Source organism: Lysinibacillus sp. FSL K6-0232 (assembly GCF_038008325.1).
GTDB lineage: Bacteria > Bacillota > Bacilli > Bacillales_A > Planococcaceae > Lysinibacillus.
On record NZ_JBBOYW010000001.1, the window covers coordinates 2,145,494 to 2,376,179 of the forward strand.

Here is a 230,686-nt window from a genome sequence, read left to right on the forward strand (position 1 = left end):
TAATACCTTATTAAGCGCATCTGCTAACGCAACCGTATGAGCTGGAATTTCACTATAACGAACACCGCTTGCTGAAATATGCGCGAAAGCTGGCTGTAACGCTGTCATTAACTCTGATTTTAGTTGGCTATCAATGGCATCTCGTGTAAATTCACGCTCCACGTTGCCACAAACATTTGTATAAAATAGTAGTGGATCAATCATTTTATAAGAATACTCACCATGACAACGAATCGCAATATCAATATCTAAGCCAATATTGTGGTCAATTACACGGAAAGGAATCGGCGCTGGTGTGCCGTATTTATTGCCTACAATTTCTTTTTTATTAAAATAATACACACGTTGATCTTTTGGGGCTTCTCCTCCAAATGTAAAGCGCTTGCCGATCTGCTTAAAGGTTTCCTTAATGCTATCAGACAAATCTGAGCCATACATCACGGATGGCTCTGTTGATGTATCATAAACATACTCACCAGCCTCTGAGGAAAATTCCACAACCTTCCCCTGCTCCACAATCATCATACATTGTCCTTCATTAATCGCAATAATGGAGCCATTGCTAATAATATTATCATTGCCTTTATTTGATCCGCGCTTCGATGTACGTTTAATGCCCTTCGTTACAAGAACATCTGCTGATAATGCCTCACAATAAAAATATTCACGCCACTGATCCTCTAAAACACCTGCTAAAGCACCTATGCCTGCTTTTAATAAACCCATATTCATTTCCCACCTTTATATTGATGTTACAGTTTATTTTATCATCTCTGTTTAGTATGTAATACGCAATACCCGCTATTTTGTTTCATTTTCCACTAAAAAACGAGAAGTTCTAGTAAAAGAACAATCTCGTTTCACCATATATTGTCGATTTTAAGCAAATGGAGCAATCACTACAAGCACCCACGCTATAATAAATAATAGACCACCAATTGGCGTAATGGCTCCAAGCTTTTTAACGCCTGTTACTGCTAGCACATAAAGGCTACCAGAGAAGAAAATAATGCCGACAAGCATACAATAGACTGCCCAAGTTAATAGACTGCTGCTTCCTAAAAGCGTATCACTTGATACGATTCCAACTGCAATTATCCCCAACGCATGGTACATCTGATATTGCACAGCCGTTTCCCAAATCGCAGCATAATGAGGGGACGCAAATTTATCTTTTAAGGCATGTGCCCCGAAAGCACCTAACACAACACCAAGACCAGCCAAAACAGCACCCAACGCTAAAAATAGTTCCATTTGCAAATCTCCTATTTCGCCTCAATGGCGATTTCTTTATATTTAGCATCCCAAGCAGGATCGATTTTACTTAAAGATACAGGACGCAACGTATCCTTATGCGCCAAAATATGTACAGACTGAGCAGTAGCCGCCACTGTACCATCTTCATGTAAAATTTCATAGCCATACGTTGTACGTAAACGGTCATGCTTTTGTACCCATGTACATACTGTTGCCACCTGTCCATAATGCATGGCAGCCTTATAAGAAATTGTTAAATCCATCACTGGCGATACATAGCCATCTCTTTCTAATGCCGCATACTCAAAGCCTGCATCACTAACAAGCTGTGTACGACCAATTTCCATCCAGACGATATAATTTGCATGATACACGACACCCATCTGGTCTGTCTCAGCATAACGAATTTCAATTTGTTTTTCACTTACAAACATATTCTTCACCTCGTCCTACATTATAGCGCAAAACTGTTGATTGGGTGGGGTTTTTGTTTGAGAGGAAAGCATTTGGAAAATATCGGTTTATGTTCTGCTATTCTAGTTAGATCCTTCAAAAACTATTTCATCAAAGTAAGAGCTAAAACGTGATTATATTTATAAGGCATATATACAGCATGTCCTCTGGATTAATAATAATATTAGCGGAAAAAGTAAATAGATATAATGATCAACAGTAAATCAACTAGAACTAGCACACTTTTTGTTTTAAGTAGCACCTTAGGAAAATGAATGGCTTACTTATATTTTGTCTACACTATTAAATAATGAATGACTTATAAAAGTAGGGACAGCATGACTAGAAAAAACGTATTACTATATGTATGTATGTTAATAACAGCACCGTTGATTGCAGGATGTTGGGATATTATGGAACCACAAAGAATGTACTATATTAATGCTATTGGGGTCGATTATGAGGATAATCAATACAAGGTCTATCTACAAATTATTAATTTTGCTGATGTAGCGAAATCCGAACAGCCAAGCACAGGCGCGATGCCCTCTGAAATTGGCTCTGCTGAAGGAAGAACCATTGAGGAAGCGATTTATAAATTATACCGTTCCGTGGATCAAGAAATTTTTTGGGGGCATCTGCGATTTCTTCTATTGTCTGAACGAGTTATGGAGCATGAACATAGCCTTTCTGTTATTGATACATTTATTCGTGTTCGTGAAACAAGGTATCAAATTTGGGTCTATTGTACAAAAGACCCAATTAAAGATGTTCTGCTTGTTACACCAATTTTACAAAGCTCTCTAACCTCTTCAAAATTAAGTAACCCTATTGGTACAACCGAACAAGAATCCTTTATAGAGCCTAAAAGCTTGCGAAATTTAGTGATTGGTTTAAATGAACCAAGCCATGAGGTTAGTATTCCTTATGTATCTTTGACGAGCAGCTGGGAAAATGTAGATGAACCAGTACAGGAAACAACATTTGCAGGTGTTGGAATTTTGTCAAAAGATGGCTTTAAAGGTTTTATTCAAAATACAGCAGCTAGAGGAAATCAATGGATGTTTGATAAAACAAGCCGTGGTGAAATTACCTTTAAGCTCCATGAACAGCAGCATGATTATCTGACTGTTGACTTAGATAAATTAAAGGTAAAGGTCAAACCCATTGTTCGAAGTAATGAATCTGTAACATTTAATATTGATCTCCATGTACAAGCTACGTTGAATGGCTTTAAAGAAAGCGTCAATTCCGATGAAATCAGAGCCCATATTCAAGAAACTGTAAAAAAGGAAATCATCGAAACCTATGAAGAAGGCTTAAAATTAGATGTGGATATTTATCGTTTCTCTGAGTACCTTTATCGTGCGAACCTTAAAACTTGGAAGACACTAGAAAAGGATGGGAAAATTCCATTAACCAAGGATTCCATCGGAAAAATAACGATCCATGTTACGAAAATAAATCCTGGCAGAAAAACCTATGAAGAAACAATTGAAAAATAAGCAGACAAAACAAAAAACCAGATGCTCCTCGTTCATAAGCATCTGGCTTTATTGTGAAAGTGAATCTTACTAACTAACTTAGTTTTGATTCGCTTTAATACTACGATAAGTTGAGTGGCTTAACAAGTTAAAATATTTTCCAAAGCTACCTATCAGCCTTTAAAGTAGGCTTTAGTTGTTTGACAATAAATAATAATTTGAAAGAATCTTTTACCTATAATAAGCCCGCAAAAAGATAGTAAAGCATAATTGAACAATTTCTGCCCCACCGCTCTTGATCAGCTAAAGGCTAGCATGCTACAAGACCTTGCAAAGAAACGTAAAACAGAAATTGATTATATTAATAGTACCATTTCGCAGCTTAGCGCAAAAATAACCGCTATCAAATAAATAGCCTCAACCACAAAAAGACCAGTAGCTCCAAAAATGAGCTCTGGCCTTTTTGCGAAAAGTGAATCTTACTAAGCTTTGCTTTAGCTTTTGTATTCTACTACTGAGTTAGACGGCTGATGTTTCAATAAGTTACACCTTTTTTTAAAAATTTTTTATTCTTTTTTCCTGCCCCTTTTCCCCTATCCTCCCAATAGGATATATTCCCATTTACTAGTTAAATAGCTATAGCCTAACATATAGGAGCAATGCATGATTGCGAACTAATGTTCCTTTTCTTACAATAAATAGATAGAAAGAATAATGTTAATGGTGTGACTTTTTCGATTTACGGGAAATGTTTTATAGCATAACGATTTATTGTTCAAAGGAAGTGGTTATATTGCGAATTTATGCGAAGGTGAAATCAATTGGCAAGCGCAAGCCTGTATTAGCATTACAGCCCTTTGATATAGATCCTGTGAAAACATTGCGTGAACTGATTACGCAAATTGTCCAACAAAATGTTCAAGCATTTAATGAAGAACAGCCATTTACACGCTATTTATTGGAGGAAGATATTGAAACCGCTTATCAGCAGGGCAAGGTTGGCTTTCAGCATCGCTATAATGATGCTGAGCAATCCGAGTCAGCAGCGATTGCTGAAGCGTTATTAGCATTTGAGGATGGCATTTATAAAGTGCTGCATGGCGAGCTAGAGCTGACATCATTGGATGAGCCCCTCCCTATCAATGAAGAAGATATTTTTACATTTATTAAATTAACGATGCTGTCAGGACGTTTATGGTAAGTTTATGAAAGGACAGCTATGACAGACACTAGAGCAAAAAATGAGCAATACTATCAAAATGTTTACGACAAAGGAGGAGCGCCCAATGAAAGAGCAATTGCTGCAACTTTTACAGACAATGGAGCAAAAGGCACAAAAAGAGGGCTATAAGTACAAAGATTTAGAAGCATTTGAAGCGATGCTAAAAGAGCATAAACTTACTACAGTGGAGCAATTATTTGATGCAGGGCTTTTCGAAGCTTTAACAGTGCTTTATGATAAAAATTTTGCTGAGGAGCTAAAAATTTATTGTACGAAGCAGACAACACATTCCTTCCAAAGAGGCATATACCGCCGCTCCGCGCATGGTCAAGCGCTTGACCAGCATGCAGCTGCTATATTAGCCATTATCGCAGCTGGTGCATTCAATAAAAATATAAATGTCATAGATGTCATACGTCATTATCCTGCAAACAATTCAAGAGGATTTATCAATTTTTATGTGGATGAAAAAGATAACCCTATTGCCTCCTATAGCTTTGTGGAGGCAAAATTTGCCCATTTATTAGCAGTGAATGATGCAGAAGCGGTGCAATATGTACACGAAGCAATTTTTGGTGAAAATAATGTAGCCACTTTAACCCATCAGCTTATTCGCAGCATCATTCGTAGCGATAATATAAAAATAGTGGAATGGCTTGGACAGCTATTAATTGCTGCACAACGTCAGGAAGGCACACGTCAAGCGATTTTAGAAAATGCAGATAGAGGTACGCCTCAGGTGCTAATTTATTTTATAAAAATCATTAAAGAACATGATTTATTGCGCTTCTCCTCTGTACAGCGTGCCGTGGAAACATGGATTGGGCTGCAATATACAGTAGACGATAAAAAAATTGTCCAAAAGCTGCTTGATAGTGCTTATGATGTCCTCGCAAACGGTGCTGCTATTAAGCCGCTCATAGAATCAGAGGATGCTATTCATAACTATGCGGCTCTTTGGGCAATTGCTACGCTCAATGTGGAAAATATTATACCTGCATTAAACCAGCTATTACAAGGTAAAAAGCATCAAATATTATCAGCACTCTACTTTGCCCATGCAACGAATTTAGAGTTATATTTACGCTTTCAAATTTTAGATGTAATTATGGAGCACGATGATTTCGATATTTTAACGATTGCAATGCAAGATGTTTTCCCTATTTATATGCATTCAAAATATCCGTTTTATAGAAGACAGATACATGCTGATTATTTTAAGCATTACCCAAAAGCGATGATGCCACGCCTTGAGCAAATCGCTGAGCTGATGAACAAGCAAGACTATACATTGCAAGGCAAGCCATTTCCATGGGTGCATTACACGCTAACAAAAGAATATATAATCAATGGTACAATGCTGCTAGCTGTTGCATGGCACGACCATGACTATATCATGAAATTATATAACAATCGTCAAGCATTAACACCAGCCCAGCGTGAAAACTTGCTTGGCTTTGTCGTAGAAAAATTAAAAATGCCTATTGCTGATGCATTTTTAATTGAGTGCTTACAAGAACGTGGCACTCGTGATTTAGCTTTAGAGCTGTTGAAAAAGAGAGCAGAGCCGTTGGATGATGCGCAACTGGAAGCCGTTGAGCAGCTCTTTTATTTAAAATCAGGCGCAACAAAGCAGGCTCTTGTCACAATACTTGTTGCACAGCCACCAACAAAAATCATTGAAAGTGCTCAACGTTTAGTGCAAACTACCAAACAGGATTTACGCTTAGGCGGCTTAGAGTTATTAGTAGAGCTCAAAAAAGCCAAGCATTTAAGCATGCAAGAAATTTCTACAATTGCCAGCAGCATTGCGAAGCCTACTGTCAAAGAACAGGAATTAATTCAGGCTTTAGTGGAAGATACAAGCAAAAAAACACTTGCTGGTGGCTATGGTATTTTTAATCCTGATTACACAAAGGATACCATTCCCCCGTTGAAGGTCATTGTTGCACAGGCTGCACAAACACTGACATCCTTTGATAGCAATAAGCTAAAGGCAAAATTACAACGTTTATCAGACCTATTGGAAGAACATGCAGCCTATGAATATCAGGCTCGTGCATGGGATGACCGTCCTTATGATGCCATTCTTGGCAGTCATTTTAGACCACTATATGGTACGAAGGGTGAGCATATCAAAGATTATCCTTTAGCAGAGGTTTGGCTACAGTGGAAGGAAGATGTGCAATTGACTGACCTTGACTGCCTAACCATTATCCTGTTTACAAAGCGCGGTTACTCTGGCAAGGAGCCTTGGGATAAAGGGTTAACGGACGAGGCGAAGGAAACACTTTCAAAATGGATAAATTTTGAAAATATTAATGATTTGAATTATTGGATTAATGCATTGGCACATGGTAGCAAGGTTTGCGATATTATTGATGCACTTTACACTACCGAATACGACCATACAGCGTCTTTCAACTATGTCTATAGTGCGCTTGTTGAGCTATTTCAAGAGCTAGCAGCTACAAAATGGTTTGAGCGCATTAATATTGCATCTGACTGGACAGCCTATCATTATGAATCCTACACACTATATCAAAAATGGATGCGAATTTGTGAGCGCTACCTTGACACAGATCAGCAATTTACACAGCTATTTTCACTTTATGCAGCTATTACGACATTGCATGAGCAACAAAATCGAGCACGTGGCGAGGGCCCTACTTTCTTACCTATTGTATATGCAACAGATCACATGATTGCATGTGCACATCATTTAGGGCTTGTTCCCATTGATGCTTGTTATTTAAAAGTGTTTAATCCACATACAGAACGTTATCATTTTGCAGATTTATTTCATACCAAGCAGCGCGACCAGCTCATTGCTAGCTATCCATTTTTAGCAGAAGTATATGAAAAATCCATAAATCGCATAATTGATATTGAATTAAGCCGTGGTGATATGCGGACAGAAGTTAGTCATTTTGCCAATCATGCTGTGAATCCGATTAGTGGTGTCAATTATTTTGCACGTATTTTGCATACATTAAAGGGCTTAACATTGGTACGCGGTTATTCATGGGCTGGCGATTATACAAAGCGTGAAGTATTTTCAAGTATGCTAGAGCATTGTCAGCCAGCCCCTGAGGATACGGTAGATGATTTAGCAGCAGCCTTAAAGCCATATGCACTAACAGAGGAAGAGCTATTAAATGCTATCATGTATACACCTGCTTATATTACGCTTGTTAGTGAATATTTAGGCTGGCAAGGGCTTGAAAGTGCGGCATGGTATTTCCGTGCACATACAACAAATACATTAAGCGATGAAAGCATGAGTCAGATTCAGCTCTATACAAATATTACTGCAAATGAATTCCGCGATGGCGCTTTTGCGAAGGAGTGGCTACTGGAATGCTATCATGCACTTGGTAAAAAGCGCTTTGACAAGCTGTATCAAAGTGCCAAATATGCTTCTGAGGGTGCAACACATCGCCGTGCCCAAATGTTTGCAGATGCTGCGCTTGGTCATTTAAAGCTTAAACCTTTAATGGAGGAGGTTGCTGATAAGCGCAATAAAGATAAGCTACGCTGTATTGGGCTTATCCCGCTGAACAAACGCAACCCATTAAAGGATGCATACGAACGCTATCAATTTATTCAAGCATTTTTACAGGAAAGTAAGCAATTTGGCGCACAGCGTCGAGAAAGTGAAGGTCTAGCCTGCCGTATTGCGATTGATAATTTAGCACGCAATCTTGGTGATGATGTGACACGCTTTGTTTGGCGCATGGAAATTTTTGAGCTTGATGCAATTCAGCAATATTTTAAGCCAATTGAAGTGGATGATATTACTGTGCATTTACAGGCGGATGAGAAAGGCATTGTAGACTTTGTTGTAGCAAAGGCAGAGAAACGCTTAAAATCCATTCCAGCTCGTTTAAAAAAGAATGCCATTGTACAGGAAATCACAGCTATACGTAAGCAATTGCGTGACCAGCAAAGCAGATCGCGTAAAGCATTTGAGGAGGCAATGGAAAAAGGAACAATCTTTACCTTTGGAGAAGTGAAAAGCTTGCTTGCCCACCCTGTTTTAGCACCAATGCTGGAGAAGCTATACGTAATTAGCGATACAACAATTGGCTTAATGAAAAATATAGAGCTTGCAGATGATGCAGAGATACGCATTGCCCACCCGTATGATTTATATGCATCCAAGAGATGGGCGGACATTCAGCATGAAATATTTACTGAACAAATCGTGCAGCCCTTTAAGCAAGTATTCCGTGAATTATATGTTGTCAATCCTGATGAGCAAGATAAAAATGTTTCATCACGTTATGCAGGGCATCAAATTCAACCGCAAAAAACGCTGGCTTTATTAAAGACACGCGGCTGGTTAGCAAGCTATGATGAGGGCTTACGAAAAATTTATTATGACCAAGATATTGTTGTGACAATGTATGCGATGGCAGATTGGTTTTCACCCGCTGATATTGAAGCACCAACGATTGAATATGTTGCCTTTTATCATCGCCGTACAGGTAAGCCGATCCCTCTACAGGATGTACCGCCACTTATTTTCTCTGAAGCTATGCGGGATGTAGATTTAGTTGTAAGTGTGGCACATGTTGGTGGTGTAGACCCAGAGGCAAGCTTCTCTACCATTGAAACACGTGCAGCCATTGTGCGTGAGCTGACACAAATGTTAAAGCTATCACAGGTAACAGTGGAAAAGCAGTATGTTTTAATCGAAGGTTCCCTTGCTCGTTACAATATTCATTTAGGAAGTGGCACTGTGCATAAAGTGGGTGGTGCTACGATGCCAATTTTAGCGATTCAATCACAGCATCGCGGACGTATTTTCTTACCATTTGCTGATGAGGACCCACGCACAGCAGAAATTATGTCCAAAATTGTGATGCTTAGTGAGGACAGCAAAATTAAAGACCCTTCTATTTTGCAGCTGATTGCACAATAACAGAAATAATTTAATTTTCTTACTATTCCCCAGGCAATTAACTATTGCAGCATATCAATATTGTATACAATAATAGTGTAAAGCTAATTAGCCTTACACCTCCTAGATTTGTTACTAGGGTCGCTGTTTCTAACGGCGACCTCTTTATGTCGGCGCTACCTGCTTAAGCTTAAAAGTGGTGTCAATAATGAATTTTTAAAACGGCTAAAGTATATTGTTCAATCCAGTCAATCTTAATTGATTTTCGTTCAAGCATAATCCCTTCCTCCTCAGAAATTGGATAATAGCTTGTTGTTTGCCAGTCTTTTGGAAATCGTATATCCATGATAATTCACCCACTAGGAGCAAGATGACGATACATACAAGTTAAAGCAACAGAATCGGTACTAGCTCTCTTTCCTCACACTGTTTGCGACAAGACATCAGCATATCTGGAACATGGTAGATTCCCTCTATATCAAAGCCTTTTTCCAGCAAAGGAATATTGAACCGACCCCTGCCTCTAAAATCTTCCCTTTAACCCCCCGTAATCGCTCTAAATAATATTCGATATCCCCAACAATCAAGTATCCTGGTGGCTTTGTTATATTAAAGCCCCGTGCATATTGGTCCATAATTACTATATATAGCGTTCCTCCTTTTGTGAATTTCATTAAATTATATACAATATTCCAATTGATTTCATATACATTCCAATATAATGTTCAAGTTAGCACAAATTATCAAAAAAGCCTGCCATTGAAACGGTACTATGTAGTTAAGAAAGGATGATGGTATGGATTATTTTGCAAGAATTCAAAATGCCATAGAATATATTGAAGCACATTTGGAGGAGCGATTACTGATAACGGATATTGCTGCACAAACTTATTTTTCCGCCTTTCATTTTCAGCGGCTTTTTCAGGCAATTACCGGCTTTTCTGTGCAGCAGTATATTCGCAACCGAAGGCTATCAGAAGCGGCAACCCTACTAGTCACAACCTCCAACAATATTTTGGATATTTCCTTGAACTTCCAATATAGCTCTCAAGAGGCATTTACGCGGGCATTTGTTCAATATTTCAAGCTAACACCTGCAAAATACCGAAAACAAGCAAACTCCATACCGCTTCAAGCCAAAATAAACTTTTTGGACTATAAAATGGAGGGAGAGCTTCCAATGCAGAAGCCAACAATTGTACAGTTACCGAAAAAACGAATTACAGGCTATGAATACAAAACAACCTTGCAAGATGAGCAGTATTATCAAGAAATTCCAGGCTTTTATTTAGATTTTGGACAAAGGCAATATTATGCACAGCTTTCGCATAAAGCTGCGCCTAATATGGCGTATGGCATTTCTACAAATTTTCAGGACAACGGGCAATTTTCTTTTGTTGTAGGCGAGGAGGTTCATACATTTGAGGAATATTTAGCATCAGGCTTTATCAATCTTGAAATTCCCGCTGGTCAATATGCTGTATTTACATTGAACGGCACTGCAGAGGGCATTCAAAATACAAGACGCTATATTTACGGCGTGTGGCTACCTAATTCTAATTATGAGCGTGATACAGGCCCTGATTTTGAAATAACCGATGTCATGCAGTCCATTTATCCACATGCCATGAAAATGAACATTTATATCCCTATTAAGGAGGAGCATTTATGAACATAGAAAAAGTATTTCAGCAATTCCCTACCCTAAGCTCAGCAAACCTTGAACTAAAAAAAATCGAAGATGCTCATATTGAGGAACTATTTGCTATTTATGATAATGACAACGTTTTTGAATTTTGTGGCATTATCCCAAAGCATAATCGCCAAACCGTACAAAAAATGATTGGACATTTTGAACGAGACTACCAGAAAAAAAGCAGAATCAAATGGGGCATTTTTGAAAAATCCCAACAAGAAAAATTAGTTGGGATTATTGAAGCAATGGACTTTCAGCAAAAGATCAATATGGTGACAATTGGTTACTATTTAGCGGAGGATGCTTGGGGAAAAGGCATTGCAACTGAGGCAGTAGCAACCATTGTCAAGTTTTTATTGGAGGAAGTCCAGATTAATCGCATTCAGGCGGAGGTGATGCCGTTAAATGAAGCATCTAAAAAGGTTCTTGTAAAAAATGGCTTTTTAAAAGAGGGACTATTGCGCCAAGCAGCTATTTGGTCAGGCAAAGGTGTTATTGACTTAGAAATATATGGTTTATTAGTGGAAGATTATCAATAGACAAGCTTATAAGAGATAGATAACTGATTTATTTTTCATTATTAGTTATCTATCTCTCAATTATTTACTATATCTGTTCAAAAAAATCTGAACATTCGCTGGATTTTATGGTATTATTCTTGAATGGAGGTGGAAATGATTTGAATTTATTAATTAAAATTAGTCAGTTTGCTAGCAAAACCTTTGCTATATGGGTATTGGTGTTTGCAGCATTTGCATTTTTCCTTCCCGAACAATTTACATGGATTGCACCATATATTTCAATTTTACTGGGCATCATTATGTTTGGGATGGGAATGACAATTTCAGCGGAGGATTTTAAAGAGGTTGGAAAACATCCGTTGAAAGTCTTGATTGGTGTGTTATCTCAGTTTATGGTCATGCCATTTCTTGCCTTTGCTTTAGCAAAAGGCTTGCGACTAGAACCAGAAATTGCAATTGGTGTTATTTTAGTTGGCTGCTGTCCGGGCGGCACTGCATCAAATGTTATGACATTTTTAGCAAAAGGAAATATTGCGCTGTCGGTGGCAATCACATCTGTATCTACCCTACTTGCACCCATTGTAACACCAGCGCTTATTTATTTGCTTGCAAGTGAGTGGATGGAAGTGTCTGCGAAAGATATGTTTATATCCGTTATCCAAATTGTCCTTATTCCCATTATTTTAGGATTCATTGTGCAAATATTCTTAAAAGAACAGGTAAAGAAAAGTGCAGATTTAATGCCACTTGTTTCCGTTTTTGCGATTGTACTAATTGTTGCAGCAGTTGTTTCAACAAGTAAAGATCGAATTATGGAATCTGGGCTATTAATTTTTGGTGTTGTTATTTTACATAATGGTCTTGGTTATTTACTAGGCTTTTTAATTGGTAAAATGTTTAAGCTAACCTATCAGGATCAAAAAGCAATGGCAATCGAAGTTGGGATGCAAAATTCAGGGCTTGGTGCTGCTTTGGCTTCGGCACATTTCAGTCCATTGGCAGCTGTACCAAGTGCGATTTTCAGCTTCTGGCATAATATTTCAGGCGCATTACTTGCCACATATTGGGCACGCAAGGCGGACCGTATGTAAGTAAAAATCATTCGACTAGACCCACTTAATGGAGTCTAGTCTTTTTTTACGCTACAGATGAATGGACATATTACCGATTGCTAGCTTGCACTTTTACATAGACTAGAAGTGATAACAAGTAGCTAGTAAAGGAGCGTTTAAGCCATGCAAGAAAATCGATATTTAACTCGTCTAAATTGGGATTTTAATAATTATCATAAATTTTCCAAATGCCATTGTGCATCAAAAAGTTATTGCTTAGGCTACAATGAGATCGAAGAAGCGAAAATCAAATATTACAATCATCCTGAGCATGAAAAAAAGCATTATGATAGCTCTGTTAGTCATTATTTAAAATGCTTGGCAGCTGGCACTTTAGTCGATGTCTATCTCTCGAATGGTCAAAGCTTTTTAATGGTTTATTTTGTTCATCTTGATCCACAAAACAATTGTGCATGCTTTCTACAAATTAATGAAAAAACAGTACCCATCACAGTTAATTGTGCCAAAATCGATGCCGTACGCAAAGTAAATATTATCTAATCCTTCCCGCCGATTACTTATTAGCAGAGGTAATCGGCTATTTTTCCTAAAAAAAGAACGTGTATTCCCTCTCTTTTATTTATTTGGACGTGCTTTATTTTGTTTTTTGTATAGTTTTAGAGCGAGCAATACTATAAAATTATATTATATAATGTCGGATAATCTGATTTTGTATTTTTTCTTTTATTGAAAATATCGCAAAATATCTTCCAATAATTGTCGGATCGCAACTGGTAAATGGCGATTTTTTAAGTACACTAAATAAACATCTCGACTTAAATTGGTTTCCTTCATTTCTTTTTTCACAATGGTCTTAGCAGTTGGGCCTTCTAAGTAATTTTCAGGCAAGATGGTCACCCCTAAATTTTCCCGTACAAGAGAAACAGCTGTTTCAAATCGTTCAATTTCAAATTGCATATTGATGGTTTCTCCAGCCTGTGCAAATGCCTGTAAAATATCCTCTCTCGTTTGAAAGCCTTCTGTGCTAATAATAAAAGGTTCCGCACTAATATCCGAAATCGTTATCTCCTCTTTTGTTGCTAATGGATGCGTTAATGGTAAAACCGCCACCAATCGTTCGCGGTATAGCAATTTCACTTCCAGCTCTGGATCATCCATTAACTGATTCGTAATAATAACATGTGTTTGATAGCTTTTTAATGATTTTTTCACACGCTTGCTGCCTAAAATATCAACTAAATGAATCATCATTTCTGGATATTCCTTTTTATAGTGAGCAATCACCTTAGGCAGCCAATGCTTAATGGATTCCATCACACCAATCGTAAGTTCCCCCGCACCATGTACAATCACTTCATCCATTTCAATTTTTAACACTTCCATATTTTCGATAATGACCTTTGCACGCTCAAATAATAGTGCTCCTGCCTCCGTTAACTGCAAATTTCTCGTATTTCGCTCCAATAAGGGCGAGCCAATCTCCTGCTCAAGCTTTTTAATCGCATTGCTTAAGGATGGCTGAGAAATATGCAATTTTTCTGCCGCTTTTGAGAAATTCAACTGCTCTGAAACAGCCATAAAATAGTGTAATTGTTTAATATCCATAACGACCTCCCCCTCTATTTATAGCTAAAAGCTATAGAATAATATTAATTATATATTAGTAATTATAATTATACGAATATATAATGAAAAGCATCAATGTTAATCATATTGCAATGAGGTGGAGAAAATTATGTACATCATGACAGACGCAAAACATTGGCAAGGTCGTATCGATTCCACAACGAATACAAGCAGCTTTCGCTTCCATCAAAAGGTGAAAAGAGTAGCTATTAATGATATTGCTACTGCGACGACGAAAAGTGCTGCACTTGTTGGCTTTCTTTGCGATGAGGGTGTTCGTCGCAATCAAGGGCGCACAGGGTCAGCGAATGGGCCAAATGCATTGCGTGAGGCATTAGCAAGCTTGCCGTGGACATTTGATGGTCAGCAGCAAATCCTTGATGTTGGCAATATACTTTGTCTTAATCACGCGCTAGAGGAGGCACAACGCGAGCTTGGTGAAGTTGTGAGCACAGCACTACAAAAAGATTTAGCATGCGTAGTGTTAGGTGGTGGCCATGAAACATTATATGGCCATTATTTAGGCGTTCGCGCTGCATTACCAAAAGAGGCTAAAATCGGCATCATTAATATCGATGCACATTTTGATTTACGTCCCTATGATGAACAGCCTTCATCGGGTACTATGTTCCGCCAAATTTTAGAGCAGGACTCATATGCGGATTATTTTGTTGTGGGCATTCAGCGCTACGGCAATACAAAAGCCTTGTTCCAAAAAGCAGATGAATTACAGGTCACATATATTTTAGAAGATGAAATAACTGACCAGCAACGATTACTAGATGATATGCAGCACTATATGGATCAGCATGATTATGTGCTTTTAACCTTATGCATGGATGTGCTAAATGCGGCATTTGCACCAGGTGTTAGCGCCCCTTCTCCATTCGGGCTTGACCCAGCAACTGTACGTGCCATTATCCAAAAAGTAACAGCACATCCCCATACACATTCTTTTGATATTAGCGAGGTCAATCCATCACTAGATGAAAATGGGCGAACGGTTAAATTAGGGGCTTATTTTGCCTATGAGGCGCTAAACAACTTACTTGGGGGGCAAGGCACATGATTGAAATCAATCAAATTACAACGGTGTTTCTAGCCGTTGCACTTTTTGTATTAGGCGGTTTTCTTGTTAATAAAATTGGGCTTTTAAAACGCTTTTGCATTCCAGCACCAGTTGTCGGAGGTCTACTATTTGCGGCACTCGCTACACTTTTAAAAACAACAGGTGCTGTAGAAATATCGCTTGATACTTCCCTACAAAGCCTATTTATGATTACATTTTTTACAACAATTGGCTTAGGGGCAAGCTTTAAACTTGTGAAACTAGGCGGAAAATTACTGATTATTTACTGGCTAGCATGTGGGTTCCTAGCTTTAATGCAAAACGTTATCGGTGTATCGCTTGCATCGCTTATGGGCATTCATCCTTTAATCGGAATGATGGCGGGTGCTGTTTCCATGGAGGGTGGTCATGGCGCGGCAGCTGCATTTGGACAAACCTTAGAGGATTTAGGGATTTCCTCAGCGATGACAATTGGCGCAGCGGCAGCAACTTGTGGCTTAGTTGCAGGGGGCTTAATTGGTGGTCCAATTGTCAAATATCTCGTTGGCAAATATAATTTAACACCCGATGAGCAAGAAGCAGAGGAAGTTGAATTTGACAATAAGCATGAACAAATTACAACGGATTCATTCTTTCTACAAGTATTATTGATTACATTTTCTATGGCTGTTGGCACGTATATTGGCGCATTGTTTTCAGAAGCAACAGGCTTTGTACTGCCAGGCTATGTAGGTGCTATGTTTGTCGCCGTATTTGTGCGCAATATTATGGATAAAGTCAAACCTGAAGCCATTAATATGAAAAGTATTTCATTAATTGGGGATGTGACATTAGGCATCTTCCTATCAATGGCACTAATGAGTATTAAATTATGGGAAATTGCTGATTTAGCATTGCCATTATTTATTATCGTCTTTGTACAGGTACTCTTTATTGTTGTTTTTTGTATTTTTGTATTATTTAAGCTGCTTGGTAAAAATTACGATGCAGCCGTTATGGTAGCAGGCTTTGCTGGGCATGGCTTAGGGGCAACACCAAATGCAATGGCTAATATGTCCGCCGTTGTCCAACGATTTGGCCCTTCTAAAAAGGCTTTTCTTGTCGTACCTATTGTAGGCGCATTTTTAATTGATGTTTTCGGTATTCCGATTATTATTACAACGATTAATCTATTTAAATAATAAATAAGCCGTGCAACTGTCTTTTGAAGATGGTTGCACGGCTTTGCTTATTGTAAAATCTCACTAACTGTGACAAATTCATAGCCTTGTTTTTGTAAATAAAGCAGCACATTTTCAAGACCATTCGCCGTTGTTTGATGGATATCATGCATTAAAATAATGCTGCCATCTTGTACATTTGCTCTCACATACGCTAATATTTTATCTGGGTTATGATGCTTCCAGTCCAATGTATCAATCGACCATAAAATCGAAGGAATGGTCATAATGGAACGAACTTGCTCATTTGTTGCACCGTATGGTGGGCGGAAAACCGTTGGATATTGCCCAATCGCTGCATAAATCGCATTACTTGTTTGTGCAACTTGCTGTTTAACAGCTACCATTGGAAGACTTACTAAATTTTGGTGGTTCCATGTATGATTACCAATTTCATGACCATCCTGATAGACTTGCTGCACAACTGCTTGATGGCTAGCAACATTTTGACCAATCATAAAAAATGTTGCCTTGGCATTATATTTCTTTAAGATAGCTAAAATTTGTGGCGTTACCTTCGCACTTGGACCGTCATCAAATGTTAATGCAACACGCTTTGACTCACCTTTTGCTACAGGCTTTCCTTTATTATAAACTTGACGATTAAGTATATCTGTTAATTCAGCCGCTTTTATATAACCTTGTTGTTCCCCTGCCTCAACATACGTCCAGCCTGCAAGTGTTGTATACGATTGAACAATTGTTTTGTTGGCAAGTGTGCCGAGTATTTCCCCACTTGGGCTAGCTGTTAAACGTAGAACAGCACCATCTTTAGCATTTATCTGTTGTTTAATGGCAGTAGGCTTTTTGAGCGTATTTGTCGCAATATACCCTACATCCTCACCATACTGAACAAAAGACCAGCCACCGGGTGCTGTGCCATAAACAAAAAGGATACGCCCCTCATAGAGATGCCCTATCTTTTGTGCATGCTGACTTGGTGCTGTAAATAAAGTTGTGCCACCTTTTGCTGCCAGTAAATACCCCTTAGGCTTCACCTTAGCCAATACATCAGATTTTACATAGCCCTCCTGCCCTAGCGTTTGAATATATGCCCAGCCTTTGCTTGCTTTCGTCACCGTTACAAAGCTGTTTTTTGCTAGCTCAGCAAGCTCTGTGCTACTGGCAGAAGGCTCCTCCAAGATTACCGTATCCTGTATAACCTTGTGAATGACCACTGATCCTTCAGCGCCTGCTGATTGCTGCCCTGTCATAAAGCCGATTATCGCTATTAAAAATAACATATAAGGTAAAAGTTTCTTCATTGTTCCTCACCACCTTATACACCTTCTACCCTTTTCTCTAGCAGGCTACGCATAGAGATATAGTTTTCTTTATAATTTCTCTGCAACGGTTAAAGCATCTTCAATATGCATAGGTGCCCGTGTGTGCCCTGATGCATTTGTAGTAATTAATAAAAACTGCTGTCCCTCTTTTTCAATCAATGATGCTAAACATAACCCTGCTTCAGGTGTATAGCCTGTTTTTCCTCCAATGATAGTATCCTCCACACCAGCCATCTTTGTATATAAGGAGCTTGCGATAACGAGCTTATTTGGGACATAGGTTGTATAACTTTTTGAAGTAAATATTTGATAAAATATGGGATTTTCCAAAGCATAGCGTAAAAGCTTACTAATATCTCGTACACTTGATTGATGTGCTTCATGATGAAGTCCACTAGCATTAACAAAATGCGTATCTGTCATACCTAGTTCATGTGCCTTCTGATTCATCCATACTACAAATTCTTCCTCACTACCTGCAAGAGCCTCCGCAAGTGTCCCAGTTGCATCCGCACCTGAGGCAAGCAATGTACCATATAATAAATCTTCAATTGTGACAAAGTCACCTGCATGAAAGCCTGCCATTGAGGCATTTTGGGCTGTAAATGTTGAAATCGTTTGCGCATCTACAATCGTTTGTGCTTGTAAATCCTCCGCCTTTTCAATGGCAACAATGGCCGTCATTATTTTGGTTAAAGAAGCAGGGTAGATTATTGCATCCGCATTCTTTTCATACAGCACCTTGTCTTGCCCATTCAGTAATAAAGCATTTTGACTATGTAATGATGGAATTTCAAAATAATTTAGCTCCTGTGTTTTGTTTGTATGATAAAACATAAATATTCCTACACAAAGACAGCAAAATAAGATAAATTTTTTCACAAAAACGCCTCCTACATATTATAATAAGAGGCAATTCTGAATATTCCTGTACGAATTTTATGAAGAAATTCTTAAGATAGCTAGCTTAAAAGGTGCTATCAAATAAATTTTCGGCTATGCCCTGTAGAATATCCTGCTCCTCAAAGGTCATTAGCTGTTCCTTTGTAAGCTTTGGCTGCTGAATCAGTCTATTGGATTGAATTGTCACTAGCTTTTCAAACAAGTTACGAATATAGCGACCATTAGAGAAATTTGGTATATCTTCAATAGGTATTTGATGGAGCTGTGCCTTCATATGCTGTGCAAAGGCATCACCAAACTGGTAATCATTCCCCTGACAAAGCATGGCAAAAATATCATACAGCTCATCCGTACTAAAATTATCAAACTGGACAAAATGATTAAAGCGTGATTTAAAGCCAGGGTTAGATTGTAAAAATTCCTCTATTAGCTCCGTATAGCCTGCCACAATAACGACTAAATCATCCCGTAAATCCTCCATTGCCTTTAATAAACTATCAATCGCTTCCTTGCCAAATGCATCCTGTTTATCATTGACCAATGAATAGGCTTCATCAATAAACAGCACGCCACCCTTCGCTTTATTAACCACTTCCTGCACCTTTAGCGCTGTTTGTCCAACGTACCCTGCGACTAGCCCTGCACGATCCGTTTCCACAAAATGTCCACTAGATAAAACACCAAGATGCTTATAAATTTGCCCAATAATACGTGCTACCGTTGTTTTACCTGTGCCTGGATTACCAGAGAATACAAGGTGATACGTAATCGGAAAGCTTGTTAAGCCGTGATCGACACGCATGCTTTGGATTTTAATGAAATTAATTAAATTATGTAATTCCTTCTTCGCATTTGGCAGCCCAACAAGACGATCAAGCTGCTGCTGAAGCTTCTCAATCTCTCGTTCAACCTCAGGCGTAATACGCAAGCGTTCATCGTTAATAAATTCACCACTGTAAATGATTTTACCGTCCTCGTTAAAATAATCGCCTCGACCATGCTTTTGTCCATCGACAAGCTCGCCAATATAAGAAGCCTGTCCATTTGGATAATAAAGCGTTCCTTGACCTGTCATAGCATCCTCTTTAAATTGGCCCTCTGCTTCTAAAATGCCATCTCTAGCATAAATTTTTCCTTTACCATGCTTCATATCCTCAAAGAAATGACCTTCGTATTGTAAAGTTGTCATACCACGTGCTAGCTCTTCGGCTGTTGGCGATTCTGCAGGATAATATAGTTTACCAGCACCCTGCATGTGATGCCAAATAAACTCACCTTCATATTGTAAAAAGCCGTTTGGATAATATTGCTTACCCTTCCCTTTTTTCATGCCATGAACAAAATCACCCTCATACTGTGGCTGATTCAAATGAGGATATTGCGCGCGCAATGCTTGATAAGGCGCAATCACATCCTCTTCATAATATAAAATGCCATAGCCGTCCATTAAGTCATTACGAAAATGCCCCTCGTAGTAGACCATTCCATCTTTATATAAAATACCATTGCCTTGTTTTTTATTTTGGATAAATTCACCTTGATAGATAATTTGCCCTTTTAAATACATAATGCCATTGCCTTGCTTCATATGGTTGACAAATTCGCCCTCAAATAGCACTGCGCCTTCTTGGTCAAATAATGTACCCTTACCATCATAAATATCATGGCCAAAATCATTTTTCTTAACGCCACCTCTGTACATAATTTTGCCATCTGGATAAAATAGTTCTTTTTCTTCGTGATTATGTGTCATTTAATTGCCTTCCTTTATCATTTCAGTATATGCTCAATTATAGCGTGGAAAGAATACATATGTAAGAATTTTTAGAATTTAAGGAGATTGGCATGAAAAAAAGATATAAATTACTGCTAGGCATTATACTCCCATTGATTATTCTCTACAGCTCAACAATCTTATTAACACGAGATACCGATTTTACAAAGGAAGTAACAGAGCGTCTTGAAGTAGAGATAGAGGAAATCAAGGAAATAGAAATTATTCGTGCCTCTGATGAAAAAACGATTATAGTTAGTGATGCAGCACAAATCCATCAATTGATGGAAACATTACAGGATCAGCCATTAAAGAAGGTATATTTTGCGAAATCTGATTTTCAGGAGGCTTATTGGCTAACATTAACAATGAATGATACTCGTGAAATCGGCTTGCGCTTCGATGATACAAAGCATTTATTTGTCTATCTATATGAGGAGAACTATTTAAAAGATTATAAGCTGCCAAATAACTTTGATTTAACCTTTATCGAGCAGCTTTTTCATTAGCGAATAAAAAACGCGAGAAATCCATTATAAATATGGGCTTCCCGCGTTTTTTAGTTTTATCGCACAATTTCCATAAATAGTTTGTCAATCATAAGCCCATTGCCAAGCTCGTTTTCTTTCAGGGTAAACATCCCTATTTATTCCAACTCATATTTTCTATGTAGAGAATGACGCCTATTCAACTTACAAATGGTGTGTATCTAGCTAATTTCAATCCACATTCTCTATGTAGAGAATGACTCGACATCTTGTTCAATTAGTAATGGTAGTAATTTCATTTCAATCTACATTCTCTATGTAGAGAATGACATTCCGCAGCCTGAAAGGATAATGGAGTTTGAGGGATTTCAATCCACATTCTCTATGTAGAGAATGACGTCATTTTCGAAAAGTATTTAATAAAAATACTTGTTTATTAACAATTTAGAGTATGAGGATAGGCATTTAGAAACAACCGCTTACTAGATAGCAACTTTTTTCGACTTATATTTGGTGCGAATCCTACTGGATAATTATGTTCGCTTACCATTCGCACCAACTATATTGTAGCAAAGATTTCTTCTATACAGTGCAGAATATATTGCTGTCACGTCAACTTATTTTTTCTATATAGAGAAAGACATTAAAAATCAATTCGCAGGGATGAACTCGATAATTTCAATCCACTTTCTCCATATAGAGAAAGACGGGATTAGCGAGGCGCAATTCAAGTTTGATATTCTATTTCAATCCACTTTCTCCATATAGAGAAAGACGCATTTCCTTCTTCATCTACTAAACCTTCTACATATTTCAATCCACTTTCTCCATATAGAGAAAGACTGTGAAAATTGCTGTAAAAGTGATATTTATCATTGATTTTTATTGAAAAATAAATTTATATAGTAATATTAACCTAAAACAACTTTCATTTCAATGGCAAATCCCTTCAATAGTTGGTGCGAATCTCCCTAGGAAATCATGTTTGCTTGCTATTCGCACCTGTGATTGAATAAGGGTGATTGCCTCTATAATCGTTGGTTTTTGCCATGGCTTACAATTACTTTAATTTAACAGCTGTGCCGTAGACAAGCACCTCTGATGTACCATCCATTACAGAAGAAGTTGCATAGCGTACGCCTACAATCGCATTTGCCCCTAGTTGCTTGGCTTCTTCCTCCATTGCTTCTGTGGCAATTTCACGTGAACGTACAAGCATTTCGGCATATTCCTTCATTTCACCTCCAACAATATTACGAAGACCTGCTATCATATCACGCCCAATATTTCTGGATTGCACAGAATTGCCCTTGACTAAACCAAGTGTTTCGATAATTTCTCGTCCTGCTACACTATCTGATGTTGCTAGTAACATACTTATTCCTCCCTATTGCTATAGTGTTGTACAGCCTCCACCGCTTCTTCAATCGAGGCTGTAATAATGCCTGTACGTTTAATTAAACCTACTACAAATAAATTACGGTAGACAAACTGATTTTCCAGTCCATCTCGTACAAGTGCCTCTATTTTTTGCATATTATCGCGCCCTTGCTGACGAACATCTGTTAGTAAGCCAACAATGGGACGATTTAGCATTGCAAATGCACCGATTTCGGCGGCCACTCCCGAATCAATTTCCACACCGTCTAATACAGCAATTAATAAATCACTGCCTTGTAGCATTGCTAAATCCGCCTCTGCAATGGCTTGGCTATCCGCATAGGCAGATTTATCGTTGATCGCATCGTTCTCCTGCGGGACGTATAGCTCAATATCTGGTACAGCCTTGCGAATAGCTGCTGCTAGCTGCTCATTTACAAAACGATCTCCTAAAGAAAATAATCCATTTGCTAAGTATGCCTTCATCAGTAAACTCCCTATTCCACTAATTTTTCAAAAATAATTTTATGTCTGCCCTTGTCATCTATAAAGGTTGATACAATATCAAAGCCATGCTTAAGATTGACAATTAGCATTGCTTTGTATGTATTTCTGCCGTATGTACGCACCTTCTGAAAGCCTAATGCCTTCATATGCTTATGCTGTGCGATCATTAATTGACTGGCTATTCCCTGTCCTCTTTTGGTATCTCGAACACCGCCTAGCCAGCTATAAAACACGCCATCAGGATGTGGGTAGCCTAACTTAAAGCCAATAAGCTCGTTATTCTCCACTGCCAGCATGCACAGCAAGCCTTCTTTACTTGCTAGCTTTTCCAGTGGGAGATGAGCGCCATCAAAAACATCAGCATAGATTTCCTGTAGCTGGTGAAGTCACGTATAAGGAACACCTTCTATTGCCATTATTTGCAAATGCATCACCTCTATCTATTAGTATAACAGAAAAGATGAGAAAACAAATGTTAGGTCTATTGCATTAGCAGCATATCCTCTTCTTGCCTCTAGTGACAATAATAAATCTTCCCTATACTTATCTACATAGGAGGTAGATTAAGTATGGCACTATTTACTAGCTGGTTACACAATGAACTGCGTCCTTATTTTGGACTTCAGTTGCTGGATAAGCATTGGGATATACTGCAAATTCGTGAGGATTACTTTATTTGTCTTGAGGGGGATGTAATTAAAAAAAGGATTTTTGCCGATGAGCAGCACTATCAAGAAGCAGATGTCACCATTGTTACCCGTAATCGTGAGGTGATTGTTCCACAAAGCTCACGTGGTAAAGAGAAAAAATTCAATTACACCCATATTTCCGCTCCGAAAGCAACAGGCATTATTTTCTCGGCTAGTGTAGGTAATAACACTAATCAAGCTAGCTCTATTAGTGTACGCAATCCGAAAACCTATTACCAGCTTCCACTAACAGGTTTTGAGCATCTTACAACAAAGGCTGATATTATTCAGTGGCTTCAGCAATTTCCAGCACAATTGCCTGCTGATTATGCTACTAAATTAGCAAAGCTCTTAAACATGAAAAGTTTACGTTATAAAGCGATGCCAGGAGATATTTTCCGCGTTGAAGTGGACCTGTTTACGGACGGTTATGTGCTAGTAATTGGGGATCTACGTCAAATGCAAAAGGATCAGTTATTTGCAGCAGATAGTATTTGGCATGATGTGATGACAATGCCGCTGTTTGTCCGCCCTTATTTATGTACAACGACAGAGCGTTCACCCCGTTTTGAAGAGATTGTGACAGCGCCATTAGCCAATCAAACATATATTGTAATGGACGATCATTTTATGCGAGGGTGTTATGAAAAAGTTGGTCATAAACCATTAACAGAGGCTGATATTTTATTTCCTTTAGGGTATAGTATAACGATTGACCAGCACAAGGAACCTCAATACCGTCTATCGTGGGGAACAGGAAGCATTCATAAGCCAGCATCTGCAACTGCTTTAAAAACAGCCACTCGTTTTGCTAATCATGGTGTCTATACAAGTGTCGCTAATGATTGGTTGAAGCCGCAGGAGGAGCATGATTATCCCGCTCTTGATAATCCCTATTATTATCAAGAGCGGCTGCAAGCGTTCGCTGAATTTGGCTTGCCGCAAAATATCACATATGATGACTTTAACCGTCAAACGGGTGGCCTAACGCGTAAGGAGTATCTTGCCTATATTCATAACACGTATCCAAAAATGTAGCTAGCTGCCAAATCATTCATTTTACCTTATAATGAAGAGAGTTCATTAATTGAGGTGCGTATTTTTATGTATATTGGTATTATTCCGCTCATTATTTTTATTGTTTTTCTTTATTCCTATTTGAAAGACCCACGAAGAATGATCAATGGCTTGTTATTTAATCTTTTTATCTGTTCATTTCTATTATTTTGTGTAGTGGCATCCATTGAATCTGACCATTACTTTGTAAGGCTAATCGTGATTATTCCACTAATCGCCCTATTGGTGATGATTCCGTTTGCCATCGTGGCATTAATGTTTGGTTTATTTTTAAATGCGAGGGTGTTAATGCAACGAGAGGGCAGACGTCTTGCTAATTCCTTAACATTGCTTGTGGCGATTGGGATTTTATTATTTATGCTGTTGCCAATTATTAGCCCAGCAAGTTTATTCTCAAGGCATCTCCAACCGATTTTCGGTGGGATATCACTTATTACGTTTTATTTCTTTATTCATCTATCTAATTTTTTATCCGCCTATTTTTTATATCAATTCAATCGACCAAAATATCATCAAGATTTTATTATTGTGCTTGGCAGTGGTTTAATTAACGATAAGGTTCCACCACTATTAGCAAGTAGAATCCAAAAGGCGATTGACTTTTATCATAAGCAAGCAGCTATTACCTCACCGCCAACCATTATTTTTTCAGGCGGGCAAGGGTCAGATGAAAACCTGCCAGAGGCTGAGGCAATGCAACAATATGCACTTGACAAAGGAATTCCGATTGAGCACACACTACAAGAGAATCGCTCTGTCAACACCTATCAAAATATGCTCTTTTCCAAACAATTGATGGACGAGCAATCGCAGGGTAAGCCCTATCGCAGTATTTTTACAACAAATAATTTCCATCTTTTCCGTGCGGGCATCTATGCAAGGCTAGCTGGGTTAGACAGTCAGGGCATTGGCGCAAAAACAGCCTTTTATTATTGGCCCAATGCTATGATTCGTGAATATGTGGCGATTGTCGTGATGGAGCGCAAACGGCATATGAAAGTGGTCGGAGCCATTTTAGCGATTTCCATCCTATTCGCGATCATTAGCTATTTGTTTACGTAGCGCTTTATAGGGGTTCGTGATATAGGTTATAGTCGTGTCACGAACCCCTTTTTCGTTGTATATTGCTTAAGTTGTTGTTCGTATACTGTCTGATAATAATATTTGTATGGATAACGCTCTTGTTGCAGCACCTTATACAGAACAGACAAACCCTCCTCATAGCGAACAGCAAATTCACAATTATCATAAAGCTGCCGTGTTAGCTGTCTGATGCGATAAAGATCTAGCTTTGTATTCACCCTCCAACCAAACTGAATGGTATCCTGTTGATCTAATGGATGACGATATGTATCAAGAACAATGCATGTATCTGGCTGGTGCTGATTGATAAATACCAACACATCCCCTGTATGAATGGATTGTTGAAAAAAGCGATGAACAATTTCTTCAATTGGTACATGAATAGCAAGTATATCCATAAGCGCCTGAAAAGTTGACTGAGGTGTATAGTCATCACTCCCATCATCTGGGTAGTCAATCAGCTCTGTAACGGAAGCTATTATCCAAAAGTCATACGTCAATATTTATCACTCCATTTAAACGATTAATTTCTTGTTCAACTCTATCCATAGGTACTTGCTATGAAGTTTCCTGCTTACAGAATTTTCACTCATCTTTTTCTTTATCAGAATAGACGCTTCTCTTATAAATAGGGACCAAAATAGAACTCCATTTGCTCTTGTGAGTAGCCATCCTGCCCTCTCCATGTAGCCATTGACATAAAATCCGTGCCTCGTCCACGTTCCTTGCGATAAGGGTTCTTGGAAACAAGCAAGCCTGCATATCCCCAAATTTCCATAATAACATCTCGTTCATATTAATTGGCCTTAAAAATATCCTTCCAGCGCTTCTCAAGCTGTCTTGCTGCATCTGTATCTTGACAGGACTCTATCGCCTCAATCATCTGTTTTAAAATGGCGATATCTTCCTCACATACAGTAAACGCTGTTTGCTCCTTTGCTAAACATTCAAGATCAAGCAGGCAATATAGCAGCCAATTTAAACGAATGCCACCCCATTTAATGCGTTCAAAATTTAACACATTTAAATCTTCATCGTTATATGCTTCATAGGCTATAATTTGCTGTTCATTACAGTAGCCACAGCCACTATGGGATACTAGTTGTACAGGTCGCTCATGATAGGTATGGCTAGGTAATTGATATGTAAGCGCCCAGCTTGATAGCGCACTGCGTAAATGCACCTTGCGCGTTGATAAGCTATGCAAAAAGGCTGTAACAGCAAGCTCTTTTGTTAATACTTCACGGTGAAGCTGTTGCAGTCTTGCTATACATTCATCATGTGTAATCGTTAACGGATTAAACATTAGCCCTTTGCTTTTGGCATATTGAAAATCTTCTTCTGCACATGTAAATTTCCCTGCCTTCCACCTGCCTGATTGCCAAAATGTTTGCATTAAAATTTTCTTTGCCTTTTGATCCATGGCTCATTCCTCCTCACGTCTTATCCAACGCTAATTTAGCACTTACAATTTTCGCCATCTCTTGCCAAGGCTGCTGCCATTCTGAAGTGGCTACTTCTTCCTCTGGTTGCGCTAGCCAATAATCGCCCTCCATTAGCTCAAACATATCTAGCAATGTGATTGGCGCACATACAGGATTGTGTAACGCTGCTAGCATTGGCTCCGGTCCATCATCCCAATTATAGCCATTAACGACCGCATGTAAAATGACAGCGGATGAAACAGCATGAATGCGCTGGCACATTTTATCAATAGATTCCTCATATAAAATCGTATCTACTTGCCTTTGCTCCTCCGCTGTTAATGTTAGTCGGATTGAACCAGGCGTAGCAAGCAATAAATCGGCTATTTCTCTATGCATTCTTGCTGCATACCAGGCGGTTGCCTGAATCCCCTCTGGCGTATCTAATATCGCACCCTTGGCAAGCAATAATTGAATAACATCCTTTTGCTTAAACTTTACAGCCTTTTTTAATGCTGTATCCCCAAGCTTATCTTGTGCCTCCAAGTCGATATTTTGTGCCAAAAGAAGCTGTATCCCTTCAAGCGGCATTCGATTAGTAATAAAAAGCATTAATGGCGTTCTGCCACGTGCATCCCGTTCATGAACATCCAGCTTCTGCACAGCCTCCTGTACCTCTTCCATATTCTTTGATTTACTAACTGTTCGCCAATCCATCAAACGTCCCTCCCTGCTTTATGTATCCATCCATTGTAGCAACTGCTCCAGCTCTTCCTTTATCGGTGAAGTTTCTCGTTTAAGACGCTGGGCTACCTTATTTGCACGGCCAAAAATACGATACAATACAAATGCACGCTCATAGTCCTCTTTCTTTGCTAGCTCATCCACAAGCGCCCTTATACAGTCCTGTTCGCGTAGATCAAGCCCCTTTAATGGCTTCGCTGATTCATTGGCAGCCAATAAAATAGCGATACATACAGGCATAAGCTCCGCTGTTAAACCATGCGCTTCTAGAAAAGCCTCTGCATAAGCATTTTGGACGGACTGATGCTCTGTATCAACAAGTGCCATATAGCTTTGGACAAGCGGGAAATAAGCATCACTATAAAGCCCTAAGCCAAATACTGCATAAGTGCCAGGCATCGCTGATTTTTCGCTTGGCTCAACATCCTGATACCATGCATATGCCTCCATTGCGGTCTGTGCATAGTCTGCTAGCAGCGGAAAAAGGGATGGGTATGTGCAGCAGTTGGCAAAAAATTGGTGGAGCTTTGATTTTGCCAGCCCCTTCACTGGTAAATAATGCTTGACTTTGCTTTTTAGCAATAGCTTATAGCCCTTTGGAAAGCCTGCCTGTAAAAGCTCCATTATATAATGAAGCGCTTCTTGATAAGCTTTTTCCTCCTCCACAAGGATATGGATCGTTATTGTTTGTAAAATATCATTGGCTTGTCCTCGGAACACATTACTTTGTCGTCTGCTTTCATAGCGACCGCTTCCTGTTTGTAAATACATCGCTGCCCTTTGCGAACCAAGCTGCTTAGCTAGCTCCAAATATTTTTGGCAAGTTATTGGGTCTTGTTGCCCTATTTTTAATGCGCTATAGAGAAAGAAATCTAGCTTTTCCTGCGCTATTTGCTGTGGCGTAGTTGCTGTTGTCAGCATCCACTCTTTTGTATACGCTTCTGTTTGCTCAAAATAGTGTGTTAAAAAATGCACCTCTGCCCACTGCTCCAATGCTCTTGTATAGTAGTAGTTCCATCGCTCTAAACGCTGTTGATTGGCATGATGCTTGTCTTGTAAACGACTAATGAGCGGCTCAATTTCTTCAGCTCTTTGCTGGAAAAAATGCGGATTTACAAGATGCTGTGCAAAGAAAAATTCATCATTATCACTTGGACGTGCTGGCAGCTCAGCCATTACCTTTGTGTCAATAAAGGTTGCTAATTCCTGCTTGGTTAACGCGAGCTTCTGCTGATTCAATAGCTTTTTTTGATAGTGAAGCATTTCCCTGTTATGCTCAAATTCAAGCACTATCTGACAATAATAATCAAAAAAACGAGTCCCATACTGGAATGATTGAAAAACTTGCTCCATTTTTACACATAAAGCATTAAAAAGCTCCTCTATATGTACTGCTTCTGTAAATTCCTCTATATAAGCGCCTGCTTCGATCCTATAGGCACTATCACTCCAATCCAATGGCTCATAAACATCTAGCAGAATTGTTCCATAGGAGCCTTGCCCTTTATGCCAAGTTACTTTTAAATAGTTAAAGATACCTGCTTGCAAGCGGCTTTGATCGTTCAGTGCGTTTATTCGTTTACTTTCTTGCTTATAAATAGTTGCTAGCTTCGCCCAAACATCCGCAAGAAAATGCTCTATACACGGTTGCAATATGCGTTCCTCCCTTTTTAGCTAGAAAAAAGCTCCCGCTAAAATGATTTCCAGCGGGAGAGCAGCCTTACCCGATTGTTTCCACAACCGTTCCTTCTTGATCTTTAATGTAGGTTTTCAAAATTTGAAAGCTAACACCTGCTAAGGAAGATAACTCAAATTGACCTTCTTGTGGTACAAGCTTTTGACAAAGCTCCTCCACTGCTGCTTTATTTAAAGAAATAATCACTTCCTGCTCATTGACATGATAGCCTGCTTGCTCATTCGCTTGAAACGTAATGGTCACTTGTTGACCAACTAAGCGAAGGCTTCTTCCTTTTAAAATTCGTCCACGTAATAATTGGCGAATCACACCTGCCTGCTTAGCTCCAAGCTGAACGATATAAGATGGCTTCGTAAACCAGCCCGTTTTTCCCTCTTGCCATGCTAGCTGGTCGACAAAGAGAAAGCCTGTGCTAGAGCCATCTTCTTCTACCCCTCGTTCAACAGCTTCGACAACCACTGGATTTTGTAGAAGAGAGGGTCTTGCTAAATCTGTTACATAGCCCGGTAGCTGCTCTATACCAGCTTGCAGTAAACCAAATGTATGCCACGTTTGAATCGCTTCCAGCTCATCCTCGGTAATGCCAACCATTTGCACAAATGCCACCTTACCGTTTGGTGTATCCATTTCAGCCAGCTCTGGATCATTTGTAAATGCTAATGCTGTTAACAATGTATCTGCACCAAGACAAATCGGCCCATTTGCATCTAAATAATCGCCTGCTACAAACACATTGCCACTATTAAAAACATATCTTGCCATATTTTGTAGTAAATTTAATGCCCAAGCAGGAGGCTCTTCCTCATCGTCGCTACACACTAACCGAAATGTTAGTTCAAAGCCAAAGCCACTGTATTCTTGATTGTTTGATTCTTTGTCATATAATTCAGAAAACCCATAAGTGACGAAGTGCCAATGTGGAATAGGTGTTTCACTTTTATAGGCACTAATACCATCTAGCGGGTCTTGTCCGCCAAGTGCATAAGAAATTAATGTGCCGTAATGCTTTGGCTCTTGCTCACCATATAACGTTGTGAATGCTTGGTCAATTGCATCCCAACCAGCCGTTGTTACTTCTTCACTCATTTTTGCATCCTCCTAGCGGGTATCATTCCATTTAAACGATCTTTCTATTAATATGATACCAATTTTACAGTAGGGCTTTAACAGGCATATGACTCATTTTCAGCATAGCTTCTAATAGGTTTATTTTCATTCCATTAAAGGTAATTGTTACTATCGAAAAATTCAGGCAATCTGTTGAGAGATTGCCTGAATTTAACCATAGAGCATAGCTGGTGCACGCACACCCTGTAAATAATCAGCAAGCTTGCCAGCAAAGACCTGTTCTAAATAAGGTAATTGTGCTAGGCAGTGAGGCGTCATTAATGCTGGATTTTGATATACTTTTAGTCCTCCCACTTTCAATAGCGTCGCTACAAACTGGGAGCAAAAGTAAGCACGCTCTCTTCTCACTTCCTTTTGCATTACCACACCAAACAAGCCAATAAAATTATATTTATAACGATCCCGATTCCAATACATATAACGTACAATTTTCATCATTTCTAAATATTGATAATGGGAGATGGTGCAGCGATAAATCACACAATCTGCTGATTCAAAAAGTCCTTTTTCTGCATCCTCTTGTAAAAACCCTCCACTTAATGGATTGTTTAATTGCCTTCGACCAAAGCTATACATTTCAAACAGCCTCTCATCAAAGGCGATTGACGCATGGTTCATTTCTTTTCCTGTATACATACCGATTGCCTTTGATAATAATGTCCCTGTTTTTGTTAATACTATGTAGATCGTATGTGTCATGTCTTCACCTACTCTGATAATCTCTGTTATTACCAATACGTTTTAAATCTTCAAATGGTTTCGTTAATTCCCTTATTTTATAAATATATAGGACGAATCTTAACAATTTCTTTAGTAGAACCTGAAGATTTTCTTAAGATTTTTCATGATCTATGGTATGAACGCAAGACTTTTGCCATTTTTACTATCTATATTATATGTATGTCATCGTATGCTTATGTAAGATCATTCAATACGGATAGGTATATAGTAACATAAACTACAATAGAAAAAAGTGATGCTTTATTGTTATGAGCAGCTTTTCCTCTCTCTTAAAAAGATTTTTCAGTAAATCTTAATAAATATTCTCATAAATTATTAAGAATTTTAGCTTATTATGAATAGAGAGTATTTTAAGGAGAGAAAAATATGAAAAAACGAAATTTAATAATGCTTATTACTAGTATGTACACAGCGCTTATCCTATTTTTTATGTTCTTTGGCTTTAACCGTTTAGCGCATAGAGAGGATTACATGGACGCTGGCTATGAATTTATGCTTGTTCCATCAAGCGTTCCGTTAAAATTCCCTAGCCTTACATTTTCATGGCTGTACGATTTTGGCAATATTGCAGCCTTTATTCCTTTTGGTATCCTATTTCCGTTATGGAAGCACTGCCATTATAAAAAATTTATTGGGTTGTTCATTGTGGTGATCCTTGGGTTGGAAACGATGCAATCACTCGTCTATCTCGGGACTTTTGATGTAGATGATGTGATTTCTAATACGATTGGTGCAACGATTGGCTATATTGTATACAAGGTTGGCTTCACTGCAAAGTTGACTTTCAAAAAGCTCATTACCTCATGCTTATCTGCTCTTCTATTGATTGGATGTGTCATGATTATATCTGAAGTTTTAGAGAAACGTGTTAGTTCTATCCAGCCTCTGCATACTATTACAGAAACAGCAGGCGCTAAACCATTAACGAGCGACATCCCCAATTTTACTATAGCTGGCCGTAAAATAGAGCCTCACTATAATTTCTATAGTAATGAAGGAACTACAAGCAAAACCTACACCTATACGATTGAGGGCAAGGAGGATGTTATACTTTTTCTACATCTTGGATTTCCAGATGAAGAAGAGCTACAAGGGAAGGTGACCATCGTTACGGATGGAAAGGAAATATTCCAAGCAGATGAAGTATATTTAAAGGAAAACGAAACGCTTGAAATGCCATTAGAAATTCCATTATTTTATGAAGCGAACGAAATGACCATTACTATTACAGGTCATATAAAGCTCTGGGATGTCGGCTTTACAGAAATGAAGCATTGGTGGGAATAAAATAAAGTGATCCTTCAATTAGTGGAGGTCTTACAGCCTTTAGCTTTCGCACAAAAAAACATCTATTAATACGAGATAAATAATAAGACCAGCTCAGCTAAATAAGCTTTGCTGGTCTTTCTATGTTAGCTTTATTGGATGTTCTCCTTAAAAATCCCCCTTGCTTTACTTTAACTAAAAATAAGTTCAATGCCCTCCTGTTATGCTGAACCTATTCTACTAATGGAAGGCTAGTGCAAAATAAGGCTGGTAAATGGGCTGGCAATAATACGGTGGTCTAACACCAATACTCGGCATTAACCAACTATCTTTTAAATAATGCATCATTAATTTATTTTCATGATTTTCTAGTAAACGAGTGACCTCTGGAAAAAATTCAATGTTCATCAAGCAATCCTCCTGCCTCTTTTTTCGAACATAAAAGCGTCAACATTCATAGTATATGATGAAAAGGAGGGATTGGTTATTAGCCATCCAAATGACTGGCAAGCTCAAGATCAGCAAGCACTACTCGAGCAAATTCAATTTTATCAAAAATGGTTTGAGGATCATAAACAAGAGGACCCATACCCCCAATACCCTGTCTATGGAAAGATTACGCAATATCAAGAAGTACCGCTTACACAGCCTGAACAAAGACAATTGCGCCAACCAGGGCTTGAAAGTTTAATGGTGCCGAAGCCTATTATTGAAAACCCTCATTATAAAGGAAGTGGAAAATTAACAGGAAAGGTGGCACTTATTACTGGTGGTGATAGCGGGATGGGGGCTGCTGCTGCCATTGCCTTTGCAAAGGAAGGCGCTAATGTTGCCATTGCCTATTTAGATGAGCATGTAGATGCCGAGCGAACGAAAAACAGAATTGAAGAACTCGGACAAAAATGCTTACTCCTTCCAGGAGACCTTCGTGATAAAAAGCAATGTATAGACATTGTGTCTGAAACAATTCATACCTTTGGTCGCTTAGATATTTTATGCAACCATGTTGGAATTCAATTTCAACAAAATGAGCTTACAGATATAACAGATGAGCAATTTGATGAAACGTTTAAGTTGAATGTGTATGCTCATTTTTATACAACAAAAGCGGCTCTTCCTTATTTAAAAGCAGGAAGCTCTATTATTGGAACGGCTTCAGTTGTAGCTTATGCAGGGGAACCTTTATTAATTGATTATTCTGCGACAAAAGCAGCGATTGTTGGCTGGACGCGCTCCTTAGCAAAAAGTGTTGCAAAAAAACAAATTCGCGTCAATGCGATAGCACCTGGCCGTATTTGGACACCACTCATTCCTGCTAGCTTCTCCTCCGATGAAAATGCCTTACATGGCACAAATCTCTTTAATCGCATGGCTCAGCCCTTTGAAGTCGCCCCCACCTTTGTCTATTTAGCCTCCGATGATTCAAGACATGTGACAGGGCAAGTATTGCATGTAGATGGCGGAGAATCTACTAATTCATAAAGCACAAATTTCTTTTTAGCAGGATAACTATCCTCCCTCTTTTTTCCCATTTCACATATTCTAAAGAATAGACAGGAGGTGTGCACATGGGTTACGGTGGAAATATGAATACTTACAATAATTACTGTGGTGGAGGCTCTGATAGTGGGAATAGCTCTACTTTTTTATTAATCGTTGTCCTCTTTATCCTTCTTATAATTGTCGGTGCTAGTTATATTTGCTAACATGAATGCTCATAGGCTTTAGCTTCTTTTTATTTTCCACTAAAGAAGTGTAAAGCCTTTTTTCATGGAGAAGACAAAACGATTAACCTTAATTTTCGATCATTTACATTTAATCACATTTTATTTTTATGCCTTCTTTTACAGGAAACAAGCCCTATTGACGAACATACGTTCTTTATCTACAATAAGAAAAAAAGGAGGCTATTTTATGCAAAAGACAACAAGCATTGAATTAGTACATTTTTCTGAGGATTATGTAGAGTGTTTGCATGCCTTTGAGCTACCAGAGGAGCAGCATCAATTTACCGCACTACCAAAAGAACTTACAATTGAAAAGGTTGGACAATACCCCATTGTAATCGTGAGCGATACCGTGCCTGTTGGCTTTTTTGTACTACATGCGACAGAACGCGTCCAAGAATATTCCAGCAATCCCGATGCTATGCTGTTAACCGCATTATCGATGGATCACCGACATCAGGGCAAGGGCTATGCGAAACAAGCAATGCTGGCACTTGCTGATTTTGTCAAGCAGCAATTTCCAACATGTAATGAAGTCGTCTTAGTGGTCAATCAAAAAAATATCCCTGCGCAACATTTATATCGCAAAGTCGGCTTTGTTGATCATGGCGAACGTCGAATGGGGCGAATTGGCGAGCAAATTGTAATGCATTTATCTCTTTAATAAAGAAAGGCTAGCAAAACATAGCTAGCCTTTTTTGAGCGCGGGTATGTGCCCTGCTTTCGCGGGTATTTTGCCTTCAAAAGCAGCGGGTATTCGCTTTGCAATCCTTCTCTTATATAGAATGCATATTTTAATTTTTAAATGATTCTGCTATAATTTCGCAACAAATTTGTGCCATTTCTTCGTCACTTTCCTTCATACCAGAAGTTATCCACTCGGTTAAGATATTATATACAGCTCCACTCCAAAAATAAGTTTCGTATTTTTCTTTGCTACTAATAGAATCAGAAGATATATTATCTAGCATTATTTTGTTAATGCTTGAAAGTATGACACCTTCGAAGCCTGCTTTAAGCAGAACTGCGTAAATTTCGGCATGATTTCTTACTTGATTAAAGATAGAGTACCAGAACTCAAAATCATCTCCTGGACATGTGGTCAAATCCATTTTATCTGTAATCGCTTTAACTACTGCTTCTAAGTAATTATTTAAGATATCCTCCTTCGAAGAATAATTACGATAATAGGCAGTTCTTGATACACCAGATCGTTTTACTATATCTGTAATAGAGATGTCTTTGAATTCCTTCTCTTTCATTAAAATGAGTAGTGCAGTTTCAATACACTCCTTAGTAATTCTATTGGATTCTTCGTTAGATAATCGTAATATATCTTTCCGTTCAAGTTCAGTTTTATTTGACATTACATTTTCCCCTTTTTTGTATAGTCCGACACTACAAATGTAACATCAAAAAAGTAACATTTATTGAAAGATAAATCAATATGTTTAAGGAGAATTAGCTAAAAGACTTAATAAAGTAAAAAAATTGAATTTCTTCTGTGACTTTGACGTTACATTTCCTCTCCTTTTGCTCACTCCGACTCTAAAAGTATTGTTATATAAAATCGCTGATAATATACTTGTTTCGGCAGGATAAATGTAACGTCGCAAACGAGTCTGATTTGGAAAGGAATTTTTAGTATGAAGAAATTTAAAAATTGGAGAACACTCTCTTTTATTCTCTGGATTGCTTTAACAATCATTACTTTAACAACGATGCCTGATGTAGATCAATTAATTAAAGAGAAAGGTCAAATTGAGATACCAAATTCTGAACAGAGCGCCCAAGCGGATAAAATCCTTAAAAAAATGGATGAAGGCGAGAATACGTATCATATTATCAGTGTCTTCTACAGCGGTAATGACAAAGAATTGACGAAACAACAACAAGAAGAGATAAACGCTGTCATTAAGGAGCTAAAAAGACAAAAGGAACAACTCGGAATTAAAGAGTTATTAAGTCATCAAGATAGTAAAGAATTAGAAAATCAATTGTTCTCTAAAGATAAAACGACTATATTAACTCAAATTTCTGTCGATACTTCCCAAGGAAATATAACTGAAGTTGCCGAATCTTTAGAAGCCATTCTTAATAAGGCAGATAATGTTCAAGCTTATTTAACTGGTAGTGACTTAATAGCTACTGACTTTGTGAATTCGACGCAAGAGGGCGTGAAAAAAACCGAGGTTATTGCGATTGTATTCATTTTAATAGTGCTGGTTATTGTCTTCCGTTCGCCAATCGTACCAATCGTGTCACTCTTAACAGTAGGTATTTCTTATTTAGTTTCTTGGGGGTTTCTAACACATCTTGTTGATAAGTTTAATTTTCCGTTCTCAGACTTTACTCAAGTATTTATTATAGTAGTTTTGTTTGGTGTAGGCACAGATTATAACATTTTACTGTATACTCGTTTTAAAGAAGAATTAAGTTTACAAGACAATTCGTATGCTGCTGTAAAGGCTACTTTTAAATCCGCTGGTAAGACAGTTTTATATAGTGGCTTAGCGGTTTTAATAGGCTTTGCATCACTCATTCTAGCTGAATTTAAATTGTACCAAGCAACATCTGGAGTGGCGATAGCTGTAGCTTTCCTACTCCTAGTATTAGTTACATTGAATCCCTTCTTCATGGCTCTACTCGGGAAAAAGATGTTCTACCCTGTTAAAAGCTTTAAAGGTCATGGCGATAGCAAAGTTTGGGGATTCCTCTCCAAGTCATCAATAGCTAGACCAGTGATTTCCGTCATTCTGATCCTAGGTATTGCAATACCATTTATGCTTAGCTATTCAAATTCCCTTAATTTCAATGATCTTTGGGAAGTTGGAGATGAATACGGATCAAAAAAAGGTATTAATATAATTGAGGACCATTTTCCAGCGGGATTTTCTTCTCCAGCAAGTTTAGCAATTGAATCAGCTGAAAAATTAGATACAGCGAGTACATTACAAATTTTAGATGAACTAGCTGAAAAAATCTCTAAAATTGATGGTGTTTCCCAAGTTCTAGCTCCTACAAGACCAACTGGAGATAAAATTAAAGAGCTTTATATTAATGAACAAACAAAAATATTAAATGATGGAATTGACGATGCAGACAATGGCATTGGAGAAATTAACGAAGGCTTATCTTCTGCGAGTGATGAATTAAAAAATAACGATACAAGTGGACTAGATGATGTTCAAGCATTAATTGATGGAACTGATAAAGTGAAGGCTGGTGTAAGTTCTCTAAGAGTTGCACTGACTGAATTGTCATCGGGAATTAATGACGGAGCTGCTGGCGCTCAGCAAATTAAGAATGGTTTAGTAACATTACAAGCAAATATGGACACCCTGTCAGATAGTACCTCACAGCTCTATCACGGTTATCATCAGCTAGCAGAAGGGCTAAGTAGCTATGAAGAACACTTCAGTGGGTTTTCAGTGGCAATTGAAAGCATCAAGGGCGGATTCCAGCAAATCGAAGCCTTAATGGGAAATTTGATAGAAGAACAGCCTGAATTAATGAATAATACTAACGTTCAACAAACATTGGGTATTGCTACAGAAGCACAGCAACAATTAGAGCATCTTTCTGTTCAGTTGCAAGAACTGACAAAACAGCATGGGCTAGTCATGGCAGCATTTAGGCAAGCAAATGACTCACTACTTGAAATAAATAATGGATTTCATCAGATGAAGAGTGGTGTTGAAGAATTACATGTTGGTGCAGCAAGCCTAGAGCAAGGGTTAATTGAAGGTGCGAATGGATCAGGGCAAATTTCTACTAATACAGTTGAGCTAGAATCAGGCGTGACCCAGATTAATAATGGACAGAAACAGCTTTTATCAGGCCTGAATGAATTGCAGGACCAAATGGCTCAATTACAATCTGGACTATCTGACAGTACCGATGGGCTTCGTAAAGTCAATGATGGTTTAAGTGACGCTCAGGATTATTTATATAAATTAAGTAAATCTGATAGCTCTGAGAAATTCTATATACCTCAAGAAATCCTTGATGGAAATGAGTTTCAGGAGTCGCTGGATACGTATATGTCAAAAAACAGAAAAATAGCGACAATGAGTATCATATTAGATGTTAATCCTTATGCTCAGGAAGCGATGCCCATCATTGATGACATTAATAAGATTGTAGAAGTTACTTTAAGCGGTACTGACTTAAAGGATGCTCAAGCCGCAATCGGTGGAACTACAGCTATAAATGCTGATTTAAAGGATATTTCACAAGCAGACTTTATAAAAACAGCAACTATTATGTTAATTGGTATAGCCTTAGTGCTGTTAGTAATTACAAAATCAATCGTTCATACCATTTATATTGTAGGTAGCTTGGTTCTCGTTTATTTTGCTTCTATGGGAATAAGTGAATGGATTATTTCTACATTTCTTGATGTAAATATTTTGAGTTGGAATGTTCCGTTCTTCAGTTTTATTATGATTGTTGCACTAGGCGTTGATTACAGCATCTTTATTATGATGCGCTATATCGAATTGGAAGGGACCCCACAACAAAAAATCATGGAAGCTACGCGGCATATGGGAGGAGTTGTATTGTCAGCAGCTCTTATTTTAGGAGGTACATTTGCTGCATTGATTCCTTCAGGGGTACTGACACTTATAGAGGTAGCGACTGTCGTTATAATTGGTCTGGTGCTGCTCAGCTTTATAGCGATGCCTGTATTACTACCAGCTTTGATTTCTTTGACGCAAAAGTTAACAAAAAATAAGTAAGCTATATTTTCTAGCAGTGTCATTTAGGTAACCTATTTGACACTGCTGAAAAACTATTCGATTCGTTCATTGAGTTGTTTCTTTCCTTATGTTTTTTACATAATAGCTAGAAATAACAGCACAAGCAAATTGAATAATAATCCCTGATTTCACTTGTGCTATTATCAATTTTTTATTTTTCTGCAAGGTTCCTTCAGCTATAATATCTACTTAAAAAGTCCTTGTTCTAAAAAAATCAAGATATATTATATCTGTAAATTAGATACTCAGTTATCTGCTTAAATAGCTATTAATTAGCTCCTCTACCTGTGATTTTAGAACTGACTGGGCATAACGTAGAACTTCATCTTCACCTGCCGTTCTGATAACTACGTCACTAAAGTATTGATCAATTTTAACCCACTTAACAACAGCAATATTTTTCTTCGTCAGGAATCTTCTTTGTTTGTGGAAATCATTCCTTATATCCTTTAATAAATTTGCTACAATATTGATGTAAACCTCGGACATTTTTAACTTTTCAAGTGATGCATAGTCTTGCTGTAATGACCTGATTGCCATATCTAATTTTATAAACTCATGTAAAACAGTTCGATCTTCACTATTAATCATCAGCTTCAATCATCTTTGCATCCTGGATTCTATCAAATGCAAGACGCTTTATAGCTACATCAGTGTCTAATAGTAATTCCCTTTTGACTGCATCAGCTCCTTTAATTAGCCCTGTTTCGTCACACAACTTATTATCGCCCCACAGCGTTAATGTAATAAGCTTTTGCATTTTAAAAGCATGCTGTATGGTCTGTTCTATTTCATCTAACTCCCACTCGGCTAATTCTCGCCTTTCAACGTAAAATTGCTGTTGCTCCCATCCTCTAATGAGTTTAAGATGCTCAGGAAGCATCATCGCTGCCCATTTTATTGAACCACGGTCATGTATCATATAAATACTCCTCCAATTTCATAAATACCAATCCCTTACTTTTTTCGCATTTTGTGTAGCATTAGAGAACTTTAAATGAAGTTCCTTTCATCATCCCTCTATCTTTTATCTTCCAAATCCCTCCTGCTTAAGCTAAATGACCGCCCAATAATTGCTCACGTTTGAAAGCTGTCCCTGCATCTGTATAGGAAGCGGCTCGCAATAATGCCGTAGCACCAAACTTGCGTCGAATCGCATCCATTGTGTGCCCTAATAGCTGTCGCTGTTCCTTTCGTTCATCAAAAAGATCAAGCTGGATACTTTGCTCAGGCTCAAGGTTCGTTAAACGTACGGTCAATTGACGTGCTGGCTGATTAGTAAAATACGTATCAAGTAAGTCAATGCAAATCTTATACATCACCATCGTTTCGCTTGTTGGCACTGCGATTGTTTTGGAGCGTTGAAAGCCTTTTGTCATCGCACTATGACTATAGGACAAGCCTAATGAAATGGTTCGAGCGACATAGCCTGCCTCACGCGTTCGGCGCATTACATCCTCACACATCTCTAATAGCACTACGGATAATTCCTTTTTTGTATAGTAGTCACGCATAAGCATTTGACCTTTTCCGAAGCTTAACGCCCCACTTCGGGCAAGCGAATTATCCAGTGTGGAAAAATCAATACCATGCGCATGGTTATATAATTGATGCCCGATAATGCCGAATTTTTCCTCTAGCTTCTGGACATTCGCATGTGCCAATTCACCAACGGTTTGGATGCCTATTGCGTGTAACCTGGCTTCCATCTGTTTGCCGATTCCCCACATTGCAGATAATGGGGATACAGGCCAAAGCTTTGTTGGTATATCCTCATATGTCCATTTGGCAAAGCCTGATTTTTTTGCCTCAATATCTAAGGCAAGCTTTGCCATCAGCATATTAGGCCCCATGCCAATTGCGCTTGGAATACGAAATTGATCATAAATCGCTCGTTGAATATCCTTTGCTGTTTCTTCAGGAGGCCCCCAAAGCTTTGCTGTTCCCGTTAAGTCCACAAATTGCTCATCGACACTATAAATATGAATGCTTGTAGGCGGCACATACTTAGCAATAAGCTGTGTAATGGCCATCGACATATCAATGAAAAAACGCATCTTTGGCTCAAATAGCTTAATCGCAGGATGCTTTGGAATTTCATAGCGTCTGTTGCCTGTTTGAATATGAAAGGTTTCCTTCATCATTGGAGAGGCAGCGAGCACAATGCTGCCTGGCTGCGCCAAATTCCCAACAATGGCAATGGGCTCTTTCAGCACATCCAATCCTTCCAGCATAGCGATACAGCTTGCATAAAAGCATTTCATATCAATACAGATTATCTCTTTTTGCGGCATCATATGGCATCAGACTCTCGCTGTACAATCGGGCGTAGCGCCAGCACATTGTGGATAAGAAATGTACGCTTCGCTAATCGTGTAAAGCAAAATGCCGTGAAGGCATCTCCTGTGATCGTGAGTATTTTTACACGTCTTTTTGTCATCACACCTGACTTTGCTATATACATCATCTGAATGATTTGCCGACGCTGCATCGCTTTCATTAACTGCTCCCTCATCTCAATCACCCTCCTATTTATAGAACAAACGTTTGTATATCTATTATACGAACATACGGTCTGAAATAGAAGTGGTAATTTTTAGTTAGGCATTTATGAAGAGCCGCTCTTACTTAGGACATAGGCTCTATTTTTATGATTGTAATGATACTCAATTAAAAAACCTTTTCAAAAATCGAAAAGGTTTCTTTTGAACATATTATCACTGAGGATTATCTAAAAAAATAATTTATAGAGTATATAGCCGAAAAATAGGAGTAAAATTAATGCAATCGTTTCTTTCCAGCCCAAGCCTGTTAAATTTCCACCAGCTCCCCTATTGATTCCATCATTTAAAGAACCAGTAGGATTATTTTTTAACTCCTGCTGCCTTAAACGTTCCCTTTTTTCTTCTGGTGTTTCTTTTGAATCCATATCACACACCTCCAAAAAATATAATTATTTATAATATAACTTCTTTCTATATGAAATAGTGAAATGATCCTACTCCCAATATATCAATATGAATAAAAATTCATAAATTGTCCCATCCTAACCGTAAATGATGAAAAAATGAGGACGTGTTATATGATAAAAGGAAATTTAGCATCACTACCATTTCGGGAGATTTTCAAGCTTTGGTCACAGCTTAGCACCAATCAAGGCTATATTGCCGCAAGTCATGCTTTTTTGCAGCATACGCGCGATAAACAGTTAAAAGTTATGATTTTGGAATTTATTCAATGCTTAAAAGAGGACAATAAACAGTTAACATTGTTATTACAGAACAATGGCGTGCTTGCACCAGCAGCTTCACTCGCATACAGTCATATGAAGCTCACAGATATTCGAGGGAAAACAACAATTAAGGATAGTGATATTAGCGCTATTTTATCCATGAATATTGCCGCTTCTGTGATTGCTGTAAGCCAAGCATTGGAAACAGCGACTACAAAGAAGCACCTGACAAAATATCGGGAACTCCATATGCGCTATGCACTACTAGGCGCTAAGCTTATTGAGCTTAGTAAAAAGAAGGGCTGGCTATTAGCGCCAGCACAATAAAAGAAGCACCCACAAAGAGGCGTTCACTTAGGGATTGAAGAAAAAACTAAAGTGAACAGCTTCAAGCGGGGCAAAAGTAAAAGACCAGTCACAATCAGGCATGAATGCTTGAAGCGGCTGGTCTTTTTGATCGATTATCATTTCTAAATGGATACCTTGAGCAAGGCATCATAGTTATGAATTTTAATAGCATCTTTGTTGTAGTCAAAATTCAGTTTATCAAGTTTATCTGATAAGCATTTTTTAGCATACGAAGGATTGCTATCAGTGTTTTTTGCTTCTAGTAACATAATTTGTTCTGACTTTCTCATTGGATGAATAACCATCCCATCAAATTCACTTAATTTCTTTCCAGGCAAATCTTTTTGATAAATTAATATGCTTGAAGGTATTGTAATACTCGTATCATTAATGTCATCTTGTATTAGACAGTCAAGCATAAATTCCACTTCATGACGTTCATCGGTATTTCCATTCCCTTTTGCTAAAAGGGATTTAATTTCAGCAGTGCGTTGCCTCTTACCTCGTGTGCATAACACACAAATTTCAGGGTCAACTGTTGCTTTAATTACGACTGGATTTTCGCCAAATAAATAATAGAGAAAAAATTTACTGGCGAGTAAATATCGTATGTCTGCATTTGATGGGTGCGCAACTCGGCGCAAATATTTAATTGTAGATTTTAATACTCTAAACGATGTAAGAGCTTTATTCTGGCAATTCTTTTTTATTGAAACAAGTATTGTTCGTTCTCCAGAATTTCGATCGTAGTATCCTACTCTTGAGTTATTTATACGTTCCAATTCCAACAACAATCCTTGTGATAATTTTTTGTCCTCAGCAGTAAATGTTAATTTCAGAATAGCATCTGGTGAATAATCACGTGTTTGGCGATGTTGTTTATTAAAAATGCTTTTTGAACATAACCAAAAATCAGAATAGTATTCTTTATACTTAATACCCTCATCTTTAGATAAAGTATTGACGATTTTTCGTGATATTCTATAGTAGCAAATAGCGTTTGAATTCTCATTATAAACTGTGTCATCAAGCATTTTCCCAATAGAAGTAATTAATCGATTTGCAGGTAATTGATCATTATAAATTGATAATAGCTCATGAAATAGGATAAGAACCGCTTCTTTATTGCACAAGTCAATTGTAATGGGCATATTTGCAATTTGTAAGTCATAAGCGATATAGGAAACATTGCGAACAGAGCGAAAAACTTTAAATATAAAATGCAGTTTACTACTATCACTAATTGAGTTTTCATTAAGATATGCATATATAAGTTCCTGTGCCAATATGACAGATTGTTTGCTCTGATCACAACGTTCAAGGACAAGTAATGAATTCAATAAATGTAGCCTATGATAATTTTGCTCACTCAATAAAGACTCTGCAGCTACTCTAAATCGATGGCTATTAGAACTATTCAATAGTTTATTTCTAAAATCCACATTTTCCTCTGCAAGCATTACAACTGCTCGCGAAGCAGTAAAGGTATTATAAAAATGTCCTAGATTATAAGCAATTGTAAGGATTTGCAACATATCCCCCACAGTTGGATTTTCTTTTTCTGATATATATTGCATATTATCCCCAAATTCCTTACCCTTCACAGGGTTATTATATGTTAGCTCGAGCTTGGTCTGTAAATTTTTCTTTATTAGCTGATGAAAATATAATTGTAATACAGTATAGTCAAATCGAGATTTCCTTAGATTTTTGGGAACTCTAATAACACCAAGCTGAGGGGTATCTTTTAGGCGCTGAATAATACCAATTTTTGATAATTCATTATATAGCTCAGTTGCATAATTGTATAAATCAACTTTTACTTTTAAGTTGCTTTTTCTTGGTTTTTGTTTCGGAAGTAAATCATGTTCAATAATCTTTCCCATTCAAAATGCTCCTTTATCATACGGTATAGACTACACCAACCCTAAATACTTCTCAAAGAATATCATTAGTTTTTCGATAATTCCTTGTTTTTTCGCGGCTCTGCCTCCGCCAAAGCGGGATACAGGTGGCATGATTTTATCAATGGCTGTACCGGTCGTCTTAAGCATTCCATCTCGGAAAGCATTGTCGATGAAACGGCGGGTTTCTTCGGGCTTTAATTTTTCTTCTTCTATAATTGCTGAAATATCCGCTTCCTTACGCTCATGGAGGAATTTGCGCCAATCCTCATCCACTTTGGTCGATACATTGACTTGCTCTATAAAACGCTCGATAAGCTCTTTCTTACTTCGAAGTTCAATACTTGAATTGATAGCCTTATCAATAGTTGTAAGAATGGTTTTATCCTTACAGTTGGATTGTTGATATTTAGCTACAAGCATAAGGATGTAATCAATGTTTACCTCTATCTGCTTGACCAGTTCAATCTCAAAAACTATGTCATCATTGATAGTTTCTTTGTCACCATCAGCACCTTTTCTGTATTCCTGATACAGGTCAATATAAATGCTCTGATAGTCCTGAAAATCCCTTTCAGATAAAATCTCATTTCCTTCAAAGTCATCGAAAGAAGTAAGAATGTTTCTAAGCCGAAGTATTGCTCCATATAGCCGTATAAAGTCTTTTTCAGCTTCTTCTCCGAGAATAGGTTGTCCAAGGGGATACTGTGTTGTAAGGGTTGCAATCAGTTCAGCATAGCCCGGCTTGTGTTCACCTTTTTCATCATATCCCTTATAATATTCATCGAATGTTTTTAGCAGTACAATACCGCCTGCATCCTTATTGCCGAATAGTGCAATAGCTTTGTCTGTTTCTTCTTTCAAATCTCTAAAGCAAACGATATTGCCATAGGTCTTAACGCTGTTTAGGATGCGGTTAGTTCTTGAAAAAGCCTGAATCAGTCCATGCTGCTTCAGGTTTTTATCTACCCATAACGTATTCAGGGTTGTTGCATCAAAGCCTGTCAGGAACATATTGACAACAATCAATATATCAATCTCCCTATTCTTTACACGAAGAGAAAGGTCTTTATAATAATTCTGGAACTTATCCGAGGAAGTATCGTAATTCGTACTAAATGTGGAATTGTAATCTCGGATAGCTGCCTCAAGAAAATCTCTGGAGCTCTGGTCAAGGTTTTCCATATTAAAATCCTCTTCAGGCAACAGTCCATCTGGCTCCTCCTCATTTGCACTAAAACTGAAAATAGTTGCAATGGTAAGGTTACGGTTCTTTTCCGCTATCTGCTTCTTAAACTCATTATAGTATCTGATTGCCATTGGGATGGATGCAGCAGCAAATATGGAGTTGAAACCGGCAACTCGCCTTGTTTCACGCTTTTCAATCATCTTTTTAGGGTTGTGCTTATCTGCTTCTTCCCATTTCGCAGAGAATGTGTAATAACTATTACGCTTTGTCTTCTGATCAAAGTGTTCAAGAACATAAGAAACAATTTCACTGATTCGCTGTGGATCTGCTAAGGCTTTTTCTCTATCTATGCTATAGACTTTTTTATCATTAACGTAATCAGGCATCTTGATGGTGTTAATAAAATCTATTCTAAAAGGCAGAACATTCCCATCATTGATGGCATCTACAATGGTATAAGTATGCAACTTTTCTCCAAAAGCCTGTTCGGTTGTACGAAGTAGCGGGTTACCTCCCGAACTGGCATTAGCGGCAAAAATCGGAGTTCCCGTAAAGCCGAAGATATGGTAGTTCTTAAAGCTCTTTGTGATAGCTTGATGCATTTCGCCAAATTGGGAACGGTGACACTCATCAAAAATCAGCACCACGTGTTTCTTATAAATATCATGCTGTTTATTTTTACGGATGAATATATCCAACTTCTGAATAGTGGTTACAATGATTTTGTATTCATGAGGATTTCCTTTTTCGTCCCTGTCTTCCAATTGTCTTTGAAGAACTCTTGTGGACGTATTACCATTAGCAGCTCCCTTTTCAAAACGGTCATATTCCTTCATCGTCTGATAGTCCAGATCTTTACGGTCAACAACAAACAGTACCTTGTCTATGTAAGGCAAGGCAGAAGCTAATTGTGCTGTCTTAAAACTGGTCAATGTCTTACCAGAGCCTGTTGTATGCCAAATATATCCTCCAGCTGCAGTTGTACCCATCTTCTTGTAGTTTGTTGATACTACAATACGTGATAATATACGTTCTGCAGCAGCTATTTGATAAGGACGCATTACAAGTAACAGGTCTTCAGATGTAAAAATACAATATTTTGTTAGTATATTTAAGAGGGTATGCTTGGCAAAAAATGTTTTAGTAAAGTCCACAAGGTCAGGAATAATTTTGTTATTTGCATCTGCCCAAAAGCTGGTAAACTCAAAGCTGTTGCTTGTTTTTTTGCTTCTTCGACGTTCACTGCTGCTTTGCTCCTTAATATGAGCATTTCTTGTGGTGTTACTATAATACTTTGTATGGGTGCCATTGGAGATTACGAATATTTGTACATACTCAAATAAACCAGAAGCCGCCCAAAAGCTGTCACGCTGGTATCTTTTTATCTGGTTGAAGGCTTCACGGATAGCAACACCGCGACGCTTTAACTCCACATGGACAAGGGGAAGTCCATTGACAAGTATAGTCACATCATATCGGCTTTCGTGCTTTCCACCAGCTTCTTCGTATTGATTAATAACCTGCAGGCGATTGTTATGGATGTTCTTCTTATCTAAAAGGTAGATGTTCTTTGTTGTTCCATCTTCACGTTTTAGAATCTGGATATGGTCATCCTGAATTTTTCTGGTCTTTTCAACAATTCCCTCGTTAGTATTTGCTATACATTCTGTGAAAAATTTATCCCATTCGCTATCAGTAAAGGTGAAGTCATTAAGCAGTTCAAGTTGCTTTCGGAGATTTGCTATCAATGCAGCTTCATTGTGCACTTCAATATATTCATATCCTTGGGAAGTCAGTTGCCTGATAAACTCCCGCTCAAGTTCCGCCTCGCTTTGATACTTTTCAGGACGGACATTATATTCAGCTGCATATTCAGCAACAACCGTTGCTTCGTCAGTACTTGCAACGATGTTGTATATACTCATGCCGTCACCTCCTTGAATGATAACAGTTTATCCCTATAATATTCATATTGCTTTTGCCGTGCTTCGATTTCAGCAGGAATGCCGCTGGTTAAGTCGTTGCAGAGAGCGTCAAAGCGATCGAGGATAGCTACGATGCGCTCTTGTTCTTCTAAGGGTGGAACAGGGATTTTAGCCTTTGAAATATTGTCATTATATAGCCTTGCAATAGTTCCCCCAGTAGATATTGACCAAGGCTTCATCGCATAGCAATAATATAGAAATTTATTTAACACTTTTCTCTCATCATTATCAATCCACACAATATTAGAGTCTTGGTAATAAGCTGGTTTTCCATCATAAATTACAGTTCTTCCGATTGTTCCAGCAGCAGATATAAGAATATCGCCTTTTTTAGGGAAGGAATATGCTTTTCGGTATTCATCGTATTTTTCCTGTGAAATAAAAGCATCTGGTTCTTTTCCAAATGTCCCAATTTTAAAGAATGGAACATCACCAACTGGGCTTGTTTCTGCTTTCATAATACGCCTACACATACAAACAGGTCCAATTTCCCCCAATGTCATCCACTTGATATCAGGGTTATTACCAAACGTAAGCAGCAGATCCCTATAATACTCATACTGCTTTCTTCTTGCTGTAAGCTCTGCTGTAAGCTCTGCTGTAAGCTCTGCTGTAAGCTCTGTGAAATTATCCAGAATACGGACAATTTCCTGCTGTACAGGTAGTGGGGGAAGGGGGATTTTATATTTTGAAACCATCGGGACAGTCAGCTGCGGTATACCGGTAGTCGGTACTTGAAAGTTTATTGTTTCAATAACATATTTTAAAAAATCTACCTGTAAAGATTTTTTTGGAATTGCACAAATAAGCCTTACAATAGGATAAAATGGATCCCTGCGTAGTTCACAATAACCAATAGTACCCCGTGCTGCAATAGTAACGCATGGCTCACTTATTTTTACAATATTAGTATATCCATATAATGCGTTGACTCCGACACCATTACTGTATATCGGAATGGTATAGTCTTTCGTTAATTCTTTTGAATAGTTATTTTTGGGAACATCTCCACCCGCTGACAATTCACAAACTTCTCCTATGGTTTTATACTCAACCCCATGAGGGCAAAATTCAGCAATCAATTCATCTAATTTACTCATTTGCCCACCTCAATTTCTGCAATAATCTTATCTATTTCTTCCCTCAAAACCTGCTCTCTCGCCACAATCTTTTCTATTTCAGCATTGAGGGCAACAATATCAATCTTTTCTCTCGTATCCTCTTGTTCCACATATGTTGAAACAGACAGGTTATAATCTTGTTCAGCAATTTCGCTGTTTGGCACAAGCCTAGCAAAATGCTCTATATCTTTTCTATCTTTGAATGCGTTAAGAATGGTCTCAATATTTTCCTGTGTTAGTTTGTTGTTATTCGTAACCTTGACAAATTCCTTTGATGCATCGATAAATAAGGTGCTATTTTCCGATTTAGATTTCTTCAGCACCATAATGCAGGTAGCAATGCTGGTACCATAAAACAAGTTATCCGGTAGCTGAATAATACAGTCGATATAGTTATTATCAATCAGGTACTGCCTGATTTTCTTTTCAGCACCTCCACGGTACATTACACCGGGGAAACAAACGATAGCCGCTGTTCCGTTTGTCGCAAGCCAAGAAAGACTATGCATAATAAAAGCAAGGTCTGCTTTAGATTTAGGAGCCAATACTCCCGCTGGAGAAAAACGAGGGTCATTAATCAAAATAGGATCATTATCGCCCTTCCATTTAATAGAGTAAGGTGGATTTGATACAATGGCTTCAAAAGGCTCATCATCCCAATGTTGCGGATCTGTTAGCGTGTCACCAAGGGCAATATCAAATTTGTCATAATCAATATCGTGCAGGAACATATTAATTCTGCACAGGTTGTAGGTTGTAATGTTGATTTCTTGACCGAAGAAACCTTGACGTACATTTTCTTTTCCTAAGATTTTTGCAAACTTTAGCAGCAGAGAGCCAGAACCGCAAGCGGGGTCATATACCTTGTTGACTTCAGTTTTTCCTACTAATGTTAAGTGGGTAAGGAGTTCAGAAACCTCCTGCGGCGTATAGTATTCACCACCACTTTTTCCTGCATTGGATGCATACATACCCATTAAAAATTCATAAGCATCACCGAATGCATCTATGGTATTGTCTTTGTAATCTCCCAGCTTCATTTCTCCAACAGAATTCATTAGCTTAACTAACTTTTCATTACGCTTTACTACAGTGTTTCCTAGCTTATTGCTGTTAACATCAATATCGTCAAACAGACCTTTGAAATTATCTTCACTCTCTGTTCCTTGGGCAGATGCTTCTATATTACTGAAAATCTGTTCCAGTGTTTCATTTAAGTTTTCATCGTCCTTTGCACGAGCTCGGACATTTTCAAAAAGCTCGCTAGGTAAGATAAAGAATCCTTTTGTCTTAACTAAATCCTCTCGTGCCTGTTCTGCTTCTTCGTCGGATAACTTAGCATAATCAAATTCCGTATTGCCAGCTTCCCATTCTCCGGCGTTAATATAGGCAGTAATATTTTCAGATATGTAGCGGTAAAACAGCATACCTAGAACATATTGCTTAAAATCCCATCCATCTACACTGCCTCTTAGATCATTTGCCATATTCCATATCGTGCGGTGTAATTCCGCTCGTTCCTGTTCTTTTCTGTTATTTTTCATAACTCTACTTCCTTTCTTCAACCATATTCGGCACTAATTCCATGATATCTTTAAAATCAACGCCAAGTGCCGTACAAACCTTTACAAGAACGTCCATACTGACATATTCGTTTTTAGAAAGCTTTGAAATTGACGATGGACTTATTCCCGCAGCAGCTTGTAAATCTTTCTTCTTCATATCGCGGTCTATCAACAATTTCCAAAGCTTTTTATAGCTAACGGTCATCTTGGTCACCTCTTTATATATGTTTTTTCCATTATAGCACATTTTCTTCAAAAATAACATGATAATTCTGTGTTTGTGAAGTAATTTTACAATGTTAACAAAAATAATGATAGTTGTATATGTCTTTCTTTTTTACTTTATTCAAATAAATACTTTTAGACAAAAAAGTCGGAAACTCTAATTGAAAAATCCAAAACTACAGCATTCAGCCTCCTTAAACTTTATATCGCTTTAGCTCAAATTTGAGCAAAAGCATAAGCATTACAGCCGTCTTTTCTGGAAAATAGACAGGCTGTTTTTTATTTTAAGGGTTCGAATCGATAGAATTCTTCGCTTATAAATGAGGAAGTAAAATATTTTTCTAAAATCCTCAACTAATGTGTTCTACCAAGGCTATAAGGTGAGAGGAAAATGCTTTGCATGACCTTAGAGTTAGTTATTTGCTGTGACATTTAGCTAAGGGGTTAATAATTTCGGCTATTAGCAGAGGAAAGCAATTTACAGAAATATTTGTTCCGGTACTCAAACTGCAAGCTTGTGTCTTGTGGATGATGAGAGGAAATTACCTTAGCAAACTCTGTGGATCTGCCTTTCTCATGAACAACCAATGAAAGCATAGTTTTTCTCTCACTGCTCCTTGACAACTGAATACCCCGAAATGCAATAGATACTTCAAGCAGAATATGCCATGACGATAATTCCGAGCGTATCCCTTGCAAGATAACGAGGTTGTGTCAAACAAGGCAAACCCTCTGGAACCGTAGTAGCATTTCGGCTCATTTTTAACAGGCAAGGAGGTGAAATAACTGAATACACAATATGAGAACTTGCCACAGGTGCTTAAAGATAAGCCACAGTTTTGCTGTTGGAAATATGAAGAACGAAGTGGTAGAAAAACCAAAGTTCCCTATAACCCGGTAACAGGAAAAAGGGCAAAAGCAGATAAACAGGGTACTTTTAAAGATTTTAGTTCGGCTGTAGCTGCTGTAAGTAATTATGATGGTATCGGATTTTTGGTAGGTAATGACATTTGTGTTATCGACTTAGATGATTGCTTTGATAGCAGCGGTAAGCTTAAGCCTGTTGCCCAAAATGTTGTAGAGGCTTTTAGTGGTTGCTATATGGAACACAGTCCATCTGAGAAAGGGTTGCATATTTTCTTTAAGGCCACAGGCTTTAACTTTGACAAAACAAAATACTATATCAACAACAGAAAGCTGGGAGTTGAGGTCTATGTGGCTGGAGCAACAAACCGATTTGTTACCGTAACGGGAAATATGTTTGCAGATGGTGATATAGCGGAGAAATCGTATGAATTACAGATGATACTAGACAAGTATATGTTGCGTCCTACCCCTGTGAAGCAAATTCTGGATGCAGAAAGTCAATCCTATTTGTCTGACAAGTCTGTTATTGAGAAGGCTTTAAAATCGGCAAACAGAGAAAGGTTCAAAGCATTATGGCAGGGAGATACATCTGGTTATGCTTCTGCCAGTGAAGCTGATTTGGCACTTTGCGGTATGCTGGCATTTTGGTGTGGCAGAGATGTTGGACAGATGGACAGACTTTTTCGGCAGAGCGGCCTAATGCGGGATAAATGGAATAGATCACAGTCCGGCAGTACTTATGGAATGATAACCATAGAAAAAGCAATTGCAAATGCTACTGAAATATATAAACCAGGTGGTAAGCGTTCATCAGCTACAGAAGATTTTGGAGAATGTTCCCTTGCTGACTTTAAGCCTGAGAGTAACGATCGCTACCCTTGGACGGATATTGGGGCAAGCAGGCTGTTTGCTGATTATTATAAATCTTTTGCCCGCTTTGTTCCCGAAAGGAAAATGTGGTTTTGCTATGAGAATGGTATTTGGATTCCTGATGTCGGTAATCTCCAAGTGATGGAAATGTGTAAATCATTGGCCAACCAACTGCTAACCTATGCTTTGACTATTCAGGATGAACATCAAAGAAAGGCATACATTGACTATTGCCGAAAGTGGCAGTCAAGAAGATACAGGGAAACGGTACTTAAGGATGCGCAGAGCGTATATCCCATATCAATGGCTGAATTTGACCAAGACCCGCAAGTGCTCAACTGTTCCAATGGCACATTGTTTTTAACATCCATGGATTTTCAACCCCACAACAGCGAGGACAGACTCACAAAGATATCTGGTGTTAAGTTTGATCCAGAAGCCAAAAGCGAGCGATGGGATAGATTTATTCATGAGATTATGAGCGGAGATGAGGAAAAGGCAAAATTCCTCCAAAAAGCCTTTGGCTACAGCATCAGCGGAGACACTCGGTATGAATGCCTGTTTGTTCTCTATGGTGCTACAACTCGAAACGGTAAAGGTACGCTATGTGAGAGCATTCTTAAGGTATTAGGCAGTTATGGCTGTACCGCAAGGCCAGAGACTATCAGTCTGAAAAAGAACAATAACAGTTCAAGTCCAAGTGAAGATATTGCCCGGCTTGCAGGAGTACGCTTTGTGAATATCTCCGAACCTAGCAGAGGACTTGTCCTAAATGCTGCACAGGTAAAAAGCATGACGGGTGGTGACACCATCAATGCAAGGTTTCTACACGAAAACTCTTTTGACTTTTCACCTAAGTTTAAGCTTTATATCAACACCAATTATCTGCCCGTTATAACGGATATGACACTGTTTTCCAGTGGCAGAGTGGTAATTATCCCTTTTGAACGACACTTTGATGAAAGCGAGCAGGATAAAAACTTAAAACGTGAATTCGCCAAAGCGAAGAATCAGAGTGCTATCCTCAACTGGCTAATTGAAGGCTACCAGTTGTTAAAGAAGGAGGGCTTGACTTTACCTGATTCCGTTAAGACAGCAACAGAGGCTTATAAGCGTGACAGCGATAAAATAGCATTATTTTTCGAGGATGCCTTGGAGGAAGGTCCTAACAGTGAGGTGCGGACATCCGAAGTGTATGCCCGGTATCAGCGTTGGTGCAGTGCCAATGGCTGTTATTCGGAGAATGCAAGAAACTTCAAACAAGCCTTAACAGCTATCGCCCGTGTAGAACGGAAACGACCACGTTCTGGTGGTGGAATGACCACAATGCTTATCGGATATAAGCTGACAGAAGAAGAGTTTTTTCTTATTTAAACACAGTGTAGCAGCTTGTAGCAAGAAAAACAGGTTATATAAAAAATCGCTCTCGTATAGAGAGTTTAGTTTTTACCTGCTACATCTTGCTACAAAGCTTAAAACCACTAAACCACTGGATACAACTCCATGTGTTAATACCTACCCCCTAGGGGAGTTCAAATCTCCACACCTTTTCATCTGGACAACGGGCGTGGGGCAACGCATAAAAAAACGCGGTTTCAAACGGGGTATATACCCCACAATCCATTTTAATTTAGGAGGTAAAGGATTATGGCAACATCAACAACTTATAATAGAGCGTTTTGGAATGTTATGAAAGGAAAAGAAGAAAATAATCAAAATCTAAGCGAGGGCTTTGATAATGCAGGAGCCTATGTCGCACCAGATGAGTTCAGAGAAGGCTTTAACACTGCTTTGGCAAAGGAGAATATATTCCGCAGATTTGCTACTGTTATCAATCTATCTTCTGCAGAAGGTAAAATTCAAGCGGTATCCTCAACGGGTACAGCAGATTGGGTTGAAGACGGAGATCCAATCCCCGAAAGTGCCGATACATTTACACAGTTTCTAGTGAAATCATACAAGCTGGCATCTCTTGTCAAGCTAAACCGCTCATTCGTCACCGATATGAACTTTAATCTTGAAAAATATCTGATGGGTGATTTTGCGAAGCGTTTTGGCAAGGCTGAGGAAAATGCATTACTTAATGGAAATGGCACAACACAGCCAACAGGTATCCTTACAGCAGATGCAGATGTAACTACAGCAGACAATAGTACCATCTCTTTTGACGAGATTATCTCTCTGTATTTTTCATTAAAAGATGAATACCGAAATAACGCTGTGTTTATCATGCACGATAATACAGCTATGCTTCTTAGAACCCTTAAGGATACAAGCGGCAGTTATCTGTGGAATCCTTCAGATAACACCATCTTCGGAAAGCCTATAGTTACCTCTCCATATATGCCTACAGTATCAGCAGGAGCAAAAAGCATTGTATTTGGAGATTTATCATACTACTGGCTGATTGAACGTCAACCAATAACGATAAAAAAATTAAGTGAGTTATATGCATTGCAGGGGCAAATTGGATTTTCTGCTTACGAGAGATTGGATGGCAAGCTAATTCAACCAGATGCTCTGAAAATATTACAAATAAAAGCTTAAATAATGGATTAGGTACTGGGTCATCAATTCGGCTCAGTGCCAGTTCCTACCAACATCGGACAGGAGGTCACGATATGGAAAATCAAAGTAACAGCCGCACAACCAAATCCGATATCGGAGGTACGGTCTATGTGGTGGAATCACGAGTAAGTGATTCAGCAAAGGAAAGTGCATATTCCAAGCTGAAACGACTGATTACAGTCAACGCAAAAAGCCTTTCAAAGTTATCAGATAGTTCATATAAACCCACGGAAATCAACTCGACTTCTTCAAGGTAGTACGGTAATATACATAGTGCTAAACCGCTTGAAGACTGTCGGAAATGGAGGAGAAAAATGAATAGACAGTCAACATTTAGCACTATACGTAAATCAACATTAGCATTTGAAGAAGCGAAAATTACTGCTCTTTACTGCAGGCTTTCACGTGATGATGAACTTGCAGGAGACAGCAACAGTATAGTAAATCAGAAGGCAATTCTAAAAAAATATGCTGAGGACAACGGTTTTCGTAACATCGAATTTTATGTGGATGATGGGGTCAGCGGTACAACTTTTGATAGACCAGACTTTAACCGCATGATTGCTGATGTGGAGAACGGTAGAATCGGAACGATTATCATCAAGGATATGTCCCGATTCGGCAGGGATTACCTTAAAGTAGGATATTATACCGAGATTATGTTTCCTGAAGCAGATGTACGATTCATTGCTATTAACAACGGTATTGATAGTGCAAACCAAGCAGACAGTGACTTTACACCATTTCTTAACATTATTAATGAATGGTACGCTAAGGATACTAGCAAGAAAATCCGTGCTGTGTTCAAATCCAAGGGACAGTCCGGTAAGCCGCTCTGCACTAATCCGCCTTACGGTTATATTAAAGACCCTGAAGATAAGTTGCACTGGATAATAGATGAGAAAGCCGCCGAGGTGGTCAGAGATATTTTCCGACTGTGTATGGCTGGCTTTGGACCCACGCAGATAGCAAAGCAACTTGAAAAGCGATGCATTGATACACCTACGGTTCATCTTCGCAAAATGGGTATTAACACTCCAGCAAGACCACCAGAAAACCCATATGCTTGGTCGGCTCGTACCGTAGCAGATATTCTGGCTAAAATGGAATATCTAGGCCACACAGTGAATTTCAAGACTTCTAAAAAGTCATATAAGAGCAAAGTCAAGATATTGAACAATCCAGAAGATTGGCTGGTTTTCAAAAATACCCATGAAGCAATTATTGATGAGGGGACTTGGGAAACAGTGCAGAAAATCAGAGATGGCAAGCGAAGACCATCACGATTAGGTGAAATGGGAATGCTCTCTGGCATGATGTTCTGTGCCGACTGTGGTGCAAAGCTGTATCAGGTTAGAGGCAAGGGATGGACACACGATAAGGAATACTTCGTTTGTGCTACTTACCGCAAGAAAAAGGGTATGTGCAGTTCACATCAGATACGCAATGTTGTAGTGGAACAGATTTTGCTAGAAGACTTAAGACGTGTAACCTCCTTTGCCAAAGACCATGAACAGGAATTCATCCGTATAGTTATGAATAATTCAGAAAAGGAACTTGCCAAAGAACTCCGCCAAAGTCAAAAGGAGTATGAACAAGCACAGACTCGCATTGCTGACATAGACAAAATCATTCGAAAGCTATATGAAGACAATGTGATGGGCAAAATTCCCGAAGAGCGTTTTTACAAGATGTCGGCTGAATATGAAGCCGAACAGAAGGCACTGGAAGAAAGGATAACCAAATTAAAACATACCATTGATACAGCAAATGAACAGTCCCTCAATACCGACCGCTTTTTGGCACTAGTAAAAAAGTACACAGAAATTACAGAATTGGATGCAGAGATTATTCGAGAGTTCATTGACAAAATTATTGTATTTAAGGCTGAAAAAGTAGATGGCCGCAGAACCCAGCGGATTCAAATTTTCTATAACTGCATTGGCGCTATCGACTTACCAAACTAAACGAAAAAACGGCATAGCCGAATATCAACGACTATGCCGAATTTTTCAGGAATTAATAATCCCTATCTGACCGCTCCTAATGGAAGCTTCTTTTTTTATATTATGAACGACGTCTAACAAATAGTAGCTTGTACCATTGATTCACAAGGAATGGGAATACGGATAGACTATAAATGAAGCCTAGTTGAGCCAGCGATAATGGGGCAACCTCAAAGACCGTTGCGAGCATTGGCATCAATAAAACAGCATGTAAGCTTAAAACGCCAATTAAAAAGGCAAGCCATGTATATTTATTAGAAAATACACCAATCGCAAAAATAGATTCTTTAGATCGAGAATTAAAGCCATGCACTAACCTTGATAAACATAACGTTGTAAATGCCATTGTGCTTGCCGTCAATGTATCCCCTGTCGATAAGCCAATTTGAAAAGCAATAATGGTGGAAATCGCAATTAAAATCCCTTCAAGTACCACCTGTGTTGTAAATGCTTTATTTAATAAAGGCGTATGAATATTTCGAGGCTTGTCCTTCATCGTTTTCTTATTATTTGGCTCTAAGCCGATTGCAATGGCTGGTAGACTGTCCGTTAATAAGTTGATGAATAATAGATGGACAGGTGCAAAAGGAACAGGCAAGCCTAAGATCGTTGCATATAGTACTACAAAAATAGCGCCCGCATTGCCTGACAATAAGAAAAGAATAGCATTTTTAATATTTGTATAGATGCTGCGACCATTGGCAATTGCCTTGACGATTGTAGAAAAATTATCGTCTGTTAAAATCATGGAAGAGGCATCCTTTGCGACCTCTGTGCCTGTTACACCCATTGCCACCCCAATATCTGCTTGTTTCAAGGCAGGTCCATCATTAACACCATCCCCCGTCATCGCCACAACATGTCCCTTATCCTGCCAAGCCTTCACAATACGAATTTTTTGTGCAGGTGTGACACGCGCATAAACTGTATAATCATGGATTTGCTCCTGTAGCTCCTTATCACTTAAAGCCTCTAATGCATGCCCTTCAATTGCCTCTGCAGGATTTCGTAAAATACCAATTTGCTGTGCGATGGCAGTTGCTGTAATTTTATGATCCCCTGTAATCATCACAGGCTTAATGCCTGCCTCCATACAGCGTTCTACTGCTGCCTTCGATTCTTTTCTTGGCGGGTCCATCATCGCGACTAAACCAAGAAAAATAAAATCTCGTTCAGCGCTACTATTAATCGTTTGCTGAGGCATTACTTCCTTATAGGCAAGCGCTAATACCCTTAAACCATTCCTTGAAAACTCATGATTCACTGCCTCAATTTTTTGACGATGCTGTGCTGTAAACGCAACAATACCTGCTGATGTTTTTATGCTTGTGATTTTAGGTAGCAGCACATCCACTGCACCTTTGGTAATCATGATGAATTGCTTGTCCATTTGGTTCACTGTGCTCATTAGCTTTCGTTCCGAATCAAATGGAATCTCAGCCTGCCGTGGGTATTGCGCTCGGATTTTCCCTTCATCTAAACCATACTGCTTTCCTAATTTTACAAGTGCAAGCTCTGTAGGGTCACCAATTTCTTTGTCATTACGCTCCACTGCATCACTACATAACAGTGCCTTTACCATCAGCTCTTTTTCTATTGGATTAGTTGGACTTAACCAGTCATATGGAATCTTTTTTTGATCCACAAACACTTCCTGCACAATCATTTTATTTTCCGTTAATGTCCCTGTTTTATCGGAGCAAATAACCGAAACACTCCCTAAGCTTTCCACTGCATACAGCTTACGGATAATTGCGTTTTCTTTTGCCATCTTCTGCGTGCCAAATGCTAGCACAATCGTGACAATGGAGCTTAATGCTTCTGGAATCGCTGCAACGGCTAGTGATACGGCAAACATAAACGACTCAACTAAGGCTCGTCCTCGAAAAAGGTCAATGGTAAAAATAGCTAAACAAATTAATGTAATACCTAATGCTAATTTTTCACCAAATTGATCAAGATTCATTTGCAAGGGCGTTTTCTTTTCCTTTGCTGTATCAAGTAAATGTGCAATTTTGCCAAGCTCTGTTTGCATCCCAATCGCCGTTACAAGAACAAGTCCACGCCCATTTGTTACAAAGCTCCCTGAGTACACCATATTTTTCTTATCTGCAATGGTAATATTACTTTTATAAATAGGCTCTGTACTTTTCGCAACAGCAATTGATTCACCTGTTAATGAGCTTTCATTAATATGCAAATTGTGACTTTCCAACAATCTGCCATCTGCGTTAATATAATCGCCAGCCTCTAGTACCAGTATATCGCCTACAACAATTTCTTCAGAGGGAAGCTCGATTAGCTGATTGTTACGCATCACTTTAGCAGCAGGTGAAGTCAAGGCTTTTAGATTATCTAAAGATTGCTCTGCCTTAACATGCTGCACCGTGCCTAAAATAGCATTTAAAATCACAACAATCATAATAACAATGGTACTTTCTACTTCCCCTAATAAAAATGAAACAAAGGCAGCAACAAGTAAAATAATAACTAGTAAGTCTTTAAATTGCCCGATAAAAACTGCCCATGTACTTGTTTTTTTCCCTTCCTCTAACACATTATAGCCATAGACCTGTTGCCTTTTTTGAACATCGTCATGCTGCAAGCCTTGCGTGGTGACATTCAATATTTTCATCACTTCAGCAGCCGATTGTTGATGATATTCAGTCATTTGATTCTCCTTCCATTTTGCAAAATATAAAGACCCAATCTATTTCCAAGCAATCGTATTTGATCTTCCATCTCTAGCCTCTTAAGGTAATGCACTATTCACTACAACAATCTATTCCTCGCTGAATCAGAGTATGCTAAGAATCGGTAGAGAAAATTGAGGCACTAAAAAAAGCATTGGGAATCACTATCCCAATGCCTAATAAGCCATGATTTTAGTATTACTATAATTTTAATTTATTTTTTGTATAGAGAATGACATGTTTATAGCTATGCAAATTTCCCAAATTACATAATTCCAATCTCCATTTTTGTATGCGGAGAATAACAGCTTGGCAAGGAGAGCAGAGCATAACAGCCAAATTTCAATCCACTTTCTCCATACAGAGAAAGACTGTGAAAATGGCTGTAAAAGTGATATTTATGATTGATTTTCATTAAAAAATAAAGCTATAAGGTAATATTAACCTAAATCAGCTTCCATTTCAATGGAAAATCACTTCAATAATCGGTGCGAATCTCCCTAGGAAATCATGTTTGCTTGATATTCGCACTTGCTATCTACCATGCGAAAATGCTGTTTATGTAGCACTCTGGCATTTTTAGTTCTCCCCCTTCAATTGAAGCCTCCTTTTCTTTATTATGACATATCTATCAGCCTTATTATCAAAAAAAGATTGCAAGAAAATTAGTAATTTCCTAACTTTCTTGCAACCCTTTTACATGGTGCTTTAGACTATGATGAATGATGCTGTGCTGATGGATAATTGATAGAGTCGTCCTGTGTCGTAGGCGCTCTTTTAATTGAAAAGATAACACAGCCTAATGCACAAAGCACGAGAAGAGCACCAAAGCTTGCTAAATGCATGGCAGATGTTGTTACTGCAAAGATAGCGCCGCCAATAGCTGAGCCTATGGAAATACCAATTTGTAGAGCGGCTGTATTTAGGCTCTGCTGAATATCCGAGGATTTTGGATCAGCTTGAATTAAATAGCTTTGTAATGGTGGCGTCAATGCCCAGCTCAATGCTCCCCATAAAACGGTGAATAGTAAAAAGAGTGGGAAAGCAATCGTTGTATACGGAATTGTAAACAGGACAAGGGCAAATGTAGATACAATTAGAATAAGTGCTTTATTTGTACCGATTTTATCACTTACCCAGCCACCAATAGCATTCCCGCTAACAGAGGCAATTCCGAAGATTAAATAACAAATACTAATCCATGAGGCTCCCATATCAAATGCTTCTACTAAAAATGGTGTTAAATAAGCATATAGCACATAATGACCAGCTAGCATAAATAATGTTGTTAATTGTGCTGTTAAAATTTTTAAATTTCCTAATGATTTTAGCTGGGTTTTTAATGGCACAATTTCCCCAATCGGCATTCTTTCAAGTAGTAGTGCAATTAAAATCATGGAAATCGTTGATAATAAACTAATGCCTAAGAAAATCGCTCGCCAGCCAAAAGCTTCTGTAATGAAAATACCCATTGGCACCCCAATTACAAGCGCAGAGCTAACCCCCATAAATACAAGACCTAGCGCTTTGGCACGATGTTTAGGCTCAACAATTCTTGTCGTAATCGTCAATGATAATACAATAACTAATGCGGTACTCATTGCTGTAAAAATACGTGCAATCATCACTGTTAAAAATGTTGTACTAAAGAAGGTCATGACATTGCCCAATGTAAAAATTAATAAAGAAATAAGGAATAAACGCTTTCTCTCTACCTTCGCAGTTAAAGATAGTAAAACAGGCGCAGAAATCGCATAGACAAGGGCAAATATGGTAATTAATTGTCCTGCTGTTGCTAATGATACATGTAAATCCTCTGCAATATTTGGCAGTATCCCCCCAACAATCAATTCAACTAATCCTACGGCAAAGGTTGTCACTGCAAGAATATAAACTCTCCAATTCATCGTAATCTCCCTTTCATAACACTTTCATTTTTGTAGGAGAATTTTTACAATTAAAAAAATCCTAACTACAAAGATGAAGCAAAGTTTTGTAGTCAGGATTTTATGGTTCCTGGTAGAGACCCTCAATCCATATTATTGAGGTTATACAGATCAACTATTTACTGTAGCTATAGTAGCATATGAAAATTGGTCTGACAACACCTTTTTCATAGAAGTTACTACAGAAAAAAATAGTTTATCAGAGAGAAAATTTAGAGTTTTCGATTATATTTCAATGAATTTGACCATACATAATAACATACACTAATGATTGAACGAGGTGATTGTGTGCGCATCATTGGATTTGTTTGCTATTTTTTATTGTTATTTTATGGTGTCGAGATCATTATAGAGGCGCTCGCCGTTGAATAGTCATTATCATTCTTTTATAGCAAAGCGAATGGAGAAATTAGTCTTTCTCTATTCGCTTTTTTCATCGTTAGCTTATAGAAGGTAGTTTGGGTTCTATCGTTTCAGAAATCTAATAGCTTTAAAGAATCAATAAATACTAACGATATTAGTTAAGAAATAAAAAAATTCTGCATAGTAACACAGAATTTTTAATCAAGCTTTTTTATTTAGAGCCAACATGGAAATGGCTAAATGGATAGACGATTAATTTTGATTCGCCCAAAACAGCATCCTCTGAAATTAAACCATAGTGACGACTGTCGAAGCTTTTTAAGCGGTTATCGCCAAGCACAAAATACATGCCCTTTGGTACTTCTTGTTGATCGACTAATTGCTCTAGTGTAAAGTTTTCTGTAATGCGTAATTGACTAGGATCATCAGTTTGACGATTTACATAATCCTCTGTATATGCCTTGCCATTTACATACAAAACATCATCTTTCATTTCCACTTTATCGCCTGGAAGACCAATTACTCTTTTAATATATAATTCATCTTCTGTAGGTGATTGGAAAACAATTTGATCGAAGCGTTCAATTTTACTTGTTTTACTAACAATAATAATATCCTTATCATGATAGGTTGGATACATGGAAGCCCCCTGTACCTTAATAGGCGTAAATAAAAATTGTTTACAGCCTAACACAACAATTGCTGTAATCACAATAATTTTGATATAGGATAATAATTCCTTCTTAAAGCTGGTTGTTTTTTCCTCTTGCATGCTCATTCCCCAATACTGTTTTTTTATAGTATAACATTTTCTCTCCATTGTTGACGAAAGAATCCTATAAATAGTTGCAAACTCATAAAAAATAGACAAGGCTACAAAGTAACATTGTCTGCGTATCCATTATTTAACTATATCACAATTAGGAATGGTTAGTTGGTGCAGCAGAGTGACGCTGCTCATTTAATAAATTGGCTGTTAAAGCAATACCTACTGGCAATGCGACTGCTAATAAAATTGTGCCAATCATCATCACAATCACTCCCTTAACCATTTCTAAATTCACTATACACTAAATTTTCTGATATTTCAATAAAAAGAAAAAAGTCATTCAACTAGGCATGCATCCTACCTGAATGACTTTTTATATACTACTGTAATAATTTTAAACAGGCTAATTGTAAGCTTTTTAATGCTGATTGGACTAGGTTTTTTTTGGCTTTGCGTTTAGGTATATAGCTTTGCATGCAATGATTTAGCGCTGTATACCTAAGCACCTGGGTCCTCCCATTCATTGTTCTCCCCCTTTCATGGACATTGCTTACCTATTTGTTTAAATGATTTTTTAAGGCTAACTGTATCTGTTGTAGCTCTGTGTCATCAGGAATATAATACCAAATACCATGAATTCTTTCACCTTCTCCTGCTTCAAAGGATAATTGTTCAATATCAGCATTCATTTTTTTATATAGACTTTGTAGCTGAAGAAGGTCTTTAACAGAGAAGTTCATGCGTACATTATCACCTAATACATCAAGCATATCGCTTGCTTTTAAAAATGTAGATGGTGTTGAAGCTTTTTTCATAACAGCTTCAATGATTTGACGTTGACGAATTTGGCGACCAAAATCACCACGAGGGTCCTCATAGCGAATACGGGAAAAAATCAAAGCCTCATTGCCATCTAACGTAATTTCTCCCTTTGGATAATGATATTCGTTATAGGTTAAATCCATATCGTTATCAATCGTCACGCCACCAAGTGTATCAATAATTTGTAAAAAGCCCTCCATATTAATAAATACATAATAATCAATGGGTATATTTAAAAATTGCTCCACGGTATCCACAGCCATGGGAACACCGCCAAAAGCATAGGCATGATTAATTTTATCAACCGTATCATGACCAACAATCTCTGTGCGTGTATCGCGGGGAATACTTAGCATTTTCATCGTTTGTTTTTCAGGGTTCACCGTTACTACAATCATTGTGTCTGAACGACCACTGTCCTCTTTGCGTTCATCCACACCGAGCAGCAATACCGAAAACGGGTCTTTTTTAATCACTGTCTTTTCCTCTTGCTGTGCAGCATCCGTTGTTTGAAGAAGTGGTGTATTTATTTTATTCATCGTTTTTTGGATAGTAATGTAGGCACTACCTATTACGACCAAAAAAATAGTTAGTAAGCTAGCAATAATCCATAGCCATATTTTTTTCTTGCTCTTTTTTTCTTTCGAGCGTTTCATATTTTTTTCCATACATAAGTCCCTTTCTGCTTACAATTTTACCCCTCTTTTTGACGTATTACGTTGGAAAAAAGTTGACCTAGTCTACTTATATGCATAATAGACGAAAAAAAGACGTACACTAGTATTTGCTCAATTAACAGCAGACTATTCCCTTATTTGTAAATTACTTTCCTTTTTGAATTAATTGAAAATTCTCTATTATTCATATATACTATTTTATAGATACAACGTTTCTATATTAGAAACAAATAGCCCTAATTAGGAGGAATCATTGGATGTTTCAGCAACGAAGAGAGCAACTCGTTTCCCATATGAAGCAGCAGCATATAGATGTAGCGATACTTGTACCTGGAGCTAATATGTACTATTTTACAGGTTTACAGTTAAAGCAAAGTGAACGTTTAACATTCGCTGTGATCACTGCCAACAAGCAATTATATTTTTTAGTACCACAAGTAGAGGTCAATAAAGTAGATACAAGTAATGGCAGTACACTCTTCTATTATGCAGATGAAGAAGGCCCAGCACAAGCTATCGAGCAATTAAAGCTAGCGCTAGGTTCAATACAGACTATTGGCATCGAATATGACATTATGCGTGTAAAAGAACATAAAGCTATTGAAACACTGAGCGAGCAACCGACATGTGATATTAGTGAAGCGATTCGGCTGTTACGTATGATAAAAGATCACCATGAAGTCCAGTTAATGCGGCAGGCTGTTCAAATTGTAGAGGAAAGCCTTGAGGCAACATTACCAACCATTCAAGCGGGTGTTTCGGAAATGGATATAGCAGCACAATTGGAATATGAAATGCGCCGTCGTGGTTCAGAGGGAACACCCTTTGGCACAATTGTTGCCTCTGGCTATCGAGGTGCATTGCCGCATGGTCGAGCAAGCACAAAGAAAATTGAGAAGGGCGAATTAATCGTCTTAGATTTTGGCTCTATCTATCAAGGCTATGTAGCAGATATTACAAGAACAGTAGCTTTGGGGGATATTTCGCCTACATTAAAAAATATATACCAGCTTGTTAGGCAAGCCAATGAAGCAGCAATAACGGCGATAAAGCCGGGTATGACAGCCCATCAGATTGATACTATTGCTAGAGGTATTATTGATCATGCAGGCTATGGACAATATTTTACACATCGGCTTGGACATGGGATTGGCTTAAGCGCACATGAAGAGCCTTACTTAATGCAGCAGAATAAGCTTGTTCTAACAGCAGGGATGACATTTACGGTAGAGCCGGGTATTTATATAAAGGATATTGGTGGGGTTCGTATTGAGGATAATCTACTTGTCACAGAAAATGGCTATGAAAATTTAATGACCTATTCAAAAGAATTAATCATACTATAGGGCTGGTGATTGCAATGATGGATATAACAAGCATTCAAAAGGATATGCCACTGCTAGAGCATTACATCTATTTAAACACGGCTGCCGCTTCTGCTATGCCCCAGCCAGTAGTAGATGTCATGACTAGCTACTTGCAAAAACAGGCGAGTATTGGTCCCTACTTACCCTCCTTTCGTCAAGAAACCTATGAACAAGTAGAACGTATTCGAGAAAAGGCAGCTTTATTGATTGGTGCAAAAAAAGAGGAGATTGCCTTTGTGCCAAATGGCTCAATGGGCATTAATTATATAGCAGGTGGCTTACAATGGCAGCAGGGCGATGAGGTGATTGTGCTAGATACTGAAATGTTAAGTAATTATGTGCCATGGCTCGCCCTTGAGCGGCAAGGCGTTCAGTTAAAGGTTTTGCCAACCAATACCGAATATATGGTGGATTTACAAGAGCTTGAACAGCTAATAACACCGCGAACAAGATTGATTGCCTTTGCTCATATGTCGAATGCTGCTGGTGCACTACAGCCTGCACAAGAAATATGTCAGCTTGCACAAAAATATCATATCCAAACATTGATCAATGCCAATCAAACAGTTGGCTTAACACCGATTCATGTACAAGAGCTTGGCTGTGATTTTTTAGTTGCTTGTGGGCGTAAATGGTTGCGTGGGCCAGAAGGGTCAGGCATCTTATATGTGCGACAGGCGCTATTGTCAACCATTACTCCTATTATGATTGGCTGGGGCAGCACCACGTGGGATTACCAGCAGAATGACTATTCATTTTTGGCAACAGCAAAGCGCTTTGAGCCGGGCTGCCCTGTAATTCCAAGTATTTTAGGACTAGGAGCTGCGATTGATTATGCCAATCAGATTGGTATCGACCCTATTTATCAGCGTGTCCAGCAATTAACAAAGTATTTAATAAAGCAGCTTACAGCCATTCCAGGACTGGTCTTATATGGACCACAAAATATTGAGCATCGTTTATCAATTACACCATTTAATATTGAGGGTGTTTCTCCTGCTGAGCTCACGACTTATTTAGCAGCTCGTGGTGTGATCATTGAAGCAGGTACATTTATGGCAAATACGATAATGGAGCGCAATACTATTCAGCAAATGGCGCGTTTTTCACCCCATTATTTTAATACATGTGAAGAGATTGATAAAGCTGTATCCTATATTAAGGAATATATAAAAGGCGCGAGATAGCACGCGCCTTTTTTATTATTCATGATATAATTTAAAGCTATATTGATCAAAGTAGCGTTGAATATTCATAGCACCGTATTGCAGAACATTAATCATTTCAGGTAGCTTGTCCTCTGTTGGCTTACGATAAATAGGTCCTGCAATCGTTAACGAAGCAATTACTTCTTTTTTACTATTAAAGAGAGGGACGCCAAGCCCAAATACCGAATGGGCATACTCGCCTGTTGTAAAGCACCAGCCCTGCTGTTGAATCTTCTCTAAATCAGCCAGCATCGCAGCAGGGTCTGTAATTGTATCAGGCGTTAATTTTTTCATCCCGTGATCCATAATCTCCTGCTGCTTCTCCTCAGGAAGAAATGCCATAATCGTTTTACAGGATGCTCCTATGTATAATGGTGTACGTGTACCAATTGACACCGAAAATTTAATGGTTTGAGAGCTTTCTGCAATTTCTACCGTCACACCATCTGCACCATCCAGCCACGTTAAAAATACAGATTCCTTGACAGTGTCTGCTACATTTCTCATAATCGGCAGCACAAAATCAGAAAGGTTTAATTTATCTTTGACCATTTGCCCGTATTCTAAAAAGCGCAGCCCTAATTCATATTTTTTGGTTTCAGGATTTTGAATAAGAAAGCCATGTTGTTCGAATGTTGCCAAAATTCGATAAACAATAGAATGACTAATATTCATCTCTTTCGCTAATTCTCGTACACCCCACGTAGGATTTTCTTTATTAAAATATTTTAAAACCTCTAATGAGTTATCCAATGTTTTTAATGTCATATTCCACCTCACATGTTTCTATAATAGAACCACAATCTATTATAAAGTGAATCTGGACAATTTTCAATAAATTCAACTATTTTACAAATAAAAAAAGCCGTTCCATGTATGAAACGACTTTTATCGACTAGTTATTTTTTTGCTGTATGCCTTGCACTAATTTTTCTTGAATTTGTAAATACTGCGTAATTTCTTGCTCATCTAATACCTCGAAAAGCTGGACAAAAACCTCTTTTCCAATGGCTTGTGCTTTTGTCAGTGCCTCTTTGCCCTCAGTTGTTATTTGTAAGCGAATAGTACGGCGATCAGAAGGATCATACAATCGTTCTGCTAGTTCAAGCTTCACAAGCTTTTCTGCAATACTTGTCATTGCCCCTTTTGTATAGCCAAGCGTTTCCGCTAATTCGGCTTGCTTTTGCGGGCCCTTTATATGCAGCTCACCTAATACTAAAATGGGCGAAATCCCTAGTGGATAAGGGAATGCCTTTGTAAAACGTATAATATTTGCATTATTTACCTGCTCAATCATATGAATCAATTTAAAAATATTTGTTTGTTTCAAAAAAATCCTCCTTCAATACCAAGCCTTAATCGTTTGTTCTGTACTCTATTAAGCAAAAAAGTCCAATCGCTAGCGACGCTTGTACACCCAATAGACACCAAATCTTTGTAGTTAGCAATACCTCTTTACAGCTGTTATATTTTATGCCCTCTGCATACCTGCTCCAACAGCTTGTTTGGAGGCATAAGCGCTATTTACTAGTACATCTAGTTTACCGTATTTAGCTACAATTGTAGCAAGCATTTTTGGCAATTGCCCACGCACCATTAAATTCGCTATCATTGCTTCGCTGGCTTCTGTCTTGGCATTAACAATCGCCTGCCCTTATTATGCAACCACCAGTAATCACCACTACTCGATGTAGTCATTTGAAAGTAAAAAAGTTAACAAACGACAATTTTACCTAAGCATCTTTTTTATTTGACAAGAATATACTGTAGCAGCTAGCTAAAACACTTGCAAGAAAGGAGTTGTTGACGATGGGTGCGAAATGGATTAAGATTTCAATTGTTTATTTGATGCTTGTTTTTGCTTTTGGACTGTTTATGCATTATACGATTCAACTTCAATGGAAGGCAACACATGCGCATATTGGTGTGGTCGGTTGGCTTACTACTGGATTTATTGGGTTAATTTATTCGATTTATCGACAGGCTGCGGAAACAGGGCTCGCAAAGGCACAATTCTGGCTGTACAATATTGGCTTACCATTTTTACTGCTTGGCATGATGATGGTCTATTTAGATGTACCACGCTGGCTATTTGAGCTGTTTGTATCAGGTGGTGGTATCGCAGTAGCCCTCTCCGTGCTATTATTCTTTGTCAATATCTTTAAATATGTAAGATAAATATAAAAGCCCCACTTTCGCTCTAAAGTGGGGCTTTGCCTTATTGCAAGGAATTGGCTTGCATTTGATACATTTTTTTATAAATACCGCCAAGTGCTAGTAGCTCATCGTGTGTGCCATTTTCTACAATTTCGCCTCGATCAAGCACAAGGATGCGATCGGCATTTTTAATCGTAGAAAGTCGGTGCGCAATAATAAAGGTTGTGCGTCCTTTTTTCAGCACATCCATGGCATGCTGAATAATTTCCTCTGTTTCCGTATCGATATTTGATGTGGCTTCATCTAATATTAAAATTGCTGGATCAAAGGCAAGAGCCCGTGCAAAGGAAATAAGCTGGCGTTGCCCTGAGGATAAAGTGCTGCCCTTCTCAATCACTGGCTCATCATAGCCATTTGGCAGGCTTGCTAACACTTGCTCACCGCCAACAGCCTTTAAGGAAGCTTCTACCTTTTCTCGTGAGATGGCAGGATTGTTTAAGCTAACATTGGAGGCAATTGTTCCTGTAAATAAATAAGGGTCTTGCAGCACAATGCCCATATGCTCACGCATTGTTTGACGAGGCACAGCCGTAATATCAATGCCATCAATTGTAATCTTCCCTTTTGATGGGTCATAGAAGCGGAATAATAAATTCATAATGGAGCTTTTTCCAGAGCCTGTATGCCCAACTAAAGCAATTGTTTCTCCTTGGTGTGCTTCAAATGACAGGTTTTTTAATACATAGTCATTCCCCTTATAGGCAAAGGAAACATCGTTAAACACTACATTCCCTTGATAGCGCGGTAAGCTCTGTTCAGATACAGGCTCACCTTTTATATCCAACACTTCAAAAACACGTTTACCCGCGACAAGTGAGCGTTCAAGCTGTGAAAATTGATTGACAATATTCGTAATCGGGTTAAAGAGCTTTGTTAAATAATCAACAAAGGCATATAATGTCCCTGCTGAAATTACCTCAGTCACTGTCAATGACTGTGTGCCAAAATAGAAAATAAAAATGGTAAACATCATAAGCCTTAATGTATTCACAAGGTTAAAGGAAGTGGCTGAATCAAGCACTAATAGCTTACGCTCATAAGCATAGTGCTCATTATTCATAGCATCAAATTCCTTTGTCATTTGCTGCTCGCGGCGAAATGCCTGAATAATCGTCATCCCTTGAATGGATTCATTAATCATAGCATTAATATCAGCGATTTTTGTACGAATGACATCATTGTATTTGGAGGCAAATTTGCGATATAAAATCATCCATAAATAAACAACAGGTATCATTGTTAATGCAAGCATCGCCATTTTCCAGTTTAAAATAAAAAGTGCAATATACACACCAATAATAGAAATAAAGCTTGTAACAAAATTCGAAAGCACCTGCACATATAAATTACGCACAGCCTCCGTATCATTTGTTACACGTGCCACAATTTTCCCTGCTGGCAAGTTATCAAAATATTGGATTGGCAATGTTTGAATATGCTCAAACACATCCTTGCGTAGTTTTTGAATCACGCGGTTTGCACCTATTTGCAAATAAATATACATAAAATAGCGGAATATCGCAGTGGCAATAGCTAATAGTAAATAAACTAATAGCAACCATGTAATCGGCTTTATATCAATATGACCGATTGTCATATGATGATCAATAATATGTTTCGCAATAAAAGGCCCAACAAGCTCTGTAAAAACAGCGATTGTCAGGAAAATTAAGCCCCATACTATCGGCTTTTTAAAATACATCGCATAGCGTATTAAACGTTGACTCGTACTCATGAAGCACCTCCCTCTAGCTGCTGACGGTCAAATTGCTCTTTATACCATCCCTGTTGTGCAAGAAGCTCCTCATGTGTACCCTGCTCTACAATGTGTCCATTATCCAAAACAATAATTTGATCTGCATGCTGAATACCTGATAAACGATGCGTTGTAATAATGGTTGTTTTACCATGACGCTCTCGCTGAATATTTTCAATAATCTTTGCCTCTGTTTTTGCATCTACAGCAGATAATGAATCATCCAGCATTAAAATTTCAGGGTCTTTAATTAATGCACGCGCAATGGATACACGCTGTTTTTGACCACCTGAAAGTGATACACCCTTTTCACCAACCAGTGTTTCAAGCCCCATTGGTAAATTTTCCAAATCCTTTTCAAAATAGGCTGCACGAATCGCCTGCTGCAATTCAGCCTGAGTAGCATCCTCTTTCCCAAATAAAATATTTTCACGAATCGTACGCGAGAAAAGTATATGGTCTTGCGGCACATAGCCAATCCAATCCAGCACTTGCTCCTTCGTTTGGGTAGCAATATCGATGCCATCCATGAATAGCTGACCTTGACCAATTGGGTACTCTCGCAATAGTTGTCGCAGGAAGGTTGTTTTTCCTGCTCCTGTTTTACCAACAATGCCAAGTGTTTGCCCTTTTTTCAATGACAGCGAAATTTGCTGTAGGTTTTTAACCTGACTCATTGGATATTGGAATGTTAAATCCTCAAATCCAATCGCTTTAGGTGTCGCAATCATTTGTGGATTCGCAATATTTTGAACATCTGCTTGATAGTTCAATGTTTCCTGTACACGATCCAAGGAGGCATTCCCCTGTTGCATTACATTAATAAGCTCGCCAATTGCAAATATTGGCCAAACAGCTAACCCTAAATAAACATTAAATGTGACAAGCTGCCCAACCGTCATCGCCTCCGTCGCTACTAAATGAGCGCCATAGCCAAGTGCTACAACATAGCTAATTCCTGTACCTACTTTCGTAATGGGACCAAATAAGGCATTAATTTTAGCTGTATGCATATTTTTGGCATACACCTCTTCACTCATCTGTGCAAAGCTAGCCTCATCCTTTTTCTCCTGGACATAGGCACGCACAACACGAACACCTGCTATAGATTCAAGCACACTATCATTGAGCTCACCAAAGGCATCCTGTGCCTTCATATAGCGTTCATGTACGATTTTCCCTAAATATTGAATGAGAATAGCCATAATGGGCACAGGTAACATCGCAAAAAATGTAAGCTTCCATGAAATCATATAGCCCATCGCAAAAATAATACAGCCCATATAAATCGTTGAATCAATCAACGTCATAATACCGAAGCCAGCCGTTAAGGATACAGCGTTTAAATCGTTCGTTGCACGTGCCATTAAATCCCCTGTACGATTTTTCTCATAAAATGTTGGGGTCATACGTAAAAAATGCTGCATTAAATTTCGACGTAAAATTTTCTCAAGGTTAATTGCCCCTTCAAATAATCGAAATTGCCAGACAAAATTTAAAATATAGCCACCAATAATAATGCCAATAAAAATCAAGATATACTTCGTTAAAATAGCTGTTGTCATATCACCAGCCGTCAATATATCAATAATCGAGCCAAGCAAATATGGGGGAACAACCTCTAAGCCACTGGCAATAATCAGCAGAATAATCGCGATGGTATACTGCTTCCAATATTGTTTAAAAAACCAACCTAATTTACTTAAGACGTCAAACATAGATGATAACCTTCTTTCTTTCGTGCTGTTGTAGATATACTACCCACCTTCAAGCAATTCCTTTTTGAAAATCATTCGTTGTCCAATGTTTCTTCTCATCGACATACACTCCTTTATTTAGTATCACTACAACCTTTTTAACACACAAAAAGACACATACCCCCCAAAAGAGCATGTGTCTTTTATAAAAGGCAGGACAGCGCCCATACCTTTGCAATTGTATTAAATGAAAAATCAGGCATGGACAATGTATGAAATTTTGTTAGAGTATACCGCTGCTAAAATGAACATTGCCATGCCCTCCTTTCATTTTTTCGTTATAGTGTTCTTGAAGATTATCATACTATAGAAATATTTGTCAACCATCATTTTGCTATTTTAAGTAAATAATTAGCGCTTTAAAGCATGAAATCATTACTCTGTTACTTCAAAGGCTAAGCGAATCGCAGGCATTGCCGAGCCAGGGTGGTCCGTAGAATACGTTAATTGTGGAATTAACGTCATATCTGTATCCTTTTCCTGCTGCTTATAAATACCAGGGTATAAGTCGATTAAATGATAGCCAACATCACCTGTTGCAATAACATCAAACGTTAAGTCCCCTTGGCTATTAAATGCACATAAATAGCCTGTATAAGCATTATCGTATGTTAAATAATAGGCATTATCAAATTCTGTCCAGCCGCCCCCCTTAATCGTAATGGAGATTTTTGTGCCAACTGGACCTGATTTTGGCGTAAAATCAACAATGGATGGTAAAATACGCAAATAGGTTTGACCATAAACTTTACCATCTGTCACTAAATCTAATCGATGTGGAATACCACCTAAATCATCAGGTACATTAAAGTCATGCTGCAAGTGACCTTTATCATCCGTTTTTACTGTGTCGAGCACTAATGTTTCTTCTCCAAAGCCGTTTCCGCTAACACGGCTCCCCTTCATCGTATTCCAAACAAGCTCAATGTCCGTATCCTTTGGTAAGCCTGAAGCGGTTAATGTGACAGGCTCATCCACAATGCCTTCGTCCTTACTTAGCTCCACCTTGACACCTTCTGCTTGCTGAAGCTCTGGCATCTCAAGACCACCTGATGCTGCAACAGGCGCTTCTTCTACATGATTATCAATTGTTGAAGCAACACCCTCTGTTACTGTAAACATAAAGTCAGGGGCAGGCTTATCTGGATATGGCGATTGCAAATAGTTAATATATTGCATCCCTAAGTAACCTGTACGTAGACGAATTGCATGGTCACCAACAGCGCCAGCAGCACGAATTTTTGCCTCTGCTGTACCATTCGTTGAAATAGCTGTCACAAGCCCTGTATATTTATTGTCATACGTTAACTGCCAATTGCGCATATAGGTGCTCCAGCCAAGACCTTCCATTTTAATAGTAATTTCTGTACCAACAGGGCCTGAAGTAGGCTCCATCACAAAGGATGGATCAACGGTATAGCCAACTTGCCCAATCTTTTTACCATCCTGTTTAACCCATACTGTAAAATCTCCGCCAAAGCCTTCAGGTACATTGAACGTGCCTGACCATTTTCCCTCTGCATTTGCTGTGCCTTGCTGTAGCACAACTTCTTCCTCTGTGAATTTTGGCCCAATCACGGCATATAAATCTTCAATCACATATTCTCCGTTAACGGCATTCCATACGAGTTCGACTGGCTCATTCGCCTGTAAGTCCGTTACTTCAAATGCTACTTCATCTCGAACAAACCCGCGTGCTTTTGATAATGTAATATTGTTCAATAGCTTTTCTTCTGTTGCTTCCTGCTGTTCCGCATTGTTGCTAGCAGGTTTTTTATCTGTCGTTGCCTTATCCTCATCTGAGCAAGCCATTAACATGATGCTCATAAGAAACAATACAAGCATAAGCAGGGGCGTTTTACCAATATGCTTCATCTAAACCCCTCCTTTTATTCGACAACAACTAGTTTTGCTGTCATATCACCATGTCCTGTACCGCAAAATACACTACATGACATGTTATACTCACCAGCTTTTTCAGGCGTAAATTTTGTAGACCCATCCTTATCTAATTTAACATCTAAGCCATCTACAGAAACACCATGCACACCTTCTTCAGATTTTAACGAAAGCGTTACTTCCTCACCTGCTTTTACATAAAAAGTTTGCTCACCGTTTGGACCATGGAACTCAAAATTTTTCCCAATGATCTCTACGTTTTGGTTTGTTTCCACAGTAGCTAAATCTACTTCCTCTTCCTCTGTAGCTGGCTCCTCCTGTGGTGCTGCTGATACATCTTCAGACACAATCGTTAATAGCGACGGTGCAACATTAAATGGCTTAAATTCACCCTTCTGGTCTTTATACTCCGCTGTTACTGTGTAATTAATCGTACCTGTTGGTGTATCAGCTGTGACAGGATATGCGACTACCCAGAAGTTATCATCACCATGCTCACCGTATGTCATATCAAGTGTTTCACCTGTAGAAAGATGCACCTGTACCTTGGCATCCTTGACTTGTTCATTTGTGATGCCATCCACAACATTGTTACGGAAAATAATTTTATCTCCTGGTGAGAATCGACTCGCTAATACGCACCCACCTTGTTCGGATACAATATCTCCAGAAATGACAAGTGACCCTGTATCATTCTTTTCCGCTGTTTCTTTTTCCTTATCATCTCCGTTATTACTACAAGCAGCTAGCACTACAAGCAGCATCAACATAGATGCAAATACTATTAATGTTTTTTTCATAAACAAACACCCCCTACGTCATTTTGTGACACTATCATATAAGCATATATACCTACTATTATGTTGTAGAAAAAATTATTGAATGCGCTTACAAAAATGTATAGCAATATCAAAAAAATGCCTCTAAGATAGCCTCATCTTTATTGTAATCCTTCATAATTCTACTAATCAATAAAAATTGTTAAAAAATTTAGAAATTTCATTCTTTAGTCTGATATAGTATTCAATTAAATTATTTTCACTATAATTACGCTGTTATAGTGAATAAGTAATAGAGCAACAATATATTCATTCCTAACTTCCCATGATACAATCTTTATACCTGTTATGCTTTAAAGGAGCGATGAACATTTGAAATTATTTTTCACTGTTGGTCTTGGCGGATTTTTCGGCGCTATTTGCCGATATAGCCTTAGTCTTGCCATTCCAAATTTAGGCGGGTTTCCATTTGCAACACTTTGTATAAATTTACTAGGCTGTTTATGTCTAGCATGGCTTTTTACAGCATTTACAAAACGAACACCTATTGTCATAGGAATCGGCACAGGCTTTTTAGGGGCTTTTACAACGTTTTCAACATTTTCATTAGAAACGCTGTTACTGCTACAGCATCATGAGTGGCTACAAGCAATTCTATATATTACGAGCAGTGTTGTTGGTGGTCTAATTTGTGCATGGTTAGGCATGCACTTAGCAAGGAGGCTTACAGCATGATGCTTATTGGCCTTGGCGGATTTTTCGGCGCTATTACAAGATTTTATCTCGGCAAATACCTTGCACACCCATACCCTTGGGCAACTTTTTTCATTAATAGCACAGGGTCTTTTGCGCTTGGCTTGCTGTTTGCTCTCCAGCCTAGTGATATGATTTGGCAGTTGATTGGCATTGGCTTTTTAGGGGCATATACAACCTTTTCAACATTTAGCTTTGAATGCTTACAGTTGATGGAGCAAAAAAAGGAGAAGCAAGCTATGATGTATATTTGTACAACCGTTATCGTTGGTATCATTTGTGCCACACTTGGATTTCTAGTTGGATAAGAAGGAGGGGATATTTGAACAATGCCAACACCAGAGCAGCTACAAATACTCGAAGCAGAGATTACACACACATTATCTATATTAATTGATCTAGCATTCGACGAAAATTATTCAGAGATGCATCAGCATTTTGCCCCATTACTGGCAAAGATGCAGACAGCACAGCTCATTGATTACAAACTCGATGTACTAGTAGACCCTCAAGTATTCGCCACTGAAACACGTATACTGCTGTTAAGCTTAAGAGAGGCGAAAACAAGAACGCAAAAAAGGCACAAATTGCTGACACATCGTATCCTTTTAAAAATATGGCTACGGAAAAATGAACGTTATCTTCAAGAGGTTTTACCACAAATGTTTTAAGCGCCTTTTCATTTTTTAAAGGCGCTCTTGTAATTGTTGCAATATTCCCTTTATTTTTCCTGCGATGATTAAATCAAACTTAGTGGTATGCTGAGCAACGTCTAAATTAATATAGGCTGTTTTTCCTCTTGTCATCATTGGTAGCTGATTGACAGGATACACTTCAAGACTTGTGCCAATTACCAGTACAAGTTCAGCAGCTTTGATTGCCTCGATCGCTTGATGCCAGCTTGCTTGCGGTAAGCTTTCACCAAATAGCACAACATTTGGACGTAGCTGACCGCCACAATATGTACAGCCTGCCTTATTGCAAAACTGCTCGATTGAAGCGGCTTGCTGACAATGATGACAACGAATTGTGCGTATTGAGCCATGCAGCTCCTCCACTCGCTGACTGCCTGCTAATTGATGAAAACCATCTACATTTTGCGTAGCAATGAAGGAAATCATGCCTCTTTTTTCCCAATCTGCTAAAATATAATGCCCTTCATGTGGTATCGCCTTGGCTAAATTCTCAATACGCATTTTATAAAATTCATGAAATAATGAATAGTGCTCTGTCAATGCTTCTGTTGTCGCAACTGTGCGAGGATCAATATTGTTCCACCAGCCCGATGCAGAGCGAAAATCAGGAATACCGCTTTCCGTTGACATGCCAGCACCTGTTAAAATGACCGTATTTGTTGAAGCCTGCAACCATTCACATAATCGTTCGATTGCCATTGTCATTCCTCCATTTCATCATAACTATTTCGACAAGAAAGTTTGTTTTCCTGTCAATTTATTTAGATTGCTTTATAGGAAATGTAAACCTCCATTGACGATTGACAGCTATCATTCGAATCAAGACAATCAACACAACAATAATGGATAATTCAAGCGGACTACTCCACCCTGCCCAAATACAAAAAGCACATAAAAAGGTCAGCACTGCATGGATTTCCTCCCTTAATGCAAGTGGTGTACGACCCGCTAATAAATCACGAATCATCCCACCACCAACTCCTGTAAACATAGAGGCAATTATAATAATGCCTAGGTCATGATTCAAGCTTTTTGCTAGCAAGCCTCCTTGTATAGCAAATGAAGCAAGACCAATCGAATCAAAAAAATAGCCCCAGCGATTCCAGTGATGTATCCAATTTCGTCTTATCAATAAAAGAATAGTTAGTGTTATTAATACAACTAATAAAGATTGACGCTCCCATATAGCTGAAATCGGTATGTCAAGTACAACATTACGAATAATAGACCCACCATAGGATGTTGTAAGACCAAGCACAAATAGCCCAATAAAAGAATAGTTAGCCTGCAATGCAACAAATGCTCCACTAATTGCGTACGCAATAATCCCAATACTATGTAATACAGTCCACGTCATCTCATTCACCTCCTTTTTATAGCCACAGCAAAAAGCCCACCATAAAATAGTTGCGCATTTTTTACGCAAGCTATTTTATGGTGGGCTAATACATAAGCAATTGTCCCTACTTATTTATCCATCTCACCATTGATTCATTGAAAATTTCATTGAAGTTAAGCAATCCGAATATTACCTAACGACCATAAAATTCCTAGTCAAATTGTAATTGATTTTGTTTTTAAACTCAATATAAATTTTATTATAGCGTTTCATAAATAACCTGTCCCATTTGAGTGATATCATAATCGCCCAATGCAGCCACCTCTGCTTGGAAATCTGCTGCTGTTAAAATTTCCTTGATCATGCGAATCAATAATTCATTTTCAGCCGTTTTAAAAAGCACAATATCATAGCGCTCCTGGATAATAGGAATAAAATCAACATTCATTAGCTTGGCTATTTTTTCAATGCCTATGCCAATATCCGCATGACCATTTGCTACAGTAGAGGCTACATCTATATGGCTCATGCCTTCATTGTCATAGCCTTTAATGGTCGATGGTGCTATCTGCTGGATGCGCAGTTGTTCGTCTAATAATGTCCGTGTACCTGAGCCTTTTTCACGATTTATTAGCCGAAATGACTTCGTTTTAAAATCTTCAAAGGAATGGATATGCAATGGGTTGCCTTTTTGCACATAAAAACCTGCTTTACGTGTGATCACATTTATCACGATAAAGGCATGGCTAACAAAAATTTTTTTTAGATAAGGTATATTGTAATCATTTGAGTCACCATCATACATATGTAAGCTCGCAATATCACAGTCACCATTGTACATCGCCATCACACCATTTAAGCTACCTTCATGTGAACGCAGCACCTTCATCGATTGCCGCTTTTCAATATATTTGGCTAATAAATCTAACACGAAGTCCTGTCCACTAATAATAATTTTTTGCTTATTTTGAGAAGGGCTGGCTACTGCTGGCGGTGTAGTGCCTGTTTTGCGCTTTTGGATATAGCTTTGCAAATCTGCACGATCTACTCGCATTTGGCGACCAACACGAAAAACAGGCAAATCCCCCTTTTTCACCAAATCATAAATCGTTAATTTTGACACCTTTAATAATTGTGCAACCTCTTCAATTGTATAGGATTGTTCTTGTGTCATTCAAAAATTCTCCTTCTATAGACTTCTACTATCTATCGTAACGTATTTATCATGCTATGAACATCTGGAAATTTTATATTTCATTTTTATTTATAACTGATTATAATTAGTTATGTCTTGTTATAGCGAGTTATAAAAGGAGCTTTATTGACATGAAAAATTTTTATCATTTCTTTACAACATTATTACTGCTTACGTGTATTGTAGCCGGTTGTAGTCATCAAGAGCAAGATACGCAAGCAGAGAACTCTATTGAATTAACAGTTTCTGCAGCCGCTAGCTTACAGGATGCTTTAGAAGAGCTACAAACAACATATGAAAAAGAGCATAATGCCATTAAAATTCTCTATAATTTTGGCGGTTCAGGTGCATTGCAGCAGCAGATTTTACAGGGAGCTCCTGCTGATTTATTTTTTTCAGCAGCAGAGGATAAATTTGATGCACTTGTCGACAAGGACATAGCTGCTGGTACAGACCTTTTAGCAAATGAACTAGTTTTAGTTGTTCCCAAAAATAGCGACAAGCAAATTCAGTCGTTTGACGATATAACAAAGGCAGGTAAAATTGCACTCGGCACACCTGAAACCGTTCCTGCCGGGCAATATGGGATGGAAACATTAAAAAATATGAACCTTTGGGAAGAAGTGGAGCCTAAAGTTGTTTATACAAAGGATGTACGCCAAGTGCTAACGTACACAGAAACAGAAAATGTGGATGCTGGCATTGTGTACAAAACAGATGCCCTTGTATCTGATAAAGTAGAAATTGTAGCAACTGCCAGTGCTACGATGCATACACCGATTGTTTATCCTGTAGGGATTATCAAGGGGAGCCCACATGCACAGCAGGCGGAGGAATTTTATCAATTTTTACAAAGTAACGAAGCGATGGCTGTCTTTCAAAAGTATGGCTTTAAAGGAGCGTCTGAATAAATGCAGACTGATTTCTGGGCTCCCGTGAAGCTATCGATTGAGATTGCCTTTGTCGCAGGTATGATTGCGATCATCGCAGGGATTTTGCTTGGCAAATGGATGGCTACTCGCCATTTTAAAGGAAGGCTACTACTTGAAACGATATTGCTACTGCCATTAGTATTGCCCCCTACAGTTGTAGGCTTTTTGCTGATTATGATATTTGGCAAAAATAGTATCTTCGGTCATCTGATTATCTGGCTTTTTCAGCAGCCTGTGATGTTTACATGGTGGGCTGCTGTTATTGCCTCCACCATTGTCGCCTTTCCATTAATGTATCAATCGGCTAAAACCGGCTTTGCCTCTGTCGATCAAGATATTGAAAATGCAGCACGTATAGATGGTGCTAATGAATGGCAGGTTTTTCTCTATATATCCGTGCCGCTTGCATTGAAGGCACTTATTTCAGGAGGCATCTTAAGCTTTACACGAGCTTTAGGCGAGTTTGGAGCAACATTAATGTTTGCTGGCAATATTCCCGGCAAAACACAAACAACGCCCCTTGCGATTTATATGGCGATTGATGCAGGCAATATGTCGCTTGCTTGGGCGTGGGTGCTATGCATGATCGGTATTTCATTTTTAATGCTCCTTAGCATTCATCTTCTAAAAATTTAAAAAGGTAGTTGGCATGTGGGCAGCCAGCTACCTTTTCTCTGCTCCGCGAGTATTGACGCCAAATTCGCGGGTATTCTCTTCATCTTATTATATTATCCTCCGCTAATGGGTGGGATAAAGGCTACTGTATCGCCTGCTTGAATACGTGTTGTATCTGTTGCAAATTCTTCATTAATGGCTGTCATCATCTGCTGTAGTGAAAGCTCAGAATAGTGCTTTTCCATCCATTCCTTTAACTGTGCAACCGTTATATCTGACAGCGCTACTGTTAATTTCGACTCGCCAACCGCTTCCTGTAAATGTGCAAATAATAGTATATGAATCATGCTAATCCTCCTTGTCAATAGATGGCTGCCCCTGAGGATAGGGGATATTTTCTAATTGATCGCCAATCCATTCACTACCATCCTCCCAAAATTCCTTTTTCCAAATCGGTACAATTTGCTTAATACGATCAATGACATATTCATTTGCCTGATAAGCCATTTTACGATGGGGAGATGACACAGCAATAACGACCGCAATATCAGAAATTGCTAAATGTCCAACGCGGTGCGTAATCGCCACCTTTGCTTCTGGCCAGCGCTCATGCACTTCTTTTGCAATCTGTTCAAACATTTTCACTGCCATGGCTGGATAGGCTTGATACTCTAAATGCAATGTTTTTTTGCCATTTGTCAGCTCTCTTACTGTGCCAATAAATAGCGTAATCGCCCCTGCATTGCGGCTAACCACCTTTTGGCGTACTGCCTCCACATCAATTGGTTTTTCTGTTATATCAAACAATCATTTTCCCCTCATTTCTGTCCATAAAAATTCCATATACTGTGCTTGGTCATCTATCGCAAAAGCTGGAATCGCTAGTGACGTATCCAATGTACAACCCTGCCAATAGAGCACACAGAGAATATTTGACACTTGTTGCAATAAGGCTTGATCCTCTGTTGTACGTAAGAGTACAACCTTTGGATACTGTTCATTTTTATAGCCCTCAACCAATATCAAATCCATTGGCAAGTCGGCATAAATCGCTACTATATCCGCAAGCTGCCAGCTATTTTGATGAATGCTTAATCGCAATGTTCCGCCGCCCTCTACTGCTGTGACGCTTGCCCCTGCCTGCTCATGGCGAAGGCTATCTTTCGTTGCTTCAATCGTGGGAATACCACCATGTCCATGATGCTTAATCGTTCCTACACGTAGCCCCTTCACTGTCACATGTGCAATTAATTGCTCCATCAATGTCGTTTTCCCGCTATTTTGATAGCCTACGATTTGGAGGATTTTTTGAGATTGTCCCATGGCCATTCACTTCCCTGTAAATCTTCTAGCAATAAAACAGCCACCTGCATGCCCTTTTCATAGCCACGTGAGCCGCCCGGTAACATAATAAAGGCATTGGCTGCTGCTAGAGAAGACACAGCGCTTGATTTATCAAAGCCAGATGGCACGGCAATAAGCTGCCCCTTCTCGTAGAAGGCACTTGCTCGCACAAAGCGTGTAAATGGATTAGGCTTAGTAAAATCTGCCCCTAGTATTGCTTGTTCTCTACGTAAATGTGGCTGTGGATTACCAAAGGCACTACGAATAATCGGACGTACAAAAAGCTCAAAGCCAACATAACACGCTGATGGATTGCCAGAAAGCCCAAATAATAATTGTCCATTGCGAGCAGCTACCGTTGTGACACTGCCTGGACGCATGGCTACTTTATTAAACAAGACATCCGCTTGAATGGCTTGATAGATGGCAGGCAAATAATCATAATCACCTACCGATACCCCACCTGTTGTTAGTAAAATATCCACTTCCTGCAATGCTTTGCTAACGATTTCAATGCATAAATCAAGGTCATCACTAAGCTTGCCAAAGTATTGCACATCCGCTCCTGCCCGCTCAATTTGGGCCATCACCATATAGGCATTACTATTACGAATTTTACCTGGTTGCAACGCTTCCTCTGGCTCTAGTAACTCACTGCCTGTGGCAATAACACCGACTATTACTTTACGGAACACAGGCACTTGCTGGTAGCCAAATGTGGCAAGTAACGCCATGACACCTGGATTGATGTATTGCCCTGCTGTTATAAGCGTTGTGCCTTGCCTTACATCTTCGCCCTTATAGGAAATATTCGTTCCTGCTGCAAAGGAACGTTTAATGGACATATAGGTTTGATGATTTTCCTCAAATGTTTGGGTTAATTCCAGCATGACAACGGCATCACAGCCCTTTGGAATAGGCGCACCTGTCATAATCCGTACCGCTTGTCGGTAGCCAACAACCTCCTCATGCACAAAGCCAGCCCCAATTTCCCCTACAACCTGAAAACGAATAGGATGCTCGGATGAAGCCTCTTGACTATCCATGGAGCGGATTGCATAGCCATCATAGGGTGAACGGTCAAAGGCTGGTACATCATGATCTGCTACCATATCCTCTGCAATAAAACGTCCATATGCCTGTGTTAGTGGCACAAGCTCTTTTTTGGCTGGAAAGGCATAATCCATCACACGTTGCACAGCCTCATCTACAGCAATCGGTTTTCTTTTTTCTACCATTTCATCCACTCCCTTAGCCTAATAAACGATAGTAAATGCTTTTCGCTTGTTGAATATCTTGAATACCATGAATCACAACTCGTCCATCCTGGAAAATCACGATGCGATAATCCGCTGTCTGACAAGCGAGTAAATATGGATTAAGCTGAATCTCCCCATATGGACGAAGCTGGGTCGCAAGCTGCTCTAGCTGATAATACATCGGTGTCGCTGGTCGAATTTGCACTGCATCACGACCGCATAATACCTCTAGCTTTGTTTGATGTTCATACGATAAATAGGGGTATGTAGGATGCTGACCACAGGATGGGCAATCATCCTGCTGTATGGTATCTACATTGATTTCATAATGCTGATTTTGCCATACATCAAATGTTAAATAGCTTTTGCGTAAGGCTTTTTGATTCCCTACTAAGAGCTTGAACACTTCTGCCACTTGATAGGCAGCTACAATTTGCACGGCTGGGCTAATAATGCCTACCGTATCACAGGTCATGCCAGTACGAGGCATCACCTTTAGCAGGCAATGTAAGCATGGTGTTTGCCCAGGCACAATTGTGTACGTTGCGCCATAGCTGCTAACACAGGAGCCATACACCCATGGAATGGTATGCTTTTGGGCAAGGTCATTCATGAGAAAGCGCACATCAAAATTATCAGTGGCGTCGACCATGACATCGACATCTGTCAACAGTGACTCTAATGACACTACACTGGCATCTATAATAGCGACATGAATATCAACCTCTGTGTTAATTTCTTGGAGTCTTTTTTTAGCTGCGATCACCTTTGGCAGCTTGTCTTGTGCATCTTGCTCTGTATATAATTGCTGCCGTTGTAAATTGCTCCATTCTACATAGTCACGATCAATAATGGTGAGCTTGCCAATGCCTGCTCGTACTAGCGCCTCTGCACTGGCACTGCCTAATGCACCAACACCAATTATTAGCACATGTTTTTGCCGAAGTATTTGTTGCCCATTCTCACCAATTGGGCGAAATAATTGTTGTCTTGAATATCTATCATCCATAAGCATTTGCCTTTCTTTACTAAATTTTCGTTTGACCTTTTGATTTATAGCATTATAATTAAAAGCAATGTTTTTGCAGCATGACACGATTTAAAGGAGGTCTTTACGATGCACCCTACACATCAGCTACCCATTCAAGCTGCCATTTTAACTGTAAGTGATACCCGTACAATGGCAGAGGATCGTAGTGGACAGCGTATTCACGCGTTACTGCAAGAGGCTTCATTTGACATTATAGACTATCAACTAACAAAGGATGAACCTGAGAGCATCCTGCACTATATCCATCAGTGGTGTGACCAGCCTAGCATTAATACCATTATCGTGACAGGCGGCACAGGGTTTACACCAAGAGATCAAACCTATGACACCATTGCCCCACTATTTCATAAAGAGATGACAGGGTTTGGCGAATTATTTCGCTTACTAAGCTATGAGGAGATTGGGCCGAAAGCGATGTTTAGCCGTGCCACAGCAGGAAGCTGTCAGCAAACTGCTATTTATCTTTTACCGGGCTCCACCAATGCCGTCACACTTGCGATGACTAAGCTAATTATTCCTACTGTGCAACATTTTGTTAGTGAGTTGCATCGCCGATGAATATTGCAGGTGTTTTATTAGCAGGCGGTCAATCCTCTCGCTATGGGCAGCCTAAAATGTTTGCAGCATTTGCTGGGCGGCCGTTATATAAATATAGTCTTACAGCATTACAGCAACAGCCATTAGACCCCATTATTATTGCGACGAATGCCCATCTTCAGCCATATTTTGCAGAGGAAAACGTCCACTGGCTCATGGATAAGCAGCCACACCAAGGGCCTCTTTTTGCCTTGCATACCATTCTAACAGCCTATCCTGAAGTGGAGTGGTTTTTTGTTGTTGCCTGTGATATGCCTTGCATGAATGCACGATTTGTTCAACAAATGCTTGGTTATATTGATGAGCAGTATGATGCGATTGTGCCTCAGCAAGGGGAACGCTACCAGCCACTAGCAGCACTATATCGTCGCACTGCACTAGCCAAAATAATGCCATTAATCCAGCAAAAGAAACGCAATATGAGGGCATTATTAGAGCAGCTTCGCGTATGCTATGTGCCGTTTGCAGAGCATGAGTCAACATTTATTAATATCAATGCGCAGCAAGATTGGGCGCAAATTATCAATAAGGAGAGCAACCATGACTAAGTTTTCACACTGGAACGAAGAAGGTCGCCCTAAAATGGTCGATATTTCAGCAAAAGAAATTACAACACGTACAGCTATTGCACGCAGTACCATTACACTATCAGATGAGGTCTATCAAGCCATCCAACAAGGTGGCATCAAAAAAGGTGACCCTACACATGTAGCACAGATTGCTGGGATTATGGGCGCTAAAAAAACAGCCGATATTATTCCAATGTGCCATCCTATTATGCTACAAGGCACAGACCTGCAATTTACCTATACAAAGGTGGAAAATGGCTATGAGCTGCATATTGAAGCAACCGTGAAATGTAGCGGAAAAACAGGTGTTGAAATGGAGGCACTAACGGCTGTATCCATTGCCGCACTAACCTTTTACGATATGTGCAAGGCCGTTGATAAAACAATGGTGATTAAAGATACCTATCTAGTGGAAAAAACAGGTGGCAAAAGCGGCACATTTCTGCATAAATAATGTGAACCTTCAAGCAGTGAGGATTTTGTATATCTCCACTGCTTGTTCATATGTGCTGATTTTTTCTCTGCTTGCACGCCTTACCCTCCAATATGCGACATTTCAATTTTTGCCTTTTGCCTGTTGGCTCTTGTTTGCTCATTGCGTTCATCTGAATAGCGGTCTGTGCGATTGCTCCATGTATCTGTAATGCATTGGCGAATCATTGCATCATCGTGTCCCGCTCTTAACAGTGCTCGTAAATCCGTGCCTGCTGTTGCAAATAGGCATGTATACAATGCTCCCTCTGCTGACAACCGTGCACGGGAGCATGTGGAGCAAAAAGAATCTGTAACAGAGGAAATCACACCAATTTCACCTTGTCCGTCTTGATATTGATAACGTGTTGCCACTTCTCCTTTGTAATTTGGAGCAATGGCTTGTAATGGTAAAAATCGCTGCACTTGCTCAAGAATTTCCTTTTTAGAAACAACATCATCAAGTCGCCAGCCATTTGAATTCCCAACATCCATATATTCAATAAAGCGTAAAATATGCTGCTTTTCTTTAAAAAATTGTGCCATTGCTACAATATCCTGATCATTTTGCTCTTTTTGAACAACCATATTAATCTTTACTTGTAAGCCCGCTTGTGCTGCCTTTTCAATGCCCTCTAATACGGTGTTAACTTTACCACGTTGACCATTCATCTCGAAAAAGCGCTCGTTATCAAGCGAATCTAAGCTAACAGAAACGCGGGATAAGCCTGCCTTTGCCAATGGCTCTGCATATTTTTTTAATAAAGTGCCATTTGTTGTAAGCGCAATATCCTCCACGCCCTCAATCTGATGAATACGTTCAATTAATGTAGGCAAATCACGGCGTAATAACGGCTCACCACCTGTAATACGTACCTTTTTCACACCTAATGATACAAAAATAGTGACTAAGCGTTCAATCTCATCAAAGCTTAATATTTTATCAGACGGTAAAAATGCGTAATCTGGACCAAATACTTCTGCAGGCATGCAATAACGACAGCGAAAATTGCAACGATCTGTCACAGATATTCTTAAATCTCTTAACGGTCGTTGGTATCGGTCTTGTAAGTCCGTCATGTAATCTCCTTCTTTCAATGGCTCATTTATTGGGTAATAAAATGCGTTGTTCATGTGTATAAATATTCAATGTGTTGTGACGAATAAAGCCTACCGTTGTAATCCCTAGCTGCTCTGCCAATTGTAAGGCTAATGCTGTTGGTGCTGATTTTGATAGCACAATTTCACAGCCAATTTTGGATACTTTCAGTAAAATCTCTGACGATATTCGCCCACTAAAAACAATAATTTTATCTTGGATGCTAATATTATGACGCAGACAATAACCATATATTTTATCTAAAGCATTATGACGGCCAATATCCATACGGCTTAACACAATGCCATTAACATCACATAATGCTGCATTATGCACACCACCCGTTTGTTTGAAAATATTGGCACCATCCTGCATCGCCTTCATTAAGCGAAAGCAATCATCAGGCGTAATTTGCACATGAATATCGTCCATTTTTTTCGCGACTAATGCATCATTTGTAAATACAAAGCCCTGTCGACTCATGCCACAGCAAGATGTAATATAGCGTTTATTTTGTGTTTGCTGATAGTAAGGATTGACATGCTTTGTGCGAATATGCACAAAGCCCTCTTGTTCTTGATGCCAAATTTCCTCAATATCCTCATAGCTACGAATCACACGCTCAGAGGCTAGATAGCCGATGACCATATCCTCCACATATTCAGGCGTGCAAACCATTGTGACAAATTCCTGCTGGTTAATTTTCACCGTTACAGCGTATTCTGACACAATAAGATCATCGATTATGTTTACTTGCTGATTGTCCACACGTAAAATTTTTCTTGTGATGGCTCGCTCCATATGGCATCCTCCTTACTCACTAATGTTCTTGTCAAAAACAAAGACAGAGATAGCAAAATCCTCTTCAATTTTAATATCTGAAAAGAGGTGGAGTAATTTACTACCCATTAATTCCTCCATCCCTTCAGGCGGTGATTGTGTATATAAATCCTGAATCATACTTGTACGAGCAGTACGCACCATTTGTAGCCCTTCAGGTGTACTTGCAATAAATTTTTCTGTTGGTGTGAGATTCCCATATAAAGTGGACACAGCCATATTGTCCACAAAAACGGTATGAATGCGCTCTGGCCCCTTACCAAATATTTCTTTACGTAACTTTCGAATGATATCGTTAAATTCATGTACCTTTTTAGACATGGCAATGCTTCCTCCATCGTTCTAAGACTTTTGGATGCCGTTTCTATCAGGGTCACCCTTACAGTTTGTTAATGATATAGTAACTTGCCAAAAAATAAAAGGGAAAATATTTTTAGGTCATCCATATTGTTCATTTAACGAAAAAGGACTATAATGGTGAGGAACAGTCATGGAATTGAGCTATTTGAATGGTTGAATTCTATTGTTACACAACGTAAAAAAGTAGATTGAATTTTTAGCAAGACCTGTTAAGAATTTTATCCACCATGAAGCATAAACATGTCCAAGACGTGTTTTTTCATGGTGGATTTTTTTATGCAGACATTGAACAACTTGCTACAATCTAGCAATTTAGGTGTAGCTTCAAGATTATTGGGGAATTACAATAATAACAAGACAACCATTTTATACAATTATTCACTCGATATGTTATTCCCTTTTTCTTTGAAGCTATAACATATTGTTCTAGTCGTCTTACTATGCAAAGGAGGAAGTACCTTGACTCAAATTACTATTAATGGCGTACCGTATGATGCAAAAGAAGGCGCTACAATCCTTGATACCATTAATCAGCATGACATTGCCCATCCTCAAATTTGTCATGTTCCAGCGGTTGATCCTATCGAAACGTGTGATACATGTATTGTGGAGGTAGAGGGCAAGCTAGTGCGCTCCTGCTCAACGAAAATCGTTGACGGCATGGACGTATTACTCAATTCAGAAAAGGCAAAGGCTGCACAAACAGAAGCGATGGATCGCTTACTTGAAAATCACCTGCTCTACTGCACGGTTTGTGATAATAATAATGGCAATTGTACATTACACAACACAGCCGAATTAATGGAAATCGAGCATCAAAAATATCCATACAAGCCAAAAGTTGAGCCGAATGAGGTGGATATGTCACATCCATTTTATCGCTATGACCCTAATCAATGTATTGCCTGTGGGCAATGTGTAGAGGTTTGCCAAAATTTACAGGTAAATGAAACACTGTCTTTAGATTGGGAGGCAGAAAGACCTCGCGTTATTTGGGACACTGGCGTTGCCATTAATGATTCGTCCTGTGTAAGCTGTGGGCAATGCGTAACGGTTTGTCCATGCAATGCCTTAATGGAAAAATCCATGCTTGGAGAGGCTGGCTTTATGACTGGGCTTAAGCAGGATATGCTAGACCCAATGATTCATTTGATTAAAGAAGTTGAGCCAGGCTATAGCGGTATTTTTGCAGTATCTGAAATCGAAGCGGCAATGCGCAGCAAACGTACACGCAAAACGAAAACAGTCTGTACGTTTTGTGGTGTCGGCTGTTCATTTGAAGTATGGACAAAGGATCGCAAAATTTTAAAAGTACAGCCTTCTGAGGGGCCGGTAAACGCGATTTCTACTTGTGTCAAAGGAAAATTTGGCTGGGACTTTGTCAACTCAGAGGAGCGTATTACAAAACCATTAATTCGTAAAAATAATGAGTTTGTAGAGGCTTCATGGGAGGAGGCACTCGATTTAATTGCGACAAAGCTTGGTGGTATTCAGCAGCAATACGGTCCTGGCTCTGTCGGCTTTATCTCTTCCTCCAAAATTACGAATGAGGAAAATTACTTAATTCAAAAAATGGCACGTCAATTATTTGGCACAAATGATGTCGATAATTGCTCTCGTTATTGCCAGTCACCAGCTACAGACGGGCTACTGCGTACAGTTGGTATGGGTGGTGACGCTGGAACCATTAAAGATATTGCTAAGGCTGGGCTTGTGATTATTGTTGGGGCAAATCCTGCGGAAGGTCATCCTGTTTTAGCAACGCGTGTCAAACGTGCCCATAAGCTTCATGGTCAAAAATTAATTGTTGCGGATATTCGTAAGCATGAAATGGCGGAGCGTTCAGATATTTTCATGCGTCCAAAGCAAGGAACTGACCAAGTTTGGCTAATGGCTGTTACTAAATATATAATTGACCAAGGCTGGCATGACGAAGCCTTTATTCAGGAAAATGTAAATTTCTATGATGAATTTAAACAGGTGCTTGAAAAATATACATTAGCATATGCTGAGCAGCAAACAGGCATTGCCCAAGAAACATTGATTCAAGTAGCGGAAATGATTCGTGATGCAGATGGTACATGTGTGCTATGGGGCATGGGTGTCACTCAAAATACAGGTGGCTCATATACATCTGCTGCCATTTCAAACCTGCTGCTCACAACAGGCAACTATCGTCGTCCTGGTGCAGGGGCCTATCCGCTACGCGGTCATAATAATGTCCAAGGTGCATGTGATATGGGTACATTACCAAATCTATTGCCAGGCTATCAACAAGTGACAGATGATGCAGCACGTGCTAAATTTGAAAAAGCCTATGGTGCTAAAATCCCAGCACAGCCAGGTCGTAAAAACGGGCAAATGCTTGATGCAATTATGGAAGGTAAAATGAAGGCAATGTATTTAGTGGGTGAAGATATGGCGCTTGTTGACTGTAATGCCAATCATATAGATGAAGTGCTATCACAGCTAGACTTTTTTGTTGTACAAGATTGCTTCCTATCACGTACAGCACAATATGCAGATGTTATTTTACCTGCTGCGCCATCGCTTGAAAAAGAAGGAACATTTACCAATACAGAACGCCGTGTGCAACGCCTTTATCAAGTTTTACCGACACTTGGTGAATCAAAGGCTGACTGGGAAATCCTTCAGGCAGTGGCACGCCGCTTAGGGGCAGATTGGAATTATAGCCATCCAAGTGAGATTTTTGATGAAATGGCTAGCCTTTCCCCGCTGTTCTCACAAGCAAGCTATGATGTTTTAGAGGGCTGGGGCAGCTTCTGTTGGGGCAGTCATGATGGCACAGATACACCTTTATTATATAAAGACGGCTTTAACTTCCCTGATAAAAAAGCACGCTTTGCTTTAAATGATTGGGTGCAACCTGTTGATTATGAAGCACAGTATGATTGCCACATTAATAATGGTCGTATGCTTGAGCATTTCCATGAAGGCAATCTAACGAATAAATCAACAGGAATTCAAGCAAAAGTACCTGAAATTTTCGTTGAAGTATCACCTGAATTGGCAAAAGAGCGCGGCATCGAGGACGGAGCCCTATTACGCCTAGTATCTCCATATGGCGCATTAAAACTGAATGCTCTTGTGACTGACCGTGTACAAGGAAATGAGCTATTCTTACCTATGAACTCTGTAAACAAGGAGTCAGCGATTAACTTTTTAACAGGTCCAGCAGCAGATATTAATACAGATACACCTGCCTATAAGCAAACAAAAGTACGTGTAGAGGTGTTAAAGCCAAAAGGAAAAACACCACTGCCTCGCACAAATCCGCGCTATAAAAAGCGTCATCCACAAAATGGTGTGGAGGTACAACGAAAATGGAATCGTCCTGGCTACGTTCACTTAACAACCATTCATGAAAGAGAGTGAGAGCATGGCTACACCCATTACAAAAATAAAAAAACAGCAATTAACAGAAGAGCAACTAAAAGAACAAAAATTAGCCAATCTACAGCAACTACTGGCAGAAAATGAAGATGCCGTTAATCAGGTTTTTAGTATTATGACAGAGTTAAATGATATTGGTGCATTAGAGGCAGCGATGAAGCTACTAGAAGCAAAAGAGGAAGTTGCCCATATTGCCCTTGAGCAACTAACGCGCAAGCCCGTGACCAATATGATTAATAATTTAATGGGCGTCGCTGGTGCATTAACTGAGCTAAATCCCGAAACAACCGCAAAGCTTGTTGAAGGGTTAAATGCTGGTGTAGATGAAGCCAATAAAGCTCTTAACAGCGATGACAAAGTGAGCGCCTTTAAGCTGATGAAAATGCTCAATGATCCAGACGTCAATCGTGCCCTTAATTTTGGTGTACACTTCTTAAAGGGACTTGGCAGAGGCTTAAAAGAATAAATGATAACATCCGCGAGTATGCTGATACATACTACGCGGATTTTTCTTACTGATAGCCTGCTTTCTTCAATACTTGCATAAAATAAAAACGGTAGGTATTTTGAACAAATATTTCTAATGGTAGCCCAACATGCAGTTGGTATTTTGTAAAAATAAAATAAAATCGCTTATCCCATTTTAAACGTAATAATGCACCAGCCTCATCACCATATTTGTCTGTAAATTCCTCGATTAAAGGCTCAATCATCTGATAGCAATACGCTTTTAAATTTGCCAGTGCTTCGATATCTTTATCTCTTTGAAAGCGTGTAATCCAGTCTACTAATTGTTCATCGATAATGAGTCACCCCTTTCTGTCACGAAATAGGTCGATTCCAGCGTAAATGATAGGTTGCACGAATGTTTCTTGTATCTTTATCGACGATCAGCAGGTGATCTCCTGTTTGTACAATATAAGCATCATCTACTATACGAACACTAGGCTGCTTCTGATATGAATCCACCATACCTATATTGATGTCCCAAGCAATTTGATGCTTGTTCAAATCATATAGCACTAGCATATGATCTGCGCTTTCACGCTTTGTTTGTTGATAGGAAACAAGCGCTGTTTGTGCTTCTATATCAACATCAATTACTTTTGGGTTTAAATTTTGATAGGCTTGTATAGCAGGCTCCTCTAATAGCATACTACTAAACTTGCGAATTTCTTCATCGTCCGTTAAAGGCTGCTGATGGTTAGCAAAATAGTCAGGTATAGTTGCTTCAATAGAGAAACGTGTTGTCAAATATTGCTCTGCCTGTGGGTCTTCGTTTAAATTTTTACCATCATAGCGATAAAACTTACCATCAACACCCTCCACATATAAGTTATTTTGCACAGCAAGCAACTCATGTGCACCATTGCTTAAAATATCAATAAGTGGTTTATGCTGTTGTCGAAATTCCTTTTCAGATAGTAGCTCTTTTCCTGTTTCAATATCTAAGAGCGATAATTGTCCAAATTCACCATCACGATGATGAACAAGCAAGCCATCCATAAAGTTGCCAACAAGCTTTTCCTTATATGAAGCTGACTTTGTCCACTGCTTTTCGCCTGTTTGCACATCAACTCCAACAATTAAGTAATGCGAAATCATTTGTGTCATGCCACGCACAGTTCCATTATTTTCAAGCCCTCGCACCATTTGAATAGCGATGTCCTGCTCTTCATTCGTATAAATAGCTGATTCTGCTTGAATCGAAAAGCCCCGCCCTGCCAAGCCAAAAATAAGCATTGCAAAATTACTAGCCCCTAACCAGATAAGCATAACAATCAGTATTACCTTCAAACGAGTACGATTGATGATTAGCAGCACTAGCGCTAAAAATCCGATACCAAGTACAATTCCTAGCGTAATATCATGGAAAAACCAACCATTAAAACGCCATGAATACATATAGCGTTGTAGAAATTGCTCCATTGCCCCACCTCCTACTCTCTTAGTATAAAGGATAGTATACGAGCATTCCAAATGCTGACCGTTAGCTAACGTTGCGGTCTCCTGTTATTGGCTATTTTACAAAAGCATAATCTTTAATAATTTGGCAAATTTCCACATTGTATGCCCTATACCATTTATCTTTACCCAATTGTTGCGCTGTTAAATGCTTTGCATGCTCCTTCCATGCTTGAATAGCCTCTAGTGATGACCAATAAGACACCGTAATGCCTTGCCCCTCCTCATTTCTTACACTTTCAACGCGCAAAAATCCGGGCTGCTGCTGTGCTAAGACATCTATTTTTTCAGCCATTTTGTCATAGCCCTCTTCGTCCTGCTCCGTTCTTTGCGATGTAAAAATAACAGCATAATATGTTTTCATTTCATTCTTCTCCTCCATTATCGTATTCCCTATTAAGCAATAAACTTGGCAAACCATGCAACATAATGTGCACCTGGCAGCAATAATAGCTGTGCCACAATCGTTCCTAGCAATCTGGAAAACATCATCATAACAGAAACTCTTTTTAAATCAAGGTAGCTTCCCTTATGATTGATAACATCATCAGCAAGAATGGAAATTTTAGGATCAATAAATACTATTAGAAGAATCGTTGCTATACCATTAATTAACCCAGATGCCATAACAGCTGTGGTTTTCAGTTCTGGTACTAATAAAGCCGCATAGAGCGCAGATAAAACGCCAATGGTATAAATAGCTGTAATGACAATATTGATGATAAATAATTTAATCGGTATATCCCGTAGACGAATGCCTTTTACATAGCTAAAGCTTGGTCTATGAATATGCTTTATACCTCGTCTTATATAGTCAAAAGTAAAGCCCTTTTTCAATAATGCTGGAATGGAGCCTCGCTCCTCAGCTAGATGAATAATTGCTCTTGAAAAAATAGCGACAAAGGTTGGAATCAATAATGTGCCTAGCAGTGTGCCAATGGATGCCGCTCCAATAATTAGTCGAAACTGGTGTTCTACATATGTCAGAGCATGATCAGTAGGCGCTGTATCGACTAAGCTCCCTGTAAATGGCTGCTGCATCATATTCGCCAGCCTTGAAACCATGACCATTACATTAAAAAGAGCTAACGCAGAGGCTAGTAATCTAACACGCGCTCCTGATAAACGTACTGCATAAGCAAGCGTTTCAATTGCATGAATCATTAAAATAAATAAGGCAATCATTATTAATTTGTCTGTTATTAAATCCATATGTTATCCCTGCTCTTTGCTTTCTAACGATTTTTACATTGTGACGCTTGCCCTGCAAAATAGTTCCAATTAAAAAACTTACCCAATAACAAGGGTAAGTTTTTTTACGATTATGAAGCTGCCTTTCTTGACCAAATCACAACAGGAATCAATAATAATGATAAAAGTCCTCCTGCCAAGGACAATGCTGCATAGCTTGAATTCGCCACCACCATACCTGATAGTGCACCACCAGATGCACCTGCCAGCGCAACAAAGACATCCATTTTGCCCTGTGTTTTTGCACGTGTGGAGGGCTCTGTAGCATCAACGATTTGTGCTGTACCACTAATTAAACCAAAATTCCAGCCTAATCCAAGCAAGGACAGTGCGACAATCAGTAAAATCATCGAATCGCTTGGTGCAAATGCAGCCAATAGACCAGCTAATAATAATGTAATACCTGAAGCAATACTCATCGCTGTTCGCCCTATTTTATCTACTAGAATACCTGTTACAAGCGATGGCAAATACATAGCACCGACATGAAAGCCTATAACCACACCTACTTCTGCTAAACCATGCCCATGATGCTTCATATGTACAGGTGTCATGGTCATAATCGCAACCATTACCATTTGCGTTAAAACCATCACTGTTGCTCCCACAGCTAGGCCTCTTTTATTGCTGGATATAGGTAGGGTTTGTGCTTGATGTTCTTGATTTTTTTGCTTATGGGCTTCAATCGCCTTAGCAATTTCTAAAGGATCAGGGCGCAGCATGATAAAAAGCACTAAGCCCGCAACAATAAAAGCTACAGCCGATAATAGAAAAGGCCCTGCCAGCGCTGGAATGCCAATAGATAGTGCCACTTTTCCCATAAGGTCTACAAGATTGGGACCTAAAACAGCACCAAATGTTGTCATCAACATGGTTGTACTAATAGCTGTTGCTCTCTGCTTGCTATTGGCTAAATCTGTACCCGCATAGCGCGCCTGTAAATTGGTTGCCGTACCAGCACCATAGATTAATAGAGCAGCAAATAATAACGGTACATGATTCAATAAAGCTGCCATCACAACGCCAGCTGCCCCTAGCCCGCCGACAACAAAGCCTGTTGATAAGCCTAAGCGACGACCATAACGCTGGGACAGCTTTCCTACAGCAAAGGCTGCTACTGCTGACCCTAATGTAAATAAAGCAGATGGTACACCTGCATAGGCATCTGTGCCCAGCATTTGCTGAGCCAAAAGCGCGCCCACTGTAACCCCTGCTGCAAGCCCTGCTCCACCAAAAATTTGGGATAAACTAACAACAAATAATACACGTTTATATAAGCTTTTTAGTTTTTCTGGTGAATCCATATACAATTCTACCGAAACTTGTGCTTTGTCAAGCATTTGTTCTCCTTCTTTCCGCCATCGTCATATTTTTTATTAGCTATTATTTGTTTTTAGCTATTGCTCCCAATCTCTTACACCTTTCTCTTATCAAAAAACATTCATGCCTCATGCTTATGAGCTACTCACCATTTAGCTATGTCTGAAGTGGAAGCTTCTCGGAGATGATGATGTAATTAGATTCGTCCAGAACCTTTCCATTTCGATTATATTCTACTAACACCCAAAAGAAAAACACAAAATCTGTTGCCTATCGAGATAACACAACATTTTTTGTCTGACAATTTTAAAGCGTTTTTTAGTTAGATATTAAAGCTCCCTAGTAAATAGAAAAGCTATCTCTACAAAATCCTTGTGCGTAGAGATAGCTAATTTTATTATTTCCCCTTACTTATCATCCCTTGCGGTGAAAGAAATGTTTTGAATATTGTTAAGCCTCCAACAACAATACTTAGTAGGAACAATGCTGTTAGGATACTTCCAACAATCCAAACTCCTGGAAATTTCATTATCGTAAGGACTATGAAGCCTGTTATAGCTCCTGCAATAATGGTTATCCCTGTCCATAAAAATACCTCCTTACATAAATGCATCACAATTTTAGCTCTTGTCCAGCCAATAGTATGATACATTTCAAGCTCTGTGCGCCTCGTTTGAAATAAAGCATGTAAACATTCACTTAGCCCTAAAATCGATAAAATAAAAGTCGAGAGTAAAATAGCTAGTTGAAACCATAATGTTGCATCTACAGTAAATTGTCCTAACGAGGATTGTTGGGCATTGATGATCGTAGTTCCAATGCTTGCAGTTTGAATAATTAAAAGTATCGAAGACATATATAAAACGATCATTGTAGGCATAAGAATTTTCCAATAATAAAGAAATGAATATGCTCTTTTATAAGCAATAAGCCTTTTCTTTTCCTGTTTATTGATGGCAAAAACAAAGCTAAGCATTCCTATAAAGATGACAAAAATAATTGTTGCCAGCCAATAGGCACTTGTCTTTAAGGACAGAAATGGCATTAATAGAAGGCTGAGAATATAAGCAACAAATAGTAAAGTATACTGTTCAATATAGTTTCTTTGAATAATCTGTTTACGCTGCCAGCCCACTATACGCAATAACTCATCCTCATTTTTTAGTAGGTTCTTCTCAAATAAGAGCCGTGCTACAAACCAGACAAAGGCAAAAGCAATAAATAATACTGTTGTCATAAAGGTTAAGTGATTCCAATTTTCCTCCAGCTCTTGTGCTACACCTAATGTAGTCCAAGGAGCTACTACCTGTCCAATTCCTTCAACATCTAATGTTTGATTCACAAAAGAAGAGCCAGCTACAATATCCACTTCATAGCCTAATTGAAGTAAGTCGATGGCTACTTTTTCAATTTTTGCTTGTGCCTCATCGTTGTATGCTTGAATGCCTGCCACTCTTATTCTAATCGCATCGATAGGCTTTGGTCCCTTTATCATTTCAGCCGACTCTAGCGATATTAACGCACCTGCAGGCTGTGGAATAAAGCTGCCCGGAATAGTCGTAGGCTTCAATATATGTCCTTGTATCGTTTGAATGCTAGCTGTAGAGTAGATGCCTAAAGGACTTGAGGAAAGTTGATTAGATTCCGTTTTTGTAGGCAAAAATGTGCCTACCTGCTCCAGTAGATAAGGTATCTCCTGGGACTCATATAAGCTTCTTCCCTTGTGCTCTATTTTTTTGTAGGATGGAGGACTTCCCTCTTCAACAATATTGATTTTGAAAACTTCGTCTGAAAGGTCATAGTCTAGCTTTTGGGCGGTAAAGAACACAGGTGTTTCTCCTCTACTTGCCACGAAATTATCCGCTTTTTCAGCTTTCAATTGATCGTTTATTTTCACAGGAGTACCGTCAAATGGTCTTTGAAAAGAAGATAAATCAATTTCACGTTCAATGGCTGTAACGGCTTCTTTTTGATTGAGCTCCGCTATAACTTGTTGCTTAGCGGATTCTTCAGAGGCCATAAGCCAATCCTGCTGTGATAAGCCTAATTTTTGACGATACTCCTCAATGTCAAGCTCCAATACCTCAGCTTTAAGCTTCAACGTTAATGGAACTTGTATATCCTCCCTTTGTATTACTTTTATAATAGGAACATTCCCAAAAGTGCCCTGAATGGCTTGTAGCTCCAACGGATCTATGTCATTTTTTAATTGGGAAAAATTAATATTTGTTAGCTTTTCTTCACTTTCAATATCGATGGCAGCTAGTAAATGGTACGCTGTTGGCAGCATAATTTCCATTGTAGCTCCTGAGGCTGATTCTCCTAAAGTTAAATTTTTTAAGTATTGGACATTGCCAGGCTGAGATTCTTTAAAATAAATAAAGCTTCGAGGAGGGCTTAACATATAATCCTTATAGCCATCTGTTGTATAAAACTCCCATGTAAACCTTGTAGATTGCTCTAGCTGTGGCAGCTCAACGGATAATTGCTTACCCGTGAAATAGCCAATCGAGGCAACAGGTGCTGCTACTTCGATTGCAGGGTTCGCTTTTAAATTTTGCCATTCTTCAATTGAAATTCCACCTTGGCCATCTCCTATATAATTCTCTTCAACGATCCCAGCCTTCTTTTCTACAGCCGTTCTAGAATTCTTAGGACGTACTAACAAATCATAGGACCCTCTTCCATGGTCAGCAATCGAACTTTGAACAGCTAATTTTGTTTCCTTAGTGTTGTCAAGTCCTATAGGTATTAAAAGAAATACAGCCAAAAATGCTAAAATAATTGTGATCGAGGCAAATTTTCTATTTTTTATACGATTCCACGCAAAATGTATCATCGTTTATTTCCCCCGACTTCCTCCAATTGTCCATCGTTTAGTCTATACGTGACATCGCCTCGCCCTGCTACTTCCTCATCATGCGTTACTAATAAAATGGTCAAGCCCTTTTGCTTTAATTGTAAAAATATTTCCAACACCTTATTCCGATTTGCTACATCTAAACTACCTGTTGGCTCATCACAAATTAATACTTTTGGGTTAGCCATTAAGGCACGTGCGATGGCGACCCTTTGCTTTTCTCCACCCGATAAGCCCTCTGGTAATCTATTAAATAAATTTTCTGAAATACCGACTTGCGTTAAGAGAGTTCTTGCCCTACTGTATAGCTCTCTTTTTGGCTTATCATAATACAGAGGAAGTATCACATTATCTAACACAGAATAATGCGGTAGCAGCTTGAAATCCTGAAAAACAAAGCCTATGTGAAATCTTCGGTAATCATTTCTCTCTTTTTCTTTCATATTATATATGCTGATCTTTTCATAAAGAACCTCACCTTCATCAGGGTGCATTAAACCAGCCACGCAATTTAAAAAAGTTGTTTTCCCACTACCAGATGGACCAATAATCGAACACCACTGCCCATCAGGAATCATCAAGGATATATCATTGAATACTCTGAACTTTTCAGAGGAAATAGTGGAATAGGTTTTCTTTAAATGGTTAATCTCTATCATATATTTTCCCCTAACTTGTTTTATTCATAATTCTATAGTTGCTAAAAAAGCAAGTGGATACTATCATGATTATTTCTTCTTTTAAAATATGATTAATATTCTATATTTTCTAGTATAAACCATTTTAATAAATAATAAAAACCAATATTTATTAGAGGTTAATTAAGGAGGGCTCATATTAAGTACACTAATAGCAACATTTATTTGCCAAATTATTTATCACTCTCAGTAGCAATTCTCTGTTGACAGAGCAGGAAACTATGCACATTTAGCTGTACAAATGATAGAAAGTATTAAAATAAAAAACATCGTCTGAATTTATCAAACGATGTCTTTTACTCATTCTATTTCGAATTTATGGACAAGAAACTTTCTTCTACGCTCAATTATTTTTTGACCGATAAAGACAATCATAAACAACAGCCCTACCGTTGTTGCCATCATCCCTGCAATCGATGTATCCCAGAGCTTCGCTAAATAATAGCCAATAATAGCTGCCAACGCACCAAACAACATGCTATAGACAAACATCTGCTTAATCGTTTTACTCATTAAATAGGACGTTGCAGCTGGACCGATTAACATGGCAACCACCAAAATAGCGCCTACACTATCAAATGCCGCAACGGTTGTAAAGGAAATCGATGTCATAAAGGCATAATGAAGAAAGACAATCGGCAGACCAATGGACGCGGCATACACAGGATCAAAGGTTGTCAGCTTCATTTCCTTAAAGAACAATACAAGGAATGTCACATTAATCATTAGCACGAATAATAGCATCCAGACCGCTTTCGGCATTGAGATACCAAGCAATGACCATTGATTCCATGGCACAAAGGCAATCTCTCCCATTAAAACATGCTCAACATCTAAATGCACATTCCCCGCAAATAGTGTAATAAGCAGGACACCCGCAGCAAATAACGATGTAAAGACTACCCCAATTGCAGCATCCTCCTGAATACCAGAGGAATGTAATAATTGTACAAGGTAAGCCGTTAAAATACCTGCGAATGCGGCTCCAACAAGCATCCAAAAGCCATTAAGCGTTTGCGTAAGGATATAGGCCATCACAATACCAAATAATACTGTATGGCTAATGGCATCCGCAATCATAGACATTTTCCGCAATATTAAAAAGACACCTGCAATCCCACATGTCATGCCTACTAATAGTCCTGTAACAATTACCCAAAATTCAATCATCCTACATCACCCTGCTTTCGAAACTGTCTTTTTCGATAATATTTACGAATTTGGCCTGTAGGACTAATAAAATAAGAAATAAAAAATATCCCCGCTGCCACCAATACAATAATCGGTCCTGTCGATAAGCCTGTTCTGATCGCGCTAATAAAGGTTCCTGCCATCCCAGCAATCCCGCCAATAGCGGCACTAAGGATTAGCATTGAGCTTAATTTATTGGTCCATAGCCTCGCACTAGCCGTAGGGATAATTAATAGCGCAGACATTAAAATGACACCTACAGCTTGAATACCCGTAACAATCGTCATGACAATTAGCACGGTTAACGTTGCCTTTAAAGCCTCAATCGGTAAACCGATGCCTTTTGCATAAACAGGGTCAAAAATAAGCAGTTTCCATTCTTTATAGAATAGAAGACTTACCACAATAATAATGATTGCACTAATAAACAGCCATAATAAATCTGCCTTTGTTATGGTTGCCGCTTTACCAAAAATAAAGCTATTAAGCCCGCTTTGATTGCCAAGCGGACTACGATTGACAACCGTTAAAAAAACAATGCCAATACCAAAGAATACCGTAAGCACCAACCCAATGGCTGCATCTGCTTTTAATTTTGAAAACGATACAATCCATTGTATGCAATAAACGGATAAGGCAGAGGTAATGCCCGCTCCAAGCATTAGAATCGGTAATTCCTTTTGACCTGTTAGCAGGAATGCTAGTGCAATGCCTGGCAATGCTGCATGTGCCGCAGCATCACCAACTAGACTTTGCTTTTGTAAGAAGGAAAAAGTACCTGTGATGCCAGCCGCAATGCCAAGTAACATCGTTCCGCTTAGTACCCATAATAAGTTACCACTTAACATCGTGACCCTCCCTACACATGCTGCATCATAAAAAGCTTGCCACCATAGGTTTTCTGTAGTTGCTCTGGTGTAAAAACATCTTCTGTTGCGCCTGATGCTAAAATTTTTTTATTTAATAAAATTGTATAATCAAAGTATTCTTTGACGGTTTGCAGATCATGATGCACCACAAAAATACTTTTTCCCTGTGTCTTTAAGTCTTTTAAAATATCAATAATCGTTTTTTCTGTTGCCGCATCCACTCCAGCAAATGGCTCATCTAAAAAGTAAATATCGGCATTTTGAGCAAGGGCTCTTGCCAGGAAGACACGCTGCTGCTGCCCTCCTGAAAGCTGTCCAATAGAACGCTCTGCAAAATCCTGCATCCCTACACTTGCTAAAGCCTGCTGAGCAATTAATTTATCCTGCTTGGATGGTCTTTTCAATAAACCCATATGACCATAACGCCCCATGAGGACAATATCGAGTGCATTTGTAGGAAAGCCCCAATCAACGGCATTGCGCTGAGGAACATAGCCAACGACTAAGCTTTTTGGCTCAAATGCCTTCCCTAAAATTTCAACTTTCCCTACTTTATTAGGAAGCTGATTTAAAATCGCCTTTAAAAAGGTTGATTTGCCTGCACCATTTGGCCCAATAATCGCAGCTAAATGCCCTTGCGGTACTTTTACACAAGCATTTTCTAACACAGTTTTTTTATCATATGCCACTGATAAATTTTCCACTGCTAATGCATACATCTTATTCACCTACTTTAGTGCATCAACAATTGTGTCGATATTATGTTGATACATCCCAATATATGTGCCTTCTTCCGTGCCCTCTGCGCCCATTGCATCTGAGAACAGCTCTCCACCGATAACAATATCGTGTCCTTTTTGCTTTGCACCTTCAATGACAGCCTGCATCGCTTTATCGGACACACTTGACTCAACAAAAATCGCCTTAATCTGATTAGCAACTAAGAAATCTACCATTTCCTGCACATCTTTCACACCATACTCTGATTCTGTGCTAAGTCCCTGTAAACCACGTACCTCAAACCCTTGACTTCTACCAAAATAGTTAAAGGCATCATGAGCCGTTACTAAAATACGTTGCTGCTGTGGAATTTCATTGACACGCTCTTTTGCATATGTTTGTAATTCGTCCAATTCCTTTACATACGCTTCTTCATTCTTTTGGAAATCCTCTTTGAATTCTGGATATTCCTCTTGCAACTGCTCACTAATGGTCTTTGTTACTTCTTTCCAAATATCAATATCAAACCAAATATGTGGATCATGTAGCATGGCATCATCGCTAGCAAGTAGCTGTTTTTCATCTACTGTTTCACCGACAGCTAGCACCGTTTTATCCTTTGCCATTTGCTCAAAAATATCGAGCATTTGCCCTTCTAAATGTAAGCCATTATAAAAAATAACTTCCGCTTTATCCAATTTTGATAAGTCACTTTGTGTTGCCTTGTATAAATGTGGGTCTACACCTGAACCCATTAATGCAGATACTTGCAAATGATTGCCACTAATTTCTTGAATAACATCTGCAATTTGTCCCGTCGTTGCGACAACAATGCCTTGCTTCTCCCCCTCTGTGGTCGCTGAGCAGCCAAACAACAGCGAGAGTGATACTACTAATACACCTAATAATTGTTTCATTCCTTTACCTCTTCTTTCTTGTTTTTAGCGATTGCTTAAACATGGAGAGCGGACAACTTTCATGATGCCCGCTAGCATTTTCAACAATGACTTATATTTTATTTTTCCGAATAAACTGTCGCCAACTTATCCAGAAAAGAATAAATATTATTCCTGCCCCTATAGAATCTGTAAGCATCCAAAGTATCGCAAGCATTAGAAAAATCACCATCGGAAGAATCGTCAGCTTGAAATCATCTATTTCTTTCATACACTCACTCTTCTTTCTTTATAGATATTTTGTTTCCCTTAGGAAAAATATATGCTGAAAGTTAAAATAATTCAACCCTTTTATAAAAATTTCTTTTTAAAAATTTTTTTCTAGATAGAAATCCTGCGTTCTATCCGTCACTTTTTACGGGCTATCCATCAATTTGGGGCTTCTATCTGTCATTTTAATCACACTATCCACCAACTACACACCCTGCACAAAAGACAATTGCAGTTTCTATCCATTTCCTGCAAACTATTAATAGAATCAGTAAGAAAGGATGTGGCTTCCAAATGAAAAAACTTCTAAGTATCTTATTTTTTATGCTGCTTGTAGGCAGTGTGAGCAATGTACAGGCTGCGGGCTTTAAAGATGTATCAGTAGATCATTATGCATATGAGGCGATTTTATGGGCAGAGGAGTACGATATTGTGAATGGTTTTACAGATGGCACATTTAAGCCAAATGCAACCATTACAGAGCAGCAATTGGCCAAGCTACTCGCTAATTTTTATGAGCTGGAATCACCAATGGAGGAGCTAAACAAGCAGACACCTGCTGCCATTTGGTCTGATGATGATTATGATCGGCTTGCTAGTTACGGAGTACCATTAAATGGTTATTTTGATAATCGTATTCGAGCGGCTACTGTTAAGCGTGGCGTTGTGGCACAGGCAATTGCCCATCTAGCTAGTGGAAAAAAAGACTTAAATCAATCCATTCAATTTTTACTCGACTATTATATTTCTTCAGGGCAAAATCCGAAGTATGAGGATCGAAATTTACAGAAGTTTTATGGTGTCGCAAATAATATAACGCGTGCACAAGTAGTGACAATGCTCTATCGTATGGATGAACGCAATTTTTATGCCATCTCAGACGATGCACAGGCCATTCATGATAATGCTAACCAACTCGCATTAAATACCCGTGCCAAAAATGCACAAAATCAGCTTGATCCATCTATGCAGCTCACAACACCTAGCCAAAGCGCTTGGGAGGGAATTTATACCTATTACTATAAATGGGGTAAGGGCGCAAATGATTTTAACCGCCGTGATGCTATGATTACTAACGCTACGAATAAGAGCTTTACGATTTCATTAACAGCAAATGATGGGAACGCTTCAGGCAATGTTCAGGGAACGGCTACCGTTACAAGCAGCCATAAAGCGTTAATGAATACATCCACAAATGGCAATCGCTGTGTCATCGAGTTTGAACGTTTATCCAATAATGCGCTAAAAGTAACGGAGATTGATTGCCGTGCAGAGCGCAATGAAGGCACAAATTATTCAGGCACACTAAAAAAACAATAATGATAAAACCGCATGAAATCAGATGGAAAAGCTTTGATTTCATGCGGTCTATTTTATTTTAAGCTTGATAGTGCTTTTTTGCTAGTGCAATAAAATCTTGAAGGGCTGGCTTCATCTGCTTATCTCTATGCCAAGCAATATCTGTATAAATTGGCGCTAACATAAAGGAAAATGGACATTCTATTAATTCGCCATTTTGTAATTCTTTTGCTACAACCATTTTAGGTAAATAGGTGATGCCTAGCCCTGCTATGACGCATTGCTTAATGGCTTCAATACTAGCAAATTCAATTATTTGCTGTGACATAGCTTGCTCCTGCTGTAAATAGGTTTCTAAATGATTTCGATACGAGCAGCCTGCTTCCGTTAACAGCAGCGTTTCCTCGGATAATGCTTGTCTTTTATAGCTAGATGCACATACAAAAACAAGCTGTTCTTCCGTTAAACGCTCCCGCTGTAGCATAGCGGTTTCTTGGTAAGCATCTGTAATAAAAGCAATATCTAATGCACCTGCTTGTAATAATTCCTTGGCAATTTCAGTTGTATGGACAGGCTTAAAAATAATTTTCACCTGTGGATAGGCTTGCTGAAATTGCTGTAAAATACTAGGGAAACGATAGACGCATTGGCTTTCCTGTGCGCCCACCTTTAATACCATTTGCTCCTGCTCATTACGCAGTGCCTTTTTCATCGTATGCTCTAGTGCTATCATTTTTTGAGCATACTGCTGTAGATGCCTGCCTTCCTCTGTTAGTACGATACGTTTGCCTAGTCGTTCGAAAAGCATAGCACCTAGCTCCTGTTCCAATGCTTTGATTTGAGCGGTTATGCTTGATTGAGCATAGTCTAGACGCTGGGCTGTTTGTGTAAAGCTTAGAGTTTTAGCAGCGATTAAAAATGTTTGGAGCTGTTTCATATCCATTGCTTCCACTCCTTTATTCAATTTTTTCGATACATTTCATCAAAACATTCATCTTTATTGATAATAAAATTCAGTTTACACTAGGAGTAACTTAAAAGAAAGAGGCGAATCTATATGAATATTACTGCATTTATTGGCAGCTCCAGAGCACATGGCAATAGCGAGCAATTAACAAATATTGTACTAGAGGGCATTGCCCATAAAAAAATATACGTAAAGGACTTACATATTGAGCCTATCCACGATTTACGCCATGATGCTAATGGCTTTCAATTGATCGAAGATGATTATGACCAAGTAATAGAGGCACTATTAACAAGCGATGTTGTAGTATTTGCTACACCTATCTATTGGTATAGTATGTCTGGTATTATGAAAAATATGGTAGACCGCTTTAGTCAGGCAATTCGTGATGAACGTTTTCCAGAGCTAAAGGAAAAGCTCACAACAACGGAAGCCATCGTTCTTGCTGTTGGTGGCGATCATCCTACCGTCAAAGGTTTACCAATGATTCAGCAATTCCAATATATCTTTGATTTTATTAAAATGCCATTTACATTTTATATTATTGGAGAAGGTAATAAACCAGGTGATATTACTAGCGATAAACAAGCACTGGCACAGGCTGCTATTTTAAATCGCCAACTAAAAGCACGCATTTAATCACCTCCAGCTAAAAACGACCTTCCAGCTTTCGAGCTAGTAGGTCGTTTGTATTACGCTTTATTCGAAAAATTTAGCTCTTGTGGCGGCTCCCCTTTTTTATTCATGAGGCGCATACGAATCGGTTCAATTTTTAACGTTACCATTTCATCCCGATTGCCCACTAATAGGCTTGTGAAAAATTCAGCTACTTTATTTTTTAAACCTTCTTCCTCTACTTCTGTTAGCTTGCCCTCTATTTCCACATACGTATCGCCAAAGCCTCCATTGTCATAGCCATATAAAATATGGACATATGGATTTTTACGCAGCTCTGCCATTTTCTCAGAGTGCTGATTGGTCACAGTGTATAATACAAAATCCTTATGTTGAAATGTCATATAACGGGAATGTGGTTTGCCATTTTCCACTGTTGCCATTGTGCCTATTTTTTCACGATTTAAAATCGCTAAAATTTCCTCACGTACAGAAGTCATATTCTCTCATCCTTTCCTTGATATTTTTAGTGTGTCCTCCTCTAACAATACTCAATCGTTTTTTTTGAAAAATGTGAAATGACAATTTTCGGGCATATAAGCAATGTCCTGCTATAATACGTTGTTGGACAACAAGAATTTTCGTATAAATGAGGGGTACATAATGAAACAGGCTTTTTTATCACGCTGTATATTTTTTATAACAGGAATTTTCGTTTTATCATTTGGCATTACATTAACGATTAAAGGACAGCTTTTCGGTGTTGGCTCTTGGGATGTATTACATATTGGCTTAACAAAAACAATCGGATTAACCATTGGTACTTGGTCTATTGTATTAGGGCTGGCTATTTTAGCCTTTGATATGCTGGTTACAAAAAAGTTACCACTGCCAGGCACGTTTATTGATATGTTTTTAGCAGGTATTTTTATTGATGTATTTAACTACTGGCTACCTGATATCGAGGGCTTTTGGATGCAGCTTGTTGCCTATGTCATTGGACTATTTTTATTAGGCTGGGGCTGTGGGATGTATATGGTGGCGAACTTAGGCATTGGTCCTCGCGATACGTTAATGTTAATGCTGGTGCATAAGCTAGGCTGGAGTGTCACGCGCGCCCGTACAACAATGGAGGTCACGGTTGCGATTGTTGGTGTTTTACTCGGTGGGCCGCTTGGTATTGGTACAGTATTAATGGCTTTTGGGCTTGGGCCAATTGTTCAATTTGCAATTGCTTTTAATGAAAAATTATTATGGCGATGGACGGGTGTCAAAACTGCCATCGTATCCTAAAGACAATGCGCTTTTTGCATTGTCTTTTTTTATACAGTTGCATTATATAGTTCAACTGTATATAATAAAACTATATAGTTGGACTGTATAAGAGGTGATACGGTGAAAAAACATAAATTACTGCCTTTGTCGGAAACGATGCATTATATTTTACTTGCCTTACGTGAACCATTGCACGGCTATGCATTGATGCAAAAGATTGAGGAACTAAGTGATGGTAATGTTAGAATTGCGGCGGGGACGATGTATGGTGCCATTGAAAATTTATTAAAATATCAATGGATTACACCTGTTGCAACAGAGGATACAAGGCGCAAAGTTTATCAAATTACTGCGGAAGGCTTAGCTATTTTAGCCGCTGAGCAGCAACGATTACAGCATATTTTAGCTGTCTATGAAAGGGTGGATGGACATGAGGAAATTTAACATCTTTTTTGATCTCGATAAGGAGGAACACTGGCTCAACGAGATGGCAGCAAAAGGATGGCTTTGTACAAAGGTAGGTTCAGGCGGCTTTTATACATTCCAGCAAGCAAGCGATGCCGACCACATTATTCGCATTGATTGTCAGCAGGGTTTAAAAAAGGAAGCGCGAGCCGATTATAAGCAGCTTTATGAGGATTTTGGCTGGCATTTATTAAAGGAAAAATCGTATGATGGCTCCTATTATTGGATAAAACCAAAAGATGGCAATGATGAGCTATTTTCCGATAGCGAATCGCAAATAGCAAAATATAAACGTTTAATGCGGTATGCAAGCAATTGGATCGTGATTTTTTTTGTATGGTTCATGTTTTTATACCCCAATGAAGGTATCTTTTTTCATATTAAACATGCTTATTTAACACCAGGGCTATGGGAGAAGGAAGGTGCTGCATTCCTTTCTGCCTTTTTATTTGAAACACCCTTTGCCTTGATGCGTATGTTGCCACCATGGATTTTATTGATTGCAGCTTGTTTTTATATGATGGCATATTACCGCTACCGTAAGGCACTCAAAAACATGGATACTTACTAGCAAAAAGCGCGAGCTATCATTAGCATGCTCGCGCTTTTTTATAGCTAGGCTTCTGGCTCACCTGTATTTTGACCTGTTGCCTCGATCACTTCTGGTGTATCGTCCATTGTATCATCTTCCTGTACGTTTTCAGCAGGCGGTGGTGTAATTGTCACCAATGTGTAATCATCCTCCTGTAAAATTTCAAATGGCAGCTGATGACGAATATCGCCTACATAAAGCGAAGTCCCAATAGCAATATTTGTTACATCAATATCAATCGTTTCAGGAATCTCTGTTGGCTTCACTTTAATGCGTACCTCACGATTTGGCTGGAGCAATAATCCACCAGCAGCAACGCCAGCAGCATCTCCAATCGGAACCACCGGCACATCTACCTCTAGCTCCTCAGCCATATTAATGGATTTAAAATCAACATGTTTGACATTGCCCTTTAATGCACAGCGCTGCACCTCTGTTAATACAGCGTTGACAGGCTTGCCCTCCAGCTCTAACTGAAACACGCCATTACTGCCATATGCAGCGAGCATTTTGGCAAATGTACGTGCATCTAAAGAAATAGCTGTTGAGGTCATTTGAAAGCCGTAGATCACACCGGGAATAGCTCCATTTTGTCTGAGCTGTGTTAAAGATGATTGTCGTCCCCTTTGACGTTTATGCACTGTTAAAACCATTGTCATTAAATATTTCCCCTTTCATAGAAACAAGTCTTATAAAAGGTTTTGCCTGTTCTTGTTCTTTTTATACCTATGAGAAAAAAGCACTTCCTTTGCCCATTATCTAGAACAAAAGAAATGCCTACTGTTTAATATTGTGTAACCTTCACATGTAACAATCCATATAATTCCTGTAATGTTTGAATTTCATAATGTGGTGTAATCGCACTGGTATTTTCTAGATGATGGATATTAAACCAACACGTATCAATGCCTGCTTGTAAGCCTCCTTTAATATCGGATGTTAGCGAATCTCCAATAATAAGCGTTTGCTCTTTTTGGAAATCCTCAATGCGCTCAAATACATAGTCGAAAAAGGCTGGCATTGGCTTTTGATAGCCTGTTTGCTCTGATACAAAAATACCTTTAAAATATGGTGCTAAATTGGCATCTGTTAGTCGCTTATTTTGTGTAGTTGTGATGCCATTTGAAACTACATATAAATCGTAATGCTCTGCTAACTGCGTAATCACCTCATAAGCTCCCTCTACATATGGATGTGCCTGCTGCAAGTATTGTTGAAAAACTGCCTCAAGGTGTGCACCATCGACCTCAAAGCCAAATTCTTGTAACGCAATCGCAAAACGTGTATTATGTAGCGCACTTTTTGTAATCTCCCCACGCTCAAACGCTCGCCACATAGCTTCATTAATTTCCTTATACCGTGCAATCATCTCTGGTGTAGCGGGTATATTTTCCTGCTGAAACACTTGAGCAAGTGCCGCATTCTCCGCTACATCAAAATCCAATAATGTATCATCTACATCAAATAATAATGTTTTGTACATTGTCATCGTTATTCCTACTTTCTTCAAGGCATTGTGACTATTTACTCTATTTATCATAACGTTTTTTTAGAAAAATAACAGTAAAATGACCTATCATATTCTTTGATATTGTAGAATGAAATGAATCCAAAAGAATACTTTATAAAAAACAGTATGAAAATCTAGTTATCCTTATAAGCACTGAGCCTATCACACTTTATCAAGAATAAAACAAACCCATTTACTACTTATGTGTTAGCTTGGATACAATGCATTATCCTTGAACAGTGAAAAACAAAAATACTTACTGTCAAATTAGCATAGCTTATGTTAAGAAATGCTAGTATGAAATTTTACTATAGAGTACAATTATAAGATAAGTTTACTGGAAAACAAGGATAAATAATACTATAGCTAAATGGAGGTACGCCTTGAAGAAAAATGAAATACTACTTTTACTAACTGACCGTTGGTGTGATTGGGAAGCAAGCTATGCTATAGCTGTTGCTCACTCCTTTTCAGACTATAATGTTATAACAATTGGGATTGATACTATAGACAAAGTATCAATGGGTGGCATTAAAGCCAAAGTTGATTTCAGCATAAACGACTATAGCAATTTTGATAACCTTGCTTTGGTTATCATGACTGGTGGTCTTTCATGGGAAGAAAATGATTATGATGAAATAGCAGACTTTGTCAAAAAAGTTAGGAGCTATAAAATACCTGTTTCAGCAATTTGCGGTGCAACTTACTTTTTGTGCAAACATGGATTCCTCAATGATATAAAACATACGGGCGATTCTTTAGAACTGTTTCAAGGTGTAAAAGGATATGTGGGAGAAAGGCATTATATACCAGCTCAAGTAGTTTATGATAAAGGATTTATGACAGCCAATGAAACTGCAGCGGTTGAATTTGCCTATGAAATTTTCAAAATCCTAAAAGTTGACAGCGAAGAGGAAATGGAACAATGGTTCGACAATTTCCAGAATGGAGCAATTCGCTAAATTGAAACTATGTATCGTTAGCCATTACACATCGGTTCTTTAAAAGATGATAAGTAATATGTGAAAAATGATATTCCATTAGAGGACGCAATCGTTTTTATACCCGCTTAGCGAATAAAAATATGAACCCTAAGGGCTCATAGTATATTATATGAATATCAATGCTCATGCTTCCATTGATCGTGTTAAGGGTGAAATAGTTAGCATGACAGCTTAAGATCTTACTACTTTTGAAACGTGCAGGTGAAGATGCTCGATTTAAAAAGATACGCAGAAATTTATTGTAAAAAAATAAGCAAACGCCATTTTGTAAGCTTAGTCAAAATGGCGTTTGCTATTGTTTAAATGCGAGCAGAGCCGCTTGTAAATTGAGCATCCTGATAATACATATTTTTTACCAGCACATTGGGACCAAGGCATTTCACGGCTGGACAATGGCAATTAAGGGATTTAGCTAAATCCGTTGCCATCCATTTATCAAAAATAGCTGGTAATGTATCATGGACAATATTGCCTAATGCTGGTGTATCACCAAAATCTGTTACGATAACATCGCCTGTAAAAATATTGACGTTTAAGCGTGAACGACCATCTGGATCATTACGCATTGTGACATTTTTCGCTGTGCGTAGCCGCTGTAATAATTGTTGATCTTCTTTATTCGGACTACATGGATAGAAGGGCAGCGTACCAAAAAGCATCCATGTCTGTTCCTCTCGAATATCTAACAGATGATGAATGGCTTTACGTGTTTCCTCTAATGTTAAAGAAGTAAGAGCACTGGCAAAATCAGATGGGTACATGGGATGCACCTCATGCCTCGCACATTTCATTTCATGAATAATTTGATGATGAATATGTGCCAAATAAGGCAATGTTTTTTTATTGAGCATTGTTTCAGCAGATACCATCACGCCATGCTCAGCTAGCATTTTAGCGTTATCAATCATGCGTTGGAATAAAGCTGCACGTTGGTCATATGTTGGCTTGCGCTCCATCATTGCAAAGCCTGTTTCTACAAATTCATCAATTGTTCCCCAGTTATGAGAAATATGTAATACATCTAAATACGGGGCAATTTGTAAATAGCGTGCTGGCTCCAATGTTAAGTTGGAATTAATTTGTGTTCGTACACCTCGTTCATGTGCATATTTTAACAGTGGCAATACATAGTTTTGCACAGATTTTTTACTTAGCATTGGTTCGCCACCTGTAATACTAATTGTTTTTAAATGGGGAATTTCCTCTAAGCGCTGTAAAATTAAGTCGATTGGCAATGCTTCAGGGTCTTTATGTTGTAATGTATAGCCAACTGCACAGTGTGCACAGCGCATATTGCACAGTGTTGTTGTGGTAAACTCAATATTTGAGAGCGTCATATGTCCATGCTGTTCAACATCTAAATAAGCCTCCCATGGATCAAAGACAGGTGTAATTTTTTGTAAGGTTGTCATCTTTCGTACATCTTCCTTTCTAGCATTCTATTCTCTCATATTCGCCGATAATTTTAAATATGAATTGTAAGAATGGGCTATTTTAGGGATAGATGAATATTTTTTGACTTATAAAGATAAAAGGCTGAGAGGGATAGTTATTCATAAACTATTTAAACAAGCCCTCTCTGTTGGCTATTTTTTTGATAAAAGATAAAAGGTATCACTAAAAATAACGCATAGGCAAAAGACATCCATACAGTAAAGGCAATCACCTGTGCCTCGCTAAATGTTGGAAAAACGATCTGATGATATGATAAAGAAAATGTATCTAACACTAAACCAATCACAGTACCACTTATTCCAAACTTTATGGCTGCATGGCTTGTTGTATCAAAGAGTACATACAAATATGTCACACCGTATAATAAAACAGCCGTTCCCACTAATAATAAAAAAATACTTAGGATAAACTTATTTGTCATTGGACTAAAGAGTATATACACGCCAAAAAATCTAAAGAATAATGTAGCAAATAACCATATTAAAACACTCCACATCGCTGTGAATAAATAGCCCTTCATTCATTGTCCCCCTTTACTAAGCACATGAACTAATTGCTCCAATTCCTTATATGTTTTTTCAACAGGAAAATCCTTCTGTAATAATGCTTGTAATGCCAATCCATCAACCATCGCATTCAATAAAATACCCCACGTTTCAAGTGACACGTCCTCTATTGGCGAAGCTGTCCATAGACTGGATAAATTCTCTGTTAAAGCCTCATTTTCTGCCCTTATAATTTCACCAAGCTTGCCCCTTATTTTGTCATTGTTAAAGCTGGATGTAACGAGTAGAAAAAATAATTGGTGAAAATATGAATCGTAGGAGCAACGACTTTTAGCGGATGCAATGGCTTGCTCTATCGCCTGTTCTCTACTTTGTGATAGTTCTTGCCAACTTGTATCACAAATATCCTGTACAATATCCAATAACAGTTGTTCCTTCGTTTTAAAATGATAATAGATTGTGCCCTGTGTTACACCTGCTGCTTCGGCTACTGCCTTTAACGTAAATTTGTCGATACCTTTCTCCACCAAACAGTCCCTTGCATATTTAATCAGCTGCTCTTTACTAATGCCATTTGGTTTTGCCATTTTATCACCACCTTTTAGTTAGTCAAATAACTAACTTTATTTTAACAATTAACAATTATGATTTCAATTAGTTCTTTGCACTCAAAAAGCCGTATTCATCCAACAGAATACGGCTTTACATAATTATAGCAATTCCTTTGCTAAAAACTTATAGCAATCTAAACGACTTTCTAATGTATATTGGTTACAGTTGAGCATCACTTCATCAAAGCCATAGTGCTCTTGTTCAGCGCTTAAAAATGCTGCAATATCTTTTGGTGTACCAACAAGATTGGCTTTACGATTATGTTCAATTGTTAATTTATCCATTTCTGATAATGGATAATCTTTCGCTTCTTCTGGTGATATCGTTTGAATAATTTGCCCCTTCATGAGCTGTAAACGAGAAATATCAATAGGTTTTGCCAAATATTCCGCTTCCTCTAGCGTGGGTGCAACCGTTGCCGCATAGGTCACAATAATTTGAGGCTTTTCCATATAATAAGAAGGTGTAAAGTGAGCTTTATACGTATCAAAAATATCCTTGGACATATTGCCTGTGAAAAATTGTGCATAGGAATACCCTACGCCAAGCTGTCCTGCCTGCATCGCACTTTGACCGCTTGAACCGAGCAGCCAAGCCTCTGGTAATGGCACGTTGACAGGTGCTGCCACGACCTGATCATAGACATGTTCGCCTGTTTTTTGATTATTCATTAGCTTTAAAATAATTTCCAGCTTATCATATTGCTCCGTAAAACGTTGCCTTCTACCCTCTGCTAATGCATAAATAGAGGCAGGGTCACCGCCTGGTGCTCGCCCCACGCCAAAGTCAATACGATTTGGAGCTAGTCCAACTAATGTTTTAAAAACCTCCGCAATTTTATACGGTGAATAATGCATCATCATTACGCCACCTGTGCCGATACGAAGACGTTTCGTTTTCGCAGCTAAAAAAGCAGCGGTCACTTCGGGAGCTGAGCTTGCCAGCGACTGACTATTATGGTGCTCTGCGAGCCACATACGATGGTAGCCAAGCTCTTCACCTAATAGCGCCAATTGCTCTGTGCGTTGGAAAGCTTCCTCTGCTGAATGACCTTTTGGTATTGGCATTTGATCTAAAATACTTAACTTCATTCAAAACATCCTCTCTATCTGTATGCTCCCCCCTTTACTGTAATATAAGTTGCATTATTTACAAAGCAAAAAACCTTACTCATAAGCTAACTGCTTCATTTCCCATGTTTGATAAACTAGACCTACTAGCCTTTGCTTTTGTGCTACACTTAACACCGTATCATTAAATTTCAGCCCTTGTAGTGAAAATTGCTTTGTTTGATCATTCACTACAAATTGTAAAATGGCATGTCCTTTTTCACCTTGAAACGTAATATCGCCTGATAATTCTACAACATGCTCCCCCGTTTTCGCTTCATAATAACGCCAATAAGGCTCAAAAAAGGCATAGTTAAAAGCATTGCGTACCGTAACATCTGAAAAATTTTCTAAATAGCCCTCTTTGACCATATCAATATATGCATGATTGGTTATATCTTTTTGGGCATTAAAAACATACCCCACAAGCACGCCCATAAATACTACACAAAGAAATACACGGATATGATTGCCTAAACTCATATGACTCACGTCCCCTTTATAGCAAAACACTGTTAGCTCCATCATACATTAAAATGCATGCTTAAAGTAGAAAATATTTGATTATTATAGATATTTTACGTATTCACTAAAAATACGATGTGCTTTTTTACTTAAAACTTATTTATGACCATTCTATTATGATGGAAAAATACATATGCCTATTTTTTAGCATTGCACTGTGGCAGACTAAAGCGTACGCTATCTTTTTTTCAATACGATTAACTTTTTTCGCCCCTTTGTACGTCTAGTACATGTATACAATTTGACAATGTAAAAAAGGAGCTTCTTTGGACATGAAAACAAGAAATGCATTTCAACATGAAGAGGTGTTTGTCCAATTTATTCGCGAACAAAAAGAGCGATTTTATTTGCTCGCCTATAGCTATACCAAAAATGAACAGGACGCACTCGATGTTGTACAGGATAGTATTCAAAAAGCCATGCTGTCATTAGATCGCCTTGAGCATGTTGCTTATATGAAAAGCTGGTTTTATAAAATCGTTGTCCGTACAGCGATTGATTTTTTACGCAAGCATAAACGCCTACAAGTAACCGATGACGATACATTGCATTATTTAACACCTGCCCAAGAAGATGTTTATGAAAATATCGACTTAGAGCATGCATTGGACGAGCTTCCGCAAATGTATCGGGAGGTTGTGATTCTTCATTATTTTGAGGATTTAAAGCTCGCAGACGTTGCGAACATTCTTGATATTAAGTTGAGCACTGCGAAGTCACGCCTTTATAAAGCATTAAAACTATTGAAAATACAATTGGAAGACGTGAAGGGAGAAAATACACATGGATAAAAAATTACAGGATGTCGAAAAACAATATACAAACATCCCGATTCCAAAGGAGCTGGATATGGTTGTTGAAGATGCGTTAAAACAAGGGCGCAAAAAACGAAAAAAGCGTGCACCACAATGGCTGCTCGGTACAGCAGCTGCCGCAATCTTGTTTACTGCTAGCTTAAATGTGAGCCCTGCAATGGCACGAACATTGTCAGAAATCCCTGTTGTTGGCAATGTTGTGAAAGTATTAACATGGACAGAATATAAGGTGACAGAAGACCGTTATGATGCCGATATTCAAGTGCCTTCTATTGAGAACTTAGAAAATCAAGAGCTTTCCTCTACATTAAATGAAAAATATCGCGCGCAAGGAAAAGCTTTGTATGATGCGTTTATTGCTGAAGTGGGTGATTTAAAGGCGAATGGTGGTGGTCACTTAGGTGTGGAGAGCGGCTTTGAAATCAAGACAGATAATGAGCAAATTTTATCCATTGGTCGCTATGTGGTCAACACAGTTGCCTCCTCTTCCACTGTTATGCAGTACGATACAATTGATAAAGAACATGAAATTTTAATTACCTTACCAATGCTTTTTAAAGATGAGCAGTATATTGATATTATTAGTGACAATATTAAAGAACAAATGCGTGCACAGATGGCAGCATCCAACCAAGAAAAAATCTATTGGGTAAAAGGTGCTGGTCTTCCAGATGAAGAACTTATAGAGGAATTTACAGCGATTCAACCAGATCAGCAGTTTTATATTTCTGATAAGGGCAAGCTAATGATCTCCTTCGATAAATACGAAGTCGCACCAGGCTATATGGGCGTTGTCGAGTTTGAAATTCCAACAGCTATCCTTAAAGACAGCCTTGTTAGTACAAAATATATTCATTAATACTGTATAAAGAAGACGCCTGCTATAACGGAGGCGTCTTTTTTTTGCTTATAAAGCTAGTGTTTTTTGTCTAAGCTAATATGTATCAATCAATGTTAGAGGGTTTTCATTATGAAAAGTGTAGGATCAATCGGTATTTTACATGTGATCTTCTTATCAATGACTGTTATTGGCTTAAAAAACCATGTAACTATTCTTCCACCGCTATTAGATACGGCAAAAAGAGATGGCTGGATATCTGTGCTCTTTGCTGCGACTGTTCTTTTCTTTTGGTTATTTCTTTTAGTATATATTCAGACAAAAACAAAGCAGGAACCAATTCGAGATTGGTTAAATCAAAAAATTGGTAAAGTTAGTGCGACGATTGTTATTTATATAATTGTTATTTACTTAATGGTTATTACAGCCTTTACAATGGTCGAAACATTGCAATGGGTAAACACAACCTTTTTACCGCAAACACCTGTTATTATTTTGCTGTTTATTTATACAATCCTTTGTGTTTTGCTTGTTACAACAAGTCTACAAACGATGGTCATTTTAAATGTATTTGTACTTTTTGGTGTTGTTGTTTTTGGCTTTTTTGTTGCCTTTACTAATCTACAAGTAAAAGATTATGATTTATTGCGCCCATTTTTTGAACATGGGCTACACCCTGTGATAAAAGGCATGATATTCCCAGCATCAGGATTTATTGAGCTATTTATACTATTATTTTTACAACATCAGTTTAAAGAGCGTATTCGTTGGTATCATTTTGCCATTATGCTCTTTATTCTTACAGGGCTTACATTAGGTCCACTTATTGGAGCTATTACAGAATTTGGTCCAACAGAAGCATCCAAGCAGCGCTACCCTGCCTATGAAGAATGGGGATTGGTTACACTTGGACGTTATATTGAACATCTGGACTTTTTCTCGATTTATCAATGGCTAACAGGAACTTTTATTCGTGTTAGTTTCTTGCTCTATATTGTGGCAGATTTATTGAAAATAACAGGGGACCCTAAGCGTATATGGAAAATGCTTGCGCCGCCCTTCTTTATTATTTGTTTGCCATTAATTATGTTAAATGAAAATTTATTTTTAAAGGTAAAAGGGAACTATATTTTAACGACCACCTTTATTTTTTTCTTTGCTCTTTCTATTTTTTTCGTAATTCTTGCTTCCTTGTCGGATAAATCTTCTCAAAAGGGGAAAACTGAAAATCAAGACATGGAAAGCGGTGAGTCATAATGCCTCAGCAAGAGCAGGCGCTAAAGCTGAAAACGTTAAAACAATTATTTCAAAAATCAGCAGATATTCACTTTCAGGAATATACCTTTCATCAACAGAAGGTACATTTTATTACTTGTGATGCAATGATCGATCAGCAAATGCTGAATGAAGTGATTATTCAACGTATTCAATATTTCTATGATCATTTCGAAGAGATACCCTTTGAGGAAAACATTACACGTCATTTGCATATACCAAATATCCAAAAAATACAGGATAAGGAACAGCTTATTACATTAGTCTATAACGGCTCGTTATTGCTCTATTTTGATAGGGAGCAGCTATTATATGCCTGCGATATTGCGAAAAAGCCAAATCGTCAGCCTGAAGAAACACGTATGGAAGTGATTGTGAAAGGGCCTAGAGATAATTTTATTGAAGATATTCGTGTCAATATCGCATTACTACGCAAGCGATTGCCGACCAATTCTTTTTGCGTGGAAAAAATGGATATTGGCAAGCGCTCTAAAACAACAGTCGCCATTCTTTATTTTGATGATATTGTGGATATGACGATTTTACATGGGATTAAGAAGCAATTAGCAGCGATTGATACAGATATTGTTTTTAGTGGCGATTTACTAATGGAGCGTGTCAATAAAAATTCCAAGCTCTTTCCAAAGTTTGATTATACAGGACGACCCGATTATGCAGTACAAGCATTAGCAAGAGGACGGTTTGTTATTTTTGTGGATGGTGTCGCCTATGCGGTGATTACACCTGTTAATTTATTTTTATTACTTAAATCCGCTGAGGATAATGAATATCCTATTATTTTTAGCTCCCTTGAACGATTATTAAGGATTGTTGGTATTCTGATTGGCTTATTGCTCCCTGCTTTTTGGCTTGCCTTGACGACCTATCATCAAAACCAATTACCATTACAGCTACTGGCAACGGTTGTACAAGCAAAGGCTGGGCTACCACTTCCTTCTTCATTGGAGATGCTATTGATGCTGCTTATGTTTGAATTATTTCGTGAGGCAGGTTTACGTCTTCCTTCTGTTATTGGTGGAACCATTAGTGTTGTGGGTGGATTAATTATAGGGGATGCAGCAATTCGTGCAGGTGTAACAAGCCCTGAAATGATTGTTGTTATCGCTATTTCTACAATTGCCTCCTTTACATTAGTTAATCAATCCCTTGTGACCTCCATTAGCATATTGCGCGTTGGCTTTATTTTTGCAAGTGCCTTTTTAGGACTATTTGGCTTTTTTGTTTCCATATACCTAACATTTTTATACTTGTGTAATATTCGAATTTACGGTTACTCTTACATGAACCTAGGAACGGATTTAAACTGGGCTACTCTTAAGAAATCCATTTTCCGACTATCACCTAAAGGTTACTCAGAGCGTAATAAAGCACTTGCCCCTCAAGATTTTACAAGAACCTCTAAAATTCCTAATCGTAAAGAGCAATAAAACCAATAGTATCCCTCAAAAATTGGAAGGGATGCTATTGGTTTATTCTAATGGATTATACTTTAAACCTTTGTACTTCCTCCTGTAGCTCCTGTGCATTTTCACTTAAGGTTGTTGCGACATGTGTGACCTCATTCATCGTGGCAGACTGCTCCTCCATCGCTGCTGCCACTGTATCAATATTGCTGGAAATTGTTCGCGCTCCTGTGGCAATTTCTGCTACTGAGGCAGATACTTGCTCAGCGCTTGCTGATAGCTCCTCTGCTGTTGCCGATACCTCTTGAATTTGATGGGTCATATCACCCACTGCCCCCACAATTGTTTCAAACGACTCGCCAGCCTTTGTAATAACAACGACCCCGTCCTGCACTGATACTAACGAGCTTGCCATCGCACGCTCCACATTTTCAGTATCCTGCTGAATTTCCGTTGTCAGCGCTGTAATGCTATTGGCGGATGTTTTCGATTCCTCTGCCAGCTTGCGCACCTCATCTGCCACGACCGCAAAGCCTTTCCCATGCTCTCCTGCACGTGCTGCCTCAATCGCTGCATTTAACGCTAATAAATTGGTTTGCTCTGTAATCTCTGTAATCACCTTTGTGATATTGCCAATTTCCTCTGTTTGCTTTGCCAGCTTTTGCACCAGCTCATTGACCGTAGAGGCAGACTCATTAATCACACCCATTTGCTTTTGGGCATCCGCAATAATGGCTGTCCCATTTGTCGCAGTATCACTGGCATGTAGGGAGGAGCTATGCAGCACTTGGGACGCCTCCGCAATACGCTGAATGCCCTGTGCGGTTTCCTCCATCGCAATAGCACTTTCATGCGCTGCACCTGTAGCAGCCTGTGAATTTTCGGCTGTTTCCGCTGCCTGCTTGGTCACATCCTCTGTTGTGGCAGTCATTTCCTCTGCGCTCGCGGACAGCTCCTCCGCAGACGTACTTAATCGCTCCGCATTGGATTGGATATGGGTAATTAAATCGCGTAAATTCCCCTTCATATTGTTAAAGATTGTGCCTAATTTGCCAAGCTCATCCTTAGAGGCAATCGTAATATCCTCCTGCGATAAATCACCATCCCCAATCACAGCTGCACCCGCCATAAGGCTTTGTAGTGGCTTTGTAATAGCACGACGCACAAAAAAGATTAACCCTATACCAATTACTATACTAACAACTAAAATAATGATAGAGATAGTGCGTGCATTCATAATAGCCGAGAATGTAGACTCCTCAATCTCCTCCATTTGTGCCATTTGATATTCTTCCATCTTTGCGGCTATATCAAATGACTGTAGATTAATCGTTGAAATCGTTGTATTTAGGATGGATGTCGCTTGCTCAATATCATCATTATCAATAGCTGCTAATAGTTTTGGCATTTCCGTCTTAAATTGGTTATTGGATTCATTGACTTGTGCCCACCACTCCTTCATTTCCTTCGACTTCACATAATCCCCTAACGTAGCAATCGTCTTCTCCAGTCCCTTTTCCGCGTTTAATAGTTGTTCTTCATTGCTAGTGGATGGATTTAAAATCATTGCACGAATAAACACTTCTTGTGTGGCAATCCCAAAGCGTATTTCCTCTATTAGAAGAAGTTGCTTTAAACGAGAATTCATTGCTTCTTTTGTGCGTTTATCAATAGTATTCAAGTTAAAAATATTACTCCCTATAGAAACAGCAAGTAAAAAAATAAAAATTAAAAACGATATATTTAGTTTTTTGCCTACGCTCATAATAGCCACCCTTTTGTTGTATAGTATAGTTTGTCATCGTTATTGATATGTAACATAACACTATTAGTACTGATAGTATGTATTCTAATGCAGCTATGCTTGATTTTTGGTGGCACATCTGTCAAATGCCACTTGAATGGAACCTCGAATAAGTATCACTATTCGAAGTTCTATTCAACAGCTAGAACAGGGATATTTACAAACCTCTTACTAAATATTTTCCCCATTCTCTCATGGCTATTTTTTCTCCTGCTTCAGCTGCTCGTTTTAGCCAGTATTCACCCTCCTTCACATTTTGCTCCATATTTTCACCTTTAATCATATAAATACCTAATAATCTCATAGCAACAAGCTCATTTAATTCCTCAGCGGCTAGACGAATCCATTTGATGCCCTCTGCTACATTTCGCTCTAAACTATCACCATGTACTAAACGGTAGCCTAAAATTCTTGTTGCTACTCCATCTCGACGGTCAACTGCTAAACGCAGCCATCGTTCGCCTTCTAGTGGGTTTTTGCTTAATACTTCACCATCCAGTAAACGAACAGCTATATCAACCATTGCCCATAAGTTGCCAAGCTCCGCAGACCTACGTAGCCATCTTTCACCTTCCACTGTATTTTGCGGTAGACCGATACCTGTTAAAAAGCTATAGGCTAATTCATTCATAGCGCCTGTATCTCCTAAATCAGCGGCTGCCGTTAGCCACTTTAAGCCTTCCTGTGTCTTGTTCTTTTCCTTTTCTTCAATAAAATCAATGACATTTGATTGCTGCTCAGAAGATGTCAATTCCTCTACAGCATCTGTCCTTTGCTCGAAAGCTGCCACCTCTTCTGCTACATCTATGTTTTGCTCGGAAAATACCTGCTCCTCCTCTGACATATTTGTTTTCTTTTCCTCTTGCTCAAACCCTAGTGATTTTGAAATTTGATTGAATAATGAGAATTTTTTCTTTTTATCATGATCTTCACTCATCATTAAGCCCTCCAGTCTGCTTTCGCTTTATAATAGCTTGGTATACTAAAAATAGTAATAAAAATATAATATTTTTGCAAAAATTTAAGATTGATAAGCTAAGCATTCTATAGCTACATACCATACTTTCTTCCTAATACAAATGATTCATAACTACAATTACTAAGACAAAATTACCTATATTAAAATAGTTTTATCATATATCAAGATGCAAAGTTTTTATTATGCTTTTCATACCTTTTTATCACGCATTTTAAACCACTAGAAAAAAGCATTCCCTCAACACAATGTGAGAGAATGCTTTTTTTATGTTAGCTCTACAAAATCTTTGGATATAGATGATTCTTTGCGAAATTGAATATGATGAAGTTTGGCAAAGATACCATTTTGTGCAACAAGCTCATCGTATGTGCCATCTTCTTCAATCCCATTCGGTGTTACTACTAGCACACGATCTGCATTGCGAATTGTTGCCAATCGGTGTGCAATGACAAGCGTTGTACGGTTTTCCGCTAGCTCTGTTAAGGATTGCTGAATAATCATTTCTGTTTCAGTATCTAATGCAGAGGTTGCTTCATCTAAAATTAAAATAGGCGGATTTTTCAGGAACATACGGGCTATCGCTAGTCGTTGCTTCTGACCACCTGATAATTTTAAGCCACGTTCACCAATTTGCGTATCATAGCCATCTGGTAGCTCTGCAATAAATGCCTCTAAATGAGCCTTTTGCGCTGCCTCTCGAATTTCTTCTTCACTTGCACCAAGCTTACCATATGCAATATTTTCACGAATCGTTCCTGTAAATAAAAAGACATCCTGCTGCACAATACCAATTTGAGCGCGTAATGAAGCCTGTGTCATATTACGTATATCAATACCATCAATCGTAATGGCGCCTTTTGTCACCTCATAAAATCTCGGAATTAACGAACAGATTGTCGTTTTACCCGCTCCTGAAGGCCCGACAAAGGCAATCGTTTGCCCAGCTCGAATATCAAAGGAAATACCCTGTAAAACTTGCTTCGACGTATCATAATTAAAATCTACTTGGTTAAATGAAATATTACCATCTAGATGCTTAATAGCCTTTGCATCCTCACGATCTTGAATTTCTGGCGCCTGCTCAATTAATTCACGGAAGCGCTTAAAGCCAGCCATCCCCTTTGGATAAAGCTCTAATAGGGCACTAATTTTATCAATTGGCTTAATGAGCACATTTGTATATAATACAAAGCTAACAAGCTCCCCATAAGAAAGCTTACCATTAAAGCTGAGCCACGCACCAACAACGAGCACCACTAATGTTAACAAACGCGTCATCATATAGATGCTGGAATGTGTACCTGCCATAATTTTATAGGCATATAATTTAGCGGCACGGAAAAAGCCGTTTTGCTCCTTAAAGCGCTCAATTTCAAATGCCTCATTTGTAAAGGATTTCACAACACGCGCGCCTGATACACTATCCTCCACGCGTCCATTGACATCCGCAATTTTGCCATACATCGTTTTCCAAGCCTTATTCATTTTGATATTGCTAAATGTCACAAGCCATGTTAAAAACGGCACCATAATTGCGGCAATCAATGCAAGTGTTGGATTAACATTAAACATAATCGCAAAAGCCCCAACAAAGGTCATAATGGCGATAAATAAATCTTCAGGTCCATGATGGGCAAACTCGCCTATATCAAATAAATCATTGGTAATACGACTCATAATATGACCTGTCTTTGTATTATCAAAGAAACGGAATGATTGCCTTTGCACATGTGTAAATAATTCCTGCCGCATATCTGTTTCAATATTAATCCCTAGTTTATGCCCTAAATAGTTGACAATAAAGTTCAAGAATGTACTAATAGCATAAACAAGCAGCAATAATATACTGACTTTAACGATCATATTCCAATCACCTGTCGGCAGCAGGTCATCGATAAACCATTGAACAGCTAATGGAAATGCAAGCTCTAAAATTGCAACAATAATGGCACTTGAAAAATCAATAATAAATAATCGCTTATGTGGCTTGTAGTAGGAAAAAAACTTTCTATACATGCTTGTCCTCCTTCTTGTTGTAAAATTTTCGCCTGTTGTTAATAGTATCACTTCTACAAGTGTAACGGAAAAATATTTTTTCGCCATAACTGTATATTTTTATTTACATACGCTTTGTGACATGCTATTATCTAAGTAAGAATTGAATAGCTTTTGACTTTATTGTCAAGGGGGAGTAGCTAGCAGATGCGAGCGAAGCATCTGGTTTCACATTCGTCATTACATGGTATACTACCATCGGGTGTGATAGCATTTTTTTATTAGATTACAGCATTTTGATCTAATAAAACTTACATTGCTTAGCAAGACCTTTGCCTATTTTTTAGGCAGGGGTCTTTTTCTTTTGCTTAAAATAGGAAAAATAGGGTAAAAGCAAACCATTCATTTCTGTTCATTGATTAAAGGAGGAACAATTTTGGAAGCAATTTTATTAGAATACGCATGGGTACTTGTCGTATTAATCGTACTAGAAGGTTTGTTGGCAGCCGATAATGCTGTTGTAATGGCTGTTATGGTTAAGCATTTGCCAAAAGCCCAACAACAAAAAGCATTATTATATGGCTTAGCCGGGGCATTTATTTTCCGCTTTATTGCCTTATTCTTAATTACAACACTTGTAAACTTTTGGCAAATCCAAGCGATTGGTGCAATTTATCTATTATTTATATCCATTAAGCATATTTATGAATCATGGAAAGCATCATCCGATGATTCAGAGGAGCTAAAGGAGCCTAAAAAGCAATCTGGCTTTTGGATGACAGTTGTGAAGGTTGAGCTTGCTGATATCGCATTTGCGGTGGATTCCATTTTAGCAGCAGTAGCGATTGCTGTAACACTTCCACATATCGGTGATTTTGATATTGGCGGCATTAACGCAGGTCCATTTGCCGTTATGTTCTTGGGTGGTATTATCGGTGTTATTATGATGCGATTTGCCGCTCGTTGGTTTGTCACTGTTCTTGAAAGATTCCCTTCTCTTGAAACAGCTGCTTTCCTGATTGTTGGTTGGGTTGGTGTGAAATTAGCAGTATTAACATTAGGACATGAAAAATTAGAAATTATTCCACATGAGTTTCCACATTCTACATTGTGGAAATCTATCTTCTGGATTGTCTTAATCGCTATCGCACTTGGTGGCTACTTAATCGGTCTTAAAAATCAGAAAAAACAAGCATAATGTCGAAAAAAATCGCCTCAACAACAGTTGAAGCGATTTTTTCTTTTTGCCAGAAAATGCACAAATCTTCTAATTGAGAACGAATATCAATTATTTTTTGCATGTTTTCCCCTTAATTTTAAAATTTTTGTCCATTGTGATAGCTACACTGTATACTAGAAATGTAGGCATTTACTTCAAAGGGAGGAAAACTTTTATGTTATCTGAGAAACTACACACAGCACTAAACGAACAAATGAATTTTGAGTTTTACTCTGCACATGCTTATATGGCAATGGCAGCTTATTGCACAGATCAGGATTATGATGGCTTTGCGAATTTCTTTTTAGTGCAAGCAGAGGAGGAACGTTTCCATGCAATGAAATTTTATAATTTCTTAAGCGATATGGGCTACCGTGCAACAATTCATGGCTTTGATAGCCCAGGCAACCATTTTGAATCCATTTTAGATGCCTTCAAAACAGCTCTTTCACATGAAAAAGAAGTAACACGTCGCATTTACAATTTATCTGATATTGCTTTAGATGAGCGTGAACATGCCACAATGGCATTTTTAAAATGGTTTATTGATGAGCAGGTTGAGGAAGAATCAACATTCGATACATTAATTCATAAAATTGAGCGTATTGAAAATGACTCAAATGCGATCTTTATGCTAGATGCAGAATTAGCAAATCGTACTTTTTCACCAGAGGCAGAAGCGTAAACGCTATGAACCATACCAAAGCCGCTTTACATTGTACAGGCAAGGCATACAATATATGCTTATCTTGCACAAGTAAAGCGGCTTTTTATCTAAAAAAGAAACGCTGAAAAAATTAATGCTTCTTATCGTTTTATAATAACTATCTAGCCTTTTCGTTGATATGGTTTTGCAGCTTCACTTGCTTTAAAGTTATAGACAGGCTTAATCGCTTTGACAATATCAACGGTTTCATCAATCACAGCTACAATGTCTGCCATTGGCTTATAGGCCATGGGTGCTTCATCCAATGTTTCCTCATTGACGGATGTTGTCCAAATACCCTGCATTGTTTCTTTAAAATCGTCCATATTCAACGCTTTTTTGGCAGCGCGACGTGAAAACATACGCCCTGCTCCATGTGGCGCTGAATAATTCCATTCAGCATTGCCTTTTCCTATACAAATCAGCGACCCATCCCGCATATTCATCGGAATCACAAGCTTTTCTCCTTTATTAGCACGCACAGCACCCTTACGCAATGTCATTGTTTCCGTATCAATATAGTTATGAATCGTATCAAATGTATCGATAAATTGCCATGCCATATGCTCAGCAATTGTTTTCGCAATTGTCCAACGATTCATGCGTGCATACTGCTGGGCAATTTTCATATCGTGAATATAATCATGGAAAAGCTCACCCTCTAAATAAGCTAAATCCTTTGGAATCACAGGATTTTGTGCTTTATAGCTTTGAATCATGCTCTGAATTTCTTGGGCTCGCCCTTGCTGCTTCAGCTCCGCTATTTTTTCAGTTAAATCTTGGCGACGTAAGCTTTCATAGGCTCTTTTTTGATGCCAGTTTGCTACTTTTGCTCCTACATAGCGTGAGCCTGTATGAATCAATAAATAATATCGATTGTCTTCATCTTTGGCAAGTTCGTAAGGTCGGCTACCGACGCCTTGCTATGTTGCCATAGTAGGTTTTCAGTAACCTCCTCCCAAACCGTACGTACACATCTCTGCGTATACGGCTTTCCATTTACAAATATCTATCCTTGTTTACCGTGTGCGATTTTCCTATGACAATCATGACATAAAACTAATGTTTTACGTTGTCTTGCTATCATTTGTTTCTCCCACACTTCTTTTCCTTTTAAATCTTTTAATCTTTTTACATGATGGATTTCAAATGCTACATTTTGTTTTCCACACCATTCACATTCTTTTGCACTAATACGTTTTTCTAATTCAGTAGTACCTTTAAACATTTGTATGTTAGGCATCAAATCAGGATTTTCTTTTACTATTTTTTTATCTCTGACAAAACCCTTGTTGTAGAAATAGCAAATATTTTCTCCTTTTTTAGTTTGATACTTAACGCCCCAACCATTATTGATTCTGTATTTTTTAAACATTTTTCTTACAGTAGAATTGTGCTTTGAAGCTAAAGTTTTTATACAACTGTATTGCATAACGTAGTGTAATTGCCACATTTTTTGAGTGACATTTTCAGCTAATTTATAATAGTTATATAACCCTCTTATCTCTGCATTAAAAATGTTTATAATTTCTAAGTCACTAAGTCGCATGATTGAATTTCTGCTTATCGGCATCCACTTTTCTGCATTAATATCTTTAACTAATTTATTTTGTACAATGAATTTCTCGATAACTTCTTTTGGCATCATTAATCGGATATTTTTTCTTGCACTTCGAATTTTAACACCATTCTTATTTTTATAAGGTGTGTTATTATTACCTACTGAAATGTCATAACCTAAAAATCTGGCATTTTTTCTACTATTTGTGATTAATGTTTTTTCTTCTGATAGTTCAAGTTTTAATTCGTCATATAAGAATTTCTTGATTTTTTCTTTCAATTCCTTACAATCCTCTTTACTACCATTTACACCAATAAGAAAATCATCTGCATATCGTACATATTTAAGTCTTTTAAATCCTGTTGAGTCAATAATTTGTCGTGTATTAAATTTTTCTTTTTGAATCTTTTTATATTCTTTAAGAAGTTCTTCTTTTATGGATTCATCTTCACATAGATTAATTTTCTTTTTAAGTTGTCCAGCCTTGTATTCAAGATTTCTATATACAGGGTTACGTTGTTGATTTCTTTTTCTATCACCAATATCAAATTCTGTTTTTAAAGTATTGATAATATAATTATCTAATTCATTCAAGTATATATTAGCTAAAATCGGGCTAATAATTCCTCCTTGTGGTGTTCCTGTATAAGTTTTATTGAATTTAAAATCATCAATGTAACCTGCTTTTAAGAATTTCCACATAAGTCGAATGAATTTTTCATCTTTGATATTTTTACGTAATAGATTAATTAATACATGATGGTCGATGTTATCAAAGAAACCTTTAATATCACCTTCAATAAACCAGTTTACGCCTGTATATACTCTATCAATTTCCATTAAGGCTGTATGACAACTTTTGTTCGGACGAAAGCCATGAGAACTTTCACTAAATTTTGGTTCGTATATTGCTTCTAAAATCATACGACAAATTTCTTGAACAAGTCGGTCAGTGAATGTTGGTATTCCTAAAGGACGTTTAGAACCATCTTTTTTAGGAATGTAAACTCTTTTTGCAGGTTTTGGTTGATAACTTTCATCTTTTAGTGATTGGATAATTTTTTTCAATCATTTTCTCGCTAAAATTACTTGCTGTTTGGTTATCAATTCCTGCTGTAGCACTTCCATCATTTTTATAGATATTACTAAAGGCTGTAATATACATTTGTGGATTGTATAATATTCTATACAATCTATCATGGATATAATTTTCTTTTAACGCTTGTTTGGATAGATTGATTAATACTGTCTCTGAATTTTGCATGAGCCTTTCGCTCCTTTCAAATAAGTGTTAATCTTTGTAAACTGTTCCCCTTCGCCATGTAATAGGTTTTCCCTATCTCGGACTACTACGAGAACTCCGTTACCATATGGAATATTCAAAGTCTAAACTCATAGCCGAAAATGGCGTTTCCACTTAGGTAATCCCCAGTTAGTACAGTAAACATAGGTAGATTGTTGTCGGATAGTTCTTTCACGTTTTACTTACATCTGTAAGTGCGCAAACTCTTAAATGAAGACCATCGTATATTAATCCACCGATTTAATTACGACACCTTTAATACCTACACTGATGATATTAAAGTAGAGTTTGTATTAGGTTTCAGTTGGTTTTCCTAATAACGAACCATAGCGTCACTCACGCTTGAACTTCAAACAATACAGTTTTTATCCTCATACAATCCTTTATGACTCGATATTCAGTCGCAATCTTACCAACTGATTGACTTATACCTTTACAACCATGCTATACTCCCTGTTCACTTTCGATTCCAGATAAGGTTGTTGTCATTATTCCAGTCTTCTTGGAATATCGTTACCTAATTACGCAATGTTTACTGCCCATCTTGGGCGCACGATAAAATGATTGCCGCCCCCAAGCGTTCCTAATGATAAGTTTGTATAGTCATCCTTTAAGCCTGTTGCTCGAAATTGCTTGCTATTAAACTCTAAATAATGACGAGCAGGTGATAGTTCTTTATGAATATCCTGCCCGCTTGGTATATACGTTCGAATAATTGTATCAAGCTTTGCATAGTCAACCGTGGATGCATCGATCTCCGCCACAAATACACCGCATCCTACATCAACACCTACAAGATTTGGTACAACACAATCCTGCAACTGAATCGTTGTACCAATGACACAGCCCTTTCCTGCATGATAATCAGGCATAATTCGTATTTTCGTGCCTGACATAAAGGGTTGATTAATCAATTCCTGAATTTGGTCGATAGCTGTTGGCAAGGCTGTTGGTGCATAAATTTTCGCACTCGTATAGCGTCCATTTATTTCAATCATCTAAACCCCTCCTTATTGATTATACGAAAAAGCACCTTTATTTGTTTCATGGATAAAAAACGTTCTAAAAGCATGTCATCTTTTAGAACGTTGTCATTCAATCCATTTATTCTTCATACTGTATCGTTAGCTTATTTGGTATTTCTGGTATATCATGCGATTTTATATCTGCTTCCTTTAAAGCCAGCTTATAAGGTAGATATTTATCTTGCACAGCAAAGGAAATATCTACATTTTCCATATTATTATTTATTTTACTTTTTGCTAGCAAGCCACTATAGGATAAGTCAATCGCTAGAATAGCATGAATAGTATCTTTCAGCATTTTAATATCTTTAGCTTTTAAAGGACTTTGTTCTCCCATTAAAAATGGCTGTAAATGCTCTTTTATATAGCCCTGCGCTTCAATGAAGCAGGAAAATTCACTTATTTTTTCAGCATAGAGCTTTAATTGTCGCTTCTCTTTTGCACGTTGTTGATTTAACTTTTGGACCTTTTGCTCAATATGTGTTAAACGTACCTTTACTAAATCCATTAGATGCTGCTGGATATCTTGTATCGCTTGCAGCACTATAGCTTCTGCTTGCTGTACTTTATCATATTGTGCAATGCAAATAACCTGCTGCTCATTTAATTTATCTACACGTTCCTTGAAAAATTCATTTTGGGTATGCTGACCAAAAATAGCCTTCATAAGCCCCTTGCCATGAATTTTTTTATGTTGTGCATCTAAACGCTCATATTCACGTGTATACTCACTATGCATATTGCGGTATTCTCGTAGCATTTGCTGATAATGCACAGCAATTTCCGTAAATTCCTCTACCTTTTTATCCTGTAAATAATCATGCTGTGAAATCGTTTGTAAAAGCTGATACAATGTTTGAATGTTTTTAAAGGTATTGGCTACCTGCTCATATTCTTGCTCATATTCTTGAACAATCGCTAAATCACGTTGATAGCGAGAAAATTCAAATTGCGTATCACCTGTATATTTTTCAATATGCTCAACAGCCGACTGAAATGGATCACGCTGTGGAATAACGGTTAATTCGAAACGGAATCGCTCCAGCCATTGCAGGAAACGAATTAAAATTGCATAGGTCTTTTTATCACTATTTTTTGCAACACGATGAATTTCGCTAATTAGATGCTCATATTGACTTTTCTGCCAAAGTTCCTGATTATTCATTTGCTTCGCTTCCAAGGCATTTGTTGCAGAAACAGCGATAAACTGGCTCATAATATGACCAATGCGTTGCTGTTCTGATTGTACAAAGGCTTCAGCATCATCCACAGCATCAATGCCGTTAATAATACATAAAGGCTCGACACCTTTCTTTTTTAATGATTCTATCAATAAAAGTTCCGCATCAATGGCTATAGACCCAGCGCGTAACACCCAAAAAATTTCATCGACACGGTTGATAAGCGTTTCCGAGAAATAGGCCATTTCTCCTCCACCTGCCTCCAATGAAACAGAGTCAATAATTGTCACTGATTTTAATAAATCATTTTTCACATAAACTTCAAGATAATCTAAATGCTCACGTAAAATTTGCGAGGCAAATGTATCACCTGTTGTTAGCATTTCTAATTTACTTATATCAAAAATTGCTACAACACCATCTAAAAAATAGGCCTTAATCTCCTCTTGCTCGCCATATCTTATAAATGTATTGACACCTGTTGGATGCTGATCATTTACAGATAACACTTCACGGCCAAGCAAGCCATTGACAAGTGTTGTTTTCCCTACGCGCTCTTTTCCAACAATAAGAATCATTGTTTGATTATTGGCATCTTGAATAATACGATCTAAATGTTTCGCAGTATCTTTTATATATGTATTTTGGACAATAATGCCATGCAGTTGTCGCAGCTGATCAACAAGCTGTGGCAAAATATTATTCGCTGAGGCTGTATTTTTAATTGGCATATTATCGTTGCTTGTCACCCTCAACACCTCTTTTCATATGTATCTAATTTTATTATAAATGAAACCATTGCTTTTCTAATACATCAATCGCTGAAAAAAGGACAATATACTTAGAGGTTTCGTTCATAAATAGGAATTCATTCTCATTCCAGCATCATGTCCATTTGCTATATGATTTGTTACTCAGACTAAAAGAAATAGCTACGTCCCCATTATCACCGTAAAATTGCGAAATTTATTAAGCTTACTGATTGAACACTTCTAAGCAGATGACCTTTCTCCTAGGAAATAGGGTGTTATCAATATCTATTTATGATGTCCTTGTCCCTGAATTTTGGTTATATCCTACATTTGTTCTTTTCAAAAATAGCAATAAGAACCCCTCTCATGCATGATAAACTGAACCCCGAATAGTGGACACTTTAAAGAGTGCACCTATTCGGGGCTCAGTTCATTAGCTAGGAGGAAAATTCCTTTTTAAACTTACAAATTACTAGTTTTTTGTGTAGAAACGTGCCATTGACATTTCATTAATAATTGTTGATCGTGTAATTCCGCTGAAAGATTACCATTCATTTTTTCCATTAAGCTTTTGGCGATGGATAAGCCTAGCCCTGTTCCTTTACCCTTTCTTGCTTGATCAGCTTTGTAAAAACGATCAAATAGATGAAAAAGGTCTTGCTTTTGTAATCGCGGTGCTGGATTGCTAATGATTAGCTCCGTATATGCTGGCGTATGATGGAGGGTAATAGTGACATGCCCAGTCGAATGCTTTAAAGCGTTTGTTACTAAATTTTCAATGACTCGCTTCAATGCTGATGGATCTGCCTTCACCCTTATCATTTCTTCTGGCATATGAATAGTTGGCTCGATCTGCTGTTGGTTAAATGCTTCATAAAAGCTAACTAACACCTCTAAGATCAAATCATTCAATTGAACCCATTCCATCTTTAATAAATAGTCGGTGGATTCAATAACGGATAGCTCAAAAAAATCCTCCAATAACACTTTTAGTCTTAATGCACTTGATTTAACAATAAGCATATACTCCTGACGTGTATGAGGAGGAATTGTTTCATCCTCTAAAAATTGCATATAGCCTAAAATAGAGGTCATCGGTGTACGAATATCATGCGACATATTCGAAATCGCCTGCTTCAGCTCGTTTTCTGTTCTTTTTTGATCAGCAATTGCCTTCTTTGTTGCATCGATTTCATGATTAATTTCCTCTGCTAGCCGTTCAAAATCTTTATCATAAAAGCGAAGATTGATTTTTTTCGTTGTTTGCTTTATATGTCGTTCTTGTAATTGCTTTGTCACACTACGTATTTCCTTTTTTAACCAAAGAAAGCGGACGAGAAGACATATTGTGATAAAGCTTAAAACGATGATCACATATAGCATTTTCTCCCCCACCTCCTTGTTTATTTGATTTCTTTTTTCTGAAATACGATACTGCCTAAAATACCAAAAATAATAAAGGTAATAATTGGTATAGCAATTAATTGAACTAGCTCGATACCATGTATGGTTTCTATACGTCCAATATCTAAAAATAGCTTAAAGATGGAGTAGCTAAAAATGACCTCAAATACTGGCAAGAAATTACTTAATGTATACAATAGACTATCGAACAGCAGGAAAAAGAACAGCATAAAGCCGATTGCCTTCCCACTCTCGGTAAAGATTGTCGCAAATAAAGCCATAATGGATGCAAAAGCACTTGTATAAAGCGCTGTTAAGCCAACCGTGCTTGCAAAATAGCTAAGCGTAGGCATTCCATTAAAATGCAGAAAAACAGCTACAGCTCCTGTAAATACAAGGGGAAAGACGAATGCAATCAAAATGGCTCCAATCGAGTAGACCATTAATTTGGCAAAATAAATGCACACTCTACTATTTCCTGACGCAACAATGCTTTTCATCGTGCCTATTGCATATTCACTAGAAATAAAGAAGCCTGCCAGTACACAGGGCACAAGTCTTATAATATAGTTATTGCCCCCAAGAATCGTCTGACGGTAAAAATCCATCACCGTTATAGTATCCGCATTTTTATCGAAGATAATTAATAATGGATGAGAAAGGCTAATCAATATAAGGATAGTAAGCAATGTCCATAGTGAGCGATCTTTCCTTAGCTTATACCATTCTGCCTTTATGACATTATTCATAACGGACCCCTCCAATGCGCTCCATAAAATAGGACTCTAAATCCTGACCCATTGGCATAAATTGTTCAATAATAAGCCCTTCATTGACAAGCGTTGAAGAAACCTTTCCAGGCGTATCCATATAGCGATATAGCTTAATACAGCCGTCTGGCATTACTTCAAAGTCATTTGTCGCAAGAGTCGTTTCAAGAATCGCCGCAGCCTTCTCAGGATTGCTTACTTTAATATGCAAAAATTGCTGACATTGATGATTCAGCTCTTCTACCGTTAATTGCTCCAATAAATCACCTTTATGGATAATGCCATAATGCGTGGCAAGTAAATGAAGCTCACTTAGTAAATGGCTCGAAATTAAAATAGTCATGCCATATTCACGATTTAATTTTTTCAGCAGCTCTCGTACTTCAACAACCCCCATTGGGTCTAAACCATTAATCGGTTCATCTAAAATCAGAAACTCTGGATCTCCTAGCAAGGAAATCGCGATACCTAGTCGTTGTTTCATGCCCAATGAAAAATTTTTTGCCTTCTTTTTTCCTGTATCCTGAAGCCCTACAATGGCTAATGCTTTTTCTACGCAGTCTTTCCCCGGAATACCCTTTAACAGCCTATGAGCTTCTAAATTTTCAGCCGCTGTCATATATGGGTATAATGCAGGCCCCTCAATCATTGTGCCAATACGTTTGCGAGCTTCGACTAGCGCTGGCCCATGACTATAACCAAACAATTCAATTGATCCCGCAGTTGGCATAGCAAGCCCTGAAACAATGCGAATCAATGTAGATTTCCCAGCACCATTTTGTCCAATAAAGCCGTAAATGGAGCCTTTTTTGATTGAAAGATTGACTTTATGTAGAGCTGTTTGCTTGTTAAATGTCTTTGTTAAATGGCTTGTTTTCAATATATAATCTGTCATATAATCCCTCCTTCTATGATACATCAAGTATAAAAAGGAAGTATTAATAAAGGCTTAAGGCAATTCTTAAAAAAAGCTTAAGTCTTCAATCGATAGCCCATCCCCCAAACCGTTTCAATATATTCCTCCTCTGGATTGACCGCTGCTAATTTACTGCGGATATTGCTAATATGAACATTGATTGTGTTATCATCCCCATAATAGGTTTCCTGCCATACACTTTCAAACATATTTTTCTTTGTAAACACCTTCTTCGGTGATGCCATAAGAAGCTCAAATATCTCATATTCACGGGCAGTAAAATTCAAGGCTTCTCCTTTGATAAAGACAGCCTTTGCATCTTGGTCAATCTCCACATCCTTATGGACAAGTCGCTTTGTTGCTGGCTGCCTTGTAATACGTTGGTATCTTCTTAAATGGGAGTCGATTCTTGCCGATACTTCTTCAATATCAAAGGGCTTTGTAATATAATCATCCGCTCCTGTTCGTAGCATACCTACCTTTGTTTGTTGATCTAACTTAGCTGAAATAATAATAATCGGTATATGACTTTGCGCTATAATGTTTGTTAGTAGCTCATCTCCCGACATCCCTGGTAGCATAAGGTCAAGGAGCACCATATCCCATTCAGCCCTTTCCAAATACAGCATTGCCTCTGTACCTGAAAAAGCAGGTTGAGGAAAATAGCCATTTTTCTTAATAATATTACAGAGCAATTGGTTGATTGCATCATCATCTTCCACTACTAAAATATTCACTTTTTCTGTCATCGCCTATTCCCTCCTACTTTTATGTTGTGCCAGCTCGCCTAACTAGATCATCCTATTATAGTATAGCGAGATTTTTCGATTGAACGCAAAAAAACTGAAGACAACACCAGGTTTGTCTTCAGTCTGCAACATTTAAAATGCTACTCGTTGTGCTTCATAAGCAGCAATATGGTCTTCGTATTTGAATGTTAAGGCAATTTCATCCCAGCCATTTAGCAATGTTTCCTTATAGTATGGATCAATTGTGAACTGATAGACTTTGCCATCCTCACCTGTCACCGTTTGCTCTGCAAGGTTGACTTCCATTGTATATGGTTTTGCTAAGCCTTTTGCTAAAATTTCATCGCATTCTGCTTCTGTTAGCTTAATCGGTAAAATCCCATTTTTAAAGCAGTTATTATGGAAAATATCTGCAAAGGATGGTGCAATCACAACGTTAAAGCCGTAATCTAAAATAGCCCACGGTGCATGCTCACGAGAGGAGCCACAGCCAAAATTGTCCTGTGCTACAAGAATTTTTGAGTCTTTAAATTCTGGTTTATTCAGCACAAAGTCTTGAATTTCATTGCCCTCTGCATCAAAGCGCCAATGGTAGAATAAAAACTGTCCAAAGCCTGTACGCTCAATACGTTTTAAAAACTCTTTTGAAATAATTTGGTCTGTATCTACATTTTTACGATCAAGTGGTGTGATCACACTATTTACGATATTAATTGGTTCCATTTTCAATCATCCCTTCCATGTAACACAAAGCTTACACAGTTTCCTTTACAAATTCACGTACATCTACAAAATGACCCGCAATCGCAGCGGCTGCTGCCATTGGTGGTGATACTAAATGCGTACGAGAACCTGCACCTTGACGTCCTTCAAAGTTACGGTTGGATGTAGAGGCACAGCGTTCACCAGCTGGAACTACATCATCATTCATCGCTAGACACATCGAGCAGCCTGATTCTCGCCACTCAAAACCTGCCTCGATAAAAATTTTATCCAACCCTTCTGCCTCTGCTTGCTTTTTCGTAGAATGAGAACCTGGTACAACAATTGCTGTGACATTATCATGTACCTTACGCCCTTTAATGACACTAGCTGCTGCACGTAAATCACTAATACGTGAGTTTGTACAAGAGCCGATAAAGACATGTTGGATATCAATAGATGTTAATGGTTGACCTTCCTCTAAGCCCATATAAGCAAGTGCTTTACGCAATGCTGCCTTATCAGACTCATCCTTGTAATCTGCTTGTGTTGGTACATTCCCTGATATACCTGAACCCATGGATGGATTTGTACCCCATGTCACGATTGGCTCAATTTCCTCAGCTTGGATAATACGTACTTCATCATACGTTGCATCTTCATCTGACGCTAAGCTTAACCAATACGCTGCCGCTTCTTCAAATTTTTCTCCTTGTGGTGCATATTTACGACCACGAATATAATCTACCGTTACCGCATCAGGAGAAATTAGTCCTGCCTTTGCACCTGCCTCAATCGACATGTTACAAATTGTCATACGTTCTTCCATAGAAAGCTTGTGGATTGCCTCTCCAGTAAACTCCACAATATGTCCTGTACCAACGCCAATACCGAACTTCGCAATAATAGCTAAAATAATATCTTTTGCTGCTACACCAATTGGTAGCTCGCCTTCTACACGAATTTCCATTGTTTTTGGCTTGTTTTGCCATAATGTTTGTGTCGATAAAACATGCTCTACCTCTGATGTACCAATACCAAAAGCAATTGCACCAAAAGCGCCGTGTGTAGATGTATGAGAGTCACCGCAAACGATTGTTTTACCAGGCTGTGTTAAGCCTAGCTCTGGTCCAATAACATGGACAATCCCTTGGTCTGGATGTCCCATTCCTGCAAGCTCCACACCAAATTCTGCTGCATTTTTCGCTAATGTTTCGATTTGGTTGCGTGCGATTGGGTCATTAATTGTTGGTAAGTTTTTCGTTGGTACATTATGATCCATTGTTGCAAAGCTTAAATCTGGGCGACGCACTTTACGTCCGTTTATACGTAGTCCCTCAAAAGCTTGCGGAGACGTTACTTCATGAATTAAATGAAGATCAATATATAACAGGTCCGGTTTGCCCTCTTCCTGATAAACAACATGTTTATCCCAAATCTTTTCAATTATATTTTTACCCATTGTCTTCACCTATTTCTTTAAATTTCGTTAGATATATGTTGTCATAATACTTTCTGACACAAAGCTTGTATCAATTTCATTAATTACTTTATCTGTCCATTCATTTGTGGATAACGTGCGACCACCATCACGAGCAAGGTCTGCTGTAAAGTAGCCATCATCAAATACTGCACTTACAGCACGCTCGATTTCTGCTGCCTCTTCCTTTAAGCCAAATGAATATTGCAGCATCATTGCTACTGAAAGAATTGTTGCGGCAGGGTTAGCAACACCTTGCCCTGCAATTTCAGGTGCTGAACCATGCACTGGCTCATATAAACCGAAATTATCGCCACGAATTGATGCAGATGGTAGGACACCAAGTGAGCCTGTAATAACAGATGCTTCATCGCTTAAAATATCACCAAACATATTTTCCGTCACGACTACATCGTAATGTGCTGGATTTGTAATAAGCTTCATTGCTACAGAGTCTACTAAGTTATGTTCTACTTGTACATCTGGATAATCTTTTTTCTTTGCTTCTACGACTTCACGCCATAAGCGACTTGTTTCAAGTACATTCGCTTTATCAACAGAGCATAGCTTGCCTCCACGTAAACGTGCTAGCTCAAAGGCATTTTCAACGATACGTTCCACTTCTGCTTTTGAGTAAACCGTTGTATCAATTGCGCCATTTTCAGTACGCATACGTGGTTCCCCGAAGTATACTCCGCCTGTTAGTTCACGTACAATCATTAAATCAACGTTTTCAGCTACTTCACGTTTTAATGGCGAAGCATCTAGTAAACTCGGGAACGCCTTTACTGGACGTAGATTTGCAAATAAATCAAAGTGTTTACGAATACGCAATAATCCTTTTTCTGGGCGTAATTCAGGTGGGTTTTGATCCCATTTTGGACCGCCAACAGCTCCTAATAAAATGGCATCACTATTTTCACACATCTCAATTGTTTCATCTGGTAGTGGATTATTGTGTTGGTCGATGGCAGCACCTCCAATTGTTGCATACCCTAAATGAAATGTATGATTAAATCGTTTACCAATCACCTGTAATACACGTACAGCAGAAGCAACAACCTCTGGTCCGATTCCGTCACCGGGAAGCACTGTAATTTTTTTCTCCATCGTCAAAACACCTTTCTTTGTATAGTGCATTCGTTATTTGAATAATTACGCTCACCTACCTTTGATTGAGGTGAGCGTAATGGTTGATTCGCTTTCTACATTGTAGAATCGAAATAATTAGTTTTTCGCGCTTGTAGCTGTTTCTCTGACAACTTTCTCTTTGCCTTCATTGATAAATGGCATCATCGCACGTAATTTTGCGCCAACTTCTTCGATTTGGTGGTTTGCGCCAGCCTCTTTGAATTTTGTATATTCTGGACGGCCATTTTCATTTTCTTGAATCCAGCGACGAGCAAATGTACCATCTTGGATATCTGTTAATACTTCTTTCATACGAGCTTTTACAGACTCATCGATTAAACGTGGACCTGCTACATAATCGCCCCACTCCGCTGTATCCGATACAGAGTAACGCATTGTTGCCATACCACCTTCAAACATTAAGTCAACGATTAATTTTAACTCGTGAAGTGTTTCGAAGTATGCTAATTCTGGCTGGTAGCCAGCTTCTACTAATGTTTCAAAGCCTGCTTGTACTAATGCAGTTGCACCACCACATAATACCGCTTGTTCACCGAATAAATCTGTTTCTGTTTCTTCTTTAAATGTCGTTTCAAGAAGACCACCACGTGCAGCACCGATTCCTTTACCATATGCAAGTGCTAAGTCTTTTGCTTGACCTGTTGCATCTTGATGGATGGCGAATAAGCCTGGTACACCTGCACCTTCTTGGAATTGACGACGCACTAAGTGACCCGGACCTTTTGGTGCTACTAAAAATACGTCAACATCTGCTGGTGGTGTAATTTGCCCGAAATGGATATTGAAACCGTGCGCAAACATTAATGCTTTTCCAGCTTGTAAATGTGGTGCGATTTCTGCTTCATAAACAGCTTTTTGACGCTCATCTGGTAGTAAAATTTGAATTACATCTGCTTCTTGTGCTGCCTCTGCAACTGTTTTTACATCAAGACCATCTGCTTTTGCTGCATCGAAAGAGCCACCTGGGCGAACGCCTACTACTACGTCAAAGCCTGATTCTTTTAAGTTTAGCGCGTGTGCATGACCTTGAGAGCCATAACCGATAATCGCGATTTTCTTTCCTTTTAGTACATCCTCGTTAATATTTTGTTCATAGTACATTGTAGCCATAGTTTAATTTCCTCCTAAAGTGTGTGTTTTACGCTTTTATTAAAAGCGTATCATTTTTATATGCAAACTATTTTAAAATAGAAAGCTGCGGATTTGAGATAATTTGCGTTTCACGTACAGATGCTGTTGCGCCTGTACGAGTAAGCTCCTTAATGCCATATGGACGAATGAGCTCGATAAAGGCATCAATTTTTTCAGGATGACCTACTACTTGATACGTCACAACATTTTTAGCCGTATCAATAATTTGTGCACGGAAAGGTTCGACAATCGAATTCATTTCCAGGCGTAAATTTGGCGGTGAAATAACCTTAACAAGTGCCAGCTCTCGTAGAACAATCGCTTTGTCAGTAATGTCATTAACTTTTAATACATCAATTTGTTTCGATAATTGCTTCACTAGCTGCTCAATTTTGCGCTCATCTTCTACATGAACTACAAAGGTCATTTTGGAGGAGTTTTGTTGCTCCGTATGACCAACTGTAATGGATTCAATATTGAATTGACGCTTCATCAATAAGCCTGTTAATCGGTTTAATACACCACTTTGGTTAATCACAGTTACAGTAATTACTCGTTTCAATTCTTTTTCACCCCAATCATTTCATGCAAGCCTTTGCCTGGCGCTACCATCGGGTAAACACATTCAAGCTGCTTCACGCGGCAATCAATTAATACTGGCTCATCAGAAAGTAGTGCCTCACGGAAAATCGCTTCCGCTTCATCGATTGTGTTAATACGATAGCCTTTAATATCGTAGGCATCTGCTAATTTAACAAAATCTGGCTGAATCGGCATTAATGATGATGAATAGCGCTCTTCATAGAATGTTTCTTGCCATTGACGCACCATACCAAGACAGCTATTATTCAAAATTACAATTTTTACTGGTAAGTTAAATTCCTGTAGCAATGAGAGTTCCTGTGCTGTCATTTGGAATCCTGCATCCCCTACAATCGAAACTACCTTTTTGTCTGGCTTCGCAAATTGGGCGCCAATTGCGGCAGGGAAACCGAAGCCCATCGTACCAAGTCCACCAGACGTTACCCATCCATGAGGATTATTCAGGTGATAGTATTGTGCTGCCCACATTTGATGCTGACCAACATCTGTTGTGACAATCGCTTCACCCTCTGTAATTTTGTGTATAAGCTGCAATGCCTCTTGCGGTAAAATTTCTTGATCGTTCTCATCCTTGACATACCATAATGGATACTCACGAGCATGCTGCTGTAAATAAGCTAACCATTCGTCTGTCTCAGGTCCTTCAAAATCCTTTTTCAGCAATGCTTTTAATGCTTCTTTCGCATCTGCCACAATTGGAATATCCGTTGGTACGTTTTTACCAATTTCGGCTGGATCAATATCGATATGAATAATCGTTGCATTCGGTGCAAAAGTTGCTAAATTACCTGTTAAACGGTCATCAAAGCGAGCACCGATATTTAATAGTAAATCGGCTTTTGTAATCGCCGTATTAGCAGTAACAGTTCCGTGCATACCAGCCATACCAAGGAATAGCTCATGCTCACCATGAATGGACCCTAATCCTAATAATGTATTGGTTACTGGAATGCGATATTTTTCTGCAAAGGCTGTTAGCTCTTCACGTGCATCAGCAAAAAGAACGCCCGCACCAGCTAAAATCACTGGATTTTTTGCTAAAGAAATTGCTTGAATAGCTTTCTGAATTTGCAAATAATTCGGCTTATACGTTGGTTGATAGCCCGGTAAATAAATTTCATCAGGTGCTTTTGGTGGGTTTTCTACATCAAATAGCATTTGTGAAACGTTTTTTGGAAAATCTACAACAACTGGTCCTTTTCTGCCTGTGTTAGCAATATGGAAAGCTTCCTTCACGATACGCGGAATATCATTGATATCCTGCACTTGGTAATTATGCTTTGTGATTGGTGTTGTAATGCCCATAATATCTGCTTCCTGGAAAGCATCTGTGCCAATAACGGCTGTAGAAACTTGACCTGTAAAGACAACCAATGGGATGGAATCAATCATGGCATCTGCAATACCTGTCACAAGATTTGTTGCACCTGGTCCACTTGTGGCGATAACAACACCTGGTTGACCAGATACACGCGCATATCCCTCCGCTGCATGGATAGCACCCTGTTCATGTCTTGTTAAAATATGACGGATTGGGTTTTTATACATCGCATCATAAATTTGTAGTACGGCTCCTCCTGGATAGCCGAAAATGATTTCAACACCTTGATCGTGCAATGCTTGTACTAATACATCTGCACCATCCTTCGCTTGATAAGTTGGTTTATCAGTGGTTGTTGCTGCGAATTGCTCTTTTTCATTGATTGAAACATTTGCACTCATCAAATTATGCCTCCTTTATATTTTTCCATCCTATTTTTATGGGAGGGTTGGCGTATTTCCATATTGAAAATAATAAAAAGCCTTTTTCTCCACACGCAAAGAATTACCTTACGTAGGGATGAAAAAGACTTTCCATGGTACCACCCTTTTTTATAGCAAATAATTGCTACCTCGTGAATAAATGACTGCATTTATGCACCAATGCGAAGCTCTCACATCCAATACGGTGTCATAAAACATTTATTCATTAATAACGAGCACTTTCGAATATGCCCGAAGCTATCTAATGGTGTAAACACGTTTAATAGCTCACTCCGAGGGGATGTCGGAACTAGTTGTATCGCCGGCTTCCAGCACAACCGGCTCTCTGGTAGATACAAGGCTCTAGAACCTTTAACCTCATCAACGCTTTAAAATATGAAATTGTTAAATCTTCATTACGCCACCTGTTGAAGCGTTTGTTACTAATTTAGAATATCTTGCAAGCCACCCACGTTTAATCTTTGGTTCAAAGACAGGTAATTTTGCACGACGTTCAGCTAAAACTTCCTCTGAAACTTCTAAATGAATTGTACGATTTGGTAAATCAATAGAGATAATATCGCCATTTTCAACTAAAGCGATTGGACCGCCTTCAGCAGCTTCTGGTGAAATATGTCCGATTGAAATACCGCGGGATGCACCTGAGAAGCGACCATCTGTAATTAACGCAACTTTTGTACCAAGGCCGCGACCTTGAATCGCAGATGTTGGTGCAAGCATTTCAGGCATCCCTGGGCCACCTTTAGGTCCTTCATAGCGAATGACGACAACATGACCCTCTTTCACTGTTCCATTATCAATATTTTCTTGAGCTTCCTCCTGTGAATCGAAGACGATTGCCTCTCCTGTAAACACCTTAATGGAAGGGTCAACTGCGCCCACTTTAATCACAGAGCCTTCAGGTGCAATATTACCGAATAATATCGATAGGCCACCTACAGCACTATATGGATTATCTTTTGTTCGAATCACTTGATTGTTTGTAATATGATGGTCTTTGACAAGTTCGCCCATCGTTACACCCGCCACTGTTGGACGGTCTGGATGAATCGCTCCTGGAATGGATACTAATTCATTAATAATGGCACTTACGCCACCAGCTTTATTAATATCATCCATTGAGATATCAGAAGCAGGCATGATTTTTGCTAAATATGGTACACGTTCTGCTACTTTATTAATATCTTCAATGTTGTAATCTATTTCAGCTTCATTTGCAATGGCTAATGTATGAAGAACGGTATTTGTGGAACCGCCCATTGCCATATCAAGTGCAAAGGCATCATCTATTGCCTCTTTTGTAATAATGTCACGAGGTTTCACATCCTCTTTGACCATGCGAATTAATTGCTTCGCTGCTTCCTTAATCAGCTTATGGCGCTCCTCAGAAGTGGCTACGATTGTACCATTTCCAGGCAAAGCGACACCAAGTATTTCCATTAAGCAGTTCATAGAATTTGCTGTAAACATACCTGAACACGAACCACATGTTGGACAGGCATTGTTTTCAATATCTAATAGCTCCTCAGCTGACATTTTGCCAGATTTATGAGCTCCTACGCCTTCAAAAACAGATGTTAATGAAAGCTGTTTGCCTGAAGCAGATGTACCAGCCTCCATTGGACCACCCGAAACAAAAATGGATGGTACGTTAGTACGAACTGCTGCCATTAGCATACCTGGCGTAATTTTGTCACAGTTTGGAATATAAAATACACCATCAAACCAGTGTGCATTGATAACTGTTTCTGCTGAATCAGCGATAATTTCACGGCTTGGTAATGAATAACGCATACCAATATGCCCCATTGCAATACCATCATCAACACCGATTGTATTAAATTCGAATGGAATACCACCCGCCTCAATAATGGCTTCTTTGACAACATCAGCGAACGTACGTAAATGAACGTGACCTGGTATTATGTCGATATAAGAGTTGCAAATACCAATAAATGGCTTGCCTAAATCTTTTGCTTTTACTTTGCCTGTTGCATATAAAAGACTTCGATGCGGCGCTCGATCTACGCCTACTTTAATCATGTCACTTCTCATTTTAAACGCCCCTCATTTATTGCTCTGTTTGTTGCTATATACAAAATGTTCTGTCTATTCAAATCAAATTTTGTTTATAGAATCATAGCTTTTTCGTTTCATTACTGTTGTAACGAACGTGTTAAATTGTTGTTATCATAGTACGAAAAAAGCTTCTCGTCAACAGTATTTTTTGAATTGTTTAAACAATTCAAAAAATCAGCTAAATTTGAAATCGTTTTCATGCTGATTAAATATCATTTTTATCTCGTTTTGATAAAAATTTTAATAGTTCATGTAATTTTTATTTTTTTATCATTTATACGCTACAATAAAAATAATTTTTTTAGATAACCTGTTAAAAATACTTGGTCAGGGTCATATTGTTGACGGATAGTTAAAAATCTTTCAATCTCTGGATATAGTGTATGGACTGCTTGAGCTGTTACATAATGTTGCTTGCCCCAATGAGGACGGCCATCATATTTTTGCATCAATGTATGCACCCATTTAAAGTACGGCTGTTCTGCCATGCCTTTATACATATGAAAAGCGATAAAGGCTGATTCTCGCCCTTGGGTTGGACTTAAAAAACCTGCTTCCCCTGCCGTTGTTCGACATTCTAATGGAAAATGCACATGGAAAATACCCTTTTGCAAGGTTGCATGAATTTCCTCCATACATGCTTCAAACTGTGTTAACGGAATGGCATATTCACTTTCCTGAAATTTAACACTACGAGGTGATGGATAAATTTCATAGCTAATGCCGACTTTCTCACCCTTCACAACACTGCTCGCTGCAACTTTGCTCATCATACCGCTTAAAGCAGGCCGCCATTTACAAAGCTCTGACATGGCAAAAAAAGCACCGTTTTCTACAACTTGCAGCTTAAGCATTTCTATTCGCTTGTTCCATTCACTCTGATAAACAGGCGCTACAGCATTCATACGCTTTATCTGAATGGTTTCACTCCCCGGAAAATAAAACCACTCCACATGACGGTGCTGGCGAATATCCTCCGCAAAAAGTGCCAGCCCATTTGTAAGTGTATCGCTCGTCCCTATATAGTGTAAGCCGTAGATTGGCATGACCTTTATCGTCACTTTGACCAGCACACCTAGCATACCAAGTGATACATGGAGCGCTTCTGATAAATCGTCCATGCCTCGACGATGCTCCTGATATACACCTGTGCCATCTACAAAGCCCCATGCCATAACTGTCGAGGACAGGGAACCGAGTGTAACCCCTGTACCATGTGTGCCTGTTGATACAGCACCAGCAATTGTTTGCTCCTGAATATCACCCATATTGATTAAAGCAAAGCCATATTTTGCTAACAGTGGACCAATTTCATATAAATACGTGCCAGCCCATAATGTTGCCTCCTGCTGCTCCTCATTCATCGCGATTAATCCCCGCATATTATGTAAAGAAATAGCGATATGCTCTGGCATAGCAACAGCACTAAAGGAGTGAGCTGCACCTGTTACACGAATATTTTTTCCCGCTTCACGCGCTTGCTTGACAATTGTTGAAACTTCCTCAATGGATCGTGGTGTATGCATTTCACCTGGATATGACACCACATTGCCAGCCCAGTTTGTCCATTTTGCACCATGCTGCCATGTTGCTATAGAAAACATTGTCCATCCCCCCTATATGTTGTATATGGTCCCATATATTCATCCCCACGAATACTATGCAATACTTGAAAGCGCTCACAAAGTTCACCAGCCTTGGCATGTCGAAAATAGATCGTATCGCCCATCTGTATGTTGCTGCCCTTTACTTTAATGGGTGTTTGCACCTCCCCTGCCCCTTCTAAGCTAAGATATGCAAATGTAGCAGATTCATAGAATACAGGTAAACGGTCGATACCCATTGCGCCAGAAGCAATATAACCACCACCATGACAAACAACTATATCTTTTTCAGGCTTTCTTGTGACACGTAATGCAAACCCAGCTGCTTTGGCTAGCTGCAAATGTGTAAATTGGTCAAACAATGCAGGTGCATAAAAGGCGGAGCCTACTGTTATTTCGGTCACCTCTTTTTGTTGAGCTGTATAGCGCATACTCCCCGACCCTCCTCCATTCACAAAGCGAAGATTCGGAAAATAAGCCTTAATATGGGCAACGGCTAAGCGACGAAATTGGGTCACTTGCTTTTTAGCCTGTTTTTGCATCGTTTCAATCAATCTACCTTTTAAAGCATTTGCAGGGCGGTTGCCGACACCTGCAATTTGAGCCTCATAGCCCATCGCGCCAGTAACCTCAATGATAGGATGCTGTTGAATAAATTGTAAAAACGGCGTTAATAGCTCAAGAGAATACAATGATGAACGTTTCGTCCCAAAATACAATAGTTTAAAATCATTGGAAACATTTATATCAATACAAACCTGCACACGTACGCCAAGTTCCTCCCCTAGCTTTGCTAATAGTTGGATATGCTCTGGTCGATCCACCATAAAGGTAACGCTTTTTCCATCCTTAACAAAATGCAATAATCGACGAATCGCAGACTCTTCCATCACAGGATAACCAAGCAATAAATGATCAAAATGCTGTTCTAATAGATAAATCGTTTCTGCTGCTGTAAATGTCATCAAGCCTACAGCATTCGCAAGATTCTTTTGGATATAGCGCAGTACCTCCACAGAGCGAATGGATTTTGTTGCGATTCGAATTTGTTTTTCACCACAAGCATTGTGTACCGTTTGAATATTTTTATCTAGCGCATCTAAATCCAGCCAAGCAAATGGCCGTTCCAAATGATAAAACGCTTGCTCCATCCTTGTTGTCATACAATCGCCTCCCTTGTATTTGACATTTTATAAAATAAAAACAACCGTGAGCATTGGCTAAACAAAGCTTTCACGGTTGTTTTAAAATTGGATAAACATTTTATTCACCTTTCTATAGTAGTTGGTTACGATGCGTATAAAAACTCAGCTGCAAGATTAAGCATTACTAGTAAATGTAAACCCGCAATCAAAAAACCTTGTCGATTTAAACGTTTCATTACAGCCATATCCATATGAATCACTCTCCTTTTTTATTATTATAGTGACTTGTCACAAAAATTTCAAACTTTTTTTGAAATTTATATATATTTTTTCAAAAGACTATGAACCTAAATAAAAATGGAGAATATTAGTGAGATGGATGGTACAAATTTTTCAGCTATACATATTATAGAGATAAGCGATGCTGTACAACATATAATTTATGCTTATTTACAGTGATATATGTAGAGCAAATAATGGGTTGAAAAGCATGTAATAATTACTAAAAAAGCAGAACACGTTTAATCTGCTTCATTCAGGGTATAACTAAGTAATCGCCATTATATCTTAATTTTAAGGAGATGAAAATAATGATTAGTTTCATTTGGTATTTAATCATCGGCGGTATTCTCGGATGGTTAGCTGGCGTAATTTTAGGTAAGGATGTACCTGGTGGCATTATCGGGAACATTATTGCAGGGATTGTCGGTTCTTGGATCGGTAGTATGGTTTTAGGTAATTGGGGCTGGAAAGTAAGTGATTTCTATGTGTTCCCAGCACTAATTGGCGCAATCGTGCTGATCTTTATCGTAAGCCTTATTTTAAAAGGTATGCGCAAGGCGACTTAAATATGTTAAAAAGAGCCATCATTGCGGTGGCTCTTTCCTATTTATGATGGATTAGCACGGCTGCTTTTAATTCATCATGATAATCATGGTACATATGAAAATAATGCAGTACCTTTTCTACATATTCATCACTGTGATTGTATTGAAAAACAGCTTGTTGAATTTCTCCATTAGCAGCACCGTATTTCGCTAAGTAATTCGCTGCACTAAAAATGGCATCTTCAATATCATAAGGGTCTGCAATACCATCTCCATTAGCATCTACACCATAGCCACCATATTTTGCAATAGCTGCTGGGTTCATCAGCTCTGCCTTTGGTATATCGCCTTTGCCTAACCCTGAGCAAGTAGGATGTTGCCAGCCTACAAATGTACAAGGCATAAATTGTAAATGCCCTTCTGCGCCAGCTGATGAAACCATTGTTTTCATTGTAGAAAAGCGTGTTTCGATCCGATGATGGGCAGCTAGCAATGTCCATGGCACACCATATTTTTCCTCTGCTGCTACATAAATAGGAATAAATTGCTCTGGGATAGCCATGTCAAAATGCTGTTGAATTTCTTCTACCACCTTTTGCTGGGCAAGCTTTTCGAAAATCGGTAAAGTTTGTAGTTCCTTCCATGCAAAAAATGTAAAAATATAAACAGTAATTGCGATTGGTATTAATAAGGCTATCATACCCATTTTTGCTGTAGATGATAACATCGGTTTCTTGTTTTTGTTCTTTGCCATAAGCCACACCTAATCTAGTATTCTTCTTTCATCTTACCAAACTTACGGATAAATGTAGTATATCTTTTCATCGCCGTTTCCACTATAAAACCAGTTGAAAAGGCTGAGAACTATATAGTAAAATACGCTTTGATGGATAAAAATTAAGGAGGAATTTATTTTGTGGAAAGACTTTAAGGAATTTGCGATGAAAGGCAATATTGTTGATCTCGCAGTAGCAGTTGTAATTGGCGGTGCTTTTGGTAAAATTGTAACCTCCTTAGTTGAAAATATTATTATGCCGTTAGTCGGTATATTAACAGGTGGTATTGATTTAACAAAGAGCTTTGTTTTTGGCTCAGGAGAAGCCCAAGTTAATTTAGGTATATTTCTACAATCAATCATCGATTTTTTAATTATTGCCTTTGCGATTTTTATGGCTTTACGCATTATGACTAAGCTAACACGTAAAAAGGAAGAGGCTGCTGTTGAAGAACCAACACCTGAGCTTGATGCAAAGGAAGAATTATTAAAAGAAATTCGCGATTTATTGAAAAAAGAACAAGCTTAATCCTAACAATCTGTTTCATTCTATTGAGGCAGATTTTTTTATGGCATTCAGCAGAAATTAGTGTTGTATTGTGAAGATGCATGCTTTGGCTTCGTTGGTATTCTCGCCCGAAACGCGGGTATTTGTCCTAGCTCCGTGGGTATTCGCTCTCGAATCGCAGGTATTTACTCTGGCTTCGCGGGTATTCTCGCCCAAATCGCAAGTATTTATTTTCTTTAGAGGTATTTATAATCTCGCTAATTTTCAGAAATCACCCTTGTTCTTCTTTTCCATACATGTTAAATTGATAACAATTATTGAAAATACAATGAATAAGAAGCGCCAATATACGCTTTATATTCAGCATTAAAGAAAAGAGTGACATTATGACATTAAACAGAAGCATTGAAACAAAACTTGTACAATTAGGAAATTTAAGCGACCCAGCAACAGGTGCTGTAAGCCCGCCAATTCATTTATCAACTGCTTATAAGCATGCTGGTATTGGTGAATCTACTGGCTTTGACTATACACGTACAAAAAATCCAACACGTGCACTTTTAGAGGCAGGTATTGCAGATTTAGAGGGCGGCGATATGGGCTTTGCCTGTAGCTCTGGTATGGCAGCCATTCAATTAGTGCTTTCCATCTTTAAACCGGGCGATGAGCTAGTAGTGCCTGATGATTTATATGGCGGTACATATCGACTATTTGCCTTCTTCGAAGAAACTTATAATATTAAGCCTGTTTATTCAAAATTTGAATCTGTTGAACATGTGGAAGCATTAATTAATGACAATACGCGTGCATTATTTATTGAAACGCCAACAAATCCATTGATGCAGGAATTTGATTTACAATTATATGCTGAGCTAGCACATAAGCATGGCTTATTATTAATTGTTGATAATACGTTTTATACACCATACTTCCAACGTCCTATCGAGTTAGGCGCAGATATTGTCCTGCATTCTGCGACAAAATATATTGGTGGACATAATGATGTGCTAGCAGGTCTTGTAGTAGTAAAAGGTACAGAATTAGCTGAGCGTATTGGCTTTATTCATAATGGCAGTGGTATGGTGCTAGGCGCAATGGATTCATGGCTGCTAATTCGCGGCTTAAAAACAATGCATTTACGCTTAAAGCAGCATGATGCAAATGCGAAAGCAATTGCGGCTTATTTAGAGGAAGAGGAGCTTGTAACAGATGTGCTTTATACAGGAAAAGGTGGCATGCTATCCTTCCGTCTGCAAAAGCCTGAGTGGGTTGATCCATTCCTGCGCAATTTAAAATTAATTACGTTTGCTGAAAGTCTTGGCGGTGTTGAGAGCTTTATTACATATCCTGCTACACAAACACATGCAGATATGCCATATGAAGAGCGTGTGGAGCGCGGTGTATGTGATCGTTTACTCCGCTTCTCTGTTGGAATTGAGGAAGCAGAAGATTTAATTGCAGACTTACGTCAAGTATTCGATATTCTTAGAAAAGAGGCATAATGAATGAAGCAACGTATTGAAACAAGTCTAATTCACGCTGGTGTACGTGATGGCTATACAAATAAAAAAGGAGCAGTCAATGTTCCAATGTACCTGTCCTCTACCTTCCATCAAGAAAGCATTGATGAGTTTGGCGAATATGACTACGCACGCTCTGGTAACCCAACAAGAGATGCGCTCGAAAAAGCGGTAGCTGAATTAGAGGGCGGTGTACGTGCACATGCCTTTTCATCAGGTATTGCTGCGGTATCAGCAGCTCTAATGTTATTATCACAGGGCGATCATATTGTGATGACAGAGGATGTGTATGGCGGTACATATCGTTTTGTCACAAAGGTATTACCACGCTTTGGCATTTCTCATACTTTTGTCGATTTCACGGATTTAGCGGCAGTGGAAGCGGCTATTACACCAGCTACAAAGCTACTTTATATAGAAACTCCATCGAATCCAACATTGGGTATTACAGATATTCGTGGTGTGGTGGCACTTGCCAAGCAGCACCAATGCCTAACATTTTTAGATAATACATTTATGACACCGTTACACCAACGCCCATTAGAGCTTGGCGTAGATGTCGTAATTCATAGTGCAACAAAGTTTTTATCAGGTCATTCTGATATTATTGCTGGCTTAACGGTAACAGCCGATGAACAGCTTGGGCAGGAGCTTTACGCTATTCAAAATTCATTCGGTAATATTTTAGGTGTGCAGGATTCCTTCACACTGCTACAAAATATTAAAACAACGGATGTACGCTTTAGCCGCTCCGCACAATCTGCCCAAAAGATTGCAGAGTTTTTAGCTGCGAATCCGGTTGTTGAGCAAGTGTATTATCCTGGGCTTGCCTCACATCCTGGCTATGACATTCATCAAAGCCAAAGCACAAGTGCAGGTGCTGTCTTATCTTTCCGTTTGCCAAGTTACGTTGCTGCAAAGGCATTAGTAGAGGCAATGACAATTCCTGTGTTTGCAGTTTCTCTTGGAGGCGTGGAATCAATCCTTTCTTATCCAGCAAAGATGAGCCATGCTGCGATGGAGCCTGAGGAACGTGCAAAACGTGGCATTACAGATGGACTTTTACGTTTTTCAGTAGGGCTTGAGCATGTCGATGATTTAATTGCCGATTTTGCACAAGCATTAGAATTTGCTGCAAAGGCTTAGCTTGAGATTTAGCATAAAATCGTGATTTTTATAACGCGGTTTTATGCTTTATTTTTTTACCTAAGCATATAATTGTTCTATATATTGGTATACTTATATTCGACATTGTAGGTGAAAATATTGTCCCTTATTATACGACAAATGCAAAAAGATGATATTGCTTTTGTACAAGAAATTGCCCGAAGCAGCTGGCATTATACATATGCGGATATTATTGCTCATGCTATTCAAGATCATTTTTTAGCAATAGAGCAGCTCATAAAACGGTTAGCGAATAGTCCATTTTTAGTTGCGGTGCTTCATGAATCACTTGTAGGCTTCGCTCATTTCTCAAATGTTATCAATGGGGAAGCGGAGCTATTCGCTATGTATTTACACCCTACTATGCAGAGCTATCCGCATTATTTGTTTGTGTAGAGAAGGAAAATACAGTGGGTATGAATTTTTATACAGCAAAGTGCTTTACAAAAGTAGAAGAATATGATGAATTATTCGATGGCTATCTTTTAAAAACGGTGAGATTCGTGAAAAAAGTGGGTATGTTAACCCCCCCTTTTTTACTAAAAGCATTGCAAAATAATCCATATTTTCTCAAATCGCTGTTGTCGACAGTCCTCCTCGCGAATTCCAAAATATAGTCTGTCACGATCTCCCCACATATAGCCAAGGTCCTTTGCTGAATCAAACTGCAGCAATAATTGCCAATCCGTCGCTCCTGCCTCTAGCTCCTTTCGCAAAGGGTCTTAATAGCCTGTTGAATCATCACAATATAAACCATTGGTCACAAGCTGACACTCCAAATACATATCACCCTGAATAACATCAGGGTCACCACCAATACGATGAGTCATTGTAAGTTTAAAATAAAGTTTGATCATAATAAGCATTTAAAATTCGATATTATCGAAAAGCAGAAAGCCTGCTTTTGAAAAAAGATTGATCAAAACAGGCTCTCAAAATATTTCTTTCTGGTAATTTTTTATAAAAAAGATTGATTATTTTCTACTGATGTTATTCCGTTAAAGGGTCTGATTGTTTAAAACGAAAAAGCCGAGGCGATATGAAATGCCTACAACCTTTTCATTAATTACAAAAATCAATTTAAATTTGTGACATAGCTTTTTTAATATACTTATAAAGCTCTCCATCTACCCCATATTGCAGTGGATTGTTTGGGTTTTCTGCATGGAAACGTTCAGCTGCCTTAACGATCTCAGGATCACCACCAGTAAACTTATTAGTTAATTCCTGCCAACGTTTAGCTAATTGTACAACAACAGGGCTTTCTGGCGATGTATTTTTTTCCAATTCAACTCGGACATTAGTAATTAATTCAGCCCAATCATTTTCTACTTGCCTTTTTTCTTCTAAGCTAAATTGCTCTGTTTGATTTTTCATTTTTTCTAATTGTTCTTTCGTAAAATATTTTTCACTCATATTGATCACCTCAATTAATTTAATAAATTGTTCAGACTGAACTTCCTGTTGGGTTGCAAGTAGCTGATACATGCCTTCAAGCCTACTGTACAACTGTTCTTGTACTTCAATTTGTTTCTTTACAGTTTCTAACTGTATTTTGATTACTTCAATTGGATTAAAATTAGGATTTTCAATCGTTGCTTTAATCTCTTCCAAGGAAAACCCCAATTGTTTTAGTGATAGGATTTGTTGCAACTTTACAATATCTGCTTCGGTATAGATTCTATGGCCCGATTCCGTAATGTCAGATGAAGAAAATAAGCCAATTTGGTCATAGTGGTGCAGGGTGCGCACCGTTAATCCGGTTTGCTTTGCTAATTCTCCAACTTTCCATTTTCTTTTTATGATCATCCCCTCATTTCGTACGATTGTTTTTGCCGGCAACTTTACTATACAACCTGACGTTACGTTAGGTTCAAGTCCTTTTATTAAGATTTCTAAATTAAATGGTCCATTTAATGGAATGGCTTTATTATCACTTCACAAGTTCTTAATCTACAAAAAAAACCGAAATTCCTTCTTTATAGAGATAGGAAATTTCGGTTCATCTTTTTTATAAACGGTTAAACTTTTTTCAAAACGGTACGACTTTTCTATAAACAGTTCAACTTTATTTCAAAGCCACAGTCATTTCTTCAGCTTCCAGCCATTCATATTGTAAATCACTATAGCTATCAATAGCCTCACCTAAAACCCCCTCTAATTTACCGAAATATGGATATTCCCGTGATGGAAGTGTCCATTGATGTTTAAATTGCAGCACTGCGCTATCAATCTGACCATACTTCTTTAGTGCAGCAGGTATAGTGACTCTTGTAAGGTTGTCGATCGGCTGTGCAAAATAAAAAATGCGAAAGCGATCATAATCTTACGGATCATAGCCCCATGGCTGCTCCATAGCATTATAGAAAAAGGAGAGTAGCCCATTGACAGGTCATGCGTGATGTTTATCATACGGCTTGATTTCAGTAAGATTAACTTGGCACAGAAAATATAGGGAGCTATCGTCATTCGTATATAGCCAAGTAAAATGAGCTGGTACATCAGAACAGCCCCCCATTTTGGAGCGTCCAATCGAAAATGGCTGGGCAAGCATTCGAATAGAGCTTTTGGCAAGGGCTAATAATTCCTCTGTCTTATGCACTTAATTATCTTCCTATAATAAATTTTTCGATACTGCTCATCTTTTGTCCTCTAATGCTCAGATTGAATCGCAAGTACCATTAAGTCTGGTTCATCTGCCACTCCTTTACCAATGACCGTCCTATCTTGTTAAATATCGTTGAAACTGCTTTAAATCCTTCGCTAAAAATTCATTGGATAACCAAGTATTCGCTGCTTCAATCGCATTGATAAAGTTTGGCAGGGATGTTTTATCTAATGACTGAAACTGCGTTGGCATCACTGTATTAGTAATCGCTTTTTGCCAATTGTTATAGTCTTTTATTTTCTTTTGTACAAGATGTGGCTGGCTTGTATGAATTGATTTAGCCAATTGGCTGTACTCCTTGAACGCCTCAGCAAGTGCCTCATGATCCTGCTTTTCAGTAGCTTTCGAAATACTCTCCTGAATACGCTGCCATTTTTCAGGGAATGCCTCTTTCACTACATCATCCATATGAACATAATCATTCGGTGCATTCACTAATGGTCCCCTTTCAATGGCATAGGAAACCGTACCATTGTCATTTTTCACACCATTGACTGCAAATTTTGCAATGGTTGTCATCACCTCCATATAATCTTTTGCTTGCTGTCCCTGTAAGTAATGATCGGCAATAAATTGCGCCTTTTCGATGCCAAGCGAAATCATAGCCTGACGCTGCTCCTCTGTCATCTCGCCAATATTACGTACTAAAAAGTTTTGAGAGATGGTTGAGTAGGTAGCGTCCAGCACTTGCTGACTTGCTCCCTTTAAGCTATTAACGAGCTTATCATTTGTTTGGATATGTGGGATGATGATTGCTCGCACATTATGTTCAATTGCATCCTCAAATTGTACCTGCTGTTCCGCACGAATCGCTAGCTGCTCCTCACTTTCAACAAATTTGAATTTTCCACCATCTTTAAACATAGAAGCTATTGTTTGAGCAATTTCCTCCGGCGCCTCCTGTAATTGAACTTGAGCACCAAATAATCGACGTGCTTCCTCTCCAATTGTTACAGCATCCTGCTTGTCTTTGCTGACCTGCATATGCTTTTCTTCCTTAGCTTGAGTATTTACAGCGTGAAGAACAGTTGCTGGATTTGCGTAAGATTCTATCTTCATGTTATGTACCCTCCTTTTGTTAGTCGTTAGCGTTTATATCGGCTTTATACCAAATAATTGAAGGTAAATCAAAAACCTAGAATCATTTCTAGGTTTGGTCAAATGGTTATGCTAATTCTTCATCTGCGAAGGCGAGTAATGTGCCATCCTCTTTTTTTAGATAAAAAGCAAGTGCATCATAGCCATTGTTTTTGACAGTTTGCCAGTCTGCAGTTTTACCGTTAATTAGCTGCACATTCCCTTGTTCATCAAGCTCATAGTCCTCTGCCTCCTCGTCATAGTCAACATTATAATAAAAGGCTATAACGACCTCCATTGCAGGCATCTCATATTTTTGCAGTGGACGGTTTTGCCGCTCCTCCTCTGTATAGTCATCACAAAACATTGCATCATAGCCATGCTCTGTCCGATCAAACAGTAAAATTTCCTCGCCCGTTACGGTATCCTTTGCCATAATTTTAGCTGTTGAGCCTGTAATAAAAGGTAACTCCTCACCATCAAGCTTCAGTAAATCACCGTAATACCAAATCGTAAACTGATGATTCCCAGTGCTAGAGTGCAGCTGGAATTGTGATATTATATCGTCTAGCTGTTGCACATTTTCGGCAAATGGCTGTAAATAGCATGGAATAGGTATACTCATTTTATCTTTTCTCCTTATTATTTAAATGTCTGTAACACAGTGCCTTGCCCATTCTCAGCTTCAACTTCAGCGTATGCGCCATTTATCAAAGTGAGCTGTGGTGGCACATGACCGCAATCAATATCATATAAAATAGGAATCTGCAATTCTTCTGCAAGTTCGTGATAAGCATCCACTACTGTATAATTTGCAACAGGTGTATTGGCAGGGCTTCTTCCAAACAGAATACCACTACAATCGTTAAACCAGCCCGCTAATTTCATTTGTACAAGTGTTCTCCGCAAATCCGTCGTCGATAACTCACAATTTTCAAGATACCAAATAATCGTATCCCCTTGATTATAGCTCTCTGTAAAACTTTGCACATCGCCATATGGTGTACCAATTAAATGTCTGATTGTATCAATGCAGCCACCGAGTAATCGCCCCTGTATCTTCACCTTTTCATTGATGGTGGATTTCCAGTAAGTAGGCTCTGTTAGATGAAAAATATACGGTGTTGGGTTATGATGCTGCCATTCTTTTTGATAGTTTTTGGAGGAACGCTGAAGAATGGACTCACCCTTTTTTATGGATAAAACAGACTGCCACATGGCTGTGGTTTCATCCGAATAGTCGCCCCTTAAATCGATTAGGTTCGTGCCGTGAGCTGTCGCAATACCTGTTTTTAATGTAATGGCTAATAATAGCAGACTAATATCAGAATAGCCTAACACCCACTTACTTTGCATATGGTCAAAATCTATGTACTCAAGTGTTTCAATAAGTAGCTCTCCGCCCCAAGGAGGCATAATTAGCTGAATATCTTCACGGAGCATCATCTGATTAAATTCCTCTGCACGCTTTTGAGCTGAGGCAGACCTTGCCTTATCTTGCGTCCATGCTGTTTCCGCACAAATAATAGTAAAGCCTTTGCTTTCCACACTGTTAAAAGCAGACTGTAACAAATGATGTAATTCACTTGGGACACCAGACGATGGTGCAGTCACGCCTATCGTTGCCCCTTTTTCTAAAGTTGGATATTTTATCATATGTAGTCACTCCTTCATGCTTTTTGCTATCATAACATGTTCCATACTTTGTTTCATGAATAGCTACTCTAGCCACTCAAAAAGGAGCGTTTCAAAAGTTAGTTGAAACGCTCCCCTGTGATAACACTTATAGCTTTAGCATGATTAAAACTGTCGGGCCTTTGCTTCACTTCGCAAAAGACGGTTATGGAGTGTAATCTCCGTTTCACCATTTACTTGCGCTTTGGCATGCTTCATCCGTGACCAGTTGCGGTGGATTTTTTGAGATTTTGGGTCTAATTGTTCGAACCTACTCATGTTTCATCCTCCTCATCATTGTGCTTTGATAAGTGAAATCTTTGTTAGTATAGGCAATATCGTATGAACAATACGTTATTTATTTTCTTTCAGCCACGTGAGCGCATATTGTACATATAGCTCTGCGCCGACACGTAAACCTTCTTCGTCAATATCAAAATGACCGTTATGATGTGCCCAGCGTGTATCCTTTTCTGTATTGCCTGAACCTACAAGTGCAAAACAGCCCGGTACTTCATCTAAATAAAAGCTAAAATCCTCTCCACCCATTGTTGGATCATCTAGGTGATAGGCTTGTGCGCCAAAATGTTCAACAGCAAGTCGTTCCACCAAATTAGCACTCTCCACATCATTATTGACTGCCTGTGTGCCATATTCATAAACAACTTGTGCTGTACCACCATAAAGTGCAGCCACCTGCTGGGCATAATGATAAATTTGTGCTTCAATATGTGAACGAACATCCTTATCAAAGCAGCGAACCGTTCCCTCTAAAACAGCATTCTCTGCAATCACATTAAAGCGTGTGCCTACATCCATTTTACCAATTGTTAAAACAGCAGGACGCAATGGATCAACTGTACGTGATACAACAGTTTGAACATTTAAGGCAAATGTAGAGGCAATCATAACAGCATCAATCGCATCGTGTGGCACGGCAGCATGACCACCGCGCCCTGTAAATGTTACTTTAAAAATATCAGCGGAGGCAAATGCTGGCCCTTTATTACATTGAATTTTTCCTGTATCAATTTGTGACCAAATATGAATCCCAAAGGCATTATCAACACCGTCCATTGCCCCTTGCTCAACCATGGCCTTCGCTCCTGCGGCAACTTCCTCAGCCGGTTGGAAAATAAAGCGAACTGTTCCTTCAATCTCTTCCTGCACAGCGTGTAATGTTTTAGCAGCAATTAGTAGCATTGCTGTATGAGCATCATGACCACAAGCATGCATCTTACCATCTGTTTTAGAGCGATACGGAATATCCTCTCGAATTTCGTAAACAGACAAAGCATCCATATCTGCACGTAAAGCAACTGTTTTGCCCTCCTTACCACCCTTTAATTCAGCAATAATGCCTGTTGGCTCTGTGCGTCGATAAGGAATACCTAATTGATCTAAATAAGCAGCCACATAATTCGTTGTTTCATACTCTTCCCAAGAAAGCTCTGGCTCGCTATGTAAGTGACGACGAATCGCCACCAGCTCATTATTTAATTCAGCAATGATCTCCTTGATATTACACATAATTTCTCTCTCCTTACGTTCGTTCATGTTATTATAGCCAGCTTACGAATATCCCCGCTAAAATAACGGATGTAATCGTCACACTAATAAAGCCTCCGACAAGCATTGGTGGTAGCATATTGCTTAATAACATTTCACGCTCCTTTTCATCTGTTGTTGATGATTTAACAACTTCATTCGTTAAAATATAGTCTGCTGGGAATCCATATAATGCTGTTAATGATACAGCAAACGCTAAGTTTGGACTGACCTTTAAGAGCTTTCCTGCAATAAAGGAGAAGATATACATCCCAATCACAGCTAATATTATCGAAACAACTAATGGCACAACAATGCGTAACAGCATATCTGGAGATGCCTGTTTTAAACCATCAAATATAAAGAGCATTAAGCCCATAATGGCAAAGCCAAAGCCATTTGCCTTTTGTAATGGTTGTCTTTCTAAAAAGCCAACTGTTGAGGCAAGTACACCAAACACTAAACAAAGCACTAAAGCATTTACAGTTACAATGGGTGCTAGGGCAACAGATGTACCATAAGCTAGTAAGCCAACAAGTGCTAAACGGAAAAATTTAAAGTATTCCCCGAATTATTCATAGCTAACTGACCTGAGTTCGTTTTGTCATATTTCTTATCACAGACCAAGTTTCTCTGGAATTTAAATGGAGGAATAAATGATTTAGGCCAGTTGATACTTAAAAAATGGGAATTTACCTGTTTTTAGGCAGACTTATCCCTTGGTACGGGTTCGATTTTTTAAAAAAGTGATCTAGTTGGTGGAAAGCTGCTGCACTCTGGTCAGAATGTCTGAAAAGAAGCGCGCATAGACGAAGCTGGACGCTAATTTGAAATGCAGGTAACGACCAGATTTTACAAGTTTACTGGCAACTTTAATTAACCGTGTGCGAATGGTTTGGATTTGAAGCCCATTTTTCGCAGATGGAAACGTTAATGTACGTAACCAATTCGTTAAATTGTAGGCGAGTAAACTGATCATCATGCGTGCTTCGTTCACTTGGAAATCATGGCTTTTCATTTGATCGAATCCGAAGCCATCTTTCGCCTCTTTAATGAAGTTTTCCATTGCGCCACGTTTTTGATAGGACGTGAGAATGGCTTCCGGTGAAAAGGCAGTTTCGCTTAAATTTGTGACGAAAAAGGCATGGGTGAAGAACAGTTCACCTGCTGGGCGTGTAGACTGAATAATGATGCGACGTGACGTATTCCATGAACCAGCCTGATAGATTGACTCCTCCACATAACGTTCGGCTTTTGTGACATCACGGATTTCAGATGTTGGATGTAGTTCTTCCGCAAGTGCTTTCAGTCTGGCGTTCGACTTTAAACGAATGATGTAATAGACCGATTCATCTTCGCAAAGTTTGTATAAGTCGGGTACTGCGAAGCCGCTATCACCACGCACGAGTGTTGTCGTTTCGGGAAAGTTTTCGTTGTAATGATCCAGTAAAGGGCGGACAAATTCCACGACACCGTTTGATGTATACCTATTCCCTGGGCGTAGCTGCGCTTTTAAAAAATCACCGGTGAAGCCGTCAAACGCAACGAGTGGATGAAAGCCGACTGTGCCGTAATGGCTATTGTATGAGGCATTTTCTTGCTTGCCATATGTATCCGCATGAGACGAATCCAGATCAATTAAAAGAGTCGTCGATTGACGTAACTGATGCACCCGGTCCAGTAGTTCTTGATTCGCCGCTTGAAGTTGTTGGAGTGCCTGTTTGTCAAAGCGTTTGAAAAATCGAGATAAAGATGGCTGAGATGCAAGTGCTGGTTTTCCAAGTACACGCGTGAAAACTGGATCGTGCGTTAATGTATCCGCTGCGTCATCCTCGTGATAGCCTGCGATGAGCTGATATATTTTTTGACGAAGAAGTTCCATATTGTCATGGATACAGTAAGAACGCTCATCTTTTAAGTGAAGGTGTTTGGCGATTGTTTTGGAAAAGCCGATTTTTTCATCGAACTCACGGAAGATAAATTGGCCTGTATCAGAAGAAAGCTCACCTCCATCGTGAGTTAATTTCAGTTGGTGATTGAAATGAAGTGTTGTTTGCGGTAATCTAATCATGAGAAGAATCCTTTCTTTTGGTTAGTTCTTGGTCGATTTAACCTTAACAGAAATGGATTCTTTTTTCATTTTTTTAGTGAAAAAGAGAATCCCACAGGAAAGGCGATAAATCGCCTTTCCTGTGGGATTTTGTATTTGGGTGTGAATAATTAGGGTATTCCGTATTATATTTTGCAGGGATTCTGCTAAATAGTTTTGGCTGTTGCTCAGACGCTGGTACAGGTTCTTCCTCTTGTGCTTGGGTAATTGTCTGAACGTTGCCTCTTTGGTGTTCCTTTAGCAAACGTTTCGCTTCACGTTTTAGTACAATAGATGTAATTGGGTAGCCTGCAAATCCTTGAATTACATAGATAACAATCGCAAAAACGGCTAAATCATCTAAGCCTGCCGCCGCTGCCCCCTCCGACATCACCAATGCCGCAACAACCCCACCTACTAATGGAGGAATCGCTACAATCATTGTTTTTAAATCAAAAATCATTGTACCAATGGTAAATAAAATCGCAATAATTCCTAAAATACCTGACAGTGAAATGACAATAGCTTTCCATTGATTTTTTAATTCTTTAAGGGACAGCAATGTGCCCATATTTGTAATTAATAAATACATTAACATTGTGGCAACGACTGGACCAATCCCTGCAATACTAACAATATCTTGTGGGAAGAAAGTCCAATAGCCAACTAAAAATAATACCGCACAGACGAACACAGATGGAATCCAAGCTTTTGTTCTTGTTGCAACGATATCTCCGATGTATAAAATACTCAGTACAATCGTCAGTGCTAACATTTGGGACATATCAAATAATTCTCCTAACCTATTAAATTTTTAATGTTATATATAATAATACTTATTATTCTAAAAATTTTAGTTTTACAGAAAAGAAGAAAAATATATCATTTTCGAGAATATTTCTAATATGAAACTTTGATTTTAATCCCCTATATTTTACATAAAAAAAAGAACTTGTTATTAGTAGTAAACAAGTCCTTTATTGTTGAAAGCGCTTGCCTGTATTTGTATAAATAAGCACAAAAATAGTGAGTGCTACAAATAGGCTAAGCCCCATTACTAATAGCCATTGTATTGCCCATAATTCACTGAAAGCACATAATAATAGGCAAAAGCAGTAACTATACATAATCTTCCCCATAAATTTTGCTAGTGCTTTTTCATCATATTGTTGCTCCTTCTGTGACATTGTATGAAACCCTGTTAGCAAAAAAGCTCCCTTCCCCTGTGATAAAACAATCGCAAAAATAAGAAATGGTAGCATCAGCACAAAATATACAAAGCCGCTCACATGCAATCACCCTACTTTCCATTGAGAATAAATTGTTGAATAGCTGGCAGCAACTCTTCATGAAGTGGGCGTGTGGGGTCTGCATAGGTTGCTAAATTGCCAGCCCGATCTGCTGGTGCTTTTTTCAGCACATGGTTCATGCCCTCCATATAAAGTAGCTGTGCCTCTTGTTTGCCCTGCTTTAATGCTTCAGCATCGGCTTCCTTGACCTGTAAATCCGTTGTTCCTTGTACGATTAATACGCGACCTGTTACTTTGGCAAGCTCCGCTGCAGGATGATGCTTTAGCATGGATATTAAGAAAGGCTGCACAGATGGACGAAAAACAGCTTGTAATTGTGGTGATACTGTTGCTACTTGTTCACCCCGTTTAAGTGCTGCCAAAATATTTGTTGATTCATTGATAAGATTTGGTGCGAGCTGACCCTTTAATTGCTCTAACAGCACTTCATCCAATGGTCTTCCTGCACCTGCAATGGAAACAAAGGACTCTACACCTGTTTTTTGCGCTGCTAGTAAGCCAATAAGAGAGCCTTCACTATGCCCAATAACGTGTACGCCTGTATAAGCTGGATCAGCTAATAATGTTTGCAGAATGTGGACAGCATCATCCACGTATTGGTCAAATGTACTGTCCTCTTCTTTTGTTACAAGTGCTTGGTTATCACCAAGTCCTCGTTTATCATAGCGTATCGTTGTAATGCCCTTTTTTGCTAAGCCCTCTGCAAGCATTTTTAAGCTATTATTTTTACCTGCTAAAGCGGAATTGCCATCCTTATCTGTTGGCCCAGAGCCTGCGATAATTAATGCCACTGGTGATGGGGATGTACTCGCCTTTTGTACGGCTACTGTTAAATCACCCTGCTGAACAGGTATCTTCAAGAATTCATACGTAATAGACTGCTTTTGATAGGCGGTTAAAATTAATGGAAATGTACCACCATTTTGTTGAAATGTAGCCTCTATTTGGTTGTCTTTTAATGTACCGTTAATCGTAATGGCTGAGCCATTGATATGCATAGCTATCGTTACTTGATTATCTGTATAGCTAATCGTTTGTAATGGTAAATTTGTCAAGCCCTGTGCTGGAACCGATAATGTGCCGCTATCATTCTGTAAATCCACCACAATAGGAAGCGGACCATTTGGTGTTTCAATAACGCCTTCCCATTTGCCAATAAATTGCTTATTTATATCATCATCCCTCCTTGCGTCCTTGTGCGTGCATGCTCCCACAAGCACTAATACACAGCATAACCATAATAATTTTTTCATAGCCTCTCCCCCAATCTGTTATAGTTAGAGTATTACAGATTTTTTCGTATGTCAAAACGTTTAGATTTTTGATGAACCATTTTTCAGCCAAAGAAAAAAGGACCCAGAAAAAATTCTGAGTCCTTGGACACTTATTGCTTCTTGTTGATTTTCACTGTTAAGGTCTTTAACAGTTGTGGCGGACTTCCCTGAGATTCTTGGTCTTTGGCTATTTGACTACTCATTCTACATCCTCCCCATCATCACAGATTAATAAGTGGTTCCGCTATTATGATGAGCCATTTCCCATGTTTTTATTCATTTTTTCTGCAAAAACTTGCTGTGCGATTGTTAATGCATTTTGTACACGTGGGAAACCAACATAAGGCACTAGTTGTAAAAGTGCCTCTACAATTTCTGTTTCTGTTAGACCTGCATGTAAGCCGCGCTGTATATGTGTTTTAGTTTGAGGTGCTACTCCCTGTGTCACAACCGTTGTAATCACAACAAGTGCTCGACTTTTTGCGTCAAGCCCAGGTCTTGCATAAACATCCCCATAGGCAAATTCAATAATCATTTTTCGTAAATCTGGGGCTATATCTGCCAATGCATCGGATTCAACCATCCTTGCTGCTTCTTCCTCTGTTACATACTGTTTAATCGTTTCAAGCCCCTTTGTAAAACGTTCGCTCATTAATAAATCCTCCCATCTTTTTCTACACAAAAACCTCAATTCCGCGTCTCCAGAATTGAGGATTGTCCTTCACATATGTAAGGTTCTCTTTTTCACATCACCCTCTGGCTTTGCTGAAAAAGGATATGGTTTTCATAGCGCCTCACAGGACAGCTTTCATGAATTATCTATGCAAAAGTCACAAGGACATGCACGCAAAAGTCATATTAGGCAAGACAGGCTTGTGCTTGCTCAATTTGGATTTTAACCTGCTCGAAACCAGTGCCTCCCAAGGAATGACGACGGCGAACAGCCGCTTCTGGCGCTAAGACATCATAAATATCTTCTTCAATCAGCGCACTTTCCTTTTGCATCTCATCAAGCGGTAAATCTAACAAGTAAATGCCCTTTTGAATACAGGTAAAGACAAGTTTTCCTGTTACCTCATGTGCCTCACGGAATGGCATACCCTTTGTAGCCAGATAATCTGCAAGCTCTGTGGCATTTGAGAAGTCAGCATGGACAGCTTGTTGTAAACGTTCTGTATTGACTGTCATTGTACGCACCATACCTTCAAAGATTTTAAGTGAGCCAAGGATTGTATGGACGGTATCGAACATGCCTTCCTTGTCCTCCTGCATATCTTTATTGTATGTTAATGGTGTACCTTTTAACACCGTTAATAAGCCCATGAGGTTGCCATAGACACGACCTGTTTTACCGCGAATTAGCTCTGCCATATCAGGATTTTTCTTTTGTGGCATAATGGATGAGCCTGTTGAAAAAGCATCATCCAGCTCGATAAACTTAAATTCATCCGTTGACCATATAATAATTTCCTCTGCAAAGCGTGACAGATGTGCCATGAGCAATGATGAATTACTTAAAAATTCAACAATAAAGTCACGGTCACTTACAGCATCCATCGAGTTTGCATAAACCTTGCTAAAGCCAAGCAGCTCCGCTGATTGTAAGCGGTCGATTGGGAATGTAGTACCTGCCATTGCCCCTGCACCTAATGGCAAAATATCAATGCGTTTGATGGATTCTGTGAAGCGCTGTTTATCACGCTCTAGCATCCAAAAATAGGCCATTAAATGATGGGCAAAGGAGATAGGCTGCGCACGCTGTAAATGTGTATAGCCTGGTGCAATCGTTTCGATATGCTCCTGTGCTTTCTCTATTAATGTGTGTTGGAATGCTGCAATTAAATCAATTGCTTCCTGTACACGTTTTTTCAAGAAAAGATGCATATCTGTTGCTACTTGGTCATTACGGCTACGACCTGTATGCAGTTTGCCGCCAACAGGACCGATTAAATCAATTAACATTTTTTCTAAATTTAAGTGGATATCTTCATTAGCAACGGTAAATTCAAGCTCACCAGCTAATGCCTTGTCTTTTAATTGGGCAAGACCATCTAAGATAGCTTCAACGTCAGCTGCTGGTAAAATGCCTGTTGCACCAAGCATTGTAACATGTGCAACACTACCTTCAAGGTCCTCTAGCACAAGCTCCTGGTCAAAGCCAATAGATGCGCCAAACTCATCTACCCATGCTTCTGCCGACTTTTGAAAACGCCCACCCCAAAGTTTTGTCATCACAGCTCACCTTTTCCTTCATTACTTCTCAAAAGGTGTAGTGCAAACAGCAATGCTTCCCTACACCTTATTTGTCAAGCTTACTTTTTATTAACAGATGCATTCACTACAGTTGGTAGACCCCATAGCTCAATAAAGCCTACAGCGGAAGCATGGTTGAATTGATCTTCCTTCGAGTATGTTGCCAGTTTTTCATTGTATAAGGAATTTGGTGATTTACGCCCTTCCACAATGGCATGACCTTTGAATAGTTTCACACGCACTGTACCATTTACATATTGCTGTGATTGTGCAAGGAACGCCTCAAGTGCATCACGTAATGGTGAGAACCATAAGCCGTCGTAAATTAATTCAGAAAGCTTTTGCTCAATCACTGGCTTAAAATGTGCTAATTCCTTTACAAGCGTTAAATCTTCCAGCTCTTTATGTGCTGTTAGTAGCACCTTTGCCCCCGGGATTTCATATACTTCACGTGATTTAATACCAACAAGACGATTTTCCACATGGTCAATACGTCCAACACCATGCTCACCTGCAATGGCATTTAATTGTTGGATTAAATCTGCTAGCTTCATTTCTTCGCCATTTAAAGCAACAGGCTTCCCAGCAACAAATTCAATTTCAACGAATTCTGGTGTATCTGGCGTGTTTTCAATTGCCTTTGTTAAGCCATATGCCTCCTCTGGTGGTGCAACCCAAGGGTCTTCCATAATGCCCGCTTCATTCGCACGCCCCCATAAGTTTTGGTCAATAGAAAATGGAGAATCCAATGTTGCAGGAACTGGTACATTATGCTTAATCGCATATTCGATTTCCTCATCGCGGCTCCAGCCCCACTCACGTACAGGTGCTAAAACCTCTAAGTCAGGATTTAATGCTTTAATGGAAACTTCAAAACGAACTTGGTCATTCCCTTTCCCTGTGCAACCATGAGCAACAGCGTCCGCGCCTACTTGGTTTGCAATTTCCACTAATTTTTTTGAAATAAGTGGACGAGAAAGTGCTGATACTAATGGATATTTTTGCTCATACCATGTATGTGCCTGCAATGAAATTAATGCATATTCCTCAGCGAACTCATCCTTTGCATCTACCATATAAGACTCAATTGCGCCAACTTGTAATGCTTTATTTTTAATAAATTCAAGGTCTTTTCCTTCACCAACATCAAGACATACGGCAATAACGTCCCAGCCTTGCTCCTTTAACCATGGAATTGCGACTGAAGTATCCAGTCCACCTGAATATGCTAATACAACTTTTTTATTTGTCATGAAAAATGCGCCTCCAATTGCTGCTATCAATATGTATGTTTATACATTTGTTTAAAAGTTTATACATGAATACTATCATGTTATAAAAATAAAAACAAGTGTATTTTTATAAATTTATAACATTTCATTTTTGGCTTATAAAAGAAGGTATAACAATACTTAAAGCCCTATTACAAGCAATGCATATTTTTACACGAAAAAACGTTTTTTAGCTCGTTATAGTACGTTGATGGTCATAACCACCTTTATCAGTTGCATTCAAATTTTTCGTGCTCATATGGCGTATATTTAAATATCTATAAAAATATATATTTTTCAGAATTATAAGATAATCGAACCAGTAGGGATTGTGGAACGACAGGCAGAGAAAAAGAAGCTCATTACAAATCATTATAAAGAGCTTCAAGAACGTAGTGCCTATATTTTATTTTTAAAGCAAAACACATTTGGTCAATATGCGGTTATCAATAATAACTTGGGTAAATTTAATATCGATCAAACTGATTCCTTCGATATAGGCGAGGAAAAATCAGCAGAAGCGAAGCAATTTAAAGAAGATGTACTGAAAAAATATATGCTTCCATAAAAACAGCCACCAATGTCGTTTGGCGGCTGTTGTTTATTTTTTATGGAAAAATGATTTGCCTAAAAATTCAATGGTGGCTGGAGCTAGTGCATAAAGCTTGCTCGTTAGTCCCATAATTTTGGGTAAGTTGACCTCACGTACAGGACGTTCAATCGTTTTCACGGTCGCCTGTGCCACCTCCTCAGCGGACAATAACAATTTGCCTAAAGATGCTCGGTAGCCATGGTCATCGCTTGCCTTATCTAAAAAAGGCGTATCAATAGGACCTGGATGAATCACAGTGACATGGATATGATAAGGTGCTAATTCCATACGCAGCCCATTCGTAAAGCCAACTAATGCATGCTTTGTTGCTGCATAGACACTCGCCTTTGGTGTGGCAACCTTTCCTGCCTGTGAGCCGAGAAAAATGAAATGCCCTTGCTGACGCTGCATCATTGTGGCTGCTAAACGTTTGGTAAGATAGATGGGCACAGCAATATTTAGCTCAAGCATTTGTGCAATTGCCTGATCTGATAAAGCTGGGGCAATCTCAAATTTCCCTACACCTGCTGATAAAATTGCGACATCCAGTAAAGGTAGCTGTGCACAAACCTTATCAATAGCAGCTAAATTGCTTAAATCAGCTTGGATAACATTGGCTCCTAAGCGCTCCAATGCTTTTAATGCCACTGCATTGCGACCCGTTGCATAAACGGTATGCCCCTGTGCTACTAGTAATTCTGTAATTTTCAAGCCAACACCGCTTGTTGCACCTGTAACGAAAATCGTTTTGTTCCTCATCGATCAGCCTGCTTTCTTGTAAATAAATAAATGCCCTCTGCTGTTTTTGTCGATGTCACTAATTGATGTGCCTCTAAATAATCTAAATGACCAAGTGTTTTTGATAATGTTAAGCCAAGCTGACGCTGGAAAATGGCAGGATATAAACGCTCTGTTACTTGCACAACCGTTAATTCATCATCCCCCATTAATTCATAAACCTTCATCGACTGCTGATGCTGACGTTCAAGTCGCTGATCAATCAATGCTGGAATACCCTCCAGCTCTGCCCCATGTCCTGTATGCATCATTTTTACAGGCAATTGACGCAAAATTTCAAGCGAGGCATTATATTGCAGCAATGATTTTGTACGTCCTACGGTACGATCCAATGGTGGCTCGATTAATGGATTAGGCGTAATTTTTTCAAGCAATAAATCCCCACCAATAACATGATGTGTTTTTTCATCCCAGAAAATAAAATGGCTTTGTGCATGTCCCAATGTTTCAATTGCCTTTAATCCTGGGTGACCAGGCACTTCATCTCCGTCCATTAAAATTTGTGTTAATGGGCGTTCCCCAACAAGCTCTAATTCGCGGCGAACATGGACACTTGTTGGAATATACTGTTGTGGAACACCGTGCTCTAATAAACGCTCACTGTAAAATTGCTCATGATAGCGTAAAAAATCTTCATCATGCCGCAGCCATTTATCATTGTAGGCATGTCCTAAAATTTCTGCATATGGAAAGGCATCTACCCATCCAGCATGATCTGGATGATGGTGGGTTAAGACAACTTGTTCGATATCGCGCATCTCAAAGCCAGCTGCTCGAATCCCCCATTTCAACGCATCATAGGCTTCCATTGTTTTTGGTCCAACATCAAAAATGCTTAGTGCATCCCCCTTGACAATAAATGCATTAACATCTCCTACTGCATAGGGCGTTGGTATTTCTATTTTGTAAATAGACAAAGTTGTTTCCCCCTTTTCACGCACTAGTGAATACGAATTCATTCTATTTTACAAGTTTTTTCTCTTTTCGTCATCCTCCTGTTGACACGTTGCCTATTCATCACTATAATTTTGAATAATCAAATTACTTATATGCGTTGATGAAGCCAAGTAAGTGATTGGTGAAGGTGTTAGAGAGTGTTACATTTTGCTGAAAGTAACATCACCCGCTCCCATTGCTGAACCTACTTCTGAGCAGTTATGCAAACATAACCGTTTCCCTTGCGATAAAAGGGCGAAAAGTTGTGCCAAATTGGCAAACAAAGGTGGTACCGCGGAAACGACAGCGTTTTCGTCCTTGTAAGAAGGACGAGAGCGCTTTTTATTTTGGTTCGACAGGGACATTTAAGTACCTGCTGCACCAAAATAAAGCACTAGCGGCTATCACAGATTTTGAACTGGAGGTGTTGGTCATGAAAAAAATAGTATTTATTGGTGCAGGTTCAATGGCTGAGGCGTTGATGCAAGGCTGGATTAAGCAAAATGTGCTAACCGCACAGGAAATTTACATTACGAATCGTTCTGATAAGGAGCGTTTACAGTTTTTACATGAAACATATGGGGTGAATAAGGTGGATGACCCTGCTATTTATCAGCAGGCAGACGTCATTATTTTGGCGATGAAACCAAAGGATGCGATTGTGGCAATGCGTGAATTAAAATCGAAAATTACAGCTCAATCTGCTGTGGTATCGGTGCTAGCAGGTGTTTCCATCGATACGATTACACAATTTTTAGGTGAACGCCCTATCGCACGTGTGATGCCAAATACCTCTGCGACAATCGGTATGTCCGCAAGTGGCATCGCCTTTAATGACAAAGTATCTGCCACACAGCGGACAATGTTCCTTGAATTGCTAGAGGCGATTGGCTCTGTTATCGAAGTCAATGAAGATCAATTACATGCAGTAACAGCTCTTTCAGGTAGTGGTCCTGCTTATATTTATTATTTAATGGAGGCTTTTGAACGAGTAGGCACAAAGGTGGGACTATCTAAAGATACAGTACGACTACTTATGACACAAACACTTGCTGGTAGTGCTGAAATGCTCAAGCAATCCACAGATGAACCTGATGTTTTACGCAAAAAGGTCACAAGCCCAGGAGGCACAACAGAGGCTGGTATTCAAGCATTAGAGCAACATCAATTCCATGAAGCTATTGAGGCATGCATTAAAGAAGCAGAAGCCCGATCTCGTTCACTTGCAAATGGCTAGCAACAGGTGCAAAATAAAGCATATCACTAGGAATTAGGAGGCTTTATTTTGAGCAAATTATTCGAACCTTATCAACTACAATCCATTACTTTAAAAAATCGTGTTGTGATGGCGCCGATGTGTATGTATTCTGCACAGGAGGATGGGCTTGTTACACCCTTCCATCTCGTACACTATGCAACACGCGCAGCAGGTCAAGTAGGGCTTATAATTGTTGAAGCAACAGGTGTTGTCCCTGAAGGTCGTATTTCCAATAAGGATTTAGGTATTTGGGATGATGCACATATCGAAGGTTTACGTCAATTAGTGGATGGGATGAAAGCATATGGCGCAAAAGCAGGCATTCAGCTTGCACATGCGGGGCGTAAAGCGACGGTAGATGGCGAAATCTTTGCTCCATCCGCTATTGCCTTTAGTGAAGATTACAAAACACCAACGGCAATGACAGAGGATGATATTCATCATGTTATCGAAGCCTTTAAGCAAGCAGCTATCCGCGCAGCCAAGGCAGGCTTCGATGTGCTCGAAATACACGGAGCACATGGCTATTTAATCAGTGAATTTTTATCGCCTGCAACGAATAAACGTCAGGATCAATATGGTGGCTCACAGGAAAATCGTTATCGTATATTGCGCCAAGTGATTGATGCCGTACGTAGTGTATGGGAAGGACCTTTACTTGTCCGTGTTTCTGCGGAGGACTATGCAGAGGATGGTACAACAATGGAGGACTTTATTATCTTTAGTCGCTGGATGAAATCACAAGGCGTTGATTTGATTGATGTATCAACAGGCGGGGTTGTGCAAGCAGCTATCCATGCATTCCCAGGCTACCAAGTACCACATGCAGAGGCCATTAAGCATGGGGCAAATATTCCAACTGGTGCAGTTGGTCTGATTACAACAGCTATTCAAGCAGAGGAAATTTTACAAAACAACCGTGCCGATTTAATTTTCCTTGCGCGTGCTTTACTACGAGAGCCTTATTGGCCGCTCCATGCTGCAAAAGCGTTGGGCGAGGATATTCAACCACCTGTACAATATGTGCGAGGCTGGTAATAGCACATAAAAAAAACAGCTTGTCCCAATACAAGCTGTTTTTTTTGCTTATAAAAGAGGGTTTTGCTTTAGTTCTTCTTCAATTGCCTGTACCAATGCCTCAGCATGATCTGCGGTAATGATTTCTCCGTTGACAATAGCAAACAAACCCTGCTCACAAACTTCACAGTGCGAGGTACAGCCCGATTCCTCCACCTCGATATCATCACGCTCCATCAATACATCATAGGCATCTGCTGCACCTAGTGATAGGTTTGTAATGCAAAACTCCACTCTATTTTTCATAAGCTGTGGCTCTTTTTTCCTTTTAAATAGCGAAAATACCATGATTAACGCCCCCCTCTATCTAATTATGCTGTGAAGGTGACAGAGCTTGCAAGAAAGATGACCTTATTTATTGCGCTGTATATTTTTTGATAGCAGGGATAATATCATTGCCGATGATTTCAATATTTTTCATCATTTTATCGAATGGTACACCACCAAAATCAATTTGTGCCATAAAGCGCTGCATACCGAATAGCTCGTATTGATACAATAATTTTTCAATAATTTGCTCTTTACTGCCAACCATTAAGGCATCATGCACATTTGGTGCTTGCATAAATTGCTGCTGTGGATAGCCACTGCCACGAATCGCCTGGAAGCCGCCGTTTAAATGTGGGTACATCCCGTCTAATGCTTCTTGTGTTGTATCGGCTACATAAAACAGGCTCGTTGTTGCAATTGGTAGCTCATTTGGCTCAAAGCCACTGCGCCCTGCCGCCTCTCGGTATGCATCAACGGATGGCTTAAAATGGCTCGCAGGCCCACCTAATGTTGTGAGCATCATCGGAATCCCCATATAGCCTGCTTTAATGGCACTGGCAGGTGGTCCACCAACCGCTCGCCAAATCGGTAAGGAGCCATTTTTAGGCTGTGGTAAAATTTGAGCATGGTGGAGTGGTGCACGAAATTGCCCCTCCCATGTCACAAGCTCCTCCTCATTAATTTTCACGAGTAGCGCTAATTTCTCCTCAAAAATCTCTTCATAGTTTTGTAGATCAACGCCAAGTAAATGATAGGCTCCTACACGGGAACCACGTCCTGCTACAATTTCTGCACGCCCGTCAGATAATAAATCAAGTGTAGCAAAATCCTCATAGACGCGCACAGGGTCTGACACACTTAGCACCGTAGCAGAGCTTGCTAACTTAATGCTTGATGTTGCTTGTGCAATCGCCCCTAACACAACCGTATGTGCCTGTGTTGTAAAATACGTTTGATGACTTTCACCAATAGCGAACACATCAATTCCTGCCTGCTCTGCCAATTGGCTTGCCTCTACTAGCTCCTGTAAACGCTGCTGCGCAGAAATACGTTCGCCTGTTAATGGGTTAGGAATATGATCTCCTAAAGAATATAGCCCAAATTCAAGACCTTGTGATTGGTTGATACGATATTTTTCCATATTTATACGCTCTCCTTAATCGAGTGGTTCTAAAAAAGCTTCAATATCAGCACGTTTTTCTTCTAAAAATGGTGGAAGCTCTAAATTTTTGCCAAGGTCTTCCACAGTACAATCTACTGTAAATCCTGGACCGTCTGTTGCTAGTTCAAATAAAATACCATTACGATCTCTAAAGTAAAGGCTCTGGAAATAATAACGATCTACAACACCTGAGCTATCAAAGCCTCGCTCCTTAATTTTGGCAGCCCATGCTTGTAGCTCTTCCACGCTCTCTATACGCAATGCTAAATGGTGAATACTCCCTTTGCCTGGCTTTTCGCTTGGCCCTTCTAGCTCTTTCACAATAATTTCACCAAATACTTCCCCTTCAATTGCTTGAAGAACTGCTTCCTCCTCACGTTCTGCAACAACTGTATATTGGAATAGGTCTTGTAGTAGATGCACTGTGCGCTGCAAATAGCGAACCGTTATTTCCACTGTCCCCATACCTAAAATACGATGTGCTGCTGGAATATCATTGCCATCCCATGGCTGCCAATGTGCAGGCGTAGCTTGGCCATGATGATTAATTAGCACCATACGTAGGCCTTCATGGTCTTCAAAAAATAGGGCATCTTTTCCTGCATAGGTTGTAATGGCGCTATGTTCAACCCCCTGCTGTTGAAAGCGCTCCTGCCAATAGCGCAGGCTATCATAGCTTGGGACAAGTAAGCCAATACGTGTAATGGCATTTGTTCCTCTTACAGTTCGTCCAGCGACAGGCATTTCAAAAAAGGTTAGCTCTGTACCAGCCGCACCTGTTAGATCGCCATAAAATAAATGATACATGGATGGTGAATCTTGATTGACGGTTTTTTTCACACGTCGTAGCCCTAAAATTTTTGTATAAAAATCATTATTGTTTTTGCCATTTTTCGTTAGCATGGAAATATGGTGATGTCCATTTAATTTTTTCATGATTATTAGTCCTCCTTGTTATTATCACTTGATTGAGCAAGTGATAGTGTAAAAAAATTACATTGGTGGCAATTGCTTTTCTCGACTATGCTTTTCAAGCTTTGTCAGCATATTATATAAAGATTTTATTTCTTCTTCTGTTAATATATCTTCAAAAAATGAAGACTGGAAGTGAAGCTGGCTTGGTGTTGCAGCATCTAGCATCTGTTCCCCTTTTATTGTTAGCGAAATCGTTTTAGTCTTCCAATTTTGCTTACGCATAATAAGCCCCTCTTTTTCAAGTCGGGCAAGCATACGGGACATTCCACCCTGCGTAACGGTTACTTTCTCCGCTAATTGGGATTGCGTAATAGGCGCATAGGTTTTTATTTGCATGAGCACATCAAATTGTGCAGTGGTTAAATCAAAGCGTTTTAAAAATTCATTGGACAGGTGATTACTTTGCGTTGTAAAGCGCATCATCCGAATCCATGTTAATGTGCCTAATGTATGATTTTTCATAGCCTGCTCCTCTCTTTTATTATCACTTTACCACGCAAGTGAATGCAAAGCAAGAAAAATATCTCGAATTCGAGGTATTTTTCATATAGGGATGCCCCCTATATAATACCATGTGGTGTAATTGGATATAAGTTGCCATGAAAGGCAAAAGAAATTCTACCTGTTTCTTCTGATACAATCATAATCAGTGCATCACTCATTTCACTTAAGCCTAATGCAGCACGATGCCTTGTGCCTAATTTCTTTTCACCTGTATAACGCTCTGATAATGGTAGTACATTTGCGGCTGACTCAATCACATTATGATGAATTAGCACTGCTCCATCATGTAGTGGATTCCCCGGAAAGAAAATAGATTCCAGCAATGAATGTGTCACCTCCGCACCAATATGTACACCGGGCTGAATCAAATGCTGTAACGAATCTTCACGTTCAATCACAATTAAACCACCATGCTTTCTCGTGGACATATTTTGCACGCTATACGATAGTTCTGGATATTTTTCGGTAAATGGGGAAAGATAGCAATTCAAATAAAATGTAGCGGCTTTCATTTCAATGGTCATAAATTTCTCTTTAATTTTTTCAAAATTACCAAGAAGGCAGTTTGTGTCTGTGTCCATTTCCTCTATGCTTTGCTGCAATGATAAAATTACTTGAAGCAGCTCCTCCTTTAACGTTTCCTTCATTGGCGAAAAGTCGCAATTGATCGTATCCATGCAAACACCTCTCATTGTTTCAGCTTTGTATAGAGTAGTGTTTCTCCATCGCTATTTTTTATGCTTATGAAAAACGACTCCCTACTATTGAAATAGGAAGTCGCTCTAGTTGGCTTACATATGTCCTGCGCGAATTTTTTTCACAATACTAAAGGTCGTATACATAGCAGCAGGTCCTAGCACAGCGATAAAAATAAGCCAGACGGTTAAATTATCATTTGCCTTCAATGCTTCATAGTTTGTGATGACAAAGACGATTAGACCAAATAATAAAAAATAACTCAGCACATTTGGAAAAATGACGATTAAGCGCAAGAGTGCTGGTGGCATCTTTTGTTGATTCATGTAAACTACACCCCTTTTTCAATTATACGGGAATAATACCATTGCCTGCACTATATTTCTGTTATACTTTATATTTGCCTGCGGATTGCTGAAGGCTTTCGGCTGTTGCATTTAATTGATCGATAAATGCTGTCATGCCCTCCATGCTTTGTGCTTGATGTTTTGCCTTTTGTGCAACGGCATCAACACTGTTAGATGTTTGCTTTGCGAGCAATGATACATCCTCCATCGTTGCTGTTACTTCCTCTGTGCTTGCAGCAATCTCCTCTGTTGAGCTAGATACTAAATCCACCTGTGTTGCCAGCACTTGTACATCATTATGAATGCCCTCGAAGGATTGTTGTGCTTCCTCCACAACGGAACGCCCCGCATGTAAAACATCTGCTGTCGATTGAATAGTTATCACCATATTAGCGGTTTCTTTTTGAACATCTACTACTACTTGTGTAATGCGATCTGCTGCGACTTTAGAATCTTCTGCCAATTTACGCACTTCCTCGGCTACGACTGCAAAGCCTTTTCCTGCTTCTCCAGCACGAGCCGCTTCAATAGAAGCATTTAATGCTAGTAAATTCGTTTGATCGGAAATACCTGTGATGACATTGGTAAATTCTCCAATCATTGCGGATAATTTTTCTAATTCCTGTGTACCGATAACCGCAAAATCTGTTTTTTCATGAATCGTTACTAATTGCTGCTGAAGTGTACGCATAATTTGTAAGCCATTATCAGCATTTTCCTCTGTGTTACGAGAAATAGTAGAAATTTCAGCAATGGATTCTGAAATATGTTGAATACCTCGTGCTAATTCTTCCATTGAATGCGTGCTATCTTCCGTATTTTGTTGCTGTGCAAAGGATGCCTGTGCAACTTGGCTTGATTCTTGTTGAATTGTAGCAGCGGAATCAAGTGTGTCATGGGCATTTTCTTGAATGGTATATGTCGCTGCTTTAATGTCGTTCGCACCTTGCTTTAATTCCCGCATAATTATTTGGAAATTGTCCATCATGCCATTAAATGAAGCAACTAATCGCCCAATTTCATCTTGCGCATTAATAGGGATTCGCTTCGTTAAATCGGCTTCACCTTTACTGATCTCCTCCAAAGAGTCACGTACATTATTAATACGATTGACCTGTCGAGCAATAGATACACCTGTAATAAAGAAAATAACACAAACCACAATTAATGATGCCACAATGGTGCCAATTAAAATATGTGAAAGAATTTTATTCGAAACAATAATAGCTAAAGATGTACCATTGGATAGTGGCTTTACATATTGCGTCACACGTGTTCCATCATAACGCCCTGAAAAATCTGTTGCTTGATGTGTAGAAAAGTGAGCAGACTTAAAACCGATAGCTGCTAAATCTTTATCGGCTGTTGCTGCAATCACCTGACCTGCTTCATCTACAATTGCCGCATATAGCACCGTTGAAGATAAATATTGGTTCAGCTCATTAATATAAGATTCACCGCCAATGCTCGCTTCTAAATCTAATAGCTGCTGACCATTACGTGCTACTTGTATAATTTGTGGTGTTGCAGGATTCCAACTACCTACACCGACAAATTTAAAAAATTCATTGTCAATATCACGGAACTGTGCCTTTTGGACAATTTCCTGTGCACTGCCCTCCAATAATTGCATATATTCCGCCGCTTGCCCATTTGGGTCTGCACCAAAATTAAAGTCAATAGCTGGTGCAATCGATGTTACGGTTGTATTACCTTTATCATCTGTACTCCAAATTTCATCTATACCTCCACGCTCAGCAATCGCTTTTAAATCTTCATGTGTTGCACCTTGGTCAAGAATATACGATGCCATTACGGATTCAGCAATCATTTCTTTCTCCATGATTTCTTCAGCCTTTTCTCGGGATTGAATCGCTGCTTCTAATCCCATCACAATAGAGTTAGCAAGTGCCTCTCCATTGCTCTTTTCACTTTTATATGTAGCTCGGTAAATATAAATAGAAAATGCACCAATAATCAATACAACGATGATCATAATCTCCAGCAGCATCTTCCATTTCATTGAATTTCTCATGCTAACGCTCCCCCTAAAAAGTACAGCTTTTCCATTTCATCATACAATAGTCCTTCCATATATTTCATTCATTTTTTTCAAACTGCTAACAATAAATCAGGAAATTGTCATTAAATTGTAATAATTTAATTAGGATAAATAGCATAAGTTATAGAGGTCAATTTAGGGTATTATCAATTGGATTAAGTAGCGCATTTCATTAGGTGTTTAGAACTACAAAAGAAGTGTTTCAAATAGCTCTTGAAACACCTCCTTAGATGGCTAAAGTAATTGATTGTTGTGCCAAGTAAAGGTTGTATGATCGGCGGTTAATAGTGTTTGTGGGAAAACATGCTGGGCTTGTGCTAAAAACTGAGGTAAATCTTGTGGAAGAAAGCGAGCGCTCAAATGATTTAATAGTAAATAGCTTGCTCCTGCTTGCTGTGCAACTTTGGCTGCCTCTGTATTTGTTGCATGCCCATATTTTGTTGCGAGGTCTGTCATTGTGCCATCAAAGGTTGCTTCATGTACAACAATATCAGCATTCATTGCTAATTGCACAGCTTCTTGACAATATTTTGTATCTCCTAAAATTGTTAGCGTAAAGCCCTTTTTAGGGGGAGCAGTTACATCCTTCGCTTGAATAACAGTGCCATTGTCCAGCACAATATGCTGCCCTTTCTTCAACTGCCCAAGCAGTGGACCTTTCGGAATACCGAGAGCCTGCGCTTTTTCTATTAATAATTCACCTGGTAAATCCTTTTGCTCAATACGATAGCCATAGCATGGAACAACATGGCGCAGCTCCTTAGCGTAAATCGTAAAATAATCATCCTCAAAAATAATGCCCTCCTGCACCTCTACAAAATGCACAGCATATGTTAAATGAGTGTTGGATAACGCCAATGTTTGCTCAATCCATTGCTGTAAGCCTGCTGGACCAAAAATTGTTAAAGACTCATCTCCTCCTTGAAAGGAGCGCGAGCTTAAAAAGCCAGGTAAGCCTAAAATATGATCACCATGTAAATGCGTAATAAAAACTTTCGTTACCTTCCGTGGTTTTAACGAGGTATGTAAAATTTGATGCTGTGTTGCCTCGCCACAGTCAAATAGCCACATTTCCCCTATTTCATCTAATAGCTTCACCATTAAAGCACTTGTATTACGATCTTTTGAAGGCATGCCTGCACCTGTTCCTAAAAAATGTAGCTGCACATCTGCCACCTCGTTTCTTATTCTATCCCTTTATTGTACCCTATTCATATCAAGAAGAAAAACCTTTGACAAAATAGCTTTCCCAAAGGTTTATGTATTATTTAGGCTGCCATGATACAAGTGCTGCATGAAAATCATGACGATAATAATAACGCCCATTTCTTTCTTCGATAAAAGGTGCCAGTGATTCCTCCACATGTGCTTGCTGGAAGTTGGCACTTAATATTTTTTTACTTTGTGTTGCTATTAGCTGCTCATAGCTATTATATTCATAGACACGCTCTAACGGAATGATTTGACAGTCTGCGTAAATATCCATTTCATATAATAAGTTTAAAAATTCAATATAATCTCTACGTGGAAATTTAATCGCATAGCCATATTTTTCATATAAATATTCATAATGTGGTTGAATTGGCCCTGTTGTCATGCCAATAATCGCTCGCTTTTTTGCAAGACGATTCATATGATACAAGGCTTTTTTAATTTCATACATACGATAAAAACAATTAATGCCTAACACAATATCATGTGGCTCGATATCATCAGCAGCTAAATGCTCCCACTTTGCATGCACATAGGAAACATGCTGCTCATTAGGCATGCATTGTTGTAAATAATGCAAAATACTTTCAGAGCTATCTACACATGTTAGCTTGTCCACCTGTTGTGCTAATGGGAATGTATAATTCCCCCAGCCAGGACCAATTTCTAATACGGAATGCTGCGGTTCAATGCTTTTTTGCAGCTCTTGAAAAATTTTTGCAGCATAAGGGTCTGTCTGGCCTAATTTTTTTCGTGCGACAGACTGTGTCCAAAATTGCTCCTCTAGCTGATCATTGACCATACGCTCAGGCATATGACCATGCCAATCCTTCATACCCTCCTGCCATAATGCTTCATAATTAATGGCTAACGGCCCTTTTCTTGTCATACAGATACCTCTAACGATAACATTTCATATATTTTTTTCATATCAAGATTAGCACGTACATGGCTAGCAAGCATATTGTAGGCATCCTCTCGTTGTTGCGCATCGCTTTTTACATCACTTGGTAAAGCGACTAAGCCCTTTTTTAATCGTATTTCATTGACAAGCTGGCGAGTAAATGGCCGATTATGGAATAGACCATGGAAATACGTGCCAATTATCTGTTCATCATGACTAATAGCGCCGTCTACACGCCCATCCTCAAGCTGTAGAAATGGTGATACTTCATCACGTAAAATTTTGGTACGCCCTAGATGGATTTCATAGCCTGTCAATATATCCTGCCCTCTTGTGCCTGTCATTTGCACAGTCTTTTTATCCCCAACAAAAATCGTTTCCATTGGCAATAGTCCAAGACCTTCAGCCGATTCACCATTTCCTTCCACTGCATCTGGGTCTAGTAATGTTTCACCAAGCATTTGGAAGCCGCCACAAATGCCGATAATTTTTGTGCCGCGCTGATGTAAATGGGCAATCGCCTTATCAAAGCCCTGTGCCTTTAACCATGCTAAGTCATCCATGGTGCTTTTTGTTCCTGGCAGTATTAGTAAATCCGGTGTCCCAAGCTCCTGCACATTGCCAACTAAACGAACACCTACCTCAGGCTCATCAAAGAATGGATCAATATCTGTAAAGTTTGAAATACGTGGCAAGCGAATCATCGCTACATCTACGACAAATTCGCCAGGCTTTGGCTTTTTAAAGCGCAGGGACGATAAGGCGAGAGAATCCTCCGCTTCGATCTTGACATCCAAATAAGGAATAACACCAAGCACTGGAATGCCTGTTTCACGCTCGACCCATTCCAGACCATCATCCAGTAATTCTCGCATACCTCTAAACTTATTAATAACTAGCCCTTTGACACGTGCTCGCTCCGCCTCATCCAGCAGTGCCAGTGTCCCAATAATCGAGGCAAAAACGCCGCCACGATCAATATCAGCCACAAGCACGACCGCAGCATCTGCTAAATGCGCCATTCGCATATTGGCAATATCGCGATCCTTTAAATTAATTTCTGCTGGGCTTCCTGCACCCTCTAGCACAATCACATCATATGTATGCTGTAATGTACGCACCGATTTTTCAACAATCGGCATCGCTTCCTGCACAAAGTTATTGCGATAGCTTTTAGCATCCATATTTAAAAAATGTTTGCCATGCACAATAACTTCAGACATCATATCTTGCTTCGGCTTGAGCAAAATAGGATTCATATCCGTTGTTGCGACAACGCGGGCTGCCTCTGCCTGTACACCCTGTGCACGGCCAATTTCTCCGCCATCTTTTGTTACAAATGAATTAAGTGCCATATTTTGCGATTTAAACGGCACTACTTGAAAACCATCATCTGAAAAGATACGACATAATGCCGTACAAATCATACTTTTTCCAACATCAGAGGCTGTTCCTTGAATCATAATAGATTTAGCTGGCATCGTTCTTTTTCCTCCGTTGTAATTGATGTAGCGCGGGTATTTATTTTGGTTCCGCGGCTATTTGCTTCTTTTCCGCATGTATTTGCCTTGGCTCCGCGGCTATTCACCCAGCCCTTGGTTAGTTAAAATTCAAGCCCTTTCACCGCTGGGATGCCTTCATCATAATAATGCTTTGTCGCATCAATGGTTGATACTAAATCAGCTAGCTCCAGTAGGGCTGGATGAGCGCTTCTGCCTGTCACAACAAGATGCATCGTTGATGGGCGTTGCTTAATAGCCTCTAGCACCTCTGCCAATGGGAGCACATCAGCAATTGGAAACCTTGTAATGGCAAGTGCATTGTTTAATTCATCTAACACTAATAAATCAATGCTGTCATCCTGCAAGGCTTCCTTTGTTTTTTGCCATGCCTTTGCTAAAGCAGTGCGGTGCTCTTCAGGTGTCTTTGTCCATGTAAAGCCAATGCCCATTTGCTCCATGTCCACGCCAAGCTTACGCAGGGCAATTTGTTCGCCATATGTACGCTCTGGTGATTTAATAAATTGCATATAGCGCACATGTAAGCCACGGCCAACCGCGCGTAATGTTACGCCAAGGGATGCCGTTGTTTTGCCCTTTCCTTCGCCTGTATAAACTAACAACAAGCCTTTTTTAGCCATGTGTTTAGCCTCCTTACAGCCAAGTTGTTTTTTCTTCAAAGGATGTGCGTTTCTTATCGCCAAGCTCTTGCTCTTCAGGATAGCCGATAAAAATTGTTCCGACTACTTTTTGGGTATCGCTTGCACCAATAAATGTATGCATACGGGGATCATGGACAAGTCCAACACCACGTGTACGCCAGACAAAGCCAAGTCCTAGCTCCTCTGCTGCTAGCCACATGGACATAATCGCACTACAGACAGCAAAAATATTATCCTCTGTTGCATCTGTGTCGCCTTCTACCATATCTGCTGTTACTACAATAGCAACAGGTGTTGTTTGTACAACCTTTAAAGAACTTTCCACTAAATGAGGCTTTGTTGGGAAACGCTCCTGTAAATAGCTAGTCGCCATGTCCTCATAACGCTGCATTGCTTCACCTTGAATGACATAAAAATGCCAAGGCTCTCGCATACGGTCGTTTGGCGCATAGGTTGCGGCTTGTAAAATTTGCTCGATCTTTTCTTTTTCAACTGGCGCGGCTGTATAGTTACGAATTGCGCGACGCTTTTTTAACGCTTCTATCACAGTTGTCATTATGCTTCCTCCTTCTGCTTTACGAAAAAGCAAGTCCTTGCTCTTCAAACCATTGTATTTTTTCACGTATATTAACGACATCACCAACAACAATCATGGAAGGATTATGATACCCTTCACGTTCAATAATGCTGGCAATTTCATCTAATCTCCCTGTAATTGTACGCTGTTGTGCAGTCGTTCCCCACTCAATAACAGCGACAGGTGTTGCTGTATTACGTCCATGTTCGATTAATTTTCGAGCGATATAGGCAATATTGCCAACGCTCATATAAAAGGCGACCGTATCAATTCCTGTTGCCAGCGCTGGCCAATTTAAAAAATCTTGTCCTTTTTCCTCACGACCATGTCCTGTGACAATTGCAAAGCTTGTCGCAAAATCCCGATGTGTCACAGGAATGCCCGCATAAGCTGGCGCTGCAATACCTGCTGTAATGCCAGGCACGATTTCATAGGCAATGCCATGATTTTTCAGCACCTCTGCTTCCTCGGCACCGCGTCCAAACACAAATGGATCACCACCTTTCAGACGTGTTACAACCTTGCCCTGCTGTGCCTTTTCAACAAGCAATGCATGAATTTCCTCTTGGATCAGGTGATGTTTGCCAGGTAATTTACCACAATAGACAAGCTCCGCTCCCTTTTTAGCATGTTCGAGCAATGCAGGGTTGACCAGTCGATCATAGGCAATGACATCAGCCTTTTGAATGCATTCTAGGCCGTATACAGTAATAAGCTTTGGGTCCCCAGGGCCTGCCCCGACGATATATACGATTCCATCCTTCATTGCTGTTCTCCCATCAGTAGTTGTTGTAAATAGGCTTCACGCTTTTGCGTTTCCCCATTTCTTGTCCATTCAAGGATGCTTGGCTCTAATAATGCCTTTAATGCGACACGCCTTTGTGAGCCTTTCTCATACTTTGCGGCAATCATTAAGCGTGCCTGCTGTAAAAAGTCCACATAATCATCATATGCTTCGTCAAATTGCTCCTCTAAATCTGCCTTTACTTTGCGCGCTAATCCTGGGCTTGCGCCTGATGTCGAAACCGTTAGCACAAAAGAGCCACGGCGCACAATAGCAGGTGTAATAAAATCGCTCTCACTCTGTGCATCTGTTCGATTCACAAGCTGCCAATGCTGGGCTGCCTCCTGTACTGCTTCATTCACAGCCGTCACATTCGTTGCGGCGATAATAAGGATGGCATCGTCCAAATCACTTGGTCCAAATTCTTTTTGCTGCCATGTAATTTGCCCTGATGTAACAAGTGGCTGTAAAGAGTCGTTCAACGTTGGACTCACAATCACAATATTTGCCTTTGTTGGTAATAGGGATGCTACCTTTTGTGTTGCAACGTGACCACCACCAACAATGACAACTGTTTTATAATCAAGATTGATATGAATTGGAAAATAATTAGTCATGCTTCTTCACCTTCTTACAAGCTGTTAACCAATTGTCAACAAGCTTTGGGTTTGATACAAAATGAAAATGTGTATAGCCTGCCACTAAATTGCCTACCTGATAGCCTTCTTGCTTTTTGCCAAAGCGCCCGATTGTTTCATAGGCTGGCGTATTGTGCGTGCCACTATATTGTGAATAGTGGAATTCATGGCCCTTTGCTTGCTCCGCTGCACCAATTAAAAAATTATCCGCTGTACCGAAAATTTCGCGATAGCCAAGTGCTGCTAGCTTTGTTTGCATCACTACCTCACCAGGGATTACGCCTACCATGCTATAACGCTCACCTTCACTATTGGTAATCGCCTCTGTTAAATACATAAAGCCACCGCATTCCGCTAATGTTGGCACTCCTTTGGCAATCGCTTGACGTAGTGAATCTTTTGCCACTGTATTGTTCGCCAATGTTGCGGCAAACTCCTCTGGGAAGCCACCGCCAATATATAAGCCATCTGCCTCTGCTGGTACAGGTTCATTGGCAAGCGGGGAGAAAAATTGCAATGTTGCACCCTTTGCACGTAATAAAGCCAAATTTTCCTCATAATAAAAATTAAAAGCAGCATCTCTTGCCACAGCAATCACAATATTTTGAGGCGGCTCTGCTGCAAATAGCTGACCTGATTCTTGTAAAATAGGGGCCTTCGTTAAATCAAGCAATTGATCCAAATCAATCATTTCTGCCATTAGCTCACCAAGCTTGTCAAAAAATGAAGCAAGCTCTCCGCGTTCAATCGCTGGCACTAAGCCTAAATGACGACTTGGGATATCAATGCCCTCCTCACGCTTTAAATAGCCAATAACAGGAATACCGCATTCTTGCTCAATTGCTGCCTTTGCAATTTCATAATGCCCAACACTGCCAACCTGGTTGGCAATCACCCCAACGATATTCGGCTTATCAGATAGTAATTGGAAGCCTTTTACAACTGCGGCAACACTGCGTGCCATGCTTGCACAATTGACAATTAAAATAACAGGGCTCTCTGTGACAACGCTAATATCTGCAGCAGAGCCAGCATCAGATAACGGACTTTTCCCATCATAAAAGCCCATAACCCCTTCTATAATGGCTACATCCGCATCCTTGCTTGCGCGTGCTACAATATCGCGTACAGCTTCATGTGAAAACATCCAGCTATCAATATTGCGTGATATCCTTCCTGTGACAGCCGTATGATAGGTAGGGTCGATATAATCAGGACCACATTTAAAGCCTTGAACAATTTTACCTTTATTTTGTAGCGCCTTCATCAGCCCAATTGTAAAGGTTGTTTTCCCTACACCACTGCCTGTACCAGCTAGCACAAAACGATTTGTTTGCATAGGCGTCCTCCTTAAAATTGCAATCTAGCAACAGAAATCGTAGCATTGCCTGATTTTTTCTTTTCTAATAGCAGTGAATCAACCTTCGCATAGCGCATAGCTGCGGGTTCACTTACACCATAGGCACCTGTATATTGAAAGACCGTTTCAGAAGGTGATGGGAAGTCGATTTCATTTAATTCAGCGGGTGTATATGTGATAAATTCCCAATCATATTTCTTCGTAATCTCTAAAAAGCATTGCTCATCCTTCTTTAGATCAATGGTACATAATGCCTTTACGCTTTTTTTCGAAAGCTTAAGCTCCGCTAATGTTTCATCAATGACTTGTTCAATTTCTTCGACAGCTGTTCCACGATTACAGCCCATTCCTAAGACAATTGATTTAGGTCGATAAATTACGCCATTTTCTAATAGCACTTCTTCCGCTGGCTCAATAATTCGGTCTGTAATGAGTAACGTGGCATGTGGCTTCGCCTCTATCGCTGCCTGTGTCGATGGATAAATTTTAATTTGCTCAGGCATTGGTGTTTCACGCATCCACCAATCACGTTCGCCTGTTTCCTGTACAATGGCTACATGTTCCTCATTTACAACAGATGCACTAACTGGTGTCAATTTATCCGCACTATCCCATACCCAGCCAAAGCGGGCTCCAAATAAATCAACTGGAATCGTCTTTTGTACATCAGAAGCCGTTGTAATAATCGGATTTGCACCAAGTGCAGCTGCTACCTCGTGTGTTAGCTCATTAGCACCACCTAAATGCCCTGATAATACACTAATAACATTTTCGCCACGATCATCAATCACGACAACGCCCGGGTCTGTTTTTTTATCCTTTAAAATCGGCGCAATCATTCGTACGACTGCCCCTAGTGAAATAATTAAGATCAAGCCTTTATATTGCTGAAAAAGCGTTGGCAATAGCAGACGCACCGTTCCTGTAAATAGTTGAATATGCTTTTCTGCTTCATCGCCTTGCTCAAATTTGCTCATATAATATAAATCACTTGCTGCGAAGGTCTGCTGCAGACGACGTCCAATTTGCACACCATGCTTTGTAATAGCAACAACCGCATAAGGGTTACGCTGCTCAACCTCTGGGTAAACACCCTCTTGTAACTCAATCACTTGTCTTCACACCTTTTCTAAAGCCGTGTGTAAAGCTTGCATCATATAACTTCGAACGATATTGATCTTTATCATGAATGTTCGGGTCTAATGCCCAGCCTGCTAAAATCATCGCATGCTTACGAATACCGTTAACACGCATTGCCTCATCTAACTCGATTAATGTGGTACGAACGATTTTTTGATCTGGCCATGAAGCACGCTGAATAACTGCTACAGGCGTGTCATCTACCCAGCCAGCACTCTGTAGCTCCTTGACAATTTTCTTCGTCAGCGTTGCACTAAGGAATAAGGCAATTGTACAATGATGGCTCGCTAAATCACGCAGCTTTTCAAATTCTGGCACAGGTGTACGCCCTTCGGCACGTGTTAAAATAAGGGTTTGCGTTAAATCTGGAATTGTTAGCTCCGCGCCAATAGCCGCTGCGGATGCAAAGACAGAGCTTACCCCTGGAATAACCTCATAGCCAATGCCTTCCTTTTTTAATAGTGCAACCTGCTCCATAATTGCCCCGTACATAGCAGGGTCACCGGTATGCATACGTGCGACTGTTTTTCCTGCATTCACACGGTCTACCATTACCGCAACCATTTCCTCTAAATGCATACCAGCCGTACGAATTACTTCTGCATCTGGTCTTGCTTTGGCAATTAGCTCTTCACTCACTAATGAATCTGTATACATGACAACGTCTGCTGTTTGTAGCATATGTAAGCCTTTGACTGTAATTAAATCGGGATCACCAGGACCAGCACCGACAATATAGATTTTCTTCATTATTTACGCACCACCATTAATGTTAAATATTCTAAATCGACACCATCTAGCTCACGTACATCCCAAATGACTTCCTCATCAGATGTTACCTTTGTCACCACGGATGCTTTATCCAATAAATCTAAATCACGTAGCACCTCAAGCATTAAGTCAATCACTTTTGCTACTTTAATAAAAACCACTGCATCATGGCTTTCAATCGCTTCACGCATTGCCTCGTAATCGTCATAGGCAGGGATAATCGCTACACGATCATCGCCATCTGCCAATGCAATGCCTAAGCGTGAGGCGGAGCCATTGAATGAAGAAATTCCTGGCACCGTACGAATTTCTACCTCTGGATACTTGTCCTGCATCAGTTTCATCATATGGATAAACGTACTATATAATAGTGGATCGCCCTCTGTTACAAAGGCAACATCCTTGCCCTGTTGTAATTTTTCATAAACAAGCTCCACCGATTTTGTCCATTCACGCTCAAGGATAGCCTCATCCTTTGTCATAGGAAAGACAAGCCCAAGCATATCTTTTTCCTCTGGATTAATATAAACATCGACAATACGATGGGCATAGCTTTTACTACCTCTTAGCTTTTTTGGATAGGCAATAACAGGCGATTCTTGAATCACGCGAAATGCCTTTACTGTAATTAATTCTGGATCGCCGGGACCAACGCCCAAGCCATATAAAACACCTAGATTAGTCATGATTTTCTTCCTTTCGATAAGCGGAAATAATGTATATTGGATTTAATGGAACAAAGCGTGTCATATTTAAAATCGGTTTACTACGTGCAAGCTGTGCCTGTAAAATTTCGACGGCAAAGCCACAAGCCTTAAACGCCTCCACAGCCTTATATAAATTTTCAATGGTCGCTGCATTTAATACAATGCGCCCATTTTGCTTTAAACGCTGACAGCATAATTGCAATAACTCAACCATTTCACCACCAGTGCCACCGATAAAAATAGCATCAGGGTCTGGAAAGTTGTCTAAACCCTCTGGTGCTTTGCTATGAATAGCCGTTATATCGACTCGAAACTTTTGTTGATTTTGGAGACAGTTTTCTAAATCGGGTGCGTTTTTTTCTACTGCAAATACTTGTCCTTCAGGTGCAAGCTTACCTGCCTCAATCGCCATAGAACCCGTACATGTGCCAATATCCCAAATAATGCTATTCTGTTGAAGCTGCATGGCTTGCAAACTTAAAACTCGAATTTCTTTCTTCGTAATAAGTCCTTTATCTGGCTTACGTTGTGAAAACTCTTCATCATCAATCCCAAGTGTGTAGCGTTTCGGTGCTATTGTTTGTTTTAAAATCACGACATTTAAAGGCGAAAAATGAGTAACTTCCATTTCGTCGAGCGAGTACCAGCCACTTTTTTCGTTTTCACCCTGTAAATTTTCCGCCACAAACGCGCGGTATTCCAACATACCAAAATGCTTTAAATAGCGAGCAAGGGCATTTGGGCTATTATCGGCATCTGTTAACAGTGCAACTTTCTTTTTGCCATCGATGCGCTGTGCCAAGCCCTTCATAGAGCGTCCATGAATGCTTGCTACATAAGCATCCTGCCAGCTTTCACCCATCTTTGCAAAGGCAAGCTGGACAGAGCTTATATACGGATACACCTCTATCTCAAGCTTTTTCGCTAAATAGCCACCAAGCCCATAAAATAACGGATCTCCTGATGCTAAAATAACTGTTTTTTTTGTTTCATTTGCTAAGCGTTCAACAAGTGTTGAAAGACCGCCTTTAATAACAATCTTTTCACCTGTATAAGCTGGGAAAAAATCGAGAACACGTTCACCACCAACAAGCACCTCGCTATCCTCAATCCATTGAAGATATTGTGGTAGTAAGCTTGCTAATCCGTTATCCCCGATCCCAATTAACTTCATCGATCGATGCAATATTATCAGCCCTTCCTAGTAATTGTCCCTGCATCGAATAGATCGATGTGGAAAGCGTTAGACCGCCCTTTATATGATGGAGTGAGGAGTAGCAGCAAGCCTCACATAAATGATGAAAGAATGCATTATAGCCCTTTGCCATCATAATTTCTCCGACTTGTGACGCTGTGTTGGCATCTCGTACTTCGGCAATCGTTGCTTCATCTGCCCCACTATCTGCTGCTAGCTGTGCTAAAAAAGAAAAATCAATCGGTGCACTTTTGGAATGCACCATCATTACCCCTTGCGCAACCTTCGAAAACTTGCCCATCATGCCAACAAGTGATACTTGTTTCATGCCAAGGCGTTTACAATGCTTTAAGGTAAAGCCAACAAAATCGCCCATTTCAATAAAGGCTTCCTCTGGTAAGTGTGGATATTGCTGCATCGCAAATTTTTCACTACGGCCACCAGTGGTAACAACTAAATGGTCACAGCCAGCCTCTTTTGCCACACTAATTGCCTGCACAATACTTGCCATATAGGCAGAACTTGAAAAAGGCACAACAGTTCCCCTAGTGCCTAAAATCGAGATGCCTCCAAGTATACCAAGCCGTCCATTTAATGTTTTTTTCGCAATTTCCTCACCCTTTGGTACAGAAATTACCACATTCACGCCTCTTGTAATGTGAAATTCATCCAACACACCTTGTACAGTGCTAAAAATCATTTTACGTGGTACAGGATTAATAGCAGCCTGTCCAACAGGCACTGGCAAGCCGGGCTTTGTCACTCGCCCGACACCAATCCCCCCGTCTAAATGAATGCCTGGTGTATCTGCCCAGCTCACTGTACTTACAATGAGTGCCTGATGTGTGGCATCAGGATCATCACCTGCATCTTTAATCGTTTCACAGCTAACTCCATGTTGCTCAAATATACATTTTTCAATGGTAAAGGTTGCATCTCGCCCAATTGGTAAATGAATGGTGCTTGTTTCCTGCTCTTCATTGGTAATTAAAGCGAGCAATGCGGCCTTTGTTACCGCAGTTGCACAGGCTCCCGTTGTGTAACCGTGACGCATGTCCTTGGGGTCCTTTTTTGGCTTGCGCTCCATTATTTTTTCGCCTGTTCGTCCGCTAAAAGTGAGATGGCATTTAATGCGGCTACCGTCACTGTACTGCCGCCTTTACGGCCAACATTCGTAATATATGGAATGCCTTCAAGTTTCAGCAGCTCTTCCTTTGATTCAGCCGCTGATACAAAGCCAACAGGCATACCAATAATTAAATCAGGCTTTGCTAGACCCTCTTTTACTAAACGAATCAATTCCAGCAATGCTGTTGGGGCATTACCAATTGCATAAATACCGCCTTCATGGAGCTTTGCTGCCTTTTGCATCGAAATAATGGCACGCGTTGTATTTTGTTTTTTTGCTTCAATCGCAACATCCTCATCTGCAATATAGCAATGTAAATCTCCGCCATGCTTTTGGAAGCGCTTCTTACCAGAGCCACTTTCAATCATTTGCACATCTGCAATCACATGACGTCCCGCAAGAATAGACTTGATGCCTGCTTCAATAGCGCCCGGTGTAATAATAACACTACGACCTAGCTCAAAATCTGCTGATGCATGGATAATACGTCGCACAACCTTCCATTCATCCTCTGAAAAATCATGCTCACCCATTTCCTCCGCAATAATAGAAAAGCTATAATCGTAAATTTTATCTGGGTCTACTGTTAATGGTTTGAAATCTGTTTTAAAATCCATGAAAAATGCCTCCTAAAGTGTTTGTTGTACAGCCTGTAAAACATCTTCAAATGTTGAATATTGCTGGCCGTATTGAATATTTGGTCTGGCAATTAAAATCGTTTCAATATTACAAGCAAGCGCCGCCTCTAGCTTCTCATCCACTGAGCCAACCTTGCCGCTTTCCTTCGTAATCATTAATGTTACGCCATATTGACGAAATAGCGCTTCATTTAACTCCTTTGAAAATGGACCTTGAATGGCCACAATATCTCGCTGTGCCACGCCGAGCGCCTCACATTTTTCCATATTGTCCAGTCGTGGCAGCATACGCGCAATCACTCTTGTATTGTCTAAGCCGTGAAGCACCTTTGTAAAGGTTGCGAGTGTCTTACTTCCTGTTGTTAGCATAATGACACCGCGTTTTTCTGCAGCTAGCTGAGCTGCCTCCTCATAATCCTTTACAACAGTAATTAAAGGATGGGCATAATGTTCATGAGCTCGCTCATAGCGAATATATGGAATCTGTGCCTGCTCTGCCGCTGCCATCGCATTTTTAGATGCCTCCTCCGCAAAGGGATGTGAGGCATCTACTACTAATTGATAGTTCTGCTCTGTAATAATCGCTGCCATTTCGTCAGCCGTGAGCCGACCGATTAAATGCGGCAAGCCAGCATCAGCAAGGCTAGTGGCTGCTGATTCGGTAACGACCGTAGCTGTGACAGGATACCCTGCCTGCTGCAATTCAAGGGCTAGGTTTCTTGCATCACTCGTCCCTGCTAACATGAAAATCATTTGACAGGCTCCTCTGCATGATGATGGTCATGGTCGTGATGGTGATCGTGTCCATGCTCGTGGTCATGATGATGGTGATGATGTGCATGTCCATGTACTGCCGCATAGGCACGGTAATTCTCTAAATCTTGCATGCCTGTTGATGTCCCATTAACAGCCTGCTCAATACGCTCTAATAACACATTTTGCAGACGTTCATGGTAGCCAAAATAATCGGCAATTTGAATCTCACACTCAGGATATTGCACATTAAAGCTTTCACACATTCCCTTCATACGCTCCATTAAAATGCCTGTGAATAAGAAGTATGGCAGCATCGTAATCTTTTTAGCACCTAGTTTGACACAACGCTCCATGCCTTCCTCAACACGCGGGTCTGTTACTCCCATAAAAGCGCTTTCCACATATTTGACAGGAAGCTTTTCCCATAGTAGTCGTGTGATTTTATAAAAATCACCATTTGCCTCTGGATCACTACCGCCTCGTGCAATTAATAAAATGGCTGTATCCTGCTGCTCCTCTTCCGTACTAAAACCAATGTCTGCTAGGCGATCTTGTAAAATCGCAAATATTTCTTCATGAATACCAATTGTTTGACCATATGTGAACGTAACGTTTGGATAATGTTCGCGTGCATGCTCAATTTCTGCTGGGATATGGAGCTTAGAATGACCTGCATGGAGTAAAATAATCGGAATGACATGAACCTCTGTTGCCCCTTTTTTCACACAGTTTGTAATTCCTTCTTCAATATTCGGTGAGGCAAATTCAAGAAAGCACGTTTCCACTAAAAATTGTGGATCAATACGCGGTGTCATTTGCTCGATAAATGTACGTACCTCATCATTTCCTGCTGCTAAACGGCTACCATGGCCGACAAATAAAATTGCTTTCATCTCTATTACTCCTCACTAGTCGCCGCATGGAGCTGGCTCTACTTTTATTTTGGAAGACATATCCTGATACGTAAAATGTAGTATCTTTTTCACACGTTTAAAATATTTAAACAAGCGCTCATTTGGATGAGCATTTGCTTTATATTCTTCAATAATCTCTGTAATAAGCGGTATCAGTTGTTCTGGCTCCAAGCCTTCTACAACAGGCTGTGCCGCATGTGCTGTACGACCCACTGGCTTTGCCCCAATAAAAACATCAAACTTACTTTTGCGGTATACAATGCCAATATCGTCAAACACAGCACGATAGCAAGCCATACCACAGCCATTAAAGCCAATATTTAATGTTTTCGGCAAGGACATGCCACCTAGCTTTTCCTGAATTTCTTCTGCATATGGAATTGAATCTGCCTTTTCACCATAGCAAAAATCACAAGCCTTCAATGTCACAACATCACCAATAGGCGCTAGTAAAAAGCCTACTGCCTGTAGCTTTTCGGTAATGCGATCAGGCTCAGTTGTTGGAATTTTTAAATGGATTTGATGCTCTGGTGTATATTCCATCGTGCCATTTTCACCAACGACCTCTGCCAATGTTGTCATTTGCTGTGGTGTAAAAAATTTATTAGCCACACCCGGGCTTACAGCTAATTCAAAAATGGATTCAATGTTTTGCTGGACAAGCTTTGGCGTTGCCTGTATTGCACTTGTTCCTTTCACCATTGCAAGTGCCGCTGTAGCCATTTCCAATGCTGTTTTTTTCGGTTTTGGCGCAGCGGCTACACTGGGTTTAATAAAGCGTCCTGCATTAGGGTCAGCAGCAAAATCATTTCGTGCAGCTCCTGTTTCTTGGTTCATTGCCCAAGGTTCATTTTCTTCACGCAAACGTTGATGTGGACGCAATGGCTGCTTCTCTGCACCAAGTGTATATTTGCGCTGATAGCCACGCGGTGTAATCATTTTATTATCATAGAAAAATGTCGAAGAATTCCCGATAATGACAGTTGTTAGCATACCAATATCATGCTCTAGCATTTCTGCTAATGTTGTCATCGTAATTTCTTGACGCTCACGATAGGCACTTTTCACAAGCCCAACAGGTGTATCAGGTGAACGGTATTCTAACAGAATGCGCTGTGCCTCCACAATTTGTCTTGTACGACGTCCACTTTTTGGATTGTAGAGTGCAATGACAAAGTCTGCCATCGCTGCCGCCTCTACACGCTTTGCAATTAAATTCCAAGGTGTTAAATGGTCGCTTAAGCTGATTGTGCAAGCATCATGCATAATGGGTGCTCCTAGTAAACTAGCACATGAATTAATCGCTGAAATCCCTGGAACAATTTCGACTTCAATGCCTGTTGCCTCTGTCCAGCCCAGCTCAATTAACACTTCATACACCAAACCAGCCATCCCGTAAACGCCGGCATCTCCACTGGAAATCACCGAAACAATACTACCAGCCTCTGCTTGACGCACAGCCTCCTGTGCACGTGAAACCTCCTCTGTCATACCTGTACTAATAATTGACTTGGCATTGACTAAATCTTGAATAAGCTCTACATAGGTTTTATAGCCGATAATCATATCACTTTGTTGCAATGCCTCTACAGCACGTGTCGTAATATGCTTAAAATCTCCAGGTCCAAAGCCCACTACGAAAATTTTCCCTTTTTGTGCCATCCTGTTACCTCTCTTTCACCTTTTCAATCCCTTTAATGGCCGTTGTCTGTGCTGTGCGCTGTAATGTCCCCTCACGCAATGAAAAGACATGCTCCTTGTATAAAGCTTCATGATGCAAATCTTGTACAAGTGCTCTCGCATGCTCTGTTGATGGCACACGATACCAATTGCCTTGTGGATAGGCAATGACAACACAAGCATCCTTACATCGTCCATTACAGCGTGTTCTTGTCGTATGTATTTCTTTATCAAGTGCTTGTCGCTGTATTTCATCTCGAATGGCTTGTGTAATATCCTCCCCATCCTTTTTCATACAGCTACTACCGTTGCAAATAAAGAGATGTGTTTGCATCCCCTCTAAATTCCATGTTGTCATCTAATTGCTCCCTTCATTTGCTTTTTTGGAAAAGAAAAAACCTTTACTCTTCATGGAGAGTAAAGGTTTTATAGAAGCTTGATAAAAACGAATAAAATACTGGTACCCGCTCTTGCTTCAACTTCTCCCTCCGAAAAGTTTGCATGCACAATCAACTAAGCAGGTCTCCTGACTTAAGCTTCATTTTACTTTCACGCCTTCCCAGTTTGCACGAGTGGCTTTGTGATTTCATCAGCTATTACAGTAGCGGGGGCTGTATTGGATTCTCACCAATTTCCCTATTATCTCGAATATTCGAGCACTTATTGATGTTTATATGAAATTATTAACGTTATCCATTGAATAGAAAACTGTCTTTATCATAGCTTATTATTTTAAAATTTCAATATTTCTTTAATAATTTGTGATAAATTTATCAGTTTCGCTTATCAGAATTTTCAACATTGCGCCTTCATTCAAAATTTTTTATAAAAAGTATAGCATATTTATAGAAATTCATGTTACACTTTGTCGTGAAATCTCACAATTTTATATTTTTTTCGGTGTAAAATACTTGTTATTTTACTTAAAAGGGAAGTCGGTGTAAATCCGACGCGGTCCCGCCACTGTAATAGGGAGTTTTATAGAAAACGCCACTGTCCAACGGATGGGAAGGTCTATAAAGCAGTGAACTAGAGCCAGGAGACCTGCCGAAAAATACGTGACCGTTTCAGCCTACGAGGATAGGTGTGCGACTTAGCAGATAAATAGATTATTTGCCTTTTTTTAGCGTGCACTTTTCCTGTAGCGGAGAAGTGCTTTTTGTATGGGCTCAGTCAAATGTCCTGTTTAGCGAGCAACAGGATGCTTATGGGATCATGCAAAAGTCTAAATACGCATCAAAGAATTTCTTCGCACGCACTATTCTTGCAATCTATTTCATCGTGAGGAGGAAAAATATTGAAGTTTTCTTGGTGGAAATGTAGTTATTTTTTATTGGCATACTTAATAGTGCCAAAGCAAGCTTTTGCTATGCATATTATGGAAGGCTTTTTACCCATTGAATGGGCTATTTTTTGGTGGATTATCTCTATCCCTTTTATTGTCTTAGGATTGCGTTCCATTCGAAAAACCATTGATGCCAACCCTGAAACAAAAATGGTGTTAGGGCTTTCAGGAGCCTTTGCGTTTGTATTATCCGCCTTAAAAATCCCTTCAGTGACAGGAAGTTGCTCGCATCCTACAGGTGTTGGACTTGGGACCATTTTGTTTGGCCCGCTTGCCATGAGTGTTATTGGCACAATTGTGCTATTATTCCAATCTCTGCTGTTAGCACATGGCGGTCTGACAACATTAGGGGCAAACGCCTTTTCAATGGCGATTGTAGGACCTTTTATCGCTTACTTTACTTTTAAAGGAGCACAAAAAATAGGATTATCCTTTTCTCTAGCAGTTTTCTGCGCTGCGATGCTCGGTGACTTAGGCACATATGTTATCACTTCGGTACAGCTAGCCCTTGCCTTCCCTTCAGAGGTTGGTGGCTTCGCCGCATCCTTTACAAAGTTCGCAAGTATTTTTGCATTAACACAAGTTCCATTAGCCATTAGTGAAGGGATTTTAACCGTCATTGTGATGAATTTCTTGAAAAAATATAATCTTAGCGAATTAAAAGCCTTACGTGTTTTCTCAGTAAAGGAGGCGCACTAGACATGAAACGTAACTTACTGCTAGTAGCTATTGTTGTTCTGTTAGCGATTATTCCCCTCTTTATTCAAAAGGGCGCAGAGTTTGGTGGTGCTGATGGTGAAGCTGAAGCAGCGATTGGTGACATTAACAAAGACTATGAGCCTTGGTTTGAAAGTTTATGGGAGCCACCTAGTGGTGAAATTGAAAGCTTATTATTTGTTCTACAAGCAGCGATTGGTGCGGGCTTTATTGGCTATTTTATCGGCTATATGCGCGGCAAGCATAAAGAGGGCTAACGACTATGCTATTCATTGATAAGTATGCTTATCTGAATAAGCTAGCGCTTGTTCATCCGCTAGAAAAAATGACCTTTTCATTAGGGCTATTGTTATTATCCCTTCTTTTCAAAGATGAACAGCTTTCACTCATTACATTTTTTGTAATGAGTGCTTTTATCATTGTTGGCGCAAAAATCCCATTAAGCTATTATGGAAAGCTGTTACTTTTACCATGCTTGTTCTTATTCACTAGCCTTATAGCCATTTTAATCTCCATGACACCATCCACCCATGTCTTACCTGCTCATATTTGGTCTGTTACCTTCAGCCATTGGACCATTTTTATTGGGCAAGCAAGTATGACATCAGCACAGCAATTATTTTTTAGTGTGCTTGGTAGTATAAGCTGCTTATATTTTTTAGTTTTAACAACATCGGTTAACGGTATTTGTTATGTTTTACGACAATGGCGATTGCCTGTGTTATTGGTCGAATTAGTAGAGCTAACCTACCGTTTTATTTTTCTTTTTTTAGCGAGCATGCAAAATATTTATGTTGCCCAACAAGCACGTCTTGGCTATCATTCCCCAATGCAATGGCTACGTTCTATCTCCATGCTTATTGCAGCATTATTTGTAGAGATGTTTCAACGTAGCCGAGAGCTGAACAATGCCATGCAGTCACGTGGTGGCGAGGCTGTTTATTGGCAGGAAGCGGGCGCTTATCGCAAGAAAAATTGGTTAGGCATGGCAGCTATTTTTCTATTCTTCATCATATATGGAGGTTTTGTTAGATGACAGCAAATTATTTTGAGCTTGAGCATCTGTCCCATGTTTATGCGGATGGCACAAAGGCTCTAATAGATATTTCATTGCACATTCCAAAAGGAAAAAAAATCGCTATACTCGGGCAAAATGGCGCAGGAAAGTCAACATTATTTCAGCATCTTAATGGCATCCTAAAGCCCACTTCAGGAACGATTTCCTTTTGTGGGAGGAAGCTTCAATATAGTAGAAAAGCTTTAAAGGCTCTTCGTCAGCAGGTTGGTATTGTTTTTCAACATGCTGACCATCAGCTTTTTTCAGGCACAGTCAAGCAAGATATAGCGTATGGTCCGCTTAATCTTGGCTGGTCAAGCGAAAAAATTGAAGAAAGGATTGCTTGGGCTGTTGCACAAACAGAGGTAGAGGATTTATTGGAGAAGCCGATTCATTTTTTAAGTGTTGGACAGAAAAAGCGTGTAGCAATGGCTGGTGTTTTAGCAATGGAGCCATCTGTTCTGTTATTAGATGAACCAACAGCAGGGTTAGATCATTATTATGCTACACAAGTTTTACAATACCTCGCTACATTAGAAAATGGCGACAGAACAATTTTACTCGCAACACATGATATCCAGCTCGCCTATGAATGGGCGGAGCATATTATTGTGATGGAGGCAGGGTCAATTATTTATAATGGGGACCCTATTACGCTGTTCTATAACGAAGAGCTACTAAAGCGTGCACATCTCGAACGCCCATGGGTTTTTACGATGGCACTGTTACTACAAGAAAAACATATTATCCAAAGCCATCAGGCAATTCCTCGCTCCAAAGCTGATTTGCACAAATTAATTCAGCAGCTTTAAAGGATGGAGTTTAAATATGGGTGAAAATTTTTCCTCATTTACGAAACTTTTCTATTGTTGAGCCGTATAAATAATAGTCAAAGCTTAATTTACGATCTGAAGGAGAGAAAATTATTGAAAAATTGGTTAAAAAAATCCGTCACGGTTGTCGCATCTGCTGCACTAATGATTCCTGCTGTTTCCGCCTTTGCTGAAACATCACAGCCTACAAATAACAAGCTAGAGCAACTTATGCTTGCAAGTAATCAAGCAGCAGCAGGGAAAAATTCAAAAAATGAGGAAAAATGGATTAGCAAAAATACCATTATTATTAAGCATTCAGGACTTGCTAATAACGTACATAAAAAAATTGGCTCCAAGGTGATCCGCTCCATTCCTTCATTAGGTTATGATGTTATTCAATTAAACAAAGATGTATCGCTTGAAAAAGCCATTTCCTATTATTTGCAGCAAGATGGTATTACAAGCGTAGCTCCTAGCTATATGTACCATACCTTTACACAAGCATCTGATCCTAAAAAAGAAGAAATGTATCATTTAAGTCTGCTACAAATAGACAAGGCATTGGAGCTAGCAGGCAATCATGAGGTCACAGTAGCGGTGATTGATTCAGGTGTAGACTTTAAGCACCCTGACCTAAAAGCACAGGTACTGCCACCTTACAATGCGGCTGCACCAGCTAATACCACATATCCAGGCGACCATGGTACACATGTGGCAGGCATTATTGCGGCTGCACAAAATAATGATGTAGGTGGACATGGCATTAATCCAAAAGCTAAGCTACTGCCAATCGATGTATTCAATGGCAAGGATGGGGCAAATGATTTTATTATCGCACAAGGTATTCTTTATGCGATTGAACAAGGCGCTGATATTATTAATATGAGTCTTGGCGGTTATGGTGAATCTCCGCTTATGCAAGAAGCCGTTCAAAAAGCGATTGATAGCGGCATTACTATTATCGCTGCTGCAGGTAATGAATCGACAGATGATTATTCCTTCCCCGCTTCATTTGAAGGTGTCATTAGTGTTGGTTCAACAAACGAGCATAATAAGCTATCTAGCTATTCCAACTATGGACCATCCGTTGATATTGTTGCGCCTGGCGAAGAAATATATAGCACCGTTTATGATGCGAAAAAAGGCTCATCTTTTATTAAATTTAGCGGTACATCTATGGCATCCCCTGTTGTTGCGGGAATCGCATCGTTGCTTAAATCCAAATATCCACAGTTAAAGCCATATGAAATAGAAGCCATTCTTGAAATGACTGCACAAGATTTAGGGGATAAAGGCTATGATTTAACATATGGACATGGTCTTGTTGACCCTATCAAAGCCTTGCAATTTGATCTTCAGAAGCTACCTAAGCATTATTCTGAAACAGCTGCAGAACGCCTCCAAAATGCCAAGGTGCTTACTAAAAATACATTGAATACAGAGCAAGGGGTATTGAAGCAACCTGATGAAAAGCAATGGTATAAAGTTGATTTAGAGGCTGATGAATATGCACAGCTGACATTAAAAGGGGCAGATAAATATGATTATGCCTTTGATTTATACTTTTACCCAACAAGTCATTATGGTGAAGTTGAGCCCATCCATATCAATGATGTACGCATAGGCAAAAAAGAAGGCTATCTTTTTAAAGCAGCCCAAGAGGGTACGCTATTAATTGGGGTGAAGGATCATAATGGCAGCTATAGCTCAAAAGGCAAATCAACATATGTCTTTACAGCTCAAACAGTTAAAAACTTGCCCGTAGATGCAGTAGATCAAACAAATATGGAAGAAATCAAGAAGTTCCCATATAGTACGGCTGGAAAAGACTATACGCTGCTATCAAAGGATCAGCAAAAGGATGAAGATTATTTTACATTTTCCGTAAAAACACCAACAACACTGCAATTTGATTTATCAGGCATTCCAGGTGTAACAGCATCTATGGAACTATATTTAAAAGAAGACTTAATGTCACTTCCAGAGGAAACAGCACAGGATGAGGAAATGGAAGCTTATCCAATGCAAGCAGCTTATGGTACTGCAAAAGGTGAAGGTGTTAGCCTAATCGTTGATGCTATGCCTGAGCAAGAATATGTTTTACGCGTATCAAATGAAAATAGTAGCGATTTTTCAATGGAAATGTTCTTTAGTGGTGGCATTGAAAAAGAAGAAACAATTAGTGAGTCCATTCTTCCTTACACATTAAAAGGAAAGGCTGTAACACTTCCAAAAGATGAGGATGGTCTACCAGCAGCGGAAGAAGCATTCGAAGAAGCCGCTTTGGAAGAGGCATTACCAACCACACCAAGCAATAGCAAAAAGCAAGATGAGGTAGATAGCTTACTAACGATGCTTATGAATCCTTCAGACTCAGAGAAGCTGGAAAATGTTGAACCAATTATGGACAAGGCGATTCGTTTAACGATTGGTGAAGACCAAAAAGCATATTTCCAATCAGATTATGATGAAGATTACTTTGTATTACAATCACCTGAAGACGCTCTTTATAACTTTAAATTTGTAAAAGGCGCAGGTCAAATACCGACTGGCACAGTATTTGAATATGATGAGGAAGCAAAGGAGCTAATACCTACCTCCTCCCTTACAAATGAACTAAACATCCTTGCATTATTAACAGGTGCAGTAAACCTTGAAAATGATACAAAGATTGTGCCGCTGAAAAAAGATAAAACCTATGTCATTGCTGTAATGAATGCTGGTGAACGCTCTGTTGAACCATATACATTGAAAACAAGTAAAGCTGGCGATATTCCAGCGGACTATAATCCAAATAACAATGAAGCAGCAAAAGCCCAATCATTGCAACTTGGTACAACCTATAAAGATCATCTCATTTATCAGAACGATATTGATTATTACTATTATAAGCAACAGGGTAATGATGAAGTAATGAGCTTACTGCTTTCAACGGTTCCTTTTACAAATGATCAGTTCAAGCAATTACCAAAGGAGCTTCATCAAGACTTGAAATTTGCAGGTTCCATTATTGAAGATACAAATGGCAATATGAAAATTGATGCCAAGGAATTAGCAACGGAAGTTCCATTCGGTCTAGGTGATAATATCCTAGAAATGCTGCTCGGTGTGATGGGAACAGCAGATGTCAATACATCGTTCCAAGCGAAGAAGGATCGAGGCTATTTTATTCTTGTCAGCAGCATGAACTTTGGTCAAGTATCTATTCAGCCCTATACATTAACATTGTTTGACCATCACCGAGTGGATGAAGATGCGGATTCTACGTTGGTCAATGGTGTGCCAACACAGCCACTTGCCCTTACGAAGAAGGATGATAAATGGGTAGCCTCTCACTATTTCAATACAGGCATTCCATTTGGTGATAAGGATTACTTTGCATTTACCATTGACCAAAAACGTGAAGTGTCCTTCTCTCTTCAAACTGAAAAGGCATTGGACGGCGTTATTCGTATTATTCAGGCAAATGGTAAAACAGTTACAACCTTAGATTTATATGGTGCAGAGGATGCGGAGGTCGGCACCGTTGAGCTAGATGCCGGCAACTACTATATCGAGGTTAGCGAAGCTTACGGCAAGGCAAGTACACAACCTTATACACTTGAAATTCAATAAAACCCAAAAAACGCCCCTAGGCTCTCTATGCCTAGGGGCATTTTTAGCAATACTAACGCTTATTTAAAATATTTCACATAATTACAAAATTCATCTTGTTGCATATGTAGTTTTTCATATAATCTTTGTGCATTAATATTATCCGTTGCTGTTTGCAATGTTACATAGCGTGCGTATTGCTGCTCGCAATATTGGAATGCCTTCTCCATCAATGCCGTGCCCACCCCTAAGCCTCTCGCATCATCCGTTACATAAATATCATTTAAAATATAAGCACGCTGTAAGGCAAGTGAAGAAAACGTTGGATATAATTGGGTAAAGCCAACAGCCCTGCCTTCCTTCATTGCTAGAAAAATTACTGACTCCTTTAAGGCTAAGCGTAATTGTAAAAATGCTTTCGCACTGCTGATATCTGACTCAATCCCATAAAACTGGCGATATTCATCAAAGAGCACTGTTAACTCCTCTAGTTCATTCATTGTTGCTTGAAATATCTTCATTCTTTTCTCCCCTTATGTCTTCCCATGATTGTTAGTGCTAGTATTGATTATATAGAAAATAAGCGGATAAAGAAAAGAAAACTCTCTAAAACAAGCCATTATTTACACTAAATAACGAGTAATCTTTGTAACAAGATCACGCCAATTTAAGGTTTGACGTGCAAAGGCTTGTAGCTGCACACAGGTAGTAGCTAGCAATGCCTCCTGCTGTGTTACATGCTGTAAGGTCTTGCTGATGCTTTGCCAATCATGTGTTGGATGAATTGTTCCAAAGCGCTGCTGCTGAGTAATATCCATAGCACCATCCACATCCGTTGTCACAATATAACAGCCATTTTTAGCAGCCTCTGCAAATACATGGGCATAGCATTCAACGAAGGACGTTAAGCAAAAAATTTTAGCCTTTCGATATTCTTCCTCTAATTGCACCTTATCCTGAATTGACCCTACGATGATCACCTGGGCAGAAAATGGATGACCATCCAGTAATGCCATGAGCTCCTGATAAAATGGCTCAGACATTGGTCCGACTAAACGCAGCTCCCAATCGCTAAGCTGTGCTGCTAGAAATGCCTTGACCGCCAATAATGTTTGCTTCTCTGGTGCATCTAAGCGCCCTACCATTAAAATGCGATTTTCTTTCTCACTAAACAATACAGGGGCTGTTGGAAAATGCTCATAAAAGCCATTTGGGAGATGCTGAATCGTTAATTGTGAAAATTCTTGAATAGCCGTCTGAATGGCTACACATTCAGAGGATAGAAGATCACAGAGTTGCAACAGCTCTAAAAAATAAGGATAGGTTTTTAAACGATTAAGCCAATAACGATTCACATCTAGCTTCATATAAATTTTCCCGTGAGGATTGTAGTGCTTATAGGCTTTTAAAATGGGTAAATAGGATGGATAGGGTCCTATAGCAAAGACAATATCAATATCCTTTGCATGCCCTGCTAAATAAGCGTTCATATTGGCAATATAGTCATCTTCAAAGGGTATCCGCTCAAACTTTACAGCAGGAAAGGTTTGTTGAAGAAGTGCTTCATTCATTTCCGTTGTGAGAATGCTCACGTCATACCCTAAATGCTCTCCTAATAAAATCGGTACAAGACAAAGGTCTTTAAAAATATGGGCATCAGAAAGCTTATAAGACTCCACGCTACAAATAAAGGCAATCCTTTTTGACATTGTTTCCCTCTTTCTAAAAGGCGTTCTACTAGTATATGGTCACAGCTTCCAAATGTGCCTAACTTAGCATTTTTCATCCCTCTACATCTATTTTCTCTCGTAAATATCTCTTTTAAAAACTTCTGTAAACAAGCAATTGCCTACAAGCGTACATCATGTATGCATATTGTAATAAAGAATCTACTCTGCCAACGTGAGCGAGAAAAATGCTAAGAATCTAGTAAGAATGGAGGGAGCATATGAAGATTAGTTTTTTATCACCTGCGTTTAATAGCGAGCAATGGATTGTCACCATGCTAGACAGTATTCCGAAAGAATATGCCTATGAAATCATAGTGGTGGATGATGGCTCTACAGATAATACATTAGCCCTTTTACAAGACTATCAAAAAAACTGTGCAGCCTTAAAAATCATTGTCCATCCAACAAATTTAGGCGCGAGTGTTGCTTATAATCGCTGCATTGCAGAGGCAACAGGTGATTATATAGCGATTATTGATAGCGATGACCATTATTTACCTGCTATTCGCAATGTATTAGCACAAGTCGATGGTACGTTTGATATTTACTACTATAATATGCTTATTAAAAACGGCTACGCATTTATTAAAGATGAATCCAACCGCTACTCATTGCCTGGACAATTTAAAATTATTCGCAGAAGCTTTATCGGTGATGCTGCATTTACAATACGTAAGGATATTGCTGGGGATTGGGACTTTAATCGTGCTCTGATGGATAAAAATCCAATATGTAAATATACAAATGAACTCGCTTATTGGTACAACTATCCACGGGAAAACTCAGAATGCGATTTACATCAAAGAGGGTTGAAATAGCATGTGGGAGGTGTCATCCAGCATACGATGTTTACAAATAAAATTTTACTGATTACTGGCGGTACTGGCTCTTTCGGTAATGCGGTCTTACAGCGTTTTTTAAATACCAATATAAAGGAAATTCGTATTTTCTCTAGAGATGAAAAAAAGCAGGATGATATGCGAAAGCTTTACCAGCATTCTAAAATAAAGTTTTATATTGGGGATGTGCGCGATATTGAAAGCATTCATCATGCCATGTATCAGGTTGATTTTGTCTTCCATGCGGCAGCCCTAAAGCAAGTTCCCTCCTGTGAATTTTTCCCTTTAGAGGCTGTTAAAACAAATATTTTAGGAACAGAAAATGTCCTAACAGCTGCGATTCAGGCTGGCGTTCAAAAAATTATTTGTCTCTCTACTGATAAGGCTGCCTATCCTGTAAATGCGATGGGCATCTCCAAAGCAATGATGGAGAAAACATTTATTGCAAAATCAAGAATGGTAGACCCTAAGCAAACCTTAATTTGTGGCACAAGGTACGGCAATGTGATGGCTTCTCGCGGCTCTGTTATTCCGTTATTTATCGAACAAATTAAAGCTGGTCAGCCTTTAACCATTACAGAACCTCAAATGACACGCTTTATCATGAGCCTTGATGAGGCAGTCGAATTAGTGTTATATGCCTTCGCTCATGCCCAGCACGGCGATATTATGGTACAAAAATCGCCTGCCGCTACAGTGCAAGATTTAGCACAAGCTTTACTGGAGATATTCCAGGCAAATAATGCGATTCAAATTATTGGCACACGGCACGGTGAAAAAATGTATGAAGTATTATGTACAAAGGAAGAAGCTGCAAAAGCGAGAGATGTAGGTAATTTTTATCGCATTCCCGCAGATAATCGAGATTTACATTATGGCAAATACCTCGATGAAGGCTCCCCTAAAATATCATTAACGGATGAATATAATTCCAATAATACACAACTATTAAGTATCGCTGAGCTCAAAGAAAAATTAATCAAGCTGCCACTTATTCAACAGGAGCTTCTTCACTGGATGGGAGGAAAACCATGAAATTTTTAGTGCTTGGTGCTACAGGCATGGCTGGTCATATGATTGCTATATATTTATGTGAGCAAGGGCATCATGTTACCACCTACTCCAGAACAGCCTTTCCCTATGGCAACAATATTGTCGGCGATATTACAGATCGTCAATTTTTACAAGCGCTCTTAGCAACTACCGATGCTGATATTGTTGTTAATTGTATTGGTATGTTAAACAATGCCTGTGAACAATATCCTGCTAAAAGTATTTTTTTAAATAGCTATTTACCCCATGCCATTGCCGCTCACCTAAAAGATCGCGAAACAAGGCTAATTCAGCTTAGTACCGATTGCGTTTTTTCGGGAAAAGCCGCCCCCTATTATGAACAAAGCACACGGGATGGAGAAACCTTTTATGATCGTACAAAGGGCTTAGGGGAAATTGATAACAACAAGCATTTAACATTCCGCAACTCTATTATTGGCCCTGATCTACAAAAGGATGGCATCGGGCTGTTTAATTGGTTTATGCAGCAGCATGGCTCCATTAACGGCTATACAGGTGCGCTTTGGACGGGCGTTACCACACTGACCTTGGCAAAAGCGATTGAACAGGCTGCCAAAGAAGGTTTAACAGGACTCTATCATTTAGTCCATACAACAAATATTTCAAAATATGATCTTTTACAATTATTGAATCAATATTTTAGAAACAATACCATCAATATTCTTCCTGATCCACTTATCAATGTCGATAAAACATTAATCAATACAAGACATGATTTCTCCTTTGTTGTTCCTAGCTATCAAGCTATGATTGTAGAGATGAAGGACTGGATGCTACAGCATAAAAATTTATATCCTCATTATCATAAACGCCATGATATATATTAATCGTGGCGTTTTATTGATTCCATCACCGTGCCCTTAGGCAATTGCCCATCCTTTAGCCAATGTTCAACAAAATCATTGAAAAAGGCAGGCTTCGCTAACGACACACCGTGACCAATATTCCCCAATATTACCCCATGACAAGTAGGATGATGCTGAAGCAATGCTTTGGCGGATTTTTTCATTATGCTTTTTTCTTGAGCGCCCACTGTAATTAAAATTCCTCCCTGTGCTTTATGGAAATTGGGTGGAATAGAAAACGACATATTCTCTTGCAGGATTTGCAGCAATACCTCCACATGCATAGTGGAGCTCTCATGATAATAGCGTTCAAAATAACGGTCATCAATATATAAGGCTTTCGCTTGTAGCTTAGCAAATGCTTTATTTTTAACAAGTGGAAATGTTAGTTGAATCACTGGCTGCATAAGCCTTGTCATAGTAGGTGAAGGGATCACAAGTGCGCTATTAATCATCGTAAAATCGCTGACATTCGGCTTTATACTAAGCATTTGAATAGCAATTTGCGCACCTAAGGAAAAGCCAATCACAATAACTGTTTTGCCATTTGCCTTTTCTTCAATTAACTGTACAAGCTTGTTGGCACAATGCTCAATGGAAAATGGAGCTACTGATAAAAGCTCTGGTACAATACAGTGATAGTTGGAAAAATGCTGCACTTGTTTATCCCACATCCATCCCCCTACGCCACCTCCATGAATAAACATCATCAATGGCTTGTTGCTATTGCCATATTCCTTATAATTCATGATCTTGCCATCCCCTTTTAGTGATGATCGTCTAAAAAATCTTTACTAAAGCTTGTTTGAGATTGATAGGACGAACGCTTGCCAAGATCGACACCCCGCTGAATCATGCCCTTACCAAAGCGTTCCTCTATTTCATCCACAATTTTTAAAATCGGTTCATCCTTTACATGCTCCTGAAAATTAAAAATGGATAACTGCTGTGAATAATCTTTGCGGTCAACAACATTGGAAATAGTAACACCAAGTAATCTAACAGGTGTTTCATCCCAATGCCTATCAAATAATGCACATGCAACAGGAAAAATATCCTCAAAACGGTAAAGGACATTGGTCATTGTTTTTGAGCGTGTATGATTTTGCCAATGAGCATCCCTGATTTGAATGCTCACAGTGGAGCCTGCTAAACGCTTCGCATCTAGCCGCTCTGCTACTTTTTTACATAGCCCTTCAATCGTTTTATGCAATGCGCGAATATCTGATACATCTTCAGGCAATGTTGTAGAATTGCCTACACTTTTTGTATCAAAAATAGCCTCTGGGTCTACTGCACGGTCATCAATGCCATTCGCCCTTGCACGAAGGCGCACACCATTTTTTCCCAACATTTGCTTGATAGTATACTCATCCGTTTGCGCTAAATCACCAATGGTAAATATGCCATGTGCATTTAATTTTTTCGCTGTGCTTACACCAATACCATGCATTTTTACTACCTCATCTGGCCACAGCAGTTGTTCCAGGTCACGTATTCGCAAAATGGTAATGCCCATTGGCTTTCTACGATCAGAAGCCGTTTTCGCTAAAAATTTATTTGGAGCAATGCCTATGGAGCAAGGTAAATCAAGCTCTGTTAAAATACGCTGCTGTATTTCCTGGGCAATACTAAGGGCATGTCTTTCCTTGCTTAATGCCGTCACATCCATATAGCCCTCATCAATCGAAACAGGCTCCACTAAATCTGTATAGCTACGAAGAATGGTAAATATTTCTTTTGAGGCTGCACGATACTTTGGAAAATCAGGTGGCAGTAGCAATAGCTCAGGACATTTACGTTGTGCCTCATAAACCGTCATAGTCGTATAAATGCCAAGTGCCCTCGCTTCATAGGAGCAGGTCACTAAAATACCACGCCGCTCCTTTGGATTGCCAGCTATGGCAAGGGGCTTGCCCTTTAAGTCAGGATGATGTGCCTGCTCCACAGAGGCATAAAAGCTATTCATATCCACATGAAAAATAACGCGCCCTTTATGAGCCATTTGCTTCACCTCTTTTCTGCTATACATTTATTATACGTCAGCCTTCCGTTAATCAACAAACGCATAATCCCCATTGCTCTCAAGTATATCCTTTAAGATGATTAATGCTTGCTCAAGCTGATGCTCAGGTGCTGTAATCGCTAAACGAACAGCATTGACAGGCTTGGCATTACCTACAGCAAAGCGCTCTGCTGCATATACCTGTACCCCTGCCTTGGCAGCCAGCAATTCAAATTGCACACCTGTAAATTGCTCAGGCAATAGCAGCCATCTAAAAATACATTCCTCATCACCTAAAATATGATAATCACCTAAATAATGATTGACCAGTGCATTTTGCTGCTTTGTGTAGGTGCGATGTTTCTCTAAAATTGTTTGTGCTACTCCCTCATGAATTAATCTTACTGCAAGCTCTAGCATAAGTGGTGAAACCGAAATATTAATATTATAAAGGGTTTCCATAATTTTTTTACGATAGGCTGGCGGTGTCACAATAAAGGACAAACGCAAGCCTGGTGAAATCGTTTTTGATAGACTGGCAATATAAATGACCTTTTCTGGTGCATAGGAAGCAATTGGAGCGATCGCCTGCTCCTTTAAAAAGCTATAAATCGCATCCTCAATCACAATTAAATCCTTCTGCCTTGCCACCTCTGCAATCATTTGTCTTGTTGCCACAGACATTGTATGGGTTGTTGGATTATGAAAGTCAGGAATCACATAGATGCCCTTAATATGTTCATTTTTACAGGCATACAATAGCCCCTCCCTTGTCATCTCACCATTTTCTTGCTGAATGGCGACAAGCTGAATACCAAGCATATTGGCAGCCGTTTTAATGCCCGCATAGGTCATAGGGTCTGTGCCAATGCGGTCACCTGCCTGAAATAATGCCGCCAGCGTCCCAACAATCGCATTTTGCCCTCCTGACCCAAGCAAAATAGGCTGATTAGGTTGGAAATGAATCCATTCAAAAAGCTTCATCACTGCCTCCTGCTGCCAAGCATTGCCCTCAGGACGTCCATATTGAAACAGCTTGCTCACACTAGGCTCATTTAACATTTTCTTCATAAAGCGTGTAATATCCTCATTGGCAAAATTATCAGGTAGCACAGAGCCCATTTCAATCATAGGTGTTGTATGATTTGCTGGTAATAATATTTTATTGCTTGCTGCATCCGCTGACACAAATGTACCACTACCAATCGAGGCATAAATAAGCCCTTTTTGTCCACATAGCTTAAAGGCTCGTGTAATTGTGCTTAGATTGACATCTAAAAAATCAGCCAATTCACGTTGTGGAGGCAGCTTTGTCCCAGGTAGTAGCTTGCCATCCTTAATATCTTGCTCAAGCTGTTGTGCGATGGCTATATATAATGGTGCTGAACTATTGCGAATATCAGGCTTCCAGCTCATTGGGTATTCATCAAATGAATTAATTGGCATGCGTTAAGCTCCTTTTTTTAATTTGCATACAATCTTTAATTGTCTTGCATACAATGATAATATTGTATGCACACGATGACAATGATATAATTTTTAAAAAATCAGAAAAAAAGGACCGATAATTATGCAATATTCAGAAAGAATCTTAAAGACACCATCCTCATTTATTCGAAATATTTTAAAAGTAACTGATGCAGAGGATGTTATTTCCTTTGCAGGGGGACTTCCAAACCCTATCTCGTTTCCAGTAGATGCACTAAAAGCATCTGTAGATCATGCGATTACAGCAAATGGTAGCCGTGTATTCCAATATGCTTCTACACAGGGCTATGCGCCATTACGTGAGTATATTGCTACTAAATATCAGCAATTACACGGCTTAGATGTACATGCTGATGATGTATTAATTACAACAGGCTCACAGCAAGCACTAGAATTGATTAGCAAGGTGCTAATTAATAAAGGCGATGGCATTGTCATTGAGGAGCCTGGCTACTTAGGGGCTATCCAAGCTTTTACATTATGTGAGCCAACTTTCCATGGTGTTACACTTGAACATGATGGTCTTAATTTAGAGGAGCTAGAACAAGCACTGCAACAGCCAAATGTGAAAATTTTGTATACTGTGCCAAATTTCCAAAATCCAACAGGGCTTACATACTCAAAGGAAAAACGTCAGCAAATTTGTGAAATCGTCGCAAAATATGATGTTGCTTTAATTGAGGATGATCCATATGGAGAATTGCGCTTCCATGGCGAAACACTGCCATATATCGGTGCTGGAAAATTAGAAAATAGTATTTTACTAGGTTCTTTCTCAAAAACAGTTACGCCTGGTATGCGACTTGGCTTTATTATTACGAAAAATAAAGAGCTATTGCAGCATATTGAAACAGCGAAGCAAGCCTCTGATTTGCATACAAATATTTTCTCACAGTATGTTATCTATGATTATTTAGCGAATAATGAGTATATGGAGCATGTACAAAAAATTATTGCTTTATATAAAAATCAGGCACAGGCGATGCTGGATGCAATGGAAGAATTTTTCCCTGCACATGTAGAATATACACGACCTGATGGGGGCATGTTTATTTGGGCAACAATGAAAGATGGCACACCAGCCCTTGACGTTTTCTATAAAGCAATGGAGCAAAAGGTTGCCTTTGTGCCAGGCGATCCATTCTACACATCTAAAACAAACGTGAATACAATGCGTTTAAACTATACAAATGCTACACCTGAAGTTATCCGTGAAGGCATTCAACGTTTAGCAACTATTTTATAAAAAACAAAGCCGTATAAACGCTTTTTACAGCGCTTATACGGCTTTTGCTTGTAAGCTATCCGTCAGTTCTCAAGTTCTATCCGTCACATTTAACTTTCTATCCGTCACTTTCCGCCCCGCTACTCAATCTCCTAGCAAAACACCTCCTCTTGCTTCTCCGTTAATTCAATTTCAAAGCCCAAGTCCTCTAACATACGATAATCACTATTTTCCTCCTGTCCCGCTGTTGTTAAGTAATCTCCTACAAAAATACTGTTAGCAGCGTAAAGGCCGAGTGGCTGTAGGGAGCCGAGATTAATTTCACGTCCACCAGCGATACGGATTTCCTTTGTAGGATTGATATAACGGAACAGCGCTAATACTTTTAAGCAATAGCGTGGATTTAAGTCCTTTGTTCCCTCTAGCTTTGTGCCATCAATGGCATTTAAAAAATTCACGGGAATCGAATCTGCATCTAATTGATAAAGCGCGCGAGCAATATTAACAACATCCTCCTTTGTTTCCTTCATCCCAATAATCGCACCTGAGCAAGGTGAAATGCCATGCTTTTTCACAATTTCCACCGTGTTGACACGATCCTCATATGTATGGGAGGTTGTAATAAAGGAGTGATGGCGCTCCGATGTATTTAAGTTATGATTGTAGCGATCCACACCCGCTTCCTTTAATTGCTGTGCTTGCTCCTCTTTTAATAAACCAAGGCAGGCACAAACCTTTAAGCCATACTTCGCCTTAATTTCAGCAACAGCCTCGCTTACGACATGAACATCCTTACGTGTTGGCCCACGCCCACTTGCTACAATGCAATAGGTTCCAATTTTATTGTCAAATGCCTGCTTTGCCCCTGCTAAAATTTCCTCCTTTGTAATAAAAGGATATTTTTCAATCGGTGCAGTTGAGCGAGAAGACTGGGAGCAATAGCCGCAATCCTCAGGACAGTAGCCACTCTTCGCATTCATAATCATATTGAGCTTGACCTTTTTGCCAAAATAATGGCGACGAATGGCAAAAGCACCATCCATAAGCTGTAACAGCTTATCATCCTCACTATTTAAAATCGCAAGTGCCTCCTCATTGCTAATCACCTTCCCAGCGATGACCTCTTGTGCTAATTGTAAATAATTCATATCATGTTCTCCCTTTCCATCTGTGAAATTTTCAGCGTTCTTGCTGATTGGAATACTTTATACAATCGTTCAGCTAATAACGCGGATGTAACAGCTAAGCAAAAATCAGCGACAATACTGCCTAAAAAGCCGACAGCGAACACATGTGACCAGCTTGTTTTCATATCTAACCAAAAATTCAAGGCTATATATAAATACGGCACAGCTACCGCATAAATAATGATAAGCCCTACAATGGTTGCCCCAATAAAATGCTTTTTCGTAGGTGTCTGCACTCTTTCAATGAGCCAGCCAATACAATAGGCAGCAAGCGCAAAGCCAATCAAATAGCCGAATGTTGGCTGTAACACATAGGTGATGCCACCCCCTTGCGTAAATACAGGCAGTCCCACTAAGCCAACACCTATATAAACAAGTTGACTAGATAAAGCATTACGGCTTCCTAGCAAGCAGCCCGCTAAAAATACAAACACAATTTGTAATGTAAATGGAACGACAGGTAATGGAATTTTAATAAATGCGCCAATAGCCGTTAAAGCGGCAAACATCGCAATCATCACAAGTGCCAATGTAGATTGTCGTTTAACCAAAATACTCCCCCCGCTCCTGGAAAAATTGTTCGATGGCTTCTTTTGCAGTAGCAATCATCATATGCATGTCCTCTTCTGAAATAATATAAGGTGGCATAAAATACAAAACATTGCCAAGTGGACGTAATAATAACCCCTTTGCTAAGGCATACTGATAAATTTGATAGCCTATGCGCTCCCTGCTTGCAAATGGCTCCTTTGTAGCGCGATTCGCCACAAGCTCAATCGCCCCAACTAAGCCCAGTTGTCGATATTCACCCACATAAGGCATCTCACTAAATGCCGCCATTGCTAGCTCTCGCATCCATTGCCCTTTTTCTTGAATCATCGCGATTACATGCTCTTCTTCAAATATCGTCAATACTTCAAGGGCAACACGACATGCTAGTGTATTGCCTGAATAACTATGAGAATGTAAAAATGCTTTCATTGTGCCATAGTCATCGTAAAAAGCGTGATAAATTTCATTTGTTGTTACTACCACAGATAATGGTAAATAGCCACCTGTCAAGCCCTTTGATAAACACATAAAATCAGGTGTAATATCCGCCTGCTCACAGGCAAATAATGTACCTGTACGTCCAAAGCCAACCGCAATTTCATCTGCAATCAGATGTACACCATACTGTGTACACAATGCTCGTAAACGCTTTAAGTAAACAGGTGGATACATTTTCATGCCCGCCGCTGCTTGAATCAGTGGCTCAATAATAACAGCCGTAATGTCCTGATGATGCACTTTTAGCTGCTCCTCTACAAACTGACTGCACGGGGCATGACAGCTTGCTGGCTCCTCTTGGAATGGACAACGGAAGCAATCTGGTCCTTTAGCGCGTACCGTATCTAACAGCAATGGCTGGTATATATCATTGTAAAGTCCAACGCCTCCTACAGATAAAGCACCAATCGTTTCGCCATGATAAGCATCTGTTAACGCCAGAAAACGCTTCTTTGCCGATTTCCCTGTTTGCCTATGATATTGGAAGCTCATTTTTAAAGCTACTTCAATTGCGGATGAGCCATTATCTGCAAAAAATACTTTCTGTAGCCCTCTCGGTGTTAAAGCGACTAATTTTTCAGCTAAGCGAATAGCAGGCTCATGTGTAAAATTAGCAAAAATCGTATGCTCCAATGTAAAGGCCTGCTCACTCAATGCCTGACTAATGCGCGGATTGGCATGTCCAAAAAGATTGACCCACCAAGATGATACAGCATCTAAATAACGTTGCCCTTGCTCATCATAAAGCCATACACCTTGCCCTTTTGTAATAACAATCGGTGGAAATGTTTCATAATCCTTCATTTGTGAGCATGGATGCCAAACATACTGCAAATCTCTTGTCTGTAAATCAGTGAATAGTTGATTCATATGCATAAAGCCTTTCAAATAATGATGTTGTTTTAATCGCATATGCTACTAATTGTGCACTGTCCTGTAGTGATGGAATAATAGCATATGGGACAGGGTGATAGGTCAAAATGGTGTTGATATTATCCTGCTCTAGCACGCTACCTGTATAGCCATTAAAGACAATACCAAGCACCTCAATTTGCCGAGCTTGCAATGCCTCCATCGTTAATAATGTATGATTAATTGTGCCAAGAGCTGTTCTTGTCACAAGCACAACGGGTAGCTGACTACGGACAATTACATCGAGAAAAGTTGTTCTCTTCTCACTATCTAAAGGTACAAAAAGTCCACCAGCTCCCTCGCATATGACAACCTCATAGGATTGTTGTAGTTCTTCGATATGCTGTAACAGCTTATCTACTTCAATTTGCTGCCCCTCCAGCTGTGCAGCAAAATGTGGTGATGCTGCCTCCCTCAAGGAATAGCTATTTAGGTGCTCCTCCTTTAATGTTTGTAAAGAATACTTTTGATACATAGCGGTATCCTCATAATAGCCATGTCCATTTACACAAACCTCACCTGTTTGCACTGGCTTGTATGGTATAACCTGTAAATACTCCTGCTGCAGTTGACGCATTAACAATGTCGTAACAACCGTTTTACCGACATCCGTATCGGTTCCTACAACCCAAAAATGCATGGTTAACCTCCCCCTCTTTTTAAGTTAACTTATTACAACAATTAAGTTAACACATATATTTTTATTTTGTAAATGGCTATTCTGCATTTTGTTGGCTAAGCATGAACTGATTTCTATGAAAATAGCCGTGATTTAAAGGATTTTTCATTATTTTTGTAGTATTACAATGACATGGGGGTGGTTTAGATGTTTGGTATTTTTAAAGAAACAGAGAAAACCATAGATAGCTATGAGCAAATGCATACTATTTTAAAATCTTTTCTTACCTATGAATTAAGAGCATTGCCTAATCGCTATGAATTTTGGTATCGTGTAGCTATTCGTCAGGAGGAATTGCGAACATTACAAGCAGCACATCGAGCAAAAATTTCAATGACCTCTGCGGTTGGGCGCTTTCATCAAGCCCAATATGAAAGCATCACACAACAATTAGCCAAATTAGAGCGTTTGGCAGATGTCTATAAAATGTTTTGTATAGAGGAAGAGCGTGGAACACTGAACCATCGGCTACATTTTCACAAAGAAGCTATCGCTGCCTTATATGAGCATACGCAGCAAAAGGAGCTTTATACGTATTGTGATGCCGTCCAGCAGCAATTTTGGGAGGCTGTCCGCGAAGACCTTCTCGATGCTGTTGCCTATCTCGACTGACAGACATAGAATGAAAATGACAAGCTTCTAAACGACTGGACGTCACCCTAAGTATGTGCTGAATATTTTCTATGCTTTTAGCTATCTATGGATTATTTTACTAGAGAATGAGAGGAACCTATTATGATACCTTGGATTATAGCGGCGGAAATTGCCTTTTGGATTGTGATTATTCTAGGGCTAATTAGCCGCTATGTACTGAAAATGCCAAAGTTAAGCATTTTCTTCTTTGCCTTAACACCTGTTATTGATTTAGTCCTAATTATCTTGACAACCATTGATCTAAAAAGAGGGACACCTGCCTCGGCTTCTCATGGCATTGCGGCGATTTATATCGGCGTGTCCATTGCATATGGGAAAACAATGATTGCATGGGCAGATGAAAAATTCCAACAATGGTTTTTCAAAAAGTCAAAAAAGACACCACTCACTGGCAAGGCGAAAGGCCTTCACGAAGTCAAGATGCTTGTGCGCCATATTGGTGCATTTGCCATTGGTGCTGGCTGCTTATACGGAATGACTCAATTTGCTGGTACTGCTACCGATACATCTCCCTTGCTGCAAATAATGAAAACCTGGGGCATTGTTTTAGTGATTGATGCCATTATTAGCTTGTCATATGTGATTTTTCCGAGTCGAAAATAGTATCCTCCTTTTCTATATCATCATTTGTTTAAATCGAATGAAAGGAGCTTTACCGATATGAGGAACGAAAAAATTTTAATCGTTGAAGATGATATCGATATTATGGAAGTGCTCTCTCTTACGATTGCCAAGGCTCATTATACAGTACTGAAGGCAATATCCATTGCACAAGGCTGGCATATGGCGATGACTGAGCAGCCTGATTTAATTTTATTGGATGTTAATTTACCAGATGGCACAGGCTTTGAGCTGGCGAAAAAAATTCGTGCCCAATCAGATGTTATTATTATTTTTGTGACGGTGAATCATTTTATTGATCAAAAGCTTGAAGGCTTTGAGGTTGGTGCAGATGACTATATTACAAAACCATTTATCCCAAAGGAATTACTAGCACGTGTGCAGGCAAATTTAAAGCGAAAAGCAGGACCAAAGAAAGGCAATATTATACATATTGATAATTTAGCCATTCATTATGATGAAAAAAATGTTTATAAAGATGGGGTATTGTTAAATTTATTTACAAAGGAAAAGCTACTGCTGTTCTATTTGATTGAGCATGCCAACCAAGTGATTAGCGTGGATCAATTAATCGACCATGTTTGGGGGCGGGATGGGGTAGCAGATTCAAAAACAGTATCTGTTCATATTAGTACACTACGCCGTAAAATTGAGGATACACCTGCTAAACCTAAATGGATTCAAACGGTGCGAGGGTTTGGCTATCAATTTGTCCATAAAAAAAAGAGTGATGGCTCGTAAAGCACCATCACTCTTGCTAAGTAACTCCTGTCACAAGCGGTAATGTAAAGCTAAAAATTGTGCCTTGCTGTTTAGGACTTTCAACTGTTATTTCTCCATTGTGCTGTGTAATAATTTGCTTACAGATGGCTAAGCCAATACCATGTGACTCCAAATGCTGACTAGGAGATGCTCGATAATAGCTATCGAAAACAAAGGGCAAATCACTGTCAGCTATACCAATGCCACTATCGGCTACTAAACAGCGTAGCTGCATCTTCTCTACATGTATCATCAATTGAATATGTCCATCAGTTGTATATTTCATCGCATTATTCATTAAATTTTCCATCACTTGTGCTATGCGTGCCTCATCTATTAAGAGCCGCGCCTCTGGATGCCCTTCAAAGTGTGCGCTATAGTCTAAACCTAATCGTTTGACATCATCCTCATAACGGTACGCAAAGCGCTGGAATAATTCCTGTGCGGTTATTTCTGTAAAGGTGAATTCTGCTCTCCCCGCTTCCAAGTTCGCTAAATCAAATAAACCTTGAATCAGTCGATTTAACGATAATAGCCTTTCCTTACTTCTAATTAAATATTTCTCGATGGCTGCTTTATCCTCGATGACACCCTCAAGCATTAATTCAATATAGCCTAACGTAGAGGTTAATGGTGAGCGTAATTCATGAGAAATACTATGCAAAAGCTTTTTACGCTCTAATTCATTTTTTTCTAAGCGCTCATTCATGGCTGTTAAATGTCTATTTGTTTCATCTAATTCCCTTGTACGCATATGCACGCGCTGCTCTAATTCACCATATATTTTAGCATTTTCAATGGATACGGCAATTTGTGCAGCGATTACTTGCAATAAATGAACATGCGATGGATGAAAGGCATTCGTCATTAATGTATTTTCAAAATACAACACTGCAATAATATGATTCTGATGAACAATCGGCAGACATAATATGGACTTAGCAGATGCATATAAGGATAGTTGATGATGTCCTTGTCCATTTTGAATAATAAGATGCTCTTTGCTTTTTAAGACATAGCGTACGATGGATTGCATCGTTGCGCTTAAATCCTCCACTGTTTGCTGGTCATACATTGTAAAGGTTGTTGCCTGTGCTTCTGCCTTTGCTAGCACCATTAATTGTTGCTGTTGGTTATGGATAAAGTAGCCGACATCTGCCCCTATATGCTTTAATAGGGAAAACAATATTTTATGCAATAAATCCTCCATTCGTATAGCCGTTGCAAAGGATTGTGTTGTTTCAAAAACTGTCATCATATCAAAGGTAAGTGCTTGTTTACGCTGATTTTCTGGTATGCGCTGCACCTGATAAATGAGTTCCCACCTTCTAGCAATTGTGTCAGCTCCCCATGCTTGCACCTTTTGAATAGCATGGACGATATAATGCCTTGCCATTTTATGCTGTTGCTTTGCTCGATAATAATTGGCTGCACGTTCATATGCCAATCCCGCATCCTGTATAAAAGCATGTAAATTTGCCAATCGAATTGCTCGATCATAATAAAGCTCAGCATCCTTATCTTGCTTTTTCAAACGATAATACTCAGCTACTAATAAAGCATAGAGATGCTCATAATTTTCCGTAGCATAGTGTGACCATTTTTTAAATTTTTTTATGCTTTGCTGAATATCGGCAAGATAGCGCCTTTTTTCCTGTCTGCTACATTGCTGAGAATGCAGCCAATCAATTTGCCACAGCGCACGATAAAAATAATAAACAGTTGTAACTGGTAATGTATATGTTTCTTTGTTGAGTTCCTTTAATGCCTGTAAAATCGCCTTCCCTTGCTGTTTATCACCTAATAAAAAAGACATTTGCAGGCGCACAGCATAATGCATAATTTTAATAGCGGGCTGATCCTGTATCGTAAAAGGATAGGCCCAATGGACGAGATGATTGGGATAACGAAGTATATTGATCCATCTGTCCATTTCAGCTAAAAAGTCTATCGATAAAGTGGTCGCCTGATTGAAAAACTCCTCCTGCTGATGTCTAATTTCTTGCTGTAAATCTTGAATTGTTGTGCCTTGAATAAATCTGATCGCAACAATAAAGCAGGAGGCAGAGGACACTAAATGATGTAAGCCAATCTCCTGATTTTTTTGCTGGGAGATACTAATATATTGAATACTAGCTTCATATGGCGCTGTCCAGTGATTAATAAATACACCGTACACATAATACGTATGCCCTTTAATATATAGATTCTCCTGCTTATCAGCAACTGTAAGCGCAAGCTTGCCAAAGCGAGTAGCTTCTTGAATATTGTCGAAACCTGCATTTAATAGTAGAGCATAGTTAATCAAGACCATGCCATTTTTCGAAGTAGTTCCATGCTGCAATTGCAAACGTAATCCCTTCATTAACAAAATACCTGTTAAATTTGGATTTAGTAAAAAAGCGCTTGCTGTCATACTAATAATTAAATGAATCAATACATCAATTTCCTCGCTATCTGTTGGCGGATGCTGCAATAAATCCTCATCAGACATATGACGTAAAGCCCATTTTAATAATAAAAACTCCTTTAAAAGCTGTGATTTTTTAGGATGTTCTGTAATATTGATACGCGCAACCTGTAAGCCTGCTAGCCCCGCCTTCAAGCCAATTGTAGGGCTATCAGATTCAATGTATAGCACCGTTTTCAAACTATTTACCAGCAGCTTTTCCAACACCGTTTCTGCATGCTCTAACGCTTCTGTTAAATGGATTTCTGATTGTGCATAGTGCCCTATTATATATTCACACTCACCTAAGTTGGCATATAGTTTGACAGATTGCTCTCTCAACATGACCCAGTGATTGGCAGGTAATAGCTCTTTACTCGTTGTAAAATAATAAAGTGCATTATCAAAAAGACCCATACACTTCGCCTCTAGCCCTAGCTGATAATTCCATAGCACTAATTGCTGCCTTTCCTCTTGCGTTAATAATACTTGCGCATAATTATAATGCTTCACAATCTCATTTAAACGATAATAATCCCCCATATTAGCTTCGTTCTCTGTTAATAGCTTACCAATTTGATAATGAAGCCTCCTACGCTCTTGCAATGGTAAATCATGATAAGCTACCTGCTGAATACGATCATGGACAAATTGAAACCTCATCGGCATTGTATGCAAAATACCTTCATGTGCAAACTTACTCGCCCATTTAAAATGAGCATCCAATGGTACAATAAAGCCGTCTTCAATTAATCTATTGATAAACGTTAGCAAATCCTGTGCTGATAGATCAACAAGCTTTAATACGGCACTCAGCTCAAACTGGCGGCCAAAACAAGCGATAATGCGCAATACGTCATGTACATCTATTGCTAATGTAGCCATTCTATTTTCAATAAAGGTTAATAGCTCCTTCTTTAAAAATAATTGCTGAAATTTTTGCAGGCTAAACTGCCATTCCTTTTGCTCAGCTTGAAAATAGATTGTGTTATTTTGCTGTAGTGAACGCACAGCCTCTTTCACAAATAATGAATTACCCTTTGTCACATGAAATAATTGCTGGGCAAGCATTTGTATGGTTTCTGGCTGTGCATGGAAGGATGCTTCTAGCCAATGCTGCACGGCTTGCTCTGTCAAAGGAGGTACATGAATCATAGTATCATAAGAAACAATTGGTGCTCCCTGCGACTCGCTTTCTTCATTAGGACGAAATGCGCTAATAATCATAAAATAGCCCGCTCGATGTTGCTCATAAATTTGTGCCATAATATCCATGGTACTGCTTGTAGCCCAATGGACATCGTCGACAAACCATACAACGGGCTTTTTTTGTAGCGCGAATGTCATTAATATTTTTTGAATCGACAGCAATATATGAGATTGGAGCTGTTTTGTATTTTCACGAACTTCCTTTGGAATCTCTGTTTCCTTCTGAATAAACCATTTCAGCTCAGGCAATAAACGAACAAGCTCCTCTGTAATGACAAGCTTGACATCCTGAAATAATTTTTGCCATAGCTGAACAGATTTTTCTCCTTCCATATAAACTAATTTCAATAAAGTTCGTAATGGGTGAGCATCGATTGTATAATCGTTATCTAGCTGTAGCTGCTCATACTTTGTTGTAATAAAATACCCTTTGGCAGCCGCAATTTCTCCCTTTAGCTCCTCAACAAGCCTTGATTTACCACATCCAGCCTCTCCTACAATCGTTACAAGCTTTTTATCACCTCTTGCTACTTGCTGAAAGATGGAGGAAAGCTCCGCAAATTGCTGTTCTCTGCCATAAAGCTTCGTCGATAACCCTGTGCTTATACGCATATCCTGTTCGCCTAATGGAAAATCGTCAAGCGACTCATTTGCTAGCAGCTTGTGCTGAATGGAAAGCAAATCCCCCCTTAATCCAATGGCACTTTGATAGCGTGCATCTGGATTTTTTGCCAATAGCTTGTCAATAATGTGCCAAAGAATCGGAGGCAAACTATTTTGAGCGCTTATTAAGGCTGCTGGCTTTTTCGTCACAATTTCATAAATAAGATCAACAGCGTCCTCCGCCTGAAAAGGTAATTGACCGCCCACTATCTCATAAAAAATCACACCGAGCGCATATAAATCAGAGCGGTAATCCACGGCTGCATTAAGCCTTCCTGTTTGCTCTGGCGCATAGTAAGGCAATTGCTCTATTTGCTCATATGGATTGTCAATAACAACGGGTGACTCCGCATCATACTTAGCGCTATACGTTGAGCTTAATAGCTTTATTTTTAATGAGTTCGGATTAATTAAAATTTGCTGTGGATTAAGGTGCAAATAAAGCAGTTCACTTTGCTGCATTTTTATACAAATATTTGTTAGCTCAATAGCTATTTGTAAAAATTGATGTAAAGAAATATGATGATAGGTCAAGCGCTTTAAGGCCACTCCGTTAAAATTTTCATAAATAATTGCATATTGGCCATCAATATAATCAATAGCAATTGGCTGTAATAGCCAAGGATTTTGCTCGTGGGCAAACAATGAAAATTCATATTGCAGCTTTGCTCTTTTTTCAGCAGAGTTATGATGAATGCTTTTCACAAGGACCAAGCGATTATATTTTTGCATATACATTCTTTGCAGATGCCAATGCTGTGTTGATTGTAAAAGAATACAATCATTCATAGGCAGTTCCTCCTTTCGTTATAGGGCTTAGTTGAATGGTTTGGTTATGCTTGTTTTTATCAGCTAAATCATCCATTGCACCATTCTTAAACTAGACACCTCTCCATCTTTATGTATTTACTACTATAAAAAGCGAAGGTTAAAAATTGGTTAAATTATTGAAGCTTTTTTCTCCTACTGTAAAAATTTTTTGCGATAGATATGCGGTGAGTAGCCTGTATATTTTTTGAATTTTTCAATATAGTAGCTAACTGTACTAAAGCCTGTTAGCACTGCAATCGTTGTAATGGATTGCTCATGATTTTGCAATAGCTTCAGACTTTTACGAAGCTGATAATATAGCAAATATGTAAAAGGCGTCATTCCAACAACTTTTTTAAAAAAGCGACTGCATTCTGCTGGGCTGATATAAATATGTGCTGCTAAATCTGCCAATGTAATTTTCTGATGATAATGGCTATGTAAAAAATCAAGCATAGCCTTTACTCGTTCATGTTGGACAATTGTGAGGGTATCCATAATTTCCGTTGTTAGCATGGATTGTGTAAGCATTGTTTCCCATATGGTTAACAGCTCCCTCCAAACCTGTAGCTCAAAAAATGGCACTTACGTCTGCAATAAATGAGCAATGTCGTTCACCCTGCCAGCTAACGCTACTGTAAGCTTGACATAGGATAATCAATTATTCGTTATATAAGGCTCAATATAGTTCGTCATAATAACACTGTCTGCATATCCTCCTATTAAAAAAGGGTCTATATTAATACAGTATGTTCCATTTGGTAAGGCTTTGCTTCATGTAGCCTTGCTGTATTAATAAACAATCCTTCCCCTGCTTCAAGAACTACTGTTTCCGTTTCTATTCGATACTGTACATGCCCACTTTTAATATAAACAAATTGAATTTCCTTATGCCAATACAAAGGTAAAACATCCATGCTTGCTAGGCGCAATATTGTTTCATACAAAGCAAGTGGAAATGCCTTTGAGCCGTGCAATGTAAGCTCCTGTAAATCCTTCGCTATTTTAATATGGGGTTTGACCACCTCAATATTTTTAGCTGTATAATTCGATATTTATTCAGTTGGAAATCTTTTATAATCATCCTATATTGATAGTTTAGGAGATGTGATGATGTGAATCAAATTATCAAGAAAAAACGTACACTCGGCTTGCTACTTGTTATTTTAGGAGCAAGCTTTTGGGGAATTGGTGGAACGGTAGCACAACGGCTGTTTCAGCAGGACAATATCCCTGTAGAATGGCTTGTATCTAGCCGTTTGCTATTAGCGGGTGTCTTGCTGCTCGCCCTCTATAAAATAACCCACCGCCAAGCATCCATATTTGTTATATGGCGCACAAAGCAAACAGCCTTGCGACAAATTTTATTTAGTTTACTTGGCATGCTAGCTGTTCAATATACATATATGATGTCGATTGCGATTGGGAATTCAGCAGTAGCAACATTGCTACAATATTTAGCACCGCTATTTATTATCGCATACTACTTGCTTACAAGGCAGAGCACCTTAACAAAACAAGATGGTATAGCCGTTACACTTACACTTGTCGGGACTTTTTTATTACTAACAAACGGCTCTTTTTCTACCTTGTCAGTTCCATTTACGGCTGTGTTCTGGGGTATACTCTCTGGACTTTCGCTCGCCTTTTATACAATCTATGCTGGACCACTATTACAGCAATTTCATTCATTGCTTGTTGTTGGCTGGTCCATGCTTATTGGGGGAGCCGTGATGAGCCTTTTCCATCAGCCATGGGTCATTGAATTATCCACTTGGACATTTTCCACAGTGGCTTATTACTTTTTTATTATTATTTTTGGAACCATGCTTGCCTTTTGGTTTTTTATTGCAAGCCTACGTTATTTATCGCCAAAGGAGGCAAGCTTATTAGGCAGCCTTGAGCCACTAACAGCCGTCATCACCAGCGTATTGTGGCTAAAAATTTCCTTTGGCAGCTTTCAATTTATTGGCACATTGCTAATTTTGCTAATGATTTTATATCTCACCGTCTTTCAGAAAAAGCAATAAAGCCTATTACAACAGTGAATACCTCCTAAAAATATGTAGAAAAATATAAATTTATACATAAAATTTACATATTTTATATATCTTTTTTCCTTATTTCGCTATTATACTAAATATAATAATGGATAAAGGGAGGTATTTTTATGGGTAAAAAGGTTATTTTCTTTGAGGTTGAAGGTGGCACAGATAAAGGACCTGATGGCTATCGTCCTGATACGATGCCAATGGTGGATGCACTACAGCAGCGCGGACAAGAAGCAGAGGTTATTTTCTTTAATGTAACGAAAACACAGCAAATATTTGACTATGTGAAGGAACATGGTATTGCCTATGTATCACGTATTAATCCTGGTAACTTACAGCATGAAGAGGCGTATTTTGCTATGCTACGCGAGCTATGCCAAGCTGGTGTGATGGGAATGCCACATCCAGATGCGATGATTAGCTATGGCTCAAAGGATGCTTTATCAAAACTTACAACTACTAATTTAGTGCCTGATGATACATTTGCCTACTACACAGTTGACGTCTTTAAGGCACAGTTCCCTATCTCCTTAGCTTTAACAGAGCGTGTGCTCAAGCAAAATCGCGGCTCAACAGGTGAGGGCATTTGGCGCGTTCATGTAGTCGAACCATTAGCTGAAGGCATGACAACCGTCCCGCTTGACGCAAAAATTAAATGCACAGAAGCAAAAGATAATCATGTAGAATACTGGCAGCTTGGCGATTTTATGACGTTTTGTGAGCAATATATCACAGGACCAAACGGTATGCTAATTGATATGCGCTTCCTTCCGCGCATTACAGAAGGCGAAATTCGTTTATTAATGTTACGTCACCACCCTGTCCACGTTGTCCATAAAAAGCCTGCAGACACGGCAGATGCCTTTAGTGCCACACTATTTTCTGGAGCTCATTACCGTTATGATGCTCCCGAGGATTGGGCAGCACTTGTCCAAAATTTTTTAGCGCAGCTTCCTCAAATAACAAGCCTATTAGGTAATTATGACTTACCACTTATTTGGACAGCTGATTTTATGCTAGACACGAATGAAGCTGGCGAAGATTGCTATATTTTAGGCGAAATAAATTGCTCCTGTGTCGGCTTTACTTCAGAGCTATCCTTCGCTCATCGTGTAGCAGAAGAAATTTTAGCCTCTATCCATGAAAATACCCCCATCGCTGCTTTAAACAAATAAAAATCCACTAGTACGTGGATTTTTATTTGCGCTTATTTATATATATACCTTAACAGCTTGTATAAATTCGTAAATAAAGTAGCCTGCAAAGCCTATTAATAAAAGGCCTGCTATAACCGTTAATATTTGAATCATTTTACGATTCATTGCCTTCCGTGTAACCGATACAATTGCTAGCAAGCCAATATCATGGAGTAAAATTCCACTGAGAACACCCGCAGCAATGATTAAAAAGCTTGTTGGCTGCCCCTGTCCATACGATTTCGCTAACACAACACCGAATACATTCACCCAAAACACCAGATTCCCCGGCGAAACAGCGACCAATAAGCCATTAAAATACGAGGCAAAAAATGATTTCGTTACCTTTTCTCCTGCCAATGTAATATCATGATCGGCATTTTTAATCGAATCATAGCCTAAAAACAGTAAAAACCCCGCTCCAATAAGCCACATAGGAATTTGAATAATTGGCATTGCTAAAATAGAGGCTAGCCCCATATAAAGAGCAAACACCAATACAACATCAATGGTCATACCACCAAGCCCTACAGCCCAGCCATGCATAAAACCATTTTTCAGTCCTTGCTTTGTCATTTCCACTGTAATTGCACCTACAGGCATGGCAATCGCAAGCCCTACCAATACATATGCTACATATAAACTCAAACAAACAACTTCTTTCATCTTATCGATAAGCTTCATACGTCCGTTTATTCGCTTAATATAGCATAAATATACTTAAAACGAAATAATTATTAGTATATTCATAAAAAAAGCATCCCTTATACAAAAGGGACGCCTCTAGTCATATTCTTTATTATAGCATCTGCTTTTTCCATTGCGCTAACAGATCCTCAGATTTTGCAATATCGATTTTTAATACGACCTGCTTTGTGGTGCAGCGTTTTTTTGCTTTGCTCCATGCTTCCTCTAAAGCTGGTAAATAGCTTAAATTTTTGCTAGCTGCTACTAGCTGAAAAAAAATATTACCTTGAATATAGTGCCAGCGAGGGTTCATGCCATCTAATTGAATGGCTTCTTCAATTAGACGTAGTGCTAAATATGGACTGCCCTCAGTACGGTTTAAAAATTGAGCGAATGCTCCCCAATAGAGTGCTTTATTTGGTTGCAGCTTAATCGCCTCTGCAAATTGCACCATCGCCTTATCATGCTCTGTTGCAAGGACATAATATTCTGCCATTGTATAATAGGCATTTGCCTGTGCGCCAACCTCACCTGCTAATAATTCATCCACTACTTTTCCAAATAGTTCATGGTCTTGGCTCCCTAAATAGGCAGCAAGTACATCTCGTTCAGGATATGAGCCATCTGCTCGCTCCACGCTTTGCTTAACTCTATCGTTCGTCGGAATTGGCATATTGGCATAGCCATTTGCCTCTAGCAATGCAATATGCTGTTGCAATGTTTGATATTGTTCCTTCTCCATTGCTGTATCGTTGCTGACAATAATCTTTGCTAATTGATAGCTTTCCTTTACTTGTCCACTCACAAATAAGTCATTGACTTGCTGAACTTGCTCATCCAATTGTTTTACCACGCTTACAATCCTCACCTTCGCCAAACGAAAAATCTCATTGCTAGTGTACCATCTTTCAAGGAGCAGCAAAAGGGAGCCTTTCTACAATTCTTTTAATCGAAAGGCTTTAACATGCTGCTCTAATGTATGTGCCATCTGCGTTGTTTCATTAGAGCCTTGTGCTACTTCATCAATGCTTGCTGTTGTTTGCTGTGCAGCTACTGTAATCATATGCATTGTTTCTTCAATATCTCGTATTGACTCGGTTAATTGTTGAATCATCTGTACAATTCGATCTGATTTTTCATTTTCAGCCGTTAACGCATTGGAAATGGCAATCATTTCTTCCACTGTTGTCGCCACAGCAGTAGAAATATTGCTTAAAGATTGTGCTGTTAAAAGAACAGTTTCTGTGCCTTTTTCAATATATTGCGTATTATCATTTGTTGATGTCATTACTTGCTGCACATGCTTCATAATATCTTGAATAAGCTGTTCAACCTGTAGCACCTCTTCATTTGACTGCTCCGCAAGCTTACGTACCTCTTCGGCAACAACCGCAAAGCCCTTGCCATGCTCTCCTGCTCTAGCTGCCTCAATGGAAGCATTCAAAGCTAGTAAATTCGTTTGTGAAGCAATGTTCGCAATAGATGTTGTAATTGCTTGAATTTTAGTTGCAGATGTTACTAAGTTTTCTACTGTGTGTTTAACTTCATCCGAGCCTTTATGAATTAATGCCATATCATGACTAATATCCTTTGCCAGTCGCTCACCCTCTGTTGCAAGCTTCATTGTTTCTCGCGCATTATCGGCACTATTATTAGCATTGCTTTGAATTTCTTGTAAATCCTCTGCCAATGAAGTAAGCACATCTGTCGCATTTTCAGCATGGTGCATCCCTGCTGTTACGGCACTGGATGCTTCCTCAATATTATTAGCCACGCCTTGTATGGTATTTGTCATATCGTTTAAAGTTGAAGCGGTTTCATCTGCATTCGTTACTAATGTTACAGAAGTTGAACGCATCGTCATAAGCATATTTTGTAAATTAGCGGTCATACGATTCAGCGTATTTGCTAAATCCTCCACCTCATCTTTGCTACGAATCTTTGTTTCTTCGACTGCTAAATTGCCATTTGCAATCTCTTTTGCCTGCTGAATTAAAATACTAATCGGTCTTACTTTACGACGGATTAAGAAGCCAGTAATAATAGACGCAATGAGCATTGGGAAAATACTAATTAAAATACCGCTTCTTACAACATCCCATGTGCGTTCCTTGACAATATTCGCATCAAAATCAATAACACTGATGGCAATAATCTCTTTGTTTGAGTCATGGTCTTGATAAATTGGTGCATAGCCTGATAAACGCTCCATCCCAGCAAAATCGTAAGGCTCTGAATAAGTTGGGTGTTTATGTGTCAGCATCATATCAATGGCCTCTTGATCTAAGTAAAATGCGTCACCAGGTGCATAGCCCTTCTCTATTAAATGGTCATCAAGCGCCAGCAATGTACCATCGAGCGCTAAAATATACTGCGTTTGAAAAATATCTTTATGATCAGTTGTCCAATTTAAATCCTGTCCAATCTGTGCCTGTGCAGCTTTATCGCCAGCTATCGCCTTCGTAAGTTCTTCAGGATTAATCAAGCCTGTTGTAATATTGGCACAGCCATAAGCCTCCACACCAGCAGCGTCATACAATTTATTGTATGCAGTTATGTATGTTGCGAACGATGTAATCCCTAGCATCACCACTAAAATACCAGCAATAATCGTTCCAAGCTGAAAAGTTAATGAATTGCGTAAATTCACGATTCACCCTCTCCCCTTTCTTGTCATACTTGTATAAGCATTCCTCGTTATTTCTCATCATACTATAAAAAGATGTATTAAAAAAGCATCTTTAATGATTCTAGCAAACTAAAAACATTGGATAAATGTTCTGAATTATGCGATAATTGAAATGGTATATTTTTTCTTTGAGCACTGATGACCATTACATCTTAGGAGGGCTTGCTATGAATAGACGTTTTCACTTGATATCACTTATTATAGGGAATTTATTAATAATAGGCGCTATTTTTATTTACGCTGTGCAAAGTCAAGTACAAGTGGCCATCAGTACATATGCTCTTGTAATAAGTTTTTTAAGCACATTGCTTATTATCTTTTTCTATGTATGGGGAGATGACAAGCAACAAATATCCAGTTAAATTCCCTTTACAAATGGCATTCTCCTCCAAATACATCAAGGGATTGTAGAAAAATAAATTTTTTTGGAGAAAATTTTAAAACAATGATTGAGTAGTATAACAATTTTCTGTATAATCGGCTTGTTTGACAATACTTTTTATGAACTTGGGGGTAGACAATTGGGTAAAGCATTGATTATCGGAGCTGGCGGAGTTGCCAGTGTTGTGGTACACAAGTGTGTTCAAAATTCGGACGTATTTGAGGAAATTTGTATCGCAAGTAGAACTGTTTCAAAATGTGACGCTCTAAAAGAAAAACTTGATGGCGGAAAAACAAAGATTCAAACTGCACAGGTAGACGCAGATAATACTGAAGAGGTTATTGAGCTTATTAAAGCTTTCGGACCAGATGTAGTCATTAACGTTGCATTACCTTATCAGGACTTAACGATTATGGATGCTTGCTTAGCGACAGGTGTACACTATGTGGATACTGCAAACTATGAGCCACCTGAAACGGCAAAATTTGAATATAAATGGCAATGGGCCTATAAAGAAAAGTTTGAAAA

218 protein-coding genes, 6 pseudogenes and 3 riboswitches (2 of these 227 cut by a window edge) are annotated in these 230,686 nt (G+C 39.1%); of the genes and pseudogenes, 72 read left to right on the forward strand and 152 right to left on the reverse strand.

What is annotated here, in order from left to right:
* The 3 genes from MHB42_RS10465 to MHB42_RS10475 all read right to left on the reverse strand — a co-directional run.
* Nucleotides 1-726, reverse strand: the 5' portion of a protein-coding gene (locus MHB42_RS10465) for an SPFH domain-containing protein (RefSeq protein ID WP_340806008.1). The gene continues 597 nt to the left of window position 1, outside the view; only the first 726 of its 1,323 coding nucleotides appear in the window; the start codon lies at nucleotides 724-726; its stop codon lies beyond the left edge, outside the window.
* A gap of 153 nt (nucleotides 727-879) precedes the next feature.
* Nucleotides 880-1,254, reverse strand: a complete 375-nt coding sequence (locus MHB42_RS10470; protein WP_340806010.1) for a DUF423 domain-containing protein — start codon at nucleotides 1,252-1,254, stop codon at nucleotides 880-882.
* A gap of 11 nt (nucleotides 1,255-1,265) precedes the next feature.
* Nucleotides 1,266-1,691, reverse strand: a complete 426-nt coding sequence (locus tag MHB42_RS10475; RefSeq protein WP_340806012.1) for an acyl-CoA thioesterase — start codon at nucleotides 1,689-1,691, stop codon at nucleotides 1,266-1,268.
* Nucleotides 1,692-2,048: 357 nt separating this feature from the next.
* Between MHB42_RS10475 and MHB42_RS10480 the strand changes: the two genes are divergently transcribed.
* From MHB42_RS10480 to MHB42_RS10495, 4 genes and pseudogenes are all read left to right on the forward strand, one after another.
* Nucleotides 2,049-3,215, forward strand: a complete 1,167-nt coding sequence (locus MHB42_RS10480) for a Ger(x)C family spore germination protein (protein WP_340806014.1) — start codon at nucleotides 2,049-2,051, stop codon at nucleotides 3,213-3,215.
* Between the two features lie 282 nt (nucleotides 3,216-3,497).
* Nucleotides 3,498-3,581, forward strand: a pseudogene (locus tag MHB42_RS10485) (ketopantoate reductase C-terminal domain-containing protein); the annotation flags it as partial.
* 406 nt (nucleotides 3,582-3,987) lie between these two features.
* Nucleotides 3,988-4,395, forward strand: coding sequence for a hypothetical protein (locus tag MHB42_RS10490; protein WP_402893198.1), 408 nt, complete (start codon nucleotides 3,988-3,990; stop codon nucleotides 4,393-4,395).
* 85 nt (nucleotides 4,396-4,480) lie between these two features.
* A complete protein-coding gene (locus MHB42_RS10495) occupies nucleotides 4,481-9,343 on the forward strand; it encodes a DUF4132 domain-containing protein (RefSeq protein ID WP_340806016.1) in 4,863 nt (1,620 codons plus the stop codon).
* Nucleotides 9,344-9,524: 181 nt separating this feature from the next.
* Here MHB42_RS10495 and MHB42_RS10500 read toward each other — a convergent pair whose 3' ends face one another.
* Nucleotides 9,525-9,668 carry a hypothetical protein gene (locus MHB42_RS10500; RefSeq protein ID WP_340806017.1) on the reverse strand — a complete coding sequence of 48 codons (144 nt, stop codon included), beginning with the start codon at nucleotides 9,666-9,668 and terminating at the stop codon, nucleotides 9,525-9,527.
* A gap of 450 nt (nucleotides 9,669-10,118) precedes the next feature.
* Here MHB42_RS10500 and MHB42_RS10505 point away from each other — a divergent pair, with 450 nt between their 5' ends.
* The 4 genes from MHB42_RS10505 to MHB42_RS10520 all read left to right on the forward strand — a co-directional run bounded on the left by MHB42_RS10505 (nucleotide 10,119) and on the right by MHB42_RS10520 (nucleotide 13,152).
* Complete coding sequence (locus tag MHB42_RS10505) at nucleotides 10,119-10,994, forward strand: AraC family transcriptional regulator (RefSeq protein ID WP_340806019.1); 876 nt, start codon at nucleotides 10,119-10,121, stop codon at nucleotides 10,992-10,994.
* Entirely contained in the window at nucleotides 10,991-11,557 is a 567-nt protein-coding gene (locus tag MHB42_RS10510) for a GNAT family N-acetyltransferase (RefSeq protein WP_340806020.1), read from the forward strand. Before MHB42_RS10505 ends, MHB42_RS10510 begins: the two co-directional genes overlap by 4 nt.
* 140 nt (nucleotides 11,558-11,697) lie before the next feature.
* A complete protein-coding gene (locus tag MHB42_RS10515) occupies nucleotides 11,698-12,630 on the forward strand; it encodes a bile acid:sodium symporter family protein (protein ID WP_340806022.1) in 933 nt (310 codons plus the stop codon).
* Nucleotides 12,631-12,774: 144 nt separating this feature from the next.
* Nucleotides 12,775-13,152 carry a hypothetical protein gene (locus tag MHB42_RS10520; RefSeq protein WP_340806023.1) on the forward strand — a complete coding sequence of 126 codons (378 nt, stop codon included), beginning with the start codon at nucleotides 12,775-12,777 and terminating at the stop codon, nucleotides 13,150-13,152.
* 183 nt (nucleotides 13,153-13,335) lie between these two features.
* On the opposite strand, the gene MHB42_RS10525 is transcribed toward MHB42_RS10520, so the two are convergent.
* A complete protein-coding gene (locus MHB42_RS10525; protein WP_340806025.1) occupies nucleotides 13,336-14,217 on the reverse strand; it encodes a LysR family transcriptional regulator in 882 nt (293 codons plus the stop codon).
* A gap of 130 nt (nucleotides 14,218-14,347) precedes the next feature.
* Between MHB42_RS10525 and hutG the strand changes: the two genes are divergently transcribed.
* Nucleotides 14,348-15,307, forward strand: a complete 960-nt coding sequence (gene hutG / locus MHB42_RS10530) for a formimidoylglutamase (protein WP_340806026.1) — start codon at nucleotides 14,348-14,350, stop codon at nucleotides 15,305-15,307.
* Nucleotides 15,304-16,488: a sodium/glutamate symporter gene (gltS, locus tag MHB42_RS10535; RefSeq protein ID WP_340806027.1), complete on the forward strand. Its 1,185-nt coding sequence runs from the start codon at nucleotides 15,304-15,306 to the stop codon at nucleotides 16,486-16,488. Before hutG ends, gltS begins: the two co-directional genes overlap by 4 nt.
* Nucleotides 16,489-16,535: 47 nt before the next feature.
* Here gltS and MHB42_RS10540 read toward each other — a convergent pair whose 3' ends face one another.
* The 3 genes from MHB42_RS10540 to MHB42_RS10550 form a co-directional block, all read right to left on the reverse strand.
* On the reverse strand, nucleotides 16,536-17,792 hold the full coding sequence (locus MHB42_RS10540; protein ID WP_340806028.1) for a polysaccharide deacetylase family protein: 1,257 nt from the start codon (nucleotides 17,790-17,792) through the stop codon (nucleotides 16,536-16,538).
* Between the two features lie 69 nt (nucleotides 17,793-17,861).
* The gene (locus MHB42_RS10545; RefSeq protein ID WP_340806030.1) at nucleotides 17,862-18,695 is read right to left on the reverse strand and encodes a D-alanyl-D-alanine carboxypeptidase family protein; all 834 of its coding nucleotides are present in this window, start codon (nucleotides 18,693-18,695) and stop codon (nucleotides 17,862-17,864) included.
* 85 nt (nucleotides 18,696-18,780) lie between these two features.
* Nucleotides 18,781-20,469 carry an AAA family ATPase gene (locus MHB42_RS10550; protein ID WP_340806031.1) on the reverse strand — a complete coding sequence of 563 codons (1,689 nt, stop codon included), beginning with the start codon at nucleotides 20,467-20,469 and terminating at the stop codon, nucleotides 18,781-18,783.
* Nucleotides 20,470-20,561: 92 nt separating this feature from the next.
* Between MHB42_RS10550 and MHB42_RS10555 the strand changes: the two genes are divergently transcribed.
* Complete coding sequence (locus tag MHB42_RS10555) at nucleotides 20,562-20,999, forward strand: hypothetical protein (protein WP_340806033.1); 438 nt, start codon at nucleotides 20,562-20,564, stop codon at nucleotides 20,997-20,999.
* A 1,039-nt stretch (nucleotides 21,000-22,038) separates the two neighbouring features.
* Here the strand turns inward: MHB42_RS10555 and MHB42_RS10560 are convergent.
* The 3 genes from MHB42_RS10560 to MHB42_RS10570 are packed head-to-tail and all read right to left on the reverse strand — an operon-like array spanning nucleotide 22,039 to nucleotide 23,161.
* Nucleotides 22,039-22,353, reverse strand: coding sequence for a YbjQ family protein (locus tag MHB42_RS10560; protein ID WP_340806035.1), 315 nt, complete (start codon nucleotides 22,351-22,353; stop codon nucleotides 22,039-22,041).
* 2 nt (nucleotides 22,354-22,355) lie between these two features.
* Nucleotides 22,356-22,844 (reverse strand): nucleoside 2-deoxyribosyltransferase, encoded by a 489-nt coding sequence (locus MHB42_RS10565; protein ID WP_340806036.1) that lies wholly within the window; start codon nucleotides 22,842-22,844, stop codon nucleotides 22,356-22,358.
* Between the two features lie 11 nt (nucleotides 22,845-22,855).
* Nucleotides 22,856-23,161 carry a GNAT family N-acetyltransferase gene (locus MHB42_RS10570; protein ID WP_340806038.1) on the reverse strand — a complete coding sequence of 102 codons (306 nt, stop codon included), beginning with the start codon at nucleotides 23,159-23,161 and terminating at the stop codon, nucleotides 22,856-22,858.
* Between the two features lie 273 nt (nucleotides 23,162-23,434).
* Here MHB42_RS10570 and MHB42_RS10575 point away from each other — a divergent pair, with 273 nt between their 5' ends.
* Entirely contained in the window at nucleotides 23,435-24,592 is a 1,158-nt protein-coding gene (locus MHB42_RS10575) for an immunity 26/phosphotriesterase HocA family protein (protein ID WP_340806040.1), read from the forward strand.
* 66 nt (nucleotides 24,593-24,658) lie between these two features.
* Entirely contained in the window at nucleotides 24,659-25,693 is a 1,035-nt protein-coding gene (locus tag MHB42_RS10580; RefSeq protein WP_340806041.1) for a YdcF family protein, read from the forward strand.
* Between the two features lie 26 nt (nucleotides 25,694-25,719).
* Here the strand turns inward: MHB42_RS10580 and MHB42_RS10585 are convergent, their stop codons facing one another.
* From MHB42_RS10585 to MHB42_RS10610, 6 genes and pseudogenes are all read right to left on the reverse strand, one after another.
* Nucleotides 25,720-26,214 (reverse strand): hypothetical protein, encoded by a 495-nt coding sequence (locus tag MHB42_RS10585; RefSeq protein ID WP_340806042.1) that lies wholly within the window; start codon nucleotides 26,212-26,214, stop codon nucleotides 25,720-25,722.
* 122 nt (nucleotides 26,215-26,336) lie between these two features.
* A pseudogene (locus MHB42_RS10590) lies at nucleotides 26,337-27,137 on the reverse strand (hypothetical protein).
* A gap of 13 nt (nucleotides 27,138-27,150) precedes the next feature.
* Complete coding sequence (locus MHB42_RS10595) at nucleotides 27,151-27,855, reverse strand: DUF4274 domain-containing protein (RefSeq protein WP_340806044.1); 705 nt, start codon at nucleotides 27,853-27,855, stop codon at nucleotides 27,151-27,153.
* An 18-nt stretch (nucleotides 27,856-27,873) separates the two neighbouring features.
* Nucleotides 27,874-29,535 (reverse strand): DUF6138 family protein, encoded by a 1,662-nt coding sequence (locus tag MHB42_RS10600; protein WP_340806045.1) that lies wholly within the window; start codon nucleotides 29,533-29,535, stop codon nucleotides 27,874-27,876.
* Between the two features lie 67 nt (nucleotides 29,536-29,602).
* Nucleotides 29,603-30,664 (reverse strand): suppressor of fused domain protein, encoded by a 1,062-nt coding sequence (locus MHB42_RS10605; RefSeq protein ID WP_340806046.1) that lies wholly within the window; start codon nucleotides 30,662-30,664, stop codon nucleotides 29,603-29,605.
* Between the two features lie 192 nt (nucleotides 30,665-30,856).
* Nucleotides 30,857-31,405: a hypothetical protein gene (locus MHB42_RS10610; RefSeq protein ID WP_340806047.1), complete on the reverse strand. Its 549-nt coding sequence runs from the start codon at nucleotides 31,403-31,405 to the stop codon at nucleotides 30,857-30,859.
* 408 nt (nucleotides 31,406-31,813) lie between these two features.
* On the opposite strand from MHB42_RS10610, the gene MHB42_RS10615 reads away from it, so the two are divergent.
* A complete protein-coding gene (locus MHB42_RS10615; protein ID WP_340806048.1) occupies nucleotides 31,814-32,734 on the forward strand; it encodes a VanZ family protein in 921 nt (306 codons plus the stop codon).
* Nucleotides 32,735-32,953: 219 nt separating this feature from the next.
* Here the strand turns inward: MHB42_RS10615 and MHB42_RS10620 are convergent, their stop codons facing one another.
* Nucleotides 32,954-33,121: a hypothetical protein gene (locus MHB42_RS10620; RefSeq protein WP_340806049.1), complete on the reverse strand. Its 168-nt coding sequence runs from the start codon at nucleotides 33,119-33,121 to the stop codon at nucleotides 32,954-32,956.
* Between the two features lie 132 nt (nucleotides 33,122-33,253).
* Here MHB42_RS10620 and MHB42_RS10625 point away from each other — a divergent pair, with 132 nt between their 5' ends.
* The 3 genes from MHB42_RS10625 to MHB42_RS10635 all read left to right on the forward strand — a co-directional run bounded on the left by MHB42_RS10625 (nucleotide 33,254) and on the right by MHB42_RS10635 (nucleotide 35,104).
* Entirely contained in the window at nucleotides 33,254-34,195 is a 942-nt protein-coding gene (locus tag MHB42_RS10625; protein WP_402893673.1) for an SDR family oxidoreductase, read from the forward strand.
* A gap of 86 nt (nucleotides 34,196-34,281) precedes the next feature.
* On the forward strand, nucleotides 34,282-34,419 hold the full coding sequence (locus MHB42_RS10630) for a YjcZ family sporulation protein (RefSeq protein ID WP_340806051.1): 138 nt from the start codon (nucleotides 34,282-34,284) through the stop codon (nucleotides 34,417-34,419).
* A gap of 208 nt (nucleotides 34,420-34,627) precedes the next feature.
* On the forward strand, nucleotides 34,628-35,104 hold the full coding sequence (locus tag MHB42_RS10635) for a GNAT family N-acetyltransferase (RefSeq protein WP_340806053.1): 477 nt from the start codon (nucleotides 34,628-34,630) through the stop codon (nucleotides 35,102-35,104).
* A 130-nt stretch (nucleotides 35,105-35,234) separates the two neighbouring features.
* Here MHB42_RS10635 and MHB42_RS10640 read toward each other — a convergent pair whose 3' ends face one another.
* On the reverse strand, nucleotides 35,235-35,807 hold the full coding sequence (locus MHB42_RS10640; protein WP_340806054.1) for a TetR/AcrR family transcriptional regulator: 573 nt from the start codon (nucleotides 35,805-35,807) through the stop codon (nucleotides 35,235-35,237).
* A gap of 279 nt (nucleotides 35,808-36,086) precedes the next feature.
* Here MHB42_RS10640 and MHB42_RS10645 point away from each other — a divergent pair, with 279 nt between their 5' ends.
* Nucleotides 36,087-39,182, forward strand: coding sequence for an MMPL family transporter (locus tag MHB42_RS10645; RefSeq protein ID WP_340806055.1), 3,096 nt, complete (start codon nucleotides 36,087-36,089; stop codon nucleotides 39,180-39,182).
* A 270-nt stretch (nucleotides 39,183-39,452) separates the two neighbouring features.
* Here MHB42_RS10645 and MHB42_RS10650 read toward each other — a convergent pair whose 3' ends face one another.
* From MHB42_RS10650 to MHB42_RS10670, 5 genes are all read right to left on the reverse strand, one after another.
* Nucleotides 39,453-39,743 (reverse strand): aconitate hydratase, encoded by a 291-nt coding sequence (locus MHB42_RS10650; protein ID WP_340806057.1) that lies wholly within the window; start codon nucleotides 39,741-39,743, stop codon nucleotides 39,453-39,455.
* Between the two features lie 43 nt (nucleotides 39,744-39,786).
* Nucleotides 39,787-40,125, reverse strand: coding sequence for a YolD-like family protein (locus tag MHB42_RS10655; RefSeq protein ID WP_340806058.1), 339 nt, complete (start codon nucleotides 40,123-40,125; stop codon nucleotides 39,787-39,789).
* A 127-nt stretch (nucleotides 40,126-40,252) separates the two neighbouring features.
* A complete protein-coding gene (locus MHB42_RS10660) occupies nucleotides 40,253-41,467 on the reverse strand; it encodes a Y-family DNA polymerase (protein WP_340806059.1) in 1,215 nt (404 codons plus the stop codon).
* 29 nt (nucleotides 41,468-41,496) lie between these two features.
* Nucleotides 41,497-41,718, reverse strand: a complete 222-nt coding sequence (locus tag MHB42_RS10665) for a transcriptional regulator (RefSeq protein ID WP_340806061.1) — start codon at nucleotides 41,716-41,718, stop codon at nucleotides 41,497-41,499.
* Nucleotides 41,719-41,934: 216 nt separating this feature from the next.
* The gene (locus MHB42_RS10670) at nucleotides 41,935-42,132 is read right to left on the reverse strand and encodes a DUF6366 family protein (protein ID WP_340806063.1); all 198 of its coding nucleotides are present in this window, start codon (nucleotides 42,130-42,132) and stop codon (nucleotides 41,935-41,937) included.
* A gap of 153 nt (nucleotides 42,133-42,285) precedes the next feature.
* On the opposite strand from MHB42_RS10670, the gene MHB42_RS10675 reads away from it, so the two are divergent.
* The gene (locus MHB42_RS10675) at nucleotides 42,286-42,762 is read left to right on the forward strand and encodes a DUF3231 family protein (protein ID WP_340806064.1); all 477 of its coding nucleotides are present in this window, start codon (nucleotides 42,286-42,288) and stop codon (nucleotides 42,760-42,762) included.
* Between the two features lie 143 nt (nucleotides 42,763-42,905).
* Here the strand turns inward: MHB42_RS10675 and MHB42_RS10680 are convergent, their stop codons facing one another.
* Genes MHB42_RS10680 through MHB42_RS10700 form a run of 5 tightly spaced genes read right to left on the reverse strand, consistent with a single transcriptional unit; the run spans nucleotide 42,906 to nucleotide 50,752 of the window.
* Nucleotides 42,906-44,669, reverse strand: coding sequence for a hypothetical protein (locus tag MHB42_RS10680; protein ID WP_340806066.1), 1,764 nt, complete (start codon nucleotides 44,667-44,669; stop codon nucleotides 42,906-42,908).
* 30 nt (nucleotides 44,670-44,699) lie between these two features.
* Entirely contained in the window at nucleotides 44,700-47,801 is a 3,102-nt protein-coding gene (locus MHB42_RS10685; protein WP_340806068.1) for a type I restriction endonuclease subunit R, read from the reverse strand.
* Nucleotides 47,798-48,961 carry a restriction endonuclease subunit S gene (locus MHB42_RS10690; protein WP_340806069.1) on the reverse strand — a complete coding sequence of 388 codons (1,164 nt, stop codon included), beginning with the start codon at nucleotides 48,959-48,961 and terminating at the stop codon, nucleotides 47,798-47,800. The genes MHB42_RS10685 and MHB42_RS10690 overlap by 4 nt, the downstream gene beginning before the upstream one ends.
* Entirely contained in the window at nucleotides 48,958-50,526 is a 1,569-nt protein-coding gene (locus MHB42_RS10695; protein WP_340806070.1) for a type I restriction-modification system subunit M, read from the reverse strand. Before MHB42_RS10695 ends, MHB42_RS10690 begins: the two co-directional genes overlap by 4 nt.
* Nucleotides 50,527-50,530: 4 nt before the next feature.
* A complete protein-coding gene (locus MHB42_RS10700; RefSeq protein WP_024822623.1) occupies nucleotides 50,531-50,752 on the reverse strand; it encodes a helix-turn-helix domain-containing protein in 222 nt (73 codons plus the stop codon).
* Between the two features lie 836 nt (nucleotides 50,753-51,588).
* Here MHB42_RS10700 and MHB42_RS10705 point away from each other — a divergent pair.
* From MHB42_RS10705 to MHB42_RS10720, 4 genes are all read left to right on the forward strand, one after another.
* Nucleotides 51,589-53,883 (forward strand): phage/plasmid primase, P4 family, encoded by a 2,295-nt coding sequence (locus MHB42_RS10705; RefSeq protein WP_340806073.1) that lies wholly within the window; start codon nucleotides 51,589-51,591, stop codon nucleotides 53,881-53,883.
* A 273-nt stretch (nucleotides 53,884-54,156) separates the two neighbouring features.
* On the forward strand, nucleotides 54,157-55,056 hold the full coding sequence (locus MHB42_RS10710) for a phage major capsid protein (protein ID WP_340806074.1): 900 nt from the start codon (nucleotides 54,157-54,159) through the stop codon (nucleotides 55,054-55,056).
* Between the two features lie 74 nt (nucleotides 55,057-55,130).
* On the forward strand, nucleotides 55,131-55,334 hold the full coding sequence (locus MHB42_RS10715) for a transposon-encoded TnpW family protein (RefSeq protein ID WP_024833073.1): 204 nt from the start codon (nucleotides 55,131-55,133) through the stop codon (nucleotides 55,332-55,334).
* 57 nt (nucleotides 55,335-55,391) lie between these two features.
* Entirely contained in the window at nucleotides 55,392-57,044 is a 1,653-nt protein-coding gene (locus MHB42_RS10720) for a DUF4368 domain-containing protein (protein ID WP_340806075.1), read from the forward strand.
* Nucleotides 57,045-57,144: 100 nt separating this feature from the next.
* On the opposite strand, the gene MHB42_RS10725 is transcribed toward MHB42_RS10720, so the two are convergent.
* The 5 genes from MHB42_RS10725 to MHB42_RS10745 form a co-directional block, all read right to left on the reverse strand.
* On the reverse strand, nucleotides 57,145-59,754 hold the full coding sequence (locus MHB42_RS10725) for a cation-translocating P-type ATPase (RefSeq protein WP_340806076.1): 2,610 nt from the start codon (nucleotides 59,752-59,754) through the stop codon (nucleotides 57,145-57,147).
* A 735-nt stretch (nucleotides 59,755-60,489) separates the two neighbouring features.
* Nucleotides 60,490-61,683, reverse strand: coding sequence for an MFS transporter (locus MHB42_RS10730; protein ID WP_340806077.1), 1,194 nt, complete (start codon nucleotides 61,681-61,683; stop codon nucleotides 60,490-60,492).
* Between the two features lie 69 nt (nucleotides 61,684-61,752).
* Nucleotides 61,753-61,852, reverse strand: a riboswitch (purine riboswitch).
* Nucleotides 61,853-62,296: 444 nt separating this feature from the next.
* A complete protein-coding gene (gene lepB, locus MHB42_RS10735) occupies nucleotides 62,297-62,857 on the reverse strand; it encodes a signal peptidase I (protein WP_340808577.1) in 561 nt (186 codons plus the stop codon).
* A 148-nt stretch (nucleotides 62,858-63,005) separates the two neighbouring features.
* Nucleotides 63,006-63,149: a transcriptional regulator gene (locus MHB42_RS10740; RefSeq protein WP_340806078.1), complete on the reverse strand. Its 144-nt coding sequence runs from the start codon at nucleotides 63,147-63,149 to the stop codon at nucleotides 63,006-63,008.
* Between the two features lie 259 nt (nucleotides 63,150-63,408).
* A complete protein-coding gene (locus tag MHB42_RS10745) occupies nucleotides 63,409-64,344 on the reverse strand; it encodes an LCP family glycopolymer transferase (RefSeq protein WP_340806080.1) in 936 nt (311 codons plus the stop codon).
* A gap of 266 nt (nucleotides 64,345-64,610) precedes the next feature.
* Between MHB42_RS10745 and MHB42_RS10750 the strand changes: the two genes are divergently transcribed.
* Nucleotides 64,611-65,699 carry a M24 family metallopeptidase gene (locus MHB42_RS10750; protein WP_340806081.1) on the forward strand — a complete coding sequence of 363 codons (1,089 nt, stop codon included), beginning with the start codon at nucleotides 64,611-64,613 and terminating at the stop codon, nucleotides 65,697-65,699.
* A 14-nt stretch (nucleotides 65,700-65,713) separates the two neighbouring features.
* Nucleotides 65,714-66,907: an aminotransferase class V-fold PLP-dependent enzyme gene (locus MHB42_RS10755; RefSeq protein ID WP_340806082.1), complete on the forward strand. Its 1,194-nt coding sequence runs from the start codon at nucleotides 65,714-65,716 to the stop codon at nucleotides 66,905-66,907.
* A gap of 15 nt (nucleotides 66,908-66,922) precedes the next feature.
* On the opposite strand, the gene MHB42_RS10760 is transcribed toward MHB42_RS10755, so the two are convergent.
* The 3 genes from MHB42_RS10760 to MHB42_RS10770 all read right to left on the reverse strand — a co-directional run bounded on the left by MHB42_RS10760 (nucleotide 66,923) and on the right by MHB42_RS10770 (nucleotide 68,540).
* On the reverse strand, nucleotides 66,923-67,696 hold the full coding sequence (locus tag MHB42_RS10760) for an IclR family transcriptional regulator (protein ID WP_340806083.1): 774 nt from the start codon (nucleotides 67,694-67,696) through the stop codon (nucleotides 66,923-66,925).
* Nucleotides 67,697-67,823: 127 nt separating this feature from the next.
* Nucleotides 67,824-68,258: a MarR family winged helix-turn-helix transcriptional regulator gene (locus MHB42_RS10765; RefSeq protein WP_340806084.1), complete on the reverse strand. Its 435-nt coding sequence runs from the start codon at nucleotides 68,256-68,258 to the stop codon at nucleotides 67,824-67,826.
* A 141-nt stretch (nucleotides 68,259-68,399) separates the two neighbouring features.
* Nucleotides 68,400-68,540, reverse strand: coding sequence for a hypothetical protein (locus MHB42_RS10770; protein WP_340806085.1), 141 nt, complete (start codon nucleotides 68,538-68,540; stop codon nucleotides 68,400-68,402).
* Between the two features lie 197 nt (nucleotides 68,541-68,737).
* On the opposite strand from MHB42_RS10770, the gene MHB42_RS10775 reads away from it, so the two are divergent.
* Nucleotides 68,738-69,106 (forward strand): hypothetical protein, encoded by a 369-nt coding sequence (locus MHB42_RS10775; RefSeq protein WP_340806087.1) that lies wholly within the window; start codon nucleotides 68,738-68,740, stop codon nucleotides 69,104-69,106.
* Nucleotides 69,107-69,146: 40 nt separating this feature from the next.
* Here the strand turns inward: MHB42_RS10775 and MHB42_RS10780 are convergent, their stop codons facing one another.
* The 4 genes from MHB42_RS10780 to MHB42_RS10795 all read right to left on the reverse strand — a co-directional run bounded on the left by MHB42_RS10780 (nucleotide 69,147) and on the right by MHB42_RS10795 (nucleotide 75,357).
* Nucleotides 69,147-70,880: an ABC transporter ATP-binding protein gene (locus MHB42_RS10780; protein ID WP_340806088.1), complete on the reverse strand. Its 1,734-nt coding sequence runs from the start codon at nucleotides 70,878-70,880 to the stop codon at nucleotides 69,147-69,149.
* The gene (locus MHB42_RS10785) at nucleotides 70,877-72,619 is read right to left on the reverse strand and encodes an ABC transporter ATP-binding protein (RefSeq protein WP_340806090.1); all 1,743 of its coding nucleotides are present in this window, start codon (nucleotides 72,617-72,619) and stop codon (nucleotides 70,877-70,879) included. The genes MHB42_RS10780 and MHB42_RS10785 overlap by 4 nt, the downstream gene beginning before the upstream one ends.
* A 414-nt stretch (nucleotides 72,620-73,033) precedes the next feature.
* Entirely contained in the window at nucleotides 73,034-74,533 is a 1,500-nt protein-coding gene (locus MHB42_RS10790) for a hypothetical protein (RefSeq protein ID WP_340806091.1), read from the reverse strand.
* Between the two features lie 14 nt (nucleotides 74,534-74,547).
* Entirely contained in the window at nucleotides 74,548-75,357 is an 810-nt protein-coding gene (locus MHB42_RS10795) for a hypothetical protein (RefSeq protein ID WP_340806092.1), read from the reverse strand.
* Nucleotides 75,358-75,708: 351 nt separating this feature from the next.
* On the opposite strand from MHB42_RS10795, the gene crcB (MHB42_RS10800) reads away from it, so the two are divergent.
* Genes crcB (MHB42_RS10800) through MHB42_RS10810 form a run of 3 tightly spaced genes read left to right on the forward strand, consistent with a single transcriptional unit; the run spans nucleotide 75,709 to nucleotide 76,760 of the window.
* A complete protein-coding gene (gene crcB / locus MHB42_RS10800) occupies nucleotides 75,709-76,071 on the forward strand; it encodes a fluoride efflux transporter CrcB (RefSeq protein ID WP_340806093.1) in 363 nt (120 codons plus the stop codon).
* Entirely contained in the window at nucleotides 76,068-76,397 is a 330-nt protein-coding gene (crcB, locus tag MHB42_RS10805) for a fluoride efflux transporter CrcB (RefSeq protein ID WP_340806094.1), read from the forward strand. Before crcB (MHB42_RS10800) ends, crcB (MHB42_RS10805) begins: the two co-directional genes overlap by 4 nt.
* Before the next feature lie 21 nt (nucleotides 76,398-76,418).
* Entirely contained in the window at nucleotides 76,419-76,760 is a 342-nt protein-coding gene (locus tag MHB42_RS10810; RefSeq protein WP_340806095.1) for a hypothetical protein, read from the forward strand.
* Between the two features lie 15 nt (nucleotides 76,761-76,775).
* Here MHB42_RS10810 and MHB42_RS10815 read toward each other — a convergent pair whose 3' ends face one another.
* The 3 genes from MHB42_RS10815 to MHB42_RS10825 form a co-directional block, all read right to left on the reverse strand.
* A complete protein-coding gene (locus MHB42_RS10815; RefSeq protein ID WP_340806096.1) occupies nucleotides 76,776-77,483 on the reverse strand; it encodes an SIR2 family NAD-dependent protein deacylase in 708 nt (235 codons plus the stop codon).
* Between the two features lie 58 nt (nucleotides 77,484-77,541).
* Nucleotides 77,542-78,141, reverse strand: coding sequence for a trimeric intracellular cation channel family protein (locus MHB42_RS10820; protein WP_340806097.1), 600 nt, complete (start codon nucleotides 78,139-78,141; stop codon nucleotides 77,542-77,544).
* A gap of 241 nt (nucleotides 78,142-78,382) precedes the next feature.
* The gene (locus MHB42_RS10825; RefSeq protein WP_340806099.1) at nucleotides 78,383-79,297 is read right to left on the reverse strand and encodes a helix-turn-helix transcriptional regulator; all 915 of its coding nucleotides are present in this window, start codon (nucleotides 79,295-79,297) and stop codon (nucleotides 78,383-78,385) included.
* 152 nt (nucleotides 79,298-79,449) lie between these two features.
* Here MHB42_RS10825 and modA point away from each other — a divergent pair, with 152 nt between their 5' ends.
* Nucleotides 79,450-80,229, forward strand: coding sequence for a molybdate ABC transporter substrate-binding protein (gene modA, locus MHB42_RS10830; RefSeq protein ID WP_340806100.1), 780 nt, complete (start codon nucleotides 79,450-79,452; stop codon nucleotides 80,227-80,229).
* On the forward strand, nucleotides 80,230-80,886 hold the full coding sequence (gene modB / locus MHB42_RS10835) for a molybdate ABC transporter permease subunit (RefSeq protein ID WP_340806101.1): 657 nt from the start codon (nucleotides 80,230-80,232) through the stop codon (nucleotides 80,884-80,886).
* A gap of 92 nt (nucleotides 80,887-80,978) precedes the next feature.
* Here the strand turns inward: modB and moaD are convergent, their stop codons facing one another.
* The 5 genes from moaD to MHB42_RS10860 are packed head-to-tail and all read right to left on the reverse strand — an operon-like array spanning nucleotide 80,979 to nucleotide 84,477.
* Nucleotides 80,979-81,212: a molybdopterin converting factor subunit 1 gene (gene moaD / locus MHB42_RS10840; protein WP_340806103.1), complete on the reverse strand. Its 234-nt coding sequence runs from the start codon at nucleotides 81,210-81,212 to the stop codon at nucleotides 80,979-80,981.
* 1 nt (nucleotide 81,213) lies between these two features.
* The gene (locus MHB42_RS10845; RefSeq protein ID WP_340806105.1) at nucleotides 81,214-81,672 is read right to left on the reverse strand and encodes a molybdenum cofactor biosynthesis protein MoaE; all 459 of its coding nucleotides are present in this window, start codon (nucleotides 81,670-81,672) and stop codon (nucleotides 81,214-81,216) included.
* On the reverse strand, nucleotides 81,673-82,194 hold the full coding sequence (gene mobB / locus MHB42_RS10850; protein ID WP_402893271.1) for a molybdopterin-guanine dinucleotide biosynthesis protein B: 522 nt from the start codon (nucleotides 82,192-82,194) through the stop codon (nucleotides 81,673-81,675).
* Nucleotides 82,155-83,447, reverse strand: a complete 1,293-nt coding sequence (locus MHB42_RS10855; protein WP_340806108.1) for a molybdopterin molybdotransferase MoeA — start codon at nucleotides 83,445-83,447, stop codon at nucleotides 82,155-82,157. The genes mobB and MHB42_RS10855 overlap by 40 nt, the downstream gene beginning before the upstream one ends.
* Nucleotides 83,448-83,460: 13 nt before the next feature.
* Entirely contained in the window at nucleotides 83,461-84,477 is a 1,017-nt protein-coding gene (locus MHB42_RS10860) for a thiazole biosynthesis adenylyltransferase ThiF (protein WP_340806109.1), read from the reverse strand.
* 108 nt (nucleotides 84,478-84,585) lie between these two features.
* Between MHB42_RS10860 and MHB42_RS10865 the strand changes: the two genes are divergently transcribed.
* From MHB42_RS10865 to moaC, 3 genes are read left to right on the forward strand one after another with little or no spacing between them, the layout of a single operon-like run.
* Nucleotides 84,586-85,077: a MogA/MoaB family molybdenum cofactor biosynthesis protein gene (locus MHB42_RS10865; RefSeq protein ID WP_340806110.1), complete on the forward strand. Its 492-nt coding sequence runs from the start codon at nucleotides 84,586-84,588 to the stop codon at nucleotides 85,075-85,077.
* Entirely contained in the window at nucleotides 85,074-85,664 is a 591-nt protein-coding gene (gene mobA, locus MHB42_RS10870) for a molybdenum cofactor guanylyltransferase (RefSeq protein WP_340806112.1), read from the forward strand. Before MHB42_RS10865 ends, mobA begins: the two co-directional genes overlap by 4 nt.
* Nucleotides 85,657-86,139: a cyclic pyranopterin monophosphate synthase MoaC gene (moaC, locus tag MHB42_RS10875; protein WP_340806113.1), complete on the forward strand. Its 483-nt coding sequence runs from the start codon at nucleotides 85,657-85,659 to the stop codon at nucleotides 86,137-86,139. The genes mobA and moaC overlap by 8 nt, the downstream gene beginning before the upstream one ends.
* Nucleotides 86,140-86,219: 80 nt before the next feature.
* On the opposite strand, the gene moaA is transcribed toward moaC, so the two are convergent.
* The 3 genes from moaA to MHB42_RS10890 are packed head-to-tail and all read right to left on the reverse strand — an operon-like array spanning nucleotide 86,220 to nucleotide 88,416.
* Nucleotides 86,220-87,236 (reverse strand): GTP 3',8-cyclase MoaA, encoded by a 1,017-nt coding sequence (gene moaA, locus MHB42_RS10880; RefSeq protein ID WP_340806115.1) that lies wholly within the window; start codon nucleotides 87,234-87,236, stop codon nucleotides 86,220-86,222.
* A gap of 22 nt (nucleotides 87,237-87,258) precedes the next feature.
* Nucleotides 87,259-88,056: a formate dehydrogenase accessory sulfurtransferase FdhD gene (gene fdhD, locus MHB42_RS10885; RefSeq protein ID WP_340806116.1), complete on the reverse strand. Its 798-nt coding sequence runs from the start codon at nucleotides 88,054-88,056 to the stop codon at nucleotides 87,259-87,261.
* A 12-nt stretch (nucleotides 88,057-88,068) separates the two neighbouring features.
* A complete protein-coding gene (locus MHB42_RS10890; RefSeq protein WP_340806117.1) occupies nucleotides 88,069-88,416 on the reverse strand; it encodes a DUF2294 domain-containing protein in 348 nt (115 codons plus the stop codon).
* A 498-nt stretch (nucleotides 88,417-88,914) separates the two neighbouring features.
* Between MHB42_RS10890 and fdhF the strand changes: the two genes are divergently transcribed.
* A complete protein-coding gene (gene fdhF, locus MHB42_RS10895; RefSeq protein WP_340806119.1) occupies nucleotides 88,915-91,851 on the forward strand; it encodes a formate dehydrogenase subunit alpha in 2,937 nt (978 codons plus the stop codon).
* Nucleotides 91,852-91,855: 4 nt separating this feature from the next.
* Nucleotides 91,856-92,335: a DUF1641 domain-containing protein gene (locus tag MHB42_RS10900; RefSeq protein WP_340806121.1), complete on the forward strand. Its 480-nt coding sequence runs from the start codon at nucleotides 91,856-91,858 to the stop codon at nucleotides 92,333-92,335.
* Nucleotides 92,336-92,381: 46 nt separating this feature from the next.
* Here MHB42_RS10900 and MHB42_RS10905 read toward each other — a convergent pair whose 3' ends face one another.
* The 11 genes from MHB42_RS10905 to MHB42_RS10955 all read right to left on the reverse strand — a co-directional run bounded on the left by MHB42_RS10905 (nucleotide 92,382) and on the right by MHB42_RS10955 (nucleotide 103,660).
* Nucleotides 92,382-92,582, reverse strand: a complete 201-nt coding sequence (locus MHB42_RS10905) for a hypothetical protein (protein WP_340806122.1) — start codon at nucleotides 92,580-92,582, stop codon at nucleotides 92,382-92,384.
* Between the two features lie 109 nt (nucleotides 92,583-92,691).
* Complete coding sequence (locus tag MHB42_RS10910; protein WP_340806124.1) at nucleotides 92,692-93,798, reverse strand: PA2928 family protein; 1,107 nt, start codon at nucleotides 93,796-93,798, stop codon at nucleotides 92,692-92,694.
* A 91-nt stretch (nucleotides 93,799-93,889) separates the two neighbouring features.
* Nucleotides 93,890-94,198 (reverse strand): antibiotic biosynthesis monooxygenase family protein, encoded by a 309-nt coding sequence (locus MHB42_RS10915; protein ID WP_340806125.1) that lies wholly within the window; start codon nucleotides 94,196-94,198, stop codon nucleotides 93,890-93,892.
* Nucleotides 94,199-94,230: 32 nt separating this feature from the next.
* On the reverse strand, nucleotides 94,231-95,046 hold the full coding sequence (locus tag MHB42_RS10920) for a lipid II flippase Amj family protein (RefSeq protein ID WP_340806127.1): 816 nt from the start codon (nucleotides 95,044-95,046) through the stop codon (nucleotides 94,231-94,233).
* 110 nt (nucleotides 95,047-95,156) lie between these two features.
* Entirely contained in the window at nucleotides 95,157-96,425 is a 1,269-nt protein-coding gene (locus tag MHB42_RS10925; protein ID WP_340806129.1) for an MFS transporter, read from the reverse strand.
* Between the two features lie 377 nt (nucleotides 96,426-96,802).
* On the reverse strand, nucleotides 96,803-99,244 hold the full coding sequence (locus MHB42_RS10930; RefSeq protein ID WP_340806130.1) for a hypothetical protein: 2,442 nt from the start codon (nucleotides 99,242-99,244) through the stop codon (nucleotides 96,803-96,805).
* Nucleotides 99,241-99,924 carry an ABC transporter ATP-binding protein gene (locus tag MHB42_RS10935; RefSeq protein ID WP_340806132.1) on the reverse strand — a complete coding sequence of 228 codons (684 nt, stop codon included), beginning with the start codon at nucleotides 99,922-99,924 and terminating at the stop codon, nucleotides 99,241-99,243. Before MHB42_RS10935 ends, MHB42_RS10930 begins: the two co-directional genes overlap by 4 nt.
* A 339-nt stretch (nucleotides 99,925-100,263) precedes the next feature.
* Entirely contained in the window at nucleotides 100,264-101,133 is an 870-nt protein-coding gene (locus MHB42_RS10940) for a metal ABC transporter permease (protein WP_340806133.1), read from the reverse strand.
* Complete coding sequence (locus tag MHB42_RS10945) at nucleotides 101,130-102,002, reverse strand: metal ABC transporter permease (RefSeq protein ID WP_340806135.1); 873 nt, start codon at nucleotides 102,000-102,002, stop codon at nucleotides 101,130-101,132. Before MHB42_RS10945 ends, MHB42_RS10940 begins: the two co-directional genes overlap by 4 nt.
* Nucleotides 102,003-102,013: 11 nt before the next feature.
* Entirely contained in the window at nucleotides 102,014-102,742 is a 729-nt protein-coding gene (locus tag MHB42_RS10950) for a metal ABC transporter ATP-binding protein (RefSeq protein ID WP_340808578.1), read from the reverse strand.
* 9 nt (nucleotides 102,743-102,751) lie between these two features.
* Nucleotides 102,752-103,660 (reverse strand): metal ABC transporter solute-binding protein, Zn/Mn family, encoded by a 909-nt coding sequence (locus tag MHB42_RS10955; RefSeq protein ID WP_340806136.1) that lies wholly within the window; start codon nucleotides 103,658-103,660, stop codon nucleotides 102,752-102,754.
* A gap of 543 nt (nucleotides 103,661-104,203) precedes the next feature.
* On the opposite strand from MHB42_RS10955, the gene MHB42_RS10960 reads away from it, so the two are divergent.
* Nucleotides 104,204-105,229 (forward strand): S-layer homology domain-containing protein, encoded by a 1,026-nt coding sequence (locus MHB42_RS10960; RefSeq protein WP_340806137.1) that lies wholly within the window; start codon nucleotides 104,204-104,206, stop codon nucleotides 105,227-105,229.
* A 58-nt stretch (nucleotides 105,230-105,287) separates the two neighbouring features.
* Here MHB42_RS10960 and MHB42_RS10965 read toward each other — a convergent pair whose 3' ends face one another.
* The gene (locus MHB42_RS10965) at nucleotides 105,288-106,151 is read right to left on the reverse strand and encodes a LysR family transcriptional regulator (protein WP_340806138.1); all 864 of its coding nucleotides are present in this window, start codon (nucleotides 106,149-106,151) and stop codon (nucleotides 105,288-105,290) included.
* Nucleotides 106,152-106,265: 114 nt separating this feature from the next.
* Between MHB42_RS10965 and MHB42_RS10970 the strand changes: the two genes are divergently transcribed.
* Nucleotides 106,266-106,814 (forward strand): flavodoxin family protein, encoded by a 549-nt coding sequence (locus MHB42_RS10970; RefSeq protein WP_340806139.1) that lies wholly within the window; start codon nucleotides 106,266-106,268, stop codon nucleotides 106,812-106,814.
* Nucleotides 106,815-106,867: 53 nt separating this feature from the next.
* On the opposite strand, the gene MHB42_RS10975 is transcribed toward MHB42_RS10970, so the two are convergent.
* Nucleotides 106,868-107,290: a pyridoxamine 5'-phosphate oxidase family protein gene (locus tag MHB42_RS10975; RefSeq protein WP_340806141.1), complete on the reverse strand. Its 423-nt coding sequence runs from the start codon at nucleotides 107,288-107,290 to the stop codon at nucleotides 106,868-106,870.
* 163 nt (nucleotides 107,291-107,453) lie between these two features.
* Between MHB42_RS10975 and MHB42_RS10980 the strand changes: the two genes are divergently transcribed.
* The 3 genes from MHB42_RS10980 (at nucleotide 107,454) to MHB42_RS10990 (ending at nucleotide 109,101) form a co-directional block, all read left to right on the forward strand.
* Complete coding sequence (locus tag MHB42_RS10980) at nucleotides 107,454-108,083, forward strand: YczE/YyaS/YitT family protein (protein ID WP_340806143.1); 630 nt, start codon at nucleotides 107,454-107,456, stop codon at nucleotides 108,081-108,083.
* Nucleotides 108,084-108,221: 138 nt separating this feature from the next.
* Complete coding sequence (locus MHB42_RS10985) at nucleotides 108,222-108,509, forward strand: PadR family transcriptional regulator (RefSeq protein WP_340808579.1); 288 nt, start codon at nucleotides 108,222-108,224, stop codon at nucleotides 108,507-108,509.
* Nucleotides 108,496-109,101 carry a DUF2812 domain-containing protein gene (locus MHB42_RS10990; protein WP_340806144.1) on the forward strand — a complete coding sequence of 202 codons (606 nt, stop codon included), beginning with the start codon at nucleotides 108,496-108,498 and terminating at the stop codon, nucleotides 109,099-109,101. The genes MHB42_RS10985 and MHB42_RS10990 overlap by 14 nt, the downstream gene beginning before the upstream one ends.
* A gap of 44 nt (nucleotides 109,102-109,145) precedes the next feature.
* On the opposite strand, the gene MHB42_RS10995 is transcribed toward MHB42_RS10990, so the two are convergent.
* The gene (locus MHB42_RS10995; RefSeq protein ID WP_340806146.1) at nucleotides 109,146-109,781 is read right to left on the reverse strand and encodes a 50S ribosomal protein L25/general stress protein Ctc; all 636 of its coding nucleotides are present in this window, start codon (nucleotides 109,779-109,781) and stop codon (nucleotides 109,146-109,148) included.
* Between the two features lie 125 nt (nucleotides 109,782-109,906).
* The gene (locus tag MHB42_RS11000) at nucleotides 109,907-110,611 is read right to left on the reverse strand and encodes a YjjG family noncanonical pyrimidine nucleotidase (protein ID WP_340806148.1); all 705 of its coding nucleotides are present in this window, start codon (nucleotides 110,609-110,611) and stop codon (nucleotides 109,907-109,909) included.
* Nucleotides 110,612-111,015: 404 nt separating this feature from the next.
* On the opposite strand from MHB42_RS11000, the gene MHB42_RS11005 reads away from it, so the two are divergent.
* Nucleotides 111,016-111,594: a type 1 glutamine amidotransferase family protein gene (locus MHB42_RS11005; RefSeq protein ID WP_340806150.1), complete on the forward strand. Its 579-nt coding sequence runs from the start codon at nucleotides 111,016-111,018 to the stop codon at nucleotides 111,592-111,594.
* 341 nt (nucleotides 111,595-111,935) lie between these two features.
* Here MHB42_RS11005 and yfkAB read toward each other — a convergent pair whose 3' ends face one another.
* The 5 genes from yfkAB to MHB42_RS11030 form a co-directional block, all read right to left on the reverse strand.
* Nucleotides 111,936-113,048 carry a radical SAM/CxCxxxxC motif protein YfkAB gene (gene yfkAB, locus MHB42_RS11010; protein WP_340806151.1) on the reverse strand — a complete coding sequence of 371 codons (1,113 nt, stop codon included), beginning with the start codon at nucleotides 113,046-113,048 and terminating at the stop codon, nucleotides 111,936-111,938.
* A 152-nt stretch (nucleotides 113,049-113,200) separates the two neighbouring features.
* The gene (locus MHB42_RS11015) at nucleotides 113,201-113,611 is read right to left on the reverse strand and encodes a DUF5367 family protein (RefSeq protein WP_340806152.1); all 411 of its coding nucleotides are present in this window, start codon (nucleotides 113,609-113,611) and stop codon (nucleotides 113,201-113,203) included.
* The gene (locus MHB42_RS11020; RefSeq protein WP_340806153.1) at nucleotides 113,612-114,184 is read right to left on the reverse strand and encodes a TetR/AcrR family transcriptional regulator; all 573 of its coding nucleotides are present in this window, start codon (nucleotides 114,182-114,184) and stop codon (nucleotides 113,612-113,614) included.
* 123 nt (nucleotides 114,185-114,307) lie between these two features.
* Nucleotides 114,308-115,300 (reverse strand): LLM class flavin-dependent oxidoreductase, encoded by a 993-nt coding sequence (locus tag MHB42_RS11025; RefSeq protein WP_340806154.1) that lies wholly within the window; start codon nucleotides 115,298-115,300, stop codon nucleotides 114,308-114,310.
* A 75-nt stretch (nucleotides 115,301-115,375) separates the two neighbouring features.
* Nucleotides 115,376-115,801 (reverse strand): hypothetical protein, encoded by a 426-nt coding sequence (locus MHB42_RS11030; protein ID WP_340806155.1) that lies wholly within the window; start codon nucleotides 115,799-115,801, stop codon nucleotides 115,376-115,378.
* Between the two features lie 314 nt (nucleotides 115,802-116,115).
* Here MHB42_RS11030 and MHB42_RS11035 point away from each other — a divergent pair, with 314 nt between their 5' ends.
* From MHB42_RS11035 to MHB42_RS11050, 4 genes are all read left to right on the forward strand, one after another.
* The gene (locus tag MHB42_RS11035; RefSeq protein WP_340806156.1) at nucleotides 116,116-116,634 is read left to right on the forward strand and encodes an RNA polymerase sigma factor; all 519 of its coding nucleotides are present in this window, start codon (nucleotides 116,116-116,118) and stop codon (nucleotides 116,632-116,634) included.
* Nucleotides 116,627-117,517: an RsiV family protein gene (locus MHB42_RS11040; protein WP_340806158.1), complete on the forward strand. Its 891-nt coding sequence runs from the start codon at nucleotides 116,627-116,629 to the stop codon at nucleotides 117,515-117,517. Before MHB42_RS11035 ends, MHB42_RS11040 begins: the two co-directional genes overlap by 8 nt.
* 111 nt (nucleotides 117,518-117,628) lie before the next feature.
* Nucleotides 117,629-118,753 carry an endospore germination permease gene (locus MHB42_RS11045; RefSeq protein WP_340806159.1) on the forward strand — a complete coding sequence of 375 codons (1,125 nt, stop codon included), beginning with the start codon at nucleotides 117,629-117,631 and terminating at the stop codon, nucleotides 118,751-118,753.
* A complete protein-coding gene (locus MHB42_RS11050; RefSeq protein WP_340806161.1) occupies nucleotides 118,753-120,219 on the forward strand; it encodes a spore germination protein in 1,467 nt (488 codons plus the stop codon). Before MHB42_RS11045 ends, MHB42_RS11050 begins: the two co-directional genes overlap by 1 nt.
* Before the next feature lie 55 nt (nucleotides 120,220-120,274).
* Here the strand turns inward: MHB42_RS11050 and MHB42_RS11055 are convergent, their stop codons facing one another.
* The 3 genes from MHB42_RS11055 to MHB42_RS11065 all read right to left on the reverse strand — a co-directional run bounded on the left by MHB42_RS11055 (nucleotide 120,275) and on the right by MHB42_RS11065 (nucleotide 124,994).
* Nucleotides 120,275-121,960 carry a methyl-accepting chemotaxis protein gene (locus MHB42_RS11055; protein ID WP_340806162.1) on the reverse strand — a complete coding sequence of 562 codons (1,686 nt, stop codon included), beginning with the start codon at nucleotides 121,958-121,960 and terminating at the stop codon, nucleotides 120,275-120,277.
* A gap of 196 nt (nucleotides 121,961-122,156) precedes the next feature.
* A complete protein-coding gene (locus MHB42_RS11060) occupies nucleotides 122,157-122,939 on the reverse strand; it encodes a tetratricopeptide repeat protein (RefSeq protein WP_340806163.1) in 783 nt (260 codons plus the stop codon).
* Between the two features lie 303 nt (nucleotides 122,940-123,242).
* Nucleotides 123,243-124,994, reverse strand: coding sequence for an ABC transporter ATP-binding protein (locus MHB42_RS11065; protein WP_340806164.1), 1,752 nt, complete (start codon nucleotides 124,992-124,994; stop codon nucleotides 123,243-123,245).
* A gap of 415 nt (nucleotides 124,995-125,409) precedes the next feature.
* Between MHB42_RS11065 and MHB42_RS11070 the strand changes: the two genes are divergently transcribed.
* Nucleotides 125,410-126,171 carry a TerC family protein gene (locus MHB42_RS11070; RefSeq protein WP_340806165.1) on the forward strand — a complete coding sequence of 254 codons (762 nt, stop codon included), beginning with the start codon at nucleotides 125,410-125,412 and terminating at the stop codon, nucleotides 126,169-126,171.
* 196 nt (nucleotides 126,172-126,367) lie between these two features.
* The gene (locus MHB42_RS11075; RefSeq protein ID WP_340806166.1) at nucleotides 126,368-126,877 is read left to right on the forward strand and encodes a ferritin; all 510 of its coding nucleotides are present in this window, start codon (nucleotides 126,368-126,370) and stop codon (nucleotides 126,875-126,877) included.
* A gap of 143 nt (nucleotides 126,878-127,020) precedes the next feature.
* On the opposite strand, the pseudogene MHB42_RS11080 reads toward MHB42_RS11075, so the two are convergent.
* The 17 genes and pseudogenes from MHB42_RS11080 to MHB42_RS11160 form a co-directional block, all read right to left on the reverse strand.
* Nucleotides 127,021-127,770 (reverse strand): annotated as a pseudogene (locus tag MHB42_RS11080) (RtcB family protein); the annotation flags it as partial.
* Nucleotides 127,771-127,907: 137 nt separating this feature from the next.
* Nucleotides 127,908-129,723: pseudogene (ltrA, locus tag MHB42_RS11085) on the reverse strand (group II intron reverse transcriptase/maturase).
* 560 nt (nucleotides 129,724-130,283) lie between these two features.
* Nucleotides 130,284-130,760, reverse strand: coding sequence for an RtcB family protein (locus MHB42_RS11090; RefSeq protein ID WP_340806167.1), 477 nt, complete (start codon nucleotides 130,758-130,760; stop codon nucleotides 130,284-130,286).
* A 106-nt stretch (nucleotides 130,761-130,866) separates the two neighbouring features.
* Nucleotides 130,867-132,717 carry a dynamin family protein gene (locus tag MHB42_RS11095; protein WP_340806168.1) on the reverse strand — a complete coding sequence of 617 codons (1,851 nt, stop codon included), beginning with the start codon at nucleotides 132,715-132,717 and terminating at the stop codon, nucleotides 130,867-130,869.
* A gap of 465 nt (nucleotides 132,718-133,182) precedes the next feature.
* Nucleotides 133,183-134,103, reverse strand: a complete 921-nt coding sequence (locus MHB42_RS11100; RefSeq protein WP_340806169.1) for a sensor histidine kinase — start codon at nucleotides 134,101-134,103, stop codon at nucleotides 133,183-133,185.
* Nucleotides 134,104-134,123: 20 nt separating this feature from the next.
* The gene (locus tag MHB42_RS11105; protein WP_340806171.1) at nucleotides 134,124-134,873 is read right to left on the reverse strand and encodes an ABC transporter permease; all 750 of its coding nucleotides are present in this window, start codon (nucleotides 134,871-134,873) and stop codon (nucleotides 134,124-134,126) included.
* Nucleotides 134,866-135,789, reverse strand: a complete 924-nt coding sequence (locus MHB42_RS11110) for an ATP-binding cassette domain-containing protein (protein ID WP_340806173.1) — start codon at nucleotides 135,787-135,789, stop codon at nucleotides 134,866-134,868. Before MHB42_RS11110 ends, MHB42_RS11105 begins: the two co-directional genes overlap by 8 nt.
* Nucleotides 135,790-135,866: 77 nt before the next feature.
* Nucleotides 135,867-136,559, reverse strand: a complete 693-nt coding sequence (locus tag MHB42_RS11115) for a response regulator transcription factor (RefSeq protein WP_340806175.1) — start codon at nucleotides 136,557-136,559, stop codon at nucleotides 135,867-135,869.
* Between the two features lie 132 nt (nucleotides 136,560-136,691).
* Nucleotides 136,692-137,282 (reverse strand): 3-isopropylmalate dehydratase small subunit, encoded by a 591-nt coding sequence (gene leuD / locus MHB42_RS11120; RefSeq protein WP_340806176.1) that lies wholly within the window; start codon nucleotides 137,280-137,282, stop codon nucleotides 136,692-136,694.
* Nucleotides 137,283-137,313: 31 nt separating this feature from the next.
* Nucleotides 137,314-138,723, reverse strand: a complete 1,410-nt coding sequence (gene leuC, locus MHB42_RS11125) for a 3-isopropylmalate dehydratase large subunit (protein WP_340806178.1) — start codon at nucleotides 138,721-138,723, stop codon at nucleotides 137,314-137,316.
* A gap of 27 nt (nucleotides 138,724-138,750) precedes the next feature.
* Complete coding sequence (leuB, locus tag MHB42_RS11130; protein WP_340806180.1) at nucleotides 138,751-139,851, reverse strand: 3-isopropylmalate dehydrogenase; 1,101 nt, start codon at nucleotides 139,849-139,851, stop codon at nucleotides 138,751-138,753.
* 117 nt (nucleotides 139,852-139,968) lie between these two features.
* The gene (gene ilvC / locus MHB42_RS11135; protein WP_340806182.1) at nucleotides 139,969-141,003 is read right to left on the reverse strand and encodes a ketol-acid reductoisomerase; all 1,035 of its coding nucleotides are present in this window, start codon (nucleotides 141,001-141,003) and stop codon (nucleotides 139,969-139,971) included.
* 67 nt (nucleotides 141,004-141,070) lie between these two features.
* Nucleotides 141,071-141,586, reverse strand: coding sequence for an acetolactate synthase small subunit (ilvN, locus tag MHB42_RS11140; RefSeq protein WP_340806183.1), 516 nt, complete (start codon nucleotides 141,584-141,586; stop codon nucleotides 141,071-141,073).
* Complete coding sequence (gene ilvB, locus MHB42_RS11145; protein WP_340806184.1) at nucleotides 141,583-143,349, reverse strand: biosynthetic-type acetolactate synthase large subunit; 1,767 nt, start codon at nucleotides 143,347-143,349, stop codon at nucleotides 141,583-141,585. Before ilvB ends, ilvN begins: the two co-directional genes overlap by 4 nt.
* A 426-nt stretch (nucleotides 143,350-143,775) precedes the next feature.
* A complete protein-coding gene (gene ilvD / locus MHB42_RS11150) occupies nucleotides 143,776-145,446 on the reverse strand; it encodes a dihydroxy-acid dehydratase (protein ID WP_340806185.1) in 1,671 nt (556 codons plus the stop codon).
* A gap of 305 nt (nucleotides 145,447-145,751) precedes the next feature.
* Nucleotides 145,752-147,074: a D-arabinono-1,4-lactone oxidase gene (locus MHB42_RS11155; RefSeq protein WP_340806187.1), complete on the reverse strand. Its 1,323-nt coding sequence runs from the start codon at nucleotides 147,072-147,074 to the stop codon at nucleotides 145,752-145,754.
* Nucleotides 147,062-148,237 carry an amino acid deaminase/aldolase gene (locus MHB42_RS11160; protein ID WP_340806188.1) on the reverse strand — a complete coding sequence of 392 codons (1,176 nt, stop codon included), beginning with the start codon at nucleotides 148,235-148,237 and terminating at the stop codon, nucleotides 147,062-147,064. Before MHB42_RS11160 ends, MHB42_RS11155 begins: the two co-directional genes overlap by 13 nt.
* Nucleotides 148,238-148,809: 572 nt before the next feature.
* Here MHB42_RS11160 and MHB42_RS11165 point away from each other — a divergent pair.
* Nucleotides 148,810-149,067: a GlsB/YeaQ/YmgE family stress response membrane protein gene (locus MHB42_RS11165; RefSeq protein ID WP_274793515.1), complete on the forward strand. Its 258-nt coding sequence runs from the start codon at nucleotides 148,810-148,812 to the stop codon at nucleotides 149,065-149,067.
* A gap of 37 nt (nucleotides 149,068-149,104) precedes the next feature.
* Here MHB42_RS11165 and MHB42_RS11170 read toward each other — a convergent pair whose 3' ends face one another.
* Nucleotides 149,105-149,800, reverse strand: coding sequence for a lytic transglycosylase domain-containing protein (locus MHB42_RS11170; protein WP_340806192.1), 696 nt, complete (start codon nucleotides 149,798-149,800; stop codon nucleotides 149,105-149,107).
* A gap of 160 nt (nucleotides 149,801-149,960) precedes the next feature.
* On the opposite strand from MHB42_RS11170, the gene mscL reads away from it, so the two are divergent.
* From mscL to MHB42_RS11190, 4 genes are all read left to right on the forward strand, one after another.
* Nucleotides 149,961-150,350, forward strand: coding sequence for a large conductance mechanosensitive channel protein MscL (gene mscL, locus MHB42_RS11175; protein ID WP_340806193.1), 390 nt, complete (start codon nucleotides 149,961-149,963; stop codon nucleotides 150,348-150,350).
* Nucleotides 150,351-150,715: 365 nt separating this feature from the next.
* A complete protein-coding gene (locus MHB42_RS11180) occupies nucleotides 150,716-151,831 on the forward strand; it encodes a methionine biosynthesis PLP-dependent protein (RefSeq protein ID WP_340806195.1) in 1,116 nt (371 codons plus the stop codon).
* A 3-nt stretch (nucleotides 151,832-151,834) separates the two neighbouring features.
* Nucleotides 151,835-152,995: an aminotransferase class I/II-fold pyridoxal phosphate-dependent enzyme gene (locus MHB42_RS11185; RefSeq protein WP_340806196.1), complete on the forward strand. Its 1,161-nt coding sequence runs from the start codon at nucleotides 151,835-151,837 to the stop codon at nucleotides 152,993-152,995.
* A gap of 141 nt (nucleotides 152,996-153,136) precedes the next feature.
* Nucleotides 153,137-153,412 carry a hypothetical protein gene (locus tag MHB42_RS11190; protein WP_340806198.1) on the forward strand — a complete coding sequence of 92 codons (276 nt, stop codon included), beginning with the start codon at nucleotides 153,137-153,139 and terminating at the stop codon, nucleotides 153,410-153,412.
* 143 nt (nucleotides 153,413-153,555) lie between these two features.
* On the opposite strand, the gene MHB42_RS11195 is transcribed toward MHB42_RS11190, so the two are convergent.
* The 17 genes and pseudogenes from MHB42_RS11195 to MHB42_RS11275 all read right to left on the reverse strand — a co-directional run bounded on the left by MHB42_RS11195 (nucleotide 153,556) and on the right by MHB42_RS11275 (nucleotide 168,162).
* Nucleotides 153,556-153,732 carry a DUF1963 domain-containing protein gene (locus MHB42_RS11195; RefSeq protein ID WP_340806200.1) on the reverse strand — a complete coding sequence of 59 codons (177 nt, stop codon included), beginning with the start codon at nucleotides 153,730-153,732 and terminating at the stop codon, nucleotides 153,556-153,558.
* A 364-nt stretch (nucleotides 153,733-154,096) separates the two neighbouring features.
* Nucleotides 154,097-154,858, reverse strand: coding sequence for a MerR family transcriptional regulator (locus MHB42_RS11200; RefSeq protein WP_340806201.1), 762 nt, complete (start codon nucleotides 154,856-154,858; stop codon nucleotides 154,097-154,099).
* A gap of 226 nt (nucleotides 154,859-155,084) precedes the next feature.
* Nucleotides 155,085-155,237: a hypothetical protein gene (locus MHB42_RS11205; RefSeq protein ID WP_340806202.1), complete on the reverse strand. Its 153-nt coding sequence runs from the start codon at nucleotides 155,235-155,237 to the stop codon at nucleotides 155,085-155,087.
* Nucleotides 155,238-155,408: 171 nt separating this feature from the next.
* Nucleotides 155,409-155,618: a DUF1963 domain-containing protein gene (locus MHB42_RS11210; RefSeq protein ID WP_340806203.1), complete on the reverse strand. Its 210-nt coding sequence runs from the start codon at nucleotides 155,616-155,618 to the stop codon at nucleotides 155,409-155,411.
* A 120-nt stretch (nucleotides 155,619-155,738) separates the two neighbouring features.
* A complete protein-coding gene (locus MHB42_RS11215; protein ID WP_340806204.1) occupies nucleotides 155,739-156,743 on the reverse strand; it encodes a hypothetical protein in 1,005 nt (334 codons plus the stop codon).
* 106 nt (nucleotides 156,744-156,849) lie between these two features.
* Entirely contained in the window at nucleotides 156,850-157,386 is a 537-nt protein-coding gene (locus MHB42_RS11220; protein ID WP_340806206.1) for a hypothetical protein, read from the reverse strand.
* A 17-nt stretch (nucleotides 157,387-157,403) separates the two neighbouring features.
* The gene (locus tag MHB42_RS11225; RefSeq protein ID WP_340806207.1) at nucleotides 157,404-158,417 is read right to left on the reverse strand and encodes a S66 family peptidase; all 1,014 of its coding nucleotides are present in this window, start codon (nucleotides 158,415-158,417) and stop codon (nucleotides 157,404-157,406) included.
* A gap of 144 nt (nucleotides 158,418-158,561) precedes the next feature.
* Entirely contained in the window at nucleotides 158,562-158,714 is a 153-nt protein-coding gene (locus MHB42_RS11230) for a YpzG family protein (RefSeq protein WP_340806208.1), read from the reverse strand.
* A 75-nt stretch (nucleotides 158,715-158,789) separates the two neighbouring features.
* Nucleotides 158,790-159,965: an amidohydrolase gene (locus MHB42_RS11235; RefSeq protein WP_340808580.1), complete on the reverse strand. Its 1,176-nt coding sequence runs from the start codon at nucleotides 159,963-159,965 to the stop codon at nucleotides 158,790-158,792.
* A gap of 31 nt (nucleotides 159,966-159,996) precedes the next feature.
* A pseudogene (locus tag MHB42_RS11240) lies at nucleotides 159,997-160,548 on the reverse strand (hypothetical protein); the annotation flags it as partial.
* A gap of 186 nt (nucleotides 160,549-160,734) precedes the next feature.
* Nucleotides 160,735-162,054, reverse strand: a complete 1,320-nt coding sequence (locus MHB42_RS11245; protein WP_340804206.1) for an IS1380 family transposase — start codon at nucleotides 162,052-162,054, stop codon at nucleotides 160,735-160,737.
* Between the two features lie 276 nt (nucleotides 162,055-162,330).
* Nucleotides 162,331-162,856: pseudogene (locus MHB42_RS11250) on the reverse strand (hypothetical protein); the annotation flags it as partial.
* 193 nt (nucleotides 162,857-163,049) lie between these two features.
* Nucleotides 163,050-163,361, reverse strand: a complete 312-nt coding sequence (locus MHB42_RS11255; RefSeq protein WP_340806209.1) for a DUF3784 domain-containing protein — start codon at nucleotides 163,359-163,361, stop codon at nucleotides 163,050-163,052.
* A gap of 11 nt (nucleotides 163,362-163,372) precedes the next feature.
* Nucleotides 163,373-164,635: an alpha/beta hydrolase gene (locus MHB42_RS11260; RefSeq protein ID WP_340806210.1), complete on the reverse strand. Its 1,263-nt coding sequence runs from the start codon at nucleotides 164,633-164,635 to the stop codon at nucleotides 163,373-163,375.
* A 268-nt stretch (nucleotides 164,636-164,903) separates the two neighbouring features.
* Nucleotides 164,904-165,308, reverse strand: coding sequence for a carboxymuconolactone decarboxylase family protein (locus MHB42_RS11265; protein WP_340806211.1), 405 nt, complete (start codon nucleotides 165,306-165,308; stop codon nucleotides 164,904-164,906).
* 206 nt (nucleotides 165,309-165,514) lie between these two features.
* Nucleotides 165,515-166,888, reverse strand: coding sequence for an argininosuccinate lyase (argH, locus tag MHB42_RS11270; protein WP_340806214.1), 1,374 nt, complete (start codon nucleotides 166,886-166,888; stop codon nucleotides 165,515-165,517).
* Between the two features lie 80 nt (nucleotides 166,889-166,968).
* Nucleotides 166,969-168,162 (reverse strand): argininosuccinate synthase, encoded by a 1,194-nt coding sequence (locus tag MHB42_RS11275; protein ID WP_340806216.1) that lies wholly within the window; start codon nucleotides 168,160-168,162, stop codon nucleotides 166,969-166,971.
* A 349-nt stretch (nucleotides 168,163-168,511) separates the two neighbouring features.
* On the opposite strand from MHB42_RS11275, the gene MHB42_RS11280 reads away from it, so the two are divergent.
* A complete protein-coding gene (locus MHB42_RS11280) occupies nucleotides 168,512-168,748 on the forward strand; it encodes a hypothetical protein (RefSeq protein WP_340806218.1) in 237 nt (78 codons plus the stop codon).
* A 33-nt stretch (nucleotides 168,749-168,781) separates the two neighbouring features.
* Here MHB42_RS11280 and MHB42_RS11285 read toward each other — a convergent pair whose 3' ends face one another.
* Both MHB42_RS11285 and MHB42_RS11290 read right to left on the reverse strand, forming a co-directional pair.
* On the reverse strand, nucleotides 168,782-169,531 hold the full coding sequence (locus MHB42_RS11285; RefSeq protein WP_340806220.1) for an SDR family NAD(P)-dependent oxidoreductase: 750 nt from the start codon (nucleotides 169,529-169,531) through the stop codon (nucleotides 168,782-168,784).
* Nucleotides 169,528-170,529: an MBL fold metallo-hydrolase gene (locus tag MHB42_RS11290; RefSeq protein WP_200908524.1), complete on the reverse strand. Its 1,002-nt coding sequence runs from the start codon at nucleotides 170,527-170,529 to the stop codon at nucleotides 169,528-169,530. Before MHB42_RS11290 ends, MHB42_RS11285 begins: the two co-directional genes overlap by 4 nt.
* Nucleotides 170,530-170,939: 410 nt before the next feature.
* Here MHB42_RS11290 and proC point away from each other — a divergent pair, with 410 nt between their 5' ends.
* Together proC and namA are read left to right on the forward strand one after the other, a co-directional pair.
* On the forward strand, nucleotides 170,940-171,743 hold the full coding sequence (proC, locus tag MHB42_RS11295) for a pyrroline-5-carboxylate reductase (protein ID WP_340806222.1): 804 nt from the start codon (nucleotides 170,940-170,942) through the stop codon (nucleotides 171,741-171,743).
* Between the two features lie 48 nt (nucleotides 171,744-171,791).
* On the forward strand, nucleotides 171,792-172,802 hold the full coding sequence (gene namA / locus MHB42_RS11300) for an NADPH dehydrogenase NamA (protein ID WP_340806223.1): 1,011 nt from the start codon (nucleotides 171,792-171,794) through the stop codon (nucleotides 172,800-172,802).
* A 48-nt stretch (nucleotides 172,803-172,850) separates the two neighbouring features.
* Here the strand turns inward: namA and MHB42_RS11305 are convergent, their stop codons facing one another.
* The 25 genes from MHB42_RS11305 to MHB42_RS11425 form a co-directional block, all read right to left on the reverse strand.
* Nucleotides 172,851-173,129 (reverse strand): DUF1450 domain-containing protein, encoded by a 279-nt coding sequence (locus MHB42_RS11305; RefSeq protein WP_340806224.1) that lies wholly within the window; start codon nucleotides 173,127-173,129, stop codon nucleotides 172,851-172,853.
* Between the two features lie 67 nt (nucleotides 173,130-173,196).
* The gene (locus MHB42_RS11310; protein WP_340806226.1) at nucleotides 173,197-174,252 is read right to left on the reverse strand and encodes an LLM class flavin-dependent oxidoreductase; all 1,056 of its coding nucleotides are present in this window, start codon (nucleotides 174,250-174,252) and stop codon (nucleotides 173,197-173,199) included.
* Nucleotides 174,253-174,267: 15 nt separating this feature from the next.
* Complete coding sequence (locus MHB42_RS11315; protein ID WP_340806228.1) at nucleotides 174,268-175,209, reverse strand: ring-cleaving dioxygenase; 942 nt, start codon at nucleotides 175,207-175,209, stop codon at nucleotides 174,268-174,270.
* A 57-nt stretch (nucleotides 175,210-175,266) separates the two neighbouring features.
* Entirely contained in the window at nucleotides 175,267-175,710 is a 444-nt protein-coding gene (locus tag MHB42_RS11320) for a MarR family winged helix-turn-helix transcriptional regulator (protein ID WP_340806230.1), read from the reverse strand.
* 98 nt (nucleotides 175,711-175,808) lie between these two features.
* Nucleotides 175,809-176,429, reverse strand: coding sequence for a sporulation-specific diadenylate cyclase CdaS (gene cdaS, locus MHB42_RS11325; RefSeq protein WP_340806232.1), 621 nt, complete (start codon nucleotides 176,427-176,429; stop codon nucleotides 175,809-175,811).
* A gap of 114 nt (nucleotides 176,430-176,543) precedes the next feature.
* Nucleotides 176,544-176,774, reverse strand: coding sequence for an acyl-phosphate glycerol 3-phosphate acyltransferase (locus MHB42_RS11330; RefSeq protein ID WP_340806233.1), 231 nt, complete (start codon nucleotides 176,772-176,774; stop codon nucleotides 176,544-176,546).
* Between the two features lie 61 nt (nucleotides 176,775-176,835).
* Nucleotides 176,836-178,830 carry a methyl-accepting chemotaxis protein gene (locus MHB42_RS11335; protein ID WP_340806235.1) on the reverse strand — a complete coding sequence of 665 codons (1,995 nt, stop codon included), beginning with the start codon at nucleotides 178,828-178,830 and terminating at the stop codon, nucleotides 176,836-176,838.
* A gap of 261 nt (nucleotides 178,831-179,091) precedes the next feature.
* Nucleotides 179,092-180,024 carry a ribonuclease Z gene (gene rnz, locus MHB42_RS11340; protein ID WP_340806236.1) on the reverse strand — a complete coding sequence of 311 codons (933 nt, stop codon included), beginning with the start codon at nucleotides 180,022-180,024 and terminating at the stop codon, nucleotides 179,092-179,094.
* A 97-nt stretch (nucleotides 180,025-180,121) separates the two neighbouring features.
* The gene (locus MHB42_RS11345) at nucleotides 180,122-180,958 is read right to left on the reverse strand and encodes a class I SAM-dependent methyltransferase (protein WP_340806237.1); all 837 of its coding nucleotides are present in this window, start codon (nucleotides 180,956-180,958) and stop codon (nucleotides 180,122-180,124) included.
* Nucleotides 180,955-182,454 (reverse strand): cobyric acid synthase, encoded by a 1,500-nt coding sequence (locus MHB42_RS11350; protein WP_340806239.1) that lies wholly within the window; start codon nucleotides 182,452-182,454, stop codon nucleotides 180,955-180,957. The genes MHB42_RS11345 and MHB42_RS11350 overlap by 4 nt, the downstream gene beginning before the upstream one ends.
* Before the next feature lie 122 nt (nucleotides 182,455-182,576).
* On the reverse strand, nucleotides 182,577-183,113 hold the full coding sequence (locus MHB42_RS11355) for a cob(I)yrinic acid a,c-diamide adenosyltransferase (RefSeq protein ID WP_340806241.1): 537 nt from the start codon (nucleotides 183,111-183,113) through the stop codon (nucleotides 182,577-182,579).
* Between the two features lie 13 nt (nucleotides 183,114-183,126).
* Nucleotides 183,127-183,690, reverse strand: a complete 564-nt coding sequence (locus MHB42_RS11360; RefSeq protein ID WP_340806242.1) for a nitroreductase family protein — start codon at nucleotides 183,688-183,690, stop codon at nucleotides 183,127-183,129.
* A 19-nt stretch (nucleotides 183,691-183,709) separates the two neighbouring features.
* Nucleotides 183,710-184,477 (reverse strand): uroporphyrinogen-III C-methyltransferase, encoded by a 768-nt coding sequence (gene cobA, locus MHB42_RS11365; protein ID WP_340806244.1) that lies wholly within the window; start codon nucleotides 184,475-184,477, stop codon nucleotides 183,710-183,712.
* On the reverse strand, nucleotides 184,474-185,112 hold the full coding sequence (locus tag MHB42_RS11370; RefSeq protein ID WP_340806245.1) for a precorrin-2 dehydrogenase/sirohydrochlorin ferrochelatase family protein: 639 nt from the start codon (nucleotides 185,110-185,112) through the stop codon (nucleotides 184,474-184,476). The genes cobA and MHB42_RS11370 overlap by 4 nt, the downstream gene beginning before the upstream one ends.
* Nucleotides 185,105-186,472: a cobyrinate a,c-diamide synthase gene (locus MHB42_RS11375; RefSeq protein ID WP_340806246.1), complete on the reverse strand. Its 1,368-nt coding sequence runs from the start codon at nucleotides 186,470-186,472 to the stop codon at nucleotides 185,105-185,107. The genes MHB42_RS11370 and MHB42_RS11375 overlap by 8 nt, the downstream gene beginning before the upstream one ends.
* Nucleotides 186,473-186,483: 11 nt before the next feature.
* Complete coding sequence (locus MHB42_RS11380) at nucleotides 186,484-187,605, reverse strand: cobalt-precorrin 5A hydrolase (RefSeq protein ID WP_340806247.1); 1,122 nt, start codon at nucleotides 187,603-187,605, stop codon at nucleotides 186,484-186,486.
* On the reverse strand, nucleotides 187,598-188,383 hold the full coding sequence (gene cobM / locus MHB42_RS11385) for a precorrin-4 C(11)-methyltransferase (RefSeq protein WP_340806248.1): 786 nt from the start codon (nucleotides 188,381-188,383) through the stop codon (nucleotides 187,598-187,600). Before cobM ends, MHB42_RS11380 begins: the two co-directional genes overlap by 8 nt.
* Nucleotides 188,383-189,090, reverse strand: a complete 708-nt coding sequence (cobI, locus tag MHB42_RS11390; RefSeq protein WP_340806250.1) for a precorrin-2 C(20)-methyltransferase — start codon at nucleotides 189,088-189,090, stop codon at nucleotides 188,383-188,385. Before cobI ends, cobM begins: the two co-directional genes overlap by 1 nt.
* Entirely contained in the window at nucleotides 189,083-190,285 is a 1,203-nt protein-coding gene (gene cbiE, locus MHB42_RS11395) for a precorrin-6y C5,15-methyltransferase (decarboxylating) subunit CbiE (protein WP_340806252.1), read from the reverse strand. The genes cobI and cbiE overlap by 8 nt, the downstream gene beginning before the upstream one ends.
* A complete protein-coding gene (locus tag MHB42_RS11400; RefSeq protein WP_340806254.1) occupies nucleotides 190,260-191,393 on the reverse strand; it encodes a cobalt-precorrin-5B (C(1))-methyltransferase in 1,134 nt (377 codons plus the stop codon). Before MHB42_RS11400 ends, cbiE begins: the two co-directional genes overlap by 26 nt.
* Complete coding sequence (locus tag MHB42_RS11405; RefSeq protein WP_340806255.1) at nucleotides 191,393-192,052, reverse strand: precorrin-8X methylmutase; 660 nt, start codon at nucleotides 192,050-192,052, stop codon at nucleotides 191,393-191,395. Before MHB42_RS11405 ends, MHB42_RS11400 begins: the two co-directional genes overlap by 1 nt.
* 12 nt (nucleotides 192,053-192,064) lie before the next feature.
* Entirely contained in the window at nucleotides 192,065-192,826 is a 762-nt protein-coding gene (cobK, locus tag MHB42_RS11410; protein WP_340806257.1) for a precorrin-6A reductase, read from the reverse strand.
* Nucleotides 192,823-193,722 carry a sirohydrochlorin chelatase gene (locus tag MHB42_RS11415; protein WP_340806259.1) on the reverse strand — a complete coding sequence of 300 codons (900 nt, stop codon included), beginning with the start codon at nucleotides 193,720-193,722 and terminating at the stop codon, nucleotides 192,823-192,825. The genes cobK and MHB42_RS11415 overlap by 4 nt, the downstream gene beginning before the upstream one ends.
* A 15-nt stretch (nucleotides 193,723-193,737) precedes the next feature.
* Nucleotides 193,738-195,405 (reverse strand): precorrin-3B C(17)-methyltransferase, encoded by a 1,668-nt coding sequence (cobJ, locus tag MHB42_RS11420; RefSeq protein WP_340806260.1) that lies wholly within the window; start codon nucleotides 195,403-195,405, stop codon nucleotides 193,738-193,740.
* Between the two features lie 4 nt (nucleotides 195,406-195,409).
* Nucleotides 195,410-195,781 carry a (2Fe-2S) ferredoxin domain-containing protein gene (locus tag MHB42_RS11425; protein ID WP_340806261.1) on the reverse strand — a complete coding sequence of 124 codons (372 nt, stop codon included), beginning with the start codon at nucleotides 195,779-195,781 and terminating at the stop codon, nucleotides 195,410-195,412.
* Nucleotides 195,782-195,921: 140 nt separating this feature from the next.
* Nucleotides 195,922-196,102: riboswitch (cobalamin riboswitch) on the reverse strand.
* A gap of 202 nt (nucleotides 196,103-196,304) precedes the next feature.
* Nucleotides 196,305-196,489, forward strand: a riboswitch (cobalamin riboswitch).
* Between the two features lie 231 nt (nucleotides 196,490-196,720).
* Between MHB42_RS11425 and MHB42_RS11430 the strand changes: the two genes are divergently transcribed.
* The 5 genes from MHB42_RS11430 (at nucleotide 196,721) to MHB42_RS11450 (ending at nucleotide 202,972) form a co-directional block, all read left to right on the forward strand.
* The gene (locus MHB42_RS11430; RefSeq protein WP_340806262.1) at nucleotides 196,721-197,467 is read left to right on the forward strand and encodes an energy-coupling factor ABC transporter permease; all 747 of its coding nucleotides are present in this window, start codon (nucleotides 196,721-196,723) and stop codon (nucleotides 197,465-197,467) included.
* A gap of 2 nt (nucleotides 197,468-197,469) precedes the next feature.
* Nucleotides 197,470-197,742 carry an energy-coupling factor ABC transporter substrate-binding protein gene (locus tag MHB42_RS11435; protein ID WP_340806264.1) on the forward strand — a complete coding sequence of 91 codons (273 nt, stop codon included), beginning with the start codon at nucleotides 197,470-197,472 and terminating at the stop codon, nucleotides 197,740-197,742.
* Nucleotides 197,743-197,747: 5 nt separating this feature from the next.
* Entirely contained in the window at nucleotides 197,748-198,521 is a 774-nt protein-coding gene (gene cbiQ / locus MHB42_RS11440; RefSeq protein ID WP_340806265.1) for a cobalt ECF transporter T component CbiQ, read from the forward strand.
* Entirely contained in the window at nucleotides 198,518-199,354 is an 837-nt protein-coding gene (locus tag MHB42_RS11445; protein WP_340806267.1) for an energy-coupling factor ABC transporter ATP-binding protein, read from the forward strand. The genes cbiQ and MHB42_RS11445 overlap by 4 nt, the downstream gene beginning before the upstream one ends.
* 114 nt (nucleotides 199,355-199,468) lie before the next feature.
* Nucleotides 199,469-202,972, forward strand: a complete 3,504-nt coding sequence (locus tag MHB42_RS11450; protein ID WP_340806268.1) for a S8 family peptidase — start codon at nucleotides 199,469-199,471, stop codon at nucleotides 202,970-202,972.
* A gap of 59 nt (nucleotides 202,973-203,031) precedes the next feature.
* Here MHB42_RS11450 and MHB42_RS11455 read toward each other — a convergent pair whose 3' ends face one another.
* Nucleotides 203,032-203,472 (reverse strand): GNAT family N-acetyltransferase, encoded by a 441-nt coding sequence (locus tag MHB42_RS11455; RefSeq protein WP_340806270.1) that lies wholly within the window; start codon nucleotides 203,470-203,472, stop codon nucleotides 203,032-203,034.
* A 102-nt stretch (nucleotides 203,473-203,574) separates the two neighbouring features.
* Nucleotides 203,575-204,660, reverse strand: a complete 1,086-nt coding sequence (locus MHB42_RS11460; RefSeq protein ID WP_340806272.1) for a glycosyltransferase family 4 protein — start codon at nucleotides 204,658-204,660, stop codon at nucleotides 203,575-203,577.
* A 239-nt stretch (nucleotides 204,661-204,899) separates the two neighbouring features.
* Here MHB42_RS11460 and MHB42_RS11465 point away from each other — a divergent pair, with 239 nt between their 5' ends.
* From MHB42_RS11465 to MHB42_RS11475, 3 genes are read left to right on the forward strand one after another with little or no spacing between them, the layout of a single operon-like run.
* Nucleotides 204,900-205,499, forward strand: coding sequence for a glycosyltransferase family 2 protein (locus MHB42_RS11465; RefSeq protein WP_340806273.1), 600 nt, complete (start codon nucleotides 204,900-204,902; stop codon nucleotides 205,497-205,499).
* A 27-nt stretch (nucleotides 205,500-205,526) separates the two neighbouring features.
* Entirely contained in the window at nucleotides 205,527-206,555 is a 1,029-nt protein-coding gene (locus MHB42_RS11470) for a polysaccharide biosynthesis protein (protein ID WP_340806274.1), read from the forward strand.
* Nucleotides 206,552-207,421, forward strand: a complete 870-nt coding sequence (locus MHB42_RS11475; RefSeq protein WP_340806275.1) for an SDR family oxidoreductase — start codon at nucleotides 206,552-206,554, stop codon at nucleotides 207,419-207,421. The genes MHB42_RS11470 and MHB42_RS11475 overlap by 4 nt, the downstream gene beginning before the upstream one ends.
* Here MHB42_RS11475 and MHB42_RS11480 read toward each other — a convergent pair.
* Genes MHB42_RS11480 through MHB42_RS11490 form a run of 3 tightly spaced genes read right to left on the reverse strand, consistent with a single transcriptional unit; the run spans nucleotide 207,418 to nucleotide 210,890 of the window.
* The gene (locus MHB42_RS11480; protein WP_340806276.1) at nucleotides 207,418-208,188 is read right to left on the reverse strand and encodes an alpha/beta fold hydrolase; all 771 of its coding nucleotides are present in this window, start codon (nucleotides 208,186-208,188) and stop codon (nucleotides 207,418-207,420) included. The two genes, MHB42_RS11475 and MHB42_RS11480, sit on opposite strands and share 4 nt — an antisense overlap.
* 17 nt (nucleotides 208,189-208,205) lie before the next feature.
* The gene (locus tag MHB42_RS11485) at nucleotides 208,206-209,444 is read right to left on the reverse strand and encodes a DNA polymerase IV (protein WP_340806278.1); all 1,239 of its coding nucleotides are present in this window, start codon (nucleotides 209,442-209,444) and stop codon (nucleotides 208,206-208,208) included.
* A gap of 48 nt (nucleotides 209,445-209,492) precedes the next feature.
* Nucleotides 209,493-210,890: an aminotransferase-like domain-containing protein gene (locus tag MHB42_RS11490; RefSeq protein WP_340806280.1), complete on the reverse strand. Its 1,398-nt coding sequence runs from the start codon at nucleotides 210,888-210,890 to the stop codon at nucleotides 209,493-209,495.
* Between the two features lie 124 nt (nucleotides 210,891-211,014).
* On the opposite strand from MHB42_RS11490, the gene MHB42_RS11495 reads away from it, so the two are divergent.
* Nucleotides 211,015-212,178, forward strand: a complete 1,164-nt coding sequence (locus MHB42_RS11495; RefSeq protein WP_340806282.1) for an aminotransferase-like domain-containing protein — start codon at nucleotides 211,015-211,017, stop codon at nucleotides 212,176-212,178.
* Between the two features lie 131 nt (nucleotides 212,179-212,309).
* On the opposite strand, the gene bioB is transcribed toward MHB42_RS11495, so the two are convergent.
* The 4 genes from bioB to bioD are packed head-to-tail and all read right to left on the reverse strand — an operon-like array spanning nucleotide 212,310 to nucleotide 215,946.
* Nucleotides 212,310-213,305, reverse strand: a complete 996-nt coding sequence (gene bioB, locus MHB42_RS11500) for a biotin synthase BioB (protein ID WP_340806283.1) — start codon at nucleotides 213,303-213,305, stop codon at nucleotides 212,310-212,312.
* Nucleotides 213,302-213,895: a biotin transporter BioY gene (locus tag MHB42_RS11505; RefSeq protein WP_340806285.1), complete on the reverse strand. Its 594-nt coding sequence runs from the start codon at nucleotides 213,893-213,895 to the stop codon at nucleotides 213,302-213,304. The genes bioB and MHB42_RS11505 overlap by 4 nt, the downstream gene beginning before the upstream one ends.
* Nucleotides 213,888-215,264 (reverse strand): adenosylmethionine--8-amino-7-oxononanoate transaminase, encoded by a 1,377-nt coding sequence (gene bioA, locus MHB42_RS11510; protein ID WP_340808581.1) that lies wholly within the window; start codon nucleotides 215,262-215,264, stop codon nucleotides 213,888-213,890. Before bioA ends, MHB42_RS11505 begins: the two co-directional genes overlap by 8 nt.
* Nucleotides 215,245-215,946: a dethiobiotin synthase gene (gene bioD, locus MHB42_RS11515; RefSeq protein ID WP_340806287.1), complete on the reverse strand. Its 702-nt coding sequence runs from the start codon at nucleotides 215,944-215,946 to the stop codon at nucleotides 215,245-215,247. Before bioD ends, bioA begins: the two co-directional genes overlap by 20 nt.
* 186 nt (nucleotides 215,947-216,132) lie before the next feature.
* Here bioD and MHB42_RS11520 point away from each other — a divergent pair, with 186 nt between their 5' ends.
* The 3 genes from MHB42_RS11520 to MHB42_RS11530 all read left to right on the forward strand — a co-directional run bounded on the left by MHB42_RS11520 (nucleotide 216,133) and on the right by MHB42_RS11530 (nucleotide 218,001).
* Nucleotides 216,133-216,597 (forward strand): hypothetical protein, encoded by a 465-nt coding sequence (locus MHB42_RS11520; RefSeq protein ID WP_340806288.1) that lies wholly within the window; start codon nucleotides 216,133-216,135, stop codon nucleotides 216,595-216,597.
* A 123-nt stretch (nucleotides 216,598-216,720) separates the two neighbouring features.
* Nucleotides 216,721-217,242 (forward strand): hypothetical protein, encoded by a 522-nt coding sequence (locus MHB42_RS11525; protein ID WP_340806289.1) that lies wholly within the window; start codon nucleotides 216,721-216,723, stop codon nucleotides 217,240-217,242.
* Between the two features lie 57 nt (nucleotides 217,243-217,299).
* Nucleotides 217,300-218,001 (forward strand): response regulator transcription factor, encoded by a 702-nt coding sequence (locus MHB42_RS11530; protein WP_340806290.1) that lies wholly within the window; start codon nucleotides 217,300-217,302, stop codon nucleotides 217,999-218,001.
* Nucleotides 218,002-218,017: 16 nt separating this feature from the next.
* Here MHB42_RS11530 and MHB42_RS11535 read toward each other — a convergent pair whose 3' ends face one another.
* The 3 genes from MHB42_RS11535 to MHB42_RS11545 all read right to left on the reverse strand — a co-directional run bounded on the left by MHB42_RS11535 (nucleotide 218,018) and on the right by MHB42_RS11545 (nucleotide 224,178).
* Complete coding sequence (locus MHB42_RS11535; protein WP_340806291.1) at nucleotides 218,018-223,132, reverse strand: ATP-binding protein; 5,115 nt, start codon at nucleotides 223,130-223,132, stop codon at nucleotides 218,018-218,020.
* Between the two features lie 174 nt (nucleotides 223,133-223,306).
* Nucleotides 223,307-223,738 (reverse strand): helix-turn-helix transcriptional regulator, encoded by a 432-nt coding sequence (locus tag MHB42_RS11540; RefSeq protein ID WP_340806292.1) that lies wholly within the window; start codon nucleotides 223,736-223,738, stop codon nucleotides 223,307-223,309.
* Between the two features lie 149 nt (nucleotides 223,739-223,887).
* Complete coding sequence (locus tag MHB42_RS11545; protein ID WP_340806293.1) at nucleotides 223,888-224,178, reverse strand: AraC family ligand binding domain-containing protein; 291 nt, start codon at nucleotides 224,176-224,178, stop codon at nucleotides 223,888-223,890.
* Nucleotides 224,179-224,268: 90 nt separating this feature from the next.
* On the opposite strand from MHB42_RS11545, the gene MHB42_RS11550 reads away from it, so the two are divergent.
* Nucleotides 224,269-225,183 (forward strand): EamA family transporter, encoded by a 915-nt coding sequence (locus MHB42_RS11550; protein ID WP_340806294.1) that lies wholly within the window; start codon nucleotides 224,269-224,271, stop codon nucleotides 225,181-225,183.
* 140 nt (nucleotides 225,184-225,323) lie between these two features.
* The gene (locus MHB42_RS11555) at nucleotides 225,324-226,379 is read left to right on the forward strand and encodes a Cj0069 family protein (RefSeq protein WP_340806295.1); all 1,056 of its coding nucleotides are present in this window, start codon (nucleotides 225,324-225,326) and stop codon (nucleotides 226,377-226,379) included.
* Nucleotides 226,380-226,415: 36 nt separating this feature from the next.
* Here the strand turns inward: MHB42_RS11555 and MHB42_RS11560 are convergent, their stop codons facing one another.
* The 3 genes from MHB42_RS11560 to MHB42_RS11570 form a co-directional block, all read right to left on the reverse strand.
* A complete protein-coding gene (locus MHB42_RS11560) occupies nucleotides 226,416-227,048 on the reverse strand; it encodes a LysE family transporter (protein WP_340806297.1) in 633 nt (210 codons plus the stop codon).
* A 151-nt stretch (nucleotides 227,049-227,199) separates the two neighbouring features.
* The gene (locus tag MHB42_RS11565) at nucleotides 227,200-227,940 is read right to left on the reverse strand and encodes a tetratricopeptide repeat protein (protein WP_340806298.1); all 741 of its coding nucleotides are present in this window, start codon (nucleotides 227,938-227,940) and stop codon (nucleotides 227,200-227,202) included.
* Between the two features lie 81 nt (nucleotides 227,941-228,021).
* Entirely contained in the window at nucleotides 228,022-229,737 is a 1,716-nt protein-coding gene (locus MHB42_RS11570; protein WP_340806300.1) for a methyl-accepting chemotaxis protein, read from the reverse strand.
* 206 nt (nucleotides 229,738-229,943) lie between these two features.
* On the opposite strand from MHB42_RS11570, the gene MHB42_RS11575 reads away from it, so the two are divergent.
* Both MHB42_RS11575 and MHB42_RS11580 read left to right on the forward strand, forming a co-directional pair.
* On the forward strand, nucleotides 229,944-230,138 hold the full coding sequence (locus MHB42_RS11575) for a hypothetical protein (RefSeq protein WP_340806301.1): 195 nt from the start codon (nucleotides 229,944-229,946) through the stop codon (nucleotides 230,136-230,138).
* Between the two features lie 159 nt (nucleotides 230,139-230,297).
* Nucleotides 230,298-230,686, forward strand: the 5' portion of a protein-coding gene (locus MHB42_RS11580; RefSeq protein WP_340806302.1) for a saccharopine dehydrogenase family protein. 841 nt of this gene lie beyond the right edge of the window; the window shows 389 of its 1,230 coding nt (coding positions 1-389); the start codon lies at nucleotides 230,298-230,300; its stop codon lies off the right edge, out of view.

Excerpts from the sequence above, each read along its gene's own strand:
- MHB42_RS10470 (WP_340806010.1), bottom strand. The coding sequence starts at position 1,254 with ATGGAACTATTTTTAGCGTTGGGTGCTGTTTTGGCTGGTCTTGGTGTT.
- MHB42_RS10475 (WP_340806012.1), bottom strand. The coding sequence starts at position 1,691 with ATGTTTGTAAGTGAAAAACAAATTGAAATTCGTTATGCTGAGACAGAC.
- MHB42_RS10480 (WP_340806014.1), top strand. The coding sequence starts at position 2,049 with ATGACTAGAAAAAACGTATTACTATATGTATGTATGTTAATAACAGCA.
- MHB42_RS10495 (WP_340806016.1), top strand. The coding sequence starts at position 4,481 with ATGAAAGAGCAATTGCTGCAACTTTTACAGACAATGGAGCAAAAGGCA.
- MHB42_RS10500 (WP_340806017.1), bottom strand. The coding sequence starts at position 9,668 with ATGGATATACGATTTCCAAAAGACTGGCAAACAACAAGCTATTATCCA.
- MHB42_RS10505 (WP_340806019.1), top strand. The coding sequence starts at position 10,119 with ATGGATTATTTTGCAAGAATTCAAAATGCCATAGAATATATTGAAGCA.
- MHB42_RS10510 (WP_340806020.1), top strand. The coding sequence starts at position 10,991 with ATGAACATAGAAAAAGTATTTCAGCAATTCCCTACCCTAAGCTCAGCA.
- MHB42_RS10520 (WP_340806023.1), top strand. The coding sequence starts at position 12,775 with ATGCAAGAAAATCGATATTTAACTCGTCTAAATTGGGATTTTAATAAT.
- MHB42_RS10525 (WP_340806025.1), bottom strand. The coding sequence starts at position 14,217 with ATGGATATTAAACAATTACACTATTTTATGGCTGTTTCAGAGCAGTTG.
- hutG (WP_340806026.1), top strand. The coding sequence starts at position 14,348 with ATGTACATCATGACAGACGCAAAACATTGGCAAGGTCGTATCGATTCC.
- gltS (WP_340806027.1), top strand. The coding sequence starts at position 15,304 with ATGATTGAAATCAATCAAATTACAACGGTGTTTCTAGCCGTTGCACTT.
- MHB42_RS10540 (WP_340806028.1), bottom strand. The coding sequence starts at position 17,792 with ATGAAGAAACTTTTACCTTATATGTTATTTTTAATAGCGATAATCGGC.
- MHB42_RS10550 (WP_340806031.1), bottom strand. The coding sequence starts at position 20,469 with ATGACACATAATCACGAAGAAAAAGAACTATTTTATCCAGATGGCAAA.
- MHB42_RS10555 (WP_340806033.1), top strand. The coding sequence starts at position 20,562 with ATGAAAAAAAGATATAAATTACTGCTAGGCATTATACTCCCATTGATT.
- MHB42_RS10560 (WP_340806035.1), bottom strand. The coding sequence starts at position 22,353 with ATGTTACTAGCAACATCAGATAGTGTAGCAGGACGAGAAATTATCGAA.
- MHB42_RS10565 (WP_340806036.1), bottom strand. The coding sequence starts at position 22,844 with ATGAAGGCATACTTAGCAAATGGATTATTTTCTTTAGGAGATCGTTTT.
- MHB42_RS10570 (WP_340806038.1), bottom strand. The coding sequence starts at position 23,161 with ATGCTGGCAGTGGAGAATAACGAGCTTATTGGCTTTAAGTTAGGCTAC.
- MHB42_RS10575 (WP_340806040.1), top strand. The coding sequence starts at position 23,435 with ATGGCACTATTTACTAGCTGGTTACACAATGAACTGCGTCCTTATTTT.
- MHB42_RS10580 (WP_340806041.1), top strand. The coding sequence starts at position 24,659 with ATGTATATTGGTATTATTCCGCTCATTATTTTTATTGTTTTTCTTTAT.
- MHB42_RS10595 (WP_340806044.1), bottom strand. The coding sequence starts at position 27,855 with ATGGATTGGCGAACAGTTAGTAAATCAAAGAATATGGAAGAGGTACAG.
- MHB42_RS10605 (WP_340806046.1), bottom strand. The coding sequence starts at position 30,664 with ATGAGTGAAGAAGTAACAACGGCTGGTTGGGATGCAATTGACCAAGCA.
- MHB42_RS10610 (WP_340806047.1), bottom strand. The coding sequence starts at position 31,405 with ATGACACATACGATCTACATAGTATTAACAAAAACAGGGACATTATTA.
- MHB42_RS10615 (WP_340806048.1), top strand. The coding sequence starts at position 31,814 with ATGAAAAAACGAAATTTAATAATGCTTATTACTAGTATGTACACAGCG.
- MHB42_RS10620 (WP_340806049.1), bottom strand. The coding sequence starts at position 33,121 with ATGAACATTGAATTTTTTCCAGAGGTCACTCGTTTACTAGAAAATCAT.
- MHB42_RS10630 (WP_340806051.1), top strand. The coding sequence starts at position 34,282 with ATGGGTTACGGTGGAAATATGAATACTTACAATAATTACTGTGGTGGA.
- MHB42_RS10635 (WP_340806053.1), top strand. The coding sequence starts at position 34,628 with ATGCAAAAGACAACAAGCATTGAATTAGTACATTTTTCTGAGGATTAT.
- MHB42_RS10640 (WP_340806054.1), bottom strand. The coding sequence starts at position 35,807 with ATGTCAAATAAAACTGAACTTGAACGGAAAGATATATTACGATTATCT.
- MHB42_RS10645 (WP_340806055.1), top strand. The coding sequence starts at position 36,087 with ATGAAGAAATTTAAAAATTGGAGAACACTCTCTTTTATTCTCTGGATT.
- MHB42_RS10650 (WP_340806057.1), bottom strand. The coding sequence starts at position 39,743 with ATGGCAATCAGGTCATTACAGCAAGACTATGCATCACTTGAAAAGTTA.
- MHB42_RS10655 (WP_340806058.1), bottom strand. The coding sequence starts at position 40,125 with ATGATACATGACCGTGGTTCAATAAAATGGGCAGCGATGATGCTTCCT.
- MHB42_RS10660 (WP_340806059.1), bottom strand. The coding sequence starts at position 41,467 with ATGAAATGCTTTTATGCAAGCTGTATCGCTATGCTGGAAGGATTGGAT.
- MHB42_RS10665 (WP_340806061.1), bottom strand. The coding sequence starts at position 41,718 with ATGAGGGAGCAGTTAATGAAAGCGATGCAGCGTCGGCAAATCATTCAG.
- MHB42_RS10670 (WP_340806063.1), bottom strand. The coding sequence starts at position 42,132 with ATGGATTCAAAAGAAACACCAGAAGAAAAAAGGGAACGTTTAAGGCAG.
- MHB42_RS10675 (WP_340806064.1), top strand. The coding sequence starts at position 42,286 with ATGATAAAAGGAAATTTAGCATCACTACCATTTCGGGAGATTTTCAAG.
- MHB42_RS10680 (WP_340806066.1), bottom strand. The coding sequence starts at position 44,669 with ATGGGAAAGATTATTGAACATGATTTACTTCCGAAACAAAAACCAAGA.
- MHB42_RS10685 (WP_340806068.1), bottom strand. The coding sequence starts at position 47,801 with ATGAGTATATACAACATCGTTGCAAGTACTGACGAAGCAACGGTTGTT.
- MHB42_RS10690 (WP_340806069.1), bottom strand. The coding sequence starts at position 48,961 with ATGAGTAAATTAGATGAATTGATTGCTGAATTTTGCCCTCATGGGGTT.
- MHB42_RS10695 (WP_340806070.1), bottom strand. The coding sequence starts at position 50,526 with ATGAAAAATAACAGAAAAGAACAGGAACGAGCGGAATTACACCGCACG.
- MHB42_RS10700 (WP_024822623.1), bottom strand. The coding sequence starts at position 50,752 with ATGACCGTTAGCTATAAAAAGCTTTGGAAATTGTTGATAGACCGCGAT.
- MHB42_RS10710 (WP_340806074.1), top strand. The coding sequence starts at position 54,157 with ATGGCAACATCAACAACTTATAATAGAGCGTTTTGGAATGTTATGAAA.
- MHB42_RS10715 (WP_024833073.1), top strand. The coding sequence starts at position 55,131 with ATGGAAAATCAAAGTAACAGCCGCACAACCAAATCCGATATCGGAGGT.
- MHB42_RS10720 (WP_340806075.1), top strand. The coding sequence starts at position 55,392 with ATGAATAGACAGTCAACATTTAGCACTATACGTAAATCAACATTAGCA.
- MHB42_RS10725 (WP_340806076.1), bottom strand. The coding sequence starts at position 59,754 with ATGACTGAATATCATCAACAATCGGCTGCTGAAGTGATGAAAATATTG.
- MHB42_RS10730 (WP_340806077.1), bottom strand. The coding sequence starts at position 61,683 with ATGAATTGGAGAGTTTATATTCTTGCAGTGACAACCTTTGCCGTAGGA.
- lepB (WP_340808577.1), bottom strand. The coding sequence starts at position 62,857 with ATGCAAGAGGAAAAAACAACCAGCTTTAAGAAGGAATTATTATCCTAT.
- MHB42_RS10745 (WP_340806080.1), bottom strand. The coding sequence starts at position 64,344 with ATGGAAAAAAATATGAAACGCTCGAAAGAAAAAAAGAGCAAGAAAAAA.
- MHB42_RS10750 (WP_340806081.1), top strand. The coding sequence starts at position 64,611 with ATGTTTCAGCAACGAAGAGAGCAACTCGTTTCCCATATGAAGCAGCAG.
- MHB42_RS10755 (WP_340806082.1), top strand. The coding sequence starts at position 65,714 with ATGATGGATATAACAAGCATTCAAAAGGATATGCCACTGCTAGAGCAT.
- MHB42_RS10760 (WP_340806083.1), bottom strand. The coding sequence starts at position 67,696 with ATGACATTAAAAACATTGGATAACTCATTAGAGGTTTTAAAATATTTT.
- MHB42_RS10770 (WP_340806085.1), bottom strand. The coding sequence starts at position 68,540 with ATGATAGCGAATTTAATGGTGCGTGGGCAATTGCCAAAAATGCTTGCT.
- MHB42_RS10775 (WP_340806087.1), top strand. The coding sequence starts at position 68,738 with ATGGGTGCGAAATGGATTAAGATTTCAATTGTTTATTTGATGCTTGTT.
- MHB42_RS10780 (WP_340806088.1), bottom strand. The coding sequence starts at position 70,880 with ATGAGTACGAGTCAACGTTTAATACGCTATGCGATGTATTTTAAAAAG.
- MHB42_RS10785 (WP_340806090.1), bottom strand. The coding sequence starts at position 72,619 with ATGTTTGACGTCTTAAGTAAATTAGGTTGGTTTTTTAAACAATATTGG.
- MHB42_RS10790 (WP_340806091.1), bottom strand. The coding sequence starts at position 74,533 with ATGAAGCATATTGGTAAAACGCCCCTGCTTATGCTTGTATTGTTTCTT.
- MHB42_RS10795 (WP_340806092.1), bottom strand. The coding sequence starts at position 75,357 with ATGAAAAAAACATTAATAGTATTTGCATCTATGTTGATGCTGCTTGTA.
- crcB (WP_340806094.1), top strand. The coding sequence starts at position 76,068 with ATGATGCTTATTGGCCTTGGCGGATTTTTCGGCGCTATTACAAGATTT.
- MHB42_RS10810 (WP_340806095.1), top strand. The coding sequence starts at position 76,419 with ATGCCAACACCAGAGCAGCTACAAATACTCGAAGCAGAGATTACACAC.
- MHB42_RS10815 (WP_340806096.1), bottom strand. The coding sequence starts at position 77,483 with ATGGCAATCGAACGATTATGTGAATGGTTGCAGGCTTCAACAAATACG.
- MHB42_RS10820 (WP_340806097.1), bottom strand. The coding sequence starts at position 78,141 with ATGACGTGGACTGTATTACATAGTATTGGGATTATTGCGTACGCAATT.
- MHB42_RS10825 (WP_340806099.1), bottom strand. The coding sequence starts at position 79,297 with ATGACACAAGAACAATCCTATACAATTGAAGAGGTTGCACAATTATTA.
- modA (WP_340806100.1), top strand. The coding sequence starts at position 79,450 with ATGAAAAATTTTTATCATTTCTTTACAACATTATTACTGCTTACGTGT.
- modB (WP_340806101.1), top strand. The coding sequence starts at position 80,230 with ATGCAGACTGATTTCTGGGCTCCCGTGAAGCTATCGATTGAGATTGCC.
- moaD (WP_340806103.1), bottom strand. The coding sequence starts at position 81,212 with ATGATTCATATACTATTATTTGCACATTTACAGGAAGCGGTTGGCGAG.
- mobB (WP_402893271.1), bottom strand. The coding sequence starts at position 82,194 with ATGGCCATGGGACAATCTCAAAAAATCCTCCAAATCGTAGGCTATCAA.
- MHB42_RS10855 (WP_340806108.1), bottom strand. The coding sequence starts at position 83,447 with ATGGTAGAAAAAAGAAAACCGATTGCTGTAGATGAGGCTGTGCAACGT.
- MHB42_RS10860 (WP_340806109.1), bottom strand. The coding sequence starts at position 84,477 with ATGGATGATAGATATTCAAGACAACAATTATTTCGCCCAATTGGTGAG.
- MHB42_RS10865 (WP_340806110.1), top strand. The coding sequence starts at position 84,586 with ATGCACCCTACACATCAGCTACCCATTCAAGCTGCCATTTTAACTGTA.
- mobA (WP_340806112.1), top strand. The coding sequence starts at position 85,074 with ATGAATATTGCAGGTGTTTTATTAGCAGGCGGTCAATCCTCTCGCTAT.
- moaC (WP_340806113.1), top strand. The coding sequence starts at position 85,657 with ATGACTAAGTTTTCACACTGGAACGAAGAAGGTCGCCCTAAAATGGTC.
- moaA (WP_340806115.1), bottom strand. The coding sequence starts at position 87,236 with ATGACGGACTTACAAGACCGATACCAACGACCGTTAAGAGATTTAAGA.
- fdhD (WP_340806116.1), bottom strand. The coding sequence starts at position 88,056 with ATGGAGCGAGCCATCACAAGAAAAATTTTACGTGTGGACAATCAGCAA.
- MHB42_RS10890 (WP_340806117.1), bottom strand. The coding sequence starts at position 88,416 with ATGTCTAAAAAGGTACATGAATTTAACGATATCATTCGAAAGTTACGT.
- MHB42_RS10900 (WP_340806121.1), top strand. The coding sequence starts at position 91,856 with ATGGCTACACCCATTACAAAAATAAAAAAACAGCAATTAACAGAAGAG.
- MHB42_RS10905 (WP_340806122.1), bottom strand. The coding sequence starts at position 92,582 with ATGATTGAGCCTTTAATCGAGGAATTTACAGACAAATATGGTGATGAG.
- MHB42_RS10910 (WP_340806124.1), bottom strand. The coding sequence starts at position 93,798 with ATGGAGCAATTTCTACAACGCTATATGTATTCATGGCGTTTTAATGGT.
- MHB42_RS10915 (WP_340806125.1), bottom strand. The coding sequence starts at position 94,198 with ATGAAAACATATTATGCTGTTATTTTTACATCGCAAAGAACGGAGCAG.
- MHB42_RS10920 (WP_340806127.1), bottom strand. The coding sequence starts at position 95,046 with ATGGATTTAATAACAGACAAATTAATAATGATTGCCTTATTTATTTTA.
- MHB42_RS10925 (WP_340806129.1), bottom strand. The coding sequence starts at position 96,425 with ATGCTTGACAAAGCACAAGTTTCGGTAGAATTGTATATGGATTCACCA.
- MHB42_RS10930 (WP_340806130.1), bottom strand. The coding sequence starts at position 99,244 with ATGATACATTTTGCGTGGAATCGTATAAAAAATAGAAAATTTGCCTCG.
- MHB42_RS10935 (WP_340806132.1), bottom strand. The coding sequence starts at position 99,924 with ATGATAGAGATTAACCATTTAAAGAAAACCTATTCCACTATTTCCTCT.
- MHB42_RS10940 (WP_340806133.1), bottom strand. The coding sequence starts at position 101,133 with ATGATTGAATTTTGGGTAATTGTTACAGGACTATTAGTAGGCATGACA.
- MHB42_RS10945 (WP_340806135.1), bottom strand. The coding sequence starts at position 102,002 with ATGTTAAGTGGTAACTTATTATGGGTACTAAGCGGAACGATGTTACTT.
- MHB42_RS10950 (WP_340808578.1), bottom strand. The coding sequence starts at position 102,742 with ATGTATGCATTAGCAGTGGAAAATTTATCAGTGGCATATGATAAAAAA.
- MHB42_RS10955 (WP_340806136.1), bottom strand. The coding sequence starts at position 103,660 with ATGAAACAATTATTAGGTGTATTAGTAGTATCACTCTCGCTGTTGTTT.
- MHB42_RS10960 (WP_340806137.1), top strand. The coding sequence starts at position 104,204 with ATGAAAAAACTTCTAAGTATCTTATTTTTTATGCTGCTTGTAGGCAGT.
- MHB42_RS10965 (WP_340806138.1), bottom strand. The coding sequence starts at position 106,151 with ATGGATATGAAACAGCTCCAAACATTTTTAATCGCTGCTAAAACTCTA.
- MHB42_RS10970 (WP_340806139.1), top strand. The coding sequence starts at position 106,266 with ATGAATATTACTGCATTTATTGGCAGCTCCAGAGCACATGGCAATAGC.
- MHB42_RS10975 (WP_340806141.1), bottom strand. The coding sequence starts at position 107,290 with ATGACTTCTGTACGTGAGGAAATTTTAGCGATTTTAAATCGTGAAAAA.
- MHB42_RS10980 (WP_340806143.1), top strand. The coding sequence starts at position 107,454 with ATGAAACAGGCTTTTTTATCACGCTGTATATTTTTTATAACAGGAATT.
- MHB42_RS10985 (WP_340808579.1), top strand. The coding sequence starts at position 108,222 with ATGCATTATATTTTACTTGCCTTACGTGAACCATTGCACGGCTATGCA.
- MHB42_RS10990 (WP_340806144.1), top strand. The coding sequence starts at position 108,496 with ATGAGGAAATTTAACATCTTTTTTGATCTCGATAAGGAGGAACACTGG.
- MHB42_RS10995 (WP_340806146.1), bottom strand. The coding sequence starts at position 109,781 with ATGACAATGGTTTTAACAGTGCATAAACGTCAAAGGGGACGACAATCA.
- MHB42_RS11000 (WP_340806148.1), bottom strand. The coding sequence starts at position 110,611 with ATGACAATGTACAAAACATTATTATTTGATGTAGATGATACATTATTG.
- yfkAB (WP_340806151.1), bottom strand. The coding sequence starts at position 113,048 with ATGACAACCTTACAAAAAATTACACCTGTCTTTGATCCATGGGAGGCT.
- MHB42_RS11015 (WP_340806152.1), bottom strand. The coding sequence starts at position 113,611 with ATGAAGGGCTATTTATTCACAGCGATGTGGAGTGTTTTAATATGGTTA.
- MHB42_RS11020 (WP_340806153.1), bottom strand. The coding sequence starts at position 114,184 with ATGGCAAAACCAAATGGCATTAGTAAAGAGCAGCTGATTAAATATGCA.
- MHB42_RS11025 (WP_340806154.1), bottom strand. The coding sequence starts at position 115,300 with ATGAAGTTAAGTATTTTAGATCAAATGCCAATACCAAAAGGTCATTCA.
- MHB42_RS11030 (WP_340806155.1), bottom strand. The coding sequence starts at position 115,801 with ATGAGTTTAGGCAATCATATCCGTGTATTTCTTTGTGTAGTATTTATG.
- MHB42_RS11035 (WP_340806156.1), top strand. The coding sequence starts at position 116,116 with ATGAAAACAAGAAATGCATTTCAACATGAAGAGGTGTTTGTCCAATTT.
- MHB42_RS11040 (WP_340806158.1), top strand. The coding sequence starts at position 116,627 with ATGGATAAAAAATTACAGGATGTCGAAAAACAATATACAAACATCCCG.
- MHB42_RS11045 (WP_340806159.1), top strand. The coding sequence starts at position 117,629 with ATGAAAAGTGTAGGATCAATCGGTATTTTACATGTGATCTTCTTATCA.
- MHB42_RS11050 (WP_340806161.1), top strand. The coding sequence starts at position 118,753 with ATGCCTCAGCAAGAGCAGGCGCTAAAGCTGAAAACGTTAAAACAATTA.
- MHB42_RS11055 (WP_340806162.1), bottom strand. The coding sequence starts at position 121,960 with ATGAGCGTAGGCAAAAAACTAAATATATCGTTTTTAATTTTTATTTTT.
- MHB42_RS11060 (WP_340806163.1), bottom strand. The coding sequence starts at position 122,939 with ATGATGAGTGAAGATCATGATAAAAAGAAAAAATTCTCATTATTCAAT.
- MHB42_RS11065 (WP_340806164.1), bottom strand. The coding sequence starts at position 124,994 with ATGTATAGAAAGTTTTTTTCCTACTACAAGCCACATAAGCGATTATTT.
- MHB42_RS11075 (WP_340806166.1), top strand. The coding sequence starts at position 126,368 with ATGTTATCTGAGAAACTACACACAGCACTAAACGAACAAATGAATTTT.
- MHB42_RS11090 (WP_340806167.1), bottom strand. The coding sequence starts at position 130,760 with ATGATTGAAATAAATGGACGCTATACGAGTGCGAAAATTTATGCACCA.
- MHB42_RS11100 (WP_340806169.1), bottom strand. The coding sequence starts at position 134,103 with ATGCTATATGTGATCATCGTTTTAAGCTTTATCACAATATGTCTTCTC.
- MHB42_RS11105 (WP_340806171.1), bottom strand. The coding sequence starts at position 134,873 with ATGAATAATGTCATAAAGGCAGAATGGTATAAGCTAAGGAAAGATCGC.
- MHB42_RS11110 (WP_340806173.1), bottom strand. The coding sequence starts at position 135,789 with ATGACAGATTATATATTGAAAACAAGCCATTTAACAAAGACATTTAAC.
- MHB42_RS11115 (WP_340806175.1), bottom strand. The coding sequence starts at position 136,559 with ATGACAGAAAAAGTGAATATTTTAGTAGTGGAAGATGATGATGCAATC.
- leuD (WP_340806176.1), bottom strand. The coding sequence starts at position 137,282 with ATGGAACCAATTAATATCGTAAATAGTGTGATCACACCACTTGATCGT.
- leuC (WP_340806178.1), bottom strand. The coding sequence starts at position 138,723 with ATGGGTAAAAATATAATTGAAAAGATTTGGGATAAACATGTTGTTTAT.
- leuB (WP_340806180.1), bottom strand. The coding sequence starts at position 139,851 with ATGGAGAAAAAAATTACAGTGCTTCCCGGTGACGGAATCGGACCAGAG.
- ilvC (WP_340806182.1), bottom strand. The coding sequence starts at position 141,003 with ATGGCTACAATGTACTATGAACAAAATATTAACGAGGATGTACTAAAA.
- ilvB (WP_340806184.1), bottom strand. The coding sequence starts at position 143,349 with ATGAGTGCAAATGTTTCAATCAATGAAAAAGAGCAATTCGCAGCAACA.
- ilvD (WP_340806185.1), bottom strand. The coding sequence starts at position 145,446 with ATGAGAAGTGACATGATTAAAGTAGGCGTAGATCGAGCGCCGCATCGA.
- MHB42_RS11155 (WP_340806187.1), bottom strand. The coding sequence starts at position 147,074 with ATGTTTTCTATAGCAACATGGCAGCATGGTGCAAAATGGACAAACTGG.
- MHB42_RS11160 (WP_340806188.1), bottom strand. The coding sequence starts at position 148,237 with ATGACAACAAGGATGGAGCAAGCGTTTTATCATTTGGAACGGCCATTT.
- MHB42_RS11165 (WP_274793515.1), top strand. The coding sequence starts at position 148,810 with ATGATTAGTTTCATTTGGTATTTAATCATCGGCGGTATTCTCGGATGG.
- MHB42_RS11170 (WP_340806192.1), bottom strand. The coding sequence starts at position 149,800 with ATGGCAAAGAACAAAAACAAGAAACCGATGTTATCATCTACAGCAAAA.
- MHB42_RS11180 (WP_340806195.1), top strand. The coding sequence starts at position 150,716 with ATGACATTAAACAGAAGCATTGAAACAAAACTTGTACAATTAGGAAAT.
- MHB42_RS11185 (WP_340806196.1), top strand. The coding sequence starts at position 151,835 with ATGAAGCAACGTATTGAAACAAGTCTAATTCACGCTGGTGTACGTGAT.
- MHB42_RS11190 (WP_340806198.1), top strand. The coding sequence starts at position 153,137 with ATGCAAAAAGATGATATTGCTTTTGTACAAGAAATTGCCCGAAGCAGC.
- MHB42_RS11215 (WP_340806204.1), bottom strand. The coding sequence starts at position 156,743 with ATGAAGATAGAATCTTACGCAAATCCAGCAACTGTTCTTCACGCTGTA.
- MHB42_RS11220 (WP_340806206.1), bottom strand. The coding sequence starts at position 157,386 with ATGAGTATACCTATTCCATGCTATTTACAGCCATTTGCCGAAAATGTG.
- MHB42_RS11225 (WP_340806207.1), bottom strand. The coding sequence starts at position 158,417 with ATGATAAAATATCCAACTTTAGAAAAAGGGGCAACGATAGGCGTGACT.
- MHB42_RS11230 (WP_340806208.1), bottom strand. The coding sequence starts at position 158,714 with ATGAGTAGGTTCGAACAATTAGACCCAAAATCTCAAAAAATCCACCGC.
- MHB42_RS11235 (WP_340808580.1), bottom strand. The coding sequence starts at position 159,965 with ATGTGTAATATCAAGGAGATCATTGCTGAATTAAATAATGAGCTGGTG.
- MHB42_RS11245 (WP_340804206.1), bottom strand. The coding sequence starts at position 162,054 with ATGATTAGATTACCGCAAACAACACTTCATTTCAATCACCAACTGAAA.
- MHB42_RS11260 (WP_340806210.1), bottom strand. The coding sequence starts at position 164,635 with ATGAAAAAATTATTATGGTTATGCTGTGTATTAGTGCTTGTGGGAGCA.
- MHB42_RS11265 (WP_340806211.1), bottom strand. The coding sequence starts at position 165,308 with ATGAGCGAACGTTTTACAAAGGGGCTTGAAACGATTAAACAGTATGTA.
- argH (WP_340806214.1), bottom strand. The coding sequence starts at position 166,888 with ATGACAAAACTTTGGGGTGGGCGTTTTCAAAAGTCGGCAGAAGCATGG.
- MHB42_RS11275 (WP_340806216.1), bottom strand. The coding sequence starts at position 168,162 with ATGACAAATAAAAAAGTTGTATTAGCATATTCAGGTGGACTGGATACT.
- MHB42_RS11285 (WP_340806220.1), bottom strand. The coding sequence starts at position 169,531 with ATGAGGAACAAAACGATTTTCGTTACAGGTGCAACAAGCGGTGTTGGC.
- MHB42_RS11290 (WP_200908524.1), bottom strand. The coding sequence starts at position 170,529 with ATGAATTCGTATTCACTAGTGCGTGAAAAGGGGGAAACAACTTTGTCT.
- proC (WP_340806222.1), top strand. The coding sequence starts at position 170,940 with ATGAAAAAAATAGTATTTATTGGTGCAGGTTCAATGGCTGAGGCGTTG.
- MHB42_RS11305 (WP_340806224.1), bottom strand. The coding sequence starts at position 173,129 with ATGGTATTTTCGCTATTTAAAAGGAAAAAAGAGCCACAGCTTATGAAA.
- MHB42_RS11310 (WP_340806226.1), bottom strand. The coding sequence starts at position 174,252 with ATGGAAAAATATCGTATCAACCAATCACAAGGTCTTGAATTTGGGCTA.
- MHB42_RS11315 (WP_340806228.1), bottom strand. The coding sequence starts at position 175,209 with ATGAAAAAATTAAATGGACATCACCATATTTCCATGCTAACGAAAAAT.
- MHB42_RS11320 (WP_340806230.1), bottom strand. The coding sequence starts at position 175,710 with ATGAAAAATCATACATTAGGCACATTAACATGGATTCGGATGATGCGC.
- cdaS (WP_340806232.1), bottom strand. The coding sequence starts at position 176,429 with ATGGATACGATCAATTGCGACTTTTCGCCAATGAAGGAAACGTTAAAG.
- MHB42_RS11330 (WP_340806233.1), bottom strand. The coding sequence starts at position 176,774 with ATGAATCAACAAAAGATGCCACCAGCACTCTTGCGCTTAATCGTCATT.
- MHB42_RS11335 (WP_340806235.1), bottom strand. The coding sequence starts at position 178,830 with ATGAGAAATTCAATGAAATGGAAGATGCTGCTGGAGATTATGATCATC.
- MHB42_RS11345 (WP_340806237.1), bottom strand. The coding sequence starts at position 180,958 with ATGACAAGAAAAGGGCCGTTAGCCATTAATTATGAAGCATTATGGCAG.
- MHB42_RS11350 (WP_340806239.1), bottom strand. The coding sequence starts at position 182,454 with ATGCCAGCTAAATCTATTATGATTCAAGGAACAGCCTCTGATGTTGGA.
- MHB42_RS11355 (WP_340806241.1), bottom strand. The coding sequence starts at position 183,113 with ATGGCTAAAAAAGGCTTGTTGTTAGTTTATACAGGCGAAGGAAAGGGC.
- MHB42_RS11360 (WP_340806242.1), bottom strand. The coding sequence starts at position 183,690 with ATGACAACTGTGATAGAAGCGTTAAAAAAGCGTCGCGCAATTCGTAAC.
- cobA (WP_340806244.1), bottom strand. The coding sequence starts at position 184,477 with ATGAAGGATGGAATCGTATATATCGTCGGGGCAGGCCCTGGGGACCCA.
- MHB42_RS11370 (WP_340806245.1), bottom strand. The coding sequence starts at position 185,112 with ATGACTAATTATTTTCCAATTCATATCAATCTTGATTATAAAACAGTT.
- MHB42_RS11375 (WP_340806246.1), bottom strand. The coding sequence starts at position 186,472 with ATGCAAACAAATCGTTTTGTGCTAGCTGGTACAGGCAGTGGTGTAGGG.
- cobM (WP_340806248.1), bottom strand. The coding sequence starts at position 188,383 with ATGAAGAAAATCTATATTGTCGGTGCTGGTCCTGGTGATCCCGATTTA.
- cobI (WP_340806250.1), bottom strand. The coding sequence starts at position 189,090 with ATGACTAATCTAGGTGTTTTATATGGCTTGGGCGTTGGTCCCGGCGAT.
- cbiE (WP_340806252.1), bottom strand. The coding sequence starts at position 190,285 with ATGAAGTTAATTGGGATCGGGGATAACGGATTAGCAAGCTTACTACCA.
- MHB42_RS11400 (WP_340806254.1), bottom strand. The coding sequence starts at position 191,393 with ATGGAGCGCAAGCCAAAAAAGGACCCCAAGGACATGCGTCACGGTTAC.
- MHB42_RS11405 (WP_340806255.1), bottom strand. The coding sequence starts at position 192,052 with ATGGATTTTAAAACAGATTTCAAACCATTAACAGTAGACCCAGATAAA.
- cobK (WP_340806257.1), bottom strand. The coding sequence starts at position 192,826 with ATGATTTTCATGTTAGCAGGGACGAGTGATGCAAGAAACCTAGCCCTT.
- MHB42_RS11415 (WP_340806259.1), bottom strand. The coding sequence starts at position 193,722 with ATGAAAGCAATTTTATTTGTCGGCCATGGTAGCCGTTTAGCAGCAGGA.
- cobJ (WP_340806260.1), bottom strand. The coding sequence starts at position 195,405 with ATGGCACAAAAAGGGAAAATTTTCGTAGTGGGCTTTGGACCTGGAGAT.
- MHB42_RS11425 (WP_340806261.1), bottom strand. The coding sequence starts at position 195,781 with ATGACAACATGGAATTTAGAGGGGATGCAAACACATCTCTTTATTTGC.
- MHB42_RS11435 (WP_340806264.1), top strand. The coding sequence starts at position 197,470 with ATGAAACGTAACTTACTGCTAGTAGCTATTGTTGTTCTGTTAGCGATT.
- cbiQ (WP_340806265.1), top strand. The coding sequence starts at position 197,748 with ATGCTATTCATTGATAAGTATGCTTATCTGAATAAGCTAGCGCTTGTT.
- MHB42_RS11445 (WP_340806267.1), top strand. The coding sequence starts at position 198,518 with ATGACAGCAAATTATTTTGAGCTTGAGCATCTGTCCCATGTTTATGCG.
- MHB42_RS11455 (WP_340806270.1), bottom strand. The coding sequence starts at position 203,472 with ATGAAGATATTTCAAGCAACAATGAATGAACTAGAGGAGTTAACAGTG.
- MHB42_RS11460 (WP_340806272.1), bottom strand. The coding sequence starts at position 204,660 with ATGTCAAAAAGGATTGCCTTTATTTGTAGCGTGGAGTCTTATAAGCTT.
- MHB42_RS11465 (WP_340806273.1), top strand. The coding sequence starts at position 204,900 with ATGAAGATTAGTTTTTTATCACCTGCGTTTAATAGCGAGCAATGGATT.
- MHB42_RS11470 (WP_340806274.1), top strand. The coding sequence starts at position 205,527 with ATGTTTACAAATAAAATTTTACTGATTACTGGCGGTACTGGCTCTTTC.
- MHB42_RS11475 (WP_340806275.1), top strand. The coding sequence starts at position 206,552 with ATGAAATTTTTAGTGCTTGGTGCTACAGGCATGGCTGGTCATATGATT.
- MHB42_RS11480 (WP_340806276.1), bottom strand. The coding sequence starts at position 208,188 with ATGAATTATAAGGAATATGGCAATAGCAACAAGCCATTGATGATGTTT.
- MHB42_RS11485 (WP_340806278.1), bottom strand. The coding sequence starts at position 209,444 with ATGGCTCATAAAGGGCGCGTTATTTTTCATGTGGATATGAATAGCTTT.
- MHB42_RS11490 (WP_340806280.1), bottom strand. The coding sequence starts at position 210,890 with ATGCCAATTAATTCATTTGATGAATACCCAATGAGCTGGAAGCCTGAT.
- MHB42_RS11495 (WP_340806282.1), top strand. The coding sequence starts at position 211,015 with ATGCAATATTCAGAAAGAATCTTAAAGACACCATCCTCATTTATTCGA.
- bioB (WP_340806283.1), bottom strand. The coding sequence starts at position 213,305 with ATGAATTATTTACAATTAGCACAAGAGGTCATCGCTGGGAAGGTGATT.
- bioA (WP_340808581.1), bottom strand. The coding sequence starts at position 215,264 with ATGAATCAACTATTCACTGATTTACAGACAAGAGATTTGCAGTATGTT.
- bioD (WP_340806287.1), bottom strand. The coding sequence starts at position 215,946 with ATGCATTTTTGGGTTGTAGGAACCGATACGGATGTCGGTAAAACGGTT.
- MHB42_RS11520 (WP_340806288.1), top strand. The coding sequence starts at position 216,133 with ATGTTTGGTATTTTTAAAGAAACAGAGAAAACCATAGATAGCTATGAG.
- MHB42_RS11525 (WP_340806289.1), top strand. The coding sequence starts at position 216,721 with ATGATACCTTGGATTATAGCGGCGGAAATTGCCTTTTGGATTGTGATT.
- MHB42_RS11530 (WP_340806290.1), top strand. The coding sequence starts at position 217,300 with ATGAGGAACGAAAAAATTTTAATCGTTGAAGATGATATCGATATTATG.
- MHB42_RS11535 (WP_340806291.1), bottom strand. The coding sequence starts at position 223,132 with ATGAATGATTGTATTCTTTTACAATCAACACAGCATTGGCATCTGCAA.
- MHB42_RS11555 (WP_340806295.1), top strand. The coding sequence starts at position 225,324 with ATGGGTAAAAAGGTTATTTTCTTTGAGGTTGAAGGTGGCACAGATAAA.
- MHB42_RS11575 (WP_340806301.1), top strand. The coding sequence starts at position 229,944 with ATGAATAGACGTTTTCACTTGATATCACTTATTATAGGGAATTTATTA.